Raw genomic sequence first — 174,373 nt, 5'->3', positions numbered from 1 at the left:
TGCTTATGACGCTGAGGGCCAGCTCGTCACCGTGACGGGCCGGGGCGGTAGCGTGCGCAGACGGTTTTGCTGGCAGGATGGCCTGATGACTGCCCATGAGGATGCAAACGGCCTGCTCAGCGAGTACCGCTGGCAGACCCTTGCAGGCCTGCCCCGCGTGGTGACCTTCCGGCACAGCGGCGGCGAACAGCTGACGCTGGATTATGACGTTGAGAGCGGCAGACGCCGGGTCATCCGGGACGATGGTGCACAGGCGCACTGGCTGGTTGATGACGATGACAACGTCGCCAGCTATACGGATTTTGACGGACGCCGTACCGCCTTTGTCTACCGCGACGGGGAGCTCACAGACGTCATTCTTCCCGGCGGAGCCATTCGCCGCAGCGTATGGGACAGGTACGGACGCCTGATGCAGGAGACCGACCCGGAAGGACGGACCACAGCGTACCACTGGTACCGCCAGACCGGCTGCCTGACCCGCATCGTTTATCCTGACCAGACCGCCTCGCAGGCGGCATATGATCTGCGGGGGCGGCTGGAGTCTGAAACCGATCCCGGTGGACACCGCACCACATACCACTACCCGGACGACAGCGATCCTCTGGCGGACAGCGTCACCGATGCCTCCGGCGGCGTGGTTCAGCTGCAGTGGAACCATCAGGGACTGCTGACAGGCCGCACCGACTGCGCCGGCAGCGTCACGCGGTTTGAGTACGATCGTTTCGGGCAGCTTGTCCGCAGCGAGGATGCCGAAGGTCACATCACCCGCCGGGAATGGAACGCGGCCGGGCAGCTCAGCGGCGTTATTCACCCCGACGGCAGCCAGGAAACGCTGATATGGAACAGACGCGGACAGCTCACGGGCTGGCGCGATCCGCTGGAGAGCGAGGTGCGCCAGGCGTATAACGTCCTGGGCCTGCCCGTCAGCTTCACCGACCGTACCGGGCATACCCGCCGCTGGCACTACGATCCGCGTGGCAATCTGTTACGGCTGGAGAACGACAACGGCGCTGAATACCGCTTTACTTATGACGCCACGGGCCACCCACTGAGCGAGATCCGGCCGGATGAGACGTCACGGCTGATGCAGTGGGACGCGCGGGGTTTTCTCACTGCCCTTGAAGAGCGCGGCAGCCCTGCCGCCGACGGCGGGGCTGGCCTCCGGTGGCAGCAGTTCGGCTATGACGACAGCGGCCTGCTTACTGCACGGACCACCCGTGATGCCGGATACCGCTACCGGCGTAACCAGAACGGGCAACTTACCGGCCTGCTGCGCACGCCAACAGCCGACGGCATGGCACGGGGTGTCAGTGAGGATGAGATTCAGTTTACCTATGACGCTGCGGGAAAGCTGCTCGGTGAACAGGGTGTCAACGGTGAGCTGCACTATGTCTGTGACGCGCTGGGTAACCTGACCGCCCTCACCCTTCCCGGCGGGCAGCGGCTGTCATGGCTGCATTACGGCTCCGGCCACGTCAGCGCCGTCCGCTTTAACCAGCAGACCATCAGCGACTTCACCCGCGACCGCCTGCACCGGGAAACCGAACGCAGCCAGGGAGTACGCACCCAGCAGCGGGAGTATGACAGACTCGGCAGACGCAGCCTGCAACGCAGCGCGCTGAGCACAGACGTCACGCTGCCGGAACAGGCGATGCTGGAGCGTCTTTATCGCTATACCGGACGCGGCGAGCTGGCAGGCGTCAGCGACACCCTGCGGGGTGAGATACAGTACGGTTACGACGCCGAAGGCCGCCTGCTGAAACATTATGAAGCCCGTCGGGGGCACAGCACCGCACATTTTCGCTATGACGCCGCCGGTAACCTGCTGCCGGATGATAACCTGCCTGCCCTGCCGGTCACCGGTAACCGCCTGCTGCACTGGCAGCACCGGGTAATGGAATATGATACCTGGGGTAATCTTGTCAGCCGCCGCAGCGGCACGGGCGATCAGCATTATGTCTATGATGCGGAAAACCGGCTGATAAAGGCAGAAGGCACCGGCCCGGAAGGCAGGTTTACAGCACAGTATCACTATGACGCCCTGGGCCGTCGGACCCGAAAAACCGTCACCACGCAGCGCGGCACGTCAGAGACCCGCTTCCTGTGGCAGGGTTATCGCCTGCTGCAGGAGCAGCAAAAAGATCGCTGCCGGACCTATGTTTACGACCCGAACGAAGCCTACAGCCCGCTGGCGCGTATCGACCATCTCAGGGACGACAGCCAGGGCGATATCTGCTGGTTCAGCACCGACCTGAACGGTGCCCCGCTGGACGTCACGGATGAACAGGGCAACCTCTGCTGGAGCGGCCAGTACGGCAGCTTCGGCGAGGTGCGGTATCAGAGCGACGGCTTCTCACGGCTGTTGCAGGCTACCACCCCGGACCCTCAGCCGCTGCGCTACGCCGGACAGTACGCCGACAGCGAAACGGGGCTGCATTACAACCTGTTCAGGTATTACGACCCCCAGGTGGGACGGTTCACGGTGCAGGACCCGGTTGGGCTGGCGGGTGGGCTGAATCTTTATCAGTATGCGCCGAATCCGCTGGGGTGGATTGATCCATGGGGATTGAACGATTCTCCTATTACATTCAAATCTCAATTTCGAGCAGCCAAAAGACAGCTAGCTATACCAAAAAATACTAACATACCTGTTTCTACAAAAGTTTTTGACAATAAGTATGAAAACCGTACTGTTTGGGAATTTGATGACAATGGTGTCAAAAAGTACATAATAATGCATGAAGAGGATAAATTTGGCCGAGGCCCACACTTACATACTGCAGATGATCTTCATGGTAACCCGTTAGAAAAAAATATTAGATACAATCAACACGTCGGGCATATTCCTGAAGAAAAAAGGGGCATTACAGACATGAGAGGCAAAAAGAAATGTCCATAGATCTAAAAAACAAGCTGAAGGAAGCAAAAAGAAATAGTGAGCTAAAAACACTCATAAAGACTATTATACTTGAGACGAATCTGCAAGGAAAAGATATTAACTGCTGTCATATAACCTATCAAGAAGTTGTTGATAAATCTCACGACAAACTTAAGCTTAGAAAAAATCATTTTGACATTGAGTCTGAGAAGGTACTTTTTGAAAGTTTCCTCGCTAAAATTTCGGGCCAAGATTTCGTGACTTTAATGATAAAAACGGATAGTAACATCTTCTTCTTATCTTTGCCTTATAACTCCGTAAAGAATAATTTAGATTTTTTCTGGTATCAAAATAAATTAACAAATCATACAGATGAAAAGATTTTTATTAATAAAGACTTAAGCAAAGGGTTTGTCATATTTGCGAGCGAATATGGGATCGAAACAGCATCATGGTAGATCACACATATATAACAAGTGAATAGGCAATACCTTATGGTTTAGTATTGGCCTCAACCGAGTAACGATAAAGTCGCTCAATGATAGAGCCATATCCGCTGGAGCGGCCAGTACGGCAGCTTCGGCGAGGTGCGGTATCAGAGCGCCGGCTTCTCACGACTGTTGCAGGCTATCACCCCGGACCCTCAGCCGCTGCGCTACGCCGGACAGTACGCCGACAGCGAAACGAGGCTGCACTATAATCTGTTCAGGTATTACGACCCGCAGGTGGGACGATTCACGGTACAGGACCCGATTGGGCTGGCGGGTGGGCTGAATCTTTACCAGTATGCGCCGAATCCACTGGGGTGGATTGATCCGTGGGGATGGAGTTTCCTTGAAATTATCGGTGATGCTGCCGACACTACAGGAAAAAAATACCAAGGGGCGGAAATTTACAAAGTATCTAGCAAAGTTAAAATTGAACAAGTAACCTTTAAAAAAGGCGATTATTTTTATTTAGACAATTTACACAAAGATCATTATGAAACCTTTTCATCATTGAATAGGTCCAAAGGTGTGTTTAATCTGGATGGTTCTTACAATGAAAAGAAATCAATCAAAACCGAAAAAAGAAAAGGGCCCGGGTGCTAACATGAATGAAGAAATAAAAAAAGATATACTTAATAATAAAAATGATTTAATTTATGGAACCTTTTGCCATTATTTATTTGAAGAGGGATTCTTTGATGAGCATTTATTAGCCGACCTTATAGATAAATGTGGCATATGCCTTAAAGAGGATGTAGATGAAGATGAGGTTACCAATCTTCTAAAATGGCTTGTTATAAGTACTGAACAATGTTTTTCATCTAACAATGATAGCAATGACTTATATGTAATTAAAAACTATAGTACTGCTATGGAAGAAGGATGGCACATTGACTGGAAACCAAAAATTATGAAATTAATTAATGGCAACCTAAATATTTAAAATACATATCCGCTGGAGCGGCCAGTACGGCAGCTTCGGTGAAGTGCGGTATCAGAGCGACGGCTTCTCACGGCTGTTGCAGAACGGAACCCTGCACCATCAGCCGCTGCGCTATGCCGGACAGTACGCCGACAGCGAGACGGGGCTGCATTATAATCTGTTCAGGTATTACGACCCGCAGGTGGGACGCTTCACGGTGCAGGACCCGGTGGGGCTGGCGGGAGGGCTGAATCTTTATCAGTATGCGCCGAATCCACTGGGATGGATTGATTATACTGGTCTTTCACGATACCCAGGGGTGGATTTTTCAGGCAGTGATGCTTTATATCCACATGGAGAAAGTATCGTTAAAATTAAGATGACTGGCAGCAGATATGGTGATTTCAAGGCAGCTAATGACATTACTGGATATGTAAATGATTCAGGTAATATCACTGAAAAATCACATCCGGAAAATTATACTTGGCACCATTTGAATGATTACGAGCCTATGACGAATACTTCCACAATGCAGCTTGTAGAAACTAGCGCGCATGAAGTTTCCTTTCCGCATTCAGGTTCTGTAAGCCAATTCGAAAAACATCATGGGATTAAGTACGAGTCTGCTGAAGCCAAGAAAACTGCCAAATCATTGAATTGCAATTAAAATAGGAGGCGAAATGTCATTGGAGCTGGATTTTTATGAAGACGATGAAGGTGTTTCAGTCGATTTAGCATTATCGGTATTTGGCCCTTCTTTCATCCAGTGCATAAACCTGGACTCTGATTCGGTCGATGAAAAAATGAAAAAAGACATCGATTTTCTTATTAAGAAACAGAAAGATTTCTTCGAAAAAATCGCAACTGAAACCCAAGTATATAGTAAGCGTGTATATGGTGCAGCTGCAAAAAACTTAATATTGATGAAAGTTTATGTTTCTCCAGATGAGGAGAATGAATTTGGGTTCATGTTCTCGACCGATTTAGATCAGGAACACGGGATTGGTATCAAATTTAAAGGGCTTGATGTGAAGAAAATTGGTAGTGGTGAAACAGCATTTTTATAACATTCAATTACGTCTATCCGATTGGGTAAACCCGCTTCCTGTTGCAGGACGCGGGGCTGTGCATTACTTATATTTACGACACGCATGAAGCCTACAGTCCGCTGGCGCGTATCGACCATCTCAGGAATGACAGCCAGGGCGACATCTGCTGGTTCAGCACCGACCTGAACGGTGCCCCGCTGGACGTCACGGATGAACAGGGCAACCTCTGCTGGAGCGGCCAGTACGGCAGCTTCGGCGAGGTGCGGTATCAGAGCGACGGCTTATCCTGGCCTACCACCCTACACCATCTTTTACTCACCCTGTCCCCTCTTACGACCGCACCACCATCCGCCATCTAAACCACAGCTGGGCCACCAAAATCAGTATTCCGCCGGTGATCTTCTGCATCGGCAGCTTCTCTCCGTACCAGATTGCCGCCGCAATCACCGTTAATAGTGGCTCGAGAACCATGATAATTGCCGCATTGGCGACGGCGGCATGCTTCTGCCCCTGAAGCTGAAGGCCGAAGCGCAGGCTGGTGGCGATCAGGATGCTGGCAAGCAACCACATCGCGGTGGTCGCGGTGAACGGCTGAGTCCACGTCTCTGTCAGCCCTGACAGTACTAAACCCACTACGCCGGTCATCCCCAGCTGCACCGCCGTCAGCGGCAGCAGCGGCACTTCTCTGGCGCAGCGGCTGGTGTAGCAGAAAGAGATCGACTGCACCACGGCAGTCAACAAAAACCACCCCTGGCTGGCGTGAAACGATATCGGGAACTGTAAGCTGAGCAGCCCCAGTCCCACAAAGGCCAGCGGCAGACACTCCCAGTAGGCACGCGCGGGCCGGACCTTCATCATCCCCCATGCCACCAGCGGCACGAACAGCATCGACAGGCTCATGATAAATGCGCCTTCGCCGATCGAGGGAGTGGTTGAAACAGAGTAGATCCACAGGCACATAGTCAGCGCCATCCAGCCCCCGCTGATAAGCACTCTTACGATCTGTTCACGCGCAATGCGCTGGCCTCGGCAGAACGGCAGCAGAACCAGAGCGGCACAGCCAAAACGTAGCCCTAAAAAGGCAAAAACCGGCATTCCAGAGATCCCCTCACGGGAAAAAATCCAGCCGCAGGCGGCGATAAGGGTGACCATAATAAGGAGAAGATCGGCTTGCCGCTGGGGGTTCATTGAGATAGTCATCACTACAGAAAAATATAAAAAAGGGTTGCCCCATGATAGTGCTAATGCCCGCAATTAAATAGATCGTTAGCAGGCGAAATAATATTCCCTGTAGTTTAGGGGGTTTATTTATTGCTACCACACCGTTCAGATTAAGCTGATATCGCCACCATTTCAGAGAAAAGCAGCTTATCCCGCCAAAAAGTTGCACCCGTCGACTATTTTATTTATGGTGTACCCCCGCCGCTAAACGTGGCGAACCATCATTATCTGCATCTTATAGCTTTCATTTCCTTTGAATTGGGTTTTACGGCTGCGAAAGCTATAAGGTTGCGCCATCCACACTCATGGGGAGTTTATGAGCAACGGAACGACGTTAAACCAGCACCAGAATAACGCTTCAACAAGCAACGAGTTAACCGTAGACGATATCACCGTTATCGATAGCGGCCTGCTTAAAAAGGCCGTCGGCGCAGCCGCGCTCGGTAACACCATGGAGTGGTTCGACTTCGGGGTCTACAGCTATCTGGCCGTGATCATCGGCCAGGTCTTCTTCCCGGGTGCCAGCAGTACCGCACAGCTGATCGCCTCTTTCGGCACCTTCGCCGCCGCCTTCCTGGTACGCCCTATCGGTGGGATGGTCTTCGGCCCGCTGGGGGATCGCTTTGGTCGCCAGAAGATCCTGGCCTTAACGATGATCATGATGTCGATCGGTACGTTCAGCATCGGCCTGATCCCCGACTATGACAGCATTGGCATCGCCGCACCGATCCTGCTGCTGGTGGCGCGTCTGGTGCAGGGCTTCTCCACAGGGGGCGAATATGGTGGTGCAGCAACCTTTATCGCAGAGTACTCCACCGATAAACGCCGCGGATTTATGGGCAGCTTCCTGGAGTTCGGTACCCTCGGGGGCTATCTGCTGGGTGCCAGCCTCGTGACGATTATGATCGCGGTTCTGCCTACCGAGGCGATGCACTCCTGGGGATGGCGTATTCCGTTCTTTCTCGCTGCGCCGCTGGGGCTGTTTGGCCTCTACATTCGTCTTAAGCTTGAGGAGACACCGGCATTTAAAGATCACATGGATAAGCAAGAGGCGCTGGAGCACAGCAAGCCACAGCTTAGCCTGATCCAGATGCTGAACAAACATCGCAAGCAGATCCTGAAGTGCATCGGCCTGGTGCTGGTATTCAACGTCTCGAACTACATGCTGACCTCCTACATGCCAAGCTACCTGACCAGCGTGCTGGGCATGAGCGAGCTGACCGGCCTGCTGCTGGTGATGGTGATCATGTTTGTGATGATGCCGTTAACCCTTGCATGGGGCTACTGGACCGATCGCATCGGCCGTCGTCCGGTCATCGCCCTCGGCGCTGCCGGGCTGATCCTGCTGGCGATCCCGAGCTTTATGCTGATCGGCTCCGGCAATATGCTGGCGGTATTTGGCGGGCTGGTTATTCTTGGCGTGCTGCACACCTGCTTTAGCGGCACCATGCCTGCGACGCTCCCGGCCCTGTTCGTTACCGATATCCGCTACAGCGCGCTGGCGATTGGCTTCAACCTGTCGGTCTCGCTGTTCGGTGGTACCACGCCGCTGGTCACCGCCTGGCTGGTGGACACCACTCACAACGTGATGATGCCTGCCTACTACATGATGGGTGCGGGGATTATCGGCCTGATTACGGTCCTGACCCTGCGCGAGACGGCCCAGAAGCCGCTCAGCGGCTCCTCACCGGCGGTGGCGACGCATGCCGAGGCGCACCGCCTGATCGATAAGCTGCGCAAGCAGAAACGCAGCAAGCACCTGCAGGCGCAGGTAGCGAGCGAGTAAGTCGTCCTAAACCCACGTTCGCGTGGGTTTTTACTGCTCCTGCAAATTATCCGACCCTACGCCGCCGATAAACGGCAGTCGTAGACGCAGAGGCGTAAAGTCGAGACCGACGTTAAGCCCGAGAACGTTAAGCTCGAACCCCTCCTCGGCCCCCAGAGTCACTCCCGCCACGCCCAGCAGCGAGATTTGCAGGCCGCGCCCCGACGGCGGCAAGCCGATGGGCCGATAGAGCGGACGATAGTCTTTCCCTACTGCGTTAGCAGGCAGATCGAGCCTCAGGTCAGGCACTTCTCGTCCAATATGAGCAATGAAGGTGTTGCTGTTGGGGCCCGGCCACGCATGATAGGTGGTCGGCCATGGGTAAGAGGCAATTGCCGCTTTAATCTGCGGGATCAGTGCTTCGGCTTCCGGCCCCCGGCGATCCACCAGCAGGCGCGGCCTGGAGCCGTACCAGTAGCCATCCGCGAGGTTGCTGTTACGGCGCACCTTGTCGCCGCTGCCCCAGCTGATGACCTCGTAGCGGCTGTAGTGGGTCTCCCCGGCACGCTTGAAGATGATCCATGGATGCACGGCCACCGCCCCTTTCCAGCCGTAAGTGGGGGCGGCATAGACCTGGACGATTGCCAGTCGGGCAAACTTAACCGGATCGGGCGCGATGCCGGATGAATCGCGGCGGGCAGACCACCACCCCTCACTGGCCTTTGCGTCGCGCTGGCTGACGGCCTGGGCGATGCTGGCAACAAGAGAGAGTAGGATAATACACAGCAAACTCAGACAAACTGTTTTGAGAGCGATCATGGCACCTGTAGGGAAGTAAAAAGCGGCGGGAGTTAGCCTATTCTACCGCCGTTTTTTTGCCCAGCAAGCGCTGTGCTTAAATCATCACCAAACTTTACGCAGGCTTGTATCAATAACAACACTTTGCAATACATCTCAACTAGAACTGTCCTCGTAAAGCCTATAACCTTCACTTAAATACCTAATGAAATCAATCATTTGTAACGTGAATGCATCTGGTTTCATGTATTGATTTTCGATATATCTCACTGGAGTCGTTATGGGTCAGGATAAGGTTTTTGCTGTAGAGAAGAGTGCGGAAGATTTTCGCTTTGATAGCCAGGTGGCGGGCGTGTTTGACAACATGGTCGACCGCTCCGTGCCCTTCTATCAGGAAATTCAGCGCATGGTGGGCGAGCTGGCGGCAGAGTACGCTACCAAAGGGAGTCAGCTTTACGATCTGGGGTGCGCCACCGGCACTACCCTCGCCTTGCTGGACGGCGTGCTGCCGCAGAGTATCGCCTTTACCGGCATCGACAATTCGCCGGATATGCTGGAGAAGTGCCGGGACAAATTCGCCCAGCTAAATTCTGCACGTGAGACGCATTTCCTTTGTCAGGATCTCAAAGAGAGGATGACGTTAGATAACGCCTCGGTGGTGGCGATGATCCTGACGCTGATGTTTGTCCGCCCTCTGCACCGCCGAAAGCTCCTGTCATCTATCTACGAGGGGCTCAACCCCGGCGGCGCGCTGATTCTGGTAGAGAAGGTGGTCTGCGACTCGCCGGATCTCAACAGGCGCTTTATCAACTATTACTACGCTATGAAGCGTCGCCACGGCTACAGCGAGCTGGAGATCGGCCAGAAGCGCGAGGCGCTGGAGAACGTGCTGATCCCCTATAGCGAAGGCGAAAATCGGCAGATGCTCACCGACACCGGCTTTCGCAGCGTAGAGGTCTTCTTCCGCTGGTATAACTTCTGCGCAATGGTGGCAATAAAATGAGGATCACCATTGGCAACTTTCTTTTTCGTACCCGCAACGTGCTCTTTCCGCTGCTCTACCTGACGCTGTTTGTAGGCCAGCAGCAGGTCAGCCAGGCTGCCATTGCCATGCTGATTGCCGGTGCTGCCGTTGCCCTGCTCGGACAGGGCATCCGGGTCCTGACCGTCGGGCTGGACTATATCGTACGCGGTGGACGCCAGCGTAAAGTGTATGCCGACAGCCTGGTGCAGACCGGGCTGTTTGCCCACTGTCGTAATCCCCTCTACCTGGGCAATCTGTTGATGATTATTGGCTTCGGCGTTGCCGCCAATAACTCGTGGTATCTGACGATCGCGATGCCGCTCTTTTTTCTGGGCTACGCCTGCATCATTGCTGCGGAAGAACACTATCTGCTGGGGCGCTTTGGCGACGACTACCGACACTACTGCGCACGTACGCCGCGCCTGCTGCCGCGCCTGAGGGGATTAGGCAAGACGCTGCGAACCTTTGCCTTTAACTGGCGGCGAGTAGTAGTGAAGGAGTACACCACCCTCTGTATGACCCTGCTCATGCTGGTGCTGCTGGCCGCCCGGGCACTTCACGCCGACGCCCGTGGCTGGATAATCTCCGCAGGCCTCATCGTGCTGATTTTACTGGCCTGCGGTGCGGTACGGATCCTGAAAAAATCGGGGCGGCTTCACGCTGGCTTGCCAAGGCAATAATACCTCTCTCTCTGCCTCATTAATGCCCTCGGCTCAGTAGCATATGCAAAAAGCGAGGGTAATCCCCGTTTCACCGCCTACTATTATTTATCGCACGTATAAAAATAACGCTATAGATGTGGAGGCAATTATGAGCAATCAGAGCAACGAAGCGGACAGAGGGCCGTACGATTTCAGCGTAACCCGTAGGGTGCTGATCAAGGCCAGCGCGGCGTCTGCGGCAGCGGCGGCCATTTCACCCTCCGTTGCGATCGGCGCGGGGGAGTCTCCGGTAACGCCACCGCCTGAAACGATGCCGGTCTCGTTCAAGGTCAACGGTGAAGTTCATCAGCTTGAACTGGATACGCGCACCACCCTGCTCGACGCCCTGCGCGAACATCTGCACCTCACCGGCAGTAAAAAAGGGTGCGATCACGGCCAGTGCGGGGCCTGCACCGTTATCGTTGACGGTCGCCGAATCAACGCCTGTCTGACTCTGGCCGTGATGCACCAGGATGCCGAGATCACCACCATTGAAGGACTGGGCACGCCGGATAACCTGCACCCGATGCAGGCCGCCTTTGTGAAACACGATGGCTTTCAATGCGGCTACTGTACGCCAGGGCAGATCTGCTCGTCGGTGGCGGTGCTAAAAGAGATTGAAGCAGGTATTCCCAGCCATGTGACCGTAGATCTGGTCTCCTCTCCACAGGCCACGCCAGATGAGATCCGCGAGCGGATGAGCGGCAATATCTGCCGCTGCGGGGCCTACAGCAATATCCTCGCCGCCATTGATGACGTTGCCGGAGGGCTGAAATCATGAAGGCGTTTACCTATGAGCGCGTCAACACCCCGGCGGAAGCGGCAGCCAGCGCCGGGCGCACCCCCCACGCCAAATTTATCGCGGGCGGGACTAACCTGCTCGATCTCATGAAGCTGGAGATCGAGGCTCCGCTGCACCTTATTGATATTAACAGCCTGGCGCTGGATAAGATTGAACAGACTTCCGAAGGCGGCCTGCGCATCGGTGCTCTGGTGCGTAATACCGATCTGGCAGCCGATGAGCGGGTGCGTCGCGACTACGCCGTGCTCTCCCGGGCCCTGCTGGCCGGTGCGTCTGGGCAGCTGCGTAACCAGGCCACCACGGCGGGTAACCTGCTTCAGCGCACCCGCTGCCCCTACTTCTACGACACTAACCAGCCCTGCAACAAGCGTCTTCCCGGCAGCGGCTGCGCGGCGCTGGAGGGGTTCAGCCGCCAGCATGCGGTAGTGGGCACCAGCAAAGCCTGCATCGCTACTCATCCCAGCGACATGGCCGTCGCCATGCGCCTGCTTGATGCAGTGGTAGAGACGGTGCGCCCGGATGGTCAAACGCGAGCGATCCCTATCGCCCAATTTTACCGTGCGCCGGGTACGACGCCGCATATTGAGACAGACCTCGCAGCTGGGGAGCTGATCACCGCCGTCACCCTGCCAGCGCCGGTGGGCGGGAGCCATATCTACCGCAAAGTGCGGGATCGGGCCTCCTACGCCTTCGCGCTGGTCTCCGTCGCCGCCATCGTGCAGCAGGACGGCAGCGGCCGGATCGCGCTGGGGGGCGTAGCTCATCAGCCCTGGCGTCGGGACGATGCCGATGCGGCGGTGGCTCAGGGTGCGCAGGCGGTCTATGACCGGCTGTTTGCCGAGGCCCAGCCAACCCATGAGAACGCATTTAAATTAACCCTGGCGAAGCGCACTATCGCCTCGGTGCTGGCAGAAGCGAGGGCATAAAGCGATGAAATTTGATAATCCAGCCACGGAAAACCCTATCGATCAAATGAAGGTGGTCGGCCGCCCACACGATCGCATCGATGGCCCGCTAAAAACTACCGGCACCGCGCACTATGCCTACGAGTGGCATGACAAAGTGCCCAACGCGGCCTACGGCTACGTGCTCGGGGCGGGGATCGCCAAAGGGCGAATTAGCAGTATTGATATTCAGGCCGCCCGCAGTGCGCCCGGCGTGCTGGCTGTGGTCACCGCCGACAATGCGGGAAAACTCGGCAAAGGTGAAAAGAATACCGCCATTCTGCTCGGCGGCCCGGAGATCCAGCACTATCACCAGGCCATCGCCGTAGTCGTCGCGGAGTCCTTCGAGCAGGCGCGTGCGGCAGCGTCGCTGATCGAGGTAGATTACCAGCGGGATCGGGGCGAATACGATTTAGCGGAAGTTAAACCCAGCGTCACCGCTCCGCAGAAGGATCAGCCGGACAGCGTGACCGGCGATTTTGCTACCGCCTTTGCCTCGTCTCCGGTCAAGCTCGACGCGACCTATACCACGCCGGATCAGAGCCATATGGCGATGGAGCCGCACGCCTCTATGGCGGTCTGGGAGGGGGATAAGCTTACCGTCTGGACCTCTAACCAGATGATTGACTGGTGCCGCTCCGACCTCGCGCTAACGCTGAATATGCCGAAAGAGAACATCCGCGTGCTGTCGCCCTACATCGGCGGCGGCTTTGGCGGCAAGCTGTTCTTGCGCAGCGATGCCCTGCTGGCCGCGCTGGGCGCTCGGGCAGCGAAGCGCCCGGTAAAGGTGATGCTCTCCCGACCGCTGATCCCTAACAATACCACTCACCGCCCAGCCACCATCCAGCAGGTGCGGATTGGCACCGACGAAGCCGGGCATATTACCGCCATCGCCCATGAGAGCTGGTCCGGCAACCTGCCGGAAGGCGAGCCAGAGACCGCCGTGCAGCAGACAAACTTTCTCTATGCCGGCGCGAACCGCCACACTGGTCTGCGGCTGGCGGAGCTGGATCTGCCCGAGGGGAACGCGATGCGCGCCCCAGGGGAAGCGCCGGGCATGATGGTGCTGGAGATAGCTATCGACGAGATCGCCGAGAAGGCAGGCGTCGATCCGGTGGAGTTCCGCATTCTGAACGATACCCAGGTCGACCCCACCAATCCGGATCGCCCTTTCTCCCGCCGCCAGCTGGTGGAGTGCCTGCGTACCGGCGCTCAACACTTTGGCTGGCAGCGCCGTCACCCGACGCCGGGGCAGATCCGCGACGGCCGCTGGCTGGTGGGCATGGGGGTCGCCGCCGGTTTCCGTAATAACCTGGTGATGACCTCCGGGGCGCGGGTGCATCTTGATGCCGAGGGTACGCTCACCGTTGAGACCGACATGACCGATATCGGCACCGGCAGCTACACCATTATTGCCCAGACGGCAGCTGAAATGCTGGGCCTGCCGCTGGAGAAGGTGTTGGTGCAACTGGGGGATTCAACCTTCCCGGTCTCTGCCGGCTCGGGCGGCCAGTGGGGGGCCAACAGCTCCACGGCAGGCGTCTATGCTGCCTGCGTTAAGCTGCGCGAAGCGGTGGCAAACAAGCTTGGGTTTGATCCGCAAAATGCGGTCTTTGCCGATGGCAACGTCAGCGCGGATGGCCGCAGCGCTCCGCTCACCGATGCCGCCGCAGCCGGGACGCTCAGCGCTGAAGACACTATCGAGTTTGGCGACCTGCAGGAGAAGTACCAGCAGTCCACCTTTGCCGGACACTTTGTCGAGGTCGGCGTGGATATCGCCACCGGAGAGGTGCGGGTGCGCCGAATGCTGGCCGTCTGCGCCGCCGGCCGGATCCTCAACCCGAAAACGGCGCGCAGCCAGGTGATCGGGGCGATGACCATGGGCCTCGGCGCGGCATTAATGGAGGAGCTGGCGGTGGATACCCGGCTGGGCTACTTCGTCAATCACGATCTCGCCGCCTATGAGGTGCCGGTCCATGCCGATATCCCGGTGCAGGAGGTGATCTTCCTTGACGATACCGATCCGGTTTCTTCCCCGATGAAAGCCAAGGGGGTCGGCGAGCTGGGGCTGTGCGGCGTCAGCGCCGCCATTGCCAATGCGATCTACAACGCCACCGGCGTGCGGGTACGCGACTACCCTATTACGCTCGACAAGCTGCTGAACGGCCTGCCGGAAGCGATATAGGAGAGAGACGTGCTGCCACATTTGGCTCCATCACAACCGGTTTTCCCTGTAACCGAGAGCGAACCCGCTGCGACGCCGCAGCGGGCGTTCTTAACCGACGACAACGTGGCGGTGCTGCGCTTCGCGGCGCAGGCGCTGGCCTCCGGCATGGCGGCAGCGCTGATCGTCCTGACGGAAATCCGCGGCGGTGCGGCGCGTCCCCTCGGGGCGCAGATGGCCGTTCGTGAGGACGGTCTCTACTGCGGCTTCGTCTCCGGTGGCTGCGTTGAGGCTGCTGCGGCCTGGGAGGGGCTGGAGGCGATCAAGTCCGGCGCGGATCGCACGGTAATCTACGGAGAGGGATCGCCCTGGTTTGATATTGTCCTGCCCTGCGGGGGCGGGATCACGCTCAGCATTCACCCGCTACGCTCGGCACGTCCTCTGCTGGCGGTGCTGTCGGCGCTGGAGCGACGTCATGCTCCGGCGCTGCGCTACAGGCCCCGCACCCAGACGCTGGACGTTGACGCGCCTGATAAAGAGACCGGCTGGCAAGAGGAGGAGTTTGTTATCCGCTACCGCCCCGCGACGCGGGTGATTATCTTTGGCCGCTCCGTTGAGGCCGAGATGACGGCGAAGCTCGCCGAGACGGCAGGATACGATGTTCACATCGACGACGGCTCCCGGCTGCGGACCCTGTCTGGCCTGATCGATGCCTATACGGCAGTGATCTTTCTCTGGCACGATCTCGATCGGGAGCTGCCTCTGCTAAGCACCGCCCTCGCCGCCGCGCCCTTTTACATCGGCGCGCTGGGCAGTCGACGCACGCATGAAAAACGGATCCGCGCCTTGACCGAGCGCGGGTTCCATCCCGACGAGATTGCGCGGATCAAAGCACCAATCGGTATCTTTCCCCAGGCACGGGATGCCAGCTCGCTGGCGCTATCGGTACTGGCAGACGTGGCGGCAGCCCGTGGCCAGAGGTCGTCGTAATGTCTGCGCTACCCGTGGTGCCCACTCTGCCCGTAGTGATTGTGCTCGCGGCTGGCCGGGGCGAGCGGTTTCTCGCGTCGGGTGGCGCAGCCCACAAGCTTGATACGCTGCTCGACGGCAAAGCGGTGCTCTCTCACACCCTTGAGGCGGTGCACGCTTCTGGTCTGGCGTGGCACCTTGTCCGGCCCGAGGGCGGCACCGCCGGCATGGGGGAGTCTATCGCGATGGGCGTGCGGGCCACGGCTGAGGCCGCAGGCTGGCTGATCCTGCCCGGCGATCTGCCCCTTGTTCAGGCCACAACTCTCCGGCGTGTTGCAGAGGCGCTGGCAGAGCAGGCCATTGTTGTGCCCCGCTTTCACCAGCAGCAGGGCCACCCGGTGGGATTCGGGCGCAACTACGTTAATGCCTTGGCTTCGCTGCGGGGCGACGTGGGTGCCGCAGCCATTGTGCGAAAGGCAAGAGCCTGCGGTAACGTTCAGGATCTGCCCGTTGCAGACGACGGTATTGTGCGCGATGTGGATACGCGTGCCGATCTTGATCTGGTACAAGACCTGCTGCGTGCGCGGCGGTTACTAATACATCCCTCTACCCCATGAGGCGAGCAAAAATCATTTTAATAAGAATATATGCATCTAAACATCATATTTAACAATCTCTCCCCATCAGAAGGCGATTGAATTGTTATAAACTCAATGTAGAATCATCAGACTATGCTTAAGCTGAATTAATCTTTAATAGTCAGCGGCGGTCGGGTTTAATCATTTTTTCAGGGAAAGGTATAATGAAATTGCGAGGCCTGTTACTTCTTCTTATGGTCACTGTGGTTGTCGGCTGTAAAGCGCCACCGCCGAAGATGACGGACGATACGCTGGTGACCAGTCAGGTCAATGGCGTTACGCTTACGCACCGCTATGCGGTCTCGCCACCCTCTACCTTTACGCCCGTCAACGAGGCCTACCGGGCGCTCTACCCCGGCTCAATTCTCAGCACCCCTACCTACGGCGGTAAAGTTCTCGGCCAGCTGAAAAACGGTGAAACCTATACCGTCCTCGGCGAGGTGGATAACGCCTGGCTGGCCATCGCCGAGCAGGATAACGAGCAGCTGATTGGCTACGTGCCGCCGCGTGCGATGGTAAAAAGCGCCCTCTACGAGCAGACGCTGAAAAACGATCGCCGCCGTCCTAAGCGCGCCGCGAAAAAAGCGACCTGCGTGGCGGTGGATGACGGCAGCAAGGCATGCCAAAAAGGCGATAGCGGCACCTGGATTATTGATTAATTACTCTGGCTAACAAGGAATTTTATGAAAGTCTGGCTTTCGGGTTTGGCATTGCTTTTAGCATCCACAACCGTGTCGGCAGGGAATTATCGTATTGCCCAATCCCCCTCTCAGAAGCTGGATGTCTGGATAGACAACGTTAACGATAAATCGCCGCAAAGCTGGTGTTCCGCAAAATTACCGCTGCGCATTGTTGCCAGCGGTGACAAAGCGCCCTCGATTCTTACCAGCTTTATGCCGCGCCTCGGCGCGCTGCTGGAGAACCAGTGCAGCACCATCGGCCAGGTCAACTGGCGGATGGTCGATCCTGAAGGTGAACTGCTCGCCGAAGGCATCGCCACCAAAGAGAGCGAATGGGCGGTTGTCATTACGCCGCGTGCGGCACAGTCTGCTGCCAACGCAGCGGTGGCGCAGCAGCCCTCCCCGACGGCCGACCGCACACCGTGGCTTGAATTTACCTTGCAGGATGGCTGCCATCTGCGCACCTTCTGGCAGGGTGACGCCAACGCCTCGGCGCTGTTTATCCCCGCGAAAGCCAACGGCAAGTGCGAGCGCGGCGGCTGGCTTAACGGCCGCAGCGAGGTGATCCAGCAGGGTAAGAAGGGTGAAAAGCGCTCGGTGATGACCTTTGTGCACGGTTTCCCGGTCAGCGGCCTGAGCGATAAAGCCAACGCCGACAGCCTGCTGATCACCAGCGTCAATAATGAACGCATGGTGGTGAGCAACAGCCAGGCTCCCCAAAGCTGGCTGATTATGCCCTACGATCCGCAGCTCAACGGCTGGAAAAACAGCGGCACGGTGGCGGTAGAGGTATCGCGGGATCAGGCGCTGGACGACGCGCGTCTGCAAACCCGGCTTACCGAGGTGCGTAAAGTGTGGTCCGCCTTTCTGACGCCGGGCACCAGCCTGACGCTGCTGCTGATCGATAATCTGCATCCGCAGCTGCGGGATCCGGCAGCCGGAGCCTGGCGCACGCAAAAGTGATCCTGAAATACCTATTCTGAATAGCCGTCAGTTTTGAACAGAGATCCGCAAATAATGACAGACAGCGAGAACAATCCGAGCACACCCGACGCGTTGCCGCCGGGTTTTCGTTTCGATGAGCTAGAGATCCAGGACGTTATTCAAACCAGCCACACCCATATTCTCTATCACGCCCTTGACCGCGAACTTGAGCGTCCGGTCATCGTCAGGGAGTATATGCCCCGCGCGCTGAGCCTGCGCGGCGAAGAGATGCGTCTGGTGCTGCGGAGTAAACAGGACAGCGCTGCCTTTGCCGCTGGCCTGAACGCGTTTGTCCAGCAGGCCCGCCAGCTGGCACGCTTTACCCATCCTAACCTGATGCTGGTCCTGCGCTTTTGGCAGCATAACGATACCGCCTATATCCTGACGCCGCGCTATGACGGCATCACCCTGGCGGAGCTGTATCAGCAGCAGCCGGACGTCATCAACGAAGCCTGGATTTTACAGCGGCTGCCCATGCTGTGCAGCGCGCTTGCCACTCTGCACCACGCGGGCGAGCTGCACCGCAATATTTCTCTCAAGAGTATTCAGATTGAGGAGAGCGGCCAGCCGCTGCTCCTTGACGTTGCCGCCGCGCCTGCCACCACGGGCGAGCTTAGCGACACCAGCAAGCGGCTACTTAACCCTGGCTTTACGCCTCTTGAGCAGTATGCAGACGCCAGTGAGAACCTTCTCGGGCCGTGGACGGACATCTATGCGCTGGGGGCGGTGCTCTATACGTTGATTACCGGCTCTCCGCCGCCCGCCAGCGTCGCGCGCAGCATTCAGGAGAGCTGCGCCCCGCTGGCAGAGAACCCACCGCCGGGCTATTCCCCTGCGCTGCTGCAGGCGGTGGATCGCGCCCTGGCGCTGAAGCCAGAGGATCGTCCCCAGAGCATCGCGGAGTTTGCCGCCCTGGCCGGGATTACCGTAGGCGACACCGGGCAGCTCCCGGCGGTGAAAAAAACCGGCACCATGCTGGTTCCCGTGGAGGAGCCACCCTCCGCCGCCGCGTCCCTGTGGCAGCGTGTTAAAACCCCGGCACAGATTGCGGCTGGCGTGCTAGTCGGCATTATTGCGGGCGCGCTGATCTTTGGTTCGACGCATAGCGATACGGAGACGGCGGCGGCTGCCTCCTCTACTCAGTCCGTAGCGGCCCCGGAGGCGAAGGTAGTCAGCGCGCCCGCCAGCGGCCCCATCGCCCGGATCTACATTCGCATGAGCGATGCCGACAGGCTGCAGGTGAACGGCAAGCCGCAGGAGATCGCGCCCGCACCCAGCGGTTTTGCTTATCTCCAGCTGCCTGCGGGCAAGTATGAGTTTACCCTACAGAACGGCAGCCAGCGCCGCAGCGAAACGCTGACGGTGGTTACACCTGGCACCTGGCTCATCAACCCCCAGGGTTAAAGGCGTGGTGGTGCCCTGCTCACGCGGGGCTTTTTTTAGCAAAAAATGTTTGTAAGGACGCAAATTTTTACTTCTGGTACTCCGGGCGTCGGATATTCGTCTACTGTTTTCAAAGGTTGATTACAGCGGGACGCTGTTCATTGCTAAGGAGAATAATAGATGAGAATAAATTTATCGCGCCGACCCCAGACGCTGTTTTTTGCCATGCAGCTGGCGCTAGGGGGCGCGTTTCTCGCGTTGACTTCCGCACAGGCGCTGGCCGCCGAGACTGAGAGCCAAACCCCGATCCAGTCCCCGGACATCCTGCTTGGCCCGCTGTTTGCCGATGTACAGACCGCTAAACTCTTTCCCGATCAGAAAACCTTCGCCGACGCCGTGCCGAAAAGCGATCCCTACATGATCCTGGCCGACTACCGAATGCAGCGTAACCAGTCCGGCTTCGACCTGCGCCACTTTGTTGAGATGAACTTTACCCTGCCAGCGAAGAACGAGAAGTACGTTCCGCCTGCCGGACAGACGCTGCGCCAGCACATTGACGGCCTGTGGACGGTGCTGACCCGCACCACCGATCGCACTGACAAGTGGGATTCACTTCTGCCGCTGCCTGAGCCCTACGTAGTGCCAGGCGGCCGCTTCCGCGAGATCTACTACTGGGACAGCTACTTCACCATGCTCGGCCTGGCCGAGAGCGGCCACTGGGATAAAGTGGAAGATATGGTGGCAAACTTCGCCCACGAAATCGATGCCTGGGGCCATATCCCTAACGGCAACCGCACCTACTACCTCAGCCGCTCCCAGCCACCGTTCTTTGCCTTTATGGTGGAACTGCTGGCAAGCCACAACGGCGACGAGGCGCTGAAAACCTACCGCCCGCAGCTGGAGAAAGAGTATAGCTACTGGATGGAGGGAGCAGACACGTTGCAGCCGGGCCAGGCCAACAAGCGCGTGGTGAAGCTGGAGGATGGCTCTGTTCTCAACCGCTACTGGGACGATCGCGATACGCCGCGTCCGGAATCCTGGCTTGATGACGTCACTACCGCGAAGAATAATCCAAACCGTCCGGCGACGGAGATCTATCGCGATCTGCGCTCTGCCGCCGCATCTGGCTGGGACTTCAGCTCGCGCTGGATGGACGATCCTAACCAGCTCGGCAGCATCCGCACCACCAGCATCGTGCCGGTGGACCTTAACGCCCTGATGTTCAAGATGGAAAAAGTGCTGGCCCGCGCCAGCCAGGCCGCCGGGGACAGCGCCAAATCAAGTCAGTATGACGCCATGGCCAGCGCCCGACAGAAAGGGATGGAGGCCAACCTGTGGAACGACAAAGAGGGCTGGTATGCGGATTACGATCTGAAGACCAAAAAAGTACGTAGCCCGCTGACGGCGGCGGCACTCTTCCCGCTGTACGTCAACGCGGCGGCGAAGGATCGCGCTGCCAGGGTTGCGGCCGCTACCCAGGCTCACCTGCTGAAGCCCGGCGGCATCGCCATCACCACGGTCAACAGCGGCCAGCAGTGGGACGCGCCCAATGGCTGGGCACCGTTGCAGTGGGTCGCCACCACCGGTCTACAAAACTACGATCAGGATAAGCTGGCGATGGATGTCACCTGGCGTTTTCTTTCCAACGTCCAGCACACCTACGATCGCGAACAAAAGCTGGTTGAGAAGTATGACGTCAGCAGCACCGGCACCGGCGGTGGCGGCGGCGAATATCCGCTACAGGATGGCTTCGGCTGGACTAACGGCGTTACGCTGATGATGCTGGATCTGGTCTGTCCGAAGGCTCAGCCGTGCGACAGCGTGCCGAAAGCACAGCCTGCGGCGACAGCCTCTTCTACGCCATCAAACTCTGCTCCATCTACCACTGCTCCATCTACTACGCAGCAGCCTGCTCCGCAGAGCGCGCCTGAAGCACAGAAAGTGGCGCAGTAAACCTCTCCCCGCCCCGCTACCAAATCTGGTAGCGGGGCGGACTCCTCCCCCGTAAAAAGCTTGTATACGCAAATATAAACAATAATAATTCGCGTTCCGCTTATGAGAGTATGGATTGCGAATGAAAACAACATTAAAACGCTCTGTCTGGTTTTGCGCGTTGGGCATTGCCCTTCCTCATGCCGTTCTGGCTGAAGATACCGTCGTCGTTAGCGCTACCGCACCGCAGTCAGCCACGGCGCCGACCGAGGGTTACACGGTGCAGAGCACCCGCGGTGCAACCAAAACCGATCAGCCGCTGATTGTTACCGGCCAGTCGGTATCGGTGGTCACCCGTCAGCAGATGGAAGATCAGGGCGTGATGAACGTCAACCAGGCGCTGAGCTATACCCCGGGCGTCAATTCCAACTTTGGCGGAGGCGCAACGCGCTTTGACACCGTCTCGCTACGCGGCTTCCACGGCGGCGACGTGGATAACATCTTCCTCGACGGCATGCGCCTGATGAGTGATGGCGGGAGCCACAGCGTATTGCAGATCGACCCGTGGTTTATCGAACGCATCGACGTGGTGAAGGGTCCCTCTTCGGCGCTGTATGGCCAGAGCGTCCCCGGTGGGCTGGTCAACCTCACCTCGAAGCGCCCGCAGTTTAAGTCCGAAGGCCACTTCCGACTCTCCGGCGGCACGCAGAATACCAAGGGCGGCGCGTTTGATTACACCGACGCCATTAACGACCAGTGGGCGTTTCGTCTGACCGGGATGACCCGCAGCAGCGACACTCAGTATGACAATACCCGCGAAGAGCGCTACGCCATTTCGCCGTCCCTGCTCTGGCAGCCGGACTCGGATACCAGCCTGCTGCTCCGCGCCTACCTGCAAAAAGATCCTTCCGGCGGCTACCACGGCTCGCTGCCCATGGACGGCGCGCGCTTTGACCACAACGGCAAGCGGCTGGCGAACAGCACCAACGAGGGCGAGAGCGGGGATGGCTATCGCCGTCGCGAGCAACTCTATAGCGTAGAGTTTGACCACCAGTTTAACGACGTCTGGTCAGTACACTCCAGCGGCAGCTATACCCACGCCAACGTTGCCCTCGATCAGGTCTACCAGACCGGCTGGATTGCTAACTCAGACGATCTGGCACGAGGCTACAGCGGCTCGCGCGGCTCTCTTGACGCCTGGTCAACCGATAACCGCCTGCAGGCCGACTTTACTACCGGCGAGATAACGCATACCGTAATCCTCGGCGGGGAGTATCACCGCTACCGCAACGATCTCTGGACCGGCGCAGGCTCTGCCGCCCCGCTTAACCCGTTCACCGGCTATACGCCGCAGCACGGTTACACTGTCACCTATAGCGATGACAATAATCGCCGCTATTATCAGGCGGGTGCCTATCTGCAGGACGAGATGGAGTGGAACCGCTGGCATCTGGATCTCTCTGGACGCTACGACCGTATCGTCTCCGAGCAGGCCAGCGACACCTTTGGCACCGACAGCCGCCGCTCTGATGACCACGTCAGCAGCCGCGCCTCACTGCTTTACGCGTTCGAAAACGGCCTCTCGCCCTACCTGAGCTACAGCCAGGCGATCACGCCGGCCTCACTGCCGGGTGCAGACGGTAAGCTGCTGAAGCCGACCACCGCCGAGCAGTATGAGGCTGGCCTCAAGTTTCAGCCGCCGGGCACGTCGGATATCTACAGCATTGCTCTCTACGACCTGACGCAGAAAGATGTGGCAACCCGCGATATCAATATCGCTACCGCCACCTACCTGCCCGCCGGGAAGGTGCACTCCCAGGGCGTGGAGATTGAAGCGCGCAACCAGCTGACGTCGCGCCTGAGCACCATTGCTGGCTATACGTGGAATCATCTACGCTTCGAGGATTCGCTGGACGGCAACGAGTCTAATACGCCGCAGCTCACTCCGGACCAGATGGCCTCGCTGTGGGCGCACTATCAGTTTGATTACGGGTTAAGCGTGGGCGCAGGTGTGCGCTACATTGGCAAACAGTATGCCGATGATGCGAATACGGCACGGCTGCCGTCGGTCACGCTGCTTGATGCCTCGGTCAGGGCCGATCTTGGCGCATGGTCGCCGCAGTTGAAAGGCGCATTTGTGCAGGTTAACGCCAGCAATCTGGGCGATCGGGACTATATCTCGGGCTGCTATGGGACAAACAACTGCTACTTTGGTGCGGAGCGCAGCGTTCTTGCCACGGTGGGATATGATTTTTGATAGAGTAAGATGAGTGAGATGCCAGCCGGCAAGGTCGCCGGCTGGCATAGAACGTTAGTTCCGACGTACCATCCGGTAGATAGCCAGAACCACAATCGCACCCACTACTGCGACGAGGAAACTTGGTAAATTGAAGCCTGTAACGTCACCGCCAACGCCAAACATCGTCGCCAGCCAGCCACCGACTACGGCACCAACGATACCCAGAATAACGGTAATGATGAAACCACCCCCGTCGCGCCCTGGCATGATGAACTTAGCGATAATACCGGCAATAAGGCCAAAAATAATCCACGCAATAATACCCATTTTGCGTTGTCTCCTTTTACATGGTTGCTTACTTTGCAGGCCCAAACGCCTGCACCGTGAATTGAGTATAGGCAATAGATCCAAAAAAGGTTAAATGTCACAGACTTATTAATTTTTTTGTTGCTAAAAAAATTTACATTACGGCTGAAGTTCCCGCCCCGCGTGCCGATAAATCAACGGTGGGCTATTAGTCAGCAAGGAGCCATCCGGCGTGAGCAACTACAGTGAGCAGTTCCTGAAACAAACCCCTCTGGCCGTTTTGGGCATACTGCGCGATCTGCACAAAGAGCAGGTGCCGATCTGTATTTCCTGGGGCAGCGGGCAATTCATCAGCAAGATCCTCGATGCGGATCTCGACAGGCTGGTGGTGGACCTCGGCAGCCAGGAGTATGAGAACAAAGCGGTGCAGCGTGTCGACACTCTGTCCATCACCGCAGAGACCCGAGGGGCGAAGGTTGAATTTACCGTCTCCGGCTTGCAGATGAGTGATTATCAGGCGCTGCCGGCGTTTGTTACGCCGCTCCCCTCCTCCGTATGGTTTATTCAGCGCCGGGAATACTTCCGTATTAGCGCCCCGCTGCATCCGGCCTATTTTGGCAAGGCTACGCTGCCGGACAAACGCCCGATGCGTTTTCGTCTGTATGACCTGTCGGTAGGCGGCATGGGCGCGCTGCTGGAAGGGGCCACGCCGGAAGGCGTGAAAGAGGGGCAGCGTTTCTCGCAGATTGAGCTGGATATGGGGGGCTGGGGACAGTTCTATTTTGATGCCCAGCTGATCTCTATCAGCGAGCGTAAGGTGGTAGACGGCAAGAACGATACCGTTACCACCCCGCGTTTGAGCTTTCGCTTTCTGAATACTAACCCAGCGGTGGAGCGCGAGCTCCAGCGGATCATCTTCTCACTGGAGCGTGAGGCGCGCGAGCGGGCCAATAAGGTGCGATGATCTACATCGCATCCATGGCTTTCTGCACCTTCCAGATATAGCGTGGTGCCTGCGGCGCAGGATGATTTTCGGCAACGTGCTCGACAAACTCATCCGCGTCCAGGTCGTTGATCTCGCTAATGGCCCTCTTGCGATCCGATGAGAAGGTGCGCAGCAGCGCCCCTGCGCCGTTGACGTAGGAGACCACCAGCGCGTATTGCATCACCTCCGGATCTTTAATCCCCGCAAGCACGCCGTGTTCAAGAATACTCAGGTAGGCCGTCCCCATAGAGATATTGCGCTCCGGGTTTTTCAGCTCGCTGGTCGAGGGTTGCCCGCTCCAGCCCATGTGTCGGTAAACCTCTTTTCCGGCGGTGGAGGCTTTAAGCTGCATCAGGCCCACGGCGTTGGATTTACTCACCAGCGTCGGGTTTCCGCCAGACTCTACGGCGATAATGGCCGTTATCAGCCGCGGGCTGACGCCCCACGCCTCACCCGCCTTCTCGCTGATCGGCATCCACTGCATTGCCCGTTTCACCGGGACCTCCGGGTTCCACGGCGGGTTTTTATAATCCTGTTTTGAACTACACCCTGCCAGCAGCACCACCAAAAAAGCAAACCATCTCAGTTTCACACCAACAATCCTTTTACCGGGAGTTTAGATGACAATGACAATCCTACGCGGCATGATAACCGTTTCATCTACTATTTCATTAAGAATGTCAGCAAGGATTTGCCATGTCCCGGATTCATCTGATCGCTCCCTCCGGCTACTGCATTAATCAGTCTGCCGCCCTCAGAGGCATCCAGCGTCTTACGGACGCTGGCCACCGCGTAGAGAATCAGCAGGTGATTACCCGCCGCGATCGGCGCTTCGCCGGTGACGACGCCGAGCGGCTGGCGGATCTCAACGCCCTGGTGACGCTGGATACGCCGAACACGATTGTGATGCCGGTTCGCGGCGGCTACGGTGCCAGCCGTCTGCTGGAGGGGATCGACTGGCAGGGACTGGCCGAGCGCCAGCGCCACGCGCCGCTGCTCATCTGCGGCCACAGCGACTTCACCGCCGTGCAGCTTGGCCTGCTGGCGACGGATAACGTCATCACCTTTAGTGGGCCGATGCTGGCAGCTAACTTTGGCGCGGAGGCGCTGGATGACTTTACGCAGGAACACTTCTGGCGCGCGCTGCGCAATGAGACCTTTAGCGTGACCTGGGAAGGCACGGGGCCGGCATGCGACGTTGAAGGGACGCTCTGGGGGGGAAACCTGGCGCTGCTGGTCTCGCTCATTGGCACGCCGTGGCTGCCAACCATAGAAAACGGCATTCTGGTGGTCGAGGATATTAATGAGCACCCGTTCCGCGTGGAGCGAATGCTGCTCCAGCTGCAGCATGCGGGCATCCTGTCGCGGCAGAAAGCGCTGATCCTCGGCAGCTTCAGCCGCAGCGCGCCTAACGACTACGATGCCGGGTTCGATCTCGATGCGATGATAGCCTACCTGCGCACGCGCCTGGCGATCCCGGTGGTGAGCGGCCTCGCCTTTGGCCATGAGCCGCAGACGGTGACCCTGCCGCTGGGGGCGCAGGCGCGCTTGCAGCACCAGGATTTTCATACGCAGCTTACCCTTAGCGGCCATCCTGTTTTAAGTGAATAAAAATATCGTTTTTAGCCTCTATTAAAGCGCTGTTACCGCCGTGGATATGGTAATGTTTTAGAGGGTCGTGCCGCGCCATCTCTGGCGCGAGCGCCCTCGGCCCCGTTTGGGTGGTAAATGCATTTAGAGGAGAAAAGCGACATTGGAAGCTGAGGCGATTATCGGTCTTTTCATTTTGGGTTCAGTGCTTGTAACCTGCAGTATCTTATTAAGTTCTTTTTCATCACGCCTTGGTATTCCCATCCTGGTTATCTTTCTCGCCATCGGCATGCTGGCCGGTGTCGACGGCGTCGGCGGCATCCCTTTCGATAACTATCCGCTCGCCTATATGATCAGTAACCTCGCGCTGGCGATCATTCTGCTGGATGGCGGCATGCGCACCCAGGCCAGTTCGTTTCGCGTCGCCCTTGGCCCTGCGCTATCGCTGGCCACGGTCGGGGTCCTGATCACCTCCGGTCTCACCGGTATGATGGCCGCCTGGCTGTTCAAGCTAGACATGATAGAGGGCCTGCTGATTGGCGCCATTGTCGGCTCGACGGATGCGGCGGCAGTCTTCTCCCTGCTGGGCGGCAAGGGGCTTAACGAGCGTGTCGGCTCGACGCTGGAGATTGAGTCCGGCAGTAACGATCCGATGGCCGTGTTTCTGACTATCACCCTGATAGATATGATCCAGCATCATCAGCTTGGGCTGGACTGGAAGTTTGCCCTGCATATCGTTCAGGAGTTTGGCCTCGGGATTATCGTCGGCCTGGCGGGTGGCTACCTGCTGCAGCAGATGATTAATCGGATCGCGCTGCCCGCCGGGCTCTACCCGCTGCTGGCCCTGAGCGGCGGTATTCTGATCTTCGCGGTCACTACGGCAATCCATGGCAGCGGCATCCTGGCAGTCTACCTGTGCGGTTTTGTGCTCGGCAATCGCCCCATTCGTAACCGCTATAACATTCAACAGAACTTTGACGGCCTGGCCTGGCTGGCGCAGATCGGTATGTTCCTCGTGCTGGGGCTGTTGGTTACCCCTTCCGACCTGTTGATGATTGCCGTTCCGGCCCTGCTGCTCTCGGCGTGGATGATTTTTGTGGCCCGCCCACTGTCGGTGTTTGCTGGCCTGCTGCCGTTTCGCGGCTTCAACCTGCGCGAGCGGATCTTTATTAGCTGGGTGGGGCTACGCGGCGCGGTTCCCATCATCCTCGCGGTATTCCCGATGATGGCCGGTCTCGAAAACGCCCGGCTGTTCTTCAACGTCGCCTTCTTCGTGGTGCTGGTCTCCCTGCTGTTCCAGGGCACCTCCCTGAGCTGGGCGGCAAAAAAAGCCAGGGTAGTGGTTCCCCCGGTGGGCTGGCCCGAGTCGCGGGTCGGGCTGGACATCAGCCCGGAGAACGCCTGGGAGCAGTTTATCTACCAGCTGAGTGCCGATAAGTGGTGCGTCGGTGCGGCGCTGCGCGATCTGCATATGCCGCCAGAGACGCGTATTGCCGCCCTGTTCCGTGGCAACGCGCTGCTGCACCCGACCGGCAGTACCCACCTGCGCGAAGGCGATGTGCTGTGCGTGATTGGCCGCGAGCGCGACCTGCCTGCGCTGGGCAAACTGTTTAGCCACTCGCCGCCGGTGGCGCTGGATCAGCGCTTCTTTGGGGACTTTATTCTGGAGGCCAGTGCTAAGTTTGCTGACGTGGCGCTGATCTACGGCCTCGATCAGGGAACGGAGTATCCCGATAAACAGCAGACGCTGGGGGATATTGTGCAGAAGCTGATTGGTGCTGCGCCGGTGGTCGGTGACCAGGTGGAGTTTGCTGGCATGATCTGGACGGTGGCCGAAAAAGAGGATAACGCCGTGCGTAAGGTGGGTGTCCGGGTAGCCGAACACGAAACGGAGTGAGGTATCGCCGGGTGGCGGCTACGCCTGACCCGGCCTGGATGCCTTGCGGTTACACTGTCACAATCATTGCGTAACAACCGGCACGCGGGGAGCAAGCGCGCACATCAGCTCATACCCCACCGTGCCCGCCGCAGCGGCGACGTCATCAATCTTGATTTCGCTGCCCCACAGCTCAACCGGTGTACCGATCCCCGCCTGCGGGCACGGGGTCAGATCTACCGCCAGCATATCCATTGAGACCGTTCCGACAATCCCCGTGCGTACGCCGTCTACCAGCACCGGCGTGCCGTCCGGAGCGTGGCGCGGATAGCCATCGGCATAGCCTGCCGCAACGATGCCGATCCGCTGCTCGCCCGTGGCCTGATAGCGCCCGCCGTAGCCCACCCGATCGCCCCGCTTCAGGGTCTGCACGCCGATAATCTCGCTGTGCAGAGCCATCACCGGCTTGAGGCCGCTGTTCGCCACGTCGTGCCACTGCCCGGAGGGCGACGCGCCGTAGAGAATAATACCTGGCCTGACCCAGTCAAAATGGGCCTGAGGATGCCAGAGCGTGGCGGCCGAGTTGGCGAGGGAGCGGGGACAGTTGAGTCCTTCCGCCGCCTGCTCTACTCGCACCATCGCCTCGACAATGCCATCGGGCTTCTCCCCCGAGGCAAAATGCGACATCAGCGTCATCTGACCCACGTTTTTCATCGCCCGCAGCTGCTGCCATACCGAACTGACCCGCTCCGGCATAAACCCCAGCCGGTTCATGCCGGTGTTGACCTTCAGGTAGATATCCAGCGGGGCGCTAAGCCGGGCATTTTGCAGCGCCTTTAGCTGCCAGTTGCTGTGAATGCTGGTGGTCAGACGCAGGCTATCCAGCAGCGGCAACTCGTCGGCATTAAAGAACCCCTCCAGCAGCAGGATCGGCCCCTTCCAGCCGCGCTCGCGCAGCAGCACCGCCTCCTCCAGATTGAGCAGGGCAAAACCGTCCGTGGTGCCCAGCGCGCGCCAGATGCGGTCGATTCCGTGCCCGTAGGCGTTGGCCTTTACTACCGACCACACCCGCGCCCCAGGCGCAGCGCGGCGAACAACCTGTAAATTATGCTGTAAGGCCGATAAATTTAGCGTGGCCTGAACAGGACGCGTCATGACTGCCCCTTATGTATTGTGTACGCCATGCAGATGGCTGGCCCGCGCGGGAGTAAAATCGGCACCGTAGCGGGCTACGCCTAAATCTTCGTGTGGAATAGCCGGTGAGCGGCCAGAGATCAGATCGCTCAGCAGCTGGCCGGAACCGCAGGCCATGGTCCAGCCAAGGGTGCCATGCCCGGTGTTGAGCCAGAGATTTTTAAACGGCGTACGTCCCACCACCGGCGTGCCGTCCGGCGTCATCGGACGCAGGCCGGTCCAGAAGGTGGCTTCTTCAACGTGGCCTCCGCGTGGAAAGAGATCGCGCACTACCATCTCCAGCGTCTCCCGACGCGGCTGCAGCAGCTCGGTATTGAAGCCCACAATCTCTGCCATCCCGCCAACGCGGATGCGGTTATCGAAGCGGGTAATGGCAATCTTGTAGCTCTCATCAAGGATAGTCGACACGGGCGCACCGCTCTCCTCCGCCACGGGAATGGTAAGCGAGTAGCCTTTCAGGGGATAGACCGGAATATCGACGATGCCTTTCAGCATAGCGGTGGAGTATGAGCCAAAGGCCATCACGTAGGCATCGGCCTTGATCACCTCATCACCACACTTCACGCCGTAGATCTTCTCGCCCTCATAAAGCAGGCGATCGACCGGCGTATTGTAGCGAAACACCACACCCGCCTGCTCGGCCATCTGCGCCAGACGCTGGGTAAAGAGCTGACAGTCGCCGGTTTCGTCATTGGGCAGGCGCAGGCCGCCGGTGAGCTTGTGCGCCACTTCGGCGAGGGCAGGTTCAACCTCTGCCAGCCGGGCAGACTCCAGCAGCTGATAGGGAACCCCGGCATCTTCCAGCACGGCGATGTCGCGGGTCGCGTTCTCATACTGCTGTTCTGTGCGGAAGAGCTGCAGCGTGCCGCCCTGTCGCCCCTCATACTCAATGCCGGTGCTGTCGCGCAGGGCCTTCAGGCAGTCGCGGCTGTACTCGGCCAGACGCACCATCCGTCCCTTGTTCTCCATGTAGTGGCGGGTGTCACAGTTGCGCAGCATCTGCCACATCCACTTGAGCTGGAACGACGTCCCGTCAAGGCCGATGGCCAGCGGGGCATGGCGTTCAAACATCCATTTGATCGCCTTCAGAGGGACACCCGGTGCGGCCCAGGGGGCAGCATAGCCTGGTGAGATCTGTCCGGCGTTAGCCGCGCTGGTTTGCAGCGCCGATCCCGGCTCCCGTTCAATTACCGTTACCTCATGCCCCGCCTGACTCAGATACCAGGCGCTGGTCACGCCCACGACGCCACTTCCCAGAACCACAACGCGCATAGCCACTCCCTATGAGTAAAACTGACGAGTTAAGAACGATCATCGGTTAAGAACAATCATCTGATTACAAATTGATAACTCAGATGAAAATGTTATTCAACATACGGCTTTTTTATGGTGACTTAACTCACATCTCTGCCTATGACGGCGGATGGGGGCTATTTGGTATCTCCTGCTGAGCCTCCATGTAACGCAGCATAAAATAGCGCAAATGCCTGGCCTACCCCCCTTTTTACACGGCGAAATGGCGAAGAAAAAATTTCCTCGCCAGCCCGGTTTTTGATGCGGTGATCTATGCTTGAAAGGAGACTCTCCTGCAAGAGAGAGTCGCCAACAATGAGGGTGCGCTAATGGCTACGATTGACTCCATGAATAAGGACACCTCCCGTCTCAGCGATGGACCCGACTGGACATTCGAACTGCTTGATACCTACCTGGCCGAGATCGATCGGGTAGCTAAACTCTACCGGCTTGATACCTATCCCCACCAGATCGAAGTCATCACCTCCGAACAGATGATGGACGCCTACTCCAGCGTCGGAATGCCGATTAACTATACCCACTGGTCGTTTGGTAAAAAGTTTATCGAGACCGAGCGGCTCTATAAGCACGGGCAGCAGGGGTTGGCCTACGAGATTGTGATCAACTCCAACCCCTGTATCGCTTACCTGATGGAGGAGAACACCATTACCATGCAGGCGCTGGTGATGGCCCATGCCTGCTACGGGCACAACTCCTTCTTCAAAAATAACTACCTGTTCCGCAGCTGGACCGATGCCAGCTCCATTGTTGACTACCTGATTTTTGCCCGTAACTACATCACCGATTGCGAAGAGCGCTATGGCGTGGTCGAGGTTGAGAAGCTGCTCGACTCCTGCCATGCCCTGATGAACTACGGCGTCGATCGCTACAAACGGCCGCAGAAGATCTCTCTTCAGGAGGAGAAAGCGCGGCAGAAGAGCCGGGAAGAGTATCTGCAGAGTCAGGTGAACACCCTGTGGCGTACCCTGCCGAAGCGCGAGGAGGAGAAAACGGTTGCTGAAGTCCGACGCTACCCTTCAGAGCCGCAGGAGAATCTGCTCTATTTTATGGAGAAGAATGCCCCGCTGCTTGAGCCGTGGCAGCGTGAGATTTTACGCATCGTGCGTAAGGTGAGCCAGTACTTCTATCCGCAGAAGCAGACCCAGGTCATGAACGAGGGCTGGGCGACCTTCTGGCACTACACCATCCTCAACCATCTCTACGATGAGGGGAAAGTGACCGATCGCTTTATGCTGGAGTTTCTCCATAGCCACACCAACGTGGTGTTCCAGCCGCCCTACAACAGCCCGTGGTACAGTGGGATCAACCCCTACGCGCTGGGCTTCGCCATGTTCCAGGATATCAAACGGATCTGTCAGTCCCCTACCGAGGAGGACAGGTACTGGTTCCCGGATATTGCCGGATCGGACTGGCTGGAGACGCTCCACTTCGCCATGCGCGACTTTAAAGACGAGAGTTTTATTAGCCAGTTCCTGTCGCCTAAGGTAATGCGTGACTTCCGTTTCTTCACGGTGCTGGATGACGATCGCAATAACTATCTGGAGATTGCGGCTATTCATAACGAAGACGGCTACCGTGAGATCCGCGCTAAGCTTTCGGCGCAGTACAACCTCAGCAACCTTGAGCCGAATATCCAGGTATGGAACGTCGACCTGCGTGGGGACCGCTCGTTAACCCTGCGCTATGTGCCGCACAACCGTGCGCCGCTGGATAAGGGCCGCCGGGAGGTGCTCAAGCACGTGCACCGCCTGTGGGGATTTGATGTGATGCTGGAGCAGCAGAACGAAGATGGCAGCGTAGAGCTACTGGATCGCTGCCCGCCGCGTCAGAACAGCCTGTAATGCCTGTCCCTCTCCTGGCGGAGAGGGCTTTTGCTGTTTATCTCTGAGCTCAACGACTCTGAATGGCGAGATCGCCCGGCAGGTTTTTCTGCATCCGGTGCCAGATCTCTCCGCTGTCGCGTCCATAGTGGCGCACAATATCATACACCTTGTCATGATCGCCGCGCTCGCACACCTCGCCCAGGCGGTGGTAGAAGCCCAGCGCCAGGCTGCGCGCCTCGGGGTTGGCAAAGTAGTGCCGCCCGATACGGGTGTAGAGCCCCTTCATGCCGTTGAGGATCAGCCCATAGATAGGGTTACCTGACGCAAACGCGAGGCCGCGGAAAATGTTGTAGTCGAGCTCGGCGAAGGCATCGGCGTGATCTTCTACCTCACGCGCGCGGGCCAGGACGTCCAGCGCATCTTGCGGATGCTGGCGAAACGCGGTGCGGATGAAAATGGTGGCGATGTTGGTACGCACCGACAGCAGGTTGTCGATCAGCTGGGGAACGCTCTCGTGATCGAGCCGGGCCAGCGTCTCCAGAATATTAAGGCCGGACGTCTCCCAGAAGTTATTCACTTTGGTCGGCTTACCGTGCTGGATGGTCAGCCAGCCGTCACGTGCCAGACGCTGTAGCACCTCGCGCAGCGTAGTGCGGGTGACGCCAATCAGTTCGGAAAGTTCTCTTTCAGCTGGCAGGATCGTTCCCGGTGGAAAGCGATTATTCCAGATACTTTCAATGATGTACTCTTCCGCGAACCCCGCCGGGCTCTGCGCCTTAATGACCATAGAGAAATTTCCATTACACAGCGAAACAAAGAGACTCATCATACCAGAGCGAGGGGGCAGCAGATAGCACGAAACGGGAAGAAAAAGGGATCGCCGTTCTGTTTTTACGCTTTTCTTAAACGGCCATTTTCAGCGCATTGTGCTGGCCGTTTACCCTTTGCCACGCTTTTGCACTCCCAGCATAAACAACGCTTATTTCCCCTACTTTCCCCCGCTTCTGAACCCTTTGTCATCTCAGGGTGAATTCGTTTACACTGCGCTGTCTAGCATCTCCCAGGGAAATGATTATGTTACAATTTTTAAACAAGTGCTCTCACGGGCGCGGTGCCTGGTTACTTATGGCACTGACGGCGTTGGCGCTTGAGCTGGTGGCTTTATGGTTCCAGCATGTGATGCTGCTTAAACCGTGCGTTTTATGTATTTATGAGCGTTGCGCCCTGTTTGGCGTAATGGGCGCCGGGCTGGTGGGTGCAATCGCGCCAAAAACGCCGCTGCGCTATGTGGCGATTGCTATCTGGCTCTACAGCGCATGGCGCGGTATTCAGCTGGCGTGGGAGCATACGATGATCCAGCTGCACCCTAACCCGTTTATGACCTGCGATTTCGCCGCCCGTTTCCCGAGCTGGCTGCCGCTGGATAAGTGGCTGCCGCAGGTCTTTGTTGCCTCCGGCGACTGCGCCGAACGCCAGTGGTCCTTCCTGACCCTGGAGATGCCGCAGTGGCTGGTAGGGATCTTTATCGCCTACTTCGCCGTGGCCATCCTTGTGCTGATTGCCCAGGCGTTCAAACCGAAAAAACGCGATCTCTTTGGCCGTTAAGCGCCGGGCTTGTTGAGGATGTGATCCTCCCAGTTACGCACCTCGGACTCCGTTACCGCAATGTGGCGGACCGAGATGCGCTCGGCGTGCATCGCCGCTTTTGATCCGCTACGCAGCGGATGCCAGAGCGGCAGTGCTTTCCCCTCCGCCAGCAGGCGATAGGCACAGGTCGGCGGCAGCCACTCAAAGGTCGGCAGATTCTCCCGCGTTAGCTTGATGCAGTCCGGCTCATACTCGAAGCGCCGCGCGTAGTTGCGGCACTGGCAGGTTTTGATATTAAGCTGACGGCAGGCGACGTTAGTGAAGTAGATCTCGTCGGTATCTTCATCCTGAAGCTTGTGCAGGCAGCACTGGCCGCAGCCGTCGCACAGCGACTCCCACTCGGCATCGGTCATCTGCTCAAGGGTTTTGCTCTGCCAGAAAGGTGTATCGCTCATAAGGAAGTCCGCCGTGAAATTTCAGCTGCACCTTATAACCACTCTGGCACAGGGATGCAAGTTTTGCCGCCCTTTCGACGGCAAAACATTACACAGACGGTTTACAGCACGCGGGTGGTAAGGGACTGGCCGTTAAAGCTCACTTCCAGCTCGTCGCCGCTGTGCAGCGGGCCGACGCCTTCCGGCGTACCGGTCAGAATGACGTCCCCGGCGCGCAGGGTGAAGTAGCGGCTCATGTAGGCAATCAGCGGCACGATTTTGTGGATCATATCCGCCGTGGTGCCCTGCTGGCGCACCTCGCCGTTGATCTTCAGCCCCAGCGGCGTGTTCTGCGGATCGCTTGCGAACTCCGCTGCCGGAATAAACCCGGAGAGCGGACAAGAGTTGTCAAAGCCCTTGGCCTTCTCCCACGGCTGCCCGGCCTTCTTCATTTTGCCCTGAACATCGCGCAGCGTCAGATCCAGCGCCACGCCGTAGCCGGCAATCGCCTGCTGAACGTGCTCTTCCGAGGCCTGACGCAGCGTAGCGCCAATCAGCACCGCCAGCTCAACTTCGTGGTGCACCGATCCTAGCCCCTGCGGCAAGGCCAGCGGCTGGCGGAGATCGCAGAGCGCGGTTTCAGGCTTGATAAACAGTACCGGCTCGTCCGGCGTGGCGCTGCCCATCTCCTGAATATGTTTCGCATAGTTACTGCCAACGCAAACAACCTTACTGACGGGAAAATCTAACAGTGCACCCTGCCAGTTATGATGCTGATACATATTACCCCCTGAGTAACCCTTTGAACGCGTGTGGAATTTGACTATCACCGCCGTCTCAGGATTTGTCAATCTTCCCGCTGCTTTGCAGATGCTGCTTAAGGAGATCCTCCTGCGGCGGCGGCATTTGCAGATAGTATCCCTGCTCCTTGAGCGCCGCTTTAACCTTGTCCAGTTCAGCATTGGCTAAGTTTTTGCGCCCGTCGAGGGGCAGCAGCATCGTCATGACCGGCTGGCCAAAACTTTTCATTAATGCCTCAGGAACCCGAGAAAAATCATCTTTTTTCTCGATATACAAATAGGTCTGTTCACGCTTAGCACTTCGGTAGATCACACAAAACATACTTTTACTCATTATTAATGGGAGGTGTCTTGCCTCAATATAGCAGGGACTATAACATGCCTGAGAGTCTTCGGAATATCACCCGCTATGCGGGGGATAATAGCTAAATGAGTAAGGTCAGGATGTCAAACACGCCCATCGAGCTTAAAGGCAGTAGTTTTACCTTATCAGTGGTTCATTTGCATGATGCGAAACCCGAGGTTATTCGTCAGGCCTTAGAAGACAAAATCGCTCAGGCTCCCGCTTTTTTACAGCATGCTCCCGTTGTTATTAACATTTCCGCGCTGGACGAAGCGGTTAACTGGGCTGCCTTGCATAAAGCGATTGCCAGCACCGGTTTACGTGTTATTGGCGTCAGCGGCTGTAAACAGGCCGAGCTGAAGGCTGAGATTGATCGCGCCGGGCTCCCACTGCTGACGGAAGGCAAAGAAAAACTGCGCCAGCCGCCTGCTACTGAGGCGCCTGTCGTTGAAGCGCCAATTGTTGAAGAGCCCGTTGTCGCGCCGATCACAAAAACACGCTTAATTGATGTTCCGGTCCGGTCCGGACAGAGAATATATGCCCCGGGCTGCGATCTGATCGTTACCAGCCACGTCAGCGCGGGCGCAGAGCTGATCGCCGATGGCAATATCCATATCTATGGCATGATGCGTGGACGGGCGCTGGCGGGGGCCAACGGCGACAGAGAAGCACAAATTTTTTGCACACATCTCACCGCGGAGCTGGTCTCCATCGCGGGAGAATACTGGCTGAGCGATCAAATCCCGGCCGAATATTATGGCAAAGCGGCTCGCCTGCTCCTCGCGGATAACGCTTTGACTGTTCAACCATTGAATTAAGCCCTTATAACAAGGAACACCTATGGCACGCATTATTGTTGTTACTTCGGGTAAAGGGGGCGTCGGTAAAACGACATCCAGCGCGGCCATCGCGACTGGTTTGGCCCAGAAGGGAAAGAAGACCGTCGTTATCGACTTCGATATCGGCCTGCGTAACCTCGACCTGATCATGGGTTGTGAACGCCGTGTAGTCTATGATTTCGTTAACGTTATTCAGGGCGATGCCACCTTAAACCAGGCGCTGATCAGAGATAAGCGCACGGAAAGCCTCTACATTCTTCCTGCCTCACAGACGCGTGACAAAGACGCGCTGACCCGTGACGGCGTCGAGAAAGTGCTCGACGATCTGAAGAAGATGGATTTCGATTTCATCGTCTGCGACTCCCCTGCCGGGATCGAAACCGGCGCGCTGATGGCGCTCTACTTCGCAGATGAAGCCGTTATTACCACTAACCCAGAGGTCTCCTCAGTACGCGACTCGGACCGCATTCTGGGCATTCTCTCCTCAAAATCGCGGCGTGCCGAGAACGGTCAAGAGCCGATCAAAGAGCATCTGCTGCTGACGCGCTACAACCCGGGCCGCGTCAGCAAAGGCGACATGCTGAGCATGGAAGATGTGCTGGAGATCCTGCGCATCAAGCTGGTCGGGGTTATCCCGGAAGATCAGTCCGTGCTGCGCGCCTCTAACCAGGGCGAACCTGTGATCCTGGACGCGACATCAGATGCCGGTAAAGCGTATGCTGATACCGTGGAACGTCTGCTGGGAGAAGAACGCCCTTTCCGCTTCATCGAAGAAGAGAAGAAAGGTTTCCTCAAACGCCTGTTCGGAGGATAAATTATGGCATTACTAGACTTTTTTCTCTCACGAAAGAAGAGTACCGCTAACATAGCGAAAGAGCGCCTGCAGATCATCGTGGCCGAGCGTCGCCGCAGCGATGCCGAGCCACACTATTTGCCGCAGCTGCGCAAAGATATTCTGGAAGTCATTTGTAAGTATGTGCAGATCGATCCAGAAATGGTGACGGTACAGCTGGAACAAAAAGACGGCGATATTTCTATTCTTGAGCTGAACGTTACCCTACCGGAAGCCGAAGAGACGAAATAAGGTTTTACCGTTATCTCCTTCATTAAAAAGGCAGCCCAATAAGCGCTGCCTTTTTTATTTATGCGTATTCACTGTGTTTATTTACAGTGGCGCATTCGCTAGCGAGGAAATTCCAGCAGCAGTGCCTGAAGGCTCGACGCCATTAATTCACCGCGCCAGCCGGAGATAAGTTCCGGCAGGGTGGCGAACGCTTTAATATTCCAGTGCCAGTTAAGCAGCTGATTTATTTGTCGACGCGAGGCCAGCAGCTCGGCGCTCACCCCTTTTGCCACGCTCACCTCCTGCACCAGTGCCTTAATCGCCTTGAAGGCCCGGCGATAACCTGGCATATCAAGCAGGTTCAGCAGCGGCTCCGGGAGCGACGCTTCCGGCAACGCCTGGGCCTGAGCGACCATCGCCAGCAGCGTTTTACCGTGGAAGCGGATCTCGCTCCCCGAGAGCCCAATGCTGTCCAGTTCGCCGAGGCTGCCCGGCATATAGCGCGCGACCGCCCACAGGTTCTCTTCCCGCACGACAAAGTTTACCGCCAGATCGCGCTCGCGCGCCTTACGCAGACGCCACGCCGCCAGCAGCTGCAGGCAGGCCAGCTGACGGGTACGCAGCTGCCAGGCGTTGCTAATATCGCGCCACGCCTCTTCCGGGGCCAGCACTTCCTGACGGCGCTCCTGCATCAAGCGACACTCGTCCAGCGCAGCGGGCAACCAGCCCGCCGCCTCGGTCTCCGCCATCAGCTTGTGGGCGATAGGCAGCAGATACCAGACGTCGGCGGCGGCGTAGTCGCACTGGCGCTCGGTCAGCGGACGCGCCAGCCAGTCGGTGCGGGATTCGCTTTTATCCAGCGCCAAACCGGTATACTCCTCAACCATAGAGGCGAAGCCCCACGACAGCGGGCGGCCGCTGAAGGCGGCAAGGATCTGGGTATCGATCAGCGGTTGCGGCAGCTCGCCAAACACGTTGAGAAAAACTTCCAGATCTTCACTGCCGGCGTGGAGAAACTTAGTGACCGCGCGATCCATCATCAGCTCGCGGAACGGCGTCCAGTCGGTGATCTCCAGCGGATCGATCAGCGAAACCTGCTGACCGTCGTAGACCTGGATCAGGCCCAGCTGCGGATAGTAGGTGCGGGTGCGGACAAATTCGGTATCGATGGCTAGAGCCGGAAACGCGCGCGCCGCCTCGCTCATGGTCGCCAGCGCGTCGTTGGTGGTGATCATCTGGTAGTTCAAATCATACTCTCTTTGGTTTGCGCCCATAAAAAACGCCGGGCTAACCGGCGTTGGGCGACTCACTCGAAGCTTAGACCTTATTGTCTACTTTGCCGCGCGCTTCGTCACGTAATTCTCGCCGTAAAATTTTGCCGACGTTGGATTTCGGCAGCTCCTCACGAAACTCCACCAGCTTCGGTACCTTATAGCCGGTAAGCTGACGGCGGCAGAAGGTAATGAGCGCCTCTTCGCTGAGGTCGGGATCCTTCTTCACCACGAAAATTTTTACCTTTTCACCGCTGCTGGTTGACGGCACGCCGACGGCGGCCACCTCCTGCACGCCTGGGTGCTGCATCACGACGTCTTCAATCTCGTTAGGGTAGACGTTGAAGCCGGAGACCAGAATCATATCTTTTTTACGATCGACAATGCGCAGGAAGCCTTCGTCGTCCATTACCGCAATATCGCCGGTCATCAGCCAGCCGTCTTTGATGATCTCGTCAGTGGCGTCAGGGCGCTGCCAGTAGCCCAGCATTACCTGTGGCCCCTTGACGCACAGCTCGCCCGGTTCGCCGTGCGGCACCTCCCTGCCCTCGTCGTCAATCAGCTTCACCTCCGTAGAGGGCACAGGCAGGCCGATGCTGCCGCTGTGGTAGTCGATATCGTGCGGGTTCACGCTCACCAGCGGAGAGCACTCCGTCAGGCCATAGCCCTCCAGCAGATACTGCCCGGTAAGCTTCACCCAGCGCTCGGCGACCGCCTGCTGGACAGGCATCCCGCCACCTGCGGAGAGGTGCAGCGTAGAGAAGTCGAGCTGCTGAAACTCTTTGTTGTTCAACAGCGCATTGAACAGGGTATTCACCCCGGTCATGGCGGTAAAGGGATACTTTGACAGCTCTTTCACCAGCCCTGGAATATCGCGCGGGTTGGTGATCAGCAGGTTCTGCCCGCCCAGCTCGATAAACAGCAGGCAGTTCATGGTCAGGGCAAAGATGTGATACAGCGGCAGAGCAGTAACCACCAGCTCTTTTCCCCGGTGCAGCAGCGGCCCGTAGGTGGCGTTCACCTGTTCGAGATTGGCCAGCATGTTGCGGTGGGTCAGCATCGCCCCTTTAGCCACGCCGGTGGTGCCGCCAGTGTATTGCAGGAAAGCGAGATCGTCCGGGACCACCTCCGGCTTGACGTACTGCAGGCGGTAGCCGTTGTGCAGCGCCTGGCGAAACGAAATGGCGTCCGGCAGGTGATATTTCGGTACCAGTCGCTTAACGTACTTGACCACGAAGTTGACCAGCGTCCCCTTCGCCGCAGAGAGCTGATCCCCCATGCGGGTCAAAATCACGTGCTGCACCTGGGTCTTATCTACCACTTTTTCAAGGGTGTGGGCAAAGTTAGAGACAATGACGATAGCCGCCGCGCCGCTGTCGTTGAGCTGATGCTCCAGCTCGCGAGGGGTATAGAGAGGGTTAACGTTCACTACCACCATACCGGCACGCAAAATACCAAACAGCGCCACCGGATACTGCAGCAGGTTAGGCATCATCAGCGCCACGCGATCGCCCTTCTTTAACCCCAACCCCTGCTGTAGCCAGGCGGCAAAGGCGCGGCTGCGCTCTTCCAGCTTGCGGAAGGTCATGGTCTCGCCCATGTTGATAAACGCCGGCTGGTCCGCATAGCGGATGGCGGCATTTTCGAAGAGTTCCACAAGGGATTGATAGCGATCGGGGTTGATGTCCGCTGGCACGTCGGCGGGATAACGGTTAAGCCAAACCTTCTTCAATGCGTCACCTCTGAAATGAAAATTCGTCGTCATCGCAACTCCGCTTAATAAACATGCCGTTAACATTATATTAACTCATTGTACCAGTTTATTAATTGGCCGATTCACAGGTTGCGAAGCGCGTCACTCTTTTATTCTTGTTATGGTCATAAAAAAGGAGAAACAGCGGATAGTCCGCTGTCTCTTCTCTTATTTAACAGGGAGTTACTCTGTTACGACGGTATGCACCGGGGCCGGACCGGTGTTGTACCAGCCGTAACCGCCGTAGCCGCCGTAACGCCAGGGATTCGGACCCGGTCCCCAGTACCAGGGGTCGATTGGCTGCGGCGGCAGCATAACCTGCTGCTGGAGATGCCAGCGTTTATAGCCACTCACCTTCATGACCATAAACTTATAGGGCGTCTCGCCCACTTTGCCCTGCTCAACGCCGCTAATGGTGCCGACCACGGTCACGTACTGGTTACGGAAATCCACCGGATCGAGGAAGCCGTTCACGTCAGCGTAAATACGCCCGCGGGAAGGTTCACCCAGAACGGGACGCGCGCCGCTGTCCAGCGGTACCGAGGCAATCTCCAGCCGGGTTTGCCCCTGCTTGTTCTGCAAGCCGATAACTTTACCGCCGAAGCGCGCCTCCTGGCCGACGTATAGCTCAGGCGCATTCATCACCCGAACCAGATCCTGCTGCGGCGTTGGGCTGCTGCCTTTAATGGCGTCAGGCACCGAGACGCAACCGCTCAGCGCTAAGGCGGCTAAGCCTGCCAGCAGCCAGCGCCTGGACCTGCTTTGCCCCACCTGTTGGGATACCTTCACTTACCACCTTCCTGCTATTTACACTGTTACGTTATGTATATAGCTGAGATTCATTTTCTGCCCGGAAGTTTCTTCCAGGCCACCTCGTTGCGCAAATAAACCGGCTCCGCATGCTCCACGGCAACGGTGCGCTGCTGGGCAAAAAGCTGGCAGGCGAGCGGGAGCATATCTTCAGCTGCAGGCAGCAGGATGCCGCCGTCGGTGAGGGTTAGCCCGCTCTCTTTGCCAAGATCCGGCCATGCCGGCCAGCCGGTGCCCACCGTAGCCCAGGATCCGCTGAGCTGGGCCAGGCGTTCGCTGACCGCTTCCGGCTTCAGCACCGCCTCACTCTCTTCGCCGTGCCAGACGCCCTGCTCATCCCGCTGGTACTCGGCCCAGTAGACTTCGCCCATGCGGGCATCGATGGCGGCCAGCACGCGCGTCGCGCCGGTTTTACGCCACGCGCCCTGCGCCATGGTGGCCAGCGTTGAGACGCCGATCATCGGCAGCTCGGCACCCAGTGCCAGGCCCTGAGCAATACCAATGCCAATCCGCACGCCGGTAAAGCTGCCCGGCCCACGGCCAAAGGCCAGCGCGTCGAGTTTGGCAAGGGTGACGCCGCTGTCGTTCAGCGTCTGCTGAACCAGGGGTAAAATACGTTGGGTATGTTCTCTTGGGCAGAGTTCAAAGTGGGCAGAGGTCGTACCGTTATTCCACAGGGCAACGGAACAGGCCTCTGTGGCGGTATCAATAGCCAGAATTCGCATCGGTCTTCGCGCTCTCGGGGTGTTGATTCAATAAAATGGCGCGCATCTTAGCACACTCTGCGGCAAATTACTGCGTCGAGACCCCGGCCAGGAATCTCACCGCGCGGGCGATGTCCCGGGTGCGCGGGGTCGGCGGCAGGCTGGCAAGGAAGGTTGCACCATAGGGACGCATCACCAGCCGGTTGTCGCAGATCACCAGCACGCCACGGTCGTCGATGTCGCGGATCAGGCGGCCTACCCCCTGCTTGAGGGTGATCACCGCGTCCGGCAGCTGAACATCATCAAAAGGATCGCCCCCGCGCAGGCGGCAATCCTCCATCCGCGCCTTCAGCAGCGGATCGTCCGGTGAGGTAAAGGGCAGCTTGTCGATGATCACCAGCGACAGCGTATCGCCGCGCACGTCCACCCCTTCCCAGAAGCTGCTGGTTGCCACCAGCAGCGCGTTTCCGGCGGTGACAAACTGCTGGAGCAGCTGGCCCTTACTGGTTTCGCCCTGCAACAGCACCGGCAGCGACAGGGTCGCGCGGAACTGCTCTGCCAGGTCGCGCATCATGGCGTGGGAGGTGCAGAGCATAAAGCAGCGGCCGTTGTTGGCCTCGATCATTGGCCTGAGCATCGCTGCCAGCTGGCGCGCCGCGCCGGGCTGGTTGGTCTGCGGCAGATTGCGCGGCACGCAGAGCAGTGCCTGACGGGCGAAATCAAACGGACTGGGCAGCAGCATTGACTCTGCCGTTTCAATCCCGAGGCGGGAGGTAAAGTGGTGCAGGTCGTCGTTCACCGAGAGCGTGGCCGAGGTAAAGATCCAGCTTCCCGGCTTCTGGGCCATCACCTCTTTGAACTTCTCTGCCACGGTGAGCGGCGTCAGGGCGAGGGTAAAGTGGCGAGAGGTACACTCGTACCAGTAGCTGAAGCCCGGCTGGTTGATCTCTTTCAGCCGCTTGAGGCGCGTGCGATAAAGCGTTGCCCGTTCAAAGGCCGCGTCGAGCAGCGCCGAGCGACCAAGAGAGAGCTTGGCTACGTCGTAGCATAGCTCTAAGGCATCATCGAGCAGCAGCAGCGCGCGCTGGACGTGGCTGTCCGCCAGCAGCTCGCGCAGGTTGCCGCGATAGCCCGGCTCGCCCAGCTGTAAACGGAAGTCCTGCGCACTCTGCGCCAGGCGATCCGCGCACTTCTGCAGCTGCTGGGTATCTTTCAGTTCGGTGCGGTAGGCAATGGTGAAATCTTTCGCCAGATCCAGCAGCTGGCGGCTGGAGAGCGACTGGCCGAAGTACTGGCTGGCGATATCCGGCAGCTGGTGCGCTTCGTCAAAGATCATTACGTCGGCCTCGGGGATCAGCTCGCCAAAGCCGCTGTCTTTCACCACCATGTCAGCGAGAAAGAGGTGGTGGTTAACCACGACCACGTCGGCGTCCATCGCCTTCTTACGCGCCTTGACCACGAAGCAATCTTTATACATCGGGCAGTCGCTGCCGAGGCAGTTATCGTTGGTGCTGGTGACCAGCGGCCAGGCCTGGGAGTCCTCCGCCACGCTGGCGCAGGTGCTGATGTCGCCATCAAGGGTCTGGCTCGACCATGACCGCAGCAGGATAACGTCGCTGAGGATCTGCACCGGCAGATCGCCGCCGGCAAGCGCCTGCTGCTCAAGACGTTCGATGCAGAGGTAGTTGGAGCGCCCCTTCAGCAGCGCCAGGCGGCCGGTATACTCCAGCGCCCGGGAGACGGTGGGCAGATCGCGGCTGTAGAGCTGATCCTGCAGCGCCTTCGAGCCGGTGGAGATAATGACCTTTTTCCCGGCGCGCAGGGCCGGGGCCAGATAGGCGTAGGTTTTCCCCGTCCCGGTTCCGGCCTCAACCACCAGCGGCTGGGTATTAGCAATGGCAGCGCTGACCGCCTGGGCCATCTGCCGCTGTGGCTCACGCGGTTTAAACCCCGGTATCGCTTTCGCTAACTGCCCGTCTGGTGCAAAATCGTCCGTTACACTGTTCTCTGCCACGCCGCCCCCTGGTTATATCGCCAGTGATTATGTCGGGCGCGGGAATTTTTAGCTAGCCGAAGTGGTGACAGGATCGCTACCCGTGTGGCACTCTTGGCCCTGCCAAAAAGCAATAAGGGAGTGAAAAGTGACGATTAAACGTATTGATGCCGAGGCCCGCTGGTCCGATGCCGTGATCCATAACCAGACGCTGTACTATACCGGCGTACCGGAGAACCTTGAGGCCGACGCCGAGGCGCAGACCGCCAACACCCTGGCGCAGATTGACGCCGTGCTGGCAAAACAGGGTAGCGATAAAACGCGTATTCTTGATGCCACGATTTTTCTGGCTAACAGCGATGACTTTGCGGCAATGAACCGCGCCTGGGATGCATGGGTGGTAGCAGGCCATGCGCCGGTACGCTGCACCGTACAGGCGACGCTGATGAACCCGCAGTACCGGGTCGAAATTAAAATTATCGCCGCGGTATAGAACTACTCGTCTTCATCCTCATCTTCAAAGCGTGCCACGATCCGCTCCCCGGTGTGGTTGGCACGCAGCTCTTCGGCGACCACTGCGATCGCCTGCCCGCTGCTCATGCCTTCGGACATAAGCTGCTGAATACGCTCTACCGCCTGCTGCTGTTGCTCATGACTGAGCGAAGGTAAACCTGCAAACATCGTTAACTCCTGCTAGATTATCAGCGCTAATTATTTCACGCTGCCTGGTTGTTTGCCATAGATGAACACGCTTCCCCCTACCGTTATCACCCTACCGTGGCGTCACGACGCCGCCGAGTTCTGGTTTGCGCGTCTCAGCCACCTGCCGTGGGCGATGCTGCTGCACTCCGGCCATGCCGATCACGCCTACAGCCGCTTCGATATCCTGGTCGCCGATCCGCGTGGCACGCTGGTGACCACCGGTGAGCGCACGCGCATGACGCTGGACGGCACGGAGGTTTCCACGGCCGATCCGCTGGCGCTGCTTCAGCAGGCGCTGACGTCGCTGGCGCTGCCTGCCGAGGTCAATCCCGATCTTCCTTTCCAGGGCGGTGCACTGGGACTATTTGGTTACGATTTGGGTCGACGCTTTGAAAACCTGCCCACGCAGGCGAAGGCCGACATCGCCCTGCCGGATATGGCGGTGGGGCTCTATGACTGGGCGATGATTGTCGACCACCATAAGAAACGTGTTTCGCTGCTGAGCCACGGCGACGTCAATGCCCGTCTTGCCTGGCTGGAGGTGCAGCAGCCCCCCGTTAGCGAGGATTTTTGCCTCACCTCCCGCTGGCACGCCAATATGACGCCAGCGCAGTATGCCGATAAATTTGCCCGGGTGCAGGCTTATTTGCAGAGCGGCGACTGCTATCAGGTCAATCTGGCCCAGCGCTTTCAGGCTACCTATAAAGGCGATGAGTGGCAGGCGTTCACCCGCCTCAACGCCAGCAACCGCGCGCCGTTCAGCGCCTTCGTGCGTCTTGAGGAAGGGGCGATCCTGAGCCTGTCGCCGGAGCGGTTTATCCATCTGGAACGGGATCGCATTCAGACCCGGCCTATCAAAGGAACCTTGCCCCGGCTGGCGGATCCGCTGGCCGATCGCCAGCAGGCGGAAAAGCTGGCGGCCTCGCCGAAGGATCGCGCTGAAAACCTGATGATCGTTGACCTGATGCGCAACGACATTGGCCGCGTTGCGGTGCCCGGATCGGTGCGTGTCCCGGAGCTGTTTGTGGTGGAGCCCTTTCCTGCGGTGCACCATCTGGTCAGCACCGTTACCGCTCGCCTGCCCGCCTCGCAGCACGCCTGCGATCTGCTGCGGGCTGCCTTTCCCGGCGGCTCAATCACCGGTGCGCCGAAGGTGCGGGCGATGCAGATCATTGACGAGCTGGAGCCGCAGCGGCGTAGCGCCTGGTGCGGCAGCATTGGCTATATCAGCTTCTGCGGCACTATGGACACCAGCATCACTATCCGCACCCTGAGCGCCTGCAACGGTCAGCTTTACTGCTCCGCCGGGGGCGGCATCGTTGCCGATAGTCAGCAAGAGGCGGAATATCAGGAAACCTTTGATAAAGTTAATCGTATTCTGCAACAGCTGGAGAGATAACGGGTGGAGAGCACAAACCTGACCCTGGACGATTTTTTATCACGCTTCCAACTTTTACGCCCGCAGGCCAGCGGTGCGAGCCTGAACAATCGCCAGGCGGCGGTGCTGATCCCCGTGGTGCGCCGCGAGCAGCCCGGGCTGCTGCTGACCCAGCGCTCGGCGCGCCTACGTAAGCACGCGGGCCAGGTGGCCTTCCCCGGTGGCGCCGTAGACAGCAGCGATGCGTCTATTATTGCCGCCGCCCTGCGCGAGGCCGAGGAGGAGGTCGCCATTCCGCCCGAGTCGGTTGAGGTGATTGGCGTTCTGCCGCCGGTAGACAGCGTGACCGGCTTTCAGGTTACCCCGGTGGTGGGCATTATCCCGCCGGATCTGCACTATCACGCCAGCGAGGATGAGGTGGCAGCGGTATTTGAGATGCCGCTGGCCGAAGCACTGCGCCTGGGTCGTTATCACCCGCTGGATATTCACCGACGCGGCAATGCGCACCGGGTGTGGCTCTCCTGGTATCAGCATTACTTTGTCTGGGGCATGACGGCGGGCATTATTCGTGAGCTGGCATTACAAATCGGCCTCAAACCCTGACTATACTTTACACAGCGCCCGTTTTTCACCGGGCGTGACTTGCCTCTCAGCATTAGTAAAATAGAGGTTGGCTATTAGTTTAATTCATGTGAATAGTTAAACCGTTCCCCCGGTTCCCTCTTACACTATGCCCAATTATTACATCGTTGCCGGAGGGTCCGGCAACCCTGTCAGGAGTGTTAGCGTGATTAGTATATTCGACATGTTTAAAGTGGGAATTGGTCCTTCCTCTTCTCATACTGTTGGGCCAATGAAGGCCGGGAAACAGTTCGTCGATGATCTGGTCGAAAAGGGTTTGCTGGAGAGCGTCACCCGCGTGGCGGTGGATGTTTATGGTTCGCTGTCGCTGACCGGCCGCGGTCACCATACCGATATCGCCATTATCATGGGCCTCGCCGGTAACGAGCCAGCGACCGTCGATATCGATGCGATTCCGGCGTTCATCCGCGACGTAGAGACCCGTGGCCGCCTGCTGCTGGCCCATGGACGTCATGAGGTGGACTTCCCTGCTGATAACGGGATGCGTTTCCAGAGCGACAACCTGCCGCTGCATGAGAACGGCATGTGCATCCATGCATATCAGGGCGAGAAAGAGATCTACAGCAAAACCTACTACTCCATCGGCGGCGGGTTTATCGTTGATGAAGAGCACTTCGGTAAAGAGAGCGCTCAGGCCGTCAGCGTGCCCTACCCGTATAACTCTGCCCAGGCGATACTGAACTGGTGCAAAGAGACCGGCCTGTCCCTCTCCGGCATGGTGATGCAGAACGAGCTGGCCCTGCACAGCAAAGAAGAGATTGCCGACTATTTCGCGCACGTCTGGCAGACCATGCAGGCCTGTATCGATCGCGGCATGAACACCGAAGGCGTGCTGCCGGGTCCGCTGCGGGTACCGCGCCGTGCCTCAGCTCTGCGCCGCCTGCTGGTCGCCAGTGACAAGCACTCCAGCGATCCGATGGTAGTAGTTGACTGGGTCAATATGTTCGCCCTGGCAGTGAACGAAGAGAACGCTGCCGGTGGCCGAGTCGTTACCGCCCCAACCAACGGCGCATGCGGGATCGTGCCCGCGGTGCTGGCCTACTATGACCACTTTATCGAGCCGGTTACCCCGGATATCTACACCCGTTACTTCCTGGCCGCAGGCGCAATCGGTACGCTTTACAAGATGAACGCCTCAATCTCTGGCGCAGAGGTGGGCTGTCAGGGTGAAGTTGGCGTTGCCTGCTCTATGGCGGCAGCGGGCCTTGCGGAGCTGATGGGTGCCAGCCCGGAGCAGGTCTGCGTGGCGGCAGAGATCGGCATGGAGCATAACCTGGGACTGACCTGCGATCCGGTCGCCGGCCAGGTACAGGTGCCGTGCATTGAGCGTAATGCTATTGCCTCGGTGAAGGCCATCAACGCCTCCCGCATGGCGATGCGTCGTACCAGCGCCCCGCGCGTGTCGCTGGATAAGGTGATCGAAACCATGTATGAAACCGGCAAAGACATGAACGCGAAGTACCGCGAAACCTCTCGCGGCGGGCTGGCGATCAAGGTGCAGTGCGACTAATACGTTACCCAGCCCTTTCACCCGAAAGGGCTAATTATTTCCCTTTTTGATGCCGATTAATTTTTCCCCACTACACTTGCTGTGTTGCCGTTTGCTTTTTCGCCAACGGCCCTCCTGGGAACCGTCGGGACATGCAAACAGCACAGCAAATTATAAGAAGCTACCGTCGAAAACGCGCCATCGTCTGCGTGATTGTCGCGATCTTCACGCTCTTGCTGACGCTTGGCTCGCGCTACATTTCCGAGCGCAACGCTAATCAGCAGCGGATCCTCTCTTTTACCAATCACGCGGTCTCATCGCTGGATCGGATCCTTATCCCACTTGCCCAGGGCCGGGGGGTGCTTCTGCCGCTGGTGGGCCAGCCCTGCGACGAAGCGCACCTGGCGCTACGAAAGCAGGCCGCTACGATGCAAACCGTACGCTCTATCGGCCTCATCAAAAACGGCATCCTCTACTGCTCCAGCATTTTCGGTTATCGCAACGTCCCCCTTCACCAGCTTCAACCCGCACTCCCTACCGCTCAGCCACTGCTCTTGCTCACTACCGATAACTCTCTGCTGCACGGCAGCCCGATACTGATCCAGTGGTTTCCCCTGACCCAGAATGGACAGGATGGGGTAATGGAGGTGATCAATATCGATCTGCTCACCCGCATGATGCTGGAGCCGCAGAAACCGCTGATTACCGGGGCGAGCGTAACGGTAGGTAATCGGCATTTGATCTACGGTGCCGGGGTCGTGGATAGCCTGCCACCGCTGGTCAGCGAGACGCGGTTTCAGCAGAGCTCGGACCAGTTCCCCTTTACCATTAGCGTGCGGGGCCCAGGCGCAGGCGAGCTGGCGCTGCGTCACCTCCCTTCTCAACTGCCGCTGGCAGTGATCATCAGCCTGCTGATGGGCTATATCGCCTGGATTGTCACCGCTAACCGGATGAGCTTCTCATGGGAGATCAATCTCGGTATGGCGGCGCATGAGTTTGAGCTTTTCTGCCAGCCGCTGCTGAACGCCCGTACCCATCAGTGTGAGGGGGTGGAGATCCTGCTGCGTTGGAATAACCCGCGGCAGGGTTGGATCTCGCCGGATATCTTTATCCCCATTGCCGAGGAGCAGAACCTGATTGCTCCTCTGACGCGCTACGTGCTGGCAGAGACCCACCGCCAGATAGGCCTGTTCCCGGCCAGCAGCCAGTTCCATATCGGGATCAACGTCTCCGCCAGCCATTTCCGTGACGGTGCGCTGCTGAAGGATCTTAACCGCCTCTGGTTCCATGCTCATCCGGTTCAGCAGCTCACCATTGAGCTGACCGAGCGGGAAGCGATCACCGACATCGATTACCGGCTCGTGCGGGCCCTGCACCGACGCGGGGTAAAGCTGGCGATTGATGACTTTGGTACCGGCAACACTTCACTCTCATGGCTGGAGAAGCTGCGTCCGGACGTGCTGAAGATCGATAAGTCCTATACCTCGGCGGTGGGCACCGATGCGGTGAACTCGACGGTGACAGATATTATTATCGCGCTGGGTAGGCGGCTTAAAATTGAGCTGATTGCGGAGGGAGTGGAAACCCCGCTGCAGGCGCAGCGTTTGCGCCAGCGCGGGGTAACGATTTTTCAGGGATTTCTCTACGCGAAGCCTATGCCGCTAAAAGATTTCCCTACGTGGCTGGCAGGCAGTACGCCGCCCCCAGCCACTTATAGTGGGCATGTGATGCCCATGACGCCGCTACGCTGAGCGAGGCTACTCCTCTTCGTCGTCCTGTACCGGCTGCTCTTTAACAACGCGTACCAGATCGACCCGATAGTCGTTCGCCTCAACGACAGTAATGGTTAATGGCGCAAGCTGCAGCACCTCGCCCGGCTTGGGAATTTGACCATTGATCGCAATGACCAACCCTGCAACGGTGGCGATATCCTCTTCATCGTTCACCAGGTTGTCCATCTGTAGCGCATGCTGCAGCGCGTGAAGATCGGTAGCGCCTTTTACCAGCCAGCCGTCGCCGTCGGTGACAATTTCTGGCGTCTCATCGGCGTCCGGGAACTCACCGGCAATGGCTTCCAGCACGTCAAGCGGAGTCACCAGCCCCTGCACCACGCCAAACTCGTTGGTTACCATCACGAAGCTCCCCCGCGCGCGGCGGAGAACCGCCAGCAGCTTGATGGGATCCAGCGTTTCCGGTACTACGATGGCCGGTGACGCCGAGGCGATAGCCGCCACGTCAACGTCCTCTTCCAGCGCCACCAGCAGCTCCTTCGCACGCACAATGCCGATGACCTCATCCAGCTCGCCCCGACACACCGGGAAGAGGCTGTGCGGTGAGGAGAGCAGCTGCTGGCGAATGGCGTCCACGTCAAGGTTGGCATCAACCCAGCTGATCTCGCCTCGCGGCGTCATGATGCTACGCAGAGAGCGTGACGCCAGGGTCAGCACGCCGTTGATCATGTAGCGCTCTTCATCCGCAAACGCCCCTTCCGGCACCGAAACCGGTGACTGGCTGTCCGGCTCGTGCTGAACAGCAGCCTGACGGCGGCCGCCCATCAGACGGAGGATCGCATCGGCGGTACGCGCCCGCAGCGGCAGCGTGGACTGATGGCGAATAAAGTTGCGACGCGCCACCTGGTTAAAGAACTCAATGATGATCGAGAAGCCAATTGCCGCGTAGAGGTAGCCTTTTGGAATGTGGAAGCCAAAGCCTTCCGCCACCAGGCTCAGACCGATCATCAGCAGGAAGCTCAGGCAGAGCACCACCACCGTAGGGTGTTGGTTAACAAAGCGCGTCAGCGGCTTCGAGGCCAGCAGCATCACCGCCATGGCGATCACCACTGCCGCCATCATTACCGGCAGATGGTTCACCATCCCTACCGCAGTGATCACCGCATCAAGAGAGAAGACCGCATCGAGGATAACGATCTGTACCACCACCACCCAGAAGCTGGCGTACCCTTTCCCCTGGCCACTATCGTGCTCGCGGTTCTCCAGGCGCTCATGTAATTCTGTTGTCGCTTTAAAGAGTAAGAATATCCCCCCGAGCAGCATGATGAGATCGCGGCCAGAGAAGGTGAAATCCATTACCGAAAAGAGCGGCTGGGTCAGCGTCACCATCCACGAGATAACGGAGAGCAGCGCCAGGCGCATCACCAGCGCAAGGGAGAGGCCAATCAGTCGGGCCTTGTCTCGCTGCTTCGGCGGCAGTTTGTCAGCCAGAATGGCGATAAACACCAGGTTATCGATACCGAGAACGATTTCAAGTACGACAAGCGTCAACAATCCCACCCAGATGGAGGGGTCCATTAAGAATTCCATGACAGGCTCCTGCTAAGGGAGTGACAAAACAAGGGGGCCTTACAACATGCAGGCGTGATGACAACAGAAAGGGGGTTAACACAGGCGCTACGCGGCCTGAAGGTAAACTGACGTCGGTGACGGTCCATACGGTGGGCAGCTGCCCTCTACTCCAGTGATTATAAACAGAAAGTAAACATAACAGAGGGAATTAAGATTTTGCAAAGATTTACCAGAATTTGCATTTTCGGAGATATTTTGCGCAACAAAATTTCTTTTCTCATTAAAGCTAAATTACGGATCTGAATCACATAAATTATTTTTTCACTATCTAAAATAATTCGCGAAGACTGAATTTTCTATGTCATCCCTCTCTGAATCGATTCGCTATGACGTAACGATTCACAATGCATCTGCTACGGATGTGTTCACGATAATAAAGGAGGTAGCAAGTGACCATTGCTATTGTGATAGGCACACATGGCTGGGCTGCAGAGCAGCTGCTTAAAACAGCTGAAATGCTATTGGGCGAACAAGAGAACGTAGGCTGGATCGATTTCGTACCAGGTGAAAACGCCGAAACGCTGATCGAAAAATACACCGCGCAGCTGGCGAAGCTCGACACCGGTCAGGGCGTGCTGTTTCTCGTCGATACATGGGGCGGCAGCCCGTTTAACGCTGCCAGCCGTATTGTCGTCGATAAAGAGCACTATGAGGTCGTGGCCGGGGTCAATATTCCTATGCTGGTTGAGACCTTGATGGGCCGCGATGACAACCCGACGTTTGACGATCTGGTGGCCGTCGCCGTTGAGGCAGGCCGCGAAGGCGTGAAGGCGCTGAAGGCGCAGCCGGTGGAGAAGGCGCAGCCTGCTGCTCCCGCCCCTGCCGCCGCTCCCCGCGCCGCCGTGCCGCAAAAACCGATGGGGCCAGCGGACTATATGACCATTGGCCTGGCGCGAATCGACGATCGTCTGATTCATGGTCAGGTGGCCACGCGCTGGACCAAAGAGACCAACGTGCAACGTATTATTGTCGTCAGTGACGAAGTCGCCGCCGACACTGTACGCAAGACGCTGCTCACCCAAGTGGCACCGCCCGGCGTTACCGCGCACGTGGTGGATGTCGCCAAGATGGTCCGCGTTTACAATAACCCGAAATATGCTGGTGAGCGCGTAATGCTGCTGTTTACCAATCCTACCGACGTGGTACGCCTCGTTGATGAGGGGGTAAAGATTACCTCTGTCAACATTGGCGGCATGGCCTTCCGCCAGGGTAAAACCCAGGTGAATAATGCCGTGTCGGTGGATGAGCAGGATATCGCCGCGTTTAAAAAGCTCAACGCCCAGGGCATTGAACTGGAGGTGCGGAAAGTGTCCAGCGATCAACGCCTGAAAATGATGGATTTAATCAGCAAAGTGGCGAAGTAACCAGCATCCGCTGAGCGACGCTGTTTTTACACTTTATTCTGTATTGTTATAGGAGAAGTACAATGGAGATTACCACTCTTCAGATTGTGCTGGTGTTTGTCGTGGCCTGTATTGCCGGTATGGAGTCGGTGCTGGATGAATTTCAGTTTCACCGTCCGCTGGTGGCCTGTACGTTAATCGGTATCGTGCTGGGTGATATGCAAAAAGGCATTATCATCGGCGGTACCCTGGAGATGATCGCCCTCGGCTGGATGAACATCGGTGCGGCGGTCGCACCAGATGCCGCGCTGGCATCCATCATCTCAACCGTGCTGGTTATCGCCGGTGGTCAGAGCATTGGGGCCGGTATCGCGCTGGCTATTCCGCTGGCAGCGGCAGGCCAGGTGCTGACCATTATCGTTCGTACCATTACCGTGGCTTTCCAGCACGCAGCGGATAAGGCGGCCGAAAACGGCAACCTGACGGCGCTCTCCTGGATCCACGTCTCTTCCCTGTTCCTGCAGGCAATGCGTATCGCTATCCCGGCGGTGATCGTGGCCTACTCCGTGGGTACCAGTGAAGTACAGAGCATGCTCAACGCCATTCCGGAAGTGGTGACCAGCGGCCTGAACATTGCCGGTGGGATGATCGTGGTAGTGGGTTATGCGATGGTCATCAACATGATGCGCGCTGGCTACCTGATGCCGTTCTTCTATCTGGGCTTCGTTACCGCCGCCTTCACCAACTTTAACCTGGTGGCATTGGGGGTAATCGGTGCCGTGATGGCCATTCTCTACATTCAGCTTAGCCCGAAATATAACCGCTCGGCGGGCGCGCCTGTTCAGGCTGCCGGTGCTAACGATCTCGATAACGAACTGGATTAACAGGTGAGCGACATGGTTGATATGACAAAAACGACGTCCGAGAAAAAACTCACGCCTGGCGATATCCGCGGCGTGTTCCTCCGCTCTAACCTCTTCCAGGGGTCATGGAACTTCGAGCGTATGCAGGCGCTGGGCTTCTGCTTCTCTATGGTACCGGCTATCAAACGCCTCTATCCGGAGAATAACGAGGCACGCCGTCAGGCGATCAAACGCCATCTGGAGTTCTTTAACACCCACCCCTACGTTGCCGCGCCGGTGCTCGGCGTTACCCTGGCGATGGAGGAGCAGCGTGCCAACGGGGCAGAGATTGACGATGGGGCCATCAACGGCATCAAAGTTGGCCTGATGGGGCCGCTGGCAGGCGTCGGCGACCCGATCTTCTGGGGTACGGTGCGTCCGGTGTTTGCCGCGCTCGGGGCGGGGATCGCCATGAGCGGCAGCCTGCTCGGCCCGCTGCTGTTCTTTATCCTCTTTAACGTGGTACGTCTGGCAACCCGCTACTACGGGGTTGCCTACGGCTACCGTAAAGGGGTAGACATCGTTAAAGATATGGGCGGCGGCTTCCTGCAGAAGCTGACCGAGGGGGCGTCAATCCTCGGCCTGTTTGTCATGGGGGCGCTGGTAAACAAGTGGACGCATGTTAATATCCCGCTGGTGGTATCGGAGATCACCGACCAGACCGGGAAGACGAACGTTACCACCGTGCAGACTATCCTGGACCAGCTGATGCCGGGCCTGGTGCCGCTGCTGTTGACCTTCGCCTGCATGTGGCTGCTGCGTAGGAAAGTGAACCCGCTGTGGATTATCGTTGGCTTCTTCGTCATCGGTATTGCGGGCTACGCCGTTGGCCTGCTCGGCCTGTAAGCGGTAGATATCACGCCGGGGGCACTGCCCCCGGTTTTTATTTCTGGAGGATGAATGTCGTTAACGGACTACGTGCTGGTGCTGTGCGTGGCTGGGCTGTTGGCTTACGCTATCTATGACGAGTTTATTATGCCGCGCCGCCACGGCGCAACGCTGCTCACCGCTCCCCTGCTGCGCCGCAGCCGCGCCGATAGCGTGATCTTCACCGGCCTGCTGGCTATTGTTATCTATAATAACGTCACGCATCATGGTGCTATTTTAACCACGTGGCTATTATCTATGCTAGCGCTGGTGGTTATATATCTCTTCTGGATCCGCGCCCCAAAAATCATCTTCAAAGAAAACGGCTTTTTCTTCGCGAATATCTGGATTGAATATGGGCGTATTAAAGCGATGCAGCTATCAGAAGATGGCGTGCTGGTGGTGCAATTAGAGCAGCGCCGCCTGCTGATTCGTGTACGAAATATCGACGATCTGGAAAAAATCTACAAGATTATGGTTAAAACTCAATAATTTAAAATATAGCCACGTCTATGTTTATGATATACAGACCTCCTGAAACATAGCCGTGGCTATATTATTACCCGCGCAATTCACCCTCTTTTTTAACGTTATTTTTACTCTTGCGGTCAAATGAAAATCGTTATCACTAGCACAGTGAAATAATGAACTTCGGTTATTGTTTTAGTTTATCAAAATATGTTAAGGTTGCGCCCGTCGTTGGGGAGTAGCCAATTTCCTGTTCCCGGAAATGTGCGTGTCAACATACTCGTTGCAAAACGTGGCACGTACGGATCGAATAGCTGAGGCGTTTCGGTCAGGCGAGACCATAGACGCATCAACTGCTGATTACTGGGGGCAGTGATGTGTCATATGGATCTCCCGGTCAGGACGCTTGTATGAACCTATCCGCTACCCTACTGCTCGCTTTTGGCATGTCGATGGATGCCTTTGCCGCCTCTATTGGTAAAGGTGCAACGCTGCACAAACCCAAATTTTCTGACGCCCTGCGCACCGGCCTGATCTTCGGCTTCATTGAGACACTGACCCCGCTGCTGGGTTGGGGCTTAGGCATGCTTGCCAGCCAGTTTGTGTTGGAGTGGAACCACTGGATTGCCTTCTTGCTGCTGGTTTTTTTAGGTGGCCGAATGGTGCTGGAGGGCTTCCGCTGCCAGCCTGATGAAGATCCTACTCCGCTGCGCCGCCACAGCTTCTGGCTGCTGGTTACGACCGCCATCGCCACTAGCCTGGACGCCATGGCCGTCGGCGTCGGTCTGGCCTTTTTGCAGGTCAATATTGTGACCACCGCGCTCGCCATCGGCTGTGCCACCCTGATCATGTCTACCCTCGGTATGATGATCGGCAAGTTCATCGGCCCGCTGCTGGGCAAACGGGCCGAGATCCTCGGTGGCGTGGTGCTGATCGGCATCGGCATCCAGATCCTCTGGAGCCACTTTGCCCCTTAAGCGTCGCGCTGCCAGCACTGAATGCTGAAATCCGCCTCGCAGCTGAACTGGGCCATCTCCTGCAACGCCTGCCAAACCTGCGGTTTTGCCCGCCAGGCAAAAGGCGTCATCTGCAACAGCGCCACAGCTTCGGTGCCGCTTAGCATCATTCCGTAGCCTAACGATTGCTGCTCCCGCAGCGTAAACCCAGCCAGCTGTTCGCTCTGTGGAGCATGCAGCTGCACCTCGTCATAGATCAGCCCCTTTAGCTCTACCAGATGCCGTGGCCCCGGCGCGGCGGTAATTACCCACCCTTCCGGCTTCACGACCCGCGCCAGCTCTTCAGCTTTACAGGGCGCATAGATGCGCACCACGGCGTCCAGCGTCTGCGCCTCAAACGGCAGACGGTGGCTGGAGGCCACGCAGAACATCGCCTGCGAATAGCGCTTCGCCGCCGCGCGAACCGCCGCCCGGGAGACGTCAAGACCAAAGGTCTGGGCCCCGTGCTGGCGGGCGATATCGGCGAAGGCATGGGTGTAGTACCCCTCTCCACAGCCGATATCCAGCAGCGCCTCGGCTTTTTCCGGCAGGCGCACATCCAGCAGATCGCTTAGCGTCTGACGCAGCGGCAGGTAGTGCCCGGCGTCAAGAAAAGCGCGCCGGGCCTGCATCATCTCCGCACTATCGCCCGGATCGCGCGAACGCTTGTGCTGCACCGGCAGCAGGTTGACGTATCCCTCTTTCGCTATATCAAACTGGTGCCGCTGCGGGCAGACATAGGTTTTATCGGTACGCAGCAGCGGCGCGTGGCATAGCGGACAGGTGAAGGACATAACAACTCCGGGCAAAGAGAAAGGGCGAAAGTGTAACGCCAATTGCCTCTGCGGGAAATGTCTTAACGCAGCGGATCCGCGCCGCTATGGGAATTCAGCACCACTAAATGACTTGAGTCGGGAGCCATACCGTCAGGCGTGACGTTTTCTGCCCGCAGTACGTTACCCATAATTTCGCTAAATACCGGTGCCGATACCGCCCCACCATAGTACGCACCGTTCTTTGGATCGTTAATCACCACCGCGAGAGCATATTTTGGCGCGCTGGCCGGGGCAACGCCAGCGGTATAGGCCACGTACTTATTGACGTATTTACCGTTCTCGTCGATCTTTTTGGCGGTGCCGGTTTTCACCGCCACGCGGTAGTCGCGTACGGCAGCTTTGATCCCACCTCCGCCCGGCAGGGCCACGCTCTCCATCATGTGTTCGACCTCATGCACTATTTCCTGTGGCATCACCTGGGTTCCAACGATCGGCGGATCGACGCGGGTAATAGAGAGCGGACGCGCCAGGCCATAGCTGCCGATGGTGGCATAGACGTGGGCCAGCTGTAGCGGGGTGACCATTAAGCCATAGCCAAACGAGAAGGTGGCGCGATCGAGCTGGCCCCAGTATTTGCGCACCGGCAAGACGCCGCTGCTCTCCCCGGTCAGCCCCAGACCCGTTGATGTACCAAAGCCAAAGGCTTTATAGGTATCCAGCAGGCGCTGGATCGGCATCGCCAGCGACAGATGTGACACGCCGGTATCGCTCGATTTTTGCAGGATGCCGGTGAGGGTGAGCTCTGGATAGTATCCTACGTCGCGAATGCGGTGGCCGTCGAGGGTATAGGGGTGGGTGTCCACCACGCTGTCAGGCTGAACGATCCCCTCTTTCAGCGCGGCCATCAGCACCATCGGCTTCACCGTTGAGCCAGGTTCAAACGTATCGCTGATGGCACGGTTGCGGAAATCATCGAGGGTCGCGCCGCTGCGGTTGTTGGGGTTGAAATCAGGGTAGCTGGCCATCGCCATGATTTCGCCGGTCTGGATACGCACCAGCACCGCCGCGCCGGATTCGGCTTTATTCCAGCTGACGGCGTTATCCAGCGCGTCTTCGGTCAGGGTTTGCAGGCGCTTATCGATACTCAACATCAGCGTTTGCGCCGGGACGGCAGGCGTTTCGGTCATATTTTCGATAACGTGTCCGTGGCGATCTTTGCGCACCCGACGCAGACCGGGCTTGCCGGTTAGCTGGGCATTGAAACTCTTCTCAATGCCCTCGATCCCCTGCCCGTCCACGTTGGTGAAGCCAATCAGGTTAGCCGCAACGTGTCCGCTGGGGTAAAAGCGGCGCGACTCCTCCTGCAAATTGATGCCCGGCAAATTAAGGTTATCGATCCATTTTGCCTGCTGCGGGTCGAGCTGGCGGGCAAGGTAGATAAAACGGGATGTCGTGTTACGTCGGACGCGTTCGGCTATCTCGTTCAGCGGCATATTCAGGGCGCTGGCCAGCGCCTGCCAGCGCGGGTTCACTCTCACCCCACCGCTGCTGTTGATGGCTTTAGGATCGGCCCAGATCGCACTCACCGGCACACTCACCGCCAGCGGCAGCCCATTGCGATCGACGATCATCCCCCGAGGCGGCACAATCTTCTCTTCCCGAATCGAGCGCATATCCTCCTCTTTGACCAACTTTTCCGGCGAGACGACCTGGAGCCAGGCCGTTCGCCCCAGCAGCAGGCCCAGCGCACAGATAATGGCCACGCAGAGCAAGGCAAAACGCAGAGGGGTATAGTTGCTGGAAAGAGATTTGTTTTTCACCTTGGCTCCTGAAACGGATTAACCCGCTGATTTGACAGGAAACAACAAGAGAAAGGGAAAAAAGTGTGCTAATAACGGTATGGCTTTGCAACAAAAGAAGAATGGAGAGGCTTACAGTAACATTTTGAAAAACAAGCATTAAAAAGCCCCGCACGCGGCGAGGCTTTTACGCTGACATTGATGCGCTAATCGCGCTCAAGCAGTGGAGGAAAATCAGATAGCAGTAACGTTAACCGCTGCTGGGCCTTTCTGGCCGTCCTGAATTTCGAACTCAACGTTCTGGCCTTCAGCCAGAGTCTTGAAGCCGTTACCCTGGATTGCAGAGAAGTGTACGAACACGTCTTTGCTGCCGTCAGCAGGAGTAATGAAACCAAAGCCTTTAGACTCGTTGAACCACTTAACTTGACCTTTAATCTTTGCCATTTGCAAAATTCCTTAGAGTGTTTTCTTAGCCCGCAGGCATTGACCGAGATGAAACTGAGACATTACTGCATGAGGCACTAAATAAGGTTCGGCAGAGAAGCAGTATTCAACGACAACGTGTTTACTCAGAACTTCTTTACTGATAATGCCACACATAAACAGAACTGTACCTCGTTTAACCTACACCGTGTTATCACATACAACGTTAATTATGGCAAGCCATTTTTAATGATGTCTGGATCTGTCGCACAAATTCAGCGGCAAGCAGAACAACAGATGTGCAGCTAAGCTGACACAGCGATGTCGTATCGTCCAGCCTGAGCTTTACAATGGCTAAATAGAGCATGTCGTTAGCAATTTTTGTGCAATAGCCTACTGAAAAATCATGAAAACGGGTGAGTGAAAACGTTTTTGCCCGGCAATCAGAAATGGATAAGTTGACCACCGAATAATTGTTGCTCAATTAGTGCACCCCCTGCACCAAAATAATGAAAGTTTAATGACACTGCATCAATTCAAAGCAATAAAAACGTTTCGCTAAAAATAATATCGTTTATATAACCTCTCCAGGCTACTCTGCTGTCTGTTTAATAGTCTGGGCATCGAGAGATAAATACTCACCTATTTTCAGGATCCTAAAGTTATCCGTTTGGGTCACCGTCTCGTTTAATACCGCGGCCAGCTCCCGGGCTGGCTCGTCCACCGCTTCATCCGCCAGCTCAAAGACGCCCCAGTGGATAGGAAAAGCCAGCGGCTCACCGATCTGCTGCCAGAGTGACACCGCATGCTGCGGATCCATATGATGCATGGACATGAACCAGCGTGGTGCATAGGCACCGACCGGCAACGCAGCGGAATCGAGTTTGCCCAGGCGCTCGGGGATCGCCAGCAGGTCCGGCGTGTAGCCGGTGTCGCCGGCAAACCAGAAGCGATGCGCCCGGGATTCCACGACCCAACCGCACCAGAGTGAACGATCTCTGTCCCACGGCGTACGCATGCTCCAGTGCTGGGCGGGTACGGCGCTTAGGGTCATTCCCTGGAAGGTGAAGCTCTGCCACCAGTCAAGCTCGACCACGTGGCGCACGCCGTGGCGGCGACACCAGCGGCCCAGCCCAAGGGGAACAAACAGCGTGACGTCTGGAAAGCGTTTTAACAGGGCGCGGATGGTGCGGGTATCGAGATGATCGTAATGGTTATGCGAAATGAGGATGGCATCCAGCGCCGGTAGATCGTTAACGTTCAGCGGCGCGGGACTTTTGCGCTGCGGCCCGGTAAAGCGTACCGGGGAGGCACGGTTAAAGAAGAGCGGATCCGCCAGCAGATAACAGCCGTCCAGACGGAGCAGCATGCTGGCATGGCCCAACCACCAGACCCCGTCCCCGCTGCCGCCTATTTCGGCACGCTGCCACCGCTGCTGAAGAAAAGTGTCGTAGCCGCCCTCGGGAGGATGCGGCAGCCCGGCGGCGCGGCGCTCTTTTTGCCAGCGCTCAACGTCACCGGGCTGATGCCCACCGGGGGTCAGATTACGAAACCCCTGGGGCGTATGGTGAGTCAGGGCTGGATTATACCAGGGATTTTTCCATGCCATCACTCACCACCCTTTCCAGCTTATTTAGCGTTCAGCCACCAGACGGATAAAATCGTCGCCGTCGGTTTGCACTGTTGCCGCCGTTTTTGCTTCCGGCTCGGCTTTTTCCGGCGCGCTGGCCTCGCAGAGGCGACGCAGCAGCACGTTCTGTCGTTTTTGTTGATCCAGTAGCGCCTCAAGCAGTTCAATCTGCTCATTAGCGCGGGAGCTGGCCCGGTTTACAAAGAACCACAGTATTAGCCCAACGACCAACACCACCAAAGAAATTACCAGGGACGCAAGATTGAACGCGCCCGAATTCAGTACTTCGTTCATTACACCACCTCAATGTTGACGCGCTATCTTACCACTGACATTAAGGAAGGGAATGATTCGAAGCAAAAATGCCGCTACCAGGGGATAAATTTATTGATAACGCAAATACCGCTGAAAAACTGTACGTCCTGATCGCACATCACATTGAGCATCTGAGTCCAGAGCATCAGGCAAATTACCAGGATGGCAATCACGAGCAGCCACCGAAACTTTCTCACTCTTCTCTCCGAATCAACGTCTTATGCAAACAGGTTACTACTGGCATATTAAACCGGAGCTAACTGTAGCGCTATTTGACTATTCAGGAAACCGCGGCAAAGAGGGAGCAGAGATGAAAACGCCGCGTCTGGCGCGGCGTCTGGTATCAGAACGGATAGTCGTTATAGCCCATCTGCTCGGAGATTTTACGCGCTGCGGTATGCAGCATCTCAACATATTCATGCAGACGCTCTTCAGAGAAGCGCAGCGTTGGGAAGGAGATACTCAGGCCTGCGATGACCACGCCAAAGCGGTCAAAGACCGGCACACCAATGCAGCGCAGCCCCTCTTCCTGCTCTTCGTTGTCTTCGCCATAGCCCTGCTCGCGAACGGTATCAAGCACGGGTAGCAGATCGTCGGTAGTGGTAATAGTGCGATCGGTGCTGCGCTTATACTCAACGCCTTCAAGGATCTGTTTCACTTCCTCGCGATCGCGCCAGGCCAGCAGCACTTTACCGATGGCGGTGCTATAGAGCGGGTTGCGGCGGCCGATACGGGAGTACATGCGCAGATTGTACATAGAGTCAATTTTATGGATGTAGACAATGCTGTCTTCATCCAGCGCGCCAAGGTGCACCGTCTCTTTGGTCAGGCGCGAAAGCTCACGCATCTGGATATCGGCGCTGCGAATTAAATCGACGTTTTGCAGCGCGCGTGCGCCGAGTTCAAAGAGCTTAAGCGTCAGGGAGTACTTCTCTGACTCCCCCTCCTGGGCCACGTAGCCAAGGGATTTCATCGTCTGCAAAAAGCGGTAAACGGTGCTTTTCGACATCATCACACGCTGAGACAGTTCAGTAATGCCAATTTCCCGCTCTTCCCCGAGCGCCTGCAGAATGCCAAAGACCTTCAGTACTGAAGAGACAGAATCTGGCTGTTTGTCCAAATCTGCGATTGCCATTAATCACCTCATCGCGAGTGTTTTATAAAATTTAGAATAGGTTTTTATTATAATTTCGTCGCGGGTCGCCCGCAATGGCAGTTTGTTAACTTCGTTACAAATCTGCGATATAAAAACAGCGCACAGCGGGTAAAATCGTTCTCACGATAATAATTTCAGCTTAATCATATAAACTCTATGGATAAATCTTTTACAGAAGGCCTGCCGATACCGCAGCGTTACGGAGCGATACTGACCATCATCATCGGTATTGCCATGGCGGTGCTTGACGGCGTCATCACTAACGTGGCGCTGCCGACTATCGCCAGCGATCTGCACGTCTCCCCGGCAAGCTCGATCTGGGTGGTTAACGCTTACCAGATTGCTATCGTGATCTCGCTGCTCTCCTTTGCATTTCTGGGGGATATGTTTGGCTACCGACGGGTTTACCAGTGCGGACTGGCGTTCTTTACCGTCACCTCGTTTCTCTGTGCCCTCTCCGATTCGCTCACCATGCTAACCCTTGCTCGTATCGCCCAGGGCTTCGGCGGCGCGGCGCTAATGAGCGTTAACACGGCGCTGATTCGGCTCATTTACCCTCAGCGCAGCCTGGGCCGGGGGATGGGTATTAACTCGTTTGTCGTCGCGGTCTCGTCGGCGGCGGGCCCGACCATTGCCGCAGCGATCCTCGCCGTTGGTTCGTGGCAGTGGCTATTTTTGATCAACGTGCCGCTGGGGATCGTCTCTTTGCTGCTGGCGATGCGCTATCTGCCCGCCAACCCGCCGCGCCGCAGCACGACGCGCTTCGATCTGCCCAGTGCGGTGATGAACGCCCTCACCTTTGGCCTGTTGATCCTGGCTCTCGGGGGCTTTGCCCAGGGGCAGTCTCTGACGCTGATCGCTGGAGAAGTAGCGGTCATGCTGGTCATCGGGTATTTCTTTATTCGCCGCCAGCTTGGGCTTCCCGTGCCGCTGTTGCCGGTAGATCTGCTGCGCATTCCGCTTTTTTCGCTCTCTATCTGCACCTCAATCTGCTCATTCTGCGCCCAGATGCTCGCCCTGGTCTCACTGCCCTTCTTTATGCAGAGCGTGCTTGGACGCAGTGAGGTGGAGACCGGGCTACTGCTGACCCCGTGGCCGCTGGCAACCATGGTGATGGCCCCATTGGCGGGGTATCTGATTGAACGAGTTCACGCGGGTCTGCTGGGTGCGGTGGGTTTGGCGGTCATGGCTGCGGGGCTGCTGGCACTGGCGCTTCTCCCTACGGCACCGTCGGATATGGATATCATCTGGCGGATGATGCTCTGCGGCGCGGGCTTTGGGCTATTCCAGTCGCCCAATAACCACACCATTATCACAGCCGCGCCGCGTCAGCGCAGCGGCGGAGCCAGCGGTATGCTTGGCACGGCGCGCCTGCTCGGGCAGAGCATCGGGGCCGCGCTGGTCGCGTTGATGTTTAATCTTTTTACCGATCACGCCACGCACGTTGCGCTGCTGTTTGCTGCGGTATTAGCCGCCGTTGCCGCCGCTTTCAGTAGCCTGCGGATGACGCAGAAATCCCAGGCATAAAAAAAGCGCGTCCTTAGACGCGCTTTTTATTACAACGGCTTGTGTTACTTCAAGTACTCGCCGCTGCGCAGGGCTTCAATACGCTTATCCAACGGCGGGTGGCTCATAAACAGCTCGCTCAGGGATTTGGATTTCCCGTTGATGCAGAAGGCCATCATTGTGCTGGCTTCCTGCGGCTCGTAGCTGGTTTTCAGACGCTGCAGAGCAGCTATCATCTTCTCACGGCCTACCAGCTTCGCCGATCCGGCATCGGCATGGAATTCACGGTGACGTGAGAACCACATGGTGATAATGCTCGCCAGAATACCAAACACCAGCTCCAGCACCATCGACACTGCAAAGTAGATCAGCGGATTGCCGTTGCTCTCTTCGCCTTCGTCGCGGTTGCCACCCATAAAGCCTGCGGCGATCTGCGCCAGGATACGCGAGATAAAGATAACAAAGGTGTTCACCACGCCCTGGATCAGGGTCATGGTCACCATGTCACCGTTGGCGATGTGGCTGATCTCGTGAGCGATAACCGCTTCGGCCTCATCACGGCTCATGTTCTGTAGCAGGCCGGTGCTTACCGCAACCAGCGACGCATCACGGCGCGCGCCGGTGGCGAAGGCGTTAATGTCCGGGGCGTGATAGATGGCAACCTGCGGCATCGCGATGCCTGCCTGCTGCGACTGCTGCGCCACGGTGTTCATCAGCCAGCGCTCCATATCGTTGCGCGGCTGCTCAATGACTTCTCCTCCGACCGACTTCAGGGCCATCCATTTCGACATTAATAGCGAAACGAACGAGCCGCCAAAACCAAACAGCAGCGCCATGATCAACAAGCCCTGAACGCTACTCGACTGAATACCCGTCAGGCTCAGCACCAGCCCGAAGACCAGCATCACCGCCAGGTTCGTTAACAGGAAGAGCGCGATCCGCATCATAATTTTCTTTTAACCTCAACTTAACAAAACGCACTATGCGACTACCCACATCGTATGGGTATATTGGCTATTTTCAAGCATAACCCGCGCGTAAGTTACCAGAAAGACACAACTTTACATTTAGACGCGGCAGCCTTACGCCGCGATACGCTTGTTAAAAAAAACAGGCACAATTTCTTGTGCCTGTTGCGGTTTACTGTGCTTTAGCGGGCTGCGCTGGCGGGCTATCTTTCTCGATATGTGCCAGGTCGAGGGCGATATGCACCGTCTCATCAAGGTAGGGATCCGGCTCCTGATAATCCTTCGGCAGATCGTCCAGCTTCTTCAGCACCGGCTTGCCTTCACGCTTAAAGCGGTCGTTGAGGCGGGCCAGGCGAATCGCGTCATCTTCCGCGTTCTCTTTCTCACGCTGGGCAAGGTTGAGAGATATCTGATTCCGCTTATCTTTCAGGGCATTGAAGCGAGCAATGTCCTTCAGGATGTACTGGAACTCCGGATCTTTGGCAATACGATCGTCATGCTCCTTGAGCAGCTGCGGCCCAAGCGGCGTCAAATCGCCAGATTTCACAAAGGTCGCAGCGTTGATGCTATCCCACGGCAGCGCGTTATCTTCAAACTTCTCACCGGTTTCGGTCTCTTCATTGCCGGTCGGCATGATGATATCCGGCGTCACGCCCTTACGCTGCGTGCTGCCGCCGTTAACGCGGTAGAATTTCTGAATGGTGTACTGCACCGAACCCAGCGCCGGCCACTCCGGACGCAGCATCTGATCGTAGATGCGGTTAAGAGAGCGATACTGCTGCACCGTGCCTTTACCGAAGGTCGGCTCACCAACGATCAGCGCCCGGCCATAGTCCTGCATCGCGGCAGCAAAGATCTCTGACGCCGAGGCGCTAAAGCGGTCAACCAGCACCACCAGCGGGCCTTTGTAGTAGACGACGCCGTCGGTATCGCTGTCTTCTCGCACTTTGCCGTTGTTATCTCGCACCTGCACCACTGGACCAGACGGAATAAACAGGCCGGAGAGTGAAACCGCTTCGGTCAGCGCCCCGCCGCCGTTGGTGCGCAGATCGATGATCACGCTGCTGACGTTCTGTTTCTCCAGCTTCTGCAGCTGCACCTTGACGTCATCGGTCAGGCCAACGTAGAAACCAGGAATATCCAGCACGCCCACCTTCTCTTTGCCGACGGTTTTCACCGACATCTTCACGGCGCGATCTTCAAGGCGGATACGCTCCCGGGTCAGGGTGACGATACGGGTCTTGGTCCCTTTACCGGCAGGCAGGATCTCAAGGCGTACCTTGCTTCCCTTCGGACCTTTGATCAGGGCAACCACGTCATCAAGACGCCAGCCAATCACGTCCACCATGTTCTGGCCCGGCTGGCCGACGCCAACGATACGATCGCCAACGGTGATGGCTTTGCTCTTCGCTGCCGGACCGCCTGCTACCATGGAGTTAATCACGGTGTAGTCGTCGTCCATCTGCAGCACCGCCCCGATCCCTTCAAGAGAGAGGCTCATTTCGGTATTGAACTGCTCGGTATTACGCGGCGACAGATAGTTAGTGTGCGGGTCGATCTCGTGGGCAAAGGCGGTCATCGCCAGAGAGAAGACATCTTCACTGTTGGTTTGCGCCAGACGGCGAATCGCGAACTTATAGCGACGGGTCAGCGTCTCGCGGATCTCTTTCTCGTCCTTACCGGTCAGCTTCAGGCTCAGCTCATCGAACTTCACCTTGGCATCCCACTGGGCGTTCATCTCCGCGTCGTCTTTCGGCCACGGCGCTTTGCTGCGATCTACGTTGAAGGTGTCGTTGCCGGTGAAATCCATCGGCCGTTCAAGCACCTTCAGCGCATATTGATAGCGTTCAAACCGGCGCTTCTGCGCCAGGTTATAGAGCGCATAAAACACGTCGAGTTTGCCGGTACGCAGCTCCTCGCCGAGCACGCTCCGCTTCGGCATGAACTTCTCAACGTCGCTTGCCAGCAGCACGTTATGGCTGTAGTCCAGCAAGTTTAAATAGCGATCGAAAATCTTGCCCGAGAATGCCTCATCGAGATCGAATTGACGGTAATGGGAACGGGTGAAGCGCGATGTCACGCGCTCACTGACCGTTGCATGCTGGGTCTCTTCCTTTAATACCGGAATCTGATCGGCACGCGTAATATCTTCAACGGCAAAAGCCTGTCCTGCAATCAGGAACAGGCCAGCCAACGCGGTGCGCTTAAACAAAGTGTTCATGCCGGGCCTGGCCTCCGTTTCAGAACAACAGGTGTTCTGCGCGTACAATCATCGACATGCCTGAGGTCAGCTGTACACGAACACCGTCTTTGGTGATCTCCAGTACAGTGGCGTCCATTGCGTTGTTGCCCGCTTTCACCTTGAGGTTCTGACCCACGTTCAGCGCAGTAATATCGGATACTGGCGTATGCTGTGGCTCTTCACGCGGTGCGCGCTGAGGTTTCGCGGCAGGTTTGTCGGCGCGTGGTTTACGCTGCTCATTGCCCTCTTTACGGCGCGGTGCAGGACGCGGTTTACGCTCGCGGCGTGGCGCATCTTCCTGCTCACCGGCAGCAGCAGCGGCTTCGCGCTTTTTGGCCTGCTGTTCAGCACGCTGGGCCTGGACACGGGCTTTCGCCTCTTCCAGCTGCTTACGCGCATGCTCAACATGCTGTTCGTCCAGTACACCGCTTGGATTGCCGTCGAGATCGACGCGCGTCGCGCCTGCTTTGATCCCATACAGGTAGCGCCAGCTTGAGGTGTAAAGACGCAGCGCAGAACGAAGCTGAGTTTTGCTGAGGCTCATCTCTCCTTCAACGCGCTCTACCAGATCCTGAAAAATACCAATTTTCAGGGGGCGCGCTTCACCTTCTGCACTGAAACAGTGAGGAAAACGTTCGGCCAGAAAGGCGATAACTTCTTTACTGCTATTCAACTTAGGTTGATTTTCCATGAAATTTCCTGATTACAACGGACGTTGCCAACAAGCCGCAGGCATGAACAGGCGTCATTATAATGACCCCATCAGTAAATGCTACGTTATCCGTTGATTATACTGCGTCGCCCGCAAAGAATTTTTGATAATCGGTCGCTTCCAACAGGCGTTCGAGGTGCGAAACCAGCTCGCGCAGCCCCTGCTCATCCTCGGCCGTGAAGCGAGAAAATACCGTGCTGTCGATGTCAAGCACGCCAATAATCTTATCCTGAACCACCAGCGGCAGAACAATTTCCGCGTTGCTGGCAGAATCGCAGGCGATATGCCCGTCAAACGCATGGACGTCTTCCACGCGCTGGACGCTGTTTTGCGCCACTGCCGTACCGCAAACGCCGCGGCCTACCGGAATGCGCACGCAGGCAATCTTGCCCTGGAACGGGCCCAGCACCAGCGTATCGCCCTCCAGCAGATAAAAACCTGCCCAGTTAACGCCCTCAAGGCGTTCAAACAGCAGCGCGCTGGTATTCGCGAGCGTGGCTAAAAAACTGGTTTCACCTGCCATCAATGCCTGAAAATCGCGGTTCAACTCCGCGTAAAATTCACTTTTGTTCATTATTCAATCACTTGTTGTCATACAAAAAAAGGTAGCCTAGCCTATTAAAATAAACATTAAATGCCTTCATGCTCAAGATAATCCATTCATGAGTTAAGATAGATTAATTCGAACATAGTCCAAAATATGTCATGGCGCTGAAAACTCAAAAGTTAGTCACCGGTAAGAAAATGGCGATTCGTGCTATTGGCGATCCTCTGCCACGAGCACATTATCAGCGCTGCCCGCAGTGCGATACGCTTTTTGCGCTGCCTGCAATGAAATCACACGAAAGTGCGTATTGCCCGCGCTGTGATGCGAAGGTCCGCGATGGCCGGGACTGGTCACTTACCCGACTTGGGGCGATGGCCATCACCATGCTGATGCTGATGCCCTTTGCGTGGGGCGAGCCGCTGCTGCACCTCTACCTGCTGGGGACGCGTATTGATGCCAACCTGCTGATGGGGATCTGGCTGATGACCTCCCAGGGCGATCCGCTCACCGCCGCTATGGTACTGTTTTGTACCGTCGGAGCCCCGCTGGTGCTGGTGGCCGCTATCGCCTATCTCTGGTTTGGTAACCGACTGGGGATGAACCTGCGCCCGGTGCTGCTGATGCTGGAGAGGCTGAAAGAGTGGGTAATGCTGGATATCTACCTGATCGGCATCGGCGTCGCCTCAATAAAGGTTCAGGACTATGCGTATCTGCAGCCGGGGGTGGGACTGATCGCCTTTATCGCGCTGGTGATTTTAAGCATCCTGACCCTTATCCATCTCAATATTGAGCAGCTGTGGGAGCGTTTCTACCCTCAGCGCCCCGCTACGCGCCCGCACGAGAATCTGCGCGTCTGTCTGGGGTGCCACTTCACCGGCCTGCCGGATCCGCGGGGACGCTGTCCTCGCTGCCATATTCCGCTGCGCTACCGCAGACGGCATAGCATTCAGAAGTGTTGGGCCGCGCTTATTGCCTCAATGGTGTTTCTGCTGCCGGCCAACCTGCTGCCTATTTCAGTTGTCTATGTCAACGGCTCGCGGCAGGCGGATACCATCATGTCCGGGATTATGTCGCTGGCGAGCAGCAACGTCGCCGTCGCGGGCATTGTTTTTATCGCCAGTATCCTGGTGCCGTTTACCAAAGTCATCGTCCTGTTTACACTGCTGGTGAGTATCCATTTTAAATGCGAGCAAGGGCTGCGCACGCGCCTGCTGCTGTTGCGTTTCGTGACATGGATTGGCCGCTGGTCGATGCTCGATCTGTTTGTGATTTCAATAACGATGTCACTCATTAACCGCGATCAGCTTCTCGCGTTTACCATGGGTCCCGCTGCGTTTTATTTCGGCGCAGCGGTAATTTTGACTATTCTTGCTGTGGAATGGCTGGACAGCCGCTTACTTTGGGATGCACATGAGTCAGGAAACCCCCGCTTCGCCGACTGAAGCGCGCATTAAAACAAAACGTCGAATTTCGCCTTTCTGGCTGCTACCTGTTATCGCACTAATGATTGCTGGCTGGCTCTTGTGGAGCAGCTATGAGGATCGCGGTAACACCATCACCATTGATTTCGTCTCGGCTGACGGCATCGTGGCCGGGCGTACGCCGGTGCGCTACCAGGGCGTTGAGGTGGGTACCGTGCAGGACATCCGCCTGAGCGAAAATCTCAATAAAATTGAGGTGAAGGCCAGTATCAAAGCGGATATGAAGGATGCCCTGCGTAACGATACTCAGTTCTGGCTGGTAACGCCAAAAGCGTCGCTGGCGGGGATCTCCGGGCTGGATGCGCTGGTCGGCGGGAACTATATCGGCATGATGCCCGGCAAGGGCGAGCCGCAGGATCACTTTACGGCCCTTGATACCCAGCCGAAGTATCGTCTCAGCAACGGCGAGCTGATGATCCATCTCCACGCCCCCGACCTCGGTTCGTTGAGCAGCGGCTCGCTGGTCTATTTCCGCAAAATTCCCGTTGGGCGCGTCTACGACTACTCGATCAATGCCAACAAGCAGGGCGTCACCATTGACGTGCTGATTGAGCGCCGCTTCACCAGCCTGGTAAAAAAAGGCAGCCGCTTCTGGAACGTCTCTGGCGTGAAGGCGGACGTCGGCCTGAGCGGGGCGAAGGTAGAGCTGGAGAGCCTTGCCTCACTGGTCAACGGTGCCATTGCTTTTGACTCCCCGGAAGCATCAAAACCGGCAGAGAGCGATGACGAGTTCGGCTTGTATAAAGATCTGGCCCACAGCCAGCGCGGGGTGATCGTCAAGCTCGCCCTGCCCGGTGGCGAGGGGCTGAAAGCTGGCTCTACCCCGCTGATGTACCAGGGGCTGGAAGTGGGTGAGCTGACCAAGCTCGATCTTAACCCCGGCGGCGCAGTGAGCGGAGAGATGACCGTTGACCCGAGCGTAGTTAATCTGCTGCGCGCCAATACGCGCATTGAGATGCGCAGCCCCAAGCTCTCTTTAGACAATGCCAGCGTCAGCTCGCTGCTTACCGGCACCACCCTTGAACTGGTCCCTGGTGAAGGCGAGCCGCGAGACAACTTCGTTGTGCTGCCCGCAGACAAAACCCTGCTTCAGGAGCCGGGCGTGGTGACGCTAACCCTGACCGCACCGGAGAGCTACGGCATTGACGCAGGTCAGCCCATCGTGCTGCACGGGGTACGAATAGGCCAGGTACTGGAGCGCAATCTGTCCGCGAAAGGCGTCTCTTTTGCTGTGGCTATCGATCCCCAGTACCGTGAACTGGTGCAGGGCGACAGCAAGTTTGTGGTTAACAGCCGGGTTGATGTCAAAGTAGGCCTGGACGGCATAGAGTTCCTTGCCGCCAGCGCCAACGAGTGGATCAGCGGCGGGATCCGCATCCTACCGGGAACCAAAGGCGAGATAAAATCTACCTATCCGCTGTTCGCAAACATCGATAAAGCGATAGAAAACAGCCTCAGCGACCTGCCGACTACAACCCTGACGCTGACCGCCGAGAAGCTGCCGGACGTGCAGGCCGGTTCGGTGGTGCTCTATCGTAAGTTTGAGGTGGGCGAGGTCATCAACGTTCGTCCACGCGCTAATGCGTTTGATATTCAGCTGCACGTTAAGCCGGAGTATCAGTCCCTGCTGACGCCTAACAGCGTCTTCTGGGCTGAAGGTGGCGCAAAAGTGCAGCTTAACGGCAGCGGGCTAACGGTGCAGGCTTCCCCGCTTGCCAGAGCCATCAAGGGTGCGGTGAGCTTTGATAACCTTAACGGTGCCAACGCCTCTACTCGCAAAGGCGACAAGCGGATCCTCTTCCCGTCAGAAACCGCGGCGCGTGCCGTGGGCGGCCAGATTAAGCTTCACGCCTTTGATGCAGGTAAGCTTGCCCCTGGCATGCCGATCAAATACCTCGGCATTGATATAGGCCAGGTGCAGGATCTGGAGCTGATTACCGAGCGTAACGAAGTACAGGCCACCGCCGTGCTCTATCCAGAGTATGTGAACACCTTTGCCCGCAGCGGTACGCGATTCTCGGTGATTACGCCGCAGATCTCAGCGGCCGGGGTTGAGCACCTTGATACTATTCTGCAGCCCTATATCAACGTTGAGCCGGGCCGGGGCGGTACTGCCCGCCGGGAGTTTGAACTGCAGGAAGCCACCATCGCTGACTCACGCTATGTCGACGGCCTGAGCATTGTGGTTGAGGCCCCTGAAGCGGGCGGGCTGAATATCGGTACGCCGGTGCTGTTCCGCGGTATTGAGGTGGGCACGGTGACCGGCCTGACCCTGGGCACGCTCTCGGACCGCGTCATGGTTGGCCTGCGCATCAGCAAGCGCTTCGAGCACCTGGTGCGCAACAACTCGGTGTTCTGGCTGGCATCAGGCTACTCGCTGGACTTCGGTCTGGTGGGGGGCGTGGTGAAAACCGGCACCTTTAACCAGTTCATCCGCGGCGGCATTGCGTTCGCAACGCCGCCGGGGACCCCACTGGCACCGAAGGCGCAAACCGGCAAACACTTCCTGCTGCAGGATAGCGAGCCGAAAGAGTGGCGCACCTGGGGCACTGCCCTGCCGCGCTAACCCCCTGCTCCGGCGCGCCTGCTGCGCCGGAGCGTTTTATGCTACACTGCGCCCCCTCATTTGTTGCTGGTGGTGTAATTCGTGGCTCATAACGCTGTCTATCTTCCTGAAGAATTTCTTGCGCAGATGCGTCTGGCTATGCCGACGCATCTCTCCATCGATGACTTTATTGCCGCCTGCCAGCGTCCGCTGCGCCGCAGCATTCGGGTCAACACGCTTAAAATTTCCGTGGCAGCGTTTCTGGATTTGGTCGCCCCCTATGGCTGGCAGCTGACGCCGGTGCCGTGGTGCGAAGAGGGATTCTGGATCGAGCGCGAAGATGAAGAGGCGCTGCCGCTTGGCAGCACCGCCGAGCACCTCAGCGGACTGTTTTACATTCAGGAAGCCAGCTCAATGCTGCCGGTTAGCGCCCTCTTCGCCGACGGCAACCAGCCTCAGCGGGTAATGGACGTTGCCGCCGCGCCCGGGTCGAAAACCACCCAGATTGCCGCGCGGATGGATAACACCGGGGCGATCCTCGCCAATGAATTCTCCGCCAGCCGAGTGAAGGTATTGCATGCCAATATCAGCCGCTGCGGGATCCGCAACGTGGCCCTGACCCACTTCGATGGCCGGGTATTCGGCGCGGCGCTGCCTGAAACCTTTGATGCCATCCTGCTGGACGCGCCCTGCTCTGGTGAAGGCGTGGTGCGCAAAGATCCCGATGCCTTGAAAAACTGGTCCGTTGCCAGCAATCTGGAGATCGCCGACACCCAGCGCGAGCTGATCGACAGTGCCTTTCACGCTCTGCGCCCCGGCGGGACGCTGGTCTACTCAACCTGCACCTTAAACCAGGATGAGAACGAAGCGATTTGCCACTGGCTCAAAGCCCGCTACCCCGATGCGGTTGAGTTCCTGCCGCTGGGGGCTCTGTTTGCCGATGCCACGCAGGCATTGACCCCCGACGGCTTCCTGCACGTCTTCCCGCAAATTTTCGATTGTGAGGGATTCTTTGTGGCCCGGCTGCGTAAAACGGCCTCGGTCGAGCCGCTGCCTGCGCCCGGCTATAAGATGGGTAAGTTCCCCTTCTCGCCCGTCAAAGGCCGGGAGAGCGCTCAGATAATCCAGGCCGCAGCGGCCTCCGGGCTGTATTGGGACGACACATTACGCCTTTGGCAGCGTGATAAAGAGCTCTGGCTCTTCCCGGAGCAGATCGAGGCGTTGACCGGAAAAGTCCGCTTTTCGCGCATCGGTATCAAGCTCGCCGAGACGCATAACAAAGGCTACCGCTGGCAGCATGAGGCGGTGATTGCCCTTGCCGGCACCGATAATCCGCTGGCCTTTGAGCTTGATCCCGCTGAAGCAGAAGAGTGGTATCGCGGCCGGGATATCTACCCGCAGGCAGCAATCGCGCATGACGAGGTGATTGTAACGTTCCAGGGGCAGCCCCTTGGTCTGGCAAAAAAAGTCGGCTCGCGCCTTAAGAACAGTTACCCTCGGGAGCTGGTTCGCGACGGTCGTCTGTTTGCCAACAAAGCGTAAGTCCGGAAAAAAAGCGCACTTTTTGACTGGCGGGATAGGCCATGTTGTACCAGGCTGAAAAATAGGGTGACTGTACTGGTCGTACCACATTCCGCAGATCAATGGAGAGCATTATGACGAAAACTACCGTGCGCATTGGCCAATTTGAGATAGATGATGCTGAGCTGCAAGGCAATGAGCCAGGAGAGCGGACGTTACGCATTCCATGCAGCTCCGATCCCGATTTATGTATGCAGCTTGATGCCTGGGACGCTGATACCAGTATTCCGGCGCTGCTTAACGGTGAACAGTCTGTGCTTTACCGTGAGCACTACGATCAACAAACCGATACCTGGATTATGCGCCTCGGCTGATATCCGTTGAACCCGCCGCCCGGCGGGTTATTTATCCATACCCTCCCTTGCCCAGTTATTTACGCCTGGAATTTCCTCTCTTTACCTTCATCCCCTACACTTAATCTAAGCGGTACGGAAGTGAGGATGGAATGGTCGCGCTGGTTCTTTTTATTTGCTACCTGGATGGTGGCTGCGATGACATCGTTATCGATGTATACAATACCGAACAGCAGTGCCTGGTCTCTATGGAGGAGCAGCGCATCCGTCACGGCGGCTGCTATCCGGTAGAGGACTTTGTCGACGGCTTCTGGCGACCGGCTCAGGAGTTTAGCGATTTTTAATAGGCATAGAAGAGTTTAAACAGTAATTGATATAGCCACATTACCCTTTCCCTGATAGAGCAACGCCCACTTATCGTTAGTAACAAACTGATATCGCACTGTGCATTCATGATCTGCCGCTTCAGCGGTGGCAGCTTTGAGGGCAGAAAAAATGATTAATAGCCTAAAAAATCCCTGGACGCCCGTAGGGCCGAGTATGTTATGGTTTAACCTGAATACAGAGAATTCATGAAATTTTCGCGGCGTTTAGTTGGGAGACTAAAAAAGCTGAGTATTCAAAAAGATAAAAAAAGACCGAATACGATTCCTGTATTCGGTCCAGGGAAATGGCTCTTGGGAGAGAGCCGTGCGCTAAAAGTTGGCATTAATGCAGGCTAAATACGCCTGGCACTTTAAGAATAGATGACAGCGCCAGCTTTTCCAGTCTCCAGACTCGGTGGCAGGAAAAAAGAGTGATTGTCACGGCCGTAAACAAAAAAACCGCAACGCTTCGTTAATGAAGCCTGCGGTTTTTTGTTATGAATCACGCCGACATTAGCAGAGCGTTTCGGCACGCTCGATAAACGGGGCAAGACTCATCTTTTCCCCAGGCTTCGCGGGATCGTCAACCTGAATAGTGGAGATGGGCTGACCGCTGTTCTCGCCTTTGGCGACCTGCTGCTCCGCGGCATCGTTGAGCGGATACTGCACCAGCGTGCTGGGGTTGATAGCAAACAGCGCATGGCCTGGACGGCAGGTGAGCATCACCTCTTCACGGTTAAACGCCCATTTCTCTTTACCCACATCTAAACGGCTTACGGTGATCACCTGCGGTGCGGCCAGCGCACTAACCGAACAGGTGAGTAACAGAAGAGTGAGAATACTTTTTTTCATTTTTTCGCCAGTTATTTAAAAAGGTTCAAGTGTCGCAAACACGCTGACCGTTGCCAGCACCACAATGCCGAGAACCACTTCAGCTTGCGTCATCCGGATAAACGCCGCGCGCGCCTGAGCTTCCTGCACACGAAAACGCGGCACCAGCACATAGCGGTTTACCAGGGCAATCATCACCATCAGCAGTACCAGCGCGCATTTGACCAGCAGCAACTGACCATATGTACTGTGCCATGGCAGCACCACGCCCTGAATAAGAAGCGCATTGATGATGCCGGAGAGTAACACCCCTGCAACCGCCAGATGTCCGTAACGGGAGAAACGCATCAGGCTATTTATTGCCGCCAGGCGACTGGGCGTTTTTACCCGCTGCATACAATACAGCACCGGCAGCAGACCGCCAAACCAGGCGGCGGCACACAGAAGATGAACAGCATAATTAAGCCGGGTAAACACCCCGGTCGCCCCATCATGCATCGCCGCATGGCCGGTATTTGCCAGCAGCAGCAGTTGGGCGGTCACCAGCAGCAGCACCCGCCCCTGCTGATACATAAAGCCCAGCAGCAATGCTGCCAGCGCGAGAATAATCTGCCACAGCCAGACGCTACCAAATTGCGTTTCGCTTACCGCCAGCCAGATATCTGGCTGCCAAACGTCGTGCCAACCGCTGCCCATCATACCGCCCTGCACGGCAAACATCAGCAGCGCACTGAAAAACGCCAGCGCCAGCGCGCCGCGTTGCATAGGCATAAAACGACGCTGGAGCGCGGGGCGGATCGTCGGGTCGGCAAGCCAGTGTGCAAACGCGGCGCTGCCAAATACCAGCATCAGGGTCAGAAAGTGGATAAACCGCAGGCCAACGTAGCAAAGCGCGAGCATATTACTTCACGCTAAACCGGTAGCTGCCCTGGGTTTTATGCCCGTCAACGGAGACAACGTGCCACTCTACGGTATACTCACCGGGTGTGAGCGCCTGCTCAATGGGCGCAATCAGCTCTGTTTTATCGTTGTCGTTACGCTTTACCGCACCGATTTTTACCGCCTGCTGCTGCGAGCCAGTTACCTTTACGCCGCTGAACTTGGGTTCAATGCCTTCGGAAAAATTGAGGGTCAGCGCCTGGGGAGCCGCAGTGACGTTCGCATCGGCGGCTGGATACTGATGTTTCAGGTGAGCATGCGCGAAAACCGCAGGCGAGGCAGCGAGAGAGGCCAACAGCAGTAGCGTGCGGCAGGAAGACTTAGCGGTAAAACCCATCGTTCTATTCCCTTTTGTTATGTCTATAGGACAAAGAATAACTCTGTATAATGGTGCAGTCGAGTCTGTACCGATGCGGGCTTGCCTTTCTGCAGCAGGCTTAGTACTTTTGCGCCGTTAAACCGGGAGGACCTATGAAAACCAATCTTGCACTTCTGCCTCAGGATGAGATGGACAAAGTTAACGTTGACCTGGCGGCCGCTGGCGTGGCCTTTAAAGAGCGCTACAATATGCCGGTTATCGCAGAGGTGGTGGAGCGCGAACAGCCCGCTCACCTGCGCGACTGGTTTCGCGAGCGGTTAATTGCTCATCGCCTGGCATCCGTGTCGCTTTCACGCCTGCCCTACGAACCTAAAATCAAATAATCGCCCCGGTTGCTGGAGAAGAGGATGTTACGCGTAATCGATACTGAAACCTGTGGCCTGCAGGGCGGCATCGTTGAAATTGCTTCGGTGGATGTCATCGACGGTCAGATTGTGAACCCGATGAGCCACCTTGTGCGTCCGGATCGCCCTATCAGCCATCAGGCGATGGCCATCCACCGCATCACCGAAGAGATGGTCGCCGATCAGCCGTGGATCGAAGAGATACTGCCCCACTACCTGGGCAGCAGCTGGTACGTGGCGCACAACGCCAGCTTCGACCGCCGCGTACTGCCCGAGATGCCCGGCGAGTGGATTTGCACCATGAAGCTGGCCCGTCGCCTGTGGCCGGGGATCCAGTACAGCAACATGGCGCTCTACAAGTCGCGTAAGCTGAACGTACAGACGCCGCCGGGGCTGCATCATCACCGGGCGCTGTATGATTGCTACATCACCGCCGCGCTGCTGATTGACATCATGGAAACGTCGGGCTGGACGCCGGACCAAATGGCGACGATTACCGGTCGCCCTGCCCTGATGACGACTTTTACCTTTGGCAAATATCGCGGCAAAGCGGTATCCGAGATCGCCGACCGCGATCCGGGCTACCTGCGCTGGCTATATAACAACCTGGAGCGCATGAGCCCCGAACTGCGGCTGACGTTAAAGCACTATCTCGACGAAAACTAGCTTTTCTTGCCGGGCAGCGTGCCCTGTGCCAGTGCCACCAGGAAAGCGAACTCCAGCGCGACGCCTTCATAGGATTTAAAGCGGCCTGATTTCCCACCGTGGCCTGCGTCCATATCCGTACACAGCAGCAGCAGGTTATCGTCAGTTTTCGTTGCCCGCAGCTTCGCGACCCACTTGGCTGGCTCCCAGTACTGCACCTGGGAGTCATGCAGGCCGGTTGTTACCAGCAGATGCGGATAGGCCTGGGCGCTCACGTTATCGTACGGGCTATAGCTTTTCATGTAGTGATAATAGATCTCGTCCTGCGGATTGCCCCACTCCTCAAACTCACCGGTGGTTAACGGAATCGACTCATCCAGCATGGTGGTCACCACGTCCACAAAGGGCACCTGAGCGATCGCCCCATGGAACAGGCCTGGGCGCTCGTTAATCACCGTGCCGATCAGCATCCCGCCGGCGCTGCCGCCCATGCCGTAGCAGTAGCGTGTAGAGCCGTAGCCCTGCGCCAGCAGGGCGTCACAGACGTCTATATAGTCGTTGAAGGTATTTCTCTTTTTAAGGAACTTACCGTCCTCATACCAATGCTGACCCAACTCGCCGCCGCCGCGAATATGGGCGATGGCATAGACAAAGCCACGATCAAGCAGGCTCAGGCGGCTGCTGCTAAAATCGGCATCGATGCTGGTGCCGTAGGAGCCATAGCCGTAGACCAGCAGCGGATTCTGTCCCTTACGGAAGTGTTTTTGGTTATAAACCAGCGAGACGGGAACTTCTACGCCGTCGCGCGCCTTGATCCACAGATGTTCGCTGCGGTACTGGCTGGAATCAAAGCCGTGGACCTCGGCCTGCTTGAGTACCCGCCGTTCACCGGTATCCATATCCAGCTCAAACAGCGTATCTGGCGTTGTCATAGAGGAGTAGCCGTAGCGCAGCCGGGAGGTTTCCGGCTCTGGATTATAGGCCAGCCAGGTCACATAGGCCGGATCGTCAAAGGCGATGCCGGTGACCTCGCGGGTTTTACGGTTGATCTGTCGCAGACTGGTTAAGCCACGCTGGCGCTCTTCCACCACCAGCCAGTCGGTAAACAGCGTAAAGCCCTCCAGCATGATGTGATCCCGGGGCGGGATCAGCACCTCCCACTGCTTATCGTTACGCACCTTGGTGCGATAGAGGCCGAAGTTTTTCCCCTCGCGATTTGAGCGCAGATAGAACGTGTGCTGGTAGTGGTCGAGATTGTACTCATGATCTTTGCGGCGGGGCAGAAACATAATGGGCTGGGCATCCGGCAGTTCAGCATCCAGCAGCAGACATTCGCTGGTCGTGGCGCTGGCCAGGTAGATAATTACATAGTGCTGGGAGGTCGTCTTATGCAGGCTAACGTAGAAAGTCTCATCCTTCTCCTCGTAGACCAGCTCGTCCTGACAGGCAGGCGTACCGATGGTGTGCCGCCATACCTGATAAGGCAGCAGGGTTTTGGCATGCTTACGCACATAGTAGAGCGTTTCAGAGTCGTTGATCCAGACGAAGTCGGGCGTGACGTTATCCAGCATCTCTGGATACCAGTTCCCAGTATCCAGATTACGAAAACGCAGGCCGTACTGCCGCCGGGAGAGGTAGTCCTCCGCCAGCGCCATAATCTTATTGTCCGGCGACACGGCCAGCCCGCCAAGGGTATAGAACTCACTGTGCGCGGCCCGCTTGTTGGCATCCAGCAGCACCTGCCACTCATCCCACTCGCTGCTGAGCACTGACTGGCGCTGATAGATAGCGTACTCGCACCCCGGCTCATAGACGTGCCGGTAGCGGTAGCCGTTGCGGGTATAGGGGGCGGAAACTTCGCGCTGGGGGAGACGGTCGACTATCTCTTTGAGCAGGCGATCCTGTAACGCCTGCTGCGAGGCCATGACGTCGCGCCCGTAGTCATTCTCCTGGTGCAGATAATCCAGGACATCCTGATCCGAACGCGTATCGTCGCGCAGCCAGTAGTAGTCGTCTGTTCGCGTGTCGCCATGCTGAGTCATGACGTGCGGTACTTTTTTTGCTTTTGGTGGCATAGCGTTATCTTTTCAGTTTACACCCTATAAGGGTGGCAAAACCCACGCATGTTGCAAGCGAAACGCGCCACCAACGCGTGTAAGCTAGCCTGGCAGCGCGCTTTTTTGTGCTTTAAGGTCCTGTTCAATGCCGTCACGCACGTCCTGAGGGATCTTCAAAGCGTCACCGAGGGCGTTAAGATAGCTGCGCTCCATAAAGTGATCGATATCGATCGCCGCACAGCTGAGGAAGTACAGCTCCAGCGCCTCCTCCTCGTTACGCACGTCACGAGCCAGCCGTTGCGGATCGAGAGGCTGCTCGATAGCCTGCGCCACCAGCGCTCTGCCCTGCTCCTCAACCCCCGCCTCGCGCATTTGCAGATCGATGGCTTCGCGCTCGCGCGCATCAATGTGGCCGTCGCTTTTCGCGGCAAAGACCAATGCCAGGATGAGACGTTCGGTGCGCACATCCAGCGGCGAGCTCTGCTGACCAAACTGCGGCTCATCCTGATGCGTACTACGCACGCGATCTTTGTATTTGTTCCACAACACCGTGCCAGCAACGGCCCCGCCGCCCATCAGCAGCGCGCTGGTACCGTATTTCGTGAGCAGCTTACGGGAAGAGGAGTTCGAGACCAGCAGGCCCGCCAGGCCACCCAGTGCGCCGGGCACCAGCAGCTTGCTAAGTCCCTGTCCGTCACCCGATGAGGCGGACGCCCCTTTCTGGCCCAGCAGCGACTGTAATTGATTCATCCAGTTAGTCATAATTCCCTCGCTTATTCTGTGTCAAACCACAGAGTAAGCGAGGGGTTGTCAGGAAATGTCTAAGCTGACTAAAGAAGCGAAAAGGCGGGGAGGGTTAACGATGGGTATAGACGGCCTTGCCACCTTTGCAGTCAACCGCTACCTGATAGTGGATATCGGTGTTTTTGCCGCGAACGGTCAGCGGAACGGTCCACTTATCCTGTTTACCAGTAATCTCTTTGACGTTGATCCAGGCAACAGGATCGGCCTGCCCCAGCGTCTCCTGGTCATCGGCCCAGCGCGCAATGCGATTTTGCTGGTAGTCGCGCTTGACGCTGGCGGCGATACCGGCGGCATCCAGCCCTTCACAGCTGGGAAACTTCACTGATTTACTATTGGCAGCCTGTACGCTAACGCTGCCGGCCAGCAAGGCAAGGCCGAGCAGTAATCCTGATTTGTTCATGCTTATCTCCTGTGCGCATAACCCACACAAAGCATGGTACAAATTACCGGCAGCGCAAGCTGCGGTTAGGCTACTTTGCTACGCTTCGCCGTCGGCATATCCGTTACGGTATCGCTTTTCATTGGCGCGGCATCAGGATCCGGCAGCTTACCCGAGCGGAATACCGCACTGAGGGTCTCTTTCTGCTCCGCCAGCCACAGCGCCATCTGCTCACGCTGCGCGTCATCAAACGCAACGGGGGCATTTACCAGCACGCCTTCCAGTACTTCCGCCAGATCGAGCATTTTGTCGTACGCATCGGCTTCCTTTTTGCTGGCAAAAGACATTTTTTCCTCACCTTCGCGGATTACCACGTATTTGACTTCAACCGCCATAATGCAGCCTCATTTACCTGTTTATTTATACAGTATAATAGTAAGCATTTCCCCGCTGAAATGCAAGCCGAAAAAAGACACGCAAACGTTTTCGTGTATAATAGTCCGAAATTTTTAAGGGGTTGAGAGTATGACTTTTTTAGGTACGGCGCTGCGTCCGGCAGCCACGCGTGTAATGCTGTTAGGCTCTGGTGAGCTGGGTAAAGAGGTGGCGATTGAGTGCCAGCGCCTGGGTATTGAAGTGATTGCGGTGGACCGCTATGCGGATGCCCCGGCAATGCACGTCGCCCATCGTTCATACGTGATCAACATGCTGGACGGTGAGGCGTTAAAAGCGCTGGTGGCGCAGGAGAAACCGGATTTTATCGTGCCGGAGATCGAAGCTATCGCCACGGATACGCTGCTTGAGCTTGAGGCCCAGGGCCAACAGGTTGTGCCCTGCGCCCGTGCCGCGAAGCTGACCATGAACCGGGAGGGGATCCGCCGCCTGGCCGCTGAAGAGCTGAGCCTGCCTACCTCAACCTACCGCTTCGCCGACAGCGAAGTCGCGTTCACAGAAGCGGTTGCGGCGCTCGGCCTGCCGTGCATTATCAAGCCGGTGATGAGTTCGTCCGGCAAGGGCCAGAGCTTTATTCGCAGCGCCGATGAGCTGCACGATGCCTGGCAGTACGCCCAGCTTGGCGGGCGCGCCGGAGCGGGACGCGTCATTGTCGAAGGCGTGGTGAAGTTTGACTTTGAAATTACGCTCCTGACCGTGAGCGCCGTTGACGGGGTGCACTTCTGTGACCCTATCGGCCATCGTCAGGAGGATGGCGACTACCGTGAATCCTGGCAGCCGCAGCAGATGAGCGAGCTGGCTCTCTCCCGCGCCCAGGCTATTGCCGAGGAAGTGGTGCTGGCGCTGGGCGGCTATGGTCTGTTCGGCGTGGAGCTGTTTGTCTGCGGCGACGAGGTGATCTTCAGCGAGGTGTCACCGCGTCCACACGATACCGGCATGGTCACGCTGATCTCCCAGGATCTTTCAGAGTTTGCTCTGCACGTCCGCGCCTTCCTCGGTCTGCCGGTAGGCGGCGTACGTCAGTATGGCCCCTCCGCCTCGGCGGTGATCCTGCCCGCGTTGAAGAGCGATAACGTGTGCTTCGATAACGTACAGGCGGCGGTGGGCGCGGGTCTTCAGCTGCGCCTGTTCGGCAAGCCGGAGATCGACGGCACGCGGCGATTAGGCGTGGCGTTAGCCACCGGTGAAAGCGTAGAGGATGCGGTAGAACGGGCGAAAAGCGCCGCCGCGAGCGTGAGGGTGAAGGGATAAAAAAACGGGCCTAAGGGCCCGTTTTTTCACGCTATCACCACGATTACTGCTGCGCGCCTTCTACCGCTTCGCGAGCCAGTTTGGTAATGCGATCGTAGTCACCCGCTTCCAGCGCGTCAGCCGGTACCAGCCATGAGCCACCGATGCACAGCACGCTTTTCAGTGCCAGATAGTCACGGTAGTTCGCCGGAGAGATGCCGCCGGTCGGGCAGAAACGGACCTGCGAGAACGGGCCAGCAATCGCCTGCAGCGCTTTGGTGCCGCCGTTGGCTTCCGCCGGGAAGAATTTAAACTCTTTCAGACCGTAGTCGAGGCCGAGCATCAGTTCAGACACGGTGCTGATGCCAGGGATCAGCGGAATGGTGCCTTCGGTTGCTGCCTTCAGCAGCGGCTCGGTCAGGCCCGGGCTGATAGCAAACTGCGCGCCTGCTTCGGTCACTTCCGCCAGCTGCTGCGGGTTCAGTACCGTACCGGCACCAATGATTGCTTCCGGGACCTCTTTCGCAATGGCGCGGATCGCATCCATGGCGCAGGCGGTACGCAGAGTGACTTCCAGCACGCGAACGCCGCCGGCCACCAGGGCTTTCGCCATCGGTACTGCATGTTCCAGTTTGTTCACCACGATAACCGGTACAACAGGACCCGTTTTCAGGATTGCTTCAGCACTCGTTTTCCAGTTTTTCATCAGAGTTTTTCTCTCGCCCGATCTAAAAAAATTAATCAGTTTAAAAAGTGATACAGGTTGCGCCCTGCTCCGCACCGGAGAGTTTTTCACGCAGTGCGCTAAACATTTCGCGGCCAGTACCGACACGCGCGCTACTCAGGTCAGGAATGTGCGGCTGACGTGCAGCAAGCTCGGTTTCATCCACCAGCAGAGTAAGCTCCCCTGTCTGTCCATTTACGCGGATGATATCGCCCTCGCGTACTTTTGCCAGCAACCCGCCGTCATACGCTTCTGGTGTCACATGGATCGCCGACGGTACTTTACCTGATGCGCCGGAGAGCCGTCCATCGGTGACTAATGCGATTTTGAAACGGCGGTCCAATAATACACCAAGTGGCGGCATCAGTTTATGTAATTCTGGCATGCCGTTCGCTTTTGGCCCTTGATGTCGGACAACAACCACGCAGTCACGGTCAAGCAGACCGGCTTCAAAAGCCGGCAACACGTCGTGCTGGCTCTCAAAAATCACCGCCGGGGCCTCGACGACCTGGTTCTCTACCGGAACGGCGGAGGTTTTCATCACTGCGCGTCCCAGGTTGCCACTGAGCACTTTCGTGCCGCCATGGTGCGAGAAGGGCTTATCGATAGAGGCAATGATATCGCTGTCCAGCGACGCGCTGGCCCCCTCGCGCCAGTCCAGTTCGCCCTCGTTCAACCAGGGCTCAAGGGTGTAGCGTGACAGGCCGTGGCCGACCACGGTATTCACATCCTCGTGCAGCAGGCCGCCCTTCAGCAGTTCGCGCATCAGCACCGGAACACCGCCTGCCGCCTGGAAATGGTTGATATCCGCCGGGCCGTTCGGGTACAGGCGTGCCATCAGAGGCACCACCTCGGAGAGTTCAGAGAAGTCATCCCAGTTGACGATAATGCCCGCCGCCCGCGCCATCGCCACCAGGTGCATGGTGTGGTTAGTGGAGCCGCCGGTCGCCAACAGGGCGACGATACCGTTAACCACCACCTTCTCATCAATCATCTTGCCGAGCGGCATCCACTCGTTACCGTTGCCGGTCAGACGCGTCACCTGGCGTGCGGCCGCCACGGTCAGGGCTTCACGCAGCGGCGCGTCAGGATGCACAAATGACGAGCCAGGCAGCTGCATGCCCATAAATTCAATGACCATCTGGTTCGTATTGGCCGTACCGTAGAAGGTACAGGTGCCGGGTGCATGGTAGGAAGCCGCCTCGGACTCCAGCAGGGCCATGCGGTCGACTTTGCCTTCCGCATAAAGCTGGCGGATCCGCACCTTCTCTTTATTGGGCAGGCCGCTGGCCATCGGGCCTGACGGCACAAACAGGGCCGGCAGATGACCAAACGACAGCGCGGCCATCGCCAGGCCCGGGACGATTTTATCGCAGACGCCCAGGTAGAGCGCGCCGTCAAACATATTATGCGACAGGCCGACCGCGGCAGACATAGCGATCACTTCCCGGCTAAGGAGAGAGAGCTCCATCCCGTCCTGACCCTGGGTCACGCCATCGCACATGGCGGGTACGCCGCCCGCGACCTGGCCTACGGCGTTAACCGAATGCAGCGCTTTACGAATAATGTCAGGGTAGCGTTCATAGGGCTGATGCGCGGAGAGCATATCGTTGTAGGAGGTAATAATGGCGACATTGTTACGCAGCATGCTTTTCAGCGAGGCCTTATCCTCCGGCTGGCAGGCGGCAAAACCGTGGGCCAGGTTACCGCAGGCCAGCGACGAACGATGAACGGTACTGCTTTTCGCTTGTTCGATGCGGGCAAGGTAAGCGCTGCGGGTGGCATGAGAACGATCGATAATACGTTTTGTTACCCGTAACAATGTCGAGTTCATAAAGGCTCCTGAAAATAAGGTGTCCCGGACGGCAGCGTGGTCATAAAACAGAGGGGGCATAAACCACTCATCCACCGCAGGCCGGAGGCAAAATCGCTTCAGCCAGTGTAATAAAAAAAGCGTTACGGGTGAATCCAGGGGCGATGCAAAAGAGCGAAAATTGTGCGGGAATCTGTGTTAGATCATGTTACCGGTAAAATAGAGGGGCAATAAACAAAAAAAACGGCCCCGTAGGGCCGTCTTAACAGAACGCGTTGGTTACTCGAATTCGTTCCAGGAGCGACCGTCGCGGGTGATCATCGCCACCGACGCCACTGGACCCCAGGTACCGGCCTGGTAAGGCTTCGGTGATTCGTTATCCATCGCCCAGGCTTCGGTAATGGAGTCGACCCATTTCCACGCCTCTTCTACCTCGTCGCGACGCACGAACAGCGCCTGGATGCCGCGCATCGTCTCCAGCAGCAGACGCTCGTAAGCATCCGCAAGATGGCTTTCGTTAAAGGTTTCGGAGTAGCTCAGATCCAGCTTAGTGGTTTGCAGGTTATGCTTGTGATCGAGACCCGGAACCTTGTTGAGGATCTGGATGTCCACGCCCTCGTCCGGCTGCAGGCGGATGGTGAGCTTATTCTGGGGCAGATCCTGCCAGGACTCTTTGAACAGGTTCAGCGGCGGGGTTTTAAAGTAGACCACCACTTCAGAGCACTTGGTCGGCAGGCGTTTGCCGGTACGCAGGTAGAACGGCACGTCGGCCCAGCGCCAGTCATCGATATCTACGCGGATCGCCACGAAGGTTTCGGTGTTGCTGGTTTTGTTTGCGCCCTCTTCTTCCAGGTAGCCCGGCACCTTCTTGCCCTGGGCAAAACCGGCGGTGTACTGACCGCGTACGGTTTTTTCACGCACGTTGGAACGGTCAATACGGCGCAAAGATTTCAGCACCTTCACTTTCGCATCACGAATGCTGTCCGCAGAGAGATCCGACGGCGGCGACATGGCGATCATGCAGAGAACCTGGAGCAGGTGGTTCTGGATCATGTCGCGCATCTGCCCGGCCTGGTCGAAATAGCCCCAGCGGCCTTCAATGCCCACCTCTTCCGCCACGGTGATCTCCACGTGGTCGATGGTGCGGTTGTCCCAGTTGTTGACGAACAGCGAGTTGGCAAAGCGCAGCGCCAGCAGGTTCAGCACCGTCTCTTTACCAAGGTAGTGGTCGATACGGTAAACCTGGCACTCTTCAAAGTATTCGCCCACCTGATCGTTGATTTCACGAGAGGTGTCGAGGGAGGTGCCCAGCGGTTTTTCCATTACCACGCGCGCTGGCTTGGCGTTGAGTTTTGCTTCACCCAGGCCTTTGCAGATAGCGCCAAAGGTGCTCGGCGGCATGGCAAAGTAGTTGATGGTAACGCGGTTCTTCTGATCGAGCATGTCACCGAGACGGGTAAATGCGGTGGTATCGTTTACGTCAAGGTTACAGAAATCGAGGCGTCCGCTGAGCGTATCCCAGAGGCTTTCATCGATTTTCTCTTTCATGAAGGTCTCGAGCGCTTCACGCACGATTTCGGTGTACTTCTCTTTGTCCCAGTCCGCACGCCCTACCCCAAGGATACGCGTCTCCGGGTGGATCTGGCCTGCTTTTTCAAGCTGATACAGGGAAGGCAGCAATTTCCGGCGTGCAAGATCGCCTTTCGCGCCGAAAATGACCAGGTCACATGCCTGGGCTGTTTGCGTTACCGCCATGTCATTCTCCTCAGTTGGCTGCCCCGGTACTTTCGCCAGGGCATAGCTGTAATTTTATTACACTGCACTGTACTGCTTTTACGTAAAACCCGAAACCGTTACCGCTTATCCTCCCGTGCGCTTTCGCTCAGGCGGCTAAAAATTGGGTAAATCGCCCTGAAAAATCAGGGATTTTGTCTGGAATCGAGTAGCTAAAATCCGACTCTGATCATGTAATGAAAAAAAACAACAAATTTTCCCGCTGTTCTTTACCTTTCCTGGCCCCACAAGGGTAATATCGACTGAACCGCAGCACAATTTCATCCGTTGTTGAAGTTGATTTTAGCCATGGGCACCCCGTTAATAATGAACATGCTGGAAAAAATTCAGTCTCAGCTGGAACACCTTAGCAAATCCGAACGAAAAGTGGCGGAAGTCATACTCACCTCGCCGGATCAGGCCATTCACTCCAGCATCGCTGCGCTGGCACACGAGGCCGGAGTCAGCGAGCCCACGGTAAACCGTTTCTGCCGCAGCATGGAAACCCGTGGCTTCCCGGATTTCAAGCTGCATCTCGCCCAGAGTCTGGCTAACGGCACGCCCTATGTTAATCGCAATGTCGATGAAGATGACAGCGTTGAGGCCTATACGGGTAAAATATTTGAGTCGGCAATGGCCAGCCTGGACCATGTCCGCCAGTCGCTGGATATGCCCGCCGTCAACCGCGCCGTCGACCTGCTCACCCAGGCGAAGAAGATCGCCTTCTTTGGCCTTGGCTCTTCGGCGGCGGTTGCGCACGACGCCATGAACAAATTCTTCCGCTTCAACGTGCCGGTGGTCTACACCGATGACATTGTGCTGCAGCGCATGAGCTGTATGAACTGCAACGAAGATGATGTCGTGGTGCTGATCTCCCACACCGGCCGGACCAAAAGCCTGGTGGAGCTGGCGCAGCTGGCCCGCGAGAGCGATGCCATGGTCATTGCCATCACCTCTGCGGGAACGCCGTTGGCCCGGGAAGCGACGCTGGCGATCACTCTGGACGTGCCAGAAGATACCGACATCTATATGCCGATGGTGTCGCGTCTGGCGCAGCTCACGGTCATCGACGTGCTGGCAACAGGCTTTACTCTGCGTCGGGGAGCAAAATTCAGAGATAACTTGAAGCGAGTCAAGGAAGCGCTTAAAGAATCGCGTTTTGATAAGGAGCTCCTGACCGGGAGCGATAAACATTAAACTTTTATAACAGCGTTGTAATTCATTACGGCATTCGGTTAAGTTTTTGATTTGCCAAATCGGCGCGCAGAACTGCCGAATTCATATTCACGCAACACCTGGTTGTTTCAGTCAACGGAGTAATACATGTCCAGAAGGCTTCGCAGAACTAAAATCGTTACCACCCTGGGTCCAGCTACCGACCGCGATAATAACCTCGAAAAGATCATCGCTGCTGGCGCTAACGTGGTACGTATGAACTTCTCCCACGGCACGCCAGAAGATCACAAGCTGCGTGCAGATAAAGTGCGCGAGATTGCGGCAAAACTGGGACGTCATGTTGCTATTCTTGGTGACCTGCAGGGTCCAAAAATTCGTGTATCGACCTTTAAAGAGGGGAAGGTATTCCTCAACATTGGCGACAAGTTCCTGCTTGATGCCAATCTCGGTAAAGGCGAAGGTGATAAAGAGCGCGTCGGCATTGACTATAAAGGCCTGCCTGCGGACGTGGTTCCCGGCGACATTCTTCTGCTCGACGACGGTCGCGTACAGCTGAAGGTCATTGAAGTTCAGGGCATGAAGGTCTTTACCGAAGTGACCGTTGGCGGTCCACTGTCGAATAACAAAGGCATCAACAAGCTGGGCGGCGGTCTCTCCGCCGAGGCGCTGACCGACAAAGACAAAGCCGATATCGTCACCGCTGCGCAGATTGGCGTTGATTATCTGGCCGTCTCCTTCCCGCGCTGCGGAGAAGACCTGAACTACGCGCGCCGCCTGGCGCGTGATGCAGGCTGCGATGCCAAAATCGTTGCCAAGGTTGAGCGTGCGGAAGCCGTCTGTGACCAGGACGCTATGGACGACGTGATCCTCGCCTCTGACGTGGTGATGGTGGCCCGTGGCGACCTCGGCGTTGAGATTGGCGACCCGGAGCTGGTGGGCATTCAGAAGGCGCTGATCCGCCGCGCACGCCAGCTTAACCGCTCGGTGATCACCGCGACCCAGATGATGGAGTCGATGATCACCAACCCGATGCCAACCCGTGCCGAAGTGATGGACGTCGCCAACGCCGTGCTGGATGGTACCGATGCCGTGATGCTCTCTGCCGAGACCGCTGCTGGCCAGTATCCTGCGGAAACCGTGGCCGCGATGGCCCGCGTCTGCCTGGGTGCCGAGAAGATCCCCAGCATCAACGTCTCTAAACACCGCCTCGATATCCAGTTCGAGAACGTGGAAGAGGCCATTGCGATGTCAGCGATGTATGCCGCAAACCACCTGAAGGGTGTGACCGCCATTATCACCATGACCGAGTCGGGCCGTACCGCGCTGATGACCTCGCGCATCAGCTCCGGTCTGCCGATCTTCGCCATGTCACGCCATGAGCGCACCCTGAACCTGACGGCACTCTACCGTGGTGTCACCCCGGTGTACTTCGACAGCAACAACGACGGCGTGGCCGCTGCCCACGATGCGGTCAATCTGCTGCGCGACAAGGGCTATCTGATCTCCGGCGATCTGGTTATCGTGACCCAGGGCGATGTGATGGGCACCATCGGTACCACCAACACCACCCGCATCCTGACCGTGGAATAAAATCCACCCGGGTTAATAAAAAACCTCTCACAGGTGAGAGGTTTTTTTTCGTCTGCTATTTCCTCGGAAACAGCTCTTTACGCTTGTAGGGCTCCTGTTCGCCCGGCCTGCGTGTCTTAAGCAGTTTTAGGATCCAGGTGTACTGCTCCGGATTCGGACTGACGAGATGCTCTACCTCTTCATTCATCCGTCTGGCGATGGTGTTATCGTCAGCGTCCAGCAGATCGTCCATGGGCGGCCTGACCACGATCGTCAGGCTATGCGTCTTGCTGTCATAAACCGGGAACAGCGGCACAACGCGGGCGCGGCAGACTTTCATCAGGCGGCCAACGGCAGGCAGCGTCGCTTTATAGGTCGCAAAGAAGTCGACGAACTCGCTCTGCTCCGCGCCATGATCCTGATCGGGCAGGTAGTAACCCCAGTAGCCCTGGCGTATGGATTGAATAAAGGGTTTGATCCCGCTGTTGCGCGGGTGCAGACGCCCGCCAAAGCGGAGGCGCACTTTATTCCAGACGTAATCGAGCACCTTATTACCCTGGTTATGGAACATGGCAGCGATTGGCCGCCCCTGGGAGGCCATCAGCATCGCCGGAATATCCACGCCCCAGCCGTGCGGTACCAGCAGGATCACGTTCTCACCGTTGCGCTGCATCTCGTCGATAATCTCTTTGCCCTGCCAGTGAATACGACCGGCAACCTTCTTCGGGCCGCGTATCGCCAGCTCAGCCATCAGCACCATTGACTGGGGAGCCGTAGCAAACATCTTATCAACAATCGCTTCCCGCTCGGCTACGCTCTTCTCAGGAAAGCAGTAGAGCAGGTTAATTTGCGCCCGGCGGCGAGCGCTTTTACCCAGTCGTCCACCTAAATGCCCCAGCTTGCCCAGCAGCGGATCGCGTACCGAGGCCGGTATAAGCGATACGCCTGCCAGCGCGAGAACCCCCAGCCATGCGCCCCAGTAGCGCGGCTGCAGGAACTCCTTTTCAAACTGAGGAATGTATTCGCTGTTATTTTTTTTCGTTTCCATGCATCTTCCGGGAGCCGACAGACTCGGGTCAGAGAAATAACCAGGTATCAATTGAGGTGATAGTTTAGCGACACCTCTGGCTTCGCACAAAAGAAAAAGCCGGTGCCCATGGGCGACCGGCTTTCATAGCGCTTCTTTAGGGCACGCTAGTCGAAGCGCAGCTGAGGCATAACCTCTTTCACCTGCGCCAGGTAGTCGCGGCGATCGCTGCCGGTCAACCCTTCGGTACGCGGCAGCTTAGCCGTTAATGGGTTGACCGCCTGCTGGTTGATCCACACCTCATAGTGCAGGTGCGGGCCGGTTGAGCGGCCGGTATTACCCGAGAGCGCGATACGATCGCCCCGCTTCACCTTCTGGCCATCTTTCACCAGCAGCTTGCGCAGGTGCATATAGCGCGTGGTGTAGGTCCGCCCGTGACGAATCGCCACGTAGTAGCCTGCCGCACCGCTGCGCTTGGCCGTGACGACTTCGCCATCACCCACCGCCAGCACCGGCGTGCCCTGCGGCATGGCAAAATCTACCCCTTTATGCGGGGCAACGCGGCCGGTCACCGGGTTCAGACGACGCGGGTTAAAGTTTGACGATACGCGGAACTGTTTAGAGGTGGGGAAACGCATAAAGCCTTTCGCCAGCCCGGTGCCGTTCCGATCGTAGAATTTGCCATCTTCAGCGCGGATAGCGTAGTAGTCTTTACCGTCCGAGCGCAGTCGTACGCCAAGCAGCTGGCTCTGCTCGCGCTTGCCGTCGAGCATTTCACGCGACATCAACACCGAGAACTCATCACCCTTTTTCAGCTTGCGCAGATCTACCTGCCACTGCATGGCTTTGATCACCGAGCTGATTTCACCGCTGTTCAGGCCCGCTTCTTTGGCGCTGGCAACGAAGCTGCTGCCAACCGCGCCTTTCAGCGTGGTGTTAACCCAATCGCCCTGCTGAACTTCACTGCTCATTTTAAATGCGCCGCTCTCCGTGCGGTCGTAGGTGCGGGTTTCACGGCGCGACATCTCCCAGGTCAGGCGCTGCAGATCGCCATCGGCGGTGAGCGTCCAGGAGATTTGCTGGCCGATCTTCAAATTACGCAGCTCTTTATCGGCGCTGGCGAGCTGGGTGACATCGCCCATATCCATACCGTACTGGGTCAGAATGCTGCTGAGCGTATCGCCGGTAGAGACAACGTACTCATGCACGCCCGCCTCGTTGCCGGTTTTATCATCCAGCTCATCCTGGGGGATCTCTTCGACTTCATCAGGCATCGACTGATCGATAGGCTCACTGGCTTCCGGCAGCAGCGAACGGATCTCGCTCTTCTCCAGCTCAATGGCTTTGACAATCGGGGCAGAGTCGGGGTGGTAGACATAGGGCCGCCAGACGGCGACCGCTAATGTGAGAACAGTAAGCGACCCCAGCATAACGCGATGGGGTCGGGGCAAATTGTTAAATGCCAGGGCGACAGAGCGGGCTATCTGTTGCACGTATTCACTTCCTCGTTAATCTCCTTTCAGGCAGCTCGCATACTGGTTTGAGAGTTGTTTCAAAAATTGCGCGTAGCTGGTTTTACTCAGCGCAATATTGGTGCCCAGAGGATCTAAAGTCCCCATACGCACAGACGTTCCTCTCGCAACAGATTCAACGACCGCTGGCCTGAACTGTGGCTCAGCAAAAACGCAGGTTGCTTTTTGCTCAACTAACTGTGTTCTGATTTCATGTAAACGCTGCGCACCGGGCTGAATTTCAGGGTTAACGGTGAAATGGCCGAGCGGCGTCAGACCATAGTGTTTTTCGTAGTAGCCATAGGCATCATGAAAAACGAAATACCCTTTCCCCTTCACGGGTGCGAGCTCAGTGCCGACCTGCTTATCGGTTTCGGCTAATTGTGCCTCAAAATCGCGCAGGTTGGCGTCAAGCTTGGCTCGACTTTGCGGCATAACTTCCACTAATTTTTGATGGATTGCAACCGCAGCCAGGCGGGCTACCTCCGGGGACATCCAAATGTGCATGTTATACTCGCCATGATGGTGATGTTCGTCACCATTTTCCCCGTGGTGGTCATGACCTTCATGCTCATCTTCGTCATGCTCGCTGCCTTTCATCAGCAGCGGCTTCACGCCTGGCAGCTCGCCAATGGCCAGCTGCTTCTGCGCCGGCAGCTGCTGGGTCGGCTTCTGCATGAAGGCTTCCATGTCCGGCCCGACCCAAACCACTAAGTCCGCGCTTTGTAAGCGTTTTACATCCGAAGGACGCAATGAGTAATCATGCTCAGAGGCACCGTCCGGCAGTAATACTTCTGTCTGAGTGACGCCGTCAGTAATAGCAGCGGCAATAAAGCCGACAGGCTTAAGCGAAGCGACAACGGCGGCGTTGGCGGGAGAGAGTGTCAGGCTCATTAGAGCGGTGGAGATTGCAGCGCAAAGAAGCGTATTTTTATGTAACATAATGCGACTAATCATCGTAACAAGTGGGTGGAATGTGATATTATAACATTCTATGACTTGTGCAAGCCCTTAAACACTATGACAAATCTTGTTTCACTGGAAAATGTATCCGTCTCCTTCGGCCAACGCCGCGTCCTGTCTGACATTTCGCTGGCGCTGCAGCCTGGAAAAATTTTAACCCTGCTGGGCCCAAACGGTGCAGGAAAATCTACCCTGGTACGGGTCGTACTGGGCCTGGTAGCAGCCGATTCCGGGACAATCAAGCGCGATAAGGCGCTGCGCATTGGTTATGTTCCGCAGAAGCTGCATCTGGATGCCACCCTGCCCTTGACCGTCAGCCGCTTTTTGCGCCTGCGTCCGGGTACACGCAAAGACGATATTCTTCCGGCTCTCAAGCGCGTGCAGGCCGGACACCTGATTGACGCCCCGATGCAAAAGCTTTCCGGCGGCGAGACCCAGCGCGTGCTGTTGGCCCGCGCCCTGCTTAACGCGCCGCAGCTGCTGGTGCTGGATGAGCCCACCCAGGGCGTAGACGTGAACGGCCAGGTGGCGCTGTACGATCTGATTGACCAGCTGCGCCGGGAGCTGAACTGCGCCGTGCTGATGGTTTCTCACGATCTGCATCTGGTGATGGCGAAAACCGACGAGGTGCTGTGCCTCAACCACCATATCTGCTGCTCCGGCACGCCAGAGGTGGTGGCGATGCATCCGCAGTTTATCTCAATGTTCGGGCCGCGCGGTGCTGAACAGCTGGGTATCTATCGCCATAACCATAACCATCGCCATGATTTACAGGGCCGTATTGTACTGCGCCGGGGAAATGGAAACTCATGATTGAACTACTTCTGCCCGGCTGGCTGGCCGGGATAATGCTGGCCTGTGCCGCAGGCCCGCTGGGCTCCTTTGTGGTCTGGCGTCGCATGTCCTATTTCGGCGACACCCTCGCCCACGCGTCGCTGCTCGGCGTCGCCTTTGGTCTGCTGCTGGACGTCAACCCGTTTTACGCAGTGATTGCAGTGACGCTGCTGCTTGCCGGCGGGCTGGTTTGGCTGGAGAAGCGTCCGCACCTGGCGATTGATACCCTGCTGGGCATTATGGCGCACAGCGCCCTGTCGCTGGGTCTGGTGGTGGTAAGCCTGATGTCGAACATTCGCGTCGATCTGATGGCCTATCTGTTTGGCGATCTGCTGGCGGTCACGCCGGACGATCTGATCATCCTCGGGGTGGGCGTCGCGATTGTGCTTGGCATCCTGCTCTGGCAGTGGCGCAGCCTGCTGTCGATGACCATCAGCCCGGATCTGGCCTTTGTTGACGGGGTGAAACTGCAGCGGGTGAAGCTGCTGCTGATGCTGGTGACCGCCCTGACGATTGGCGTAGCGATGAAGTTTGTTGGCGCGCTGATCATCACTTCCCTGCTGATTATTCCCGCCGCGACCGCCCGCCGTTTCGCCCGTACGCCGGAGCAGATGGCCGGACTGGCGGTGGTGGTAGGAATGGTTGCCGTCACCGGGGGGCTGACTTTCTCGGCGTTCTATGACACGCCCGCTGGTCCCTCGGTGGTGCTCTGCGCGGCAGCGCTGTTTATTTTCAGCATGATGAAGAAACCGGCGCAGTAGAATGCAGCATCCACGTGCCCGGTAGCGAGTAGCTTACCGGGCCTACAAAACCTGCGGCATGCCTTATGGCATTGCCGGCGGCGTAATACCGAAGTGGTTCCAGGCTCTTACCGTCGCCATCCGCCCGCGCGGGGTGCGCTGTAAAAAGCCTTGCTGGATCAGGTACGGCTCCAGCACATCCTCAATCGTTTCCCGCTCTTCACCGATGGCCGCCGCAAGGTTATCTAACCCCACCGGGCCGCCAAAGAACTTATCGATCACAGCCAGCAGCAGCTTGCGGTCCATGTAGTCAAAGCCCTCAGCGTCAACGTTGAGCATATCCAGCGCCTGGGCGGCCACGTCTGCGGAGATCGTTCCGTCATGCTTCACTTCAGAGAAGTCACGCACGCGACGCAGCAGGCGGTTGGCGATACGTGGCGTACCCCGGGAGCGGCGAGCCACCTCCAGCGCACCCTCTTCGCTCATCTCCAGCCCCATAAAGCGTGCGCTGCGCCCGACGATATGCTGCAGATCGGCGACCTGGTAGAACTCCAGACGCTGCACGATGCCAAAGCGATCGCGCAGCGGCGAGGTCAGAGAGCCCGCACGGGTGGTAGCACCGATCAGCGTAAAGGGCGGCAGGTCGATTTTAATCGAGCGCGCCGCCGGGCCTTCGCCAATCATGATATCCAGCTGGTAATCTTCCATAGCCGGATAGAGCACCTCTTCCACGACCGGCGACAGACGATGGATCTCATCGATAAACAGCACGTCGTGCGGCTCAAGGTTGGTCAGCATCGCGGCGAGATCCCCGGCCTTCTCCAGCACCGGGCCAGAGGTGGTGCGCAGATTAACGCCCATCTCGTTGGCGACAATGTTGGCCAGCGTCGTTTTACCCAGGCCCGGCGGGCCGAAGATCAGCAGATGATCGAGCGCATCACCACGCAGCTTTGCCGCCTGGATAAAAATCTCCATCTGCGAGCGCACCTGCGGCTGGCCAATGTATTCGTCGAGCAGCTTAGGACGGATCGCGCGATCGACGATCTCTTCCTGGGTAACGCTGCCTGCTGATACCAGGCGGTCTGCTTCTATCATCCTTTACCTCACATCGCGGCGCGAAGCGCTTCACGAATAAGTGTTTCACTGCTGGCATCCGGGCGTGCCAGTTTACTGACCATGCGGCTGGCTTCCTGAGGCTTGTAGCCCAGCGCCACCAGCGCGGCAACCGCTTCCTGCTCGGCATCGTCCGCCGACGGGCCCGCGGGCGAGGTCAGCACCAGATCCGCCGCTGGCGTAAAGAGATCGCCATGCAGGCCTTTGAAGCGGTCCTTCATCTCTACAATCAGGCGCTCGGCGGTCTTTTTACCGATGCCGGGCAGCTTCACCAGCGCATTGGGATCTTCGCGTTCGACGGCGTTGACAAACTGCTGCGCCGACATGCCGGAGAGGATCGCCAGCGCCAGCTTTGGCCCGACGCCGTTAGTTTTGATCAGCTCTTTAAACAGGGTACGTTCCTGTTTGTTGTTAAAGCCGTACAGCAGCTGGGCATCTTCACGCACCACAAAGTGGGTGAAGATAATCGCTTCCTGCCCAGCATCCGGTAGCTCATAGAAGCAGGTCATCGGCATATGCACTTCATAGCCTACGCCGCTGGTCTCCAGCAGCACCAGCGGGGGTTGTTTCTCGACAATAATGCCTCTGAGTCTGCCTATCACGTTTCGCTCCTGCGCTATCGGCTAAATTTTTCTCTATGATATAAAAAAGGCTGGATACATATCCAGCCTCTTTTTCGATTAACGTAACCGCCCTCGCGCAAGATTGAGCCGTTTTTCACTCATTTGCATGGCGTTTTGGCTGACATGACAGTGGGTTATGGCAATCGCCAGCGCATCGGCGGCATCCGCCTGGGGGTTAGCGGGCAGCTTGAGCAGGGTGCGCACCATATGCTGCACCTGGCTCTTCTCCGCGCTACCGATGCCGACCACCGTCTGCTTGACCTGGCGAGCGGCATACTCAAAAACCGGCAGGTCCTGGTTTACCGCCGCAACAATCGCCACCCCGCGCGCCTGCCCGAGCTTTAGCGCCGAGTCGGCGTTTTTCGCCATAAACACCTGCTCAATGGCGAAAAAATCGGGCTGGAACTGGGTGATGATCTCCGACACGCCCGCATAAATCAGCTTCAGGCGTGAAGGGAGATCGTCAACCTTGGTGCGGATACAGCCGCTGCCAAGGTAGGTAAGCTGTCTGCCGACCTGGCGGATCACGCCGTAGCCGGTGATGCGTGAGCCGGGATCAATACCGAGAATGATTGACACCACGCACCTCCTGTTTTACGGATCCAGACGGCCTCATTCGAGGGTCGCTGCGACCTCATCAGAGATCTCACCGTTGTGGTAAACCTCCTGCACGTCATCGCAATCTTCCAGCATGTCGATCAGGCGCAGCAGCTTCGGCGCGGTCTCGGCATCCATGTCCGCCTTGGTGGACGGGATCATCGACACTTCAGCGCTGTCAGCTTTCAGGCCAGCGGCTTCCAGCGCATCGCGCACGGCGCCCATCTCTTCCCATGCGGTGTAGACGTCAATCGCGCCGTCATCATAGGTCACCACGTCTTCCGCACCGGCTTCCAGCGCAGCTTCCATGATCGCATCTTCGTCGCCCTGCTCGAAGGAGATCACCCCTTTCTTGCTGAACAGATAGGCAACGGAGCCGTCGGTGCCGAGGTTACCGCCGGTTTTAGTGAACGCATGGCGAACTTCGGCAACGGTACGGTTACGGTTGTCAGAGAGACACTCTACCATTACCGCCGTGCCGCCAGGACCATAACCTTCATAAATGATGGTCTCCATGTTCGCGTCTTCATCACCGCCTACGCCACGCGCGATGGCGCGGTTCAGGGTATCGCGAGTCATGTTGTTGGAGAGCGCTTTATCGATTGCCGCACGCAGACGCGGGTTGGAGCCGGCATCGCCGCCGCCCAGACGCGCCGCCGTTACCAGCTCACGAATAATTTTGGTAAAGATCTTACCGCGTTTGGCATCCTGTGCCGCTTTGCGGTGTTTGGTGTTGGCCCATTTACTGTGACCTGCCATAAAAAATTCTCCAAAAGCGCCTTCTCAGGCGGCGTTAATTACAAACTCTTCAATCGCCTGCCGGTTGCTCCACGACTTAGTCAGGGCGGCGGCATCCACCGCGTCGACCCAGCGGTAGGTCAGGTGCTCAGTGAACACAATCTCCCGCTCGTGAGGCAGCGCAAGACAGAACCACGATTCCGTGTTGCGCTTAACACCCGGCGCATAGCGATGACGTAAATGCATAAAAATTTCAAATTCCACCGTGCGCTGACAGTCGATCAAGGTCAGCTGCTCTGCCGCAACGTCGATGGCGACCTCTTCCTTTACTTCACGCACGGCGGCCTGCAGCGCGGTTTCACCCTCTTCCAGGCTGCCGGTAACCGACTGCCAGAAATTGGGATCGTCGCGTCGTTGTAGCATCAGCACCCGTTTCGTGTCCTGGGCGTAGATCACGACAAGAACAGAGACAGGACACTTAAATGCCATCAGCTATTCTCAGCCTTTTTGATCACTTCAATACCTAACTCGGTCAGCGCGGTCTGGTTGGCGAAGCTTGGTGCTTCGGTCATCAGGCAGGCAGCGGCGGTAGTTTTCGGGAAGGCGATCACGTCACGGATGTTATCGGTGCCGGTCAGCAGCATGGTCAGGCGATCGAGGCCGAAGGCCAGGCCCGCGTGCGGCGGCGTACCGTACTTCAGGGCGTCGAGTAGGAAGCCGAACTTCTCGCGCTGCTCCTGTTCGGTAATACCGAGGATGCCAAACACCGTCTGCTGCATTTCGCCGCGGTGAATACGCACTGAACCCCCACCCACTTCATAGCCGTTGATGACCATATCGTAGGCGTTAGCGATAGCCGTTTCCGGCGCGGCCTTCAGCTCTTCCGGGGTCATGTTGCTTGGCGCGGTGAACGGGTGGTGCATCGCGGTCAGACCGCCTTCGCCGTCCTCTTCAAACATCGGGAAATCGATGACCCACAGCGGTGCCCACTTGCTTTCGTCGGTGATGCTCAGGTCTTTACCCAGCTTGAGGCGCAGCGCGCCCATCGCGTCGGCAACTACTTTACGGTTGTCTGCGCCGAAGAAGATCATATCGCCATCTTGCGCACCGGTACGCTCCAGAATCGCTTCGATGATCTCAGCGTTCAGGAACTTCGCCACCGGGCTGGTGATGCCTTCGAGACCTTTCGCACGCTCGGTGACCTTGATGTAGGCCAGCCCTTTCGCGCCGTAAATCTTAATGAAGTTGCCGTAGTCGTCAATCTGCTTACGGCTCAGGGCAGCGCCGCCCGGCACGCGCAGGGCAGCCACGCGGCCTTTGGCATCGTTGGCCGGGCCAGCAAACACGGCGAATTCAACGTTTTTCAGCAGGTCAGCAACGTCCACCAGCTCCATCGGGTTACGCAGGTCTGGCTTGTCAGAGCCGTAGCGGCGCTCGGCCTCGGCAAAGGTCATCACCGGGAAGTCGCCCAGGTCCATGTTAATGGTGGCCTGCCACAGCTGACGCACCAGCGCCTCCATTACCTCACGCACCTGCGGCGCGGTCATGAAGGAGGTTTCAACGTCGATCTGGGTAAATTCAGGCTGGCGATCCGCACGCAGGTCTTCATCACGGAAGCATTTGACGATCTGGTAGTAGCGGTCAAAGCCGGACATCATCAGCAGCTGTTTGAACAGCTGTGGAGACTGCGGCAGCGCGTAGAATTTGCCTTTGTGCACACGGCTCGGAACCAGGTAGTCACGCGCCCCTTCCGGCGTGGCCTTAGTCAGCATCGGGGTTTCGATATCGAGGAAACCGTGATCGTCCATGAAACGGCGCACGAAGCTGGTGATCTTCGCGCGGGTCTTCAGGCGGTTGGCCATCTCCGGGCGACGCAGATCCAGATAGCGGTACTTGAGACGCGCCTCTTCGGTGTTGACGTGGTTGGAGTCGAGCGGCAGCGATTCTGAACGGTTGATGATGGTCAGATCGGAGGCCAGCACTTCAATTTCGCCGGTGGCCATATCGCTGTTGATGTTTTTATCGTCACGGCGGCGCACGGTGCCGGTGACCTGGATGCAGAACTCATTACGCAGTTCAGAGGCCAGCTTTAACGCATCTGCGCGATCCGGATCGAAGAACACCTGCACGATACCTTCACGGTCGCGCATATCGATAAAGATCAGGCTGCCGAGATCGCGGCGGCGGTTGACCCAACCACACAGAGTCACCTGCTGCCCCTCGTGGGACAGTCGAAGCTGTCCGCAATATTCTGTACGCATGAGATATCCCTTAACTTAGCCGCAGGCCGTTTGTCGCCTGCCTTGCAGCCACGACGACCCAGCGCGAGCTGAATGTCACAACTGGATGAAAAAAGGGGGCTATTATACTGGATATCAGCAGGACACTCAAAGCCAAGATGAGCCGCTACGTCGGCACAAAGATACGTTTTTAGACAGCCTCTGCCCAGTTCTCCTGCTCGTTTTACGTGCAATCCCCCAATTGAGGTTTCTTTCTCCTGCGTCTGCTTGCACAATGCATGGAACTGAATATGCACTTATTAATTTTTTACAGGAACAACGCCGCCGTTATTGTCTATAGTAAACGTATAGTAATAAACTTTATTATTTAGAGTATAACTTGCCGCATAATCGGCACCTGATTTTAACTTCGGATTAAAGCAGGTGTCAGGGTAAGAGAGGTGAGCAAAATCGCCAATAAGTAACTGTTGATATCCATTTTCATGAGAGGTGAGCACATAGCGACTTAAAACATCTTTAGAATTAACGCTAAAGCATATGCTGTTCGTACCTATGCTGATTGGTCTCCATTCACCTAACTCTTTTCCTTCTCTGCTTCCCCCAGGACAACCTGCTAACAGCAAACACAACGGAACCAAAGCTATTATTCTTTTCATAAAGGGAACCTCTTAAGCACATTTTTATATTTTGCTAATAAATTTATCACTGGCTCATCTGGATTATAATTTCTCAGCGTGTAAAGGTTACTGTGTCCCTGAAAACCATAATTTTTTAATAACCAATAATCACTAACTATACTAGCCTGTTGTTCCAACCCATATTCAAGCAAACTGCTTTTATCTAAATCATAAGTATAATCTGCAGCCCAGGAAAACGCACCTCTTATTCTTACCCACATTCCTTTTTGATGCTGCCAGACATGCATCATCTCGTGAAGAAATAGATGTTGAACATCTATAAATGAATTATTTCTTGGGTTAGAGAAATCATTTTCATATCGTGGCTTTCTGAACCACATTTCTCCATTCGGACTCATAGCTTGAGCTGGGTTTTGTAAGTTGAAGGGAAGATAACTTGCAAAATGAACCCATACTTTGTTGTAACGAACACTATATCCATAGAGAGACAAAGCTAATTTTATTTCGCCTGGAGTTAATAGCCTCACCCCCCCTTCCCTTATGCTATTTTTCATTATTCACTCTCCATAAAGAAAAGCTTATGATAACACTTTAGTTCCACAAAGAAATTATTTAGTTACTGAATGTTTATTGCTTTTAATATATACTCTCATTAATAACTTTTCTAAAAATAGCTAAGTGATAGTCTTCACCTGCAGCCTGACTGCATACTTTTTCATCTACGCTCACAAAAATTAACAAAATTTGTGCCCCGGATTAACGTCATTTACGCTTACTGTATGGGCAAAACGACGTAGATAACAGGAGCTAACATGCCAGAACTTAACGCGAAAACAACTGCCCTTGTGGTTATCGATCTTCAGGAGGGTATTCTGCCGTTTGCCGGTGGCCCGCATACGGCGGATGAGGTTGTTGCTCGCGCCGCGCGGCTGGCGGAGAAGTTTCGCGCCAACGGTGCGCCGGTGGTGATGGTACGCGTGGGCTGGTCAGCTGATTTCGCCGAGGCGCTCAAGCAGCCCGTCGACGCCCCCATCGGTGGCCACGCCCTGCCGCCGGAGTGGTGGCACTATCCGGTGGCGCTCGGCAAGCGCGACAGCGATATCGAGGTGACTAAACGCCAGTGGGGCGCCTTCTACGGCACCGATCTGGAGCTACACCTGCGCCGCCGGGGTATCGACACCATCGTGCTGTGCGGTATCTCCACCAACATCGGCGTTGAATCCACCGCCCGCAACGCGTGGGAGCTGGGCTTTAACCTGATCGTAGTAGAAGACGCCTGCAGCGCCGCCAGCAGCGAACAGCATCAAGGCAGCTTTACGCATATCTTCCCGCGCATTGGCCGGGTGCGTAGCACCGAGGAGATCCTTACCGCGCTATGATCTACATTGGCCTGCCGCAGTGGTCGCACCCGAAGTGGGTGCGCCTTGGCATCACCGACCTCGAAGCGTACGCCCGCCACTTTAACTGTGTGGAGGGTAACACCACGCTCTATGCCCTGCCAAAGGCCGATATCGTGGCGCGCTGGCACGCCCAGACCACCGACGCCTTTCGCTTCTGCTTTAAGTTCCCGGCCACCATTTCGCATCAGGCGCGGCTGCGCCACTGCGGCGATCTCACCGAGGAGTTTTTTAGTCGCATGGCCCCGCTGGCGGAGCGGATAGGCCAGTACTGGCTCCAGCTGCCCGCCTCGTTTGCGCCGCAGGATCTGCCCGCCCTGTGGGCTTTCCTCGACGGCCTGCCTGAGGATTTTCACTATGGGGTAGAGGTGCGCCATCAGGAATTTTTCGCCAAGGGCGATGCGGAAACAGAGCTTAACCGCGGCCTGCATGCGCGGGGCGTCAACCGGGTGATCCTCGACAGTCGTCCGGTGCACAGCGCCCTTCCCCGCAGCGAAGCGGTCATTGAAGCCCAGCGCAAGAAGCCCGTGGTGCCGGTGCATGCGGTGGTCACGGCTCAGCATCCGATGGTGCGCTTTATCGGCAGCGATGACATGGCGCAGAACAGCGCCCTGTTTGCCGTCTGGCTGGAGAAACTGGCCCTCTGGGAGAAAAGCACCACGCCCTATCTCTTTCTGCATACGCCCGATATTGCCGAAGCCCCGGTCCTGGTCGATACCCTGTGGGCCGCGCTACGGCGCGCCGTCCCCTCCGTGGGTTCCGCACCGTCAATTCCGCAACAATCCTCTCTTTTCTGAACCAGTCGCGCTATCATAGAGACGTACCCTTTCCGGGCTTAAATGGAGTTTCTATGGTAAGCGCGCTGTATGCCGTGCTGGGTGTTCTGCTGCTGATTAAGTTCTCTTTTGACGTTGTGCGCCTGCGTATGCAGTACCGGGTGTCATATGGCGATGGCGGGTTTAGCGAGCTACAGACCGCGATCCGCATTCACGGCAATGCGGTAGAGTATCTTCCCGGCGGCCTGATCCTGCTGCTGTTTATGGAGATGAACGGCGCAGAGACGTGGATGGTACACGTCTGCGGACTGCTGCTGATTGCCGGTCGCCTGATGCACTACTACGGTTTGCATCACCAGCTGATGCGCTGGCGGCGTTCTGGCATGAGCGCCACCTGGTGTTCGCTGGTGCTGATGGTGCTGGCAAACCTCTGGTTCATGCCCTGGGAGTTGGTTTTCTCTGTGCATTAGCGCACAATACGCCACTTTTGTTTTCTCGGATTTTTACGTTATGTCTCACCGCGACACGCTTTTTTCTGCGCCAATCGCCAGCCTGGGTGACTGGACATTCGATGAACGGGTAGCCGAAGTCTTCCCGGACATGATCCAGCGCTCCGTTCCCGGCTACTCAAATATTATCTCGATGATCGGCATGCTGGCGGAGCGTTTCGTACAGCCCGCTACCCAGGTCTACGATCTGGGCTGCTCGCTTGGCGCGGCTACGCTCTCCGTGCGTCGTAATATCGCCCATCCGGGCTGTAAAATTATTGCCGTGGATAACTCTCCGGCCATGGTTGAACGCTGCCGCCGCCATATTGACGCCTATAAAGCGCCGACGCCGGTTGAGGTGATTGAGGGCGATATTCGCCATATCCGCATTGAAAACGCGTCGCTGGTGGTACTGAACTTTACCCTGCAATTCCTTGAACCTGCTGAACGGCAGGCGCTGCTGGACAACATCTATCAGGGCTTGAATCCTGGCGGCGCGCTAGTGCTGTCGGAAAAATTCAGCTTTGAAGATGCTACCACCGGCGAGCTGCTGTTTAACATGCACCACGATTTTAAGCGTGCCAACGGCTACAGCGAGCTGGAGATCAGCCAGAAGCGCAGCATGCTGGAGAACGTGATGCTTACCGACTCCGTGGAGACGCACAAAGCTCGCCTGCGCCAGGCCGGGTTCGAGCACAGCGAGCTCTGGTTCCAGTGCTTTAATTTTGGTTCGCTGGTGGCGTTGAAAGCAGGAGCGTCGGCATGATCGAGTTCGGTGACTTCTATCAGCAGATTGCCAAAAGCCCCCTCGCCCACTGGCTGGAGACGCTGCCCGCGCAAATTGCGACCTGGCAGCGCGGTGCTCTGCATGGTCAGTTTAAGCAGTGGACCAATGCGGTAGAGTTTCTGCCAGAGATGCAGCCTTATCGGCTTGATCTGCTGCACAGCGTGACGGCGGAGAGCGAAACCCCGCTCAGCCCAGGCCAGATCAAACGCATCGATACGCTGCTGCGTAACCTGATGCCGTGGCGCAAGGGGCCGTTCTCGCTCTATGGCGTGGACATTGATACCGAGTGGCGCTCGGACTGGAAATGGGAGCGCGTTCTTCCGCACCTCTCTGATTTAGCCGGACGTACCATTCTCGACGTTGGCTGCGGCAGCGGCTATCACCTGTGGCGAATGGTGGGCGCAGGCGCACACCTGGCGGTAGGTATCGATCCGACTCAGCTGTTCCTCTGCCAGTTCGAGGCTGTGCGCAAGCTGCTGGGCGGCGACCAGCGGGCGCACCTGCTGCCGCTGGGCATTGAGCAGCTTCCGGCCCTGAACGCATTTGACACGGTCTTCTCGATGGGGGTGCTCTATCATCGTCGCTCCCCGCTGGAGCACCTGTGGCAGCTTAAGGATCAGCTGGTGAGCGAGGGCGAGCTGGTGCTGGAGACGCTGGTGGTCGAGGGCGATGAGCGCACGGTGCTGCTCCCCGGCGATCGCTATGCGCAGATGCGCAACGTCTACTTTATCCCCTCCGCGCTGGCGCTGAAAAACTGGCTGGAGAAGTGTGGCTTTGTGGATGTGCGTATCGTTGACGTCTGCCAGACCACTACCGAGGAGCAGCGCCGCACCGAGTGGATGATCACCGAGTCGCTGGCGGAGTTCCTCGATCCCAACGATCCCAGCAAGACCGTTGAGGGCTACCCGGCCCCGCTGCGTGCGGTGTTAGTCGCGAAAAAACCTTAACGCGGCAGTCAACACAGCTGCAGTTTAAAATATGAAGGAAAAAAAATGGCCCCTGTTGAAATGGCAGGGGCCTGGTACAAAGCAAGCATCATATTGGGCGACATGATGTGCGGTAAAAACTGGTCAGAACGCACGATGACGGGTAATCATCGCTTTCATTTCCGCTACAATTTCACCGTCCACGCAATAGCGCAGATACTCATCCGACTGCGCGTCAGATGACATCGACAATCCCTGTTGACGGTAACGCATGGGCGACGGGATCCACATTCCTGCGGAGCTGTGTACCTCCTCCACCCCTGCGTCGAGAAACATGTGCAGGTTGCTGGCTCGAACGCCAGCACCAGCCATAATGATTGGAACACCGGATCGGTGTTTTAGTTCCGTAATTAATGAAAGTCCTTTTTCTGCCGACGCTTTTTGCCCCGAGGTAAGGACGCGTGAAACACCTAAATCCCCTAATCTATCAACGGCTTCATGCGGGTTTCTGCACATATCAAAAGCGCGATGAAAAGTGACGGCCATCCCCTGTGCGGCATGCATTATTTGCCCCATGCGGGGCATATCGACATTGCCCTCTTCATCCAGCACGCCAATAACCACTCCTGCAAAGCCCAGCGTCTTGATCAGCCTGACGTCATCCAGCATGGCGCTGAACTCATCATCGGTGTAGCAAAAGTCGCCGCCCCGCGGGCGGACGATGGGATGCACGGGAATGGTTACCGTCTCGCGCACCAGCCGCAGAACGCCATAGGAGGGCGTGAGCCCACCCTCTTTCGGCGCCGCACAAAGCTCAATGCGATCCGCTCCGTTGAGCTGTGCGGTCTCGGCGCTTGCCTGGCTGTAACAGCAGATCTCCAGCAGAGCCATGTTCTCTCTCCTCTGTTCTACGCGCCGTTTTCGCTCGCCACGATCGCTTCGATGGACCAGGGGTGAAACTTCACCGTTACCGTGCCATCGGTCACCGCAAGCGTAGGGTTGGGCAGGCGCTCGTGCTCCCCTTTTGGCGAGCTGGTTTTAACGACAATACCCGGCTGGCTTAGCCCCTCATCGGCCAGCAGCGCCAGCGCTCGGGCATTCAGGGTTTCCGGCTCGCCGGGCAGTACGATCTCGATATGCTCCCAGCCTTCGTGGGGGTAACGCTTTTCGCCCGGCCACGGCAGCTCAACCACCGTAAAGGACCAGTGCGCCACCGTCACAGGCTGGTGCAGCTTAAACAGGCAGATCGGCCGACCGTTAATGATGTTCTCTGACAGCAGCGTACCGCACTGCTCAAAGCCCCGCCGCCAGCGCTCGGCGGTGGTATTCTGATGGCAGCGCAGCGAAATGTGATCGGCCTCCAGAGGTGCAATATCCAGCCCCAGCCGGGTGGCAAGTTCGGTTAACGCTTTTGTAAAGCGCGGGAGATCCGCAGAAATATCATGCAATTCGTCAATGGTCTGCCAGTCAGCCATGGTTAACGCCCTCGTTTATCGCAAAGCCGCTAATTTACCCTGTTGTCGGACGCGCACCAAACGGCGATTGCCCCCGTTGGCAAATGAATGATTATTCACAATTAGCTTGCCGTTTATTTGCGCAAAACCCGCGTCCCGACAGGGCTGACGGCAGCAGGCAATTGCAGTATACTCCCGGCTTTACTTATCAACACCCGGACGCAGGCGGCTTTTTGCGCGCTGCGTCGTTAACGTAAGGTATCCCGGTGAATATTCAGGCACTTCTCTCAGAAAAAGTCAGTCAGGCACTGATTGCCGCAGGCGCGCCTGCGGATTGCGAGCCGCAGGTTCGTCAGTCAGCAAAAGTACAGTTTGGTGACTACCAGGCCAATGGCGTCATGGCGGTTGCGAAAAAACTGGGCATGCCCCCGCGACAGGTTGCTGAGCAGGTCCTGACTCACCTTGACCTCAACGGCATTGCCAGCAAGGTCGAGATCGCCGGGCCGGGCTTTATCAATATCTTCCTCGATCCGGCGTTTCTGGCCGAGCACGTCAACCAGGCGCTGGCCTCCGATCGACTGGGTCTCTCCCGCCCGGAGCCGCAGACCATTGTGGTTGACTACTCTGCCCCGAACGTAGCCAAAGAGATGCACGTCGGCCATCTGCGCTCGACCATCATCGGCGACGCCTCCGTGCGTACCCTGGAGCTGCTGGGTCACAAGGTGATCCGCGCCAACCACGTCGGCGACTGGGGCACCCAGTTTGGTATGCTGATTGCGTTCCTGGAGCTTAAGCAGCAGGAGAACGCAGGCGAGATGGCGCTGGCAGACCTCGAAGCGTTCTATCGTGAAGCAAAAAAACACTACGACGAAGATGCCGCCTTTGCCGAGCGCGCCCGTGGCTACGTGGTGAAATTACAGGGCGGGGACGAGTACTGCCGTCAGATGTGGCGCAAGCTGGTGGATATCACCATGGCGCAGAACCAGACCAACTACGATCGTCTGAACGTGACCCTGACCAGCAAGGACGTGATGGGCGAAAGCCTCTACAACCCGATGCTGCCGGGCATCGTGGCCGACCTGAAAGCCAAAGGGCTGGCGGTAGAGAGCGAAGGCGCGACCGTGGTCTTCCTCGACGAGTACAAAAACAAAGAGGGTGAGCCGATGGGCGTCATCATCCAGAAAAAGGATGGCGGCTACCTCTATACCACGACGGATATCGCCTGCGCCAAGTACCGCTTTGAGACCCTGCACGCCGATCGCGTGCTCTACTACATCGACTCCCGTCAGCACCAGCACCTGATGCAGGCGTGGACCATCGTGCGTAAAGCGGGCTACGTGCCAGAGAGCGTGCCGCTGGAGCACCACATGTTCGGCATGATGCTGGGCAAAGACGGCAAGCCGTTCAAAACCCGCGCCGGCGGTACCGTGAAGCTCGCCGATCTGCTGGACGAGGCGCTGGAGCGCGCCCGCCGTCTGGTGGCGGAGAAGAACCCGGATATGCCTGCCGACGAGCTGGAAAAGCTGGCTAACGCGGTGGGCATCGGTGCGGTGAAGTATGCGGATCTCTCTAAAAACCGCACCACCGACTACATCTTCGACTGGGATAACATGCTGGCCTTTGAGGGCAATACTGCGCCGTACATGCAGTATGCTTACACCCGCGTGCTCTCTGTATTCCGTAAAGCAGAGATCGACGAGAGCGTGCTGGCAAGTGCTCACGTGGTGATTACTGAAGATCGCGAAGCCCAGCTGGCGGCGCGCCTGCTGCAGTTTGAAGAGACGCTGAACGTAGTCGCTCGTGAAGGCACGCCGCACGTGATGTGCAGCTACCTCTACGATCTGGCTGGCCTGTTCTCTGGTTTCTACGAGCACTGCCCGATCCTGACCGCCGAAAGCGACGAGACGCGCCTGAGCCGCCTGAAGCTCGCGCAGCTGACCGCGAAAACGCTGAAGACGGGTCTGGATACCCTTGGGATCCAGACCGTCGAACGGATGTAACAAATGATGTAAAAAAACCCGGCCAACGCCGGGTTTTTTATTATCAGAAGTATTTCCGCAGATACTCGGTCAGACAGAGTATCGCCATCGCCTGGCCATAGGGCATGGAGGTGAGCGGAATATTGCGGTAGAAATCCAGGTTCGATCCCATTCCGGTACCGAAGGAGGTTTGCAGCAGCTCCCCTTCCGGCGAGATGTTATTCACAATTCCCTTAATCGCTTTATCCGCGACCTCAGCATACTCTGGCCCGACGTAGCGCTTGCGCACCGCTTTCAAAATACCGTAGGCAAACCCGGCGGTGGCCGACGCCTCAAGGTAGGAGTGCGGATCGTCCAGCAGGGTATGCCACAGGCCGCTGTCGTCCTGGCACGTCGCCAGGGCGGCGATCTGCGCATTCAGCACCTGCACCAGGTAGCGGCGTACGGCGTTGTTTTCCGGCAGATCCACCAGCTCGAGAAAGTCCGGGATCACAATGGTCAGCCAGCTGTTGCCCCGTGCCCAGCGCGCCTGAGCGAAGTTGTGGTTACCCTCGTAGCTCCAGCCGTGGAACCAGAGACCGGTCTGGCGATCCATCAGGTTCTGCACGTGCAGCAGGAACTGATACACCGCCTCTTCAACATACTCCGGGCGGTTAAGCAGCTTGCCGATCTTCGCCAGCGGCAGCACGGTCATCATCAGCGTATCGTCCCACATCTGCTGGTGGTTCTCTTCCGCCAGCGTGATGTGCTGCATTCCGCCATGCTCGGTGCGTGGCATCTCGTTCATCGCCCACTCGGCCCAGCTCTCAAGCCACGGCAGGTAAGACGGATTGCGGGTCTCCTCATAGCGATAGGCCAGGGTCAAAAACGGTGCCATAGTGTTGACGTTTTTAGTGGTAGCCCCTTCAGCAAAGCGATCTGCGAACCAGCTATCAATGATCTCCCGCATCGTCTCATCGCCGGTCTGGCGATAGTATTGATACATGCCGTACAGTCCCACGCCGTGCGTCCACTCCCAGCCCGCCCAGCCTTTGGTATCAATGACACGCCCGTCGTCTAGTCGCAGTAAAAACTCACCGGATGCATCCTGAATATTGACCAGATTATGGGTCACCTTCTGGATCAGTGCCTTCAGCTCGTCCCGGGCAATAAAGCGCGTCGGCTGACAGAGTAAAGGGCTATGTTTGACAGGGTAAACAATCATTTACTTAACCTCTTGCGTATTGAATTCATGGCCGGGGCGATCTTTCAGCGACGGCGCGGCAGGCTTGTTACGATTCAGATAGCCAATATTGTTATTGCCCCACAGCGACTCGTAAGGCATACCCGCCAGCATCTCAACGGTGGCCCGCGCTTGCGGCGTCACGGTCTCCGGCATAGCGCGACCAGACTGGCGCATTTTGGCCGTCTCTTCCCGCAGCACGCTGTGGGTTTTCAGGTTCAGCTTAAAGCGCAGCGACACCAGGAAGCCGCAGATCAGCACCGCTACGGTACCGAAGCAGAGGATCATCAGAATGGTGTGGCTGACCGACTCCGGCTGCGTTTTCTGACCGGAGACGAAGCCAGAGGCCTGCATGACGATCCCCACCAGCATCACCGCCCCGGCCTGGGAGGCTTTACGGGTCAGGGTCATGATGCCAGCGAAGATCCCTTCCCGGCGCTGGCCGGTGATCACCTCATCCACGTCGGAGATGTAGGTGTAGGTATTCCACGGCACGTAGTTGATGCCCCCGCGTCCGAGACCGGCGACGGCAGAAACCAGCAGCAGCAGGGAGTAGATATCGCTCAGCCCCGCGTAGTAGAGCACGGCGTAGGAGATGGAGCTGAGTCCGAATAGCGTCACCACCATCCGATAGGACGGCGCGGGTCCAAAGCGGATGCAGAGCGGGATCATGGCGATGACCGCAATGAACTGGAAGATAGCCATGGTGCCGAGCAGGTTAGAGGCCAGCGACGCCTCCTGCATCAGGACGAATACAACGTAGTAGGTAAAGACGGCGTTGAAGACGTCCTGGGCAATATAGCCCCCGAGGTACATGCCCAGATGCTGACGAAAAATCTTGATGCGCAGGGTTGAGCTAAGCTCGGTAAACAGGCGGGTCATGCTCTGACGGAACGTCAGGTGTTTCTTCTCCTCTTCGGCACGCAGGGCAGCTTCGGTCCACTCTTCACGCGGACGCTCCCAGGTGAAGAACCAGACAAAGGTCAGCATCAGGGCACAGAGCACCGAGAAGACCAGGCTGGCATAGAAGAAGGAGACCGGGTTGTCTTTACCAAAGTGGGTCAGCAGGATCCCCGGCAGGAACGAGGCGAGGATCGCCGACATCTGCGCCATGCCGATACGTGCCCCAGAGAACTTGGTCTTCTGTTTGAAGTCGTCGGTCATCTCCGGTACCAGAGTCTCATACGGGACGAGGATCATGGTGTAGACGATATCGAACAGCAGATAGGTGAGCAGGTAGTACCAGAAGCCCATGTCGCCAACCCACATGATGGAGTAGCTAAAGACACACGGGATACCGAGCATGATAAAGAATTTACGTCGGCCAAAGCGTTTGCCCAGCCACGTCGAACCGAAGTTATCGGTTAAAAAGCCCATCAGCGGGCTGACGACCGCATCCAGCACCCTTGCGGTGGCAAAGATGAAGGTGGCCTCGATAGGCGTTAAACCACAAAACGTTGTGTAGAAATAGAGGAGCCACGCAGCGGTCAACGCTGTCGTCCCGGCCCCCAAAAAGTCACCGGATCCGTAGGCGAGATAGTTCGCCAGTCCAATTTTACGTGTTTTCATTGCCGCCAACCCTTTTTGTTTTGGGAGTACTTACACGGCTAAAGTAAGAGGATGCGTTCAGATAAACCTTTCTGTTTCTGCCACAACGCTGACGCGGTTGGCAAAAATACAAAGAGTCTCACTACGTGTGTCACTGATTTATAAAACAGTGTTTCTTCTGCATCAAAAGGCGGGGTCAAAAATTGAGAGCCAGCCATCATAATCCCGTTGAAAACGGTGATGACTGGCGAAGAATGAAGCGCTTACCGGTAGTTTACGATGACCTCGTTGCGGCTAACCTTCAGGGCTGGCAGCAGACGTCCGCCGCCGGGCACTTCCCAAATAAAGCGCAGCGGCTCAGCGGCCGGAATGCCGTTGAAGGCGTGGGTCGTGCCGCTCTCTCCGTCCAGCTCTGTGCAGCGGATCTGCGAGCAGAGACGCACCCGCAGCCCGGCCGGGGTTGGGCCATTAAGCGCGTAGCGCCACGCCACCAGCGTCATCAGCCCGGAGACGGGCTGAGAGGAGGCCAGCGGTCGAGACGACATTGACTCTCCCCGGTGGTTAAGGGTGATGCCGATGCTGCTCGCCTGCCATGCCCCCTCACCTGCCGCGTGGGCCAGCAGCGGCAGCGCCAGCAGAAGACCTAATACTCTACGCACTATTTACCTCCAATGGTGGCGGTCATGCGGATATTGCGGTTATCCGACAGCTCCATATTGGAGAGCACTACCAGCTGGGTCAGGCTGCGACGCAGGAAGCGCGACAGCAGCGGACGCAGGGCGTGATTCACCAGCAACACCGGCGGCGCACCAAGCATCTCCTGACGGGCCAGCGCCTCCTGAGTCTGGGCCAGCAGGCGATCCGCCAGGCCCGGCTCCAGGCCACCACCACCCTGCAACGCCTGCAGCAGCAGACGCTCAAGCGGCGTATCCAGACCGATTACCTGTACTTCACCGGTGCCCGGGAACCACTGCTGGGTGATTGCCCGGCCCAGCGCCACGCGAACTACCGCGGTCAGCTCGTGCGGATCGCTCTGGATCGGCGCATGTTCGGCCAGGGTCTCCAGAATGGTACGCATATCGCGAATCGGTACTTTCTCATCCAGCAGGTTCTGCAACACCTTATGCAGAGTGGTGAGCGTGACCACGCCCGGAACCAGATCTTCGGTGAGCTTCGGCATCTCCTGGCTCACGCGATCCAGCAGCTGCTGCGCCTCCTGGCGGCCAAACAGCTCGGCAGAGAACTGACCGATCAGGTGGTTAAGATGGGTCGCCACCACGGTGCTGGCCTCTACCACGGTATAGCCCTGGATCTGCGCCTGCTCTTTCAGGGCGCTCTCGATCCAGATCGCCGCCAGACCAAAGGCCGGATCCACCGTCTGCTCGCCGGGCAGCGTTCCCGCCGCCGTGCCGGGGTTGATCGCCAGCCAGCGACCCGGATAGGCCTCACCGCTGCCGATCTCCACGCCCTTCATCAGAATACGGTAGCGCGCCGGAGGCAGATCCATATTGTCACGGATGTGCACCACCGGCGGCAGGAAGCCCATATCCTGGGCAAATTTCTTACGGATGCTGCGGATACGTCCGAGCAGCTCGCCGTCCTGCTGGAAATCCACCATTGGGATCAGGCGGTAACCCACCTCCATGCCAAGGGAGTCCTCCAGCTGCACATCGTTCCAGGTCGCTTCAACCGCCTGGTTGTTCTCCGGCATCTTGATCGGTGCGGCCTCTACCGGGGCTTTCTGTTCACGTCCGCGCAGCCACCAGGCAAGGCCCAGCAGTCCGGCGGTAAAGAGCAGAAAGACAAAGTTTGGCATGCCCGGCACCAGGCCCAGCAGGCCCAGTACGGCGGCGCTCAGCAGCATCACGCGCGGGTTGCTAAACAGCTGACCCACCATCTGCTGGCCCACGTCCTGATCGGTTGCCACGCGGGTCACGATCACGCCCGCTGCGGTGGAGATCACCAGGGCCGGGATCTGGGCGACCAGCCCGTCACCGATGGTCAGCAGGGTATAGCTCTCCGCCGCGTGGCCCATGTCCATGCCGTGCTGCAGAACGCCCACCAGCAGGCCGCCGATAACGTTAATCACCATGATCAGGATGCCCGCGATGGCATCGCCGCGCACGAACTTACTCGCACCGTCCATGGAGCCGTAGAAGTCGGCCTCCTGGGTCACTTCCGAGCGGCGTTTTTTCGCCTCCTCTTCACCGATAATTCCAGCGTTGAGGTCAGCATCGATCGCCATCTGCTTGCCCGGCATCCCGTCGAGGACAAAGCGCGCGCCTACTTCTGCGATACGCCCCGCACCCTTGGTAATAACCATAAAGTTGATGATGACGAGGATAACGAACACCACGATACCGATGGCAAAGTTACCGCCCACGAGGAAGTGGCCGAAAGCTTCAACCACCTTCCCCGCCGCCGCGCCGCCGGTGTGCCCTTCCATCAGGATAATACGCGTGGAGGCGACGTTCAGCGCCAGCCGCAGCAGGGTGGTAAACAGCAGAATGGTCGGGAACGCGGCGAACTCCAGCGTGCGCTGGGTAAACATCGCCACCAGCAGCACCATAATGGAGAGCGCAATGTTAAAGGTAAACAGCAGGTCAAGGATGAACGCCGGAAGCGGCAGCACCATCATTGACAGGATAAGCAGAATCAGTATCGGTCCAGCAAGAATCTGCCATTGACCTGATTTCATGTTGCTGGGCAGACGCAACATCGTCACCAGATTATTCATCAGTGTCCTTCTCGTCGTTCATAAAATCCAGTGCTTCAGGCACCGGAAGATTGGCGGGTTTCACCGGCGCTTGCCCACCAGCGAGCTTCCAGCGTTTGAGCTGCCATACCCAGGCCAAAACTTCGGCTACCGCCGCGTAGAGCTGGCCGGGGATCTGCTGGCCGACATCGGCATGGCGGTAGAGCGCACGCGCCAGCGGCGGCGCTTCCAGCAGTGGAATACGGTTTTCAGCGGCAATCTCTCGAATGCGCAACGCCACCAGCCCGGCCCCTTTGGCCAGCACCTTCGGCGCACTCATCTTGTTCTCGTCGTACAGCAGCGCCACGGCGTAGTGCGTCGGGTTGGTTACCACCACGTTAGCCTTGGGCACGTCCGCCATCATGCGGCGACGTGCGGCGGCGCGCTGCATCTGGCGGATACGCCCTTTCACGTGCGGATCGCCTTCGCTCTGCTTGTGTTCATCGCGGATATCCTGGCGGGACATGCGCAGCTTTTTGATGTGGCTGTAGATCTGCCAAATCACGTCAAAGCCCACCATTGGAATGATGCCCAGCACCACCAGCAGTACGCAGAGGCCCACCAGGTTGAGGGCGTTGCTCATGGCCGTCAGCGGCGATTCGCTCATCAGGCGCATCATCTCTGGCCACTTATGGGTCAGGTAGAGGCCTGCCACGCCGCCCATCAGCACGGCTTTCAGTACCGCTTTGACCAGCTCTGCGCCAACCTGGGCGGAGAAGAGGCGCTTCAGGCCGCTGAGCGGGTTGAGCTTGGAGAACTGGAACTGCAGCGACTTGCCGCTAAACACCAGCCCGCCCAGCAAAATCGGGGCGATCAGCGCCACCAGCACCACGCCGGTAATAAGCGGCAGCAACGCAATCATGGCCTCTTTGATCAGCAAAACGGTTTGACCGAGGATCAGATGGGGATCGTTGACGATACCGTGGTCGAAGCGGAGGCCAGATGAGAGCAGTCCCGCCAGCCTGCGGGCGAGCGACTCCCCCCCAATCCAGATTACACAGATGCCGACCACCAGGATCAGCAGCGATGTAAGCTCTTTGGAGCGGGGAACCTGACCCTCCTCACGCGCCTTCTCTAGTCGGTGGGGTGTGGGGGCCTCTGTTTTGTCCTCGTTATCTTCTTCAGCCACGGGATAAATTCCGCTGATACAATTTTGTATCATGATGCCTGAGACAATCCCGAACAATGGGCGAATAAACGAGGCTAAAAGGCGGGCTTTTCGGCGTTAAGTGCAATTTTGAATGTAACCGTACTCTCGCGCTTTGCGGGGCTGGTCGAAATCTGTAGAAAAGCGCAGCGGCAAGGTAGCCGAGCTGAGACGCATTTGCTAGCCTAAACCCCTTACTAATAAGAGGGTTTTTTATGCAGTGGTCACGGTTACTCAACAGCGAGCGCAGGAAAAATAAACGCAAGCAAAACGAGGCAGTAACACATTTGCAGGCTCCGCCGTCTCAGGAGTGGCGACAGGAGATTGAACGTGATTTTGATCGTCTCTTATTCGCTGCACCAACGCGTCGTCTGGCTGATAAAACGCAGGTTTATCCGCTCGATCGTAACGATAGCGTGCGTACGCGGTTGACGCATTCACATGAAGTCGCCAACTTCGCTCGCGGTATCGGTATGCGGCTGGCCTTTGATCTGAAAGAGGAGGTTTTTGGTCCTTTACCTATGGACCTTTGCGTTGAACGTGACGTCCCTGCTCTGCTGGCTGCCATTGGGCTAGCACACGATCTTGGCAATCCGCCCTTTGGTCATCAGGGTGAGGCGGCTATGCGTGCCTGGTACAAACGCCATTTGAAAAAGGCAGTAGAAGAGTCTGAGGAGATTGACAACCCCTCTATTTTTAATGACTTTTTTAAATTCGACGGCAACTCTCAGACGTTCAGATTAGTCACCAAGCTACAGATCCTTAACGATACCTATGGTTTAAATTTGACCTATGCCACACTTGCGGCCCTGATCAAATATCCCAGCTCCTCTTACACTCTTTCGCCCGGCGTCTGGAGTAAGCATGGATACTTTTATTCTGAAGAGAAGGTTGTCGAAGAGGTCTGGAAAGAGACCGGGCTGGCTGAAGGCGTGCGTCATCCTTTTACCTGGCTGATGGAGGCCTGTGATGACATTGCTTATTCCGTTCTCGATGCCGAAGATACGGTCAAAAAAGGTCTCGCCTCCTATCACGACCTTATCGATCATCTCGAATGCTGGAACGAGGGTAAAGACGCCATTATCAATGAGGTGGTTGAGCAAACAAAGAAAAAGAACAGCGAATATAGAGAGCAGCAGCGCGATCTCACCCCTGCTGAAATCAACGATATGAACATGCAAATGTTCCGCGTCAAATCAACAATTGCGCTTGTGAACAGCGTTGTAGATGCTTTCATTCGTCATATAGACAAACTCATGAGCCATAGCTGTACAATGACGGATCTTATTGGTGTAAGTTCGGCAAAAGCCTTGTGCGAGGCACTGAAAGATTTTGATAAAACACGTGGCTATCGTCACCCTTCCGTACTCAAACTGGAGCTACAGGGTTCAAACTACATTCAAAGCCTGATGGACATGCTGTGGGTTGGCATTCATGGGCATAAAACGAAGCGCGAGCAAGAAAAAGAGCAAAAAGGCGACCAGAAATTCCGCGATGTCTACCTCTCTAATACACCTTTTGGCCGCTACGCCTACGGCCGTATTTCAGAAAACTATCGACGTATCTTTGAAGATGAAAATAACACGCTGCCGGTGCTCTACAAAGAAGCGCAGCTGCTTTCTGATGCTATCTCAGGTATGACCGATAACTATTTGATACGGTTTCACGATGAGCTAAAATCCCTTTATGAGTATGAACGTAGCCAAAACGCATCATGCCCTAAAGCAGCGCATTGATAATTTCTTTGCATCCGGAGAGGAACAGCGGGCAGCCCGGGCGTTGATTGACGCAGTTGCTGCCCAACATCGAGCCTGGATTTTCGGTGGTATGCTTCGGGACATTGGACTCTTTGGGCGCGAAGGGTTTACATCTGATATCGATATCGTGTTCGCTGGCGAACGTGAGGATTTGCTATACCTGCTATCCCACTTTCATATGGAGCATTTCGTCACCAATAAACTTGGCGGCATACGTTTTCGCTACTGCTCGTTGGATTTTGATATCTGGTGTCTCAACGACACCTGGGCGTTTAAAGAGAACATTATCCCTTTAGAAGATGCAAGGAGTCTGCTTCATACCACGCTAATGTCATGGGATGCGGTACTGTACGATGTCCATCGCGATGAAATCCTTACACCAGAAAATTATCTGCAAAACCTGAAGCGGGGCTATCTTGAGCTGGTGCTGGATGCTACGCCGAACGAAACCGGTTCGGTCGTAAAAATCTTACGTACTATCTATAACAAGCAGGTAAAGACGTTGGGGCCTTTTTTGAGTGATTTCTTACATAATGCCCTACTTCGTTACAGCTATTCGACATTACAGCATTATGAGCTTACGCATTATGACACCAGCAGCTTTGACGATGTTGAGTACAATTTGCTTCTAAATCGGTTATGTGAAACCGAGACAGGCCATAGCGTCGACGTGACGCAGTTGCGTACCAATTAACCCGCCTCTCTTTACCAGCAGAGGCGGGGTTTTTAATCAGAAGCCGAGGCTGTCCAGCAGGTCGTCGACCTGGTCCTGGCTGGCCACGACGCCCGCTTTGGTGGTGTCGAGCTGCGGCCCGTTGAGCAGGCTTTCGTTCTCGCGCTTTGGCCGCGAGGAGGGCTCTGGCATGTTATCCAGCAGCACCATCAGCAGCTGACGCTCAATCTCCTGGATCACATCCATCATGCGTTTGATCACCTGACCGGTCAGGTCCTGGAAATCCTGCGCCATCATGATGTCCAGCAGCTGGGCGTTGGTGAAGCTGGTGTGGCCCGGCACGTCGCCAAGATACTGACGAGTGTCTTTCACCAGCTCTTTAGCGTCGGTCAGCTCAATCGGGTTCTCAAACCACGCGTCCCAACGTTTGGTCAGCGATTTCGCGCCGCTCTCCATCGCATCCTGATGCGGCTGCGAAGCTTCTACGCTGTTTAACGCACGCTCGGCGGCCTGGGCCGTCATCTGCACAACATAGTCCAGACGATCGCGGGCATCGGGGATCGCTTCCGCCGCTTCGGCAATCGCCTGGTCAAGGCCCAGCTCGCGCAGGCTGTCGCGCAGCATGCGCGTCAGGCTGCCGATACGGGCGATAATGTCTCCGGGCGTGTGCTCATCCGAAGGTTTAATTTGCGGTTGCATCATCATCATCCGGTCCTCACATGCCGAGTTTCTCGAAGATTTTACCGAGTTTCTCTTCCAGGGTTGCTGCCGTGAACGGCTTCACCACGTAACCACTTGCACCCGCCTGGGCGGCCGCAATGATGTTCTCTTTCTTCGCCTCTGCGGTCACCATCAGTACCGGCAGGGAAGCCATGGCGCTGTTGCCGCGAATGGTTTTCAGCAGCTCCAGGCCATCCATGTTGGGCATGTTCCAGTCGGAGATAACGAAGCCAAACCCGCCCGCCTGGAGCTTGTTCAGCGCATCAACGCCGTCCTCTGCCTCTTCTACGTTATTGAAACCCAGCTCTTTCAGCAGGTTGCGCACGATGCGACGCATGGTGGAAAAGTCATCCACAACCAGAAACTTGAGCTCTTTGTCCGCCATAAAACTACACTCCTCGTTAAATACGTATTGCCTGTCCGGCACTGATTTTTGCCAGCATCTGCTGGCTTACCTGGCTAAGATCGACCACTTCGCTTACGCCACCCATATTGATAGCTTCGCGCGGCATGCCGAACACCACACAACTTGCTTCATTTTGCGCAATCGTCCAGGCGCCCGCCTGGTGCATTGCTAACATACCGGCCGCGCCGTCGTTACCCATGCCGGTGAGGATCACCCCCACGGCGTTGCGCCCCGCGTGTTTCGCGACCGAATGAAACAGCACGTCTACCGCCGGACGATGCCGGTTAACCGGCGGTCCGTCGTGAATCTTGATCTGATAGTTTGCGCCGCTGCGCGCCAGCTCCATGTGCTTATCGCCAGGGGCAATATAGGCATGACCCGGCAGCACGCGCTCGCCGTCCTCCGCCTCTTTTACGCTGATCTGGCAGAGCTTGTTCAGACGCTCAGCGAACGAACGGGTAAAGCCCGGCGGCATGTGCTGGGTAATAAGAATACCGGGACTGGAGAGCGGCAATGGCTGGAGTACATGGCGAATTGCCTCTGTTCCGCCGGTTGATGCGCCGATCGCCAGCAGCTTTTCCGAGCTTAATAGCGGTCCGGCTTTCAGGGTGGCCGGGGCGGAGACCGGATTGTGCGCGGCCAGCTTGGCCCGCGAGGCGGTACGCACCTTCTCGGCAATCATCTCGCTATAGGCGAGCATGCCCTCACGGATCCCCAGCTGTGGCTTGGTGACGAAGTCAATTGCGCCCAGCTCCAGCGCGCGCAGGGTTACTTCAGAGCCCTTCCCGGTCAGGGAGGAGACCATCACCACCGGCATCGGCCGCAGGCGCATCAGCTTCTCAAGAAAGTCGAGGCCATCCATGCGCGGCATTTCAACGTCCAGGGTCAGAACATCCGGATTGTATTTCTTGATTAAATCCCGCGCGACCAGCGGATCCGGCGCGGTAGCCACCATCTCCATATCACTGTGGTTGTTGATAATCTCCGTCATGATCTGGCGCATCAGCGCGGAGTCATCAACAGACAGAACCCTGATTTTACTCATGCTTTATCCTTACTCAGCGCATAAACCGTCTGCCCACGCAGGGTAAACTCGCGCACAAGGTTGCTGAAATTCTCCGAATGCCCAGCGAACATCAGTCCGTCAGGCTTAAGCATTGGGGCGAAGCGGCGCAAAATGTCCTGCTGCGTCGTTTTATCAAAATAGATCATCACGTTACGACAAAAAATAGCGTCGAACGGGCCCGGCACGTTGTACTGCTTATCCAGCAGGTTGATCGGCTGGAAGTCGACGAAGTTCGCCAGCTCCTGACGCACCCGCACCAGCCCGGCATGGGGCCCGGTGCCGCGCATAAAGTAGCGCTGCAGCTGCTGGGGGGAGAGCGTTTTCAGCTCGTCCAGGCGGTAGATGCCGCTGCGGGCTTTCTCCAGCACCTCGGTGTCGATATCGCTGGCGATCACTTTCCAGCGCCCCTGCACCATGCCCAACGCATCTGCCAGGGTAATGGCGAGCGAGTAAGGCTCTTCGCCGGTCGACGCGGCGGCGCTCCAGACGCGGTACTCACCGCTGTGCTTGCGGGCGTGATCGGCCAGCACCGGGAAGTGATGAGCTTCACGGAAGAAGGCGGTCAGGTTAGTGGTCAGCGAGTTGATAAATGCCTGCCACTCGGCGCTGCTCTGGTTCGCCTCCAGCATGCTCAGGTAGCGGCCAAAATCATCCAGCCCCAGCGTGCGCAGGCGGCGTACCAGCCGGTTGTAGACCATGTCTCGCTTATGGTCAGCCAGCACGATCCCCGCACGCTGGTAAATCAATTGACATATCCGACGAAAATGCGCGTCGGACAGCGCAAGGCGCTGAGGGAACTGCATAGTTAATGACGTTTGCCCGTTGGGCAGTGGTGATGTCATAGCGCCTTCTCAATTACTTTCAGGATAATGCCGGCACAGCCCTGGGGGGTGCCACGTCGGGTTGACCGATTTGTTCATCTAACTTAAATACCGCAACCTGGGACGTAAGACGGTCCGCCTGGTGCGCTAACTGTTCGGTTGCCGCAGCAGCCTCCTCGACCAGAGAGGCGTTCTGCTGCGTAACCTGATCCATCTGGCTGACCGCCAGCGCGACCTGCTCGATACCCCGGCGCTGCTCATCGGAGGCGGAAGCAATTTCGCCCATGATGTCATTCACCTGGGTGACAGAGCGGACGATGTCCGTCATGGTCTGCGCCGCCGTATCCACCAGGGCGGAACCCTGCTGCACGCGGGCAACGGAATCTTCAATTAACCCTTTGATCTCTTTCGCCGCCTCGGCGCTGCGGCTGGCCAGGTTGCGTACTTCGCCGGCTACGACGGCAAAACCACGCCCCTGCTCCCCCGCCCGTGCCGCCTCAACGGCGGCGTTCAGTGCCAGGATATTGGTCTGGAAGGCAATGCCGTCGATCACGCTAATGATGTCGCCAATCTTCTGTGAGCTGGTGGCGATATCATGCATAGTGTCAGCGACCCGTGAGGTCTGCTCCCCGCCTTTTCTCGCGGTTTCCGCCGCGCCGTGAGAGAGTACTGACGCCTGACGGGCGTTGTCCGCGTTCTGGGACACCGTGGCGGTGAGCTGCTCCATGCTGGCAGCGGTTTCGGCCAGCGACGCTGCCTGCTGCTCGGTGCGCGCCGAGAGATCGTTATTGCCTGCAGCAATTTCTGAGATGCCGGTGTGCATCGACACGCTGCCTTCGCGCACGTTGGCCACCGTGGTGCGCAGCGCGGTCTGCATCTTTTTCAAACTGGCAAAAATGGCTGAGATTTCGTTGCGGCCATAGACTGAGATCGGCCGCGCCAGGTCGCCCCCGGCGATGCTGTCAAAGTGGCTGCTGATGATCGCCAGCGGCTGCACAATCATTCTGCGTGACCAGAGCAGACCGGCGGAGATTAACGCCGCCGCCAGAATCAATACGGTAATAAAGGTTGCCGCCGACATGTGGTAGTTGGTACGGCTGGCTGCCGTTGCGGTCACGACAAAGCGATCGATATAGTGCTGCCAGGCCGTAAAGGTTGTCTCAAAGGCATCCTGGGACTGCTGTACCGGTGCGGTCATAAAATCAGAGAGCTGGTTATTCTCAAGCCAGGTCGCCTGATGCTCTAAGTCGCTCATCCACGTGCCGTAGGTGGTCTTCGCCTGCGCCTTGAGCTTCTCCCCTTCCGGTGAGATCACCTCGATCGCATCAAACTCTTTAAGCTGGGCGGCGGCTAACTGCAGGTTGCTGCGGGCCGCACTCATCAACCCTTTGATATCATCCGGCGGATAGCTTAAGGCGGTCAGCGTGCCCGCCTTGTTCAACGAGGTGCTGGTCTGCAGTAACACGGCGCGCATCTGGGCCAGCGTGTTGCGCTGGTGGTTGCTCTTTTCAACCTGCTCAAGATGCTGGAAACCATCGCGGAAGGCCCAGAAAGAGAGGCCGTTGCTTCCCACCAGCAACAGACCGCAAACAATCAGTAAGATAAACAGTGTGGTCGAGATACGAATACGATTAAACATCTACGCTCCCATCAGGCGGCTAATGCCGCAATATCAATACGATCAAAAAGTTTCCCAGTTATCATCCTGCCCGGTACTGAGCTGACGTCTGCTGGCGGGGGCGGAGGTGAACTCCCCTCCCTGCGAGCGGCGCTGCGCCGGATTTTCAGGGACGGCAGCAAGGCGGAAAGCAGAGACCGCCTGCGTGAGTCGACTGGCCTGTTCTTCTAATGCTGCTGCGGCGGCCGCAGACTCTTCTACCAGCGACGCGTTCTGCTGTGTCACTCTGTCCATCTCCGATACCGCCAGCGCCACCTGGTCGATGCCTTTGCTCTGCTCATCGGAGGCAGAGGCAATCTCGCCCATAATGTCAGTCACCCGGGTGACCGCATTGACGATATCGTTCATGGTCTCCCCGGCGCTCTCTACCAGCACCGAGCCGGTATCCACGCGCGAGACGGAATCTTCAATTAACGCTTTGATCTCTTTAGCTGCGTTGGCGCTGCGGCTGGCGAGGTTACGTACCTCACCGGCGACGACGGCAAAGCCGCGCCCCTGCTCGCCCGCACGAGCGGCCTCTACGGCAGCGTTAAGCGCCAGAATATTGGTCTGGAAGGCAATGCCGTCGATCACGCTGGTGATATCGGCGATTTTCTTTGAGCTGGCGGCGATGTCGTGCATGGTTTTCACCACGCCGTCCACCACCTTGCCCCCGCGTCCGGCGGTTTCGGAGGCGCTGAGCGCCAGCTGCGAAGCCTGACGTGCGTTATCGGCGTTCTGCTTCACGGTGGCGGTGAGCTGCTCCATGCTGGCGGCGGTCTGCTCCAGCGCAGAGGCCTGCTGCTCGGTACGGGAAGAGAGATCGTTGTTACCGGCGGCGATTTCGCTGGTTCCGCTGTGGATCGCATCCGAGCCCCGGCGCACGTTGGTCACGGTATCGATCAGCGAACGCTGCATATGCTCAACGCTCCCCGCCAGCTCGGTAATTTCGTTTTTCCCGTTAATGACCAGAGTTTGGGTCAGATCGCCGCTGGCGATCTCACGGATGTGACGGATCACGTTAGCCAGCGGATTAAGCAGGATATGGCGAATGCCATACCACACCGCGGCCAGAATAATCACCAGCGCCAGGGCGAGGATCGCCATCTGCCACTGGGCGAAGCGGTAGTCGTGGGTGCTCTGGGTAAAGGCGTTGTGGTAGAGCTCGCTGCTGAGCTGGGCATACTGCCCCAGCGCATCACCCATGGCATTCTGCATTCCCTGGGTTGGCTGGGCGAAGAAGGCGTCCATATTGCCGCTCTCCAGGAACTGGATCAGGTCCGTGAGCGCGGCGCTGTAGGTGCGATACTTATCATCAAGCTGCTGGCTGACCTGGGCCATAGCCGGCACGGTGGGCAGCGCTTTGTAGGCGTCATAGTGTTTTGCCGCATCGGCCAGTGAAGCATGGGCGCTCTTCAGCAGATCGGTTTTGGCGCTGCTCTGTTGATTGGCTGGATCCATCATCATTCGCGCTGACGAACGGCTGAGGTTGATGCGCGTTTGCAGCATCAGCTCCCAGGTTTTGGTCAGCTCGGTCTGCTGCAGACGAAGATCGTTAGCATCAGCAAAGCTCTGCTGGTTCTGCTTCAGTGACGAGAACAACAGACCACCCGATACCAGCTGCAGAAGTGCAAAAACCACCAGCACCATCATGAGCATTGTGACAACGCGGATACGGTTCAACATGCAACACCTTATTGATGACTTATTAACGGTGTTATCGGCATGTGGGACGGGAACTTTACATTTGCGAAAGGGAAATAATCCGCTACGCACCTAATTGATTAAAAGGCGATATCCACCACCACCGTATCGCTATAGGTTCCGGCGGGCGGCGTTGCCTGGTTAGTTAACACCCGGGCCGTATAGTTATAGGTACGCACCAGGCCGTTGGCGCTGAGCAGTGACGAGGCGCTGCTGGCCCAGCGTTCGGTGCCGCTGCTGCCCCAGCGGTCGCTGGTGCTGCCTTTGTAGATTTCGTAGCTTAAGCGGTTATTGCCCGAGGCCATATTGCGCACGTTGCCGCTGGCGTTGCTGCCGTTGTTGATCCCTACGCTATAGACGCTGCCTTTGGTGCAGGTCACCGCGACGCCCTGCGCCACCGCCGGGAAGTTTTTGACCAGCGGCGCGCTGCCGAAGTTGACGTTTGGCGCGGTGATGGTAATGCAGTCGTTGGTAATGCTGATGGTCGCCGTCACGGCGAGGGGCACGGTGCCGGTCTGCCACGAGCCGCAGCCGCCGAGCAGGCCCAGCGAGCAGATGTTATAGGTGACGTTGAGGTTGAAGGTGGCCTGGTACTGGCCCGCCGCCACGGTCTGCCCGGAGAGCGTGCGAAAATAGATCGGCAGCACAATGCGCCGGGTATTCAGCAGATCGAGCAGCGCGTTTCCGCTCCAGGTATAGCTGCCGCCAATCAGCGTCTCGCTGTTGTTATTGCACCCTGCGGCCCCGCACAGCCGCACCGGGATGGTATCGGTGCTGGCCGGGTTATCCACCCGGCGCAGGATCGCCCGGTTGCTGACCGCGGCGCTGGCGCTGCTCAGCTGCATGGTGATCGCGTTCCCGGTCAACAGATTCAGCAACACCGCATCGCACTGAACCGTCAGGCTGCCGCTGATCTCCTGCTCGGTGCTGTTAAGCGCAAACGAGGTGACGGTACCAAAAACGCCGTTGGTAGGCGTTACCGTACAGGCCGACCACGCCAGCGGGCTGCATCCCATCAGCAGCAGAAAAAGCAGAATAGCGCGGCGCATCAGCGTCTCTCCTCACAGGTAAGCGGCCCGTAGGTCTGTAATTTATGATCGGGATTTGCGCCGATCGTGAGGCGGGCATAGCAGGTGCGGTTATCCGGCGTGCTCACGCGCAGGGCGTTCACGTCGCTGAGGTTTTCCAGAAAAGCGATGCCGTCATAGCCCACCGGCGTCGGCGCGCGGCCTTCGCGGTAGACCTGGCTGCCTACCGGCAGGGCATGCCCCTGGGCATCGTGCAGGATCACGCTGGCGACCCGCTCCTGCTCCATCGGAAACTCTACCAGGTAGCCGCTCTGGCGTCGCAGGGCGATCCGCCGCTCGGTCTCTTTCAGGCGCGTATCGGCTGGCAGATTAAGGGTATTGATACTGTAGCTGGCGGGATAGTACGCCGAGACACCGCTCACCAGCAGATAGCCTTTATCATTGGTCTTACCTACCGGCTGGTTCTCATAGCTTACCGGCACGTTGGCATTGCCTCCGGTGCTGACCACCACAAAGGCGTCGTTGATCTTGTTAGCCGCAAAGAGCTGGCCGTCCATCAGCACCAGCGAACCCAGCGCCTCGCCCCACCAGGTCATCATCCCTCGCTCGCCGTAGCCGCCTCCCTGTAATTCCACGCTGTTGTTGCGCCAGTTGAGCGTGGCCTGCTGATAGTTATCCGACTGCGGCTGGCGGGCGAACGCCATATTCCAGCCGAAGCCGCCGTCGGTAGGCATTGCGTGGTTGTAGTTGATGCGTTGGCTGGTGCCTGCATCTGGGGTTTTCTCTACGCTGATGGCCGCGCTATCTCGCTCGCCGATAGGAATTTGCAGCGACATAGCAAAGCTCCAGTCGTCCCGCTGCTTATCGTGGCTGGCCGCCAGGTAGAGGCTGCTGCTGCCCCACAGGTTACGGCTCCAGGAGAGGTTCAGCAGCTCGGTCTTCTGGTTATCGAAGCTGCGGACGCCAATCCAGGCCGCGCCAACGTTGCCATAGTCGCCCATGTTAAAGGTCAGCGAATATTGATCGCTATTACGGCTCAAGGTCGCCAGCGGCTGGCGATCGTCATCGTAAACGATAGTCTGATCATAGAGGGCCAGGTTGCCAAAACCGCGCTCGCGGCGGGTATGCTGGGTGGCGATGCTGAAGACGCTGGTGCTGTACTGGTAGCCCCAGTTAAACTGGCTGCCGCTGCTGCCGCGCATCCGGCTCTCCGTCCACGACGAGTTCACCACGCCGTACTGGCCCAGCTTCACTACCCCGCCCGCGCCGCCGAGGGTCAGATCTTCTGCGGCTTCGCCGTGGCCTTCAAAGGTGAAATAGTCCGTTACCCCGTAGCGCAGGGAGCCGCTGCCCGCCGCCGGACCATAGTTGAAGTCGTCAATGCCGTAGTTACGCCGCAGACTGCCGAGGGTGACGGCCCCATCGGTAATGCCACTCTTCAGCACGTCGCTGGAGACGTAGAACGGCAGCGTGGTGCTAACCTGGCGTCCCAGCGCGTCAGTGGTGACCAGCACCGCATCTCCCGCCCCGTTAATATAGGGCAGATTGGTCAGGGTAAAGGGGCCGGGCTGCAGCTGGGTGGATCCGGCCCGGTAGCCGTTGATAAAGACGTCTACCGCCGTCGGCACCGCCGCCTCGCCGGTAAAGGCTGGCAGCGGCCAGGTGACCAGGTCCGGACGCAGCGAGAAGTCGCGTCCGTAGCGGATCCCGCCCATGCGCACGCTGCTGCTCCAGTTCAGCGAGTCGGAGATAACGTCCCCTAGCTGCCACTCGGTAGCGTCCTCCTCATTGGTAAACAGCAGCGTGGTATCGTAGCGGGTATAACCCTGGTTTTGCCCGGCGGTGCCGGAGAGATATTCCCGCAGCGTGCCGGTAGAGGAGAACACCGCGTTGCTGTCGAAGTAGCGAAACTCATGCCACAGGGAGGCCTGGCTGCCAGCATGTTCGGTGCTGCTGGTATAGATGTCATAGTTGAGCAGCGCGCCCCGCCCGTAGTGCGGTTTGGCACGCGCGGTTTCGCCGCTAAAGGAGGTGGCGCGATCCCCAACCCACGCGCGAGGCACAAACAGCAGCAGCCGCTGGCGATTGCTGTCATATTCGGTGCGAACGTCGGCCAGCGTCGAGAGATCAACGTCTCCCGGCGGGAGATGCTCCGCGGGGATCCCGGCCCGCTGCAGATCGCCGTTGGCTACAATATAGCTCCCCTGACGCCGCGTAACGGGCACCACGAGTTCGGTATCGTAATAGTTGACCACCAGCGAAAGGTGGAAGACCGCCTGAGCGTTAATGGCCTGCGCGTCCGGCGGCGGCGGCAGGGCGTCATCCCCCTCCTCTGCCAGCGCATCCGTCACTCCCCCCAGCAGCATCATCAGCGGCAGGATCAGTTTGCGGGAGACGACTGCCATTTGGTATCCCTGGCATTAATCGTCGCCGTCATGGTCGTCGGATTGCTCAGCCCAGAGGGGAGCGGCCAACTGCGCGCTGCGCCAGGCAGCACGTATCCCAGCAGGCCGTCGGCCAGCTCGCGCCGCTGGCTGCCCTGCTGCACGCTAACCTGACTCAAGCGCACGTGCACATCGCTGCGGTTGCGTACCTCCAGAGCGGGTCTCCCCCCCTCGCGGATCACCCGCCAGCTCAGGTCACGGGTATTAACCAGGGCATGGTTTGCCCCCTCGGTCGTGGTCTCCACCCCCGGACCATAGACAAATAGCGGAATGGAGTAACGCATCTGAATTTTCAAGCCAATCTGCGGTGAATCTCCGCTTGCGGGCTGGGGGATCTCATCCACGATAATCCGGTAGCCTTGCTCAATGCCGGCGGGAACCTGACTCTGCTTGATCAGGCGAATCAGCTGCTTGCTGCCTTTATCGATTCGCACAATGGGCGGGCTGGCGACCACATCCTGCTGGGCCTGATAGCGTTCATGGCCGCCCTCCTGGGTCCAGCGCATGATGCGCACCTGCATCGTCGTCGGCGTATTCCCTTGGTTCTGGATCCACAGCTCGGTCGCTTTCGCATCGGCGGCCAGCCAGGGATCGATCGGCCAGAGTAGAATGGTGGCTGCCGCCTGCGCCTGCTGCGCCACCCCTACGAGCGCTGTCGCGAGCAGCGCACCCGCCAGTTGGCTTCGGCCCATAATGGTTTTCATGATCCTTCTCCCTGTATAACATTACCAAGACAACGTTACGGTCAGCTGATCGGTATAATTTCCTGCAGGGCTAAACCCCGTGAGCTGCGCCGCGCCAAATAGCGTCAGCGCGATATTGTTGCTATCGCTGTAGGTGATTGAGAACGCCTGGTTAACGCCAATTTCCGTGTTGGCCGCCAGCGTGCTGCTGCGATAGAGCCGGTAAGGCACGCGATCCGTGCCCCCGCTGCGCTGCATGTTGCGCACGGTGCCGTAGTGCAGACCACCGTTGATGCTCATGCTTAATGCCACCCCAGGGGTGCAGGCGAGAGAGAGCGCGCTGTTAGGTACAAAGCTGGTGGTGACCTGCCCGCTCGCCACGCCGCTGCGACTCCCAAAGTCCAGGGAGCCGAGCAGACCTCCGCTGCCGCTGACTACCGAGCATCCTGCCGCAATGGTTGCCCCAACCTGAAATGACTGAGTGCTAACCGTCAGCGCGGTGGCGCTCCCTGCCCACCCCAGCAGCCCCAAACCAAAGACAATGCGTAGCATGCTTCGGCCAGGCGCCGGGAGCGTGTCAACTCCCTCAGGCTTCATTGCGCTGGCGTCAGTAGATCACGCTCACGTTTATCGTATCGGAGTAGGTGCCAGGGACGACGGTCACGCTGTTGCCACCCCCCTGGATGCGGCCAAAGAGGGTGTAGTTATTCACGCCTCCGGCAGTGGAGGCCACCGGCAGCGGAGCGTTATTGGCGATGACGTTACTGAAGCCGCTGTCGCTGTAGAGGCTGTAGGCTACGCCCTGGGTTGCATTAGCGGTGTTAACCAAATAGCGCGCTGGCGTGCCGGGTGTTCCCACTACCGTGGCAGGCGCAACGGTATTGGTGGTGCCGGTGATCTGCACGGTATAGGTGTCGGTGGTGCACTGGATAGCAAAGCTGTTGCCGCCGTTAGCTCCGGTGAGCTGAGTGGTGAGCTCGGAGAAGGTCGCGGGATGGGTACCGAAGTCCAGAGAGCCGAAGTTAATACCGCTCTGGTTCGGCGAGCCATTGATCAGGCAGCCGTTGGTTAAGGTCAGCGTTGCGTTGATGGTCCCACTGCTGGTTACCGCATTGGCAGTATGCCCGGCCAGCGCCAGCGCACCGCTTGCCAAAACGAGGAGGATTTTTCTGTTCATGTTGTCGCCTCAGTGAAAAAGCAGGATTAACAGAAATTTAGCTTACGGGGTTGCAAAGAACCACCCTGTAAAGGCCTGCTCAAACCATCGGCGTATTGACACAAAATTGCATTATCTTTCAATCAATTAAGCTTGTTAACAGCTCGTAACAAAGTGCAACGGGAATGATATATTCATTATCGCGTGATCTGCTTCACAATATATTGTCTGGTGTTGCATTGTGGGTTTAAGCAAAACTTAAAGTTTATTAATGAGTAATGAAGAAGCGGCATGAAAAGCGGTTAAAAAACGCTCCCGGGGCCGGGAGCGTTGAAGGGCATATCAGGCAACGTGCGCCGTTGCGCTATCCAGCAGGGCCATCTCGTCGCTGTTAAGCAGCTTCTCGATGTTGACCAGGATCAGCATGCGGTCACCCAGCGCGCCGAGGCCGGTGAGATACTCCGTTGAGAGGGTAACGGCAAACTCCGGCGCAGGACGGATCTGATCGGAAGCCAGCGACAGCACGTCAGAGACGCCATCGACCACAATTCCGACCACGCGCTGGCCGAGATTGAGCACGATCACCACGGTGTTATCGTTATACTCAACGTCCTGCTGGCTGAATTTAACCCGCAGATCGACGATGGGCACAATCACACCGCGCAGGTTAGTCACCCCTTTAATAAAATCCGGAGTGTTGGCAATACGGGTTACCTGATCGTAACCGCGGATCTCCTGCACTTTCAGGATATCGATGCCGTACTCTTCATCGCCTAACGTGAATACCAGAAATTCCTGACCCGATGGCTCACCAGCCAGTTTCGTTACATTACTCATACCGGTCATATTTTTACCTTTTTAACTAAATCAGGCGGCTGTGTGCGCCACACGTTGCTCACGGTTTAATCCCTGTAACGCCGAAACATCGACGATCAGCGCCACGCTGCCATCGCCGAGAATAGTTGCAGCGGAGATGCCTGGCACCTTACGGTAGTTGCTCTCAAGGTTCTTCACGACAACCTGGTGCTGACCAATAAGCTGATCCACCAGCAGCGCGTAGCGGCGGCCTGCGCTTTGCAGGATCACCACGATGCCTTTCGTCGCTTCTGTTTTAGCGCCGTCGACGTCAAAGACTTTCCACAGCTCAACCAGCGGCAGATATTCGCCGCGTACTTCCAGCACGCGCTCGCCGCCCGCCAGCGGATGCAGATCCTCTTCACGCGGCTGCAGGGACTCCATCACCGCGTTCAGCGGCAGGATAAAGACCTCGTCGCTCACCTTCACCGACATGCCGTCGAGGATCGCCAGCGTCAGCGGCAGCAGAATGCGGATGGTGGTGCCTGCGCCCTGCTTCGACTGGATCTCAACGTGGCCGCCCATCTCCTGGATGTTACGTTTCACCACGTCCATGCCCACGCCGCGGCCGGAGACGTCGGTCACCTGCTCTGCCGTGGAGAAGCCAGGGGCGAAGATCAGCATGCCAACCTCTTCGTCGGTCATGTTTTCATGCACCGCCATGCCCTGCGATACCGCTTTCGCCAGAATGCGCTCGCGGTTGAGGCCTGCGCCGTCGTCGATCACTTCGATGCAGATATTGCCGCCCTGATGCTCGGCGGAAAGGGTCAGGTTACCGACCGGGGATTTTCCAGCGGCAACGCGGGTGTCCGGCAGTTCAATGCCGTGGTCGAGGCTGTTACGCACCAGGTGCGTTAACGGGTCGATAATGCGCTCGATCAGGCTCTTATCCAGCTCGGTCGAGCTGCCCAGCAGCGTCAGTTCGATCTGTTTGTTAAGCTTGCTCGCCAGGTCGCGCACCAGGCGCGGGAAGCGGCTAAAGACGTACTCCATCGGCATCATACGGATGGACATCACCGACTCTTGCAGATCGCGGGCGTTACGCTGCAGCTGACCCATGCTGGTGATCAGATCGCCATGATTGACCGGATCCAGCTCGTTAGAGCGCTGGGCCAGCATCGACTGGGTGATCACCAGTTCGCCGACGAGGTTGATTAGCTGATCCACTTTTTCAACGGCAACGCGGATGCTGGTAGATTCGCTGACGCGGGCCGGTTTTTCTGCGCGCTCCTGACGGGCGGCAGGCTGCTCGCGCGGTGCGCTTTGCGCGACAGGGGCAGCCGCTACAGGCTGGGCGACCAGCGTCGGGGCTGCAGGTGCAGCCTCGCTAGCGGGGGCCGCAGCTGGCGCATCGGTAAAGCTTATTTGATCCGGCTCGATCACGAAGCACAGCACGGCAACCAGGTCATCCTCGCTAACGCCGCCTTCCAGCGTCGCGCTCAGAGAATCCGCGCCTTTGACGACGTCGCTGAGGGTGGCCAGGTTTTTCAGCTCGTCCTCCAGCAGGTTGACTTCGCCCTCTTTCAGACGCGACAGGACAATGCGCAGTTTGCCATCGTTAGCAGCCGCAGGCGCGGCGACGGACGCGGTATCAGCGACGGCCTGGGCATTATCGACAACGGTCAGCTTAGCGCCACCGGCCGCAGCGGCAGGTACTTCGCCTTTCGCTTCCAGCGCCAGCTGGCGCAGCGCATTGCAGATATACTCAAAGCTGGCAGCATCTGGCTCTTGCGAGCTTTTATAGGCGTCGAGCTGTTCCTGCATAATATCTTTGGTTTCCAAAAACAGGTTAATAATGTCGGTATTGAGCTGCATCTCTCCGCGCCGGGCCTCATCCAGCAGGTTTTCCATCAGGTGCGTGGTCTCCTGCAAAATGGTAAAGCCAAACGTGCCTGCTCCTCCCTTTATGGAGTGGGCCGCACGAAAAATGGCGTTGAGCTGCTCTGAATCGGGCGCTTCCGGCACCAGATCCAGCAGGTGTTGCTCCATGTCAGCCAACAACTCGTCAGCTTCATCAAAAAATGTCTGATAAAAATCGCTAATATCCATGCTCACGCTATCACCTCGGATCGGGTTGTGGCGATGTGGGAACGGTCGCCTGAGGCTGTGCCCCCGGCTGTTGTAATACACTTACCGGCTCGTTTTGGCTTTCGGCGTTTTCGTGCAGAATTGCCTGTTCTGCTTGTTTGTTAAGTACTAAAAGACTGATACGACGGTTAATGGCGTCATTGGAGCCTTTGTCGCTCAGGCGCATGGTGGCGGCCATGCCAACCACGCGCAGCACTTTTCCATCGTCCAGCCCGCCTGCAACCAGCTCGCGCCGCGAGGCGTTAGCACGGTCGGCAGAGAGCTCCCAGTTGCTGTAGCCGCGCTCGCCGTTGGCATACGGGAAGTCATCTGTGTGGCCAGAGAGGCTGACACGGTTAGGAATATTGTTTAACACCGGCGCAATCGCACGCAGAATATCGCGCATATACGGCTCTACCTCGGCGCTGCCGGTTTTAAACATCGGCCGGTTCTGGCTATCGATAATCTGAATACGCAGCCCCTCCTGCACCAGGTCAATTTTCAGGTGCGGACGCAGCGCGCGCAGCTTTGGATCGGCCTCGATCAGCTGATCGAGATCGCCGCGCAGCTTGCTCAGACGAGACTGCTCCATCTTCTGGCGCAGCTCTTCGACGTTAGGCTGGCGCTGCACCTCCCCCTTCTGCTGGGTGACGTCATCGCCGCCGCCAGGGATTGGGCTGTCGCTGTTGGAGATCCGTGGGCCGCCGGCAATGGAGGTCGCCAGCGGAGTGCGGAAATACTCTGCAATCTGGATCAGCTCTTTCGGGCTGGAGATTGAGATCAGCCACATCACCAGGAAGAACGCCATCATTGCCGTCATAAAATCGGCGTAGGCGATCTTCCAGGATCCGTGCGAGCCGCCTCCGTGCCCCTTATGCTTGCGCCGTTTTACAACGACAATAGGATGGGCCTGGTTTTTCATGCGTCCTCAGTCGTGGTCTGCTGGTTTGGGTTACGGACCGCGCGGACGTGCTCATCCAGTTCGATAAAGGACGGTCGCTCGCTGGAGTAGAGCGTTTTACGGCCAAATTCAACGGCAATCGGTGGCGCATAGCCATTCAGGTTGGAGAGCAGCGTGATCTTAACGCACTGCATCATCTTGGTCGTTTCCGCGCTCTTCTGGCGCAGCACGGTTGCCAGCGGCGAAATAAAGCCGTAGGCCAGCAGAATACCGAGGAAGGTTCCTACCATCGCATGGGCGATCAGCGCGCCCAGCTCAGCCGCCGGGCGATCCGCCGAGGCCAGGGCGTGAACCACACCCATTACCGCGGCCACGATACCGAACGCCGGCAGCGAGTCACCGACCATGGCCAGGCTATTTGCCGGCACTTCGGCTTCGCTCTCGTGAGTCTCGATCTCTTCGTCCATCAGCGCTTCGATTTCGAAGGTATTCATATTGCCGCTGATGATCAGACGCAGATAGTCGACGATAAATTCCAGCATCACCGGATCGGCAAGGATCCGTGGATAGTTGGCAAAAATTTCGCTCTCTTTTGGATTCTCAATGTCACGCTCAAGGGAGAACATCCCCTGCTGGCGCGACTTGGCCATCAGGCGATAGAGCAGCGCCAGAAGATCCATGTAGACAGCTTTTGTGTATTTGGAGCGACGAAACAGCAACGGAAGCGCCTTAAGCGTTCCTTTGATGGCTTTGCCGTTGTTGCCCACAATAAACGCACCCACGCCCGCACCGCCGATAATAATCAGCTCAGCCGGTTGATAAAGTGCCCCAAGGTGTCCGCCGGTCATCATGTAACCGCCGAAGACTGTACCGAGAACAACAAGGTAACCTAATAAGATCAGCACGACATCATCCTTCCGCTGTTGACTAAGGCAAGGAAAAACAGTTTTTAGGGTTTAACCCAACGGGGAGGCAAAAAAAAGCAGCGGTAATTGCTTACCGCTGCTGGAGTGTTACCCACGCCGTTAGTTAAACAGCCTGTTTGATCTGTTCATCCAGCAGTTGTGGAATAATATCGGCAGCTTCCGGGGAAAGTTTACGTCTTTTTACGGCCCTGGACGGCGGCTGGCATAAACTGCAGGCAAAACTCCCTACGGGCTGGTGAGCATGGGTAATAAAATTACCGCCACAGCAGTTGCAGCTTGAAAGTTGCAGCATACCGCTCTCAACAAAACGGACTAATGTCCAGGCACGGGTCAGGGCTAACAACGGCCCCTCTTCCGGCTGCGGGCACTGTTCCAGATAGAGTCGATAGGCTTTGATAACTGCATCAACGCCGCTGCACAGGCCTGTTTTAAGCAAGAATTGCCAGGCGTTGCAGAACATTGAGGCATGAATATTCTGTTCCCACGTCATAAACCAGTCGGTTGAAAAAGGGAGCATCCCTTTCGGCGGCGGGCTACCACGAAGTTCTTTGTAGAGTTTGATGAGGCGGCCACGGCTGAGCTGCGTTTCGCTTTCCAGCATTTGCAAACGCGCGCCCAGCGTAATCAGTTCCATTGCGAGTTGAATATCACGCGCTTCCTGGACAATGCTCTTTTCAGTCATTATTAAGCCCTTTTCTTCCGGGACGCTGCGTCAGTACCCTGGTTGCTCTCATTGAGCAAACGCGTCGAGAGCAAAATACCGGTATGGACCTGCTGCAGGTCATCTACGCGAGACTCCTGCGTCAGACGAGTAATGGTCTGATGGCTGTCAAAACGGAATTGACAGATTAGCTGATTGGTTTCAGCTAATTTCACCATTTGTGGGAGTGATAACTCACCCATGGTAGACGCCATCTCCTCACTCATGCCCAGACGGAACATAGCGGAGGCTTTATCTTGACTAATCAAACGCTGTGCGAGCAGTAAATATGACAGGTTGATGTCATAGATATGTTTCAGCAACTCGGATGTATGCATTTTTCCCATCCAGAATAACCAACTAGTGTCTTATGCGGTCAAGCCGCACCCCGTGATGTCGCCGGGAAAAAAACCCGGTATTAAAAAAGATAAGGCGAAATGCATCGTTTGAACTTAGTTGTTTAACGTGACGGCGGTCGCATTGTTTGCCACCTCTCTCCATTACGCTTTCAATCAATTCTTACAATTTACTAAGATTTTTCTTAAAGCGACGCAACTGTACTCGTGACCCGTAGGACATACAATTGGCTGCGGTGAATATTTTGAAAATAATGTGATCTACGTCACATAATTTACGTGAATATTTTAAAGAAATCCATACTTTTGACTTAGTGATTGTTTGTTTTTTGTACGATGAAGTGCCTTTTCTATTCCTTTTCGGCGAATAGTCATTCAGTTTTATGTGTTAACCGGTGACCAGTCATCAGACCTCGGACTTTATGAGAGCCCAAAGAGGAATATGGGCTTTCAAAGCGTGGGGTTATTTATAAAAATCATTATTTATCATAGAATTAAAGCGCTGCTAAACTTATCTCTAGAACTTGTAAAATGATTGCAATTTTGTTAACCATTAGTGAATAACAGGGAGCAGTGCATAATATAATGTGCCAAATTTCTCTTAAGTCGTTAACTTTCGTTAACATATGCACCAATGGCGCTATTCCATGTGCTGGAATAATTAGTGAATATTTATGATAATGTTCACAGGTTTGTCACACTTTTTCGCTTGCACGCTTTGTAAAAAGAAGGTAAAGATACGTCAAGGGTTCATATTCCATTAAGGAGCGAAATATGAGCTATTCCCACCTGCTAGTTGCGGTTGCCGTTAACTCAGAAAGTCATTTACTGCTTAAAAAAGCTGTTTCCATTGCCCGTCCCTATCAGGCACGCATTAGTCTGCTTACCCTTGCTAACGATCCCGAAATGTATAATCAGTTTGCTGCGCCCATGATGGAAAACCTGCGCGAGCTAATGCAGGAAGAGACGCAGCAGTTTATGAATGAACTCATTAAGCAGGTAGATTATCCCATTGCTGAAACGATTATTGCGTCGGGCGCGCTCGGTGAAAACATTGTTCATCTTTGCGAGCGAGACGGAATCGATCTGGTTATTTACGGTAACCATAATCAGCGCTATTTTTCGCGGGCGGCCTGTTCGGCTAAGGGTGTGGTGGGAGTCAGTAGGGTTGACGTGCTGCTGGTACCGCTAGAAGAGGAGTAGCGCCCCCGCAGCAGCGGGAGCGCAGGCGTGTTTACGCTAGCTTGGGGAAGGTCGCCACGTTATTCTGCAAAAGAGTCTCTGCATTACGAGGCGCTATGCGCTTTAAATCGGCAATAAACCTCTCCTGCCAGTGCTGAATATCATTCTTCTTGATGATATCCATCATGTCGGCGTGGCGAGAAATACGCTCTGCCAGCGGCATGGTTAGCGCCCGGTTCATGGCATTAGCCACATCGTCACGGTCATAGGGGTTGACGAGCAGAGCGGAGGTCAGCTCGTTCGCCGCACCGGCAAATTTAGAGAGCACCAGCACGCCTGGGTTGGCCGGATCCTGCGCCGCCACATACTCCTTGGCAACGAGGTTCATCCCGTCACGTAGCGGCGTAACCAGCCCCACGTCAGCGTAGCGGAAGACCTTCATCAGCAGCTTACGATCGAAGTGCTGGTTAAGGTAGTAGAGCGGCGTCCAACCCAGCTGACCATATTTACCGTTGATACGTCCGGCTTCGGTCTCCAGCTGATGGCGAATATCCTGGTAGGCCTGAACCTCGCCGCGCGAGGTGGGTGCAATCTGCGTATAGCGGATTTTACCGTGGTGCTGCGGGAACTTCTCCAGCAGGGTTTCATAGGCATGGAAACGTTCCGGCAGGCCCTTAGAGTAGTCTAACCGCTCTACGGAGAAGATGTTCTTCACATTTCCTAGCTCGGATTTGAGCTGCGCCAGCTTCGGCGGCAGCGGGCCAGAAGCCTGCTGGGCGATCTCATCCGGCTCAATCCCAATCGGATAGACCTCGGTACGGAAGGTTTTGCCCCATGCGGTATGGGTTTTATCACCTCGGGCAGTTAAGCGCGTCTGGCTGGAGAGGCTGTCAAGGAACGACACGCGGTCGCTCTCGGTCTGGAAGCCCAGCAGATCGTAGTCGCACAGCTGCTCGAGCAGTTCAGCATGCGGCGGCAGGGCGTTAAAGATTTCCGGAGTCGGGAAGGGAATATGCAGGAAGAAGCCAATCTGGTTATTCACGCCGCGCTGACGCAGCTCGTTGGCAAAGGGCAGCAGATGATAATCGTGGATCCAGAGGATATCGTCTTCTTCAAGCAGCGGTACCAGCTTGTCCGCCAGCAGAGCGTTCACGCGCTGATAGCCCTCCCAGGCCTCGCGCTGGAACTTCACTAGATCAAGACGGTAGTGAAACGCTGGCCACAGCACGGCATTGGAAAACTGGCTGTAGTACTCATCATAATCCTGCTCGCTGAGGTTAAATGAGGCCCAGGTGATATTGCCATGGGTAACCTTCTTTAGCGGCTGATCTTCATTGCCAATGTCACCGCTCCAGCCAAACCAGAGTCCGCCGGTTCCTTTCAGTGCACCCATAATACCGACGGCCAGGCCACCGGCGCTTGATTTTTTATCATCCGGCGGTGCGATACGATTAGATACTACGACTAAGCGACTCATAGCCATCTCTCCTGTTAGTTAACGCCATTTCTTCTTGTTGTTGATGGTCAGTAATATTTTCGAGCCATTGATGAACGTCCGCGACACTTTCCAACCGGTACTGCGCCTGCGTTGCGCCAATACCGACCTTAACGGATACGCCATCAAGGCGATTCACAACCTTGAAGCCTGCCTCGTCAGTGAGGTCGTCTCCCAGGAAAACAGGTTTGCGCCCGCAAAAAGGCGGCTCCTGCATGAATGCTTCTACTGCAGCTCCTTTATTGATACCACGTGGTTTTAGCTCTACCACGCATTTGCCCGGCTGCAGGGCTAAATTCGGATATTTCTCTTCCATCGCCTTTGCCAGCGCAAAGATAGCCTCTTCATGGTGTACGGCCTGGCGATAGTGCAGCGCAAACGCCATCCCCTTCGCCTCCAGCTCTGTCCCCTTCAGGGGATCGAGCGCCGCAATCAGCTCCAGCTCCATCTGCTTAACCTGATCGGCAGGCAGAGCAATCTCGTGCGTTTTACCCTGGAAGTCGCGTCGCTGTGCGCCATGTACCCCGGCAAGCGGGAAATGCAGCGGGGATGCAATGGCATCCAGCTCTTTCATCGAGCGACCCGATACCAGCGCCACCGCGCCCTGATTCATTTCGGCCAGACGTTTGAGCAGGGTTAGGACCCCGGTGGGAATAAAGACCTGATCGGGACGAGGTTTGATTTCGGCGAGGGTTCCGTCGAGGTCAAAGAAGTAAGCATAGTTTGCGGAAAGTACAGGCGGTACAGCTAACTGGTCAGCCACCCTGGTCTCCTCCTTTCTGGTTTCGATGCCGCGTTCACGACCATCTCTCGTTATCATTAGCCATGTAAGTATAGCCAGTGTCACGCTCCTCGCCATTTTAAAGCAAAGAAACCAGCCGCAATTGCGGCTGGCTGAGAGGTAAAAACGATTAAAAAAGAGCCCGTTCGGCGAGGTGCCAGGCGTCAGACGGTACGTTTGGCCTTCTGTTTGTAACGGTCGAAGATAACCGCCGCCAGCAGGATCAGGCCGCGTACAACGTACTGTGAGAAGGGAGAGATATTCAGCAGGTTCATGGCATTCTCAACGGTGCCGAGGATCAGGATCCCCGCCACAACATACGAGATTTTTCCGATACCGCCTTTGAGGGAGACGCCGCCGAGCACGCAGGCTGAGATCACGATCAGCTCGTAACCAATGGAGGTCATCGGCTGGCCGCTGGTCATGCGCGACGCCAGAATGATCCCGGCGGCGGCCGATACCAGGCCAGAGAGCACAAAGATAATGATTTTTGTGCGTACCACCGGTACCCCCGCCAGACGAGCGGCCTCTTCATTGCCGCCAATAGCCAGCGTATTGCGGCCAAAGGTGGTTCTGTTGAGCAGGAAACCGAAGATGATGAGGCAGGCCACGGTTAGCCAGATAGGCGCAGGCAGCCCCAACCAGTTGGTATAGCCGAGGGTAAAGAAACGCTCGTCTTCAATCCCCACCGCTTTACCATCAGAGATGATATAGGCCAGGCCGCGGACGATCTGCATCGTCGCAAGAGTGGTAATCAGGGCGTTGATCTTCAGTTTGGCAATAACGAAGCCGTTAACCAGACCGCTCAGCACGCCCAGCATCAGGCCCGCAAAGACGCCGATCCACAGGCTCTCCGTCATGTTGATCACCACCGCCGCGGTGACGCCCGCGCAGGCGATGACTGACGCCACCGACAGGTCAAAGTCGCCGGAGGCCAGGCAGAAGAGCATTCCGCAGGCCACCATGCCCGACATCGAGATGGCGAGCCCCAGCCCCTTCATATTGACGAAGCTGGCAAAGTTAGGCACAAACAGGGCGCAACCGATAAACAGTACGGCAAAGACCACCAGCATGCCGTAGTGATCCCAGATACGCCCGAGACTGAACGGCGACTTTCCTGCGCCGGAGCTTGTTACTGATGACATCATACTCTCCTTACTCAGGCAACGGCCTGACTCACTTTAGGCATGGCGAGGCTTAGCGCCTGTTTTTCGTCTGCTTCGCCGTGCAGCAGTTCGCCGGCGATCTCCCCTTCCCGCATCACCAGAATGCGGTCGGCGACGCCGAGCACTTCCGGCAGGTCGCTGGAGGCAAACAGTACCGCTACGCCGCGTGATGCCAGGGCGTAGATAACGTTGTAGATCTCATGCTTCGCGCCCACGTCTATCCCACGCGTCGGCTCATCGAGCAAAATGACCTTCATCTCTTCCGAGAGCCAGCGGCCAAGAATGGCTTTCTGCTGGTTCCCTCCGGAGAGATTCATAATCAGCTGTTCAGCGCCGGGGGTTTTGATATTAAGCGAGCGAATATGGTGGTCGGCGTTTTCCACCTCCCAGCCGTCGTTAATCAGACATCCGGCACGGACGGACTTGCGTCGGGCGCTGATGTTGATGTTGTCACGCACGGAGTGAACGGGAATGATGCCTTCTGCTTTGCGATCCTCGGGACAGAGCATCATCCCGGCGCGAATGGCATGGGCCGGCTTTTGAATACTCAGCGGCTTGCCGTCAATGATCAGCTGGCCTGCGGTGATGCGCGTGCCGCCAAACAGCCCTTTCATCAGCTCGCTGCGCCCGGCCCCCACCAGCCCAAACAGGCCGACGATTTCGCCGCGCTTCACCGAGAAGCTAACGGGATGACGCACGCCGGGGGCTTTAACCCCCTCCAGGCGCAGCATCTCCGCGCCGTACTCACGCGGCTGCCAGCCGTAGATGTCGCCGAGATCGCGCCCAACCATTGCCTGCACCAGCGAGTCATGGTTGACCTGCTGCATATCGTCAAAGGTGCGCACGTAGCGCCCGTCCTTAAAGACGGTGATGGCGTCGCTGAGGGCAAAAATCTCCTCCATACGGTGGGAAACGTAGATGATCACCCGCCCCTCGTTGCGCAGCTCGCGGATCACGCGAAACAGGTTGTCGATCTCCCGCGCTGAGAGCGAGCTGGTGGGTTCATCAAAAGCGATCACCTTTGCATTGCGCGCCAGCGCTTTGGCAATCTCGACCATCTGCCACTGGCCGATAGAGAGATATTTCAGCGGCGTCTGTGGATCGATATCCAGCCCGAGATGCTCCAGCTGGAGTCGGGCTTCGTAGTTCAGCAGGGAACGATTCACCAGCCCGCCCTTCTGCGGCAGCTGGCCAAGATAGATATTTTCCGCGACGGTCATCTCGGGGATCAGATGCAGCTCCTGATAGATGATTGCCACTCCGGCATTCAGCGCGGCGGTGGTATCGGTAAAGCTGACCTCTTTTCCCTGCAGCACCAGCGTCCCACCGGAGGGGGCATAGTTGCCGCTAAGAATTTTTAACAGCGTCGATTTACCCGCGCCGTTCTCCCCCATCAGGGCATGCACCTGACCGGCATAGCAGTCGAAGCTGATGTCGCTCAGGGCTTTTACACCGGGGAAGGTTTTGCTAATACCACGGAAAGAGAGATATGGAGTTGACTGTTGCATAACGTCTCCGTGACGCATTTATGGTACGACTGGCCCCTCACCCGGCGTTAAAAACCTGCGGTGAAGGGCGCAACCAACGACGCGAATTACTTCACGCCTAGCCCTTTCTTCGCTAACTCTTCTTTAAAGTTGTCGCGGGTGATCAGCACCACGTCGGTCACCGCGGTGAACTTAGGCGGCTCGACGCCTTTTTCCACCCAGTTATAGAGCATTTCGCTGGTCTTATAGCCGTGGACGTCCGGGCTTGGCAGCAGTGAGCCGTAGAAGCCGGTACCCTGAGCCTTGGAGAGCTCACTTACGGCGTCAACGCCATTGATGCCGATGCCGATCACATCGGCAGCTTTGAAGCCCTGCCCTTCGGTGGCACGCACGCCGCCCAGCACGGTGTTATCGTTCATGCCGACCACCAGCCAGTGTTTCACTTCAGGATGCTGAACCAGCAGAGAGTTGCCGGCATCGAACGCGCCGGGAATATCGTTTGATTTGGTCGGGACTTTATAGATCTGTTTCTCCGGGAAGCCGGCAGCTTTCAGGGCATCCATTGAGCCGGAGGTGCGGCGACGGGCGGTATCCAGCTCGTCAGCGGTGATCGCCATTACACCGGTATCTTTCACATCCCAGCCCCGTTTTTGCATCTCTTTATACAGCTCCTGCCCCTGGCGAGCGCCAATCTCACTGGCGGCCATCATCACCAGCGGTACGGTCTCCATCGGCTTGCCTTTGGCGTTGACGAACTGATCGTCCACGGCAATCACCTTCATGTCATAGCCGCGCGCTTTGGCGACAATCGCTGAACCCAGCTTGGGATCCGGGGTACAGATAACGAACCCTTTCGCACCGCTAGCGGCGAGGCTATCGATGGCGTTCAGCGTTTTCTCACCGTCCGGTACGGCGATTTTAATTACCTCGAAACCTAAATCTTTGCCTGCCTTATCAGCGAATTTCCACTCGGTCTGGAACCACGGCTCTTCGGGCTGCTTAACCAAAAAACCGAGCTTCATGGTTTCGGCGATAGCGGATTGTGACATAACGGCAGCTAAACCAATGGCCGCCAGCGCTTTAGTGAATTTGTGCATGGTTTACTCCAGCTTTAACGCTTTTTTATGTAGGGAATGAGAGTTTATGAGCTGTCTAATCAGCCTTAAAACAAGGCATTAGCACACGTCTATCAGGAGATGCTATTGCTGAAGAGTAGTTTTAGCGGGAAATTGATCCTCCATAGGAGAGCGCCATCACACCGCAGAATTACAGTAAAAGCGTGCATAAATTCAGCGAATATCTTCATAAGAAATGGCGTATTTGTCAGACAAATAAAGAGGGGTGTAGCAGAAATATCCATCAGGCCAGCCAGCTTATCCTTGTGGCCTGACGGGTTAGCTCAGTTGAAGAGTCAGAGGGGGTAGTAGATGTGATCCGCGTGGTCACGCACCGGGGCCACATCACCCAAAAGGCGCGTCGAGACGGCAAAGGCAAAATCAAATACTCGCCCTAACCCTTTGCCGCTGATCAGATTGCCATCCTCTACGACGGCGGCATCGACGTAGTGACCGTCGGTCACGGTTTCATACAGGTCGCCCGAGCAGACGTAGCGCCGCCCCTTCAACAGGCCGTTGCCTCCCAGCACCCGCGCGGCTGCCGAGCAGATTGGACAGATGAGCTTCTCTGCCTCGTCATGACGAGTGACAAAAGCGATAACCTCGGCGCTAGCCGCAAGGTTGACGCTTCCTTCCGGCCCGCCGGGCAGAACAACGGCGTCGTAAAGCGTACCCATGCGTTCACTCAGAATGGCGTCAGCCACCATAGGAATAGCGTGATAGCTTACTACCGCGCGGGACGCGGTACAGGCCAGGGTTTCAACCTCAATATGCAACCGGCGCAGTATATCGATGGTCACTATGGCTTCCGCCTCTTCAAAACCGGGGGCCAGCAGCACCGCAACTCTTTTCATCTCCAACTCCTTCATATTTAACGAAACCGTCCATGACATACATTCACTTATGAATGTAAGCCACTATTTTTATTAAGATTATTCTTTTACATGGCTGAAAAGTGTTTGCTGGATCACATTTGTAAAATGAATAAATCCTTACGATCGTTTGGTCGACGCAGCATGGGTGATATTCATCGCAGCCCATCCAGGACAGAAGGAGGTCATTATGGCGACGAGCGGCATGGCACAAAAACTCAACTCACAGGTTAACCTTGAGTTCCAGGCATCTAATCTCTGCCTTTCGTTGAGTGAATGGTGTGCAAAGCACAATCTACCGGGTTCGGCAACGTTTCTACGCGCGCAGGCACAGGAGAAGGTAAACCTGATGATGCGCATATTCGACTTTATGAAGCGCGCCGGTGCCTATCCCAGTGTAAAAGCCCGAGAGAATCCGCACGACAGCTTTAATTCGTTAGAAGAGCTGTTTCAGAAAGCGTTTGAAGAGTACAACGTGCGGTGTGAAATGCTGGCCCAGCTGAGTGAAGAAGCTAAAGCGGTAAAGGATGAAAAAACGTTTAACTTCTTGCGCGAGGTGGAAAAAGCAGAGCAGCAGGATGGTCTGCTGCTGCAGCTGTTAATTAGCGAAATTCATCGCTCTGAGCGAGACGGGAAAAATATCGCCCAGACCGATCGGGCGCTGCTTAACGTGGTGAACTGCCGCAGGCACTAACCCTTTCCGCTAACCTCTCTGGCGGGAGCCTCTCCCGCCAGCCCCCTGCTGCCGGTTTAAACCTTAACGCAGGTGTCCCACCGTTTACTCTCGCCAGCAATAAAAAAACATCCGTTTGAAAATAACAAAACAAAGGTTTATTTTATTTGCTTATAGCCACACTTTAGTGCGTCTCTTCCTGCGGTGTAAATTTAAGCTCAATTAAGGCAATAGCTTTCTGAATAGCACGTCGGGTCACCGGATCGGCCGCCGCCGGATGCGTAGTAAAGTCGATGGTTTTGAGCTGGTTAGCCATCTTCTCACGCACCTCAACCGGAGCGATAACGTCAATGACGTCGAGGATCTGTTTGATCACCAGCTGGCACGCCACAACGTCGGACACCAGCTCCTGATCGGCGCTAAGATTTTGAGACATAGTTACTCCTGAGTTACAGAAACAAAAAAACCTGCCGCAGCAGGTTTTTTATCACAGCAACTTTATTAGAACATAGCGCCCGGCGGTACGTCTTTAAAAGTCTTGCAGTAGGTTTCAAAAATGCTTTTCAGGATTTTGCGCAGTTTCATGTTTTGCTCCGGCTATTTTGTTATGCAGGTGTTACTTATCTATGGGCGTATAATATGACTTGCATCACAAAAATCAACCACTTTGTGATGAATATCACATCAATTTCGCTGCAATCTTTCTCGTTTTGTTAAAAAATTATTGAATAATCCGTAAGTTACGGTAGTTTCATTTTTTTTAATTATTAAAATTTTTTTTGAAATGGCAGACCAAAAATGAGTGAAAATACCCTCCCGGAGAAGACGCGGGGCGTCTCGCCCGCCGCGCTGCTGGTCGCCGGGGCCTTTTTTATGGAGTTTCTCGACGGGACGGTGATAGCAACGGCCCTGCCGGATATGGCGCGGAGTTTTGGCGTCGAGGCGGTAGCGCTGAACATCGGCATCAGCGCCTACCTGATCACCCTTGCGGTATTGATCCCAGCCAGCGGCTGGATAGCCGACCGCTTCGGTGCGCGTAAGGTCTTCACCGCCGCGCTGGCGATCTTTACCCTTGCATCAGTATTCTGCGGCCTCTCCACCAGCGTTGAGATGTTTGTGGCGATGCGCGTGCTGCAGGGAATGGGCGGCGCGCTGATGGTCCCTGTCGGCAGGCTTGCCGTGCTGCGTACCACGCCTAAGCATCTGCTGATCACCGCCATCGCTACCCTCACCTGGCCCGCACTGGTCGCGCCTATTATCGGCCCACCGCTGGGCGGGTTTATTACCCACTATGCCGACTGGCGCTGGATCTTCTTTATCAACGTGCCGATTGGCCTGCTGGCCATTGTTCTGGCGCTGCGCATCATTCCCGATATTCGCGACGACGAGCGCCGCCCGTTCGATCTGGCTGGCTTTCTCTCGACCTCGGTGGCGATGGTGAGCTTGGTGTGTGCCATGGAGATGCTGGGAGGTGAACAGCAGCAGGGAGCGTGGACGCTCGGCCTGCTGGCGCTAGGCACGGCTACTCTGGTCTACGCGCTGCGCCACTTTCAGCGCGTCCGTTGGCCGATGATCCGCCTCGATGCCATGCAGGTGCATACCTTTCGCGTCACCATGTACGGTGGCTCGCTGTTTCGCGCCTCGATTAGCGCAGTACCCTTTCTGCTGCCGCTGATGTTCCAGGTGGGTTTTGGACTGGATCCGTTTCATGCCGGGCTGCTGGTGCTGGCGGTCTTTGTAGGTAACCTGACGATTAAGCCAGCCACCACGCCGCTGATCCGCTGGCTCGGCTTTAAAAAGCTGCTGCTGATTAACGGCGCGCTGAACGTGCTGGCCCTGCTGGCCTGTGCCTTTATTACGCCGACAACGCCGGTGTGGGTGATTTTTGTCGTGCTCTACCTGGGCGGGGTCTTTCGCTCGGTACAGTTTACCGGCGTCAGTACGCTGGCGTTCGCCGATGTCCCCTCTGCGCAGATGAGCTATGCCAATACCCTGTTCAGCACGGCGACGCAGCTGGCGGTTGGGCTGGGTATCACGCTCGGCGCGATCGGCATTCGTCTTGGGGAGAAAGCCAGCGACTGGCTAGCGCTTGGCGATGTGCCGGGCATAAGCTTCCGGCTGGCGTTTGTGTTTATCGCCCTGATCTGTCTGGTGGGTATGGTCGATACGTTTAGGCTGGCTAAAGATGCGGGCAGCGCGGTGTCATCTAAGAAAGGTTAACGGTGTGCCGGGCCAGCGTAGCGCTGCCCGGCGCAAGAGGTGTTATGCAAGCATTTCGCGAACGAACGCTTCGATCTCTTTATCCTGGCAGTGTTCAAAGAAGCACTCCTGGAAACGCTGGCCGGAGACGGCGGTTTTCACCAGCTCAGGATCGATGGCGCGCAGAGTATCAAGATAGTTATCTTTTACCACTGCCGCTTTCACCTGGTTGAGGATCCCGGCGTTACGCACCTGCGGCTCTTTACGCTCTGGCGGATAGCCTTCACCTTTACGGCCGGTAAAGGCTTTCTCGAAGATAAAGCGTACGTTCAGCTCTGCACCCCAGCCGAAGCCTTTGGCAAACGGCAGCGCCAGGGCATTACCGTTGTTGATCTGGGCAAAAAGGAAGGCGTCGGCCGGATCGATACAGTAGCCGCAGTTCACGCCTGGGTGGATGTTCAGCGACATCAACGCGCCCTGGCCGGTGCCGCAGCCGGCAATCACAAAATCAACCGCCTTTGAGTTCAGCAGGATGCTGGCCATAATGCCCAGGTGGATATAGGTCAGATGATGGTCATTCTCATCGCTCATCCCAACGTTGAAAACCGGGAAGCCTTTATCATCAGCGACGGTTTTCAGCTCTTTAAGAATGATGGCGTTTTTGGCAGCCTGGCTGTTTTCCATCATCAGTGCAATTTTCATTATCTCTTCTCCTGAATGCGTTGCGGGGGATCCCGTCATAAAGGGCTAATCAGCTTAAACCTTACTACCTGGCAAACATACTTTCAAATTTAATGAAAAATGGTTTTAAAAATTAGAGATGCGGTCACAGTTTTGCTTAAGCCAGCCCCTCTCCCACACCGTTGCAATTAGAGCGGTGAGAATCTTTAGCTATTCCTGGCATTGGCTAAGTATGCTGGCTGTAGGATGAGATCATCGAAACTGAAACAGAGCGTTTGCATGAAAAGAGTTCTCCTCACCGCTTCGCTGATGCTGCTTGCTGGATGCACCATCACGAAAGAACCTGAAGTCACCGACGTTAACCCGGCAACGGGCCTGGTGCGCCTGCATTTTAATGAGACGATGCTGCAGAAGGCCCGCTATGACGACTATACCACGCAGGGAACGGCTAATCGTCAGTGCCAGCAGATGGGCTACGCCACGGCGATAGCCTTTGGTCAGCCAGTGAAGACCTGCAGCGTCATCAGCGGCTCCCTGTGCCTGAATGAAACCGTCACGCTTCAGTACCAGTGTCAGGGCCATGCGGTGAACTACTCCCCCGCCGGCGTCTACTACTGATAGAGACCGTCTTAACCCCAGGCTGTGATTCGTATTGTTATCTTTACAGCAGTTGTAACGGTGGTTTGACGTAAACACGGTTTTGCCTTACTCTGCGCCGCACAATTTTGGTGCGTAGTTCAGGTGTAAGAGAAGCGTGAAGAACAGGACTTTTGGCAGTATGTTTATCGTTGCCGGGACCACCATCGGTGCCGGTATGCTGGCGATGCCGCTGGCCGCCGCAGGCGTTGGTTTTGGCGTAACGCTGGCGTTACTATTTTGCCTGTGGGGGCTGATGTGTTACACCGCCCTGCTGCTGCTGGAGGTATATCAGCATGTTCCGGCGGATACCGGCTTAGGTACGCTGGCCCGCCGCTATCTCGGGCGCTACGGACAGTGGGCCACCGGTTTTAGCATGCTGTTCCTTATGTATGCCCTGACGGCGGCCTACATGAGCGGCGCAGGCGAGCTGCTGGCCTCAAGCCTGAGCGAGTGGCTTAGCCTCTCCGTTTCACCCGCGACCGGCGTTCTGCTGTTTACCCTTGTCGCTGGCGGCGTTGTCTGCATTGGCACTTCGCTGGTGGATCTCTTCAACCGTTTTCTGTTCAGCGCTAAGCTACTGTTCCTGATTGTGATGCTGGCGCTGCTGATGCCTCATGTGCATAAGGTGAATCTCCTGACGCTGCCGCTGGAGAAGGGGCTAGCGCTCTCTGCCATTCCTGTAATCTTTACCTCCTTTGGTTTTCACGGCAGCGTCCCGAGCATCGTTAGCTATATGAACGGCAACGTACAGAAGCTGCGCTGGGTCTTTATAACCGGCAGCGCCATTCCGCTGGTGGCCTATATCTTCTGGCAGCTGGCAACGCTGGGCAGCATCGACTCCACGACCTTTTTTGGCCTGATGGCTAACAGCGCCGGACTTAACGGCCTGCTGCAGGCCCTGCGCGACGTAGTCGCCTCGCCGCACGTAGAGCTGGCGGTACACCTGTTTGCCGATCTGGCGCTGGCGACGTCGTTTTTGGGCGTGACCCTGGGGCTATTTGATTACCTGGCCGATCTCTTTAACCGTCACAACACCGCGATGGGCAGGCTACAGACCGGGGCGATTACCTTCCTGCCGCCGCTGGCCTTTGCTCTCTTCTATCCACGCGGCTTTGTGATGGCATTAGGCTATGCGGGCGTGGCGCTGGCCGTGCTGGCGCTGCTGATCCCTTCCCTGCTGGCGTGGCAGAGCCGTAAGCATTATCCGCAGTCGAACTACCGCGTACGGGGCGGTAAGCCCGCTCTGCTGCTGGTGCTCTTCTGCGGCGTGGCGGTAATTGCGATTCAATGCGGTATAGCAGCGGGACTGCTGCCAGAGGTGGGTTAGAGAAGTGAGCTCAACGTAGGCCGGGCAAACGCAGTGCCGCCCGGCGTTACAGTGTCAGCCTGATTACGCCCGGTGGCGCTATGCTTACCGGGCCTACAATAAGGGTATCAGTGCAAACAACACTGCTTATATTTTTTGCCGCTGCCACACGGACAAGGATCGTTGCGCCCGACCTTATCACCGTTCACTATCGGCTGTTTTACCGGACGTTCCTGCTGATTGTCAGCCCAGTAGTCAAACAGCGCCAGCGCAGCGGGTTTCAATGCCTCAACGCTCGCCTCGAATGCCTCCGGGGTCATCTCCTCTACGCGGGTAAAGTTCTCCTCTTTACCGTGCAGCGCAATGGCCTCCAGCGCAGGCTGTAACGACTCGGGCAGCGTGGACCAGTCACTTAGCGCGACACCGCGCATGTAGCCGAAGCACCACTCCTCCACGATGCTGAGATCCTGGCCTTCAATGGTGCGCGTCCCAAATAGCGGCTCAAACTGCTCCGGGTAATCGGCAAGGCGCTCGGCGATATCGTTCATATGCTGGAATGCGAGCGTCATAAAGCGCTCCATCTCCTTTTCGGATGACCAGCGTGGAACATGATTCGCCCCGCCCCAGATAGCCACCAGCCACTCGCTCGGCTCAATCTCCGTTGGCGCGCTCAGCACTGCGATCAGCAGGCCGTCCAGCTCCGCCACGTCGACAATGGATGCCTCATTGCTGTACTTCGCCAGCACGTCATCCAGCCACTCCAGCTCTTTCTCATCCAGCGGTCCGGTTTTCATAAAATTACTACCTCAGTTTGGGGCGGGCGTCTATATAATAGACGATTGCAAACCACAGGCACAAAAAAACCACCCGTAGGTGGTTTGACGACACTGCTTATTGCTTTGATTATTCTGCTAATTTCCCATGGTACCCGGAGCGGGACTTGAACCCGCACAGCCTTACAGCCGAGGGATTTTAAATCCCTTGTGTCTACCGATTTCACCATCCGGGCTCGGGAGGAAATTGGAGGCGCGTTCCGGAGTCGAACCGGACTAGACGGATTTGCAATCCGCTACATAACCGCTTTGCTAACGCGCCTTAAATCTTAGTCTTGCGACCTGCACCCGCACTCTTCAACATCATACAGTGCCGATACCTTAATTTGGAGCGGGAAACGAGACTCGAACTCGCGACCCCGACCTTGGCAAGGTCGTGCTCTACCAACTGAGCTATTCCCGCTTATCAGGTGATGATGCTAATCACTTGATTTTACTCTCATCTGGCAAGCTGCGCCGCCGTCTGATGCGATGCATTCTACTTACCTGACGCACTGAGTCAACGATATTTTTTAAAACCCGGATCGTTTGCTGAAAATTAAGCCGAAACGATCACTGTTCCAGCAGATCGCCCCGGGCAGCGTTTAAATACTGGAACATGGACCACAGGGTCAGCACCGCAGCCACCCACAGCAGGCCAATGCCCGCCCACTCTACCCAGGCGTTTGGCCGCCACAGCATCCACACCAGCGAGGCCATCTGCGCGGTGGTTTTGACTTTGCCAATCCACGACACCGCCACGCTGCTGCGCTTGCCCAGCTCTGCCATCCACTCGCGCAGGGCAGAGATGATGATCTCGCGGCCAATCATGGTGGCGGCGGGCAGGGTCACCCACCAGGTGTGGTAGTGCTCGGCCACCAGCACCATAGCAATGGCCACCATGACCTTATCCGCCACCGGATCGAGGAACGCCCCGAAACGGGTGCTCTGGTTCCAGCGCCGGGCCAGATAGCCATCAAACCAGTCCGTCACCGCAGCGACGAGAAAGATCAGCGCACATGCGAAGGGAGCCCAGACCACTGGTAGATAAAACGCCACCACGAAGAACGGGATCAGGATGACACGAAAAAGCGTGAGCAACGTTGGGATATTGTATCGCATAGTGGCAGGTAACTATCTGTTGTCAGTAAAAATTAGCCCTATGTTGCTACAGAGCCCTCAATGTTTCAACGAGTAGAAGATCTTTTCTGCCAGCCCCTGCGAAATACCCGGCACTTTTGCGATGTCCTCAACGCTGGCGTTGAGCAACCCCTGCAATCCACCCATGTATTTCAGCAGCATCTGGCGACGCTTCGGCCCGACCCCTTCAATGGTCTCCAGGGTACTGGTATTTTTCACCTTCGCGCGTTTTTTACGGTGCCCGGTGATGGCGTGATTGTGCGACTCATCGCGAATATGTTGGATCACGTGCAGCGCCGGTGAGTCTGGCGGCAGGTTAAAGCCCTCTCCCTCTGGTTCGAAGAAGAGCGTCTCCAACCCCGCCTTACGGTCGGTGCCTTTTGCCACGCCCAGCAGCAGCGGATGGTGCTTATCCCAGGGAACGTCCAGCTCGGCAAAAACCGTCTTCGCCTGCCCCAGCTGCCCCTTGCCGCCGTCGATTAAGATCACGTCCGGCACTTTACTCTCTTCAATATCCTTGCCGTAGCGCCGACGCAGCACCTGGTTCATGGCTGCATAGTCATCCCCTGGGGTAATACCGGTAATGTTGTACCGGCGGTACTCCGCGCGCAGTGGCCCGTTGGCATCAAACACCACGCAGGAGGCCACGGTCTGCTCGCCCATGGTATGGCTAATATCAAAACACTCCATGCGCCGCACCGCCGGCAGCTTCAACAGCGTAGCGAGCGCCACCAGCCGTTGGCTAACCGTTGACTGCTGGGAGAGCTTGGTGCTGAGCGCCGTAGCGGCGTTGGTACGGGCCAGCTTGAGGTAGCGCGCCCGGTCGCCGCGCGGTTTAGTCTGCACGTTGACGCGGCGGCCCGCCAGCTCAGAGAGCGAATCGGCCAGCAGCGTTTTATCACTCAGATCGAAGTCGAGCAGGATTTCGCCCGGCAGGGTGCGCATCTGGCTGCCCTGCAGGTAGAACTGCCCCACAAAGGTCTCTACCACTTCGCCAAGCTCGGTGCCGCCCGGCACTTTCGGGAAGTAGCTGCGGCTGCCCAGGACCTTGCCCTGGCGAATAAAGAGCACGTGCACGCAGGCCATACCGGCATCGAACGATACGCCAATGACGTCGAGATCGTCGCCGTTGTTAGAGACGAACTGCTTCTCCGTCACGCGGCGTACGGCCTGGATCTGATCGCGAATGCGCGCCGCCTCTTCAAAGTCGAGATCGCGGCTGGCCTTCTCCATGCGCTCAATCAGCAGGTTCAGGACCTGATCGTCCTTGCCCGCCAGGAAGAGGCGCACATAGTTAACCTGCTGGGCATACTCCTCCTCGCTGACCAGTCCCTCGACGCACGGCCCAAGGCAGCGGCCGATCTGATACTGCAGGCATGGTCGGGAGCGGTTGCGGTAGACGCTGTTTTCACACTGGCGGATGGGGAAGATCTTTTGCAGCAGCGCTAAGGTCTCGCGCACTGCGTAACCGTTCGGGAACGGTCCGAAGTACTCCCCTTTCGCGTGCTTAGCCCCCCGGTGCGTCGCCAGACGCGGGTGGGTATCACCGCTGAGGAAAATGAACGGGTAGGATTTATCGTCGCGCAGCAGCACGTTGTACCGTGGCTGATACAGCTTGATATAGTTGTGCTCAAGCAGCAGCGCCTCCGTTTCCGTATGGGTGACCGTCACGTCGATCTGCTGGATCTGGGCGACCAGCGCTTCGGTTTTTCGTGAGGCAAGATTGCTACGGAAGTAGCTGGACAGGCGCTTCTTGAGATCTTTGGCTTTACCGACGTAGATAACAGTACCACCGGCGTCATACATGCGGTAGACACCGGGTTTACTGGTAACCGTACTCAGAAAGGCTTTTGAATCAAAAACATCACTCACTGACTTGTTAACGTCTCCGCATTACACAGACCATGACGAATGGCCAGATGGGTCAGCTCCACGTCGCCATGAATGTTCAATTTACTGAACATACGATAGCGGTAGCTGTTTACCGTCTTCGGGCTGAGATTCAACTGTTCGGAAATCTCATTCACCTTTTGGCCTTTGGTTATCATCAGCATAATCTGCAATTCGCGTTCAGACAAACTGGCAAAGGGAGATTCAGTTTTCTCGGGCGCAATCTGGCTGAGCGCCATCTGTTGGGCAATATCGGATGCAATATAGCGCTGTCCCGAGTAAACGGCGCGAATGGCGCTAACCATCTCTTTCGGGGCGGCCCCTTTGCTAAGATAACCTGACGCCCCCGCCTGCATCACTTTGGCAGGCAGCGGACTCTCAGTGTGAACGGTAAGCATAATGACTTTGGTATCGGGCACGGATCGCGCAATTTTACGCGTTGCCTCCAGGCCGCCGATACCAGGCATGTTCATATCCATCAGCACCACATCCACAGGATGGGCACGGCACCATTTTACGGCATCTTCGCCGCAGCTGACCTCGCCGGAAACTTTTATGCCTTTAATATCTTCCAGAATGCGTCGTATCCCTGCGCGCACCAGCTCGTGGTCATCAACAAGAAGAACGTTGATCAAAGCAAATCTCCAAAAAGGGATAACGCGACTGACAGTACAGTCGCTCTATATTAGCGTTAATTTGGCGAAAACTAAAAGATTAAATGCGATGGGTACGATTTCGTTCGCAGTTTTGGAAATAAAGCTGTACAAAACGTGGAAAGAGGCCGTCTCGCTTAGGCTTTAAACAGGTGTGTTAAATACTACTTTTCAGGGAGTTAAGTGCGATACTATTATTCATGACCTGTAAAACTCCCTTTTTTCTTTGTAACATTAATTAACGCCTTTTATACCTCTTTTTAAACATATTTCCCACGTTATAAATTAGAGCAAATTGTAATAACAGACTATTTACGCGCTGACGTGTATGGCGATCAAAAAACAACCACTGCTATTTTCTTAAAAGCTTGTGTTATACTCCGCCGCCTTTACATTCACGGGCGCGTACAGGCGCTATCACATATCGAGGAAAATAGATGAGCACTCCTGACTTCTCTACTGCGGAGAATAATCAACAGCTGGCGCAGGAAGTCGCCTGCATGAAAGCACTGGTCACCCTGATGCTGCAGGCGCTGGGTCAGGCGGACGCCGGTCGTATCATCCTGAAAATGGAAAAACAGATCGCGCAGATGGAAAACGACGCGCAGGCTGACGTCTTTGCCAATACGGTTAAGCAGATTAAACAAGCTTATCGTCAGTGAGAGTGACCGGCTGGCAGGCTGTCAGCCGGTAGTACGTTCGGCACGCGAAACGCAGGTGGAATTCAAATGAATCCAGTAGCCGCCGCATAGCAGGCAATCTGCGTTTTATTCGGTGCGTTAAACTTCTTCTGCATGTTTTTCTGGTGAAAATTCACCGTGTTCTCTGAAATCGACAGGATCATAGCGATCTCCGCCGAGGTCTTCCCCTCTGCCGTCCACTTGAGAATTTCACACTCGCGCTTGCTGAATTTCATCTCTGGCGACATCACCATCTCCTCTTCCAGGCGTGAGAGCGTCACCAGGCTTAGCTGCACCAGCAGCTGAAGAGAGAGCTCAATCTCATCCGCGCTGAGACTTTTACCCCGGACGGAGGTTTTGGAGACCGAAAGGAAGCCGATAGCCCGGTTGGGCAGCATCAGACACTGGGTGTAACCTTTGCGCAGCCCGTGGTCACGCGCAGCATCCCACATGGTCTGTGCGTCCTGAAACAGGCGGTCGTTCCAGGGGAGATGGCCCTGAATAAAGTTATCCGGCTTCAGCACAGGATCGACGGAAAAATAGTTCTCCGCACAGTAGTGTGCTCTCCAGACATCAGGGTAGGAGGTCTCAAGGAAGGTTTTTGGCCGTGTGAACGGCACCGGATGACGCACGCATAACGAGTAGTAGTCAAATTCCAGCTGCTGCGTCTGACGCTCTAACTCTTTATAGACCTCATCCGCTGCTGTCATCTCACTAAACCGCCGCAGCATTTCCCTTCGCCATGTAAAAAAATCAATATCCTGCATACTGAGCGCGAAAACCCCGTTCGTTATATATTTATTATGAATGTATAAAACTATCACATAAATCTTATTTCTAGATCCAAATTATCCGACTGGCGGGAAATTAACTGAGTTTATATACCAACCGAAGCGAGATTAACGGGACAAATGGCGGGATGGTAATCGATTGCTAAAGCGGGCCGATGTTTCACGCCCACCGCCTAACCAGCCGATGGGCGCGTATCAGCGCACTACTGCATGAGGAATTTTTCCAGGAACTGGCGAGTTCGCGGCTGCTGTGGGTCGGCAAACAGCGTTTTGGCTGGCCCCTGCTCTACTATCCGGCCCTGGTCCATGAAGATAGCGCGATCGGCCACGTCCCGGGCGAAGCTCATCTCATGGGTGACAATCACCATGGTCCGTTTCTCCTGCGCCAGCTGACGAATAGTGCTTAGGACCTCTCCCACCAGCTCAGGATCCAGCGCTGAGGTGGGCTCATCAAAGAGGATCACGTCCGGGCGCATCGCCAGCGCGCGGGCAATGGCGACGCGCTGCTGCTGTCCCCCCGAGAGACGTTTCGGGTAGCTGGTCTCCTTGCCGCTCAATCCCACTTTCGCCAGCAGCTCCCGGGCGCGTGCTACAGCCTCGGCTTTCGCTTCGCCCTTAACGATCACCGGTCCCTCAATGATATTTTCCAGTACCGTGCGGTGGGGAAAGAGGTTAAAGCTCTGAAACACAAAGCCAACGTGCTGACGCAGCTGGCGGATCTCTCCTTTCTGCTGGCTCAATGCCCGCGCCGTATCGATGGTAATGGTACCGACGCGGATGCTGCCGCTCTCCGGGTGCTCAAGCAGGTTGATGCAGCGCAGCAGCGTCGTTTTTCCAGAGCCGCTGGGGCCGACGATCGCGACCACCTCCCCCTCGTTGACCTCTAAATCAATGCCGTGCAGCACCGTCTGACCGTGAAACTTCTTCACCAGGTTTTTCACTTCAATCGCACTCATTTCGGATCGCGCTCCTGACGGTTAAGCTGGTTTTCAAAATAGTTCTGCAACGCCGAAAGTACCGTGGCCATCACCCAGTAGATCAGGGAGGCGGCGAGATACATGGTAAAGACCTCCAGCGTCCGGGAGGTGATCAGCTGCGCCTGGCGGAACAGCTCCGGCACCTGAATGGTCGCCGCCAGCGAGGTATCTTTTACCAGGCTGATAAAACTGTTGCTGAGCGGCGGCAGCGCCACCCTGGCCGCCTGAGGTAAAATGGCGCGACGCAGGGTTTGCCACGGGGTCATACCGATACTGGCCGCGGCCTCCCACTGCCCCTTATCGATAGAGGAGATAGCGGCGCGCAGCGTTTCAGAGGTGTAGGCTGCCGTATTGAGCGACAGGCCAATCATCGCCGCCGGAAGCGGATCCAGTTCGATGCCGAACTGCGGCAGACCGTAGTAAATCATAAATAGCTGGGCAATCAGCGGCGTACCGCGAAACACGGAGATATAAAAGCGTGCCAGCCAGCGTACCGGCGCAATGGCCGACATCCGCATCAGCGCCAGCACAAAGCCGAGCAGCAGGCCAAAGAACATCCCGCCAATACTGAGCTGTAACGTAAATACCGCCCCACGCAGCAGGTACGGCAATGACTCTATCACCAGTTGAATACTTTCTTGCATTATGGTTTTTCTGCCTGAATGTTAAACATGGGGGTGGTAGGCAAAGAGCGCAGGCGCGCCGCCGGTATGAATAAACAGAATCGGCCCCTGATCCTTGAAACGGTTCTGGTTAATGCCATCGATCAGCCCGGCCATCGCTTTTCCGGTATAGACCGGATCCAGCAGAATACCCTCCAGGCGGGCCAGCAGCTTGATCGCCTCCACGCCCTCTTCGTTCGGCGTGCCGTAGCCGGGCGCGAAGTACTCATCCCACAGTATGATGTCCGCTCTGGCCTCAACCTCAAGCTCGCGGGCGATGGCCTGCTGAAGCGCAACCACTTTCGGTCGCTGCTCGTCACGCTTGCGGGAGACGGTCACGCCAATCAGCTCCGCCTCGGGCATCAGCTGCTCAAGGCCAACCGCCAGACCGGCATGCGTCCCGGCACTGCCGGATGCCACCACGATGGAAGAGAGCGCTACCGCCCCTTCACACTGCTGGGCAATCTCCAGGGCACTCTCTACGTAGCCCAATGCGCCCAGCGCGTTCGAGCCGCCAACCGGAATAACATAGGGACGAAAACCCTGAGCTTCAATACGCGTCGCCAGCTCGGCCAGCTGCGCTACCGGATCGGTGAGGGCATCGCACATCTCAATCTGCGCGTTGAAAAGATCCAGCAGCAGCCGGTTGCCGTTAGTGAGGTAGTTTTCTGCCCGCGTGCCGATGGGATTTTCCAGCAGCGCCACGCAGTGCAGGCCAAGCTTAGCCGCCACGGCGGCGGTTTGGCGTACGTGATTTGACTGGATCGCCCCGGCGGTGATCAGCGTGTCCGCGCCCTCCCGCAGCGCGTCGGCGGCGAGGAACTCCAGCTTGCGCAGCTTGTTGCCGCCCAGCGCCATCGGCGTCACGTCGTCGCGTTTGATATAGATTTCACGACCCAGATAGTCAGAGAAGCGCGGCAGGTACTCCAGCGGCGTCGGTGCGCCAATAAATTCGAGGCGCGGAAAGCGGGTCAGGTTTTGCAAAGACATAGGGCCTCCGGTGGCCGATTTAAGACGTGCGTAGTGTTAATTATGTACCTTTAGCGGCAGAAATAAAAAAGGCGCTTCAATAAGCGCCTTTTTACCGCCGGTGAACGTTACTTAGTTACGTCAGCACCGAACCATTTTTCTGACAGCGCCTTCAGGCTACCGTCTTTCTGCATAGCGGCAATCGCATCGTCAACCGCCTTCAGCAGGTCCTGATTGTCTTTACGCAGCGCCACGCCTGCTTCCTGACGGGAGAACGGCTCGCCCGCTACCGCCAGCGTATCTTTGGTCTTTTTCACCAGATCCAGCGCCGCCAGACGATCCACCAGAATGGCATCGATACGGCCTACGCGCAGATCCTGGTATTTGGTCGGGTCATCATCATAGGTACGAATATCCACGCCCTGGACGTTCTTGCGCAGCCACTCTTCATAGTTGGTTCCCAGACCGACACCGACCTTTTTATCTTTCAGATCGGCTGCGGTTTTGATCCCGCTCTCATTGCCTTTCTTCACCAGCGCCTGAATACCGGAGACGGTGTAAGGGGTAGAGAAGTCATATTTTTTCTTACGCTCGTCGGAGATCGTGACCTGGTTGATCACCACGTCGATGCGCTTAGAGTCCAGCGAGGCCAGCATACCGTCCCACTTGGTGGGCTTCAGCGAGGCTTTTACGCCGAGGTGTTTTGCCAGCTCTTCCGCAAACTCGACTTCAAAGCCGGTGAGCTTGCCGTCATCGCCCTGATAGCTGAACGGCGGGTAGGTGCCCTCCAGCCCGACCAGCAGCGTGCCGCGATCTTTAACTTTCTTCAACAGGCCTTCGTCAGCGAAGGATTTCGCGCTCACGCCGGCCATCAGCGCAACAGCCATTACACCCATCAGCGCCTGACGACCCAAAAGTGCTAATTTCATAGTTACCCCGAAGATAAAAATTGGTTGATAGGCAGTGTAAGGTGCTGACCCACAAGGTACAAACACCCGTACGCTACATATTATTCACTTTTAATATATATCAGAAGTTGCGCCGGAAGCGATTTTCTGACTGGCCATAAAGTGCGCCTGGGCTTTGAATTGCGCATATTTGCGCAGGGCGATCCGGTAATTATTGGTACTGGTCGTGGGTAGCCACGGCTCCAGAACTTCATCCAGAAAACCGTCTTCAAGCTGGTCGGGGGTAATACGGTGGGCGGTAAGGTGATTGCCAAGGCGGCGCAGGCGTACGACATACTCACGTACCGTGCCGTGGCTCATTTCAGTTTGCTCAAACAGATACTGTTTAAAGCCGATGATATCAAAAAAGTCGCTCTGCTCTTTGCAATGCAGATCGCCGCAGAAGCGGCACAGGGCAACCCACTCTTTCTGCTCCAGCTCCCAGCCCGCTTCGTCCAGCAGCGTGTCGAGGCGCGAGATAGCAATTTTGTTGACGATTTCGCCCCGACGCACCAGCGTGATGCGGTCGAGCAGTTTATGGCAATGGGCGCAATGCGTCTGGCTGTGTTTAAAGTCTTTAAGGTAGCGGCTTAATGGCCGTCTTTTTACTTGTAGCACCGTCATGATAACTCCTGGCTGTCAATACGTTGTGCGACATCGTTCAGGCAGCAGTCGTGGCTGCCTATAACTTACCCAGTTTGGTACGTAAGCGCTTAATAGCCTGACTATGGAGCTGGCTGACCCGCGACTCTCCCACATCCAGCACCGCGCCGATCTCTTTGAGATTCAGCTCTTCCTGGTAGTAGAGCGTCAATACCAGCTGCTCACGTTCCGGCAAGGCTTCGATCGCCTCCATCACGCGATGGCGGAGATTGCTCTCCAGTAGCTGATGTAACGGGTTCTCCTGCTGGTTATCGTCAGTCACCAGCTCAATGCTATCGCCATGCTCTTCACGCCACTCGTCATAGGAGAAGAGCTGGCTATTGTTGGTGTCGAGCAACATCTGACGATACTCTTCGACAGAAATATTGAGCCGCTGCGCAACTTCGGTTTCCGTTGCGTTACGGCCTAACTCCTGCTCCAGCTGCCCCATCGCCTGCGCCACTTCGCGGGCGTTCCGCCGGACGCTACGTGGCACCCAATCGCGGCTGCGCAACTCGTCCAGCATTGCGCCACGAATACGCTGCACTGCGTAAGTGGTAAATGCCGTTCCTTGCAGAGCGTCGTATCGGTCAACTGCATTTAATAACCCGATACCGCCCGCCTGTAGCAGATCGTCCAGTTCCACACTCGCCGGCAAGCGCACCTGCAGGCGCAATGCTTCGTGACGCACTAGCGGTACATAACGTTGCCACAGCGAGTGTTTATCCATTACACCATCAGCGGTATAGAGTGTATTCACGATAAACAGCCCTGCGTTAAATGAGTTATCGGCATGATTATCCGATTCTGGAGGGGTTTTAATCGGATGAATAGTGGGTGAAATGGGGGGTTATTTGCAGAGTTAGACGCATGTCAGGTATACATACTGTTCTCATCGAATAAGCCTATCTGTCTAAGTGTATGATAAAAGTTTTGATAACCCCTGCAGGGACCGAAATTGGAAGGGAAATTTTCAGTTCGCTGCGTCATGAAAAATCAGTGGAATTAGTTCTTGCTGGGGCGGATTACGACAATCATGCCAGGTACATTGGTCATGAATACTTTCTCCTGCGTGGAGTAAATGAACCGGGATGGCTTGAGGATCTGCAAGCGTTTGTACGCCTGCATGCTATTGATTTCATATTTCCTGCTCATGATGACGTTTTATTAGCTTATGCGATGCATCAGGATGAAATCGCAGCGAAAATCATAGCGCCTCCTCGTGAAGCCTGCCTCATTACACGTTCAAAACAACGCACATATCATAAAGTAAGCGATCTGATACCAGTGCCTAAATGTTATCAATCTATTGAAGATATTGATATATGGCCTGTTTTTGTTAAGCCAGACTGCGGACAAGGTTCCCAGGGCGCGTTAAAAATCGCTGACAAAGTCACGCTGGAAAAGCACCTTGCGTCTAATCCAGGCCTGCTTATCTGCGAGTACCTTCCTGGTGAAGAGTATACGGTTGACTGTTTTACCCAAACGGGGAAAGGTGTCCTTTTTTGCCAGGCCAGAACGCGTGAACGTGTCCGGGCGGGGATATCCATGGCATCACGCACTATTGAGATACCCGGAATCGCTGAACTCGCTGAGTCTCTTTCGCAGCGTCTCAATTTATTAGGGAGTTGGTTTTTCCAGATCAAGCGTGCTAAGAATGGTACATTGAGCCTGCTGGAAATAGCCCCGCGCATAGCAGGAACCATGGCTCTAAATAGAGTCCGGGGTGTTAATTTCCCTTTGCTTTCTTTATATGAGCATCGAGACATTCCTGTTTCAATCAATGCCCTTAATGGTGAGTTTAAGATTAGCAGAGCGCTAGTCAACCGATTTAAAACCGATATTAACTATAATTCCGTTTATATCGACTTTGATGATACACTGGTTGTACATAATCAACTTTGCCTCCCGTTAATATCCTTTATATTTCAATGCATTAATAAAAAAATTCCGTGTATACTTATCACTCGTCACGCTGGCGACATTCATCGAAGTTTAAAACAATGGCGCATTAATACACTATTCGATGAAGTTATTCACCTTCGCCAGAATGAAAAGAAATCAGATTATATAGTTGATCGGGATGCTATTTTTATTGACGATAGCTTTCGTGAGCGCCGGGATGTGAGTGAAATACGAGGGATCCCTGTTTTTGATTTAAGTATGATCGATCTTCTGCTTGAAGAGTAATGCCTACCCATATTGCGAGTTGCGTCGTGAGCACACCAGGCAAGTGTGCTCAAAAGGAAAATAACGTCTACCGTTTATGATGCATTAGCATCAATACTATCCAGATAGTGTCTTAAAGGCGTATCGCTACGCTTCGTTTTGGCATGGTAATAAATAACCTGTAAAATTTTATCCTGCTCTTCATCCGTTAAGTCAGGATAAATAGGCAGACAAAGAATTTTATCTGCCAACGCGTTGGCATGAGGAAGATGCAGCGGATCGGCGGATGGCAGGTGCCGGTACATGGCAAAAGAACTGATCAGTGGATAGAAGTAGCGGCGAGTGTAAATACCCGCTTCTTTCATCGCCTCATGCAGTTCATCTCGGCTTATCGAATAATCATCCTCTACCAGGATCGGGTAGTAAGCATGGTTCCATTCAAAGCCATCCTGCTCATCAAACCATTTAATACCCGGAACGTCCTTAAGTCCCGTGCAATAGTAATCATATATTTCCTTGCGCCTTGTTAGCGCCTTATCGATATGCTGCAATTGTAAAAGCCCAAACGCCGCCTCAACTTCATTCATTTTTGCATTGATACCAGGAGCTACCACACGCGTTTCACTCGCAAATCCAAAATTCTTCAAATAATCAATGCGTTGCTTAGTGCGCTCGTCGTGACAAATGATTGCCCCACCTTCAAAAGTATTAAAAACTTTTGTCGCATGGAAACTTAATACTGATAGATCGCCATGATTGAGGATACTTGTTCCGCCCTGCCTGACACCAAACGCATGTGCGGCATCATAAACTACCTTCAAACCATAAATGTCGGCAATTTGCTGCAGCTTCGCTACATCGCAAGGGATACCATAACAATGGACAGGCATAATTGCCGTAGTATTTGGAGTGATTAACTCTTCAACCCGATCAGGGTTGATATTAAATGTTTTCGGGTCAACGTCAGCAAAAACCGGCGTTAACCCATTCCATAGCAGAGTATGTGATGTGGCGACAAAAGAGTATGGGGTAGTAATCACTTCCCCAGTGATTCTAAGTGCCTGTAATGCCGTGAGTAAGGCAAGAGTGCCATTTGCAAAGAGACAGACATATTTTACGCCCAAGTATTTCGCAAGCTCTGACTCCAGTTGCTGATGGAAGCCTCCGCCATTAGTCAGGATACGGCTTTCCCAAATCTGCTCGAGATAAGGAATGAACTCCTCTAGCGGCGGTAAAAGAGGATTAGTGACAAATATATTTTTGCTCATCGTGTTGCGGTTCCCAAAGGCGTTCATCAACGTATGATAGTCTCGTAGGGTTCATCTCTATCGTGCAAATAACACGATATTCATGTGCTTTTTCTTATAAAATGTCCTTAAACGCCTAAACACAGTACGCAAAAAAGCTAAAGTCTGGATGACTTAAAGCAACAAGTCATGCCATAATAGCTTATATTTTAGTAAGCAAGCTGTGATTTGAGGTAGTAATGAAAAAAAACCCATGCATTATTTGTGGTGGCGGCATGCAACCTTATATAAAAAAAGAAAAATTTGCTTCAAACCTCAAAAAAGTTAATACAAAAGATCTGCTCCCTATCACCTACTCTTGCTGTGATGAGTGTGGCTTTCTATTATCTGATACACATACTGCAATGGATGAGAATGCATGGGTCACACTAAATAATGAATTTCATCATGCTAATGAAAATGATGAAAGAAACGAACTCGGTTTCAACCAACCGCCTTACCTTGAACAAGCGCTGATGTTCGAACTTCTTGCATGTAATGGTATTATTGACGATAAGCATGTGCTCGATTATGCCGCTGGATATGGAACATTGAGTCGTCTACTAGAGAAATATTTTCAGCGTAAAATAGATAACTATGATAAATATATCACAACTGTCCAGCAAAATTATTTATCTAATCCTTCACCAAAAAGCTGGTCTGTTGTTATAAACTCCGCCATGTTTGAACATGTGTTAAGTCGAAAGGACCTTGATTCGGTAAACGATTTTGTAGCGCCTGAAGGTGCATTAATTATTCACACGGTTGTAGTCGAAAAAGTGCCGAAGGATCCGAACTGGTTCTACATTGATATTCCTGTTCATACAGCAGTTCACACCAATCGCAGTATGAGCATTTTAATGCAGCAATGGGGCTATCAATCTTCTATCTACAGTCCTAAAAGCAAGTCCTGGGCTTTACTAAAAAAACCTTATACAGAGATCAAGCCTATTGTTGATAAAATAAATGGTGAACTGCAAACCCCCTTTTTAATTGCCAAAGAGGGTTTCGTTGATTACTGGAAATAAAACAAGAATCTCTCAATTCTAGAGGCAGATTTAAAATAAATCCGCCTCGATTAACATCTCACTACAGGCGGATAAACAGCGTATCGCTGGCAGTAAAATGTTCTGTCACTCGCGGATCATTGAGAAGTTCATCACCCGCCCGTTTAGGGCCATCGCCGAATGACCACTCATAATCGTCAACAAGTATCCAGCCACCCGGTTTAATATGGGGAAGCCAAAGTAAGATATCTTTTTTAACCTGCTCATACTGATGGTTACCATCAATATGCAGGAGTGCAATTTCGCCGGCAATGGGTACAGTGCCCAGCTCGGCAGTGGTCAACTGGCCTTCTTTACCCACAGCCTGATAAACACTGATAGCCTCTTCTGCGGGCTTGCGAATATAGTTAACGTTGTTAAGCCCGGAAACCGACACGATAAAACCACTATGAACAGCATCCCAGTCGATCATTACCGCTGTCTTATTAACAAGTTCGGTCCCTTCGCCTTGGGACGATATTGATACCACATCCCAAGGATCAACGCTGATCATACTTCCAATACAGTGTTGCTGGGCAAGGAATCCTAGGGCATATGCAGAACGCCCCCAATAACTGCCGATCTCCACAACATCACCAGAGGGAACTCGATTAAATAGCGAAACCAGCGATTTTAGCTTTTCGTTATCGCTCATTCCGGGGATCATATTGAACTGTATAAACAGGGAAGCGTATTTTTCTTGGGTAAGCAGGCCTGGAAAAGAGGGATTATCAGCTAAAACCTGAGCGCCAAAATCCAGCGCTTCAGCGTATTTTGCCTGATAAACGCGATATGGAAATTCATTACAAATGGTAAACTTTTGCTCGAGGCCGGGATTTGCTTTGAGCGAATGCAAGTATTCAAGCACGACGTCATGCTCAGAGTAGACGTAGCCAATATCCTCAGAATCGAGGAGGGCCAGGAACGCGTCGGTAAACTCCTCAGTATTAACATAGGGGAGTGCATGAACTCTTTTCCCTGTCTGCGCTGTCGCAACAGAGCTTGCATAAATCACATTAGCACCGAGTGCTTGCGCATGGGCAATAAAAGAAGTACCAGACTCAATATTGCAAGGAAACACTAATACATTAATATTATTCATTTTACCCTACTAAACGACTCTTATAAATGGCTAAGGGCAGACGCTTTTGCATCAACCGCTAAAAATATCTCCAGGCGCTTAACCTGGTAACCAGGCTTTCGCCCATAATGCCGCATTATCGCTATTTAGCATCCAGTCGCGATGAACGTAACGCTGAAGCTCACGCCCCATCTGTTCACTTTGCGAGGGATTATCAAGGTGGTAGCGAATCGCCTCATGCCACTCTTTATAACGGTTACGCACCCGGGTAACATGTTTAAATCCTTGATAACACGCAACATCGCTACAGATGACGGGTATACCGCACGCACCATATTCAAGCAGTCGCAAGTTACTTTTGCAGGTGTTGAAGAAATTATCTTCCACGGGCGCAAGCGCAAGATCCAGGTTAAGCGAGGCTAATTTTTGCGGGTAAAGCTCAATATCAACGCCGTAGTGCATCTCAGTCACATACGGCCTGATTTTTTCTGGGCACATGCCAAAAAACACCCATTCGACTTCATCTGCAAAGGCTTGAATCACGCCGGCAATCATCTCAAGATCGCCAGTATGACTTGACCCCCCTGCCCAGCCTACGCGAGGCTTATGCCCTTGCTCGCGCAGGCTGACGACATTACCCCACCAGTCATGGGACAGGCGGTTTGGCATGACGACAATATCTCGGTGCATATCTGAAAAGGCGTCAGCCAGCGGCTGCGTTGACACCACAAAACGATCCATGTAGCTGAGGCTTTTACGCAACATCTTCATGATGTCTTTACCAAAATCAGACCGGTGATGGTTTTTGATCGGGATATTGGGAAGATAGTCATCCAGTTCAAATACCTTAAATATATTGGTCAGTTCGCCAACACGGCTAGCCCACTCGTGAAATTCGGCCGTTATCTGCCTTTGTAGAATAATACTGTCAGGTTTATACCGTTCCAGATAGGGCACGCTGAGGAACGTTTCTGATAATTTGCCATCAACAATTGCCGCATCGCGCATGGCTTCAAAAGGTTTGATAATGCGATAGTAGCCACAGCCAGCGTAGTCGCCCATATGCGGTAAAACGATCGGAAGAGGACTCCAGTCCAGCGGTCGCCAGCTCAGTAAGCTGTCGGGACACACCATAGCGTGTTCACTGCTCAATGACAGATTCACATTTGACGCCGGATCGTTAACCAATATGGGCATCCAGCGCGAGTAGAGAACGCTTTCATCCTGCTGTTGCTTCTCGTTGCGGGCTGTGACTTCTGCAGGCGTCTCGCTCACTTTACTGCTTACAGAGCGTAAAACCTCAACCGATGGTGTCCAGACGGTTAACCACCCTTTTTCTCTTACGCGTAAGCAGAAATCAACATCCCAGAAAGCGTCAAGAGATTCATCAAACCCCTGCACCGCATCGAAGACCTCTTTATTGACCAGCAGCAGATCGCCCGAAACGGCACTGTAGTTTTGGTCCACGTGCAGTCGGCCCATATAACTTTTGTGGCTGTTATTCACCCCAAAAAACGCTTCTCCCGCAACGCCGTTAACGCCAAGCAGATAGCCCGCATGGCGTACGGTACCATCACCATAGAGCTGTTTACCGCCAACAACGCCGACCTCGGGTCGTTGGCCGTGATTAAGTAACGCATGGATCCAGTTTGGTTGAGTAATAGCGATATCAGGATGCAGGAAGAGCAGATGCTGACCCGACGCTACTGACGCAGCAAGATTATTTCGCGCGGCTGTCGCGTGAACGCCTGCCGCAGAGAGCACCTTGATACGCTGAGGATCAATTTCAGCAAGGCCCTGTAACCAGTGAGTAATATCCTGTGGGGTCCCCTCATCCGCGATGACTAAAAGCTCATACGGCTGCCACTGGGTTTTTTCAATGACTGTGGTAACGCAGGTCACTAAGGGGGCTAACGCCTTCCCTGCTGAAATAATCACTGACACCATCGGCGTAAAGGCGTGACCGTACTGAATATGGAAGTGACCATAAATATCGCGGGTGATTTCTGCGTTATGATACCCCCGGTTTGCAAGGTGCCGTAATACAATACGTTCCTCTTCGTCACCGGCAATCACTGCGTCACCGGTGATAAACAGCGGCTCAGCAAGATGGCCTATCGGGGCAAAACCTTGTGTTTCGATCAGCTTAACCAGAAGATCGAACTCAAACGCAGCGCCCGCCTGGTTATCGAGACCCAGCGTCACCACCGCCTCACCACGCCACAGCCAGTTGCGTGCCATAATACCCGGCTGGCTTAAAAAGAGATCAAGGCTAAAGTCGGGTCGGAACCGGGCACCAATTAGTTTTCCATTGATGGTATAAACTTCATCACCGTAGATTGCGAGGAGATGAGAAGCAGAAAGCAACGTTGAGGCGAGCGATATCAACCCTGACGGCAGAAGCGTCATGCCCGCAGCTAAACAGAGAAACCATCCCTGAGGATCGTCCTGCGCCAGTCTGGTTAGCGCCTCGCAAGGGGTTAATGAAACAGGCAGCGTTTTTACGTCATCACGCGTTTCATCTGTTATCACCACCGGATTCAGGCTCATACCAGGTAATGTATGCGCAGCCAAAGATGCTAACGTCTTTTCTGTGTCGCTTTTATTGGCTTTACGCGCGTCAATCAGGATCGTCAGTGTGACAGGCTGGTGGCGACTGAGGTGCTGCTCTAAAAGGTGTTGCTGTATGGGCAGCAGGCGACGTTTGCCGATCCACTGCGCAAACTGACTCTCTTTTACCTGCTCCTCTAAGCTGTCGTCGACAAAGCGTACAGTAAACTGCTCGGGTGAAGAGAGCGGCGCAATGCGCAGATGCCGTGCCGGAACCGTCTGGTCATCGCCCATATCCAGTTCGCGAATAAGCTCAGGAAAACGTTCATGGGTTTTCTTTACGCGTTTATCGCTGTCACGCCCCTGCTGACTGACCTGCTGGCGAGAGATGCGTAAGCTGGAGAGCGTCTCTGTCAAATAGGCCAGATTCCCCTTGGCAAGGATCTTAGCGTACATCGTCAGATCACCGAGGAAATACATGACCTCACCGTTAAGACTAAACATGCCATCCGGTTGAGCAAGCATTGCCAATAGATCTTCACGATACATAAGAACCGTACTAGGTTCACCAATAAAGTTATTGATCTCAAAAAGCTGATAGCTATTAATATCTCGACCCACAATGACGGAGTCCTGCTCGACAGGTGAGGTCGTTGCAAACACATCCGTAAGTTCTTCCCCATGGATCCCGATCCGGTTCCGTCTTGAAGTTGCCATGCGAATTGAGTTATGGCTTTGCATAGCGTTAACCAGGGCAGAAATACAATTAGGTGCCATCAGGTCATCATCACATAAAAACTTAATCAGGCTACCCTGGGCTAGCTTGACGGAGGCTTCAAAGTTTTTGACATCACCCAGGCCTGGCACATTATGTACATACCGTAAGGGAAAGGGGGATTGGTCTTTACATTGCTCAACGATTTTTTTAATTTCATCCGTTGGGCAATCGTCACTAACGATAATTTCTACGTTCGGATAATCCTGAGCGAACGCACTTTGTAACGTCTCTTTAAACCATGATGACTTATATGCGGGAATAAGAAGGCTGACCAGAGCGGGCTGTGACATGTATAAGTTCCTGAATGCGGTCCCCGATGCCCGTACGCGCTGGCATCGCAATAATAGCAGAAACATTACTGCACTCTACGGGCTGCAATCGCACTAATACAAGGGTAAAACTAGTGGTTTCCTGAGGTTTAAGGCGGGGCAAAAAAAAACCCGGCAGCGCCGGGTTTTTTATCTCTGCGTTGAAAATTAACGCAGCAGGGACAGCATGGTCTGCGGAACCTGGTTGGCCTGAGCCAGTACAGAAGAGCCAGCCTGCTGCAGGATCTGCGCGCGGGACATGTTGGACACTTCGGTCGCGTAGTCGGAGTCCTGAATACGGCTGCGAGCGGACGTCAGGTTGCTCACGGTGTTGTTCAGGTTGGTGATGGTGGACTCGAAACGGTTCTGGGAAGCACCCAGCAGGCTGCGCTGAGAGTCAACGGACTTGATCGCCGCGTCGATGTCTGCCAGCGGGGTGGAGCCAGCCGCTGCGCCAGTTGCGCCGCCGGTCACTTTGCCTTTCAGTACGTCGAAACCAACGGCTTCGGTGGTACGGGCGTTGCCGTTCACGGTATCGGTACCGGACGCCATGGCTTTGGTGTTCAGGGTGGTGCCGGAAGAGCCTGCAGCCGCCAGGTTGAAGCTGTCGCTGGAGCTGATTTTGATACCGATGGTTTCAGCGTCTTTAGAGCCAACCTGGAAGTTGTAGGTGCTGGAGCTTGCGCCGGTGTTCAGCACTTTGATGCCGTTGAAATCGGTCTGCTTGGTTACACGATCCACTTCTTTCATACGTTCGTTAACTTCAGCCTGGATGGAGTCAACGTCGGATGCGGAGTTGGAGCTGTTTTGCGCCTGAACGGTCAGGTCACGGATACGCTGCAGGTTGTTGTTGATTTCGCCCAGCGCGCCTTCAGCGGTCTGTGCCAGGGAGATACCGTCGTTGGCGTTACGTGCCGCTACGGTCAGACCGTTGATGTTGGAGGTGAAGCGGTTAGCAATCGCCTGGCCAGCAGCATCGTCTTTTGCGCTGTTGATACGCAGACCGGAGGACAGACGCTCGATAGAGGTGCCCAGGGAAGACTGAGACTTGGTCAGGTTGTTCTGAGTCGTCAGCGACAGGGTGTTAGTGTTGATCACTGCCATGGTAAATATCCTTCTTTAAATAGTGGTAATGCTATTTCGGCATGTGCCCAACGGCCTCATCGCCTTCAATAATGTTATCGACACGAGGTTGCGAAGCTTTAGTGTTTCTGAAGAATTTTTTTGTCGGCGAGAAAATAAAAAAAGCGCCGACAGGCGGCGCTTTGAATTGATCTGAGTGCGAATTAACGCAGCAGGGACAGCATGGTCTGCGGAACCTGGTTGGCCTGAGCCAGTACGGAAGAGCCAGCCTGCTGCAGGATCTGCGCGCGGGACATGTTGGACACTTCGGTCGCGTAGTCGGAGTCCTGAATACGGCTGCGAGCGGACGTCAGGTTGCTCACGGTGTTGTTCAGGTTAGTGATGGTGGACTCGAAACGGTTCTGGGAAGCACCCAGCAGGCTGCGCTGAGAGTCAACCGCTTTGATTGCCGCGTCAACGTCTGCCAGCGGGGTGGAGCCAGAAGCTGCACCGGACGCGCCGCCAGTCACTTTGCCTTTCAGTACGTCGAAACCAACGGCTTCGGTAGTACGAACGTTGCTGTTGACGGTGTCGCCGGACGCCATGGTTTTGGTGTTCAGGGTGGTGCCGGAAGAGCCTGCAGCCGCCAGGTTGAAGCTGTCGCTGGAGCTGATTTTGATACCGATGGTTTCAGCGTCTTTAGAGCCAACCTGGAAGTTGTAGGTGCTGGTGCCGGAACCGGTGTTCAGCACTTTGATGCCGTTGAAATCGGTCTGCTTGGTTACGCGGTCGATCTCTTTCATACGCTCGTTAACTTCCGCCTGGATGGAGTCAACGTCGGATGCGGAGTTGGAGCTGTTCTGCGCCTGAACGGTCAGGTCACGGATACGCTGCAGGTTGTTGTTGATTTCGCCCAGCGCGCCTTCAGCGGTCTGTGCCAGGGAGATACCGTCGTTGGCGTTACGTGCCGCTACGGTCAGACCGTTGATGTTGGAGGTGAAGCGGTTAGCAATCGCCTGGCCAGCAGCATCGTCTTTTGCGCTGTTGATACGCAGACCGGAGGACAGACGCTCGATAGAGGTGCCCAGGGAAGACTGAGACTTGGTCAGGTTGTTCTGAGTCGTCAGCGACAGGGTGTTAGTATTAATAACAGCCATGATAGTATTCCTTTGAAAAAGTTATCAGATTCAGGCATCTGCCTACGGCTTTCTCACCGTCAATGTGATTATCGACCGCCGTCGAATAACCTTTAGAAAAAATGATCGCTTTTTTAAAGGCGCAAACTGCCTGGTTTTTCTCCGCTTTATTCCGCCATTGTTTTTTGTAAAAGACACTAATCTTTTCGCTGTCGCTGCCGATAGAGCATCCAGTGATTGTCTCAAATGAAAGGATGTTATTATGGCAACAGTAAGTTCGCTCGGTGCCGGCACCAGCATGAGTTCGTCGTTAAGCACATTATATGATGGGCTGGAGGCTTCAGAACAAACCAGGCTGACGCCGATTACTCAGCAACAGACCTCTTATAAGGCAAAACTGACTGCCTGGGGCGTGGTGCAGACTGCGCTGACTAAGCTGCAGACGGCTGCTGACGCGCTGAAAAACACCTCTGCTATTGCCTCAGCTAAGGTTTCCAGCACCAATACCGCGTTCAGCGCCAAGCTTGCCAACAGCGCTACCGCCGGAACCTACTCCGTTGAGGTCAGCCAGCTGGCCGCTTCGCAGTCGCTGTTAAGCCCGAAGGCGAGCAGCAAGGATACCGATCTGGGCGACAGCAGCCTGAGTTCGCGGACAATCACTATCACTCAGCCGGGTCAAAAAGATCCGATGACGGTGACGCTGGCCAGCGATAAAACCAGCCTTGCGGACGTGCGTGATGCGATCAACGCCAAACAGGGCAGCGTCACCGCCAGCATCATTAAAGCGGATGACAATAGCTACTACCTGTCGCTGACCTCTCGCGACAGTGGTACCACGAATGCAATGACCATCAGCACTGACGACAGCGAGCTGGCGAAGTACATCAGCTATGACGCCACCGACAGTTCTAAGAGTGCGATGACTCAGCAGGTGGAGGCAAAAGATGCGATTGTTAAAATCAATAACATCACCATCACCCGCAGCAGCAACACCATTACCGATGCGCCAGAGGGTGTAACCCTGTCGCTGACCAAAACCAACGTCGGCACTCCAGAGACGCTGTCCGTTGTCAAAGACAACGAGCCGATGACGGCGGCAATTCAGGCCTACGTTGACGCCTATAACTCGCTGCAGACCACCATCAATAACCAGACGAAATATACGGCGGTGGATCAGGGCAGCAACAGCCAGAGCACCTCGAACGGCGATCTGCTCGGTGACGGCACGCTGCGTAATATTCAGACGCGCCTGCGCTCGCAGCTCTCTACCAACCAGGGGACCGGGGCAATTTCTACTCTGTCGCAGATGGGGATTACCCAGGATCTGACCGGCAAGCTGACGGTCGACAGCACCAAGCTGACCAAAGCGCTGAACGAATCCCCTACCGACGTGCTGAATTTCCTCTCTGGCGATGGCAAAACCACTGGCTTTGCGACGCAGTCCAGCAGCCTGCTAAAGGATATCCTCGGTAACGACGGATCGCTGAAGAACGCCACCGATGGGATCAATAAAAGTCTTAAGCAGCTGTCAGAGAAGTACGATCAGGTGAATACCCAGATCACCGCGACGATGGCGCGTTACAAGGCGCAGTTTACCAGCCTGAGTACGCTTATTTCGTCGCTGGACTCCACCGGGAGTTACCTGACCCAGCAGTTTAATGCCATGAATAGTTAATGAACCAAGAGTTGAGGTTTGACATGTATACAAAATCGGGAATTCAGGCTTATGCCCAGGTGGGTGTGGAAAGCGCCGTTCTAAGCGCTAGCCCACATCAACTGGTGGTGCTGCTATTTGATGGTGCGTTAAGCGCCATGAAAAAAGCGGCCATCCTGATCGATCAGGGAGATATCCCCGGTAAAGGACAGGCGTTGTCAAAAGCCATCAACATTATCACCAACGGCTTACGCGCCGGGTTAAACCACGACGTCGGTGGTGACCTTGCGTCAAACCTCGACAGTCTTTATGACTATATGACACGGCGTCTTCTCCAGGCCAATCTGCACAATGATCTTGCTGCCATTGATGAGGTCACGAACCTGCTGACCAATATTGCAGATGCCTGGAAGGAGATAGGCCCTAATAATCAAAATGCGCGGGACACCTACTAATGGATGCCGATTTCGGGTTGCTCCAACACTATCAGCAGCTGCTGCTGACCAGCAACATGATGCTTAACCTCGCTAAAGAGGGGCGCTGGGATGAGCTTATCCAGCATGAGCTGAGCTATATCACCGCAGTGGAGAAGCTGACCCAGCTTCAGGATACCGCAGATACCGCCCCTACCGTCCAGGGGCGGCTCCGCCCGCTGTTAAAACAGATCCTCGATAACGAAGTTGAGCTTAAAACGCTGCTGCACCATCGCATGGAAGAACTACGCACCTTAGTTGGGCAAACATCCCGCCAACAGAACCTGAACTCAACCTATGGACGTCTCTCTGGTAATATCCTTTTCCCAAGCGAGTTGTGAACGCTGCTGCCTCCAGGCGGGTGATATTTTTTAACGCCCTCACCCGCTTCGTTTGCTGATTTTCATCCATACTTCAAGTTCCTAACTCTGGAGCATGGTCGATGAAAAACCCCACCCTATTGCAATGCTTTCACTGGTACTATCCGGATGGCGGTAAACTCTGGCCGGAAGTGGCTGAGCGTGCAGCTGGTTTTAATGATATTGGCATTAACATGGTCTGGCTGCCCCCCGCTTATAAAGCGGCGACGGGAGGATACTCGGTCGGGTATGACACCTACGATCTCTTCGATCTGGGCGAGTTTGATCAAAAAGGTACCGTTGCCACCAAATACGGCGATAAAGCCCAGCTGCTGGCGGCCATCGGCGCGCTGAAAGAGAACGGCATCGCCGTCCTGCTCGACGTCGTGGTTAACCATAAGATGGGGGCCGATGAAAAAGAGGCAATCTGTGTTAATCGGGTAAACGAACACGACCGCAACCAGATCGATGACGAAGAGATCGCGTGCGAGGCCTGGACGCGCTACACCTTCCCCGCCCGTGAGGGAAAATATTCGAAGTTTGTCTGGGACCACAAGTGCTTTAGCGGCGTCGACCATATCGAAAATCCCGATGAAGATGGCATATTCAAAATTGTTAACGATTACACCGGCGACGGCTGGACCGATCAGGTTGACGAAGAGCTGGGTAACTTTGACTATTTGATGGGCTCCAATATCGATTACCGCAACCGGGCGGTCACGGAAGAGATCAAATACTGGGCGCGCTGGGTGATGGAGCAGACCCAGTGCGATGGCTTCCGCCTCGATGCCGTGAAGCATATCCCGGCCTGGTTCTATAAAGAGTGGATCAACCACGTGCAGGAGGTGGCCCCGAAGCCGCTGTTCATCGTCGCCGAATACTGGTCCCATGAAGTCGGTCGGTTGCAGCAGTATATCGATCAGGTGGATGGCAATACGATGCTGTTCGACGCCCCACTGCAGATGAACTTCCATCAGGCATCGTTGCAGGGACGCGACTACGACATGAGCCAGATTTTCACCGGCACGCTGGTAGAGGCCGACCCCTTCCATGCCGTCACCCTTGTCACCAACCACGATACTCAGCCGCTACAGGCACTGGAAGCCCCCGTTGAAGCCTGGTTCAAACCGCTGGCCTACGCCCTGATCCTGCTGCGGGAAAACGGTGTGCCGTCGGTGTTCTATCCGGATCTGTATGGTGCAAGCTATGACGATACCGGCGGCGACGGCGAAACCTACCATATCGATATGCCGATCGTTGAACATCTCGACCAGCTGATCCTGGCCCGTCAGCGCTTTGCTCACGGCGTACAGACGCTGTGGTTCGATCACCCAAACTGCATCGCCTTTAGCCGGAGCGGAACCGAAGAGGATCCCGGCTGCGTCGTGGTGCTCTCCAACGGCGACGACGGGGAAAAGAC

168 protein-coding genes, 3 tRNA genes, 4 pseudogenes and 1 riboswitch (1 of these 176 running past the window's edge) are annotated in these 174,373 nt (G+C 56.3%); of the genes and pseudogenes, 71 read left to right on the top strand and 104 right to left on the bottom strand.

The genetic code is table 11. From position 1 onward, the window contains the following. The 7 genes and pseudogenes from WFN61_RS12845 to WFN61_RS12815 all read left to right on the top strand — a co-directional run. On the top strand, positions 1-2,899 hold a 2,899-nt coding region (locus tag WFN61_RS12845), incomplete at its 5' end, for an RHS repeat-associated core domain-containing protein (protein WP_337038742.1). Further along, the gene (locus tag WFN61_RS12840) at positions 2,890-3,336 is read left to right on the top strand and encodes a hypothetical protein (RefSeq protein ID WP_337038741.1); all 447 of its coding nucleotides are present in this window, start codon (positions 2,890-2,892) and stop codon (positions 3,334-3,336) included. The genes WFN61_RS12845 and WFN61_RS12840, both read left to right, overlap by 10 nt. A 25-nt stretch (positions 3,337-3,361) precedes the next feature. After that, positions 3,362-3,702 (top strand): annotated as a pseudogene (locus WFN61_RS12835) (RHS repeat-associated core domain-containing protein); the annotation flags it as partial. Between the two features lie 268 nt (positions 3,703-3,970). Next, positions 3,971-4,309, top strand: a complete 339-nt coding sequence (locus tag WFN61_RS12830; protein WP_312274442.1) for a hypothetical protein — start codon at positions 3,971-3,973, stop codon at positions 4,307-4,309. Positions 4,310-4,316: 7 nt separating this feature from the next. After that, positions 4,317-4,955: pseudogene (locus WFN61_RS12825) on the top strand (RHS repeat-associated core domain-containing protein); the annotation flags it as partial. Between the two features lie 13 nt (positions 4,956-4,968). Next, on the top strand, positions 4,969-5,355 hold the full coding sequence (locus tag WFN61_RS12820) for a hypothetical protein (RefSeq protein WP_337038740.1): 387 nt from the start codon (positions 4,969-4,971) through the stop codon (positions 5,353-5,355). Positions 5,356-5,399: 44 nt separating this feature from the next. Further along, positions 5,400-5,624: pseudogene (locus WFN61_RS12815) on the top strand (RHS domain-containing protein); the annotation flags it as partial. 43 nt (positions 5,625-5,667) lie between these two features. Here WFN61_RS12815 and WFN61_RS12810 read toward each other — a convergent pair. Beyond that, positions 5,668-6,525, bottom strand: coding sequence for a DMT family transporter (locus WFN61_RS12810; protein WP_144818771.1), 858 nt, complete (start codon positions 6,523-6,525; stop codon positions 5,668-5,670). 349 nt (positions 6,526-6,874) lie between these two features. Between WFN61_RS12810 and proP the strand changes: the two genes are divergently transcribed. After that, positions 6,875-8,344: a glycine betaine/L-proline transporter ProP gene (gene proP, locus WFN61_RS12805; RefSeq protein ID WP_144818745.1), complete on the top strand. Its 1,470-nt coding sequence runs from the start codon at positions 6,875-6,877 to the stop codon at positions 8,342-8,344. Positions 8,345-8,374: 30 nt separating this feature from the next. Here proP and WFN61_RS12800 read toward each other — a convergent pair whose 3' ends face one another. After that, positions 8,375-9,142, bottom strand: a complete 768-nt coding sequence (locus WFN61_RS12800) for a DUF3750 domain-containing protein (RefSeq protein WP_144818743.1) — start codon at positions 9,140-9,142, stop codon at positions 8,375-8,377. Between the two features lie 259 nt (positions 9,143-9,401). Between WFN61_RS12800 and cmoA (WFN61_RS12795) the strand changes: the two genes are divergently transcribed. The 12 genes from cmoA (WFN61_RS12795) to WFN61_RS12740 all read left to right on the top strand — a co-directional run bounded on the left by cmoA (WFN61_RS12795) (position 9,402) and on the right by WFN61_RS12740 (position 23,599). Further along, on the top strand, positions 9,402-10,124 hold the full coding sequence (gene cmoA / locus WFN61_RS12795) for a carboxy-S-adenosyl-L-methionine synthase CmoA (RefSeq protein WP_337038738.1): 723 nt from the start codon (positions 9,402-9,404) through the stop codon (positions 10,122-10,124). Continuing rightward, a complete protein-coding gene (locus WFN61_RS12790) occupies positions 10,121-10,825 on the top strand; it encodes a methyltransferase family protein (protein ID WP_337038737.1) in 705 nt (234 codons plus the stop codon). The genes cmoA (WFN61_RS12795) and WFN61_RS12790 overlap by 4 nt, the downstream gene beginning before the upstream one ends. Positions 10,826-10,955: 130 nt before the next feature. Further along, positions 10,956-11,627 carry an aldehyde dehydrogenase iron-sulfur subunit PaoA gene (gene paoA, locus WFN61_RS12785; RefSeq protein ID WP_144818723.1) on the top strand — a complete coding sequence of 224 codons (672 nt, stop codon included), beginning with the start codon at positions 10,956-10,958 and terminating at the stop codon, positions 11,625-11,627. Beyond that, positions 11,624-12,574, top strand: a complete 951-nt coding sequence (locus tag WFN61_RS12780) for an FAD binding domain-containing protein (RefSeq protein WP_257757874.1) — start codon at positions 11,624-11,626, stop codon at positions 12,572-12,574. Before paoA ends, WFN61_RS12780 begins: the two co-directional genes overlap by 4 nt. A 4-nt stretch (positions 12,575-12,578) precedes the next feature. Then, positions 12,579-14,777: an aldehyde oxidoreductase molybdenum-binding subunit PaoC gene (paoC, locus tag WFN61_RS12775; RefSeq protein ID WP_337038736.1), complete on the top strand. Its 2,199-nt coding sequence runs from the start codon at positions 12,579-12,581 to the stop codon at positions 14,775-14,777. Between the two features lie 9 nt (positions 14,778-14,786). Next, positions 14,787-15,746 (top strand): XdhC family protein, encoded by a 960-nt coding sequence (locus WFN61_RS12770; RefSeq protein WP_409455639.1) that lies wholly within the window; start codon positions 14,787-14,789, stop codon positions 15,744-15,746. After that, a complete protein-coding gene (locus WFN61_RS12765; protein ID WP_337038735.1) occupies positions 15,746-16,342 on the top strand; it encodes a nucleotidyltransferase family protein in 597 nt (198 codons plus the stop codon). The genes WFN61_RS12770 and WFN61_RS12765 overlap by 1 nt, the downstream gene beginning before the upstream one ends. 185 nt (positions 16,343-16,527) lie before the next feature. Further along, a complete protein-coding gene (locus WFN61_RS12760; RefSeq protein WP_144818715.1) occupies positions 16,528-17,022 on the top strand; it encodes an SH3 domain-containing protein in 495 nt (164 codons plus the stop codon). Between the two features lie 24 nt (positions 17,023-17,046). Beyond that, complete coding sequence (locus tag WFN61_RS12755) at positions 17,047-18,006, top strand: hypothetical protein (protein WP_312235654.1); 960 nt, start codon at positions 17,047-17,049, stop codon at positions 18,004-18,006. Between the two features lie 54 nt (positions 18,007-18,060). After that, on the top strand, positions 18,061-19,431 hold the full coding sequence (locus WFN61_RS12750; RefSeq protein ID WP_337038734.1) for a protein kinase domain-containing protein: 1,371 nt from the start codon (positions 18,061-18,063) through the stop codon (positions 19,429-19,431). Positions 19,432-19,590: 159 nt separating this feature from the next. Further along, positions 19,591-21,363, top strand: a complete 1,773-nt coding sequence (locus WFN61_RS12745; protein ID WP_337038733.1) for an alpha,alpha-trehalase — start codon at positions 19,591-19,593, stop codon at positions 21,361-21,363. 121 nt (positions 21,364-21,484) lie between these two features. After that, the gene (locus WFN61_RS12740; RefSeq protein ID WP_313572921.1) at positions 21,485-23,599 is read left to right on the top strand and encodes a TonB-dependent siderophore receptor; all 2,115 of its coding nucleotides are present in this window, start codon (positions 21,485-21,487) and stop codon (positions 23,597-23,599) included. A 54-nt stretch (positions 23,600-23,653) separates the two neighbouring features. Here WFN61_RS12740 and WFN61_RS12735 read toward each other — a convergent pair whose 3' ends face one another. Further along, positions 23,654-23,908 carry a GlsB/YeaQ/YmgE family stress response membrane protein gene (locus WFN61_RS12735; protein WP_042391252.1) on the bottom strand — a complete coding sequence of 85 codons (255 nt, stop codon included), beginning with the start codon at positions 23,906-23,908 and terminating at the stop codon, positions 23,654-23,656. Between the two features lie 211 nt (positions 23,909-24,119). Here WFN61_RS12735 and ycgR point away from each other — a divergent pair, with 211 nt between their 5' ends. Continuing rightward, positions 24,120-24,851: a flagellar brake protein YcgR gene (ycgR, locus tag WFN61_RS12730; RefSeq protein ID WP_312283069.1), complete on the top strand. Its 732-nt coding sequence runs from the start codon at positions 24,120-24,122 to the stop codon at positions 24,849-24,851. Between the two features lies 1 nt (position 24,852). Here the strand turns inward: ycgR and emtA are convergent, their stop codons facing one another. After that, positions 24,853-25,464 (bottom strand): membrane-bound lytic murein transglycosylase EmtA, encoded by a 612-nt coding sequence (gene emtA, locus WFN61_RS12725; protein WP_313572922.1) that lies wholly within the window; start codon positions 25,462-25,464, stop codon positions 24,853-24,855. A gap of 104 nt (positions 25,465-25,568) precedes the next feature. Here emtA and ldcA point away from each other — a divergent pair, with 104 nt between their 5' ends. Both ldcA and WFN61_RS12715 read left to right on the top strand, forming a co-directional pair. Continuing rightward, positions 25,569-26,483 (top strand): muramoyltetrapeptide carboxypeptidase, encoded by a 915-nt coding sequence (gene ldcA, locus WFN61_RS12720; protein ID WP_313572923.1) that lies wholly within the window; start codon positions 25,569-25,571, stop codon positions 26,481-26,483. A 142-nt stretch (positions 26,484-26,625) separates the two neighbouring features. Continuing rightward, positions 26,626-28,359: a potassium/proton antiporter gene (locus tag WFN61_RS12715; RefSeq protein ID WP_312283067.1), complete on the top strand. Its 1,734-nt coding sequence runs from the start codon at positions 26,626-26,628 to the stop codon at positions 28,357-28,359. A 63-nt stretch (positions 28,360-28,422) separates the two neighbouring features. Here the strand turns inward: WFN61_RS12715 and dadX are convergent, their stop codons facing one another. Together dadX and WFN61_RS12705 are read right to left on the bottom strand one after the other, a co-directional pair. Then, positions 28,423-29,493, bottom strand: a complete 1,071-nt coding sequence (gene dadX / locus WFN61_RS12710) for a catabolic alanine racemase DadX (RefSeq protein ID WP_257757886.1) — start codon at positions 29,491-29,493, stop codon at positions 28,423-28,425. 9 nt (positions 29,494-29,502) lie between these two features. Further along, positions 29,503-30,804: a D-amino acid dehydrogenase gene (locus tag WFN61_RS12705; RefSeq protein WP_312283066.1), complete on the bottom strand. Its 1,302-nt coding sequence runs from the start codon at positions 30,802-30,804 to the stop codon at positions 29,503-29,505. A 350-nt stretch (positions 30,805-31,154) separates the two neighbouring features. On the opposite strand from WFN61_RS12705, the gene WFN61_RS12700 reads away from it, so the two are divergent. Next, positions 31,155-32,687 carry a SpoVR family protein gene (locus WFN61_RS12700; RefSeq protein ID WP_042391264.1) on the top strand — a complete coding sequence of 511 codons (1,533 nt, stop codon included), beginning with the start codon at positions 31,155-31,157 and terminating at the stop codon, positions 32,685-32,687. A 49-nt stretch (positions 32,688-32,736) separates the two neighbouring features. Here WFN61_RS12700 and fadR read toward each other — a convergent pair whose 3' ends face one another. Next, positions 32,737-33,456 carry a fatty acid metabolism transcriptional regulator FadR gene (fadR, locus tag WFN61_RS12695; protein WP_042391266.1) on the bottom strand — a complete coding sequence of 240 codons (720 nt, stop codon included), beginning with the start codon at positions 33,454-33,456 and terminating at the stop codon, positions 32,737-32,739. Between the two features lie 287 nt (positions 33,457-33,743). Between fadR and dsbB the strand changes: the two genes are divergently transcribed. Continuing rightward, positions 33,744-34,274 carry a disulfide bond formation protein DsbB gene (gene dsbB, locus WFN61_RS12690; protein ID WP_042391268.1) on the top strand — a complete coding sequence of 177 codons (531 nt, stop codon included), beginning with the start codon at positions 33,744-33,746 and terminating at the stop codon, positions 34,272-34,274. Here dsbB and WFN61_RS12685 read toward each other — a convergent pair. The 3 genes from WFN61_RS12685 to WFN61_RS12675 all read right to left on the bottom strand — a co-directional run bounded on the left by WFN61_RS12685 (position 34,271) and on the right by WFN61_RS12675 (position 35,812). Then, positions 34,271-34,711, bottom strand: coding sequence for a YcgN family cysteine cluster protein (locus tag WFN61_RS12685; RefSeq protein WP_144818693.1), 441 nt, complete (start codon positions 34,709-34,711; stop codon positions 34,271-34,273). The genes dsbB and WFN61_RS12685 overlap by 4 nt on opposite strands. Before the next feature lie 101 nt (positions 34,712-34,812). Beyond that, positions 34,813-35,472 (bottom strand): fumarylacetoacetate hydrolase family protein, encoded by a 660-nt coding sequence (locus WFN61_RS12680; protein WP_042391273.1) that lies wholly within the window; start codon positions 35,470-35,472, stop codon positions 34,813-34,815. A 55-nt stretch (positions 35,473-35,527) separates the two neighbouring features. Next, positions 35,528-35,812, bottom strand: a complete 285-nt coding sequence (locus tag WFN61_RS12675) for a YcgL domain-containing protein (protein WP_144818691.1) — start codon at positions 35,810-35,812, stop codon at positions 35,528-35,530. Positions 35,813-35,934: 122 nt separating this feature from the next. Between WFN61_RS12675 and minC the strand changes: the two genes are divergently transcribed. Genes minC through minE form a run of 3 tightly spaced genes read left to right on the top strand, consistent with a single transcriptional unit; the run spans position 35,935 to position 37,756 of the window. Beyond that, on the top strand, positions 35,935-36,651 hold the full coding sequence (gene minC, locus WFN61_RS12670; protein WP_312175268.1) for a septum site-determining protein MinC: 717 nt from the start codon (positions 35,935-35,937) through the stop codon (positions 36,649-36,651). A 22-nt stretch (positions 36,652-36,673) separates the two neighbouring features. Continuing rightward, positions 36,674-37,486: a septum site-determining protein MinD gene (gene minD / locus WFN61_RS12665; RefSeq protein WP_042391277.1), complete on the top strand. Its 813-nt coding sequence runs from the start codon at positions 36,674-36,676 to the stop codon at positions 37,484-37,486. A gap of 3 nt (positions 37,487-37,489) precedes the next feature. Continuing rightward, entirely contained in the window at positions 37,490-37,756 is a 267-nt protein-coding gene (minE, locus tag WFN61_RS12660) for a cell division topological specificity factor MinE (RefSeq protein WP_042391279.1), read from the top strand. Positions 37,757-37,854: 98 nt separating this feature from the next. On the opposite strand, the gene rnd is transcribed toward minE, so the two are convergent. The 5 genes from rnd to WFN61_RS12635 form a co-directional block, all read right to left on the bottom strand. Next, positions 37,855-38,982 carry a ribonuclease D gene (gene rnd, locus WFN61_RS12655; RefSeq protein WP_337038755.1) on the bottom strand — a complete coding sequence of 376 codons (1,128 nt, stop codon included), beginning with the start codon at positions 38,980-38,982 and terminating at the stop codon, positions 37,855-37,857. Between the two features lie 70 nt (positions 38,983-39,052). Further along, positions 39,053-40,738, bottom strand: coding sequence for a long-chain-fatty-acid--CoA ligase FadD (gene fadD, locus WFN61_RS12650; RefSeq protein ID WP_257758283.1), 1,686 nt, complete (start codon positions 40,736-40,738; stop codon positions 39,053-39,055). Between the two features lie 204 nt (positions 40,739-40,942). Further along, positions 40,943-41,530, bottom strand: a complete 588-nt coding sequence (locus tag WFN61_RS12645) for a Slp family lipoprotein (protein ID WP_312274443.1) — start codon at positions 41,528-41,530, stop codon at positions 40,943-40,945. 68 nt (positions 41,531-41,598) lie between these two features. Next, positions 41,599-42,294 (bottom strand): tRNA (adenosine(37)-N6)-threonylcarbamoyltransferase complex dimerization subunit type 1 TsaB, encoded by a 696-nt coding sequence (gene tsaB / locus WFN61_RS12640; RefSeq protein ID WP_337038732.1) that lies wholly within the window; start codon positions 42,292-42,294, stop codon positions 41,599-41,601. A gap of 67 nt (positions 42,295-42,361) precedes the next feature. Further along, positions 42,362-44,287 (bottom strand): ATP-dependent DNA helicase, encoded by a 1,926-nt coding sequence (locus tag WFN61_RS12635; protein WP_257757900.1) that lies wholly within the window; start codon positions 44,285-44,287, stop codon positions 42,362-42,364. Between the two features lie 127 nt (positions 44,288-44,414). Here WFN61_RS12635 and WFN61_RS12630 point away from each other — a divergent pair, with 127 nt between their 5' ends. Continuing rightward, the gene (locus tag WFN61_RS12630; protein WP_257757901.1) at positions 44,415-44,759 is read left to right on the top strand and encodes a RidA family protein; all 345 of its coding nucleotides are present in this window, start codon (positions 44,415-44,417) and stop codon (positions 44,757-44,759) included. A gap of 2 nt (positions 44,760-44,761) precedes the next feature. Here the strand turns inward: WFN61_RS12630 and WFN61_RS12625 are convergent, their stop codons facing one another. After that, positions 44,762-44,947, bottom strand: a complete 186-nt coding sequence (locus WFN61_RS12625; RefSeq protein WP_144818683.1) for a YoaH family protein — start codon at positions 44,945-44,947, stop codon at positions 44,762-44,764. Between the two features lie 61 nt (positions 44,948-45,008). Between WFN61_RS12625 and pabB the strand changes: the two genes are divergently transcribed. The 4 genes from pabB to WFN61_RS12605 all read left to right on the top strand — a co-directional run bounded on the left by pabB (position 45,009) and on the right by WFN61_RS12605 (position 50,228). After that, positions 45,009-46,367, top strand: a complete 1,359-nt coding sequence (pabB, locus tag WFN61_RS12620; protein ID WP_337038731.1) for an aminodeoxychorismate synthase component 1 — start codon at positions 45,009-45,011, stop codon at positions 46,365-46,367. Positions 46,368-46,370: 3 nt separating this feature from the next. After that, positions 46,371-46,949, top strand: a complete 579-nt coding sequence (locus WFN61_RS12615) for a CoA pyrophosphatase (RefSeq protein ID WP_144818679.1) — start codon at positions 46,371-46,373, stop codon at positions 46,947-46,949. A 184-nt stretch (positions 46,950-47,133) separates the two neighbouring features. After that, positions 47,134-48,498 (top strand): L-serine ammonia-lyase, encoded by a 1,365-nt coding sequence (gene sdaA, locus WFN61_RS12610; RefSeq protein ID WP_257757903.1) that lies wholly within the window; start codon positions 47,134-47,136, stop codon positions 48,496-48,498. A 131-nt stretch (positions 48,499-48,629) separates the two neighbouring features. Next, a complete protein-coding gene (locus WFN61_RS12605) occupies positions 48,630-50,228 on the top strand; it encodes an EAL domain-containing protein (RefSeq protein ID WP_144818675.1) in 1,599 nt (532 codons plus the stop codon). Positions 50,229-50,234: 6 nt separating this feature from the next. On the opposite strand, the gene yoaE is transcribed toward WFN61_RS12605, so the two are convergent. Together yoaE and WFN61_RS20975 are read right to left on the bottom strand one after the other, a co-directional pair. Continuing rightward, positions 50,235-51,797 carry a CNNM family cation transport protein YoaE gene (yoaE, locus tag WFN61_RS12600; RefSeq protein ID WP_312235297.1) on the bottom strand — a complete coding sequence of 521 codons (1,563 nt, stop codon included), beginning with the start codon at positions 51,795-51,797 and terminating at the stop codon, positions 50,235-50,237. After that, the gene (locus WFN61_RS20975) at positions 51,785-51,925 is read right to left on the bottom strand and encodes a protein YoaL (RefSeq protein ID WP_374544025.1); all 141 of its coding nucleotides are present in this window, start codon (positions 51,923-51,925) and stop codon (positions 51,785-51,787) included. The genes yoaE and WFN61_RS20975 overlap by 13 nt, the downstream gene beginning before the upstream one ends. A gap of 303 nt (positions 51,926-52,228) precedes the next feature. Here WFN61_RS20975 and manX point away from each other — a divergent pair, with 303 nt between their 5' ends. From manX to mntP, 5 genes are all read left to right on the top strand, one after another. Further along, positions 52,229-53,203 carry a PTS mannose transporter subunit IIAB gene (gene manX / locus WFN61_RS12595; RefSeq protein ID WP_144818671.1) on the top strand — a complete coding sequence of 325 codons (975 nt, stop codon included), beginning with the start codon at positions 52,229-52,231 and terminating at the stop codon, positions 53,201-53,203. Positions 53,204-53,265: 62 nt separating this feature from the next. Next, a complete protein-coding gene (locus WFN61_RS12590; protein WP_042391300.1) occupies positions 53,266-54,066 on the top strand; it encodes a PTS mannose/fructose/sorbose transporter subunit IIC in 801 nt (266 codons plus the stop codon). Positions 54,067-54,078: 12 nt separating this feature from the next. Continuing rightward, on the top strand, positions 54,079-54,930 hold the full coding sequence (locus tag WFN61_RS12585; protein ID WP_144818669.1) for a PTS mannose transporter subunit IID: 852 nt from the start codon (positions 54,079-54,081) through the stop codon (positions 54,928-54,930). Positions 54,931-54,984: 54 nt separating this feature from the next. Next, positions 54,985-55,443, top strand: coding sequence for a DUF986 family protein (locus WFN61_RS12580; protein ID WP_144818667.1), 459 nt, complete (start codon positions 54,985-54,987; stop codon positions 55,441-55,443). 197 nt (positions 55,444-55,640) lie between these two features. After that, positions 55,641-55,827, top strand: a riboswitch (yybP-ykoY riboswitch). Positions 55,828-55,829: 2 nt separating this feature from the next. Next, a complete protein-coding gene (gene mntP / locus WFN61_RS12575; protein ID WP_222888117.1) occupies positions 55,830-56,396 on the top strand; it encodes a manganese efflux pump MntP in 567 nt (188 codons plus the stop codon). Here mntP and rlmA read toward each other — a convergent pair. The 9 genes and pseudogenes from rlmA to kdgR form a co-directional block, all read right to left on the bottom strand. After that, positions 56,393-57,208, bottom strand: coding sequence for a 23S rRNA (guanine(745)-N(1))-methyltransferase (gene rlmA, locus WFN61_RS12570; RefSeq protein WP_337038730.1), 816 nt, complete (start codon positions 57,206-57,208; stop codon positions 56,393-56,395). The genes mntP and rlmA overlap by 4 nt on opposite strands. 62 nt (positions 57,209-57,270) lie before the next feature. Beyond that, positions 57,271-59,010 (bottom strand): peptidoglycan glycosyltransferase FtsI, encoded by a 1,740-nt coding sequence (ftsI, locus tag WFN61_RS12565; RefSeq protein WP_312235295.1) that lies wholly within the window; start codon positions 59,008-59,010, stop codon positions 57,271-57,273. 213 nt (positions 59,011-59,223) lie between these two features. After that, the gene (gene cspE / locus WFN61_RS12560; protein ID WP_001062678.1) at positions 59,224-59,433 is read right to left on the bottom strand and encodes a transcription antiterminator/RNA stability regulator CspE; all 210 of its coding nucleotides are present in this window, start codon (positions 59,431-59,433) and stop codon (positions 59,224-59,226) included. A gap of 12 nt (positions 59,434-59,445) precedes the next feature. After that, positions 59,446-59,589 (bottom strand): annotated as a pseudogene (locus tag WFN61_RS20970) (DUF2627 domain-containing protein). Between the two features lie 49 nt (positions 59,590-59,638). After that, a complete protein-coding gene (locus WFN61_RS12550; protein ID WP_337038729.1) occupies positions 59,639-59,896 on the bottom strand; it encodes a hypothetical protein in 258 nt (85 codons plus the stop codon). A gap of 108 nt (positions 59,897-60,004) precedes the next feature. Further along, a complete protein-coding gene (locus tag WFN61_RS12545) occupies positions 60,005-61,021 on the bottom strand; it encodes an MBL fold metallo-hydrolase (RefSeq protein ID WP_312274423.1) in 1,017 nt (338 codons plus the stop codon). A gap of 24 nt (positions 61,022-61,045) precedes the next feature. Next, positions 61,046-61,336 carry a YebO family protein gene (locus tag WFN61_RS12540; protein ID WP_144818655.1) on the bottom strand — a complete coding sequence of 97 codons (291 nt, stop codon included), beginning with the start codon at positions 61,334-61,336 and terminating at the stop codon, positions 61,046-61,048. A gap of 74 nt (positions 61,337-61,410) precedes the next feature. After that, positions 61,411-61,554 carry a PhoP/PhoQ regulator MgrB gene (mgrB, locus tag WFN61_RS12535; RefSeq protein WP_042391312.1) on the bottom strand — a complete coding sequence of 48 codons (144 nt, stop codon included), beginning with the start codon at positions 61,552-61,554 and terminating at the stop codon, positions 61,411-61,413. 146 nt (positions 61,555-61,700) lie between these two features. Next, positions 61,701-62,492: a DNA-binding transcriptional regulator KdgR gene (gene kdgR / locus WFN61_RS12530; RefSeq protein WP_042391313.1), complete on the bottom strand. Its 792-nt coding sequence runs from the start codon at positions 62,490-62,492 to the stop codon at positions 61,701-61,703. 177 nt (positions 62,493-62,669) lie between these two features. Here kdgR and WFN61_RS12525 point away from each other — a divergent pair, with 177 nt between their 5' ends. Further along, a complete protein-coding gene (locus tag WFN61_RS12525; protein ID WP_144818653.1) occupies positions 62,670-64,040 on the top strand; it encodes an MFS transporter in 1,371 nt (456 codons plus the stop codon). Positions 64,041-64,084: 44 nt separating this feature from the next. Here WFN61_RS12525 and htpX read toward each other — a convergent pair whose 3' ends face one another. The 4 genes from htpX to WFN61_RS12505 form a co-directional block, all read right to left on the bottom strand. After that, the gene (gene htpX, locus WFN61_RS12520) at positions 64,085-64,966 is read right to left on the bottom strand and encodes a protease HtpX (RefSeq protein WP_042391315.1); all 882 of its coding nucleotides are present in this window, start codon (positions 64,964-64,966) and stop codon (positions 64,085-64,087) included. Between the two features lie 193 nt (positions 64,967-65,159). After that, entirely contained in the window at positions 65,160-67,208 is a 2,049-nt protein-coding gene (prc, locus tag WFN61_RS12515) for a carboxy terminal-processing peptidase (protein ID WP_144818651.1), read from the bottom strand. Between the two features lie 19 nt (positions 67,209-67,227). Beyond that, a complete protein-coding gene (gene proQ, locus WFN61_RS12510) occupies positions 67,228-67,920 on the bottom strand; it encodes an RNA chaperone ProQ (protein ID WP_042391318.1) in 693 nt (230 codons plus the stop codon). 97 nt (positions 67,921-68,017) lie between these two features. Next, positions 68,018-68,515: a GAF domain-containing protein gene (locus WFN61_RS12505; protein WP_144818649.1), complete on the bottom strand. Its 498-nt coding sequence runs from the start codon at positions 68,513-68,515 to the stop codon at positions 68,018-68,020. Positions 68,516-68,646: 131 nt separating this feature from the next. Between WFN61_RS12505 and yebS the strand changes: the two genes are divergently transcribed. The 5 genes from yebS (at position 68,647) to WFN61_RS12480 (ending at position 74,732) form a co-directional block, all read left to right on the top strand. Further along, positions 68,647-69,930, top strand: a complete 1,284-nt coding sequence (gene yebS, locus WFN61_RS12500) for a membrane integrity lipid transport subunit YebS (RefSeq protein WP_144818647.1) — start codon at positions 68,647-68,649, stop codon at positions 69,928-69,930. After that, positions 69,899-72,535: a PqiB family protein gene (locus WFN61_RS12495; protein ID WP_186370585.1), complete on the top strand. Its 2,637-nt coding sequence runs from the start codon at positions 69,899-69,901 to the stop codon at positions 72,533-72,535. Before yebS ends, WFN61_RS12495 begins: the two co-directional genes overlap by 32 nt. 81 nt (positions 72,536-72,616) lie before the next feature. After that, the gene (gene rsmF / locus WFN61_RS12490) at positions 72,617-74,056 is read left to right on the top strand and encodes a 16S rRNA (cytosine(1407)-C(5))-methyltransferase RsmF (protein ID WP_337038728.1); all 1,440 of its coding nucleotides are present in this window, start codon (positions 72,617-72,619) and stop codon (positions 74,054-74,056) included. Between the two features lie 113 nt (positions 74,057-74,169). After that, on the top strand, positions 74,170-74,409 hold the full coding sequence (locus WFN61_RS12485) for a YebV family protein (protein ID WP_144818641.1): 240 nt from the start codon (positions 74,170-74,172) through the stop codon (positions 74,407-74,409). Between the two features lie 131 nt (positions 74,410-74,540). Beyond that, complete coding sequence (locus WFN61_RS12480; RefSeq protein ID WP_042391328.1) at positions 74,541-74,732, top strand: YebW family protein; 192 nt, start codon at positions 74,541-74,543, stop codon at positions 74,730-74,732. A 534-nt stretch (positions 74,733-75,266) separates the two neighbouring features. Here WFN61_RS12480 and WFN61_RS12475 read toward each other — a convergent pair. From WFN61_RS12475 to yobA, 3 genes are read right to left on the bottom strand one after another with little or no spacing between them, the layout of a single operon-like run. Then, a complete protein-coding gene (locus tag WFN61_RS12475; RefSeq protein ID WP_144818639.1) occupies positions 75,267-75,605 on the bottom strand; it encodes a YebY family protein in 339 nt (112 codons plus the stop codon). 15 nt (positions 75,606-75,620) lie between these two features. Continuing rightward, the gene (gene copD, locus WFN61_RS12470) at positions 75,621-76,484 is read right to left on the bottom strand and encodes a copper homeostasis membrane protein CopD (RefSeq protein WP_144818637.1); all 864 of its coding nucleotides are present in this window, start codon (positions 76,482-76,484) and stop codon (positions 75,621-75,623) included. A 1-nt stretch (position 76,485) separates the two neighbouring features. Continuing rightward, complete coding sequence (yobA, locus tag WFN61_RS12465; RefSeq protein WP_337038727.1) at positions 76,486-76,860, bottom strand: CopC domain-containing protein YobA; 375 nt, start codon at positions 76,858-76,860, stop codon at positions 76,486-76,488. A gap of 134 nt (positions 76,861-76,994) precedes the next feature. Here yobA and WFN61_RS12460 point away from each other — a divergent pair, with 134 nt between their 5' ends. Next, positions 76,995-77,225: a DNA polymerase III subunit theta gene (locus WFN61_RS12460; RefSeq protein ID WP_042391334.1), complete on the top strand. Its 231-nt coding sequence runs from the start codon at positions 76,995-76,997 to the stop codon at positions 77,223-77,225. A 24-nt stretch (positions 77,226-77,249) separates the two neighbouring features. Further along, complete coding sequence (gene exoX, locus WFN61_RS12455; protein ID WP_144818633.1) at positions 77,250-77,912, top strand: exodeoxyribonuclease X; 663 nt, start codon at positions 77,250-77,252, stop codon at positions 77,910-77,912. Here exoX and ptrB read toward each other — a convergent pair. The 4 genes from ptrB to WFN61_RS12435 all read right to left on the bottom strand — a co-directional run bounded on the left by ptrB (position 77,909) and on the right by WFN61_RS12435 (position 81,526). Next, on the bottom strand, positions 77,909-79,966 hold the full coding sequence (gene ptrB / locus WFN61_RS12450; protein WP_337038726.1) for an oligopeptidase B: 2,058 nt from the start codon (positions 79,964-79,966) through the stop codon (positions 77,909-77,911). The genes exoX and ptrB overlap by 4 nt on opposite strands. An 84-nt stretch (positions 79,967-80,050) precedes the next feature. Continuing rightward, a complete protein-coding gene (locus WFN61_RS12445) occupies positions 80,051-80,710 on the bottom strand; it encodes a tellurite resistance TerB family protein (RefSeq protein ID WP_222888151.1) in 660 nt (219 codons plus the stop codon). Between the two features lie 94 nt (positions 80,711-80,804). Continuing rightward, on the bottom strand, positions 80,805-81,152 hold the full coding sequence (gene yebF / locus WFN61_RS12440) for a protein YebF (protein WP_144818627.1): 348 nt from the start codon (positions 81,150-81,152) through the stop codon (positions 80,805-80,807). 65 nt (positions 81,153-81,217) lie between these two features. Then, positions 81,218-81,526, bottom strand: coding sequence for a YebG family protein (locus WFN61_RS12435; RefSeq protein WP_144818625.1), 309 nt, complete (start codon positions 81,524-81,526; stop codon positions 81,218-81,220). A 130-nt stretch (positions 81,527-81,656) separates the two neighbouring features. Here WFN61_RS12435 and purT point away from each other — a divergent pair, with 130 nt between their 5' ends. Continuing rightward, positions 81,657-82,835, top strand: coding sequence for a formate-dependent phosphoribosylglycinamide formyltransferase (gene purT, locus WFN61_RS12430; RefSeq protein WP_144818624.1), 1,179 nt, complete (start codon positions 81,657-81,659; stop codon positions 82,833-82,835). A 43-nt stretch (positions 82,836-82,878) separates the two neighbouring features. On the opposite strand, the gene kdgA is transcribed toward purT, so the two are convergent. From kdgA to zwf, 3 genes are all read right to left on the bottom strand, one after another. Next, positions 82,879-83,520 carry a bifunctional 4-hydroxy-2-oxoglutarate aldolase/2-dehydro-3-deoxy-phosphogluconate aldolase gene (kdgA, locus tag WFN61_RS12425; protein WP_042391344.1) on the bottom strand — a complete coding sequence of 214 codons (642 nt, stop codon included), beginning with the start codon at positions 83,518-83,520 and terminating at the stop codon, positions 82,879-82,881. 40 nt (positions 83,521-83,560) lie between these two features. Further along, entirely contained in the window at positions 83,561-85,372 is a 1,812-nt protein-coding gene (edd, locus tag WFN61_RS12420; protein WP_238085025.1) for a phosphogluconate dehydratase, read from the bottom strand. Between the two features lie 258 nt (positions 85,373-85,630). Then, positions 85,631-87,106, bottom strand: a complete 1,476-nt coding sequence (gene zwf, locus WFN61_RS12415; protein WP_144818620.1) for a glucose-6-phosphate dehydrogenase — start codon at positions 87,104-87,106, stop codon at positions 85,631-85,633. Between the two features lie 345 nt (positions 87,107-87,451). Between zwf and WFN61_RS12410 the strand changes: the two genes are divergently transcribed. Both WFN61_RS12410 and pyk read left to right on the top strand, forming a co-directional pair. Continuing rightward, a complete protein-coding gene (locus tag WFN61_RS12410) occupies positions 87,452-88,321 on the top strand; it encodes a MurR/RpiR family transcriptional regulator (RefSeq protein ID WP_238085593.1) in 870 nt (289 codons plus the stop codon). 126 nt (positions 88,322-88,447) lie between these two features. Beyond that, positions 88,448-89,890, top strand: a complete 1,443-nt coding sequence (pyk, locus tag WFN61_RS12405) for a pyruvate kinase (RefSeq protein ID WP_257757927.1) — start codon at positions 88,448-88,450, stop codon at positions 89,888-89,890. A gap of 55 nt (positions 89,891-89,945) precedes the next feature. On the opposite strand, the gene lpxM is transcribed toward pyk, so the two are convergent. The 3 genes from lpxM to znuA form a co-directional block, all read right to left on the bottom strand. Continuing rightward, positions 89,946-90,917, bottom strand: coding sequence for a lauroyl-Kdo(2)-lipid IV(A) myristoyltransferase (gene lpxM / locus WFN61_RS12400; protein ID WP_257757929.1), 972 nt, complete (start codon positions 90,915-90,917; stop codon positions 89,946-89,948). Positions 90,918-91,063: 146 nt separating this feature from the next. After that, positions 91,064-92,389, bottom strand: coding sequence for a murein DD-endopeptidase MepM (gene mepM, locus WFN61_RS12395; protein ID WP_144818613.1), 1,326 nt, complete (start codon positions 92,387-92,389; stop codon positions 91,064-91,066). A 15-nt stretch (positions 92,390-92,404) separates the two neighbouring features. Continuing rightward, positions 92,405-93,349, bottom strand: coding sequence for a zinc ABC transporter substrate-binding protein ZnuA (gene znuA, locus WFN61_RS12390; RefSeq protein WP_337038725.1), 945 nt, complete (start codon positions 93,347-93,349; stop codon positions 92,405-92,407). Between the two features lie 78 nt (positions 93,350-93,427). Between znuA and znuC the strand changes: the two genes are divergently transcribed. Beyond that, positions 93,428-94,183 carry a zinc ABC transporter ATP-binding protein ZnuC gene (znuC, locus tag WFN61_RS12385; protein WP_144818609.1) on the top strand — a complete coding sequence of 252 codons (756 nt, stop codon included), beginning with the start codon at positions 93,428-93,430 and terminating at the stop codon, positions 94,181-94,183. Continuing rightward, positions 94,180-94,965: a zinc ABC transporter permease subunit ZnuB gene (gene znuB / locus WFN61_RS12380; RefSeq protein ID WP_257757933.1), complete on the top strand. Its 786-nt coding sequence runs from the start codon at positions 94,180-94,182 to the stop codon at positions 94,963-94,965. The genes znuC and znuB overlap by 4 nt, the downstream gene beginning before the upstream one ends. A gap of 63 nt (positions 94,966-95,028) precedes the next feature. On the opposite strand, the gene ruvB is transcribed toward znuB, so the two are convergent. The 8 genes from ruvB to WFN61_RS12340 all read right to left on the bottom strand — a co-directional run bounded on the left by ruvB (position 95,029) and on the right by WFN61_RS12340 (position 101,447). Next, on the bottom strand, positions 95,029-96,039 hold the full coding sequence (gene ruvB, locus WFN61_RS12375) for a Holliday junction branch migration DNA helicase RuvB (protein ID WP_144818605.1): 1,011 nt from the start codon (positions 96,037-96,039) through the stop codon (positions 95,029-95,031). Positions 96,040-96,047: 8 nt separating this feature from the next. Next, a complete protein-coding gene (ruvA, locus tag WFN61_RS12370) occupies positions 96,048-96,659 on the bottom strand; it encodes a Holliday junction branch migration protein RuvA (RefSeq protein WP_144818603.1) in 612 nt (203 codons plus the stop codon). A 78-nt stretch (positions 96,660-96,737) separates the two neighbouring features. Further along, entirely contained in the window at positions 96,738-97,259 is a 522-nt protein-coding gene (ruvC, locus tag WFN61_RS12365; RefSeq protein ID WP_042391357.1) for a crossover junction endodeoxyribonuclease RuvC, read from the bottom strand. A 33-nt stretch (positions 97,260-97,292) separates the two neighbouring features. After that, positions 97,293-98,036, bottom strand: coding sequence for a YebC/PmpR family DNA-binding transcriptional regulator (locus tag WFN61_RS12360; RefSeq protein ID WP_042391358.1), 744 nt, complete (start codon positions 98,034-98,036; stop codon positions 97,293-97,295). A 24-nt stretch (positions 98,037-98,060) separates the two neighbouring features. After that, a complete protein-coding gene (nudB, locus tag WFN61_RS12355) occupies positions 98,061-98,504 on the bottom strand; it encodes a dihydroneopterin triphosphate diphosphatase (protein WP_144818601.1) in 444 nt (147 codons plus the stop codon). Further along, complete coding sequence (aspS, locus tag WFN61_RS12350; protein ID WP_257757937.1) at positions 98,504-100,276, bottom strand: aspartate--tRNA ligase; 1,773 nt, start codon at positions 100,274-100,276, stop codon at positions 98,504-98,506. The genes nudB and aspS overlap by 1 nt, the downstream gene beginning before the upstream one ends. Positions 100,277-100,554: 278 nt before the next feature. Then, on the bottom strand, positions 100,555-100,911 hold the full coding sequence (locus WFN61_RS12345; protein ID WP_257757939.1) for a putative T6SS immunity periplasmic lipoprotein: 357 nt from the start codon (positions 100,909-100,911) through the stop codon (positions 100,555-100,557). Beyond that, a complete protein-coding gene (locus WFN61_RS12340) occupies positions 100,908-101,447 on the bottom strand; it encodes a type IV secretion protein Rhs (RefSeq protein ID WP_238085035.1) in 540 nt (179 codons plus the stop codon). The genes WFN61_RS12345 and WFN61_RS12340 overlap by 4 nt, the downstream gene beginning before the upstream one ends. A gap of 258 nt (positions 101,448-101,705) precedes the next feature. Between WFN61_RS12340 and WFN61_RS12335 the strand changes: the two genes are divergently transcribed. From WFN61_RS12335 to cmoB, 5 genes are read left to right on the top strand one after another with little or no spacing between them, the layout of a single operon-like run. Beyond that, positions 101,706-102,272 (top strand): hydrolase, encoded by a 567-nt coding sequence (locus tag WFN61_RS12335; RefSeq protein WP_337038724.1) that lies wholly within the window; start codon positions 101,706-101,708, stop codon positions 102,270-102,272. Beyond that, positions 102,269-103,087, top strand: a complete 819-nt coding sequence (locus WFN61_RS12330) for a DUF72 domain-containing protein (protein WP_312633466.1) — start codon at positions 102,269-102,271, stop codon at positions 103,085-103,087. Before WFN61_RS12335 ends, WFN61_RS12330 begins: the two co-directional genes overlap by 4 nt. A 53-nt stretch (positions 103,088-103,140) precedes the next feature. Then, complete coding sequence (locus WFN61_RS12325; RefSeq protein ID WP_103819295.1) at positions 103,141-103,536, top strand: MAPEG family protein; 396 nt, start codon at positions 103,141-103,143, stop codon at positions 103,534-103,536. 40 nt (positions 103,537-103,576) lie between these two features. Next, positions 103,577-104,320, top strand: coding sequence for a carboxy-S-adenosyl-L-methionine synthase CmoA (gene cmoA, locus WFN61_RS12320; protein ID WP_144818593.1), 744 nt, complete (start codon positions 103,577-103,579; stop codon positions 104,318-104,320). Then, the gene (gene cmoB / locus WFN61_RS12315; protein ID WP_144818591.1) at positions 104,317-105,288 is read left to right on the top strand and encodes a tRNA 5-methoxyuridine(34)/uridine 5-oxyacetic acid(34) synthase CmoB; all 972 of its coding nucleotides are present in this window, start codon (positions 104,317-104,319) and stop codon (positions 105,286-105,288) included. The genes cmoA (WFN61_RS12320) and cmoB overlap by 4 nt, the downstream gene beginning before the upstream one ends. A 123-nt stretch (positions 105,289-105,411) precedes the next feature. Here the strand turns inward: cmoB and cutC are convergent, their stop codons facing one another. Both cutC and WFN61_RS12305 read right to left on the bottom strand, forming a co-directional pair. Next, positions 105,412-106,158, bottom strand: coding sequence for a copper homeostasis protein CutC (gene cutC, locus WFN61_RS12310; RefSeq protein WP_257757945.1), 747 nt, complete (start codon positions 106,156-106,158; stop codon positions 105,412-105,414). Between the two features lie 17 nt (positions 106,159-106,175). Further along, the gene (locus WFN61_RS12305) at positions 106,176-106,742 is read right to left on the bottom strand and encodes a VOC family protein (RefSeq protein WP_144818587.1); all 567 of its coding nucleotides are present in this window, start codon (positions 106,740-106,742) and stop codon (positions 106,176-106,178) included. A 245-nt stretch (positions 106,743-106,987) separates the two neighbouring features. On the opposite strand from WFN61_RS12305, the gene argS reads away from it, so the two are divergent. After that, complete coding sequence (gene argS / locus WFN61_RS12300; RefSeq protein WP_337038723.1) at positions 106,988-108,721, top strand: arginine--tRNA ligase; 1,734 nt, start codon at positions 106,988-106,990, stop codon at positions 108,719-108,721. A gap of 43 nt (positions 108,722-108,764) precedes the next feature. Here argS and bglB read toward each other — a convergent pair whose 3' ends face one another. The 5 genes from bglB to flhB all read right to left on the bottom strand — a co-directional run bounded on the left by bglB (position 108,765) and on the right by flhB (position 115,354). Then, complete coding sequence (bglB, locus tag WFN61_RS12295) at positions 108,765-109,904, bottom strand: beta-galactosidase BglB (protein ID WP_042391372.1); 1,140 nt, start codon at positions 109,902-109,904, stop codon at positions 108,765-108,767. Beyond that, positions 109,905-111,491 carry an MFS transporter gene (locus tag WFN61_RS12290; RefSeq protein ID WP_144818583.1) on the bottom strand — a complete coding sequence of 529 codons (1,587 nt, stop codon included), beginning with the start codon at positions 111,489-111,491 and terminating at the stop codon, positions 109,905-109,907. Positions 111,492-111,733: 242 nt separating this feature from the next. Continuing rightward, a complete protein-coding gene (flhE, locus tag WFN61_RS12285; RefSeq protein WP_186370584.1) occupies positions 111,734-112,129 on the bottom strand; it encodes a flagellar protein FlhE in 396 nt (131 codons plus the stop codon). Then, the gene (flhA, locus tag WFN61_RS12280; protein ID WP_042391375.1) at positions 112,129-114,207 is read right to left on the bottom strand and encodes a flagellar biosynthesis protein FlhA; all 2,079 of its coding nucleotides are present in this window, start codon (positions 114,205-114,207) and stop codon (positions 112,129-112,131) included. Before flhA ends, flhE begins: the two co-directional genes overlap by 1 nt. Further along, positions 114,200-115,354 carry a flagellar biosynthesis protein FlhB gene (gene flhB / locus WFN61_RS12275; RefSeq protein WP_144818579.1) on the bottom strand — a complete coding sequence of 385 codons (1,155 nt, stop codon included), beginning with the start codon at positions 115,352-115,354 and terminating at the stop codon, positions 114,200-114,202. Before flhB ends, flhA begins: the two co-directional genes overlap by 8 nt. A 233-nt stretch (positions 115,355-115,587) precedes the next feature. Here flhB and dgt point away from each other — a divergent pair, with 233 nt between their 5' ends. Both dgt and WFN61_RS12265 read left to right on the top strand, forming a co-directional pair. After that, on the top strand, positions 115,588-117,108 hold the full coding sequence (gene dgt, locus WFN61_RS12270) for a dGTP triphosphohydrolase (RefSeq protein ID WP_337038722.1): 1,521 nt from the start codon (positions 115,588-115,590) through the stop codon (positions 117,106-117,108). After that, positions 117,059-117,823 carry a hypothetical protein gene (locus WFN61_RS12265; protein ID WP_286172322.1) on the top strand — a complete coding sequence of 255 codons (765 nt, stop codon included), beginning with the start codon at positions 117,059-117,061 and terminating at the stop codon, positions 117,821-117,823. Before dgt ends, WFN61_RS12265 begins: the two co-directional genes overlap by 50 nt. Positions 117,824-117,859: 36 nt before the next feature. Here WFN61_RS12265 and cheZ read toward each other — a convergent pair whose 3' ends face one another. The 17 genes from cheZ to flhD form a co-directional block, all read right to left on the bottom strand. Beyond that, on the bottom strand, positions 117,860-118,504 hold the full coding sequence (cheZ, locus tag WFN61_RS12260; protein ID WP_144818755.1) for a protein phosphatase CheZ: 645 nt from the start codon (positions 118,502-118,504) through the stop codon (positions 117,860-117,862). Positions 118,505-118,517: 13 nt separating this feature from the next. Then, entirely contained in the window at positions 118,518-118,907 is a 390-nt protein-coding gene (gene cheY, locus WFN61_RS12255; protein WP_042391378.1) for a chemotaxis response regulator CheY, read from the bottom strand. A gap of 16 nt (positions 118,908-118,923) precedes the next feature. Further along, on the bottom strand, positions 118,924-119,973 hold the full coding sequence (locus tag WFN61_RS12250) for a protein-glutamate methylesterase/protein-glutamine glutaminase (protein ID WP_337038721.1): 1,050 nt from the start codon (positions 119,971-119,973) through the stop codon (positions 118,924-118,926). Further along, positions 119,970-120,836 (bottom strand): protein-glutamate O-methyltransferase CheR, encoded by an 867-nt coding sequence (cheR, locus tag WFN61_RS12245; RefSeq protein ID WP_312283047.1) that lies wholly within the window; start codon positions 120,834-120,836, stop codon positions 119,970-119,972. Before cheR ends, WFN61_RS12250 begins: the two co-directional genes overlap by 4 nt. 19 nt (positions 120,837-120,855) lie before the next feature. Further along, a complete protein-coding gene (gene tap / locus WFN61_RS12240) occupies positions 120,856-122,454 on the bottom strand; it encodes a methyl-accepting chemotaxis protein IV (RefSeq protein WP_337038720.1) in 1,599 nt (532 codons plus the stop codon). A gap of 42 nt (positions 122,455-122,496) precedes the next feature. After that, the gene (gene tar, locus WFN61_RS12235; protein ID WP_337038719.1) at positions 122,497-124,158 is read right to left on the bottom strand and encodes a methyl-accepting chemotaxis protein II; all 1,662 of its coding nucleotides are present in this window, start codon (positions 124,156-124,158) and stop codon (positions 122,497-122,499) included. A gap of 98 nt (positions 124,159-124,256) precedes the next feature. Then, positions 124,257-125,225 carry a Csu type fimbrial protein gene (locus WFN61_RS12230; protein WP_144818567.1) on the bottom strand — a complete coding sequence of 323 codons (969 nt, stop codon included), beginning with the start codon at positions 125,223-125,225 and terminating at the stop codon, positions 124,257-124,259. Further along, on the bottom strand, positions 125,225-127,609 hold the full coding sequence (locus tag WFN61_RS12225; RefSeq protein WP_337038718.1) for a fimbria/pilus outer membrane usher protein: 2,385 nt from the start codon (positions 127,607-127,609) through the stop codon (positions 125,225-125,227). Before WFN61_RS12225 ends, WFN61_RS12230 begins: the two co-directional genes overlap by 1 nt. Continuing rightward, a complete protein-coding gene (locus WFN61_RS12220) occupies positions 127,585-128,352 on the bottom strand; it encodes a fimbrial biogenesis chaperone (RefSeq protein ID WP_257757960.1) in 768 nt (255 codons plus the stop codon). Before WFN61_RS12220 ends, WFN61_RS12225 begins: the two co-directional genes overlap by 25 nt. Positions 128,353-128,373: 21 nt before the next feature. Next, positions 128,374-128,883, bottom strand: a complete 510-nt coding sequence (locus WFN61_RS12215) for a Csu type fimbrial protein (protein ID WP_144818561.1) — start codon at positions 128,881-128,883, stop codon at positions 128,374-128,376. Positions 128,884-128,938: 55 nt separating this feature from the next. Then, complete coding sequence (locus tag WFN61_RS12210) at positions 128,939-129,508, bottom strand: Csu type fimbrial protein (protein ID WP_144818559.1); 570 nt, start codon at positions 129,506-129,508, stop codon at positions 128,939-128,941. A gap of 321 nt (positions 129,509-129,829) precedes the next feature. Beyond that, on the bottom strand, positions 129,830-130,333 hold the full coding sequence (cheW, locus tag WFN61_RS12205) for a chemotaxis protein CheW (protein WP_042391389.1): 504 nt from the start codon (positions 130,331-130,333) through the stop codon (positions 129,830-129,832). Between the two features lie 21 nt (positions 130,334-130,354). After that, complete coding sequence (gene cheA, locus WFN61_RS12200) at positions 130,355-132,397, bottom strand: chemotaxis protein CheA (RefSeq protein WP_337038717.1); 2,043 nt, start codon at positions 132,395-132,397, stop codon at positions 130,355-130,357. Between the two features lie 4 nt (positions 132,398-132,401). Then, positions 132,402-133,331 (bottom strand): flagellar motor protein MotB, encoded by a 930-nt coding sequence (gene motB / locus WFN61_RS12195; protein WP_144818555.1) that lies wholly within the window; start codon positions 133,329-133,331, stop codon positions 132,402-132,404. After that, entirely contained in the window at positions 133,328-134,215 is an 888-nt protein-coding gene (motA, locus tag WFN61_RS12190) for a flagellar motor stator protein MotA (protein WP_042391392.1), read from the bottom strand. Before motA ends, motB begins: the two co-directional genes overlap by 4 nt. A gap of 124 nt (positions 134,216-134,339) precedes the next feature. After that, positions 134,340-134,918 carry a flagellar transcriptional regulator FlhC gene (flhC, locus tag WFN61_RS12185; RefSeq protein ID WP_144818553.1) on the bottom strand — a complete coding sequence of 193 codons (579 nt, stop codon included), beginning with the start codon at positions 134,916-134,918 and terminating at the stop codon, positions 134,340-134,342. Positions 134,919-134,920: 2 nt separating this feature from the next. After that, the gene (gene flhD, locus WFN61_RS12180; RefSeq protein ID WP_222126338.1) at positions 134,921-135,274 is read right to left on the bottom strand and encodes a flagellar transcriptional regulator FlhD; all 354 of its coding nucleotides are present in this window, start codon (positions 135,272-135,274) and stop codon (positions 134,921-134,923) included. A gap of 792 nt (positions 135,275-136,066) precedes the next feature. Between flhD and uspC the strand changes: the two genes are divergently transcribed. After that, the gene (uspC, locus tag WFN61_RS12175; RefSeq protein ID WP_312273518.1) at positions 136,067-136,495 is read left to right on the top strand and encodes a universal stress protein UspC; all 429 of its coding nucleotides are present in this window, start codon (positions 136,067-136,069) and stop codon (positions 136,493-136,495) included. A 31-nt stretch (positions 136,496-136,526) separates the two neighbouring features. Here the strand turns inward: uspC and otsA are convergent, their stop codons facing one another. From otsA to WFN61_RS12145, 6 genes are all read right to left on the bottom strand, one after another. Further along, positions 136,527-137,951: an alpha,alpha-trehalose-phosphate synthase gene (gene otsA / locus WFN61_RS12170; RefSeq protein WP_144818547.1), complete on the bottom strand. Its 1,425-nt coding sequence runs from the start codon at positions 137,949-137,951 to the stop codon at positions 136,527-136,529. Beyond that, positions 137,926-138,732, bottom strand: a complete 807-nt coding sequence (otsB, locus tag WFN61_RS12165) for a trehalose-phosphatase (RefSeq protein WP_238085054.1) — start codon at positions 138,730-138,732, stop codon at positions 137,926-137,928. The genes otsA and otsB overlap by 26 nt, the downstream gene beginning before the upstream one ends. 182 nt (positions 138,733-138,914) lie before the next feature. Then, the gene (gene araH, locus WFN61_RS12160; protein ID WP_238085055.1) at positions 138,915-139,895 is read right to left on the bottom strand and encodes an L-arabinose ABC transporter permease AraH; all 981 of its coding nucleotides are present in this window, start codon (positions 139,893-139,895) and stop codon (positions 138,915-138,917) included. A 14-nt stretch (positions 139,896-139,909) separates the two neighbouring features. Continuing rightward, complete coding sequence (gene araG, locus WFN61_RS12155; protein ID WP_144818542.1) at positions 139,910-141,424, bottom strand: L-arabinose ABC transporter ATP-binding protein AraG; 1,515 nt, start codon at positions 141,422-141,424, stop codon at positions 139,910-139,912. Between the two features lie 86 nt (positions 141,425-141,510). After that, positions 141,511-142,500 carry an arabinose ABC transporter substrate-binding protein gene (locus WFN61_RS12150; RefSeq protein ID WP_312283045.1) on the bottom strand — a complete coding sequence of 330 codons (990 nt, stop codon included), beginning with the start codon at positions 142,498-142,500 and terminating at the stop codon, positions 141,511-141,513. A gap of 314 nt (positions 142,501-142,814) precedes the next feature. Further along, positions 142,815-143,372 carry a DJ-1/PfpI family protein gene (locus tag WFN61_RS12145; RefSeq protein ID WP_257757964.1) on the bottom strand — a complete coding sequence of 186 codons (558 nt, stop codon included), beginning with the start codon at positions 143,370-143,372 and terminating at the stop codon, positions 142,815-142,817. A 208-nt stretch (positions 143,373-143,580) separates the two neighbouring features. Here WFN61_RS12145 and WFN61_RS12140 point away from each other — a divergent pair, with 208 nt between their 5' ends. Continuing rightward, positions 143,581-144,084 (top strand): non-heme ferritin-like protein, encoded by a 504-nt coding sequence (locus WFN61_RS12140; protein WP_312273521.1) that lies wholly within the window; start codon positions 143,581-143,583, stop codon positions 144,082-144,084. Positions 144,085-144,247: 163 nt separating this feature from the next. On the opposite strand, the gene WFN61_RS12135 is transcribed toward WFN61_RS12140, so the two are convergent. Then, positions 144,248-144,499, bottom strand: a complete 252-nt coding sequence (locus tag WFN61_RS12135) for a DUF2766 family protein (protein ID WP_042391403.1) — start codon at positions 144,497-144,499, stop codon at positions 144,248-144,250. A gap of 65 nt (positions 144,500-144,564) precedes the next feature. Next, entirely contained in the window at positions 144,565-144,648 is an 84-nt protein-coding gene (gene azuC / locus WFN61_RS12130; protein WP_088218881.1) for a stress response protein AzuC, read from the bottom strand. A gap of 213 nt (positions 144,649-144,861) precedes the next feature. Between azuC and WFN61_RS12125 the strand changes: the two genes are divergently transcribed. After that, a complete protein-coding gene (locus WFN61_RS12125) occupies positions 144,862-146,283 on the top strand; it encodes an MFS transporter (RefSeq protein WP_312175376.1) in 1,422 nt (473 codons plus the stop codon). Between the two features lie 42 nt (positions 146,284-146,325). Here WFN61_RS12125 and WFN61_RS12120 read toward each other — a convergent pair whose 3' ends face one another. Next, positions 146,326-146,964 carry an RpiB/LacA/LacB family sugar-phosphate isomerase gene (locus tag WFN61_RS12120; RefSeq protein WP_042391405.1) on the bottom strand — a complete coding sequence of 213 codons (639 nt, stop codon included), beginning with the start codon at positions 146,962-146,964 and terminating at the stop codon, positions 146,326-146,328. A 258-nt stretch (positions 146,965-147,222) separates the two neighbouring features. On the opposite strand from WFN61_RS12120, the gene yecR reads away from it, so the two are divergent. Both yecR and tyrP read left to right on the top strand, forming a co-directional pair. After that, a complete protein-coding gene (gene yecR / locus WFN61_RS12115) occupies positions 147,223-147,561 on the top strand; it encodes a YecR family lipoprotein (RefSeq protein ID WP_144817398.1) in 339 nt (112 codons plus the stop codon). 136 nt (positions 147,562-147,697) lie between these two features. After that, positions 147,698-148,909: a tyrosine transporter TyrP gene (gene tyrP, locus WFN61_RS12110; protein ID WP_337038716.1), complete on the top strand. Its 1,212-nt coding sequence runs from the start codon at positions 147,698-147,700 to the stop codon at positions 148,907-148,909. Between the two features lie 107 nt (positions 148,910-149,016). Here tyrP and WFN61_RS12105 read toward each other — a convergent pair whose 3' ends face one another. From WFN61_RS12105 to uvrY, 7 genes are all read right to left on the bottom strand, one after another. Beyond that, positions 149,017-149,682 (bottom strand): YecA/YgfB family protein, encoded by a 666-nt coding sequence (locus WFN61_RS12105; protein WP_337038715.1) that lies wholly within the window; start codon positions 149,680-149,682, stop codon positions 149,017-149,019. A gap of 128 nt (positions 149,683-149,810) precedes the next feature. After that, positions 149,811-149,897 (bottom strand) — tRNA-Leu (locus WFN61_RS12100). 12 nt (positions 149,898-149,909) lie between these two features. After that, a tRNA-Cys gene (locus WFN61_RS12095) sits at positions 149,910-149,983 on the bottom strand. A 65-nt stretch (positions 149,984-150,048) separates the two neighbouring features. Further along, positions 150,049-150,124 (bottom strand) — tRNA-Gly (locus tag WFN61_RS12090). A gap of 149 nt (positions 150,125-150,273) precedes the next feature. Beyond that, complete coding sequence (gene pgsA, locus WFN61_RS12085) at positions 150,274-150,822, bottom strand: CDP-diacylglycerol--glycerol-3-phosphate 3-phosphatidyltransferase (RefSeq protein ID WP_042391408.1); 549 nt, start codon at positions 150,820-150,822, stop codon at positions 150,274-150,276. Positions 150,823-150,879: 57 nt separating this feature from the next. Continuing rightward, positions 150,880-152,712 (bottom strand): excinuclease ABC subunit UvrC, encoded by a 1,833-nt coding sequence (gene uvrC / locus WFN61_RS12080; protein WP_312273884.1) that lies wholly within the window; start codon positions 152,710-152,712, stop codon positions 150,880-150,882. Continuing rightward, a complete protein-coding gene (uvrY, locus tag WFN61_RS12075; protein WP_144817340.1) occupies positions 152,709-153,365 on the bottom strand; it encodes a UvrY/SirA/GacA family response regulator transcription factor in 657 nt (218 codons plus the stop codon). Before uvrY ends, uvrC begins: the two co-directional genes overlap by 4 nt. Positions 153,366-153,820: 455 nt before the next feature. Here uvrY and WFN61_RS12070 point away from each other — a divergent pair, with 455 nt between their 5' ends. Beyond that, the gene (locus WFN61_RS12070; RefSeq protein ID WP_144817339.1) at positions 153,821-154,045 is read left to right on the top strand and encodes a DUF2594 family protein; all 225 of its coding nucleotides are present in this window, start codon (positions 153,821-153,823) and stop codon (positions 154,043-154,045) included. A 62-nt stretch (positions 154,046-154,107) separates the two neighbouring features. On the opposite strand, the gene sdiA is transcribed toward WFN61_RS12070, so the two are convergent. The 7 genes from sdiA to WFN61_RS12035 all read right to left on the bottom strand — a co-directional run bounded on the left by sdiA (position 154,108) and on the right by WFN61_RS12035 (position 159,811). Further along, positions 154,108-154,830 (bottom strand): transcriptional regulator SdiA, encoded by a 723-nt coding sequence (gene sdiA / locus WFN61_RS12065; RefSeq protein WP_257757983.1) that lies wholly within the window; start codon positions 154,828-154,830, stop codon positions 154,108-154,110. Between the two features lie 227 nt (positions 154,831-155,057). Beyond that, on the bottom strand, positions 155,058-155,810 hold the full coding sequence (gene tcyN / locus WFN61_RS12060; protein WP_312235231.1) for an L-cystine ABC transporter ATP-binding protein TcyN: 753 nt from the start codon (positions 155,808-155,810) through the stop codon (positions 155,058-155,060). Next, complete coding sequence (gene tcyL, locus WFN61_RS12055) at positions 155,807-156,475, bottom strand: cystine ABC transporter permease (RefSeq protein WP_222888207.1); 669 nt, start codon at positions 156,473-156,475, stop codon at positions 155,807-155,809. The genes tcyN and tcyL overlap by 4 nt, the downstream gene beginning before the upstream one ends. A 21-nt stretch (positions 156,476-156,496) precedes the next feature. Continuing rightward, positions 156,497-157,483, bottom strand: coding sequence for a D-cysteine desulfhydrase (dcyD, locus tag WFN61_RS12050; protein ID WP_144817335.1), 987 nt, complete (start codon positions 157,481-157,483; stop codon positions 156,497-156,499). Positions 157,484-157,590: 107 nt separating this feature from the next. Continuing rightward, entirely contained in the window at positions 157,591-158,391 is an 801-nt protein-coding gene (gene tcyJ, locus WFN61_RS12045) for a cystine ABC transporter substrate-binding protein (RefSeq protein ID WP_144817334.1), read from the bottom strand. Positions 158,392-158,481: 90 nt separating this feature from the next. Beyond that, positions 158,482-159,033 carry a flagella biosynthesis regulatory protein FliZ gene (gene fliZ / locus WFN61_RS12040; RefSeq protein WP_144817333.1) on the bottom strand — a complete coding sequence of 184 codons (552 nt, stop codon included), beginning with the start codon at positions 159,031-159,033 and terminating at the stop codon, positions 158,482-158,484. A 58-nt stretch (positions 159,034-159,091) separates the two neighbouring features. Next, a complete protein-coding gene (locus tag WFN61_RS12035) occupies positions 159,092-159,811 on the bottom strand; it encodes an RNA polymerase sigma factor FliA (protein WP_144817332.1) in 720 nt (239 codons plus the stop codon). 239 nt (positions 159,812-160,050) lie between these two features. Here WFN61_RS12035 and WFN61_RS12030 point away from each other — a divergent pair, with 239 nt between their 5' ends. Further along, the gene (locus tag WFN61_RS12030; protein ID WP_312282657.1) at positions 160,051-161,241 is read left to right on the top strand and encodes an ATP-grasp domain-containing protein; all 1,191 of its coding nucleotides are present in this window, start codon (positions 160,051-160,053) and stop codon (positions 161,239-161,241) included. Between the two features lie 74 nt (positions 161,242-161,315). Here WFN61_RS12030 and WFN61_RS12025 read toward each other — a convergent pair whose 3' ends face one another. Next, the gene (locus tag WFN61_RS12025; RefSeq protein ID WP_312282658.1) at positions 161,316-162,488 is read right to left on the bottom strand and encodes a DegT/DnrJ/EryC1/StrS family aminotransferase; all 1,173 of its coding nucleotides are present in this window, start codon (positions 162,486-162,488) and stop codon (positions 161,316-161,318) included. A 218-nt stretch (positions 162,489-162,706) separates the two neighbouring features. Here WFN61_RS12025 and WFN61_RS12020 point away from each other — a divergent pair, with 218 nt between their 5' ends. Further along, positions 162,707-163,534 carry a methyltransferase domain-containing protein gene (locus WFN61_RS12020; RefSeq protein WP_312282659.1) on the top strand — a complete coding sequence of 276 codons (828 nt, stop codon included), beginning with the start codon at positions 162,707-162,709 and terminating at the stop codon, positions 163,532-163,534. 61 nt (positions 163,535-163,595) lie between these two features. Here the strand turns inward: WFN61_RS12020 and WFN61_RS12015 are convergent, their stop codons facing one another. The 4 genes from WFN61_RS12015 to WFN61_RS12000 all read right to left on the bottom strand — a co-directional run bounded on the left by WFN61_RS12015 (position 163,596) and on the right by WFN61_RS12000 (position 170,488). Continuing rightward, entirely contained in the window at positions 163,596-164,654 is a 1,059-nt protein-coding gene (locus WFN61_RS12015) for a class I SAM-dependent methyltransferase (RefSeq protein WP_312282660.1), read from the bottom strand. 78 nt (positions 164,655-164,732) lie between these two features. Continuing rightward, positions 164,733-168,251, bottom strand: coding sequence for a glycosyltransferase (locus WFN61_RS12010; protein WP_312282661.1), 3,519 nt, complete (start codon positions 168,249-168,251; stop codon positions 164,733-164,735). Between the two features lie 186 nt (positions 168,252-168,437). After that, positions 168,438-169,373: a flagellin N-terminal helical domain-containing protein gene (locus tag WFN61_RS12005; RefSeq protein ID WP_257757993.1), complete on the bottom strand. Its 936-nt coding sequence runs from the start codon at positions 169,371-169,373 to the stop codon at positions 168,438-168,440. A 182-nt stretch (positions 169,374-169,555) separates the two neighbouring features. Further along, positions 169,556-170,488: a flagellin N-terminal helical domain-containing protein gene (locus WFN61_RS12000; RefSeq protein WP_308219173.1), complete on the bottom strand. Its 933-nt coding sequence runs from the start codon at positions 170,486-170,488 to the stop codon at positions 169,556-169,558. 241 nt (positions 170,489-170,729) lie between these two features. Here WFN61_RS12000 and fliD point away from each other — a divergent pair, with 241 nt between their 5' ends. From fliD to amyA, 4 genes are all read left to right on the top strand, one after another. Then, positions 170,730-172,142 carry a flagellar filament capping protein FliD gene (gene fliD / locus WFN61_RS11995; protein WP_144817328.1) on the top strand — a complete coding sequence of 471 codons (1,413 nt, stop codon included), beginning with the start codon at positions 170,730-170,732 and terminating at the stop codon, positions 172,140-172,142. A gap of 23 nt (positions 172,143-172,165) precedes the next feature. Next, positions 172,166-172,576 (top strand): flagellar export chaperone FliS, encoded by a 411-nt coding sequence (gene fliS, locus WFN61_RS11990; RefSeq protein WP_144817414.1) that lies wholly within the window; start codon positions 172,166-172,168, stop codon positions 172,574-172,576. Continuing rightward, positions 172,576-172,935 carry a flagella biosynthesis regulatory protein FliT gene (fliT, locus tag WFN61_RS11985; RefSeq protein ID WP_144817327.1) on the top strand — a complete coding sequence of 120 codons (360 nt, stop codon included), beginning with the start codon at positions 172,576-172,578 and terminating at the stop codon, positions 172,933-172,935. The genes fliS and fliT overlap by 1 nt, the downstream gene beginning before the upstream one ends. 101 nt (positions 172,936-173,036) lie before the next feature. Beyond that, on the top strand, positions 173,037-174,373 hold the 5' portion of the coding sequence (gene amyA / locus WFN61_RS11980) for an alpha-amylase (protein ID WP_144817326.1). 151 nt of this gene lie beyond the right edge of the window; 1,337 of the gene's 1,488 nt are visible here — the first part of the coding sequence; its start codon is at positions 173,037-173,039; its stop codon lies beyond the right edge, outside the window.

Source organism: Pseudescherichia sp. AS216, assembly GCF_037152055.1.
Classification (GTDB): Bacteria; Pseudomonadota; Gammaproteobacteria; order Enterobacterales; family Enterobacteriaceae; genus Pseudescherichia.
The sequence above is the reverse complement of the archived record's forward strand: the minus strand, read 5'-3'. Positions and strand labels throughout refer to the sequence as shown.

Coding starts and splice junctions, on each gene's coding strand:
- motB (WP_144818555.1), bottom strand. CDS start 133,331: ATGAAAAACCAGGCCCATCCTATTGTCGTTGTAAAACGGCGCAAGCAT.
- WFN61_RS12830 (WP_312274442.1), top strand. CDS start 3,971: ATGAATGAAGAAATAAAAAAAGATATACTTAATAATAAAAATGATTTA.
- WFN61_RS12340 (WP_238085035.1), bottom strand. CDS start 101,447: ATGAAAAATAGCATAAGGGAAGGGGGGGTGAGGCTATTAACTCCAGGC.
- ldcA (WP_313572923.1), top strand. CDS start 25,569: ATGTCCCGGATTCATCTGATCGCTCCCTCCGGCTACTGCATTAATCAG.
- araG (WP_144818542.1), bottom strand. CDS start 141,424: ATGCAACAGTCAACTCCATATCTCTCTTTCCGTGGTATTAGCAAAACC.
- flhD (WP_222126338.1), bottom strand. CDS start 135,274: ATGCATACATCCGAGTTGCTGAAACATATCTATGACATCAACCTGTCA.
- sdiA (WP_257757983.1), bottom strand. CDS start 154,830: ATGCAGGATATTGATTTTTTTACATGGCGAAGGGAAATGCTGCGGCGG.
- WFN61_RS12215 (WP_144818561.1), bottom strand. CDS start 128,883: ATGCTACGCATTGTCTTTGGTTTGGGGCTGCTGGGGTGGGCAGGGAGC.
- otsA (WP_144818547.1), bottom strand. CDS start 137,951: ATGAGTCGCTTAGTCGTAGTATCTAATCGTATCGCACCGCCGGATGAT.
- WFN61_RS12765 (WP_337038735.1), top strand. CDS start 15,746: ATGTCTGCGCTACCCGTGGTGCCCACTCTGCCCGTAGTGATTGTGCTC.
- pabB (WP_337038731.1), top strand. CDS start 45,009: ATGAACACGCTTCCCCCTACCGTTATCACCCTACCGTGGCGTCACGAC.
- WFN61_RS12445 (WP_222888151.1), bottom strand. CDS start 80,710: ATGACTAACTGGATGAATCAATTACAGTCGCTGCTGGGCCAGAAAGGG.
- WFN61_RS12290 (WP_144818583.1), bottom strand. CDS start 111,491: ATGAAAACACGTAAAATTGGACTGGCGAACTATCTCGCCTACGGATCC.
- WFN61_RS12335 (WP_337038724.1), top strand. CDS start 101,706: ATGCCAGAACTTAACGCGAAAACAACTGCCCTTGTGGTTATCGATCTT.
- WFN61_RS12820 (WP_337038740.1), top strand. CDS start 4,969: ATGTCATTGGAGCTGGATTTTTATGAAGACGATGAAGGTGTTTCAGTC.
- fliZ (WP_144817333.1), bottom strand. CDS start 159,033: ATGACGGTGCTACAAGTAAAAAGACGGCCATTAAGCCGCTACCTTAAA.
- araH (WP_238085055.1), bottom strand. CDS start 139,895: ATGTCATCAGTAACAAGCTCCGGCGCAGGAAAGTCGCCGTTCAGTCTC.
- paoC (WP_337038736.1), top strand. CDS start 12,579: ATGAAATTTGATAATCCAGCCACGGAAAACCCTATCGATCAAATGAAG.
- WFN61_RS12250 (WP_337038721.1), bottom strand. CDS start 119,973: ATGAGTAAAATCAGGGTTCTGTCTGTTGATGACTCCGCGCTGATGCGC.
- exoX (WP_144818633.1), top strand. CDS start 77,250: ATGTTACGCGTAATCGATACTGAAACCTGTGGCCTGCAGGGCGGCATC.
- znuA (WP_337038725.1), bottom strand. CDS start 93,349: ATGTTACATAAAAATACGCTTCTTTGCGCTGCAATCTCCACCGCTCTA.
- WFN61_RS12010 (WP_312282661.1), bottom strand. CDS start 168,251: ATGTCACAGCCCGCTCTGGTCAGCCTTCTTATTCCCGCATATAAGTCA.
- WFN61_RS12540 (WP_144818655.1), bottom strand. CDS start 61,336: ATGAACGAAGTACTGAATTCGGGCGCGTTCAATCTTGCGTCCCTGGTA.
- WFN61_RS12625 (WP_144818683.1), bottom strand. CDS start 44,947: ATGTTTGCAGGTTTACCTTCGCTCAGTCATGAGCAACAGCAGCAGGCG.
- WFN61_RS12755 (WP_312235654.1), top strand. CDS start 17,047: ATGAAAGTCTGGCTTTCGGGTTTGGCATTGCTTTTAGCATCCACAACC.
- WFN61_RS12525 (WP_144818653.1), top strand. CDS start 62,670: ATGGATAAATCTTTTACAGAAGGCCTGCCGATACCGCAGCGTTACGGA.
- cheZ (WP_144818755.1), bottom strand. CDS start 118,504: ATGATGCAACCGCAAATTAAACCTTCGGATGAGCACACGCCCGGAGAC.
- flhA (WP_042391375.1), bottom strand. CDS start 114,207: ATGAATAATCTGGTGACGATGTTGCGTCTGCCCAGCAACATGAAATCA.
- kdgA (WP_042391344.1), bottom strand. CDS start 83,520: ATGAAAAACTGGAAAACGAGTGCTGAAGCAATCCTGAAAACGGGTCCT.
- WFN61_RS12580 (WP_144818667.1), top strand. CDS start 54,985: ATGTCGTTAACGGACTACGTGCTGGTGCTGTGCGTGGCTGGGCTGTTG.
- nudB (WP_144818601.1), bottom strand. CDS start 98,504: ATGGCATTTAAGTGTCCTGTCTCTGTTCTTGTCGTGATCTACGCCCAG.
- cmoB (WP_144818591.1), top strand. CDS start 104,317: ATGATCGAGTTCGGTGACTTCTATCAGCAGATTGCCAAAAGCCCCCTC.
- tsaB (WP_337038732.1), bottom strand. CDS start 42,294: ATGCGAATTCTGGCTATTGATACCGCCACAGAGGCCTGTTCCGTTGCC.
- WFN61_RS12410 (WP_238085593.1), top strand. CDS start 87,452: ATGAACATGCTGGAAAAAATTCAGTCTCAGCTGGAACACCTTAGCAAA.
- fliT (WP_144817327.1), top strand. CDS start 172,576: ATGGATGCCGATTTCGGGTTGCTCCAACACTATCAGCAGCTGCTGCTG.
- cmoA (WP_337038738.1), top strand. CDS start 9,402: ATGGGTCAGGATAAGGTTTTTGCTGTAGAGAAGAGTGCGGAAGATTTT.
- uspC (WP_312273518.1), top strand. CDS start 136,067: ATGAGCTATTCCCACCTGCTAGTTGCGGTTGCCGTTAACTCAGAAAGT.
- WFN61_RS12015 (WP_312282660.1), bottom strand. CDS start 164,654: ATGAATAATATTAATGTATTAGTGTTTCCTTGCAATATTGAGTCTGGT.
- WFN61_RS12485 (WP_144818641.1), top strand. CDS start 74,170: ATGACGAAAACTACCGTGCGCATTGGCCAATTTGAGATAGATGATGCT.
- tcyL (WP_222888207.1), bottom strand. CDS start 156,475: ATGCAAGAAAGTATTCAACTGGTGATAGAGTCATTGCCGTACCTGCTG.
- htpX (WP_042391315.1), bottom strand. CDS start 64,966: ATGATGCGGATCGCGCTCTTCCTGTTAACGAACCTGGCGGTGATGCTG.
- WFN61_RS12140 (WP_312273521.1), top strand. CDS start 143,581: ATGGCGACGAGCGGCATGGCACAAAAACTCAACTCACAGGTTAACCTT.
- WFN61_RS12020 (WP_312282659.1), top strand. CDS start 162,707: ATGAAAAAAAACCCATGCATTATTTGTGGTGGCGGCATGCAACCTTAT.
- WFN61_RS12120 (WP_042391405.1), bottom strand. CDS start 146,964: ATGAAAATTGCACTGATGATGGAAAACAGCCAGGCTGCCAAAAACGCC.
- tcyJ (WP_144817334.1), bottom strand. CDS start 158,391: ATGAAATTAGCACTTTTGGGTCGTCAGGCGCTGATGGGTGTAATGGCT.
- WFN61_RS12760 (WP_144818715.1), top strand. CDS start 16,528: ATGAAATTGCGAGGCCTGTTACTTCTTCTTATGGTCACTGTGGTTGTC.
- znuC (WP_144818609.1), top strand. CDS start 93,428: ATGACAAATCTTGTTTCACTGGAAAATGTATCCGTCTCCTTCGGCCAA.
- WFN61_RS12745 (WP_337038733.1), top strand. CDS start 19,591: ATGAGAATAAATTTATCGCGCCGACCCCAGACGCTGTTTTTTGCCATG.
- yobA (WP_337038727.1), bottom strand. CDS start 76,860: ATGGGTTTTACCGCTAAGTCTTCCTGCCGCACGCTACTGCTGTTGGCC.
- WFN61_RS12495 (WP_186370585.1), top strand. CDS start 69,899: ATGAGTCAGGAAACCCCCGCTTCGCCGACTGAAGCGCGCATTAAAACA.
- pyk (WP_257757927.1), top strand. CDS start 88,448: ATGTCCAGAAGGCTTCGCAGAACTAAAATCGTTACCACCCTGGGTCCA.
- lpxM (WP_257757929.1), bottom strand. CDS start 90,917: ATGGAAACGAAAAAAAATAACAGCGAATACATTCCTCAGTTTGAAAAG.
- WFN61_RS12135 (WP_042391403.1), bottom strand. CDS start 144,499: ATGTCTCAAAATCTTAGCGCCGATCAGGAGCTGGTGTCCGACGTTGTG.
- cmoA (WP_144818593.1), top strand. CDS start 103,577: ATGTCTCACCGCGACACGCTTTTTTCTGCGCCAATCGCCAGCCTGGGT.
- WFN61_RS12700 (WP_042391264.1), top strand. CDS start 31,155: ATGGCTACGATTGACTCCATGAATAAGGACACCTCCCGTCTCAGCGAT.
- zwf (WP_144818620.1), bottom strand. CDS start 87,106: ATGGCGGTAACGCAAACAGCCCAGGCATGTGACCTGGTCATTTTCGGC.
- WFN61_RS12780 (WP_257757874.1), top strand. CDS start 11,624: ATGAAGGCGTTTACCTATGAGCGCGTCAACACCCCGGCGGAAGCGGCA.
- cutC (WP_257757945.1), bottom strand. CDS start 106,158: ATGGCTCTGCTGGAGATCTGCTGTTACAGCCAGGCAAGCGCCGAGACC.
- WFN61_RS12360 (WP_042391358.1), bottom strand. CDS start 98,036: ATGGCAGGTCACAGTAAATGGGCCAACACCAAACACCGCAAAGCGGCA.
- znuB (WP_257757933.1), top strand. CDS start 94,180: ATGATTGAACTACTTCTGCCCGGCTGGCTGGCCGGGATAATGCTGGCC.
- dsbB (WP_042391268.1), top strand. CDS start 33,744: ATGTTACAATTTTTAAACAAGTGCTCTCACGGGCGCGGTGCCTGGTTA.
- WFN61_RS12330 (WP_312633466.1), top strand. CDS start 102,269: ATGATCTACATTGGCCTGCCGCAGTGGTCGCACCCGAAGTGGGTGCGC.
- WFN61_RS12480 (WP_042391328.1), top strand. CDS start 74,541: ATGGTCGCGCTGGTTCTTTTTATTTGCTACCTGGATGGTGGCTGCGAT.
- fliS (WP_144817414.1), top strand. CDS start 172,166: ATGTATACAAAATCGGGAATTCAGGCTTATGCCCAGGTGGGTGTGGAA.
- WFN61_RS12220 (WP_257757960.1), bottom strand. CDS start 128,352: ATGAAAACCATTATGGGCCGAAGCCAACTGGCGGGTGCGCTGCTCGCG.
- WFN61_RS12125 (WP_312175376.1), top strand. CDS start 144,862: ATGAGTGAAAATACCCTCCCGGAGAAGACGCGGGGCGTCTCGCCCGCC.
- yebF (WP_144818627.1), bottom strand. CDS start 81,152: ATGAACAAATCAGGATTACTGCTCGGCCTTGCCTTGCTGGCCGGCAGC.
- dgt (WP_337038722.1), top strand. CDS start 115,588: ATGCAGTGGTCACGGTTACTCAACAGCGAGCGCAGGAAAAATAAACGC.
- WFN61_RS12105 (WP_337038715.1), bottom strand. CDS start 149,682: ATGAAAACCGGACCGCTGGATGAGAAAGAGCTGGAGTGGCTGGATGAC.
- WFN61_RS12505 (WP_144818649.1), bottom strand. CDS start 68,515: ATGAACAAAAGTGAATTTTACGCGGAGTTGAACCGCGATTTTCAGGCA.
- minC (WP_312175268.1), top strand. CDS start 35,935: ATGTCAAACACGCCCATCGAGCTTAAAGGCAGTAGTTTTACCTTATCA.
- WFN61_RS12460 (WP_042391334.1), top strand. CDS start 76,995: ATGAAAACCAATCTTGCACTTCTGCCTCAGGATGAGATGGACAAAGTT.
- azuC (WP_088218881.1), bottom strand. CDS start 144,648: ATGAAACTGCGCAAAATCCTGAAAAGCATTTTTGAAACCTACTGCAAG.
- WFN61_RS12740 (WP_313572921.1), top strand. CDS start 21,485: ATGAAAACAACATTAAAACGCTCTGTCTGGTTTTGCGCGTTGGGCATT.
- WFN61_RS12230 (WP_144818567.1), bottom strand. CDS start 125,225: ATGCGCCGCGCTATTCTGCTTTTTCTGCTGCTGATGGGATGCAGCCCG.
- dcyD (WP_144817335.1), bottom strand. CDS start 157,483: ATGTCTTTGCAAAACCTGACCCGCTTTCCGCGCCTCGAATTTATTGGC.
- aspS (WP_257757937.1), bottom strand. CDS start 100,276: ATGCGTACAGAATATTGCGGACAGCTTCGACTGTCCCACGAGGGGCAG.
- WFN61_RS12435 (WP_144818625.1), bottom strand. CDS start 81,526: ATGGCGGTTGAAGTCAAATACGTGGTAATCCGCGAAGGTGAGGAAAAA.
- tap (WP_337038720.1), bottom strand. CDS start 122,454: ATGTTTAATCGTATTCGTATCTCGACCACACTGTTTATCTTACTGATT.
- WFN61_RS12145 (WP_257757964.1), bottom strand. CDS start 143,372: ATGAAAAGAGTTGCGGTGCTGCTGGCCCCCGGTTTTGAAGAGGCGGAA.
- WFN61_RS12000 (WP_308219173.1), bottom strand. CDS start 170,488: ATGGCTGTTATTAATACTAACACCCTGTCGCTGACGACTCAGAACAAC.
- paoA (WP_144818723.1), top strand. CDS start 10,956: ATGAGCAATCAGAGCAACGAAGCGGACAGAGGGCCGTACGATTTCAGC.
- dadX (WP_257757886.1), bottom strand. CDS start 29,493: ATGACGCGTCCTGTTCAGGCCACGCTAAATTTATCGGCCTTACAGCAT.
- WFN61_RS12840 (WP_337038741.1), top strand. CDS start 2,890: ATGTCCATAGATCTAAAAAACAAGCTGAAGGAAGCAAAAAGAAATAGT.
- WFN61_RS12705 (WP_312283066.1), bottom strand. CDS start 30,804: ATGCGCGTTGTGGTTCTGGGAAGTGGCGTCGTGGGCGTGACCAGCGCC.
- purT (WP_144818624.1), top strand. CDS start 81,657: ATGACTTTTTTAGGTACGGCGCTGCGTCCGGCAGCCACGCGTGTAATG.
- bglB (WP_042391372.1), bottom strand. CDS start 109,904: ATGATTGTTTACCCTGTCAAACATAGCCCTTTACTCTGTCAGCCGACG.
- ptrB (WP_337038726.1), bottom strand. CDS start 79,966: ATGCCACCAAAAGCAAAAAAAGTACCGCACGTCATGACTCAGCATGGC.
- prc (WP_144818651.1), bottom strand. CDS start 67,208: ATGAACACTTTGTTTAAGCGCACCGCGTTGGCTGGCCTGTTCCTGATT.
- WFN61_RS12590 (WP_042391300.1), top strand. CDS start 53,266: ATGGAGATTACCACTCTTCAGATTGTGCTGGTGTTTGTCGTGGCCTGT.
- WFN61_RS12475 (WP_144818639.1), bottom strand. CDS start 75,605: ATGAAAAAAAGTATTCTCACTCTTCTGTTACTCACCTGTTCGGTTAGT.
- copD (WP_144818637.1), bottom strand. CDS start 76,484: ATGCTCGCGCTTTGCTACGTTGGCCTGCGGTTTATCCACTTTCTGACC.
- minD (WP_042391277.1), top strand. CDS start 36,674: ATGGCACGCATTATTGTTGTTACTTCGGGTAAAGGGGGCGTCGGTAAA.
- WFN61_RS12810 (WP_144818771.1), bottom strand. CDS start 6,525: ATGAACCCCCAGCGGCAAGCCGATCTTCTCCTTATTATGGTCACCCTT.
- WFN61_RS12685 (WP_144818693.1), bottom strand. CDS start 34,711: ATGAGCGATACACCTTTCTGGCAGAGCAAAACCCTTGAGCAGATGACC.
- WFN61_RS12005 (WP_257757993.1), bottom strand. CDS start 169,373: ATGGCAGTGATCAACACTAACACCCTGTCGCTGACGACTCAGAACAAC.
- kdgR (WP_042391313.1), bottom strand. CDS start 62,492: ATGGCAATCGCAGATTTGGACAAACAGCCAGATTCTGTCTCTTCAGTA.
- minE (WP_042391279.1), top strand. CDS start 37,490: ATGGCATTACTAGACTTTTTTCTCTCACGAAAGAAGAGTACCGCTAAC.
- flhC (WP_144818553.1), bottom strand. CDS start 134,918: ATGACTGAAAAGAGCATTGTCCAGGAAGCGCGTGATATTCAACTCGCA.
- WFN61_RS12225 (WP_337038718.1), bottom strand. CDS start 127,609: ATGGCAGTCGTCTCCCGCAAACTGATCCTGCCGCTGATGATGCTGCTG.
- WFN61_RS12675 (WP_144818691.1), bottom strand. CDS start 35,812: ATGTTTTGTGTGATCTACCGAAGTGCTAAGCGTGAACAGACCTATTTG.
- edd (WP_238085025.1), bottom strand. CDS start 85,372: ATGAACTCGACATTGTTACGGGTAACAAAACGTATTATCGATCGTTCT.
- cheR (WP_312283047.1), bottom strand. CDS start 120,836: ATGACATCACCACTGCCCAACGGGCAAACGTCATTAACTATGCAGTTC.
- proQ (WP_042391318.1), bottom strand. CDS start 67,920: ATGGAAAATCAACCTAAGTTGAATAGCAGTAAAGAAGTTATCGCCTTT.
- rlmA (WP_337038730.1), bottom strand. CDS start 57,208: ATGTCCTTCACCTGTCCGCTATGCCACGCGCCGCTGCTGCGTACCGAT.
- WFN61_RS12680 (WP_042391273.1), bottom strand. CDS start 35,472: ATGTATCAGCATCATAACTGGCAGGGTGCACTGTTAGATTTTCCCGTC.
- proP (WP_144818745.1), top strand. CDS start 6,875: ATGAGCAACGGAACGACGTTAAACCAGCACCAGAATAACGCTTCAACA.
- WFN61_RS12265 (WP_286172322.1), top strand. CDS start 117,059: ATGAGTATGAACGTAGCCAAAACGCATCATGCCCTAAAGCAGCGCATT.
- fliD (WP_144817328.1), top strand. CDS start 170,730: ATGGCAACAGTAAGTTCGCTCGGTGCCGGCACCAGCATGAGTTCGTCG.
- mntP (WP_222888117.1), top strand. CDS start 55,830: ATGAACCTATCCGCTACCCTACTGCTCGCTTTTGGCATGTCGATGGAT.
- WFN61_RS12585 (WP_144818669.1), top strand. CDS start 54,079: ATGGTTGATATGACAAAAACGACGTCCGAGAAAAAACTCACGCCTGGC.
- WFN61_RS12150 (WP_312283045.1), bottom strand. CDS start 142,500: ATGCACAAATTCACTAAAGCGCTGGCGGCCATTGGTTTAGCTGCCGTT.
- pgsA (WP_042391408.1), bottom strand. CDS start 150,822: ATGCGATACAATATCCCAACGTTGCTCACGCTTTTTCGTGTCATCCTG.
- WFN61_RS12305 (WP_144818587.1), bottom strand. CDS start 106,742: ATGGCTGACTGGCAGACCATTGACGAATTGCATGATATTTCTGCGGAT.
- WFN61_RS12070 (WP_144817339.1), top strand. CDS start 153,821: ATGAGCACTCCTGACTTCTCTACTGCGGAGAATAATCAACAGCTGGCG.
- tar (WP_337038719.1), bottom strand. CDS start 124,158: ATGTTGAACCGTATCCGCGTTGTCACAATGCTCATGATGGTGCTGGTG.
- WFN61_RS12800 (WP_144818743.1), bottom strand. CDS start 9,142: ATGATCGCTCTCAAAACAGTTTGTCTGAGTTTGCTGTGTATTATCCTA.
- cheY (WP_042391378.1), bottom strand. CDS start 118,907: ATGGCGGACAAAGAGCTCAAGTTTCTGGTTGTGGATGACTTTTCCACC.
- WFN61_RS12345 (WP_257757939.1), bottom strand. CDS start 100,911: ATGAAAAGAATAATAGCTTTGGTTCCGTTGTGTTTGCTGTTAGCAGGT.
- WFN61_RS12605 (WP_144818675.1), top strand. CDS start 48,630: ATGCAAACAGCACAGCAAATTATAAGAAGCTACCGTCGAAAACGCGCC.
- WFN61_RS12735 (WP_042391252.1), bottom strand. CDS start 23,908: ATGGGTATTATTGCGTGGATTATTTTTGGCCTTATTGCCGGTATTATC.
- tcyN (WP_312235231.1), bottom strand. CDS start 155,810: ATGAGTGCGATTGAAGTGAAAAACCTGGTGAAGAAGTTTCACGGTCAG.
- cspE (WP_001062678.1), bottom strand. CDS start 59,433: ATGGCAAAGATTAAAGGTCAAGTTAAGTGGTTCAACGAGTCTAAAGGC.
- WFN61_RS12025 (WP_312282658.1), bottom strand. CDS start 162,488: ATGAGCAAAAATATATTTGTCACTAATCCTCTTTTACCGCCGCTAGAG.
- yecR (WP_144817398.1), top strand. CDS start 147,223: ATGAAAAGAGTTCTCCTCACCGCTTCGCTGATGCTGCTTGCTGGATGC.
- WFN61_RS12545 (WP_312274423.1), bottom strand. CDS start 61,021: ATGGCATGGAAAAATCCCTGGTATAATCCAGCCCTGACTCACCATACG.
- yoaE (WP_312235297.1), bottom strand. CDS start 51,797: ATGGAATTCTTAATGGACCCCTCCATCTGGGTGGGATTGTTGACGCTT.
- WFN61_RS12210 (WP_144818559.1), bottom strand. CDS start 129,508: ATGAACAGAAAAATCCTCCTCGTTTTGGCAAGCGGTGCGCTGGCGCTG.
- yebS (WP_144818647.1), top strand. CDS start 68,647: ATGGCGCTGAAAACTCAAAAGTTAGTCACCGGTAAGAAAATGGCGATT.
- WFN61_RS12325 (WP_103819295.1), top strand. CDS start 103,141: ATGGTAAGCGCGCTGTATGCCGTGCTGGGTGTTCTGCTGCTGATTAAG.
- fadR (WP_042391266.1), bottom strand. CDS start 33,456: ATGGTCATTAAGGCGCAGAGCCCGGCGGGGTTCGCGGAAGAGTACATC.
- ruvB (WP_144818605.1), bottom strand. CDS start 96,039: ATGATAGAAGCAGACCGCCTGGTATCAGCAGGCAGCGTTACCCAGGAA.
- WFN61_RS12750 (WP_337038734.1), top strand. CDS start 18,061: ATGACAGACAGCGAGAACAATCCGAGCACACCCGACGCGTTGCCGCCG.
- WFN61_RS12790 (WP_337038737.1), top strand. CDS start 10,121: ATGAGGATCACCATTGGCAACTTTCTTTTTCGTACCCGCAACGTGCTC.
- cheW (WP_042391389.1), bottom strand. CDS start 130,333: ATGACCGGTATGAGTAATGTAACGAAACTGGCTGGTGAGCCATCGGGT.
- WFN61_RS20975 (WP_374544025.1), bottom strand. CDS start 51,925: ATGGACCGTCACCGACGTCAGTTTACCTTCAGGCCGCGTAGCGCCTGT.